Origin of the sequence: Streptomyces sp. HUAS TT11 (assembly GCF_051553595.1) — a bacterium.
Taxonomy (GTDB): Bacteria; Actinomycetota; Actinomycetes; order Streptomycetales; family Streptomycetaceae; genus Streptomyces.
Window position 1 is genome coordinate 4,274,779 of record NZ_CP196184.1, and the last position, 230,686, is coordinate 4,505,464.

The 230,686-nt window shown below is 70.9% G+C and carries 197 protein-coding genes, 3 tRNA genes and 1 pseudogene (2 of these 201 running past the window's edge); 69 read left to right on the forward strand and 132 right to left on the reverse strand.

From position 1 onward, the window contains the following. Together ACSHXN_RS19125 and ACSHXN_RS19130 are read right to left on the reverse strand one after the other, a co-directional pair. Positions 1–692, reverse strand: partial view of a VTT domain-containing protein gene (locus tag ACSHXN_RS19125; protein WP_438303403.1) — the 5' portion only. Its footprint begins 508 nt before the window's first position; only the first 692 of its 1,200 coding nucleotides appear in the window; its start codon is at positions 690–692; the stop codon falls past the left edge of the window. Between the two features lie 235 nt (positions 693–927). Further along, on the reverse strand, positions 928–1,686 hold the full coding sequence (locus ACSHXN_RS19130; RefSeq protein ID WP_355131115.1) for a MerR family transcriptional regulator: 759 nt from the start codon (positions 1,684–1,686) through the stop codon (positions 928–930). A 144-nt stretch (positions 1,687–1,830) separates the two neighbouring features. Here ACSHXN_RS19130 and ACSHXN_RS19135 point away from each other — a divergent pair, with 144 nt between their 5' ends. Both ACSHXN_RS19135 and ACSHXN_RS19140 read left to right on the forward strand, forming a co-directional pair. Then, positions 1,831–2,022: a hypothetical protein gene (locus tag ACSHXN_RS19135; protein WP_356109288.1), complete on the forward strand. Its 192-nt coding sequence runs from the start codon at positions 1,831–1,833 to the stop codon at positions 2,020–2,022. 583 nt (positions 2,023–2,605) lie between these two features. Next, a complete protein-coding gene (locus ACSHXN_RS19140; RefSeq protein ID WP_355131117.1) occupies positions 2,606–4,018 on the forward strand; it encodes a glutamate decarboxylase in 1,413 nt (470 codons plus the stop codon). A gap of 56 nt (positions 4,019–4,074) precedes the next feature. On the opposite strand, the gene ACSHXN_RS19145 is transcribed toward ACSHXN_RS19140, so the two are convergent. From ACSHXN_RS19145 to ACSHXN_RS19170, 6 genes are all read right to left on the reverse strand, one after another. Next, positions 4,075–4,803 (reverse strand): ABC transporter permease, encoded by a 729-nt coding sequence (locus tag ACSHXN_RS19145; protein WP_355131339.1) that lies wholly within the window; start codon positions 4,801–4,803, stop codon positions 4,075–4,077. A 77-nt stretch (positions 4,804–4,880) separates the two neighbouring features. Further along, positions 4,881–5,837, reverse strand: a complete 957-nt coding sequence (locus ACSHXN_RS19150; RefSeq protein ID WP_355131119.1) for an ATP-binding cassette domain-containing protein — start codon at positions 5,835–5,837, stop codon at positions 4,881–4,883. Positions 5,838–5,910: 73 nt separating this feature from the next. Next, positions 5,911–6,552, reverse strand: coding sequence for a PadR family transcriptional regulator (locus tag ACSHXN_RS19155; protein WP_355131121.1), 642 nt, complete (start codon positions 6,550–6,552; stop codon positions 5,911–5,913). Positions 6,553–6,577: 25 nt separating this feature from the next. Continuing rightward, positions 6,578–7,126, reverse strand: coding sequence for a DinB family protein (locus ACSHXN_RS19160; protein WP_355131123.1), 549 nt, complete (start codon positions 7,124–7,126; stop codon positions 6,578–6,580). A gap of 128 nt (positions 7,127–7,254) precedes the next feature. Continuing rightward, positions 7,255–8,715 (reverse strand): aldehyde dehydrogenase family protein, encoded by a 1,461-nt coding sequence (locus tag ACSHXN_RS19165; RefSeq protein ID WP_355131125.1) that lies wholly within the window; start codon positions 8,713–8,715, stop codon positions 7,255–7,257. Positions 8,716–8,851: 136 nt separating this feature from the next. After that, on the reverse strand, positions 8,852–9,688 hold the full coding sequence (locus tag ACSHXN_RS19170; protein WP_355131341.1) for a helix-turn-helix domain-containing protein: 837 nt from the start codon (positions 9,686–9,688) through the stop codon (positions 8,852–8,854). A 346-nt stretch (positions 9,689–10,034) separates the two neighbouring features. Here ACSHXN_RS19170 and ACSHXN_RS19175 point away from each other — a divergent pair, with 346 nt between their 5' ends. After that, the gene (locus tag ACSHXN_RS19175) at positions 10,035–10,523 is read left to right on the forward strand and encodes an ATP-binding protein (RefSeq protein WP_356109219.1); all 489 of its coding nucleotides are present in this window, start codon (positions 10,035–10,037) and stop codon (positions 10,521–10,523) included. A gap of 104 nt (positions 10,524–10,627) precedes the next feature. Here ACSHXN_RS19175 and ACSHXN_RS19180 read toward each other — a convergent pair whose 3' ends face one another. The 4 genes from ACSHXN_RS19180 to ACSHXN_RS19195 all read right to left on the reverse strand — a co-directional run bounded on the left by ACSHXN_RS19180 (position 10,628) and on the right by ACSHXN_RS19195 (position 12,256). Further along, positions 10,628–10,876 (reverse strand): DUF397 domain-containing protein, encoded by a 249-nt coding sequence (locus ACSHXN_RS19180; protein ID WP_059133632.1) that lies wholly within the window; start codon positions 10,874–10,876, stop codon positions 10,628–10,630. A gap of 180 nt (positions 10,877–11,056) precedes the next feature. After that, a complete protein-coding gene (locus tag ACSHXN_RS19185; RefSeq protein ID WP_355131129.1) occupies positions 11,057–11,518 on the reverse strand; it encodes an SRPBCC family protein in 462 nt (153 codons plus the stop codon). Then, positions 11,515–11,874, reverse strand: coding sequence for an ArsR/SmtB family transcription factor (locus tag ACSHXN_RS19190; RefSeq protein ID WP_059133630.1), 360 nt, complete (start codon positions 11,872–11,874; stop codon positions 11,515–11,517). The genes ACSHXN_RS19185 and ACSHXN_RS19190 overlap by 4 nt, the downstream gene beginning before the upstream one ends. 10 nt (positions 11,875–11,884) lie before the next feature. Further along, a complete protein-coding gene (locus tag ACSHXN_RS19195) occupies positions 11,885–12,256 on the reverse strand; it encodes a VOC family protein (protein WP_355131131.1) in 372 nt (123 codons plus the stop codon). Between the two features lie 525 nt (positions 12,257–12,781). Here ACSHXN_RS19195 and ACSHXN_RS19200 point away from each other — a divergent pair. After that, on the forward strand, positions 12,782–13,297 hold the full coding sequence (locus tag ACSHXN_RS19200; protein WP_355131133.1) for a hypothetical protein: 516 nt from the start codon (positions 12,782–12,784) through the stop codon (positions 13,295–13,297). Positions 13,298–13,424: 127 nt separating this feature from the next. Then, complete coding sequence (locus ACSHXN_RS19205; protein ID WP_438303405.1) at positions 13,425–13,934, forward strand: DUF4232 domain-containing protein; 510 nt, start codon at positions 13,425–13,427, stop codon at positions 13,932–13,934. A 7-nt stretch (positions 13,935–13,941) separates the two neighbouring features. On the opposite strand, the gene ACSHXN_RS19210 is transcribed toward ACSHXN_RS19205, so the two are convergent. Then, a complete protein-coding gene (locus tag ACSHXN_RS19210) occupies positions 13,942–15,060 on the reverse strand; it encodes a DUF2786 domain-containing protein (protein WP_438303406.1) in 1,119 nt (372 codons plus the stop codon). Positions 15,061–15,180: 120 nt separating this feature from the next. Here ACSHXN_RS19210 and ACSHXN_RS19215 point away from each other — a divergent pair, with 120 nt between their 5' ends. Both ACSHXN_RS19215 and ACSHXN_RS19220 read left to right on the forward strand, forming a co-directional pair. Next, complete coding sequence (locus ACSHXN_RS19215) at positions 15,181–15,915, forward strand: Clp protease N-terminal domain-containing protein (protein WP_355131139.1); 735 nt, start codon at positions 15,181–15,183, stop codon at positions 15,913–15,915. A 56-nt stretch (positions 15,916–15,971) separates the two neighbouring features. After that, positions 15,972–17,666 (forward strand): bifunctional 3'-5' exonuclease/DNA polymerase, encoded by a 1,695-nt coding sequence (locus ACSHXN_RS19220; protein ID WP_355131141.1) that lies wholly within the window; start codon positions 15,972–15,974, stop codon positions 17,664–17,666. 72 nt (positions 17,667–17,738) lie between these two features. Here ACSHXN_RS19220 and ACSHXN_RS19225 read toward each other — a convergent pair whose 3' ends face one another. Both ACSHXN_RS19225 and ACSHXN_RS19230 read right to left on the reverse strand, forming a co-directional pair. Continuing rightward, positions 17,739–20,852, reverse strand: coding sequence for a BTAD domain-containing putative transcriptional regulator (locus tag ACSHXN_RS19225; protein WP_438303407.1), 3,114 nt, complete (start codon positions 20,850–20,852; stop codon positions 17,739–17,741). Between the two features lie 383 nt (positions 20,853–21,235). Beyond that, positions 21,236–22,147 carry a glycosyltransferase family 2 protein gene (locus tag ACSHXN_RS19230; RefSeq protein WP_355131145.1) on the reverse strand — a complete coding sequence of 304 codons (912 nt, stop codon included), beginning with the start codon at positions 22,145–22,147 and terminating at the stop codon, positions 21,236–21,238. A 618-nt stretch (positions 22,148–22,765) separates the two neighbouring features. Between ACSHXN_RS19230 and ACSHXN_RS19235 the strand changes: the two genes are divergently transcribed. Both ACSHXN_RS19235 and ACSHXN_RS19240 read left to right on the forward strand, forming a co-directional pair. Beyond that, positions 22,766–23,596, forward strand: a complete 831-nt coding sequence (locus ACSHXN_RS19235) for an RNA methyltransferase (RefSeq protein ID WP_383354131.1) — start codon at positions 22,766–22,768, stop codon at positions 23,594–23,596. A gap of 252 nt (positions 23,597–23,848) precedes the next feature. Further along, a complete protein-coding gene (locus ACSHXN_RS19240; RefSeq protein WP_438303408.1) occupies positions 23,849–25,102 on the forward strand; it encodes a lipase/acyltransferase domain-containing protein in 1,254 nt (417 codons plus the stop codon). Positions 25,103–25,331: 229 nt separating this feature from the next. Here ACSHXN_RS19240 and ACSHXN_RS19245 read toward each other — a convergent pair whose 3' ends face one another. Beyond that, positions 25,332–26,204 carry an aldo/keto reductase family oxidoreductase gene (locus ACSHXN_RS19245; protein ID WP_438303409.1) on the reverse strand — a complete coding sequence of 291 codons (873 nt, stop codon included), beginning with the start codon at positions 26,202–26,204 and terminating at the stop codon, positions 25,332–25,334. Positions 26,205–26,335: 131 nt separating this feature from the next. Here ACSHXN_RS19245 and ACSHXN_RS19250 point away from each other — a divergent pair, with 131 nt between their 5' ends. Further along, positions 26,336–26,779 (forward strand): winged helix-turn-helix transcriptional regulator, encoded by a 444-nt coding sequence (locus tag ACSHXN_RS19250; protein ID WP_355131153.1) that lies wholly within the window; start codon positions 26,336–26,338, stop codon positions 26,777–26,779. A 338-nt stretch (positions 26,780–27,117) separates the two neighbouring features. Then, on the forward strand, positions 27,118–27,915 hold the full coding sequence (locus ACSHXN_RS19255; protein ID WP_383354135.1) for an SMI1/KNR4 family protein: 798 nt from the start codon (positions 27,118–27,120) through the stop codon (positions 27,913–27,915). A gap of 329 nt (positions 27,916–28,244) precedes the next feature. Here the strand turns inward: ACSHXN_RS19255 and ACSHXN_RS19260 are convergent. The 11 genes from ACSHXN_RS19260 to bldG all read right to left on the reverse strand — a co-directional run bounded on the left by ACSHXN_RS19260 (position 28,245) and on the right by bldG (position 44,759). Further along, positions 28,245–28,321, reverse strand: a tRNA-Thr gene (locus ACSHXN_RS19260). A gap of 106 nt (positions 28,322–28,427) precedes the next feature. Further along, a complete protein-coding gene (locus ACSHXN_RS19265) occupies positions 28,428–30,050 on the reverse strand; it encodes an alpha/beta hydrolase (protein WP_355131157.1) in 1,623 nt (540 codons plus the stop codon). 190 nt (positions 30,051–30,240) lie between these two features. Further along, the gene (locus ACSHXN_RS19270; protein WP_355131159.1) at positions 30,241–31,446 is read right to left on the reverse strand and encodes a DNA polymerase III subunit delta'; all 1,206 of its coding nucleotides are present in this window, start codon (positions 31,444–31,446) and stop codon (positions 30,241–30,243) included. 153 nt (positions 31,447–31,599) lie between these two features. Then, positions 31,600–34,842, reverse strand: coding sequence for a dTMP kinase (gene tmk / locus ACSHXN_RS19275; protein WP_383354137.1), 3,243 nt, complete (start codon positions 34,840–34,842; stop codon positions 31,600–31,602). A 170-nt stretch (positions 34,843–35,012) separates the two neighbouring features. Then, the gene (gene topA, locus ACSHXN_RS19280; RefSeq protein WP_355795152.1) at positions 35,013–37,853 is read right to left on the reverse strand and encodes a type I DNA topoisomerase; all 2,841 of its coding nucleotides are present in this window, start codon (positions 37,851–37,853) and stop codon (positions 35,013–35,015) included. Positions 37,854–38,231: 378 nt separating this feature from the next. After that, positions 38,232–38,429, reverse strand: a complete 198-nt coding sequence (locus ACSHXN_RS19285) for a hypothetical protein (protein ID WP_059133616.1) — start codon at positions 38,427–38,429, stop codon at positions 38,232–38,234. A gap of 361 nt (positions 38,430–38,790) precedes the next feature. After that, entirely contained in the window at positions 38,791–40,311 is a 1,521-nt protein-coding gene (locus tag ACSHXN_RS19290; RefSeq protein ID WP_355131165.1) for a class I SAM-dependent methyltransferase, read from the reverse strand. Between the two features lie 38 nt (positions 40,312–40,349). Beyond that, positions 40,350–40,946 carry a small secreted protein gene (locus ACSHXN_RS19295; protein ID WP_355131167.1) on the reverse strand — a complete coding sequence of 199 codons (597 nt, stop codon included), beginning with the start codon at positions 40,944–40,946 and terminating at the stop codon, positions 40,350–40,352. A gap of 217 nt (positions 40,947–41,163) precedes the next feature. Then, positions 41,164–43,566 carry a sodium-translocating pyrophosphatase gene (locus tag ACSHXN_RS19300; RefSeq protein WP_355131169.1) on the reverse strand — a complete coding sequence of 801 codons (2,403 nt, stop codon included), beginning with the start codon at positions 43,564–43,566 and terminating at the stop codon, positions 41,164–41,166. A gap of 312 nt (positions 43,567–43,878) precedes the next feature. Further along, positions 43,879–44,310 carry an ATP-binding protein gene (locus tag ACSHXN_RS19305; protein WP_059133612.1) on the reverse strand — a complete coding sequence of 144 codons (432 nt, stop codon included), beginning with the start codon at positions 44,308–44,310 and terminating at the stop codon, positions 43,879–43,881. A 107-nt stretch (positions 44,311–44,417) separates the two neighbouring features. After that, positions 44,418–44,759 (reverse strand): anti-sigma factor antagonist BldG, encoded by a 342-nt coding sequence (gene bldG / locus ACSHXN_RS19310; RefSeq protein ID WP_010986038.1) that lies wholly within the window; start codon positions 44,757–44,759, stop codon positions 44,418–44,420. A 79-nt stretch (positions 44,760–44,838) separates the two neighbouring features. On the opposite strand from bldG, the gene ACSHXN_RS19315 reads away from it, so the two are divergent. After that, on the forward strand, positions 44,839–47,391 hold the full coding sequence (locus ACSHXN_RS19315) for a DEAD/DEAH box helicase (RefSeq protein WP_438303410.1): 2,553 nt from the start codon (positions 44,839–44,841) through the stop codon (positions 47,389–47,391). Here ACSHXN_RS19315 and ACSHXN_RS19320 read toward each other — a convergent pair. The 7 genes and pseudogenes from ACSHXN_RS19320 to ssd form a co-directional block, all read right to left on the reverse strand. Further along, positions 47,330–47,758: pseudogene (locus ACSHXN_RS19320) on the reverse strand (Rv3654c family TadE-like protein); the annotation flags it as partial. The gene ACSHXN_RS19315 and the pseudogene ACSHXN_RS19320 overlap by 62 nt on opposite strands. Then, positions 47,755–48,147, reverse strand: a complete 393-nt coding sequence (locus tag ACSHXN_RS19325; RefSeq protein ID WP_355131174.1) for a TadE family type IV pilus minor pilin — start codon at positions 48,145–48,147, stop codon at positions 47,755–47,757. The gene ACSHXN_RS19325 and the pseudogene ACSHXN_RS19320, both read right to left, overlap by 4 nt. Continuing rightward, a complete protein-coding gene (locus ACSHXN_RS19330) occupies positions 48,134–48,352 on the reverse strand; it encodes a DUF4244 domain-containing protein (protein WP_355795141.1) in 219 nt (72 codons plus the stop codon). The genes ACSHXN_RS19325 and ACSHXN_RS19330 overlap by 14 nt, the downstream gene beginning before the upstream one ends. Before the next feature lie 160 nt (positions 48,353–48,512). Beyond that, positions 48,513–49,427 (reverse strand): type II secretion system F family protein, encoded by a 915-nt coding sequence (locus ACSHXN_RS19335; protein ID WP_355131178.1) that lies wholly within the window; start codon positions 49,425–49,427, stop codon positions 48,513–48,515. Then, on the reverse strand, positions 49,424–50,266 hold the full coding sequence (locus tag ACSHXN_RS19340; RefSeq protein ID WP_383354248.1) for a type II secretion system F family protein: 843 nt from the start codon (positions 50,264–50,266) through the stop codon (positions 49,424–49,426). The genes ACSHXN_RS19335 and ACSHXN_RS19340 overlap by 4 nt, the downstream gene beginning before the upstream one ends. 14 nt (positions 50,267–50,280) lie before the next feature. Then, positions 50,281–51,474 carry a TadA family conjugal transfer-associated ATPase gene (locus ACSHXN_RS19345; protein ID WP_355131343.1) on the reverse strand — a complete coding sequence of 398 codons (1,194 nt, stop codon included), beginning with the start codon at positions 51,472–51,474 and terminating at the stop codon, positions 50,281–50,283. A gap of 90 nt (positions 51,475–51,564) precedes the next feature. Next, positions 51,565–52,656 (reverse strand): septum site-determining protein Ssd, encoded by a 1,092-nt coding sequence (gene ssd / locus ACSHXN_RS19350; protein WP_356109180.1) that lies wholly within the window; start codon positions 52,654–52,656, stop codon positions 51,565–51,567. Positions 52,657–53,238: 582 nt separating this feature from the next. Here ssd and ACSHXN_RS19355 point away from each other — a divergent pair. Then, entirely contained in the window at positions 53,239–54,063 is an 825-nt protein-coding gene (locus tag ACSHXN_RS19355; protein ID WP_355131184.1) for an HAD family hydrolase, read from the forward strand. Positions 54,064–54,459: 396 nt separating this feature from the next. Here the strand turns inward: ACSHXN_RS19355 and ACSHXN_RS19360 are convergent, their stop codons facing one another. After that, on the reverse strand, positions 54,460–55,284 hold the full coding sequence (locus ACSHXN_RS19360; protein ID WP_355131186.1) for an oxidoreductase: 825 nt from the start codon (positions 55,282–55,284) through the stop codon (positions 54,460–54,462). A 101-nt stretch (positions 55,285–55,385) separates the two neighbouring features. Here ACSHXN_RS19360 and ACSHXN_RS19365 point away from each other — a divergent pair, with 101 nt between their 5' ends. After that, the gene (locus ACSHXN_RS19365) at positions 55,386–56,366 is read left to right on the forward strand and encodes an ATP-binding protein (protein ID WP_355131188.1); all 981 of its coding nucleotides are present in this window, start codon (positions 55,386–55,388) and stop codon (positions 56,364–56,366) included. 18 nt (positions 56,367–56,384) lie between these two features. Here ACSHXN_RS19365 and ACSHXN_RS19370 read toward each other — a convergent pair whose 3' ends face one another. Beyond that, positions 56,385–57,647, reverse strand: coding sequence for a hypothetical protein (locus tag ACSHXN_RS19370; protein WP_356109174.1), 1,263 nt, complete (start codon positions 57,645–57,647; stop codon positions 56,385–56,387). 328 nt (positions 57,648–57,975) lie between these two features. Between ACSHXN_RS19370 and ACSHXN_RS19375 the strand changes: the two genes are divergently transcribed. The 6 genes from ACSHXN_RS19375 (at position 57,976) to ACSHXN_RS19400 (ending at position 66,297) form a co-directional block, all read left to right on the forward strand. Beyond that, on the forward strand, positions 57,976–60,357 hold the full coding sequence (locus ACSHXN_RS19375; RefSeq protein ID WP_355131192.1) for a bifunctional SulP family inorganic anion transporter/carbonic anhydrase: 2,382 nt from the start codon (positions 57,976–57,978) through the stop codon (positions 60,355–60,357). A 288-nt stretch (positions 60,358–60,645) separates the two neighbouring features. After that, complete coding sequence (gene acs, locus ACSHXN_RS19380) at positions 60,646–62,643, forward strand: acetate--CoA ligase (RefSeq protein WP_438303411.1); 1,998 nt, start codon at positions 60,646–60,648, stop codon at positions 62,641–62,643. A 276-nt stretch (positions 62,644–62,919) separates the two neighbouring features. After that, entirely contained in the window at positions 62,920–64,389 is a 1,470-nt protein-coding gene (gene nhaA, locus ACSHXN_RS19385; RefSeq protein ID WP_438303412.1) for a Na+/H+ antiporter NhaA, read from the forward strand. Positions 64,390–64,513: 124 nt separating this feature from the next. After that, a complete protein-coding gene (locus ACSHXN_RS19390; protein ID WP_355131198.1) occupies positions 64,514–64,993 on the forward strand; it encodes a phage holin family protein in 480 nt (159 codons plus the stop codon). Next, on the forward strand, positions 64,990–65,928 hold the full coding sequence (locus ACSHXN_RS19395) for an alpha/beta fold hydrolase (protein ID WP_059133601.1): 939 nt from the start codon (positions 64,990–64,992) through the stop codon (positions 65,926–65,928). The genes ACSHXN_RS19390 and ACSHXN_RS19395 overlap by 4 nt, the downstream gene beginning before the upstream one ends. A gap of 189 nt (positions 65,929–66,117) precedes the next feature. After that, on the forward strand, positions 66,118–66,297 hold the full coding sequence (locus ACSHXN_RS19400) for a hypothetical protein (RefSeq protein WP_355131200.1): 180 nt from the start codon (positions 66,118–66,120) through the stop codon (positions 66,295–66,297). 48 nt (positions 66,298–66,345) lie between these two features. On the opposite strand, the gene ACSHXN_RS19405 is transcribed toward ACSHXN_RS19400, so the two are convergent. From ACSHXN_RS19405 to nth, 3 genes are all read right to left on the reverse strand, one after another. Further along, positions 66,346–67,545: a MarP family serine protease gene (locus tag ACSHXN_RS19405; RefSeq protein ID WP_355131202.1), complete on the reverse strand. Its 1,200-nt coding sequence runs from the start codon at positions 67,543–67,545 to the stop codon at positions 66,346–66,348. A gap of 120 nt (positions 67,546–67,665) precedes the next feature. Beyond that, entirely contained in the window at positions 67,666–68,373 is a 708-nt protein-coding gene (locus ACSHXN_RS19410; protein ID WP_355131204.1) for an NUDIX hydrolase, read from the reverse strand. A 136-nt stretch (positions 68,374–68,509) separates the two neighbouring features. Continuing rightward, on the reverse strand, positions 68,510–69,556 hold the full coding sequence (gene nth / locus ACSHXN_RS19415; protein ID WP_438303414.1) for an endonuclease III: 1,047 nt from the start codon (positions 69,554–69,556) through the stop codon (positions 68,510–68,512). A 446-nt stretch (positions 69,557–70,002) separates the two neighbouring features. Between nth and ACSHXN_RS19420 the strand changes: the two genes are divergently transcribed. Further along, a complete protein-coding gene (locus ACSHXN_RS19420; protein WP_030573597.1) occupies positions 70,003–70,677 on the forward strand; it encodes a Crp/Fnr family transcriptional regulator in 675 nt (224 codons plus the stop codon). A 372-nt stretch (positions 70,678–71,049) separates the two neighbouring features. On the opposite strand, the gene ACSHXN_RS19425 is transcribed toward ACSHXN_RS19420, so the two are convergent. The 4 genes from ACSHXN_RS19425 to ACSHXN_RS19440 all read right to left on the reverse strand — a co-directional run bounded on the left by ACSHXN_RS19425 (position 71,050) and on the right by ACSHXN_RS19440 (position 73,551). Then, positions 71,050–71,880, reverse strand: a complete 831-nt coding sequence (locus tag ACSHXN_RS19425; RefSeq protein WP_355131208.1) for an MBL fold metallo-hydrolase — start codon at positions 71,878–71,880, stop codon at positions 71,050–71,052. 25 nt (positions 71,881–71,905) lie between these two features. Further along, the gene (locus ACSHXN_RS19430) at positions 71,906–72,778 is read right to left on the reverse strand and encodes an NUDIX hydrolase (protein ID WP_355795112.1); all 873 of its coding nucleotides are present in this window, start codon (positions 72,776–72,778) and stop codon (positions 71,906–71,908) included. Positions 72,779–72,925: 147 nt separating this feature from the next. Continuing rightward, complete coding sequence (locus tag ACSHXN_RS19435; protein ID WP_355131210.1) at positions 72,926–73,393, reverse strand: RidA family protein; 468 nt, start codon at positions 73,391–73,393, stop codon at positions 72,926–72,928. Further along, positions 73,390–73,551 carry a DUF4177 domain-containing protein gene (locus ACSHXN_RS19440; RefSeq protein ID WP_003975360.1) on the reverse strand — a complete coding sequence of 54 codons (162 nt, stop codon included), beginning with the start codon at positions 73,549–73,551 and terminating at the stop codon, positions 73,390–73,392. Before ACSHXN_RS19440 ends, ACSHXN_RS19435 begins: the two co-directional genes overlap by 4 nt. Positions 73,552–73,690: 139 nt before the next feature. On the opposite strand from ACSHXN_RS19440, the gene ACSHXN_RS19445 reads away from it, so the two are divergent. Together ACSHXN_RS19445 and ACSHXN_RS19450 are read left to right on the forward strand one after the other, a co-directional pair. After that, positions 73,691–74,668, forward strand: a complete 978-nt coding sequence (locus ACSHXN_RS19445) for an ArsA family ATPase (RefSeq protein ID WP_438303415.1) — start codon at positions 73,691–73,693, stop codon at positions 74,666–74,668. Continuing rightward, positions 74,665–76,053: an ArsA family ATPase gene (locus ACSHXN_RS19450; RefSeq protein ID WP_355131214.1), complete on the forward strand. Its 1,389-nt coding sequence runs from the start codon at positions 74,665–74,667 to the stop codon at positions 76,051–76,053. The genes ACSHXN_RS19445 and ACSHXN_RS19450 overlap by 4 nt, the downstream gene beginning before the upstream one ends. Positions 76,054–76,610: 557 nt before the next feature. Here ACSHXN_RS19450 and wblA read toward each other — a convergent pair. Then, positions 76,611–76,949 (reverse strand): transcriptional regulator WblA, encoded by a 339-nt coding sequence (gene wblA / locus ACSHXN_RS19455; protein WP_059133594.1) that lies wholly within the window; start codon positions 76,947–76,949, stop codon positions 76,611–76,613. 408 nt (positions 76,950–77,357) lie between these two features. Here wblA and ACSHXN_RS19460 point away from each other — a divergent pair, with 408 nt between their 5' ends. Continuing rightward, entirely contained in the window at positions 77,358–79,649 is a 2,292-nt protein-coding gene (locus ACSHXN_RS19460; RefSeq protein ID WP_383354156.1) for a transglycosylase domain-containing protein, read from the forward strand. Between the two features lie 124 nt (positions 79,650–79,773). On the opposite strand, the gene ACSHXN_RS19465 is transcribed toward ACSHXN_RS19460, so the two are convergent. Beyond that, positions 79,774–80,241: a GatB/YqeY domain-containing protein gene (locus tag ACSHXN_RS19465; protein ID WP_355131217.1), complete on the reverse strand. Its 468-nt coding sequence runs from the start codon at positions 80,239–80,241 to the stop codon at positions 79,774–79,776. 178 nt (positions 80,242–80,419) lie between these two features. Here ACSHXN_RS19465 and ACSHXN_RS19470 point away from each other — a divergent pair, with 178 nt between their 5' ends. The 3 genes from ACSHXN_RS19470 (at position 80,420) to ACSHXN_RS19480 (ending at position 82,335) form a co-directional block, all read left to right on the forward strand. Next, positions 80,420–81,346: a metallophosphoesterase gene (locus tag ACSHXN_RS19470; protein WP_355131219.1), complete on the forward strand. Its 927-nt coding sequence runs from the start codon at positions 80,420–80,422 to the stop codon at positions 81,344–81,346. 93 nt (positions 81,347–81,439) lie between these two features. Further along, positions 81,440–82,228: a Pr6Pr family membrane protein gene (locus tag ACSHXN_RS19475; protein ID WP_355131220.1), complete on the forward strand. Its 789-nt coding sequence runs from the start codon at positions 81,440–81,442 to the stop codon at positions 82,226–82,228. A gap of 33 nt (positions 82,229–82,261) precedes the next feature. Then, positions 82,262–82,335: transfer RNA gene (locus ACSHXN_RS19480), tRNA-Pro, on the forward strand. A 117-nt stretch (positions 82,336–82,452) separates the two neighbouring features. On the opposite strand, the gene ACSHXN_RS19485 is transcribed toward ACSHXN_RS19480, so the two are convergent. The 16 genes from ACSHXN_RS19485 to ACSHXN_RS19560 form a co-directional block, all read right to left on the reverse strand. Further along, complete coding sequence (locus tag ACSHXN_RS19485) at positions 82,453–83,964, reverse strand: LacI family DNA-binding transcriptional regulator (RefSeq protein WP_438303417.1); 1,512 nt, start codon at positions 83,962–83,964, stop codon at positions 82,453–82,455. Positions 83,965–84,494: 530 nt separating this feature from the next. Continuing rightward, entirely contained in the window at positions 84,495–85,760 is a 1,266-nt protein-coding gene (locus ACSHXN_RS19490; RefSeq protein ID WP_438303418.1) for a DUF3631 domain-containing protein, read from the reverse strand. Next, complete coding sequence (locus tag ACSHXN_RS19495) at positions 85,757–86,188, reverse strand: hypothetical protein (RefSeq protein ID WP_438303419.1); 432 nt, start codon at positions 86,186–86,188, stop codon at positions 85,757–85,759. The genes ACSHXN_RS19490 and ACSHXN_RS19495 overlap by 4 nt, the downstream gene beginning before the upstream one ends. Continuing rightward, on the reverse strand, positions 86,185–87,102 hold the full coding sequence (locus ACSHXN_RS19500; RefSeq protein WP_438303420.1) for a bifunctional DNA primase/polymerase: 918 nt from the start codon (positions 87,100–87,102) through the stop codon (positions 86,185–86,187). The genes ACSHXN_RS19495 and ACSHXN_RS19500 overlap by 4 nt, the downstream gene beginning before the upstream one ends. Further along, positions 87,099–87,983 carry a DUF7221 family queuine tRNA-ribosyltransferase-like protein gene (locus ACSHXN_RS19505; protein ID WP_438303421.1) on the reverse strand — a complete coding sequence of 295 codons (885 nt, stop codon included), beginning with the start codon at positions 87,981–87,983 and terminating at the stop codon, positions 87,099–87,101. Before ACSHXN_RS19505 ends, ACSHXN_RS19500 begins: the two co-directional genes overlap by 4 nt. A gap of 90 nt (positions 87,984–88,073) precedes the next feature. Then, positions 88,074–88,592 (reverse strand): hypothetical protein, encoded by a 519-nt coding sequence (locus ACSHXN_RS19510; RefSeq protein WP_438303423.1) that lies wholly within the window; start codon positions 88,590–88,592, stop codon positions 88,074–88,076. A 234-nt stretch (positions 88,593–88,826) separates the two neighbouring features. Continuing rightward, a complete protein-coding gene (locus ACSHXN_RS19515; RefSeq protein WP_438303424.1) occupies positions 88,827–90,950 on the reverse strand; it encodes a hypothetical protein in 2,124 nt (707 codons plus the stop codon). A gap of 1 nt (position 90,951) precedes the next feature. Beyond that, the gene (locus ACSHXN_RS19520; RefSeq protein WP_438303425.1) at positions 90,952–92,499 is read right to left on the reverse strand and encodes a hypothetical protein; all 1,548 of its coding nucleotides are present in this window, start codon (positions 92,497–92,499) and stop codon (positions 90,952–90,954) included. Positions 92,500–92,590: 91 nt separating this feature from the next. Continuing rightward, positions 92,591–92,875 (reverse strand): hypothetical protein, encoded by a 285-nt coding sequence (locus ACSHXN_RS19525; protein WP_438303426.1) that lies wholly within the window; start codon positions 92,873–92,875, stop codon positions 92,591–92,593. Between the two features lie 56 nt (positions 92,876–92,931). Continuing rightward, positions 92,932–93,270: an RRQRL motif-containing zinc-binding protein gene (locus tag ACSHXN_RS19530; RefSeq protein ID WP_438303427.1), complete on the reverse strand. Its 339-nt coding sequence runs from the start codon at positions 93,268–93,270 to the stop codon at positions 92,932–92,934. Beyond that, positions 93,270–93,566 carry a hypothetical protein gene (locus tag ACSHXN_RS19535; protein WP_438303428.1) on the reverse strand — a complete coding sequence of 99 codons (297 nt, stop codon included), beginning with the start codon at positions 93,564–93,566 and terminating at the stop codon, positions 93,270–93,272. The genes ACSHXN_RS19530 and ACSHXN_RS19535 overlap by 1 nt, the downstream gene beginning before the upstream one ends. Before the next feature lie 188 nt (positions 93,567–93,754). Next, positions 93,755–95,374 (reverse strand): hypothetical protein, encoded by a 1,620-nt coding sequence (locus ACSHXN_RS19540; protein WP_438303429.1) that lies wholly within the window; start codon positions 95,372–95,374, stop codon positions 93,755–93,757. Then, positions 95,371–95,649, reverse strand: coding sequence for a DUF6303 family protein (locus tag ACSHXN_RS19545; RefSeq protein ID WP_438306481.1), 279 nt, complete (start codon positions 95,647–95,649; stop codon positions 95,371–95,373). Before ACSHXN_RS19545 ends, ACSHXN_RS19540 begins: the two co-directional genes overlap by 4 nt. Beyond that, positions 95,649–96,299: a GGDEF domain-containing protein gene (locus ACSHXN_RS19550; protein WP_438303430.1), complete on the reverse strand. Its 651-nt coding sequence runs from the start codon at positions 96,297–96,299 to the stop codon at positions 95,649–95,651. Before ACSHXN_RS19550 ends, ACSHXN_RS19545 begins: the two co-directional genes overlap by 1 nt. After that, positions 96,296–96,562 (reverse strand): DUF6284 family protein, encoded by a 267-nt coding sequence (locus ACSHXN_RS19555; protein ID WP_438303431.1) that lies wholly within the window; start codon positions 96,560–96,562, stop codon positions 96,296–96,298. The genes ACSHXN_RS19550 and ACSHXN_RS19555 overlap by 4 nt, the downstream gene beginning before the upstream one ends. A gap of 179 nt (positions 96,563–96,741) precedes the next feature. Beyond that, the gene (locus ACSHXN_RS19560; protein ID WP_438303432.1) at positions 96,742–96,936 is read right to left on the reverse strand and encodes a hypothetical protein; all 195 of its coding nucleotides are present in this window, start codon (positions 96,934–96,936) and stop codon (positions 96,742–96,744) included. A 694-nt stretch (positions 96,937–97,630) separates the two neighbouring features. Between ACSHXN_RS19560 and ACSHXN_RS19565 the strand changes: the two genes are divergently transcribed. Together ACSHXN_RS19565 and ACSHXN_RS19570 are read left to right on the forward strand one after the other, a co-directional pair. Next, positions 97,631–98,389 carry a helix-turn-helix domain-containing protein gene (locus tag ACSHXN_RS19565; RefSeq protein WP_438303433.1) on the forward strand — a complete coding sequence of 253 codons (759 nt, stop codon included), beginning with the start codon at positions 97,631–97,633 and terminating at the stop codon, positions 98,387–98,389. 2 nt (positions 98,390–98,391) lie between these two features. After that, on the forward strand, positions 98,392–98,865 hold the full coding sequence (locus ACSHXN_RS19570) for an NUDIX hydrolase (RefSeq protein WP_385753915.1): 474 nt from the start codon (positions 98,392–98,394) through the stop codon (positions 98,863–98,865). Here ACSHXN_RS19570 and ACSHXN_RS19575 read toward each other — a convergent pair. The 4 genes from ACSHXN_RS19575 to ACSHXN_RS19590 all read right to left on the reverse strand — a co-directional run bounded on the left by ACSHXN_RS19575 (position 98,853) and on the right by ACSHXN_RS19590 (position 103,012). Continuing rightward, complete coding sequence (locus ACSHXN_RS19575) at positions 98,853–99,419, reverse strand: HD domain-containing protein (RefSeq protein WP_384732160.1); 567 nt, start codon at positions 99,417–99,419, stop codon at positions 98,853–98,855. The two genes, ACSHXN_RS19570 and ACSHXN_RS19575, sit on opposite strands and share 13 nt — an antisense overlap. 1 nt (position 99,420) lies before the next feature. After that, positions 99,421–99,882 (reverse strand): GntR family transcriptional regulator, encoded by a 462-nt coding sequence (locus ACSHXN_RS19580; protein WP_384543419.1) that lies wholly within the window; start codon positions 99,880–99,882, stop codon positions 99,421–99,423. A 409-nt stretch (positions 99,883–100,291) separates the two neighbouring features. Next, positions 100,292–101,539, reverse strand: coding sequence for a PP2C family protein-serine/threonine phosphatase (locus ACSHXN_RS19585; protein ID WP_438303434.1), 1,248 nt, complete (start codon positions 101,537–101,539; stop codon positions 100,292–100,294). 948 nt (positions 101,540–102,487) lie between these two features. Then, positions 102,488–103,012 (reverse strand): DUF5994 family protein, encoded by a 525-nt coding sequence (locus ACSHXN_RS19590; protein ID WP_384732168.1) that lies wholly within the window; start codon positions 103,010–103,012, stop codon positions 102,488–102,490. A gap of 277 nt (positions 103,013–103,289) precedes the next feature. On the opposite strand from ACSHXN_RS19590, the gene ACSHXN_RS19595 reads away from it, so the two are divergent. The 3 genes from ACSHXN_RS19595 (at position 103,290) to ACSHXN_RS19605 (ending at position 104,502) form a co-directional block, all read left to right on the forward strand. Continuing rightward, positions 103,290–103,850 (forward strand): DUF5994 family protein, encoded by a 561-nt coding sequence (locus ACSHXN_RS19595; RefSeq protein ID WP_385753930.1) that lies wholly within the window; start codon positions 103,290–103,292, stop codon positions 103,848–103,850. Positions 103,851–103,990: 140 nt separating this feature from the next. After that, entirely contained in the window at positions 103,991–104,251 is a 261-nt protein-coding gene (locus ACSHXN_RS19600; RefSeq protein WP_385753920.1) for a hypothetical protein, read from the forward strand. Positions 104,252–104,334: 83 nt separating this feature from the next. Beyond that, positions 104,335–104,502, forward strand: a complete 168-nt coding sequence (locus tag ACSHXN_RS19605) for a hypothetical protein (protein ID WP_438303435.1) — start codon at positions 104,335–104,337, stop codon at positions 104,500–104,502. Between the two features lie 147 nt (positions 104,503–104,649). On the opposite strand, the gene ACSHXN_RS19610 is transcribed toward ACSHXN_RS19605, so the two are convergent. The 4 genes from ACSHXN_RS19610 to ACSHXN_RS19625 form a co-directional block, all read right to left on the reverse strand. After that, on the reverse strand, positions 104,650–104,949 hold the full coding sequence (locus ACSHXN_RS19610) for a tyrosine-type recombinase/integrase (RefSeq protein ID WP_355131345.1): 300 nt from the start codon (positions 104,947–104,949) through the stop codon (positions 104,650–104,652). A 78-nt stretch (positions 104,950–105,027) separates the two neighbouring features. Then, a complete protein-coding gene (locus ACSHXN_RS19615) occupies positions 105,028–107,343 on the reverse strand; it encodes a bifunctional polysaccharide deacetylase/glycosyltransferase family 2 protein (RefSeq protein ID WP_438303436.1) in 2,316 nt (771 codons plus the stop codon). A gap of 16 nt (positions 107,344–107,359) precedes the next feature. After that, entirely contained in the window at positions 107,360–108,169 is an 810-nt protein-coding gene (locus ACSHXN_RS19620) for a hypothetical protein (protein ID WP_356292641.1), read from the reverse strand. Between the two features lie 1,122 nt (positions 108,170–109,291). Further along, positions 109,292–110,092 carry a hypothetical protein gene (locus ACSHXN_RS19625; protein WP_438303437.1) on the reverse strand — a complete coding sequence of 267 codons (801 nt, stop codon included), beginning with the start codon at positions 110,090–110,092 and terminating at the stop codon, positions 109,292–109,294. A 677-nt stretch (positions 110,093–110,769) separates the two neighbouring features. Between ACSHXN_RS19625 and ACSHXN_RS19630 the strand changes: the two genes are divergently transcribed. Further along, positions 110,770–111,297 (forward strand): hypothetical protein, encoded by a 528-nt coding sequence (locus tag ACSHXN_RS19630; RefSeq protein ID WP_438303438.1) that lies wholly within the window; start codon positions 110,770–110,772, stop codon positions 111,295–111,297. A 285-nt stretch (positions 111,298–111,582) separates the two neighbouring features. Beyond that, positions 111,583–112,116, forward strand: a complete 534-nt coding sequence (locus ACSHXN_RS19635; protein ID WP_438303440.1) for a DUF1003 domain-containing protein — start codon at positions 111,583–111,585, stop codon at positions 112,114–112,116. A gap of 368 nt (positions 112,117–112,484) precedes the next feature. Here ACSHXN_RS19635 and ACSHXN_RS19640 read toward each other — a convergent pair whose 3' ends face one another. After that, positions 112,485–112,607, reverse strand: a complete 123-nt coding sequence (locus ACSHXN_RS19640; RefSeq protein WP_355131232.1) for a hypothetical protein — start codon at positions 112,605–112,607, stop codon at positions 112,485–112,487. Between the two features lie 545 nt (positions 112,608–113,152). Here ACSHXN_RS19640 and ACSHXN_RS19645 point away from each other — a divergent pair. After that, complete coding sequence (locus ACSHXN_RS19645) at positions 113,153–114,841, forward strand: PA14 domain-containing protein (protein WP_438303441.1); 1,689 nt, start codon at positions 113,153–113,155, stop codon at positions 114,839–114,841. 90 nt (positions 114,842–114,931) lie between these two features. On the opposite strand, the gene wrbA is transcribed toward ACSHXN_RS19645, so the two are convergent. Further along, on the reverse strand, positions 114,932–115,552 hold the full coding sequence (wrbA, locus tag ACSHXN_RS19650; protein WP_355131236.1) for an NAD(P)H:quinone oxidoreductase: 621 nt from the start codon (positions 115,550–115,552) through the stop codon (positions 114,932–114,934). A gap of 480 nt (positions 115,553–116,032) precedes the next feature. Between wrbA and ACSHXN_RS19655 the strand changes: the two genes are divergently transcribed. After that, on the forward strand, positions 116,033–116,953 hold the full coding sequence (locus tag ACSHXN_RS19655) for an AEC family transporter (protein WP_355795089.1): 921 nt from the start codon (positions 116,033–116,035) through the stop codon (positions 116,951–116,953). A gap of 720 nt (positions 116,954–117,673) precedes the next feature. Here ACSHXN_RS19655 and ACSHXN_RS19660 read toward each other — a convergent pair. From ACSHXN_RS19660 to ACSHXN_RS19675, 4 genes are all read right to left on the reverse strand, one after another. Then, positions 117,674–119,185, reverse strand: coding sequence for an FAD-binding oxidoreductase (locus ACSHXN_RS19660; protein ID WP_355131239.1), 1,512 nt, complete (start codon positions 119,183–119,185; stop codon positions 117,674–117,676). 609 nt (positions 119,186–119,794) lie between these two features. Then, positions 119,795–120,745: an MIP/aquaporin family protein gene (locus tag ACSHXN_RS19665; RefSeq protein WP_355131241.1), complete on the reverse strand. Its 951-nt coding sequence runs from the start codon at positions 120,743–120,745 to the stop codon at positions 119,795–119,797. A 489-nt stretch (positions 120,746–121,234) separates the two neighbouring features. Next, complete coding sequence (locus tag ACSHXN_RS19670) at positions 121,235–121,843, reverse strand: sigma-70 family RNA polymerase sigma factor (protein ID WP_438303442.1); 609 nt, start codon at positions 121,841–121,843, stop codon at positions 121,235–121,237. 190 nt (positions 121,844–122,033) lie between these two features. Then, positions 122,034–122,765, reverse strand: a complete 732-nt coding sequence (locus tag ACSHXN_RS19675; RefSeq protein WP_438303443.1) for a hypothetical protein — start codon at positions 122,763–122,765, stop codon at positions 122,034–122,036. Between the two features lie 285 nt (positions 122,766–123,050). Here ACSHXN_RS19675 and ACSHXN_RS19680 point away from each other — a divergent pair, with 285 nt between their 5' ends. Beyond that, on the forward strand, positions 123,051–124,991 hold the full coding sequence (locus ACSHXN_RS19680) for an NAD-binding protein (RefSeq protein WP_355131347.1): 1,941 nt from the start codon (positions 123,051–123,053) through the stop codon (positions 124,989–124,991). A 98-nt stretch (positions 124,992–125,089) separates the two neighbouring features. On the opposite strand, the gene ACSHXN_RS19685 is transcribed toward ACSHXN_RS19680, so the two are convergent. Continuing rightward, positions 125,090–125,464 carry a nuclear transport factor 2 family protein gene (locus ACSHXN_RS19685; RefSeq protein WP_355131349.1) on the reverse strand — a complete coding sequence of 125 codons (375 nt, stop codon included), beginning with the start codon at positions 125,462–125,464 and terminating at the stop codon, positions 125,090–125,092. Between the two features lie 686 nt (positions 125,465–126,150). Here ACSHXN_RS19685 and ACSHXN_RS19690 point away from each other — a divergent pair. Both ACSHXN_RS19690 and ACSHXN_RS19695 read left to right on the forward strand, forming a co-directional pair. Continuing rightward, positions 126,151–128,055 carry a S9 family peptidase gene (locus ACSHXN_RS19690; RefSeq protein WP_356292629.1) on the forward strand — a complete coding sequence of 635 codons (1,905 nt, stop codon included), beginning with the start codon at positions 126,151–126,153 and terminating at the stop codon, positions 128,053–128,055. A 189-nt stretch (positions 128,056–128,244) separates the two neighbouring features. After that, complete coding sequence (locus ACSHXN_RS19695; RefSeq protein WP_383354176.1) at positions 128,245–129,213, forward strand: SURF1 family protein; 969 nt, start codon at positions 128,245–128,247, stop codon at positions 129,211–129,213. A 476-nt stretch (positions 129,214–129,689) separates the two neighbouring features. Here the strand turns inward: ACSHXN_RS19695 and ACSHXN_RS19700 are convergent, their stop codons facing one another. The 4 genes from ACSHXN_RS19700 to ACSHXN_RS19715 all read right to left on the reverse strand — a co-directional run bounded on the left by ACSHXN_RS19700 (position 129,690) and on the right by ACSHXN_RS19715 (position 134,845). Continuing rightward, entirely contained in the window at positions 129,690–131,174 is a 1,485-nt protein-coding gene (locus tag ACSHXN_RS19700; RefSeq protein ID WP_438303445.1) for a hypothetical protein, read from the reverse strand. Beyond that, positions 131,171–131,764 (reverse strand): SigE family RNA polymerase sigma factor, encoded by a 594-nt coding sequence (locus ACSHXN_RS19705; RefSeq protein ID WP_107116865.1) that lies wholly within the window; start codon positions 131,762–131,764, stop codon positions 131,171–131,173. The genes ACSHXN_RS19700 and ACSHXN_RS19705 overlap by 4 nt, the downstream gene beginning before the upstream one ends. Before the next feature lie 629 nt (positions 131,765–132,393). Continuing rightward, entirely contained in the window at positions 132,394–133,461 is a 1,068-nt protein-coding gene (locus tag ACSHXN_RS19710) for an aspartate-semialdehyde dehydrogenase (RefSeq protein ID WP_355131253.1), read from the reverse strand. Between the two features lie 106 nt (positions 133,462–133,567). Next, positions 133,568–134,845 (reverse strand): aspartate kinase, encoded by a 1,278-nt coding sequence (locus tag ACSHXN_RS19715; RefSeq protein WP_059133556.1) that lies wholly within the window; start codon positions 134,843–134,845, stop codon positions 133,568–133,570. 379 nt (positions 134,846–135,224) lie between these two features. Here ACSHXN_RS19715 and ACSHXN_RS19720 point away from each other — a divergent pair, with 379 nt between their 5' ends. After that, entirely contained in the window at positions 135,225–135,959 is a 735-nt protein-coding gene (locus ACSHXN_RS19720; RefSeq protein WP_355131255.1) for a sulfite exporter TauE/SafE family protein, read from the forward strand. Here the strand turns inward: ACSHXN_RS19720 and ACSHXN_RS19725 are convergent. From ACSHXN_RS19725 to ACSHXN_RS19735, 3 genes are all read right to left on the reverse strand, one after another. Then, positions 135,952–136,611 (reverse strand): DUF5063 domain-containing protein, encoded by a 660-nt coding sequence (locus ACSHXN_RS19725; RefSeq protein ID WP_059133554.1) that lies wholly within the window; start codon positions 136,609–136,611, stop codon positions 135,952–135,954. The genes ACSHXN_RS19720 and ACSHXN_RS19725 overlap by 8 nt on opposite strands. Then, positions 136,604–137,203, reverse strand: coding sequence for a recombination mediator RecR (gene recR / locus ACSHXN_RS19730; RefSeq protein ID WP_059133553.1), 600 nt, complete (start codon positions 137,201–137,203; stop codon positions 136,604–136,606). The genes ACSHXN_RS19725 and recR overlap by 8 nt, the downstream gene beginning before the upstream one ends. Positions 137,204–137,311: 108 nt before the next feature. Next, the gene (locus tag ACSHXN_RS19735) at positions 137,312–137,650 is read right to left on the reverse strand and encodes a YbaB/EbfC family nucleoid-associated protein (protein ID WP_355131258.1); all 339 of its coding nucleotides are present in this window, start codon (positions 137,648–137,650) and stop codon (positions 137,312–137,314) included. A 364-nt stretch (positions 137,651–138,014) separates the two neighbouring features. On the opposite strand from ACSHXN_RS19735, the gene ACSHXN_RS19740 reads away from it, so the two are divergent. After that, complete coding sequence (locus tag ACSHXN_RS19740) at positions 138,015–138,755, forward strand: SLATT domain-containing protein (RefSeq protein WP_355131260.1); 741 nt, start codon at positions 138,015–138,017, stop codon at positions 138,753–138,755. 30 nt (positions 138,756–138,785) lie between these two features. Here the strand turns inward: ACSHXN_RS19740 and ACSHXN_RS19745 are convergent, their stop codons facing one another. Both ACSHXN_RS19745 and ACSHXN_RS19750 read right to left on the reverse strand, forming a co-directional pair. Then, complete coding sequence (locus ACSHXN_RS19745) at positions 138,786–140,342, reverse strand: PstS family phosphate ABC transporter substrate-binding protein (RefSeq protein WP_438303446.1); 1,557 nt, start codon at positions 140,340–140,342, stop codon at positions 138,786–138,788. Between the two features lie 123 nt (positions 140,343–140,465). Then, positions 140,466–142,550, reverse strand: a complete 2,085-nt coding sequence (locus tag ACSHXN_RS19750) for a protein kinase domain-containing protein (protein WP_438303447.1) — start codon at positions 142,548–142,550, stop codon at positions 140,466–140,468. A 192-nt stretch (positions 142,551–142,742) separates the two neighbouring features. On the opposite strand from ACSHXN_RS19750, the gene ACSHXN_RS19755 reads away from it, so the two are divergent. The 4 genes from ACSHXN_RS19755 to ACSHXN_RS19770 all read left to right on the forward strand — a co-directional run bounded on the left by ACSHXN_RS19755 (position 142,743) and on the right by ACSHXN_RS19770 (position 148,090). Next, positions 142,743–144,098 (forward strand): aspartate aminotransferase family protein, encoded by a 1,356-nt coding sequence (locus ACSHXN_RS19755; RefSeq protein ID WP_438303448.1) that lies wholly within the window; start codon positions 142,743–142,745, stop codon positions 144,096–144,098. 135 nt (positions 144,099–144,233) lie between these two features. Further along, positions 144,234–144,923 (forward strand): GntR family transcriptional regulator, encoded by a 690-nt coding sequence (locus ACSHXN_RS19760; RefSeq protein ID WP_438306482.1) that lies wholly within the window; start codon positions 144,234–144,236, stop codon positions 144,921–144,923. Further along, positions 144,920–147,376, forward strand: a complete 2,457-nt coding sequence (locus ACSHXN_RS19765) for a dolichyl-phosphate beta-glucosyltransferase (RefSeq protein ID WP_438303449.1) — start codon at positions 144,920–144,922, stop codon at positions 147,374–147,376. The genes ACSHXN_RS19760 and ACSHXN_RS19765 overlap by 4 nt, the downstream gene beginning before the upstream one ends. Before the next feature lie 63 nt (positions 147,377–147,439). Continuing rightward, positions 147,440–148,090, forward strand: a complete 651-nt coding sequence (locus tag ACSHXN_RS19770) for a hypothetical protein (RefSeq protein ID WP_356292622.1) — start codon at positions 147,440–147,442, stop codon at positions 148,088–148,090. A 105-nt stretch (positions 148,091–148,195) separates the two neighbouring features. Here ACSHXN_RS19770 and ACSHXN_RS19775 read toward each other — a convergent pair whose 3' ends face one another. Next, complete coding sequence (locus ACSHXN_RS19775) at positions 148,196–149,479, reverse strand: adenylosuccinate synthase (RefSeq protein ID WP_356109069.1); 1,284 nt, start codon at positions 149,477–149,479, stop codon at positions 148,196–148,198. Positions 149,480–149,673: 194 nt separating this feature from the next. Here ACSHXN_RS19775 and ACSHXN_RS19780 point away from each other — a divergent pair, with 194 nt between their 5' ends. Further along, positions 149,674–150,519 carry a diacylglycerol kinase gene (locus tag ACSHXN_RS19780; protein ID WP_355131274.1) on the forward strand — a complete coding sequence of 282 codons (846 nt, stop codon included), beginning with the start codon at positions 149,674–149,676 and terminating at the stop codon, positions 150,517–150,519. Between the two features lie 52 nt (positions 150,520–150,571). On the opposite strand, the gene ACSHXN_RS19785 is transcribed toward ACSHXN_RS19780, so the two are convergent. After that, on the reverse strand, positions 150,572–151,087 hold the full coding sequence (locus tag ACSHXN_RS19785; protein WP_438303450.1) for a GbsR/MarR family transcriptional regulator: 516 nt from the start codon (positions 151,085–151,087) through the stop codon (positions 150,572–150,574). Positions 151,088–151,192: 105 nt separating this feature from the next. On the opposite strand from ACSHXN_RS19785, the gene ACSHXN_RS19790 reads away from it, so the two are divergent. Beyond that, positions 151,193–152,098: an ABC transporter ATP-binding protein gene (locus tag ACSHXN_RS19790; RefSeq protein ID WP_355131278.1), complete on the forward strand. Its 906-nt coding sequence runs from the start codon at positions 151,193–151,195 to the stop codon at positions 152,096–152,098. Beyond that, the gene (locus tag ACSHXN_RS19795) at positions 152,095–153,705 is read left to right on the forward strand and encodes an ABC transporter permease (protein ID WP_438303451.1); all 1,611 of its coding nucleotides are present in this window, start codon (positions 152,095–152,097) and stop codon (positions 153,703–153,705) included. Before ACSHXN_RS19790 ends, ACSHXN_RS19795 begins: the two co-directional genes overlap by 4 nt. Positions 153,706–153,847: 142 nt before the next feature. Here ACSHXN_RS19795 and ACSHXN_RS19800 read toward each other — a convergent pair whose 3' ends face one another. The 20 genes from ACSHXN_RS19800 to ACSHXN_RS19895 form a co-directional block, all read right to left on the reverse strand. Next, positions 153,848–155,068: a cytochrome P450 gene (locus ACSHXN_RS19800; RefSeq protein WP_355131281.1), complete on the reverse strand. Its 1,221-nt coding sequence runs from the start codon at positions 155,066–155,068 to the stop codon at positions 153,848–153,850. A gap of 72 nt (positions 155,069–155,140) precedes the next feature. Beyond that, positions 155,141–155,812, reverse strand: a complete 672-nt coding sequence (locus ACSHXN_RS19805; RefSeq protein WP_355131283.1) for a response regulator transcription factor — start codon at positions 155,810–155,812, stop codon at positions 155,141–155,143. Beyond that, positions 155,809–157,152, reverse strand: a complete 1,344-nt coding sequence (locus ACSHXN_RS19810) for a sensor histidine kinase (RefSeq protein WP_438303452.1) — start codon at positions 157,150–157,152, stop codon at positions 155,809–155,811. Before ACSHXN_RS19810 ends, ACSHXN_RS19805 begins: the two co-directional genes overlap by 4 nt. Positions 157,153–157,243: 91 nt before the next feature. After that, positions 157,244–157,918 (reverse strand): response regulator, encoded by a 675-nt coding sequence (locus ACSHXN_RS19815; RefSeq protein WP_438303453.1) that lies wholly within the window; start codon positions 157,916–157,918, stop codon positions 157,244–157,246. After that, the gene (locus ACSHXN_RS19820; protein WP_356109058.1) at positions 157,915–159,246 is read right to left on the reverse strand and encodes a sensor histidine kinase; all 1,332 of its coding nucleotides are present in this window, start codon (positions 159,244–159,246) and stop codon (positions 157,915–157,917) included. Before ACSHXN_RS19820 ends, ACSHXN_RS19815 begins: the two co-directional genes overlap by 4 nt. A gap of 133 nt (positions 159,247–159,379) precedes the next feature. Next, a complete protein-coding gene (locus ACSHXN_RS19825) occupies positions 159,380–160,594 on the reverse strand; it encodes an acyltransferase family protein (protein ID WP_355131291.1) in 1,215 nt (404 codons plus the stop codon). Further along, on the reverse strand, positions 160,587–161,672 hold the full coding sequence (locus ACSHXN_RS19830; protein ID WP_356109055.1) for an alpha/beta hydrolase: 1,086 nt from the start codon (positions 161,670–161,672) through the stop codon (positions 160,587–160,589). Before ACSHXN_RS19830 ends, ACSHXN_RS19825 begins: the two co-directional genes overlap by 8 nt. 196 nt (positions 161,673–161,868) lie before the next feature. Further along, positions 161,869–162,789, reverse strand: a complete 921-nt coding sequence (locus tag ACSHXN_RS19835) for an alpha/beta hydrolase (protein WP_438303454.1) — start codon at positions 162,787–162,789, stop codon at positions 161,869–161,871. 298 nt (positions 162,790–163,087) lie between these two features. Beyond that, complete coding sequence (gene kynU / locus ACSHXN_RS19840; protein WP_438303455.1) at positions 163,088–164,272, reverse strand: kynureninase; 1,185 nt, start codon at positions 164,270–164,272, stop codon at positions 163,088–163,090. Beyond that, positions 164,265–165,113, reverse strand: a complete 849-nt coding sequence (locus tag ACSHXN_RS19845) for a tryptophan 2,3-dioxygenase family protein (RefSeq protein ID WP_438303456.1) — start codon at positions 165,111–165,113, stop codon at positions 164,265–164,267. Before ACSHXN_RS19845 ends, kynU begins: the two co-directional genes overlap by 8 nt. 146 nt (positions 165,114–165,259) lie before the next feature. Then, positions 165,260–165,673, reverse strand: coding sequence for a DUF3151 domain-containing protein (locus ACSHXN_RS19850; RefSeq protein ID WP_059133534.1), 414 nt, complete (start codon positions 165,671–165,673; stop codon positions 165,260–165,262). A gap of 131 nt (positions 165,674–165,804) precedes the next feature. Further along, entirely contained in the window at positions 165,805–167,334 is a 1,530-nt protein-coding gene (locus tag ACSHXN_RS19855) for an MFS transporter (RefSeq protein WP_355131301.1), read from the reverse strand. A 131-nt stretch (positions 167,335–167,465) separates the two neighbouring features. Further along, positions 167,466–168,497, reverse strand: coding sequence for a class II fructose-bisphosphate aldolase (fbaA, locus tag ACSHXN_RS19860; RefSeq protein ID WP_355131303.1), 1,032 nt, complete (start codon positions 168,495–168,497; stop codon positions 167,466–167,468). Positions 168,498–168,637: 140 nt separating this feature from the next. After that, positions 168,638–169,186, reverse strand: coding sequence for an orotate phosphoribosyltransferase (gene pyrE, locus ACSHXN_RS19865; RefSeq protein WP_059133531.1), 549 nt, complete (start codon positions 169,184–169,186; stop codon positions 168,638–168,640). A gap of 23 nt (positions 169,187–169,209) precedes the next feature. After that, a complete protein-coding gene (locus ACSHXN_RS19870) occupies positions 169,210–169,998 on the reverse strand; it encodes an aldose 1-epimerase (protein WP_355131305.1) in 789 nt (262 codons plus the stop codon). A 67-nt stretch (positions 169,999–170,065) separates the two neighbouring features. Further along, a complete protein-coding gene (locus tag ACSHXN_RS19875) occupies positions 170,066–170,971 on the reverse strand; it encodes an SRPBCC family protein (RefSeq protein WP_355131307.1) in 906 nt (301 codons plus the stop codon). A 77-nt stretch (positions 170,972–171,048) separates the two neighbouring features. Then, positions 171,049–172,695, reverse strand: a complete 1,647-nt coding sequence (locus ACSHXN_RS19880) for a polyamine aminopropyltransferase (RefSeq protein WP_356109050.1) — start codon at positions 172,693–172,695, stop codon at positions 171,049–171,051. Positions 172,696–172,840: 145 nt separating this feature from the next. Beyond that, positions 172,841–173,380, reverse strand: coding sequence for a DUF2617 family protein (locus ACSHXN_RS19885; protein WP_355131311.1), 540 nt, complete (start codon positions 173,378–173,380; stop codon positions 172,841–172,843). 459 nt (positions 173,381–173,839) lie between these two features. Next, complete coding sequence (locus ACSHXN_RS19890; RefSeq protein ID WP_383354202.1) at positions 173,840–174,145, reverse strand: hypothetical protein; 306 nt, start codon at positions 174,143–174,145, stop codon at positions 173,840–173,842. 230 nt (positions 174,146–174,375) lie between these two features. Further along, positions 174,376–174,696 carry a hypothetical protein gene (locus tag ACSHXN_RS19895; RefSeq protein WP_355131353.1) on the reverse strand — a complete coding sequence of 107 codons (321 nt, stop codon included), beginning with the start codon at positions 174,694–174,696 and terminating at the stop codon, positions 174,376–174,378. A gap of 334 nt (positions 174,697–175,030) precedes the next feature. Here ACSHXN_RS19895 and ACSHXN_RS19900 point away from each other — a divergent pair, with 334 nt between their 5' ends. Together ACSHXN_RS19900 and ACSHXN_RS19905 are read left to right on the forward strand one after the other, a co-directional pair. Continuing rightward, the gene (locus ACSHXN_RS19900; RefSeq protein WP_355131313.1) at positions 175,031–176,230 is read left to right on the forward strand and encodes a pyridoxal phosphate-dependent aminotransferase; all 1,200 of its coding nucleotides are present in this window, start codon (positions 175,031–175,033) and stop codon (positions 176,228–176,230) included. 120 nt (positions 176,231–176,350) lie between these two features. After that, the gene (locus ACSHXN_RS19905) at positions 176,351–177,559 is read left to right on the forward strand and encodes a mannosyltransferase family protein (RefSeq protein WP_383354204.1); all 1,209 of its coding nucleotides are present in this window, start codon (positions 176,351–176,353) and stop codon (positions 177,557–177,559) included. Positions 177,560–177,565: 6 nt separating this feature from the next. Here ACSHXN_RS19905 and ACSHXN_RS19910 read toward each other — a convergent pair whose 3' ends face one another. Next, on the reverse strand, positions 177,566–178,090 hold the full coding sequence (locus ACSHXN_RS19910; RefSeq protein WP_331266014.1) for a YbjN domain-containing protein: 525 nt from the start codon (positions 178,088–178,090) through the stop codon (positions 177,566–177,568). A 618-nt stretch (positions 178,091–178,708) separates the two neighbouring features. Next, complete coding sequence (gene clpB, locus ACSHXN_RS19915; protein ID WP_355131315.1) at positions 178,709–181,306, reverse strand: ATP-dependent chaperone ClpB; 2,598 nt, start codon at positions 181,304–181,306, stop codon at positions 178,709–178,711. A 133-nt stretch (positions 181,307–181,439) separates the two neighbouring features. Between clpB and ACSHXN_RS19920 the strand changes: the two genes are divergently transcribed. Next, a complete protein-coding gene (locus tag ACSHXN_RS19920; protein WP_355131317.1) occupies positions 181,440–181,853 on the forward strand; it encodes a pyridoxamine 5'-phosphate oxidase family protein in 414 nt (137 codons plus the stop codon). A 134-nt stretch (positions 181,854–181,987) separates the two neighbouring features. On the opposite strand, the gene ACSHXN_RS19925 is transcribed toward ACSHXN_RS19920, so the two are convergent. Further along, complete coding sequence (locus tag ACSHXN_RS19925) at positions 181,988–182,320, reverse strand: hypothetical protein (RefSeq protein WP_355131319.1); 333 nt, start codon at positions 182,318–182,320, stop codon at positions 181,988–181,990. Next, on the reverse strand, positions 182,317–182,667 hold the full coding sequence (locus tag ACSHXN_RS19930; protein WP_355131321.1) for a hypothetical protein: 351 nt from the start codon (positions 182,665–182,667) through the stop codon (positions 182,317–182,319). The genes ACSHXN_RS19925 and ACSHXN_RS19930 overlap by 4 nt, the downstream gene beginning before the upstream one ends. Positions 182,668–182,821: 154 nt before the next feature. On the opposite strand from ACSHXN_RS19930, the gene ACSHXN_RS19935 reads away from it, so the two are divergent. Next, complete coding sequence (locus ACSHXN_RS19935) at positions 182,822–183,808, forward strand: helix-turn-helix transcriptional regulator (RefSeq protein ID WP_355131323.1); 987 nt, start codon at positions 182,822–182,824, stop codon at positions 183,806–183,808. A 280-nt stretch (positions 183,809–184,088) separates the two neighbouring features. On the opposite strand, the gene ACSHXN_RS19940 is transcribed toward ACSHXN_RS19935, so the two are convergent. Continuing rightward, positions 184,089–185,126, reverse strand: a complete 1,038-nt coding sequence (locus tag ACSHXN_RS19940) for a helix-turn-helix transcriptional regulator (RefSeq protein ID WP_355131325.1) — start codon at positions 185,124–185,126, stop codon at positions 184,089–184,091. Positions 185,127–185,779: 653 nt separating this feature from the next. Next, positions 185,780–186,892 (reverse strand): sugar ABC transporter substrate-binding protein, encoded by a 1,113-nt coding sequence (locus ACSHXN_RS19945; protein WP_355131327.1) that lies wholly within the window; start codon positions 186,890–186,892, stop codon positions 185,780–185,782. A gap of 653 nt (positions 186,893–187,545) precedes the next feature. Between ACSHXN_RS19945 and ACSHXN_RS19950 the strand changes: the two genes are divergently transcribed. Further along, positions 187,546–189,954: a PA14 domain-containing protein gene (locus ACSHXN_RS19950; RefSeq protein WP_356109034.1), complete on the forward strand. Its 2,409-nt coding sequence runs from the start codon at positions 187,546–187,548 to the stop codon at positions 189,952–189,954. 63 nt (positions 189,955–190,017) lie between these two features. Here ACSHXN_RS19950 and ACSHXN_RS19955 read toward each other — a convergent pair whose 3' ends face one another. The 6 genes from ACSHXN_RS19955 to ACSHXN_RS19980 form a co-directional block, all read right to left on the reverse strand. Next, a complete protein-coding gene (locus ACSHXN_RS19955) occupies positions 190,018–190,470 on the reverse strand; it encodes a heat shock protein transcriptional repressor HspR (RefSeq protein ID WP_059133518.1) in 453 nt (150 codons plus the stop codon). Between the two features lie 4 nt (positions 190,471–190,474). After that, positions 190,475–191,644: a molecular chaperone DnaJ gene (gene dnaJ / locus ACSHXN_RS19960; RefSeq protein WP_355131331.1), complete on the reverse strand. Its 1,170-nt coding sequence runs from the start codon at positions 191,642–191,644 to the stop codon at positions 190,475–190,477. A gap of 72 nt (positions 191,645–191,716) precedes the next feature. Beyond that, positions 191,717–192,376, reverse strand: coding sequence for a nucleotide exchange factor GrpE (gene grpE / locus ACSHXN_RS19965; protein ID WP_355795020.1), 660 nt, complete (start codon positions 192,374–192,376; stop codon positions 191,717–191,719). After that, the gene (gene dnaK / locus ACSHXN_RS19970; protein WP_438303460.1) at positions 192,373–194,220 is read right to left on the reverse strand and encodes a molecular chaperone DnaK; all 1,848 of its coding nucleotides are present in this window, start codon (positions 194,218–194,220) and stop codon (positions 192,373–192,375) included. Before dnaK ends, grpE begins: the two co-directional genes overlap by 4 nt. A gap of 154 nt (positions 194,221–194,374) precedes the next feature. Then, a complete protein-coding gene (locus tag ACSHXN_RS19975) occupies positions 194,375–195,118 on the reverse strand; it encodes a low molecular weight phosphatase family protein (protein WP_355795016.1) in 744 nt (247 codons plus the stop codon). Beyond that, positions 195,115–196,569, reverse strand: coding sequence for a polysaccharide biosynthesis tyrosine autokinase (locus tag ACSHXN_RS19980; RefSeq protein ID WP_355142320.1), 1,455 nt, complete (start codon positions 196,567–196,569; stop codon positions 195,115–195,117). Before ACSHXN_RS19980 ends, ACSHXN_RS19975 begins: the two co-directional genes overlap by 4 nt. Positions 196,570–197,085: 516 nt before the next feature. Here ACSHXN_RS19980 and ACSHXN_RS19985 point away from each other — a divergent pair. From ACSHXN_RS19985 to ACSHXN_RS20005, 5 genes are all read left to right on the forward strand, one after another. After that, positions 197,086–197,496 carry an LPXTG cell wall anchor domain-containing protein gene (locus tag ACSHXN_RS19985; RefSeq protein ID WP_356107817.1) on the forward strand — a complete coding sequence of 137 codons (411 nt, stop codon included), beginning with the start codon at positions 197,086–197,088 and terminating at the stop codon, positions 197,494–197,496. A gap of 10 nt (positions 197,497–197,506) precedes the next feature. Beyond that, positions 197,507–198,502 (forward strand): glutaminyl-peptide cyclotransferase, encoded by a 996-nt coding sequence (locus tag ACSHXN_RS19990; RefSeq protein WP_438303461.1) that lies wholly within the window; start codon positions 197,507–197,509, stop codon positions 198,500–198,502. Between the two features lie 164 nt (positions 198,503–198,666). After that, positions 198,667–200,934 (forward strand): (Fe-S)-binding protein, encoded by a 2,268-nt coding sequence (locus ACSHXN_RS19995; protein WP_356107821.1) that lies wholly within the window; start codon positions 198,667–198,669, stop codon positions 200,932–200,934. Between the two features lie 315 nt (positions 200,935–201,249). After that, on the forward strand, positions 201,250–202,386 hold the full coding sequence (locus ACSHXN_RS20000) for a glycosyltransferase (RefSeq protein WP_355142312.1): 1,137 nt from the start codon (positions 201,250–201,252) through the stop codon (positions 202,384–202,386). After that, positions 202,383–203,321: an NAD-dependent epimerase/dehydratase family protein gene (locus ACSHXN_RS20005; protein ID WP_355142310.1), complete on the forward strand. Its 939-nt coding sequence runs from the start codon at positions 202,383–202,385 to the stop codon at positions 203,319–203,321. Before ACSHXN_RS20000 ends, ACSHXN_RS20005 begins: the two co-directional genes overlap by 4 nt. 197 nt (positions 203,322–203,518) lie before the next feature. Here the strand turns inward: ACSHXN_RS20005 and ACSHXN_RS20010 are convergent, their stop codons facing one another. Then, the gene (locus ACSHXN_RS20010) at positions 203,519–204,802 is read right to left on the reverse strand and encodes a nucleotide sugar dehydrogenase (RefSeq protein WP_403840652.1); all 1,284 of its coding nucleotides are present in this window, start codon (positions 204,800–204,802) and stop codon (positions 203,519–203,521) included. A gap of 263 nt (positions 204,803–205,065) precedes the next feature. On the opposite strand from ACSHXN_RS20010, the gene ACSHXN_RS20015 reads away from it, so the two are divergent. Together ACSHXN_RS20015 and ACSHXN_RS20020 are read left to right on the forward strand one after the other, a co-directional pair. After that, positions 205,066–206,133 carry an NAD-dependent epimerase/dehydratase family protein gene (locus ACSHXN_RS20015; RefSeq protein WP_356107824.1) on the forward strand — a complete coding sequence of 356 codons (1,068 nt, stop codon included), beginning with the start codon at positions 205,066–205,068 and terminating at the stop codon, positions 206,131–206,133. A gap of 5 nt (positions 206,134–206,138) precedes the next feature. After that, the gene (locus ACSHXN_RS20020) at positions 206,139–207,323 is read left to right on the forward strand and encodes an MraY family glycosyltransferase (RefSeq protein WP_355128903.1); all 1,185 of its coding nucleotides are present in this window, start codon (positions 206,139–206,141) and stop codon (positions 207,321–207,323) included. Positions 207,324–207,507: 184 nt separating this feature from the next. On the opposite strand, the gene ACSHXN_RS20025 is transcribed toward ACSHXN_RS20020, so the two are convergent. Further along, positions 207,508–208,893 (reverse strand): hypothetical protein, encoded by a 1,386-nt coding sequence (locus ACSHXN_RS20025; protein ID WP_383354222.1) that lies wholly within the window; start codon positions 208,891–208,893, stop codon positions 207,508–207,510. Positions 208,894–208,998: 105 nt separating this feature from the next. Next, entirely contained in the window at positions 208,999–209,517 is a 519-nt protein-coding gene (locus ACSHXN_RS20030; protein ID WP_355128899.1) for an acyltransferase, read from the reverse strand. 175 nt (positions 209,518–209,692) lie between these two features. Between ACSHXN_RS20030 and ACSHXN_RS20035 the strand changes: the two genes are divergently transcribed. Together ACSHXN_RS20035 and ACSHXN_RS20040 are read left to right on the forward strand one after the other, a co-directional pair. Continuing rightward, positions 209,693–210,877, forward strand: coding sequence for a glycosyltransferase (locus ACSHXN_RS20035; RefSeq protein WP_356107830.1), 1,185 nt, complete (start codon positions 209,693–209,695; stop codon positions 210,875–210,877). 95 nt (positions 210,878–210,972) lie between these two features. Continuing rightward, the gene (locus ACSHXN_RS20040; protein ID WP_355128895.1) at positions 210,973–212,277 is read left to right on the forward strand and encodes a lipopolysaccharide biosynthesis protein; all 1,305 of its coding nucleotides are present in this window, start codon (positions 210,973–210,975) and stop codon (positions 212,275–212,277) included. Between the two features lie 42 nt (positions 212,278–212,319). Here ACSHXN_RS20040 and ACSHXN_RS20045 read toward each other — a convergent pair whose 3' ends face one another. From ACSHXN_RS20045 to ACSHXN_RS20060, 4 genes are all read right to left on the reverse strand, one after another. After that, complete coding sequence (locus ACSHXN_RS20045) at positions 212,320–213,165, reverse strand: class I SAM-dependent methyltransferase (protein ID WP_355128893.1); 846 nt, start codon at positions 213,163–213,165, stop codon at positions 212,320–212,322. Beyond that, positions 213,162–214,487 carry an O-antigen ligase family protein gene (locus tag ACSHXN_RS20050; protein WP_355794995.1) on the reverse strand — a complete coding sequence of 442 codons (1,326 nt, stop codon included), beginning with the start codon at positions 214,485–214,487 and terminating at the stop codon, positions 213,162–213,164. The genes ACSHXN_RS20045 and ACSHXN_RS20050 overlap by 4 nt, the downstream gene beginning before the upstream one ends. Before the next feature lie 91 nt (positions 214,488–214,578). Next, entirely contained in the window at positions 214,579–216,498 is a 1,920-nt protein-coding gene (gene asnB / locus ACSHXN_RS20055; protein WP_438303463.1) for an asparagine synthase (glutamine-hydrolyzing), read from the reverse strand. A 176-nt stretch (positions 216,499–216,674) separates the two neighbouring features. Beyond that, on the reverse strand, positions 216,675–218,534 hold the full coding sequence (locus ACSHXN_RS20060; protein ID WP_355128887.1) for a DUF4012 domain-containing protein: 1,860 nt from the start codon (positions 218,532–218,534) through the stop codon (positions 216,675–216,677). A gap of 560 nt (positions 218,535–219,094) precedes the next feature. Between ACSHXN_RS20060 and ACSHXN_RS20065 the strand changes: the two genes are divergently transcribed. Further along, a complete protein-coding gene (locus tag ACSHXN_RS20065) occupies positions 219,095–220,057 on the forward strand; it encodes a YIP1 family protein (RefSeq protein WP_438303464.1) in 963 nt (320 codons plus the stop codon). 453 nt (positions 220,058–220,510) lie between these two features. On the opposite strand, the gene ACSHXN_RS20070 is transcribed toward ACSHXN_RS20065, so the two are convergent. The 3 genes from ACSHXN_RS20070 to ACSHXN_RS20080 form a co-directional block, all read right to left on the reverse strand. Then, positions 220,511–221,020, reverse strand: coding sequence for a phosphoribosyltransferase (locus ACSHXN_RS20070; protein ID WP_355128883.1), 510 nt, complete (start codon positions 221,018–221,020; stop codon positions 220,511–220,513). Between the two features lie 7 nt (positions 221,021–221,027). Continuing rightward, entirely contained in the window at positions 221,028–221,603 is a 576-nt protein-coding gene (gene dcd / locus ACSHXN_RS20075; RefSeq protein ID WP_355128881.1) for a dCTP deaminase, read from the reverse strand. 73 nt (positions 221,604–221,676) lie between these two features. Then, positions 221,677–221,838 carry a hypothetical protein gene (locus tag ACSHXN_RS20080; protein WP_355128943.1) on the reverse strand — a complete coding sequence of 54 codons (162 nt, stop codon included), beginning with the start codon at positions 221,836–221,838 and terminating at the stop codon, positions 221,677–221,679. Positions 221,839–222,106: 268 nt separating this feature from the next. On the opposite strand from ACSHXN_RS20080, the gene ACSHXN_RS20085 reads away from it, so the two are divergent. From ACSHXN_RS20085 to ACSHXN_RS20095, 3 genes are all read left to right on the forward strand, one after another. Then, positions 222,107–222,180 (forward strand) — tRNA-Gly (locus ACSHXN_RS20085). A gap of 394 nt (positions 222,181–222,574) precedes the next feature. After that, a complete protein-coding gene (locus ACSHXN_RS20090) occupies positions 222,575–223,162 on the forward strand; it encodes a hypothetical protein (RefSeq protein ID WP_355128879.1) in 588 nt (195 codons plus the stop codon). After that, positions 223,159–223,758 (forward strand): signal peptidase I, encoded by a 600-nt coding sequence (locus tag ACSHXN_RS20095; RefSeq protein ID WP_356107840.1) that lies wholly within the window; start codon positions 223,159–223,161, stop codon positions 223,756–223,758. Before ACSHXN_RS20090 ends, ACSHXN_RS20095 begins: the two co-directional genes overlap by 4 nt. Before the next feature lie 324 nt (positions 223,759–224,082). Here ACSHXN_RS20095 and ACSHXN_RS20100 read toward each other — a convergent pair whose 3' ends face one another. Together ACSHXN_RS20100 and ACSHXN_RS20105 are read right to left on the reverse strand one after the other, a co-directional pair. Next, positions 224,083–224,958 carry an LLM class flavin-dependent oxidoreductase gene (locus ACSHXN_RS20100; protein ID WP_355128875.1) on the reverse strand — a complete coding sequence of 292 codons (876 nt, stop codon included), beginning with the start codon at positions 224,956–224,958 and terminating at the stop codon, positions 224,083–224,085. Between the two features lie 31 nt (positions 224,959–224,989). Continuing rightward, on the reverse strand, positions 224,990–226,009 hold the full coding sequence (locus tag ACSHXN_RS20105; RefSeq protein WP_355128873.1) for an aldo/keto reductase: 1,020 nt from the start codon (positions 226,007–226,009) through the stop codon (positions 224,990–224,992). A gap of 172 nt (positions 226,010–226,181) precedes the next feature. Here ACSHXN_RS20105 and ACSHXN_RS20110 point away from each other — a divergent pair, with 172 nt between their 5' ends. Beyond that, the gene (locus tag ACSHXN_RS20110) at positions 226,182–226,772 is read left to right on the forward strand and encodes a TetR/AcrR family transcriptional regulator (RefSeq protein WP_438303465.1); all 591 of its coding nucleotides are present in this window, start codon (positions 226,182–226,184) and stop codon (positions 226,770–226,772) included. A gap of 956 nt (positions 226,773–227,728) precedes the next feature. Here ACSHXN_RS20110 and ACSHXN_RS20115 read toward each other — a convergent pair. Beyond that, a complete protein-coding gene (locus tag ACSHXN_RS20115; protein ID WP_438303466.1) occupies positions 227,729–228,364 on the reverse strand; it encodes a hypothetical protein in 636 nt (211 codons plus the stop codon). Between the two features lie 357 nt (positions 228,365–228,721). Between ACSHXN_RS20115 and ACSHXN_RS20120 the strand changes: the two genes are divergently transcribed. Both ACSHXN_RS20120 and ACSHXN_RS20125 read left to right on the forward strand, forming a co-directional pair. Then, a complete protein-coding gene (locus ACSHXN_RS20120) occupies positions 228,722–229,582 on the forward strand; it encodes an SCO2400 family protein (protein ID WP_355128867.1) in 861 nt (286 codons plus the stop codon). Positions 229,583–230,123: 541 nt separating this feature from the next. Then, on the forward strand, positions 230,124–230,686 hold the 5' end (the start) of the coding sequence (locus ACSHXN_RS20125) for a serine/threonine-protein kinase (protein WP_383354259.1). 712 nt of this gene lie beyond the right edge of the window; only the first 563 of its 1,275 coding nucleotides appear in the window; its start codon is at positions 230,124–230,126; its stop codon lies beyond the right edge, outside the window.

A 230,686-nucleotide genomic window follows, 5' to 3' on the forward strand; every position in this document is an offset into this window, starting at 1 on the left:
GGCGGCTGCTGCATGCCCTGCATCGGCTGCTGCCAGGCCGGCGTCTCCGCCTCGTCCTGGTTCGGGTTCTTCCTGGCCTTCGAACGGGCGCGCAGGAACTCGATGGCGATCGGGACCACCGAGACGAGGACGATCAGGATCAGGATCGCCTCGATGTTGTTGTTGACGAAGTCGATCCTGCCCAGCCAGGAGCCCAGCAGGGTGACGCCCGCGCCCCACAGGACGCCGCCGATGACGTTGAAGGTCAGGAACGACCGGTACTTCATGCCGCTGACACCGGCGATGATCGGCGTGAACGTGCGCACGACGGGTACGAAGCGCGCCAGGACCAGGGACTTGGGGCCGTACTTCTCGAAGAACTCGTTGGCCTTGGTGACGTTCTCCTGCTTGAAGAGGCGGGAGTCCGGCCGGTTGAAGAGCGAGGGGCCGACCTTCTTGCCGAACATGTAGCCCGCCTGGTCGCCCAGGATCGCCGCGACGCAGATCAGGACGATGGCCGCCCACAGCGGGAAGTCCAGCTGGTTCGAGGTGATCAGCAGTCCGCAGGTGAACAGCAGCGAGTCGCCCGGCAGGAAGAACCCGATGAGCAGGCCCGACTCGGCGAAGACCACCAGGAGCAGTCCCCATATGCCGAAGTTGTCCAGCAGGGTGTTCGGATCCAGCCAGCTCGGTCCGAGGGCAAGCGTCGTCACGGTTCCGGGCTCCTGATGTGAGAGGAAGTGCGGCGTCCTGAGGGCGGCCGGCACGACGGTGGCCGCACAAAGCTATCAACGCACGGTTTCCGCACCAGGTTCCACCGGTGTCCCCGGCACGCACGGTGCGCGGCCGGGGCACACGGGTGGTGGCCGAGGGCACTCGGGGCACGGTGCCGGTTCCGCGACGGTGGCGCTCCCGGCCGGGGGCGGGCCTCCCCCGGCCGGTCGCCCGTCAGGCGTGGCGGGCCGCGTTGGCGGTGATCGCGTCCCTCAGGTGCTCGGCGAGGCCCGGCTGCATGGAGTCGTAGAACTCCTTGAACCGCTCGTCGGAGACGTACATCTCGCCGAGCCCGCGGTGGATGTCGTACGAGCACGCGTAGAACCACTTGGTGATGTGCTCACGGTGCTCCTCGGCCATGTCCATGGCCCGCTCGCCGGACGACTCCTCTCCTTCGGCCATCAGGGCGACGTAACGCTCGCCCCAGGAGGCCACTTCCGCCTGCATGCGCTTCCAGTCGTCCTTGGTGTAGCGGGCGGCGCGCCGCTGCGACTCCGCGTACTGCTCGGTGCCGCCCCAGCGGCGCTCGGCCTCCTCGGCGTGTGCCTCGGGGTCCTTGTCCCCGAAGACCTCGAACTTCTCCTCGGGCGTGAGGTTGATGCCCATCGCGCGTGCCTCCATGGCGTGCTCCACGGCCGCCGCCATCCTCTGCAGTCTCTCGATCCGGGCGGTCAGCAGTTCGTGCTGGCGGCGCAGATGCACACGCGGGTCCGCGTCCGGGTCGTCGAGCAGGGCGGCGACCTCCTCGAGCGGGAAGCCGAGCTCCCGGTAGAACAGGATCTGCTGCAACCGGTCGAGGTCCGCGTCGCCGTAACGCCGGTGGCCCGCGTGGGTGCGCTCGCCGGGCACGAGCAGGCCGATCTCGTCGTAGTGGTGAAGCGTGCGCACGGTCACGCCGGCGAATCCGGCGACCTGGCCCACCGAGTAGCTCACTTCCGCTCCTTTCCGGGTACGCGCTCCAGGCTGGGGCCTCACGTCGCGTGAGGTGCAAGCCCCGTTTCCCCGGGTGCGGCGGCGCTCTGCGACTGCCTGCGCGCCAGGGGCGTTCTGTCCGATGTGCACCCTTAGGGTGTGCCCGTGGCTGAGGACACCGCGCAACAGGAGACCGTGGGCCCGGCGACCCCCGCGCGGGGACCGCTGCCGCCGGTCCTCGCGGCGGCCGTCGTCGGCGCCGGGGCCAGTCTGCTGTATCCGGGGGCGAGCGGGCTCGCGACCGAGCTCCGACACGTCCTGCGGCGGACCCTGTCCGATGTGCTGGGGTCGCGGTGAGTACGGCGAGCATCCGGCGGGCTCCTCGGACCGGTCATGGGGAAGGCGCCCGGGCGCGCGACGAGCAGGGCCGCGGCCTTCACCACCGCCGTCCGCGCGAACTGCCCGGCCGACCACCCGTCCGGATCCCGTGCCGGCCGCGCGACCTCGTCGAGCCCCTTGAACAGCGTCGGACGACCTCCCGGAGCCCGGACGCCGCCCCGATGGACACCGTCGGGAAGACCCGTCCGCCGCGGAACCGCGCACGGCCTCGTCCCCGCCGTGCACTTGGCGCCCGCGGTCGCCGCGGGAGTGCTGAGCGTGCTGCTCGCGATCACACCGGCGGGGCATCCATGAGCCGGCGGGCGGCGGGGAACCCATGAAGCAGCGGGAGGAGGACACACGGAGCGAGAGGGCCCGGAGCGGCCACCACAGAGCAGTCGAGGGGCCGGAGCCGGGCGAACGGGTGATGCACCGGCGACCGGTGAACCGGCGGGCCCGCAGGCCCGATGAACATCAGGACGTCCGGATCCGGTGATCCGGGCGGCCGGATTCCGCAGGAACTGCACGCGTACTGCACCGACGTGATGGGAGACGAGACACGATGCCGCTCCACACCGGCCCGGGGAAGCCCGATGAGCGCCCCATGTCGATGAACCCCTTCTTCGGGGAGGCGAACCCGGTCGTCGAGATGAACCAGGCGCCGCCCAAGCACCGGCTGCCCGACGGGCCGATGCCGCCCTCGGTGGCGTATCAACTGGTCCACGACGAACTGATGCTGGACGGAAACTCCCGACTCAACCTCGCCACGTTCGTCGGCACATGGATGGAGGACCAGGCCGACCGGCTGATGTCGGAGTGCCGCGACAAGAACATGATCGACAAGGACGAGTACCCGCGCACGGCGGAGCTGGAGCGCCGCTGTGTGGCCATGCTCGCCCATCTGTGGAACGCACCGGACCCCAAGTCCGCGGTGGGCTGTTCGACGACCGGCTCCAGTGAGGCCTGCATGCTCGCAGGGATGGCGCTGAAGCGGCGCTGGGCCCGGCGCAACGCGGACCGCTACCCCTCCGCGGACGCCCGCCCGAACCTGGTCATGGGTGTGAACGTGCAGGTCTGCTGGGAGAAGTTCTGCAACTTCTGGGAGGTCGAGGCGCGCCAGGTGCCCATGGAGGGCGACCGGTTCCATCTGGACCCGCAGGCGGCCGTCGACCTGTGCGACGAGAACACGATCGGGGTCGTGGGCATCCTCGGATCCACCTTCGACGGGTCCTACGAGCCGATCGCCGAGCTGTGCGCGGCCCTGGACGACCTTCAGGAGCGCACGGGTCTGGACATCTGCGTGCACGTCGACGGCGCGTCCGGGGGCATGATCGCGCCCTTCCTCGACCCGGACCTGGTGTGGGACTTCCGGCTGCCGCGGGTCGCGTCGATCAACACCTCCGGCCACAAGTACGGCCTGGTCTACCCGGGCGTGGGCTGGGCGCTGTGGCGCGACAAGGAGGCACTCCCCGAGGAACTCGTCTTCCGGGTCAACTATCTGGGCGGCGACATGCCGACCTTCGCGCTCAACTTCTCCCGGCCCGGCGCCCAGGTCGTGGCCCAGTACTACACGTTCCTGCGGCTCGGCCAGGACGGCTACCGCGCGGTCCAGCAGGCCGCGCGGACCGTGGCGCAAGGGCTCGCCCACCGAATCGAGGCGCTGGGCGACTTCGAACTGCTCACCCGCGGAGACCAGTTGCCGGTCTTCGCCTTCACCACCGCACCGGATGTGCAGGCGTACGACGTCTTCGACGTGTCGCGGCGCATGCGCGAGTTCGGCTGGCTGGTCCCCGCGTACACGTTCCCGGCCAATCGCGAGGACCTGTGCGTGCTGCGGATCGTGTGCCGCAACGGCTTCTCGACGGACCTCGCCGACCTGTTCCTCGAGGACCTCGGCCGGGCCCTTCCGGCACTGCGGCGGCAGCCTCACCCCTGGACCCGCGACAAGCAGAAGGCCACGAGCTTCCATCACTGAGGGGCGGCACGGCCGCCCACGCCCAGGGCGCGAGCGGCCGTCGGACCGCCGTACGGCTACCGGTTCAGCCGCCCGAACCTGCGCACCGCCAGCGGGAAGAAGACCGCCAGCAGGGCCAGGGGCCAGACGACGGCGGCCCAGACGTGCCCGGCCTCGCCGCCGGGCCCGCCGACCAGGTCGCGTACGGCCGTCGCCGTGCGGGACATCGGGTTCCACTGAACCGCCGTGCCCAGCCAGCCGGGCATGGAGTCCGGAGCGGCGAAGGCGTTGGAGAGGAAGCCGACCGGCCAGACCAGGATCTGTACCGCCTGCACCAGCTCCGGCTTCCCGGCGACGAGCGCCAGGTGGATCCCGATCCACAGCATCGCGAAACGGAACAGCAGCAGCAGGCCGACGGCACCGAGGAACGCGGTGACCCCGTTGTGCACACGCCAGCCGAGCGCGAGCCCCACGCCGGTCAGGGCCGCCAGACCGAGTACGGACTGGAGCATGTCCGCGGCCGCACGGCCCACGAGCACGGCGCCGTCGGCCATGGGCATCGCCCGGAAGCGGTCGATCACGCCCTTGTCGAGGTCCCGGGTGACGGCGAGCATGGTGCCCTCCAGGCCGAAGGCCATGGTGAGCGCGAGCATCCCGGGGACGAGGTAGTCGAGGTAGTCGCCGGTGACACCGCGGCCGCCGCCGACCAGGTAGCCGAACATCAGCAGCAGCATCACGGGGAAGACCAGGCCGACCAGCACCTGGACCGGCTGCCTGGCCCAGTGGGCGAGTTCGCGACGGGTCATGGTCCAGCAGTCGGCGAGGACGTGCGCGCCCGGCACGGCGGCGGGGCGGGCGGGGCCCCGATGGGCGAAGGCCGTGCTCACGCGGCCTCCTTCACGTTCCGGTCCGCGCCGGTGAGATGCAGGAAGACCTCGTCGAGGGTGGGGCGGCGCAGGGCGATGTCCTCCGCCTCGATGCCGGCCGCCTCCAGGGCGCGTACGACCCCGGAGAGCGCCGCCATGCGGTCGGTGACCGGGGCGCTGAGCAGGCGCCGGTCCGCGTCGAGGGAGACCTCGTCCCCGGGCAGTGGCCACAGGGAGCGGGCAGCGCCCAGCAGGCCGCCGTCGCGCAGTACGACGTCGATACGGTCGCCGCCGACGCGGGCCTTGAGTTCACCGGCCGTGCCGTCGGCGATCACCCGGCCGTGGTCGACGACCGAGATGCGGTCGGAGAGCTGGTCGGCCTCCTCCAGGTACTGGGTGGTGAGCAGGACCGTCGTGCCGCCGCCCACCAGGGAGCGGACCGCGGACCACACCTCGGCGCGGCCGCGCGGGTCGAGGCCGGTCGTCGGCTCGTCCAGGAACAGCACCTCCGGTTCGGTGATGAGGGACGCCGCGAGGTCCAGGCGGCGCCGCATGCCTCCGCTGTACTGCTTGACCGCCTTGCGCCCGGTGTCCTCGAGGCCGAAGCGCACGAGGAGTTCGGCTGCGCGCTGCCGTGCCCCTCGGGCACCCAGGTGGTGCAGGCGGCCGAACATCTCCAGGTTCTGAAAGCCGCCGAGCTCCTCGTCCAGGGCCGCGTGCTGTCCCAGCAGGCCGATGCGGAACCGCACCTGCCGGGCACCCCTCACCACGTCGTGCCCGGCCACCTCGGCCCGGCCGCCGTCCGGCCGCACCAGGGTGGACAGGACGCGGACCAGGGTCGTCTTGCCCGCGCCGTTCGGACCGAGGACCCCGTGCACCGTGCCGCGCCGGACCAGCAGGTCGAGCCCGTCCAGCGCCGGTGCGCCGTCGTACTTCTTGCGTACCCCTTCGACAGTGATCGCCGTCTCGGCCACCCGTCGCTCCTTCGCTAGTCAAACTTGACTACCGAGGGAAGGTAACGCGACCGAAGGCATTGGTCAAACTTGATTAGTTCGCATCCCCCGGATGCGGCTCCCCCGTCGCGTACGGATTCTCCTGGCCCTCCGTCAGAACGCCCACGAACGGCTCTCCCTCCCCCGCGAAGGAGTACGCCCCGCCCTCGATCCGCTCGACGAGCCCCCGGGTCCAGGCCGCGTCGGAGTCCGCGGTGTGGACCCAGAGGTTCATGATCTCGCCGATGTGGCCGAGCTGTCCGGGACCGTCCTCCGGGATGTAGTGCTCGGTGACGGCGGCCCGCCACGCCTCGATCCGCCGGGTCCGCTCCCTCAGCAGGTCCAGCACCTCGTCCCGCGGCAGGTCGACAACGAAGCCGATGGCCGCGGACTGGATGTCCATCTTCTGGTCGTACGCGACCAGGGACTCACGCAGGAGCCGCAGGAATTCCCCGGTCCCCTTGTCCGTGATCTCGTACTCGGTGCGGGGCGGCCCGCCGGCCGTCGACGGGGCGACCTCGTGCGCATGCAGCAGTCCCTGCTTCGCCATCTGCTTCAGGGCGTGGTAGATCGAGCCGGGCTTGGCGTTGGACCACTCGTGCGCGCCCCAGTACTCCAGGTCGTTGCGCACCTGGTAGCCATGGGCCCGCCCGTGCTGACGGACGGCGCCCAGCACCAGGAGACGGATCGCTGACATGCGCTCCAGCGTAGGACGCGGCGGATCAGCCCCAGGACGTGCCCTGCTCCAAGGCCACCAGCTCGAAGGCCGTCTTCCCGTCCAGCGACTCCCTGACGATGTCAGCGTGACCCGCGTGCCGGGCGGTCTCACGGATCAGATGGAGCAGCAGCCAGCGCATCGAGACCCGCTCGTCCGGCGGGAACCACGGGTCGTTCGGCAGCGCGAACGTGTCGTCGAGGCTCGGCACCGACCGGATGAACGCCTCGGTCTCGTCGGCGACCTTCCGCCAGTACGCGAGCTGCGAGTCGACCGTCTCGTCGCCCATGAGCCGGAAGCACTCGTGCCAGTTCGACTCGTCCCGCGGTACCGCGGGGGGCTCACCCTTGGCGCGGGCGATCCAGCCCTGTTCCACCTCGGCGGCGTGCTTGAGCAGCCCGGACAGGGTCAGTTCGCTCGCACTGGGCCGGCTCGCAGCCTGCTCCTCGGTGAGGCCGAGCAGGGCCCGGCGCATACCGCCGCGCTGCTCCTCCAGGAAGGAGAGCAGTGCTCCGCGTTCATCGCCCTGCGCCTCGGCACGCACATGAGTGACCATGACAGTCCGCCTTTCACCGGTTCCGGCTGGTTCGCCCTTGCCTGACACCGATGAAGCTACGGGCCCTTGCGGTCGACTTCTGTCCGCAAGGGCCCGGGGGACGAGGAATGACCGACAGGCGGTCGGCGTCAGAACGGGAAGGCGCTGCGCCCGTGCTGCACGGAGATCCACTTCAGCGTGGTGAAGGCCTCCACGGTCGTCTCGCCGTTCAGCCGGCCGACGCCCGAGTGCTTCTCCCCACCGAAGGGGACGCGCGGCTCGTCGTGGACGGTCCCGTCGTTCACATGGAACATGCCCGTGTCGATCCGCTGGGCGAAGGCGACGCCACGCTCGATGTCGCCGGTGTGGACGGCACCGCTCAGTCCGTACGGGGTGTCGTTGACGATCCGCACGGCCTCCTCCTCGCCGTCGAACGGGATGAGGAAGGCGACCGGACCGAAGATCTCCTGCCGCAGCAGGTCGGAATCGGCCGGGACGCCCGTCAGCACCGAGGGCTCGACGAGGTTGTCGGTGGTCCTGCCGTGCACCAGCGCGATCGCGCCCTCGGCGATGGCCTGCTCGACGGCGCCCGAGACCGCGTCGGCCTGCGAGGAGTTGATCACCGGGCCGATGACGGTCTCCGGGTCCCGCGGGTCGCCGACCTTGAGGGACTTGACCTTGGCGACGAACTTCTCGGTGAACTCCGCCTGCAGCGAGCGGTCCACCAGGACCCGGTTGGCGGCCATGCAGACCTGGCCCTGATGGACGTACCGGCTGAAGACGGCCGCGTCGACGGCGTAGTCGACGTCCGCGTCGTCCAGCACCACGAGCGCGCTGTTGCCGCCGAGTTCGAGGACGGACCGCTTGAACAGCGAAGCGCAGACCGTGGCGACGTGGCGGCCGACCTTGTCGGAGCCCGTGAAGGAGATGACCTTCGGGATCGGGTGCTCGAGGAACGCGTCGCCTATCTCCGCTATGTCCGTGATGACGACGTTCAGCAGACCGCCCGGGAGCCCGGCGTCCTCGAAGATCCTGGCGACCAGGGAACCGCCGACGATGGGCGTGTCCTGATGCGGCTTGAGGACGACGCCGTTGCCGAGCGCGAGCGCCGGGGCGACCGACTTGATCGACAGCAGGAACGGGAAGTTGAAGGGGCTGATCACTCCGACGACACCGACGGGCACGCGGTAGAGGCGGTTCTCCTTGCCGTCGACCGGCGACGGGAGGATCTTGCCCTCCGGGCGCAGCGTCAGCTGGATCGACTCGCGCAGGAACTCCTTGGCGAGATGCAGCTCGAAGGCGGCTTTCACCCGGGTCCCGCCGAGCTCCGCGATGATCGCGTCGGCGATCTCCGTCTCGCGCTCCTCGATGATCCCGAGAGCCTTCTCGAAGACGGCGCGGCGGCCGTACGCGCTGATGGCCGCCCATTCCCTCTGGGCGGCCGCGGCGGCCCGGTACGCCTCGTCGACCTCGTCGACCGTGGCGATCGTGATCGACGCCAGCTTCTCGCCGTCATAGGGGTTGAAGTCGATGATGTCCCAGGAGCCGGTGCCCTGGCGCCACTCACCGCCGATGTACTGCCGAGCCAGATCGGTGAAGTAGGACGACATGTGATCCCTCAATCCCTCGCAGCCGAAGCAGACACCCGTTCACCTGCCCGTAATCACGACACGGTCTGATCTCGCGTCATCGTACGCATGTCCAAAAGGAGTTGGGGAACACCTCGAACGCACTCTGCGCGGACACTCAGGAAAGCTGGAGCAGACCCCGCAGCAGATCGCGGCTTTCGTCCGGACCGGGGCTGTCCTGCTGCAGCTGCTTCATGGCCGACTCGTACTGGGCGACGTCCTCACGCTTGTCCAGATACAGCGCACTGGAGAGCTGCTCCAGATAGACCACGTCGGACAGGTCGGACTCGGAGAAGCTCAGAATCGTGAAGGAGCCGCTCTCACCGGAGTGCCCGCCGAAGCTGAACGGCATGACCTGAAGCCGTACGTTCGGGTGTTCCGAGATGTCGATCAGATGCTGGAGCTGGCCCCGCATCACCTGCCGGTCGCCGTAGGGCCGGCGCAGCGCGGCCTCGTCGAGCACCACGTGGAACTCCGGGGCGTTCTCCGCGACGAGGTACTTCTGGCGCTCCAGCCGCAGCGCCACCCGCCGGTCGATGTCCGCGACGCTCGCGCCCTTCATGCCACGGGCGACGACCGCGTGGGCGTACGCCTCGGTCTGGAGCAGGCCGTGCACGAACTGGACCTCGTAGGACCGGATCAGATGGGCTGCCCCCTCGAGCCCCACGTACGTCGGGAACCAGTTCGGCAGAACGTCCGAGTAACTGTGCCACCATCCGGCGACGTTGGCCTCCTTGGCCAGCGACAGCAGGGACGTTCGTTCGGCCTCGTCGGTGATCCCGTACAACGTCAACAGATCCCCGACATCGCGTGTCTTGAAGCTCACCCGTCCCAACTCCATGCGGCTGATCTTCGACTCCGAGGCCCGGATCGAGTAGCCGGCCTGCTCCCTGGTGATGCCGCGCGCCTCCCGCAGACGCCGGAGATGGGATCCCAGCAGAATGCGCCGCACCACCGACCCGCTCGAGTCCCCAGCGCTCACGTTCGTCAGCCTCCCCAACCGTCCTTCAGATCGCGAAGTCTGCCACTAAAACACTTCGAGCAGTACTCGTACGGTTACAGAAACGGAAAGCAGCCGAAGGGAATCCGCAGGCAGGCATAGGGAGGTGGCGAGCGGGCGGCAAGAAAGTGTCAGAAGAAACAAGCAGAAAGCGGTACGGGAACCACCAATTCCGGCGCGTGCACGTGCATCTGCCCTTGCATCTGCCTGGCTCATCCGAAACCATGGTCCCGCGCCACCGCTGCATCGCCACGACCGCGAACACTCGGGAGTGCCTCGCATGGGGACGAATAGATCGACCATGCTCGAGCCCTTACGGCAGGGACTTCCGCCGCTCGACCCCGCGGCCGTGTCCAACTCCGCCTCCTGCGCTCTTCCCGCCCGCCTCGAAGCCGTACGCGAAGCACGGCAGTTCACCCGCAAGACCCTCGGCCAGTGGGATGTGGGCGATCGGTTCGACGACGTCTGCCTCGTGGTCTCCGAACTCGTGACCAATGCGCTGCGGCATGCGCTGCCCTCGCCGGCGCGGGACGGGGGCGAACAGGACGCACCGGTGCGGCTGCATCTGATGCGCTGGACCTCGCGCCTGGTGTGCGCCGTGCGCGATCCCAGTCACGACGGTCCGGTCGCGGGCGACTCGGACGACTTCTCGGCGGAGTCCGGCCGCGGGCTGTTCCTGGTCGACTCGTTCGCCGACAGCTGGGGCTGGCATCCGCTGGCGGGCACGCTGAGCGGCAAGGTGGTCTGGGCGCTCTTCCTGCTGCCGGCCGGCCCGGTGTGCGCCGAGTGAAAGCCACGGCCCTTTTCTGAGGTCGCGGTTCTACGCGTGTTGCGGCCCGTGGCACATCGGTGCACCGCGGGCCGGACGCTTTCACCCCGACCCGGCCGGGCCAGTCAGGCGATCAGATGGTCGAACTCGCCGTCCTTCACGCCCAGCAGCATCGCCTCGATCTCCGCACGGGTGTAGACCAGGGCGGGGCCGTCGGGGAAACGCGAGTTCCGTACCGCCACGTCTCCCCCCGGCAGCCGGGCGAACTCCACGCACGACCCCTGCGAGTTGCTGTGCCGGCTCTTCTGCCAGGCCACTCCGCTCAGCTCCGCGGCAGCCATGCCGTTGTACACGTCGTACACGTCGTGGTCCACAGGTCGCTCCCCGAACGGTGCATTTGGCTGGTGTGGCCATTGATGCAGTGGTCAACTGTCAACTGCCCCGGATCATAACTCCGTTCACATGCAGCTGCATGCGCAGATGCACGTGCACGGGGGGTGTTCCTGCGGTTACAGCTTTTACAGTCCCTTGACTACTGCCTGACTGCGGCCTGACTACAGTCGGTCAAGCGTCTGCCCCAGAGCCCGCATTACATGCGATCTCCAGCCCCCGTGCATGATCGTCCGCGCTGTCATCTGTGCCGGGTCGTCCGGGTCGAACCCTTCATGCACTAGGAAGAGACGCGTCCCGCGGCCTTCCTGTTCCAATGTCCATGTGATGGTCCAGTCCGCGGGATTGGCGGGGTCCGCGTCGGCCCACCCCACACGCAGCATCCGCTCGGGCTCATAGGCGAGAACCTGCACGTCGACGGTGCCGGAGAACCTGGTGTTGGGCCGCGGCACGGAGGTCATCGTGTAGCGGTGCCCCACTTCGAGCCGGAAGTTCTCGGAGCCCGGCATCTGCCACTGGGCCAGCAGTCCGGGCTCGGTGAGGGCACGCCAGACCTTGGCCGGCGGATGCGGCAGGAACTGGTCGACGCGGATCGTGGTGAGGTCGTCTCCGGGCGCGGTGCTCATGGCCGGTCATCGTCCGGCATACGGTCGAGCAACTCGCCGAGCCCCCGCAGTCGCTGCCGCCAGAACCGCTCGTACGGATGGAGCCAGTCCTGCACCTCGGCGAGCGGGGCCGCCTCCAGGCGGTAGATGCGCTGCCGGCCCGAGCGCTGCTCGGAGACGAGGCCGGCCTCCCGGAGCACCTTGAGGTGTTCCGAGAGGCTCGGGCGTCGCATGTCGAAGCGGTCGGCCAGGGCCTGGACGGGCTGCGGTCCCTCGTCGCGCAACAGCCGCAGCACCTCGCGGCGTGTGCCGTTGGCGAGCGCGGCGAAGACGCGGTCCTCGGCGGCGGTGTCCGCCCCGGCCCCGGTCGTGGTCATGCCGGACTCCCTATCCCTGTGCCTCCGTCAGCAGCATCAGACCGTTGCCGTCGGGGTCCTGGAAGGACGCCATCCGGCCCCACGGGAGGTCGTCCGGGCCCTGCACGGACACCCCCGCCCCGGCCAGCCGTGCGCAGTCGGCGTCGACATCGGTCGTGACCAACATGATCCCCCGGGTCGAGCCGGGCTCGAAATCGCCCATCCCGGGACCGGAGAGCGTGAAGACGGTCTGCGCACCCCGGGGAGCGACCTGAAGCCACCGCCCCTGCGGCAGGTCCAGATCGGCGGAGACCTCGAAGCCCAGGATCTCCGTGTAGAAGCGCAGGGCGCGGTCCTGGTCGGCGACGGGAAGAGTGACGAAAGAAGCGTGTGTGACGGTCATGCGGCCACCATAGGTAGGCGATTCCCTACCCGTCAAGCGTAGGAAATCCCCTACTCATCACGGCGTCGCACGGCCGTCGCGGCACGGTGGTCCCCGGAAGGCGTGAACGGACGCCCGCAGCGGTCCGGGCCCGTGACCCTGACGTGAAGATCCGAGGAGACCAGGGACCGGTACGGCGAAGAATGCGTGGATCGCGACGATCGGGATGCATCGGGGCGCCTGTCGCGCGGCAGGCCGCGCGCCATGCCGAACCGCGCGGGGATCATCGGCTGTCGATCACGGGAGGGCCGGCGTGTCTCTCCGCCCGGCGGCAGTCGTGCAGGCAGGGGCGCGGGGACCGGGCCGTCCGGAGCGGAACCGGAGGAGCGGGCCGCACGACGGCGTCCCCAACTTCGGCCCGTGCCGGGTCGGCCCGCGTGAGCAACCGCACGCCCGGCGTCTCCCCGGCGCCCTCAGGCCCTCCTGGTAGCTTGCTGCGATCGTCCCCATGACCTCATCGGCAACCCGGCACCCTGGGAGACTCCAGTGACAGCGACGCATGTCACGCGCCGGCAGGCGCGCATCGCACTGACGGCCGCCGCGGGTCTCGCGGCCGCGCTCGTGCTGACCGGCTGCAGCGGCGACTCCGGGGGCAGCGACTCCGCGAGCGGTGCGGCGTCCACGCCGAGCGCGTCCGGGGCCACGGCGGACACCGGCGGGGACTCCGGCACACCGGGCGCCGCGGCCGGGAAGCTGGAGGGCAGCTGGCTGGCCACGACGGGCGGCAAGGCCGTGGCCCTGGTGATCACCGGCAAGCAGGCGGGGCTCTTCGCGACGGGCGGCACCGTCTGCACGGGTGTGGCGGGCGGGGAGTCGGGCAAGCAGACGATCCACCTCAAGTGCACCGACGGCAGCGACGACCGCGGGACCGGGACGGTCGACTCGCTCGACTCGCGGAACATGAAGGTGACCTGGCAGGGCGGCATCGGCGCGGAGACCTTCATGAAGGCCGAGGGCGGCACGCTGCCGAGCGGACTGCCGACGGCGAGTCTGGGATCCTGACCTCCAGCTTCGCGCGACGGGCCGCGGGATCCGGGACCGGGTGCACACACGGCGACGGGGGCGCGCAACCCCGCTCCGCCCGACTGCGTGATGATCCATGCACATCGTCACGACCCAGAGGACCTTCATGCGCACCCTCCACGTCCGCCTCTCCGCCGCCGCCTTCACCACGGCCCTGGCTCTGACCGCCTGCGGCAGCGGCGGGGACGGCGGCAAGGAAGCCGACCCCGCCGCCTGCCGTATCGGCGTCGAGGTCGGTCCCGGCAATGCCGCCACCAGCCCCGGCGACACCGGCAACGTCCCGGTCACCCTCACGAACCGCGACAGCAAGCAGTGCACTCTGAAGGGCTTCCCCGCCATCGAGTTGCGCGACGGCGACTCCGCCTGGACCGTGCCCGGCGAGGAGGGCGCGAAGCCGGCCGGAGTGACGCTGCAGAAGGACGAGACGGCGACCTTCACCATCACGTACGTCCGCGGTGACGGCGGATCCGGCAGCGCCCCGGCCAAGACCGTGAAGATCGACGTTTCGGGCGCGGGCGACGCGGGCAGCCACCCGTGGTCGTACGGCGACGTGGCGCTGAAGGGCGCGAAGACCCCGGACGCCTCGGTGAGCGCCGTGCAGGTCGCGGGGGACTGACCCGGTCTCAGGGGAGCCGGGGCCGTCCCGCCACCTGCGCCCGGTCGGCGGCCGCGGCCCCCTGCTCCCATCCGGCCGCGTCGCCGACGCCGCGCAGCCGCGTGGTGACCGTCTCCGGGAACATCCGCTCCATCCGGTCGGCGACGGCCACGTCCCGGGCCACGAGCACGGGCAGGAGATCACCCTCGCTCTGCGCGACCTGCCCCTCGGCCGCGGCCCGGAGCCGGTCGCCGATGCGGTGCGCATACGCGGCCAGGAACGACTGCCGGAACGTCTTCGTACGCTTCCGGCCGCCCTTGCGCTGCGCCGCCTCCGCCTTCGTCATCGCACCGATGGCCTGCACGAGCAGCGAGGTGTAGAGCAGTTCGACGGCCTCCAGGTCCGGTTCGAAGCCGATGACGGTGGAAAAGCCCAGGGCCTCGTGCCACACGGCCCGGCAGCGGTTCGCGGTCGCCACGGCGTCGAGGAGCACCGCCTTGGCCGTCTCGTAGGGCGGCTCGACCCCGATACGGCAGGCGCCGGGGGCGTCCCCGGGGTGCGTACGGGCCGCGAGCAGCGCCTCGTCGATGCTGTGCCGCGCCATCAGCTCCTGCGCCTTGGCGCTGAGCGCCTCGGCCTCCTCGGGGTACCCGGTCGCCTCCGCCTTGGCGAGCAGGGCGCGGACGCGGGCGAGCATGCGTGACTCCGGCTGCTGCGGGGCGGCCTCCTGCCCGGGTGCCTCGAGCTGTTCGAGGGCGGGCAGCCGCAGGAGCAGGCGGTACAGCTCAAGAACCGCGGTGGCGTGCGAGAAGCGGTCGGGAGTCCCCGAGGGCTCCGCATCGAGGTCGCGCAACTGTGCGGCCCAGCGCGGGCCGGGGGGCGTCCGCTCGCCGGCCTCCCCGAGGATCAGCGCCGACACGAGGCGCACATGAGGGGCGTCGAGTTCGCGGCGCACGATGCGTACGACATCGGCCGGCTGCCAGCCCCGCCGCCATGCCGCGGCCACGAACTGCTCGCCGCGCCGGACGAGTTCGGCGTCGGCTCCGGGATCGGCGGCGAGCAGCGAGGCACCGGTGTCGAGGGCCGCGTCGGTGTCGTCGTAGAGGGCGGTCCGGAAGGCGCGGTCCACGGTGGTCGTCGTACTCACGCGTTCGATCGTGACACGAGGCGCAGCCGAGCACGCCGCCCTCCCCTCCCCCGTCCGCACGCCACAGGCAGGTGTCAACCGTAGGTTGACACTCCCCGAGTGTCAACCTACGGTTGACACATGACGGAGAAGCCGTACACCTCAGCGAACCTGCGTCTCGACGACCTCATCGAAGCCATCAAGAAGGTCCACACGGACGCACTCGACCAGCTTCAGGACGCGGTGATCGCCGCGGAGCACCTCGGCGACGTGGCCGACCATCTGATCGGCCACTTCGTGGACCAGGCCCGGCGTTCGGGCGCGTCCTGGACCGACATCGGCAAGAGCATGGGCGTCACCCGGCAGGCGGCCCAGAAGCGCTTCGTGCCCAAGGAGTCCGCGGACCTCGACCCCAACCAGGGGTTCAGCCGGTACACCGTCCGCGCGCGCAACGTGGTCATCACCGCGCACAATCACGCGAAGTCCGCCGGCAACGCCGAGACCGTCCCCGAGCACCTCGTCCTCGGGCTCCTCGCCGAGCCGGAGGCGCTCGCCGCGAAGGCGATCGCCGCCCAGGGGGTCTCGCTGGACGCGGTGCTCGAGGCGGCGACCGCCGCCCTGCCGCCCCGCGCCGAGGACGCCCCCGAACTCGTTCCCTACTCGCCCGCCGCGAAGAAGGCCCTCGAACTCACCTTCAGGGAGGCGCTGCGCCTGGGTCACAACTACATCGGCACCGAGCACATCCTCCTCGCGCTCCTCGAGCAGGAGAACGGCGAAGGCCCGCTGACCGGCCTCGGCATCGGCAAGGACGCGACGGAGGCTCACGTGCTCAAGGCCCTGGACGACATCCGCAAGCAGCTCTCACAAGAGGACTGAGCCACCCGGCCGGCACGTCCGGGCCGATGTCAGACCCCCCTGCCACACTTCGCAGCATGACCGGGCGCTGGGCTCTCGCTCCGGCCGAGGACGGTGGCGCGGAGGTCGCCGCCCTCGGCCCGGACGGGCTGCTCGCCGGGCCGGTGGTCAGGGAGGGGGATCTCGTCGAGGCCGTCCGGGCACGGCCGGAGGTCACCCGGTGGGTGTGGCGGTCCACCGCCGACGTCCAGCCGCGTCTGCTCGCCACGGGGGTGCGGGTCGACCGGTGCTATGACGTCGAGGCCGCCGAGACCCTCCTCCTGGGCCACGAGGGGCGTCTCGGCGAGCCCCGGTCGGCGGCCGCCGCGCTGGCCCGGCTGCGCGGCGGCCCCGTACCGCCGGACCCGCCGCCGCGGTCCGCCGAGCCCGGCTCGCAGTCCTCGCTCTTCGAGCCCAGCCCCGTGCACGTCCCGCTCCGGGACCTCGTCGAGGTGTACGCGGACCAGCTGCGCCGGCACGAGTCCACCGCTCGTCCCGACCGCATGCGCCTGCTCATCGCCGCCGAGTCGGCCGGCATGCTGGTGGCCGGTGAGATGAACCGGTCCGGGCTGCCGTGGAGCGCGGACGTCCACCGCGAGCTGCTGCACGACCTGCTCGGCGAGCGGTACGCGGGCGGCGGCGAGCCCCGGCGGCTGGCCGAGCTGGCCGACGAGGTCTCGGCCGCCTTCGGCCGCCGCGTCCGGCCCGACCTGCCCCATGACGTCGTCAAGGCCTTCGGCCAGGCCGGCATCCGGGTGCGGTCCACCCGCCGCTGGGAGATCGAGTCGGTCGACCATCCCGCCGTGAAGCCCCTGCTCGAGTACAAGAAGCTGTACCGCATCTGGGTCGCCCACGGCTGGTCGTGGCTGCAGGACTGGGTGCGCGACGGCCGCTTCCGCCCCGAGTACCTGCCGGGCGGCACGGTCACCGGCCGCTGGGTCACCAACGGCGGCGGCGCCCTGCAGATCCCCAAGATCATCCGACGTGCCGTGGTCGCCGATCCGGGCTGGCGGCTGGTCGTGGCCGACGCCGCCCAGATGGAGCCGCGCGTCCTGGCCGCCATTTCGCGCGACCCGGCGTTCATGGAGGTGGCGGGCCGCGACGACGACCTGTACCAGTCGGTGTCCGACCGGGCCTTCTCCGGTGACCGCGCCCAGGCCAAGATCGCCGTTCTGGGCGCGATCTACGGCCAGACCTCGGGGGACGGCCTGAAGAACCTCGCCGCTTTGCGCCGCCGTTTCCCGAAAGCCGTCGCGTACGTCGACGACGCGGCACGCGAGGGCGAGGAGGGCCGCCTCGTCCGCACCTGGCTCGGGCGCACCTCACCGCCGGCCGCCGGTGCCTCGGACGACGCGACGGAGGAGGCGGGCATTCCGCAGGAGGACGGCCCTTCGGCGGCCGAGGAGACCCAGCAGTGGATGCCGGGATACGCCTCCACCAACTCCCGTGCCCGCGGCCGCTTCGCGCGCAACTTCGTGGTCCAGGGCAGCGCGGCGGACTGGGCCCTGCTGATGCTCGCCGCGCTGCGCCGCGCCTGTGCGGGCCTGGCCGCGGAGCTGGTCTTCTTCCAGCACGACGAGGTCATCGTGCACTGCCCGGCCGAGGAGGCGGACACGGTGGTGGCGGCGATCCAGGAGGCGTCGGACCTGGCGATGCGGCTGACGTTCGGCGAGACGCCGGTTCGCATTCCGTTCACGACGGGCGTCGTCGAGTGCTACGCGGAGGCGAAATGACGTGGCGCGCAGGACCGGGGGTGATCCGCCGCCCGCGCACGACCTGCGGGTCGTTCCGCCTTCCCGCTCGGCTCAGCCCTCCGCCAGCAGTTCCCTGAGCTCCCCGGCCACCGGACTGTCCGTGCCGTCCAGCGCGGCGAGAGCGGTCTCCCACTGCCGGCGGGCCTCCTCGGCGTCGCCCTCCGCCCGGAGAAGCAGACCGCGCTGGTGGAGCGCGAGCCCCTCGGTGTAGCAGTCGCCATGACGGGCGGCGAGCGCCAGCAGCGCCTCGCACTCGTGCGTGGCCCGGTCCGCATCCCCCCGCCCGCGCAGCGCCCGCACCAGCCCGAGCCGGGTCTGCGACTCGCCCTGCCAGTGCCCGTGCCCGCCGAGCACCCGCAGACTCTCCTCGAAGTGCGGCAGGGCGGCGTCCGGTTCACCGAGGGTGAGATGGGCGAAACCGATGTTGCAGTGCGCGGAGTGGCGGACGACGACGTGCCCGATCCGCTCACCGATCTCCAGGCTGCGGCGGTGATGTCCGATGGCGGCCCGCGGATCCGTGTGCTCGTAGAGGTTGCCGAGGTTGCTGTAGGTGATGGCCTCCTGCATCGGGTCGTTCAGCACCCGCGTGTACTCCAGGCACTGCCGCAGTGCCTCGCCGGTCTCCTCGTAGCGGCCGAGGCTCTCCAGGAGCAGCGCCCGGTTGTTCAGGCCGCGGCACAGGCAGGACAGGTGGTCGAGCCGCCGCCAGATCTCCAGCGCCTCGTCCAGCAGGGCCAGGGCGTCGTTCCCGTGGCCCTTCAGGAAGTGCAGCCCCGCCAGGTCCACCAGCGCGTAGGCCTCCGCGGGCGCGTCCACCAGCCGGCGTGCGCCGCGCAGCGCGGCCCGCACCAGAACCTCCAGCTCCGTCACCCGCCCGCGGCGTTGGAGGTGCGAGGCCAGCCTGCGGACGAGCAGGGGCACATGGGCGGAGGTGTCGGCGTGGCGCTCCACGAGCGCGACCATGTTCTCCAGTTCCAGGCCGAGCCAGTCGGTGGCGGCCTGCGCGGAGCCGAAGGCGGCGACGGCGGCCACGTCCGCGCGGTGCGTCCCGGGCTGTGACGGTGTCTCCCGGAGCCGGTCCTCGCGCTCCGCGCCCGGCGCGACGACGGCCTCGAAGGCCCGTGCGGCCACGGCGCTGTACCAGCGCAGGGCGCGATCGGCGGCGAGGCGGTCCGTCTCCGCGGCACCCTCGCGCCTCGCGGTCTCACGGGCGAAATCCCGGACGAGGTCGTGCGGCGTGTACCGCCCGTACGCGGTCTCCTCCAGCAGCGCGACGTCGACGAGCCGGTCGAGGGCGGCCTCGGCACGGCGTTCGTCCGTACCGAGGAGGTGGGCGAGCAGGGGTGCCCCGTAGCCGGGGAGGTCGAGGACGCCGATACGGCCGAGGGCACGTGCCGCGTCCCGGTCGGCCTCCCGGTCGGAGGCGCGCAGTGCGTCGTGGGCGACGGCGAGCGAACTGCGGACGCTCAGATCGTCGTACTCCAGGTGGTGCAGCCGCCCTTCGGTGGCGGCCAGTTGACCGGCCAGGACGTCCGGGGTGAGCGCACGGCGGGCGGCGAGGCGCGCCGCGACGACACGGAGGGCGAGCGGCAGCCGGCCCGCGAGTTCGACGAGCGGATGCCCGGCGTCCAGCCCGTCCCGGCCCGAGACCGCGCGGAGGAGCGCAGCGCTCTCCTCGTCGGACAGGGGCGTGAGCGGAAACCGGTGCGCGCCGTCGAGCGCGGTGAGCGGGGAGCGGCCGGTGACGATCACCGCGCAGCCCGGGCCGCCGGGCAGCAGCAGGCGCACCTGGGCGGCGTTCGCCGCGTCGTCCAGCACCATCAGGGTGCGGGTGGGCGCGAGGAGCGAACGGAGCAGCGCCGCTGCGGCGTCGGGGTGTTCGGGGATGCGGCGCGGCTCGACTCCGAGGTCGCGCAGCAGTGCCGTGAGTGCCTGCTCCGGGGTGAGCGGAACCCTGCCGGGGGTCGCGCCATGCAGATCGACATAGAGCTGACCGTCGGCGAAACGTTCCCGCAGGCCGTGCGCGACATGCAGGGCGAGTGCGCTCTTGCCGACTCCGGCCATACCGCTGAGCACGGCGACCCGCGGCGCACCGCGTTCCGCCCCGAGGAGCCGCAGGAGTTCCTCGGCCAGGACGTCCCGTCCGATGAAATGGGCGGGTGGGCCCGGCAGTTGGGCGGGGCGGGGTACGGGTGGGCCGGGCCGGGCGTTCGCGGGATGGCCGGCCGGTGCACGAGCGCCGTCCGCACCGTCCCCTGTTCCGCCGCCCGTACCGCCCCCGGACCCGTCGAGCGCGGCCGTCCCGCCCTCCGCCGCGCGACCCGCGTCGCCCGCCTCCGTGCGCTCCGGCCGTCCGCCGCCGGAGAGCGCAGCCTCGGCGGCGCCCCTTCGGCTCCGGGCTCCGGCACCGTCGTCCCGGAGTATCTCGAGATGGGCCTCGCGCACCGCGGCGCCCGGTTCGACACCCAGTTCCTCGATGAGGCGTCCGCGCAGGTCCCGGTGGACGGCCAGGGCCTCGGCCGGGCGGCCGGTGCGATGCAGGACGAGCATCAGCAACCGGTGGAAACCCTCCCGCAGCGGATGCTCGGCGACCAGAGCGGTCAACACCGGCACCAGACCGCCGAGCCGGGCGCCCCCGACATGCAACTCGGCCTCGCAGCGCCATTCCAGGGCGAGCAGCCGCGCCTCCGTCAGGCGCCGCACCAGCGCACGCCCACCGGCCTCCAGCGGCAGGCCGCAGAGCGGGGCTCCACGCCAGAGCACGAGCGCGGCCGTCGCCTCGCCGACGGTGCGTTCCCAGTCGCCCTCCGCGTGTGCGGTGCGCGCCGCGGCGATGCGGTCCTCGAAGACGCGGACGTCCAACTCCCCGTCCTCGACCCGCAGACGGTAACCGGGGGCCACGGCGCGCAGACGCTCGGCGCCGTCGTCGCCGAGGAGGCGGCGCAGCCGGGTGACGTGGTTCTGCAAGGACGCCTGCGCCGAGGCCGGCGGCGCCCCGCCCCACAAGGCGTCCTTGAGCGCGTCGACCGAGACGACCCGGCCCGGTTCCAGCAGCAACGCCACCAGGAGGGCCCGTGCCTTGGCACTGCCGATCAGCCGGATCCCACCGTCGGCCTCGTACACGACAGGCGGACCCAGCAGCCCGAACCGGAGCTCGTACCGCATAGCCGCTCCGCTGCCCTTCCGCGCGGCCGGAGCGCCGCGCCTGCGTCACCTTGCGGCACGACCGCCACGTGCCGCCTCTTCACGCGGCCCGACGGCCGCGGTCCGTCGTCGACTTCACGGACTTCACATCCGCATACGACGGGTTCCAGCCGTCCGGCACGCGACTCCTGCGGAAACCGTCCGGCTCACGGCCTCAGCAGCCGTTGGGCACATGTTAGCGATCCGTTGGCGTGGCCTGATGTGATCCCTTCAACGGATCTGGCCCGACGGTGCGCGCGTTGACGCGTAGCTCGGGGGAGTGTCGCCGCCGTGGCCGGATCCGGGACCATGCAAGGGCCCGGTCGGCGGAGGTGACGACCGGGCTCTTCGCCGTCCCCGGCCCGCTAGATCACCGGCGGTCGGCCGAGCCTGGTGAGCCGCCACACCGTGCGCCACCGCATCGGGCGCCGCTCCCCCGCCGAGGCCCGCACACCCTCCACGAATCCGCCGAACCACGCCCTCAGCCCGGCGACGGACCGGGTCCTCAGCAGCGTCACCGCGATCCACACACCGAGGTGGACGGGGACGAGCGGGAGGGGCAGCCGCCGGCGCACGAGCCATACGCGGTTGCGTGCCGTCACCCGGTAGTAGATGGCGTGCCGCGCGGGCGAGGTCTTCGGGTGCTGGAGCAGCAGTTCGGGCGCGTACAGCACGGTCCAGCCGCCGTCGACGGCCCGCCATGCGAGGTCCGTCTCCTCGTGTGCGAAGAAGAACTCCGCGGGCCAGTCGCCGGTCTCCGCGAGCATCGCCATCGACAGGGCGTGGCCGCCGCCGAGAAACCCGGTCACCGGACCGCCGCGCAGCGGGTCGGCGGCCCCCACCCGCGGCACGTGCCGCCGCTGGGTCTCACCGTGCTCGTCGGCGATGCGGAACCCGACGATGCCGAGCCTGGGCTCGGCGGCGTACAGATCCCGTACCCGGCGCAGTACGTCGGCGTCGACGAGCAACCCGTCGTCGTCGAGTTCCACCACGACGTCGACGTCCCCGAACTCCCGCAGCCGGGCGAGGGCCACGTTGCGGCCGCCGGGGCAGCCGAGGTTCTCGTCGACCTCCACACAGGTGACCTCACCGGGCAGGGCGAGCCGTTCGGCGAACTCGGGAAGAGGGCAGCCGTTGCCGACGACGACGATGCGGGTGGGGGCCAGGTCCTGCTTGGCCACGGACGTGAGGAGGGCGTCGACCTCGGTGGGCCTGTTGCCCATGGTCACGACGGCGACCGCGACACGAGGTCCCGGCTCCCGATCCGCCTGCGACACGACACCCTCCCCATCCCGGCCGACGACTGTGGCGTGATGCTAACCGTTAACCAAGAGGACGCCTCAAGGACGCCGGTTCTCCTCGCCCTGGATGATTTTCAGGTACGAGTACGGGTTCGCGCCATCCCTGTCACCACGGAACGCGCCCGTCTTTCGCCGCACACACCGCCGTGCCTCCATGAGCCCCGTGGCGCCGCACCGACCGGTTCCAGTGCGGCAGACTTCTCGAGGCGCCCCGGGAAGGCGCAGGACGGTCCGCAGCGCCTGAGGCGGGGGCCGGCGCGCGGCCGCAGCGGTCCGCATTCCCGTCCCACCACCGTCTCCGCAGGTCCCGCATTCCGCCCCTGTTCCGGTACGCCGCCCGGAACGGGAATCGATGAATTCCCCGGCGAATGCGACCGACCCGCTTCGCGAGCCCGGCCGGCGGAATTCGCCCCGGGCCGGACCGCCTTGCGGCCGCGCCCGCCGCAAGCGGCCCGGCCGGAAGCCCGGTTGACCGGCGCGGAGCAGGCCTCCGACGGGTCCGGTACCCTGGCCACGACCACGCGCAGTACACAGGAAACCCGAGAAAGGGGGCGGAGGATCGGGGCCGGAAAGGCGCCGTGATTCCCACCGCCGATGCCGTCCATCCCGCGGGTTGGTTCGCCCAAGGAAATCTCCAGCCCGAGCAACCCTCATGTAAAGGAACTCGCCGCCCTCCGCCGTCGGCGGAACAGGCAGAATTCCGGAGTGACCCTCGTGGAGGGTTATGAGGAACTGGATCTCGCCCTGCGGGCCGGCGTCCGTCCCCGTGAGCTGTATTTCTGCCCCGCACTGACCGGCGGGTCCGACCCGCGCGACGTCGCGGCCCGGGCGGCCGAGCGCGGATCCGCCCTGTTCAGCCTCAGCCGGCAGGCCTTCGACAAGGCCGCCTACCGGGAGGGTCCGGACGGCTGGCTCGCCGTCGTACCGGACATCGAGACCGATCTGTCCCGTATCGAGGTCGACGACCGCGCCCTCTTCCTCATCTGCGAGAGCGTCGAGAAGCCGGGCAACCTCGGCTCGATGCTGCGCACCGCGGACGCGGCGGGCGTGACCGCCGTCATCTCGGCCAACCCCGTGACGGACTGGGGCAATCCCAACGTGATCCGGGCCAGCAAGGGCACCGTCTTCGCCGTCCCGATCGCCTCGGCCGAGTCGGAGGACGTCGTGCGCTGGCTCGCCGAGCACTCGGTGAACGTCGTCGCCACGACCCCCGACACGGACCTCATGATGGCGGACGTCGACATGACCGGGCCCACGGCGATCCTCGTCGGCAGCGAGAAGTACGGCCTGTCGGACCAGTGGCTGGCGGGCCGCCACACCAAGGCGAAGATCCCGATGTTCGGTCAGGTGGACTCGCTCAACGTGGCGGTGTCGGCCGCCCTCTTCACCTACGAGGCCGTACGGCAGCGCATGGCGTCCCGCTAGCGCCGCGGCGGGCGCGGACAGGCACCCCCGTCACCGTCCGGGCCCACGGGCCCGGATGGCGGTCGGCCGGGGCGGCGGTCACACTGGTGTGACGACTCGCCACCGTCGGTGACCGCCCGTATGTCCGGGTGGGGCGGGCCCGCTCGCTCGCCGGTCGTGGCGCGGACGGGAGTCCCCTGTCCGCGGTGCGCCGCAGTGACTCCGCGGGAAGCGGCGAACACGACCGCGAGGGGACGGTGTCGGATGCGTCAGGTGTCCTGGCTTCGGATCGTGATCGCCGCGCTGGTCGTGCTGACCGTGTCTCCCGGCACCGCCGGTGCGTCCCCGCCCGGCAGGACACCCGTCGTGCTGTTTCCCGCGTTTCATCTGACCAGGCTCGAAGTCGTCGTCGATCACCAGACGGCGGCGGCGGGATGCCCCCGGTCGGGCAGCTTCGAGGACTGGTACCGCAACGATCACCCGAGCGGATTGTTCAGCCAGGTCTGCCGGGACAGGCTGCTGACACTGCGCTACGACACGAACCCCTCGAAACCGATGGCGTCACGCTTCACGAACGCGCCCGGGGTCGGCGTACGGCTCCTCGACTACGGCAGGACGGACAGCGCACCGTTCTACGAGCCGCTCTACCGGGCACTGGAGGCCCACGGCTACCGCCGGAACACCGACATCCGCGTCGCCGGCTACGACTCCCGGCTCACCCCGGACATGGGCGGCTTTCTGCAGCGGACGCGGGAACTCGTCGAGAAGACCTACCGGGACAACGGCAACCGGCCGGTCCACCTGGTCGGCCACTCGAACGGACCGCTCTACGCGCAGTACCTGCTCACCCATATGCCGCGCGCCTGGCGGGACACGTACATCCAGGGGTTCACTCCGATCGCGGGCAACTTCCCCGGACAGGGCCTGCTGTACCCGGTCCTGTTCACCGGGCTCGACATCCAGGACTTCGGTTATCCGACGACCAGGGAGAACGCCGAGAGCAGCGCACGTCTGTACCGGAGCGCGCCGTCCAGCTACATGAGTGCCGCCGACCCCAGGATCTTCGGGAACCGTGAGGTCGTCGTCCAGGACACCTCGACCGGCCGCAGTTACACACCGCGCGACTACCCGGAACTGTTCGCCGACGCGGGTATGCCGACGGCCAGGGAGATCGCCGACCACTACATCGGTTTCGTCCGCTTCGCCGACGCGCGGTCCTTCCCCGACGTCGACGTGTACGCGGAGCGGGGATCAGGGCTCCCCACGACGGTGGGCGCACGCCTGCCGAACCTGTCCGCCGGGCAGATCGCACGGCCCGGCCGATTCCTGTACCGCGACGGCGACGGCAACCAGGAGGACATCACCAACGAGGCGGTCCTGGCCTGGCGGGCCATGGGCTGCCACCGCTTCGGCCTCACCGACAGCCCGGGCGTGGACCACTTCTCGCTACCGGGAGACCGGCACCTGCTGGACCGCCTGTTCGCCCATCTGGCGCGGCCGCGCTCGGACTGTCCGGTCGGCGGCTGACCCGCGGCGCATCCGACCGTCGGCCGCCGATCGGTCGGCGGTGGCGTGCTCCGGTAGGCCCGGCCCACGCCCTGGGACCGGTCGGTCGCTGCGTTCCGCGCCGATATCCGGTTGATGTGCGTCCTCACCGTGGCCCGACCGACGGCAGGCCGGGCGCGATCTCCACGCCGTGATCGCGTGCCGCTCCCGAAAACCGCCGGCCGACGCTCGTTCCCGGCGGGACACGAAGCTAGTGGCCGATCTTGTCCAGCTCGGCGAGTTCCGCGTCGGAGAGCGAGAGTCCCGCGCCGGCGACGTTCTCGCGCAAGTGCTCCGCCGACGACGTCCCGGGGATCAGCAGGATGTTCGGCGACCGCTGCAACAGCCAGGCCAGGGCGACCGACATCGGCGTCGAATCCAACCGGGCGGCCACGGCCGAGAGCACCGAGGACTGCAGCGGGTCGAAACCGCCGAGCGGGAAGAAGGGCACATAGGCGACGCCGTCTGCGGCCAGCGTGTCGATCAGACCGTCGTCCTGGCGGTAGGCGAGGTTGTACATGTTCTGCACGCACACGATCGGCGCGATGGCCCGCGCCTCGGCGACCTGTTCCGCCGTTGCGTTGCTCACACCGAGGTGCCGGATCAGACCCTGCTGCTGGAGCTCGACCAGCGTCCCGAACGCCTCGGCGAGCGAGCCGGGCCGGGGCCCCTCGGCGTTGCCGAGCCGGAGGTTGACCACGTCGAGCACCTCGACGCCGAGGCTGTCCAGGTTCTCCTGGACGGAGCGGCGCAGGTCTTCGGGCTTCCGGGCCGTCGGCCAGCCGCCCTGCTGGTCGCGGATCGCACCGACCTTGGTCACGACGTGCAGCGATGCGGGGTACGGGTGCAGCGCTTCACGGATCAGCTGGTTGGTCACGCGCGGCCCGTAGGCGTCGCTTGTGTCGATATGGGTGATTCCGAGGTCGACGACCTCGCGGAGGACGGCGAGTGCGCGGTCCCGGTCGGCAAGCGGCCCCATGACCCCGGGACCGGCGAGCTGCATGGCGCCGTAGCCGAAGCGAGTGACGGTCAGATCCCCCAGTGGCCAGGTGCCGCCGGGAAGCGAAGGGGAGAAGGTGCTCATGCCTGCGCCTTTCGGACTGAATCGGGTAGTGGTGCCCAATGGCCCCTTGCGCCACTATCGGTAGGTAGCTTCCTGAAGGGAAGTAGGCACTTTCGAGTGCGTAGGGCACCCACGGGTAGGAGGAGCGGTCGATGGCAACAACGACGGAGGCCCAGAAGAAGGCGCAGGCCAAGGCCGAATACGATGCCTTCCTGGCGGCTTGTCCCAGCCGCAAGCTGCTCGACCGGATCTCCGACAAATGGGTCACCCTGGTGCTGGCCGCACTGGGCAGCGACGGCTCGCACCGGTTCGGCGCCGACTGCGCCGGTGAGCCCCGGTCGATGCGCTACTCGGAACTGCAGCGCTTGCTGGCGGGCGTCAGCCAGAAGATGCTGACTCAGACTCTGCGCTCCTTGGAGCGTGACGGCCTGGTCACCCGCACCGTGGTGCCGACCGTGCCCGTCACGGTCTCCTACGAGCTGACCGACCTCGGTCTCTCCCTGCACCGGACGATGCGCGGCATCAAGGCCTGGGCCGAGGCGCATATGGACGATGTGCTCGCCAACCGCTCGGCGTACGACACCCCGGTCGCCTGAACCGGATCCGCGCCGAAGGAACGGCCGTTCATCGCCTCCCGGCCGGCACGATCCGCCCGCGACCTCGGCCCTCCCAGCGGGTCTCTCGAGTCCTCCGGGTCCGCGGGCACTTGCTGCCGCAGCGCATCCGGCCGACAGTGGCCGTGGTCAACCGTCGTGAAAGGCACGCTGGTTCGCCCGGATGCGATCGGATGCCGCGGGTGAGGCGCGGACCGCGGATCGGTCCGGGACTTGGCGAGCACCTGCTGCCCGCCGAAGTCGGCGCTCGGAGAGCGCAGTTGATGTTCGGCATCGCTGCGGCGCCGGGGTTGTCGGTGCGGTGCGCTTCACTGTCTGCCGTGGAGCTCACACAAACGACTGTCAACGACCTGCTGGCCCGGCTCGGTCCGGGCGACGGCCATCTGTACCTGCCCGGCGACCTGGACGCGCAGGCTCTGACCGACCTGCTCGACAGCAGGTACGGCACCCCGCGCACCCTGGTCCTCGACGGTTTCACCGATCCGACGGTCGACGAGTCCAAGGGCGCGGCTCTCCTCGCCCCCTTCGAGGGCCGGGCCGTGAAGATACGGGCGTGGGCGTACGGGGATCAGTGGGTCGGCACGGGTACGGCGCGGGACGCCGAGGGTGTCGAGCGCCCGGTGCTGGTGGTCGCTCACCGGGAGGTGCCAAAACCCTTGGCGGCCGCTCCGGACGAGGACGTCGACTGGACGGAGCGGCTCATGGCGATCACCGGCTGGACACAGCCGGCCCGGCGGCCGGACGTGGACTGGGCGGCGGTGGAGTCGCGCCTCGGCACCGCGCTGCCGAGCGACTACAGGCACATGGTCGAAACGTTCGGCGAGGGCGCCTTCGACGGATATCTGGACCTGAACCAGGAGCCGTGGCCGGATCTCAGGGAGGACGGCCTGCTCATCTGGGCGGGCACCGAGCACGAGGACCTGTACTGCTGGAGGGCCGACGGCGACGACCCCGATCGTTGGCCCGTGGTGGTCCGGTCCTTCGACGGCGAGGACGTCCCCTTCGACTGCCAGGCCGCGGAGTTCGTCTGCCGCATTCTCGTCGACCCGCACCACCGGTTCACGATGGCCCGCTATTTCGACACCCACTGGTTCATGAACTACCGGGAGAGCGACTGACCGAACCCCGTGACCAACGGCATCCGCGGCCGGTTCGGCCGGCGCCTTCACGGAACAGGGGCAGAAACACCCGTGCGCCGCGACCGGCTCGCGGCGATTCACAGCGATGTGCGGCGCCGCTGGGGAACTGCGGCACGAGCATGCCGCCCGAACCCGAACGAGCTGGGCGTGGACATGTCTACGACTCTGCAGACCCGGATCAGCCCCCTCCGGACCCCATGGGACCACAACTGAGCCCGCCGACACCCGCACCGTCCGTGCGCAGCGTCGTCACCGCGTCCATCAAACGAAAAAACCCCAGCTCAGAGTCACTCTGGGCTGGGGTTCGGTGGAGCCGCTTTCGGGATTCGAACCCGAGACCTACGCATTACGAGTGCGTTGCTCTGGCCATCTGAGCTAAAGCGGCGCGCTGTCCGCACTATGGTGCGATCAGCAACGTCGGTAAGTCTACACAGTTTCCCAGGGTGCTCCGACCAAGCCCCCCAGGCGCCGCACAGCAGTCTGCCACAGCCCTATGAGCAGCGCTTTCCGTCCTCCGGTGGTGTGCCCCGGAGGAGATACGTGTCGACCGCCGCCTCGATGCACTTGCTGCCACGACCGTAGGCCGTGTGGCCGTCACCCTCGTAGGTGAGCAGCCTGCCGGAGGAGAGTTGCGCGGCCAGGGACTGCGCCCAGGGGTACGGAGTCGCCGGGTCGCGGGTCGTGCCCACCACCAAGATCGGCGCGGCCCCCCTGGCCTCGATGCGGTGTGCCTGCCCGGTCGCCTTGACCGGCCAGTACGCGCAGCTCAGCGACGACCAGGCCAGCCCTTCCCCGAACACCGGTGACGCCTTCTCGAACGCCGGGAGCGCCCGCTCCACGTCCTGCGGGCTCGAGAACGCCGGTGGCAGGTCCAAGCAGTTCACGGCCGCGTTCGCGAACATGAGGTTCGCGTACTTGCCGTCCGCGCCCCGCTCGTAGTAGCTGTCCGACAGCATGAGCAGTCCGGCGCCGTTGTTCTTCGTCATCGCCGAGGTCAGCGCCACCCGCAGTTGGGGCCAGGCCGCCTGGTCGTACATCGCGGCGATCACTCCGGTGGTGGCGATGGCCTCGCTGAGCCTGCGGCCGCTCGTGTCGCCGGTGGGGACGGGGGACGCGTCGAGCTTCTTGAAGAACGCCTTGAGGTTGTCGCCGACCTGTGCGGGCGGGGTGCCCGGTCCGCCCAGCGGGCAGTTCGTCTGCCGTACGCAGTCCTTGGCGAAGGACTGGAACGCCGTCTCGAAGCCCGCGGTCTGGTCCTCGTTGAGCCGGAGCGCCGAGAGGGACGGGTCCATCGCACCGTCCAGCACCAGTCGGCCGACCCGCTCCGGGAACAGTCCCGCGTACGTCGCCCCGAGGAACGTCCCGTACGAGGCTCCGACGTAGTTCAGCTTCTGGTCGCCGAGCACCGCCCGCAGGATGTCCATGTCGCGGGCCACCTCGACCGTGGAGACATGGCGCAGCAGGTCCGCCGACCGCCGGCCGCAGCCCTCCGCGAACCGCTGGAAGGCATCGACCAGCAGGTTCTCCTCCTTCTGGTCGTCGGGGGTCATGTCGGTCTGCGCGTAGGCGTCCATGTGGGGCCCGTCGAGGCACTCGATCGGCTCGCTGCGGGCCACACCGCGCGGGTCGAAGGCGACCATGTCGTAGCGGGCCCGGATCTCCGCGGGGTAGCCGATCCCGGCGTACTGCTGCAGATAGCCGACCGCCGACCCGCCCGGCCCGCCCGGGTTCACCAGCAGGGAGCCGAGCGGCTTGCCCTGCCCCGTGGCCTTCTTACGGGAGACGGCCAACTCCACGTCACCGGAGGCGGGTTTGCCGTAGTCGCGGGGGGCCTTCATCGTGGAGCACTCGAACCCGGCCGCTCCGCAGCTGCGCCAGATCAGCTTCTGCGCGTAGTACGGGGCGAGCGCCGACGGCGTCGACCGCGGCAGCGCGCGCAGTGCCACCTCCGCCGACGTGCTCGTCGAACTCCCCGATGAACAGGCCGAGACGAGCAGTGCGGTGGCGGCCAGCAGGGTGCCGCGCGTCCGCGTCGGGCGGAAGGGGCGCAGCAGCGACAGGAGGCGGAAGGGGCGGGGACGGCGGGACGGTCCGGGAATGCGCCTGATGTGCATTTGGTGAGCGTAACCCTGAGCGATCAATTGGTCACGTCAGGTCGAATAGGCACTTCGTACGAGTGATCGCGTCGGTCCGCCGCGAGCCGTTTCCGCCTGTCCCTGGCTCGCCGCCGCCCTGATCCGCGCCCGCCGCCATGACCGGGGACGCGCTCCCCCGGAGAACCTCTCCGCCCCTCGGCGCCTTCGCTCACCCCGCCCGCAGCGCCATCGTCATCGCCTCCACCGCCAGCAAGGGCGCCACATTGCGGTCCAGGGCGTCCCGGCACGCGGCGATCGCCTCGATACGACGCAATGTCGACTCCGGGGTGCTGCCACGGGCCAGTCGGTCCAGGGCGTCCTCGGTGTCCGTGTTGGCGAGGGCCACGCGGGAGCCGAACTGGAGGGCGAGGACGTCGCGGTAGAAGCCCGTGAGATCGGTGAGCGCCTGGTCCAGGCTGTCGCGCTGGGTGCGGGTCCTGCGGCGCTTCTGCTTCTCCTCCAGCTCCTTCATCACGCCCGCGGTGCCGCGCGGCATCCGGCCGCCCTGCACCGCGCCGAGCGCTGCCTTCAGCTCCTCGGTCTCCTTGACGTCGATCTCCTCCGCCAGCTCCTTGGAGTCCTCCGTGGCCGCGTCGACCAGCTCCTGAGCGGCTCTGAGGCAGGCTCCGACGTCGTCGATCCGCAGCGGGAGCCTCAGTACCTCGGCGCGCCGTGCGCGGGCCCGCTCGTCCGTGGCCAGCCGGCGGGCGCGGTCGACGTGGCCCTGGGTGGCACGGGAGGCGGCCGACGCGATCCCCGGCTCGATGCCGTCGCGCCGCACCAGCGTGTCCGCGACCGCCTCCACGGAGGGAGTGCGCAGATTCAGATGGCGGCAGCGGGAGCGGATCGTCGGCAGGACGTCCTCCAGGGACGGGGCGCACAGCAGCCAGACCGTCCGCGGAGCGGGCTCCTCGACCGCCTTCAGGACCGCGTTGGCCGACTTCTCGTTCAGGCGCTCGGCGTCCTCGACCAGAATGACCTGCCAGCGGCCGTTCGCCGGCGAGGTGAACGACTTGCGCACCGTGTCACGCATGTCGGCGGCGAGGATCTGGGCACCCACGGCGGCGACGGTCGTCACGTCCGCGTGGGTGCCGATCAGGGCGGTGTGGCAGCCGTCGCAGAAGCCGCAGCCCGGAGCGCCGCCGAGCGCACGGTCCGGGCTCACGCACTGGAGCGCCGCGGCGAACGCCCGCGCCGCCTGCGAGCGCCCCGCCCCGGGCGGTCCCGTGAACAGCCAGGCGTGCGTCATCCTCGAGGCCTCGGGCAGCGGCCCGTCGGCGGCGGCCGCGGTGACCAAGGCGTCGGCGTCACGGGCAGCCGCGTCGAGCTGCTCGCTCACCTTCTCCTGGCCCACCAGGTCGTCCCACACCGTCACGGGACACCGCCCTTCCCTCGCACTTCGCCCTTCCGGCGTCCATTGTGCGGCCCGCCACTGACATCACGCGGACGCGGCTGCCGGGAGCGGGCCTGCGGCGTCGCCGGGACGAACGGCGGCCGTGCCGTGGCACACGCCGCCGACGTCTCCGTGTCAGCGGCGCCGTCCGCGCCCCGGGCCGTCGTTGCGGTCCTCGTCCTCCTGCGGGCCGAGCAGCTCGTCCGCCAGAGTCGGAAGGTCGTCCAGCGGCGTCTCCTCCGCCCAGTCCGGGCGGGAACGGCGCTGGGGACGGCCGCCCGCGTCCATCTGCGGCAGCTCGCGCGTGCGGTCCTCGGCCCCGTCCGGTCGCGGCGCCGGACGCTCGTCGCGGAAGAAACCCGGCGGCACCCGGTCCGAAGGATCGGCGGCGTCGGCGTCCCGTACGGGCGGCAGCACCGCGGTCTCGTCCGCCGCGCCCGGCACCACCGGCGGCAGCACCGCGGTCTCGTCCGCCGCGCCCGGCACCACCGGCGGCAGCACCGCGGTTTCGTCCGCCGCGCCCGGCTTCGGCAGCTTCGCCGTGGTCTCCGCTTCGGTCTCCCGCGGACGCACCCGCGGCAGCACCGCCGTCTCGTCCGCCGGCCGACCCGGAGCGTCGTCCGGCGTCACGATCGGCGTCGGAACCGTGATCTCGTTGTCCGGCGAGGCCTCGGTGGAGGAAGGCGCGCCGGCCTCGGCGGAAGCGGACGAGGCGACACCCCCCGTCCCGCCGGAACCGGAACCGGCCGGACCCGACACCGCCGTGGCGGCCGAAGCCGCCGCCTCGGACGCGGCCCTGCGTGCCTCCTCGGCACGCAGCAGCGCCTCCTCGGCCCTGCGCTGCTTCTCCAGACGGCGCGCGTCGGCCTCGGCCCGAAGCCGCGCCTCGTCCTCGGCCTGCTTGCGCCGCCGCTCCTCCTCGGCACGCCGGCGCGCCTCCTCGGCCGCCCGCGCCTGTTCCTCCGCGAGCAGCCGCGCCTGCTCCTCCTCGGCGCGGCGACGGGCTTCCTCGGCCCGCAACCGGGCCTCTTCCGCCTGCCGCTCGGCCTCGCGGCGCTGCGCCTCCTCCAGCTCCTGCCGCTTGCGCTCCTCCTCCTCGGCGCGCAGCTTGGCCAACTGCTCCTTGCGCTCGCGCTCCAGCCGCTCTTCCTCGGCCTTGCGCGCGGCCTCCTCCTCGGCCCTGCGCCGGGCCTCCTCCTCGGCCTTCCTGCGCGCCTCCTCCTGGGCCGCCACCTCGGCCTCGGACAGCGGAAGCATCTGGTCGAGCCGGTGCCGGATCACGGTGCTGACGGCCTCGGGCTCCTGCCCGGCGTCGACGACCAGATAGCGGCCGGGGTCCGCCGCGGCCAGCGTGAGGAACCCGGAGCGCACACGCGCGTGGAACTCGGCCGGCTCCGACTCCAGCCGGTCGGGAGCCTCGGTGAACCGCTCGCGCGCCGTCTCGGGCGCCACGTCCAGCAGGACGGTCAGATGGGGCACAAGGCCGTTGGTCGCCCACCGGTTGATGCGGGCGATCTCGGTCGGGGACAGATCCCGGCCCGCCCCTTGGTAGGCCACGGACGAGTCGATGTAGCGGTCCGAGATCACGACCGCGCCCCGCTCCAGGGCCGGCCGAACGACCGTGTCCACGTGCTCCGCGCGGTCCGCCGCGTACAGCAGCGCCTCCGCGCGGTGCGACAGACCGGCACTGGAGACGTCCAGCAGGATCGACCGCAGCCGCTTCCCGACCGGTGTCGCGCCGGGCTCCCGGGTCAGCACGACCTCGTGTCCCTTGCCGCGGATCCATTCGGCGAGCGCCTCGGCCTGGGTGGACTTGCCGGCGCCGTCGCCGCCCTCCAGGGCGATGAAGAAGCCGTCCGTGCCCGGCGCCTCCACCGGGTCGTCCCCGCCGCGCAGCGCATCGCGCAGGTCGTGCCGCAGCGGCACTCCGGAGCGGTCGTCCGCCTTGGCGAGGACGAACGCGGCCACGGGCAGCAGCAGCGCGCCGACCAGCATCAGCGTGAACGAGGCACCGCCGTGCGCGAACACGAACCTGCCGTTCTCCAGCCGGTGCGGTCCGATCGCGCCCGCCACGACCGGGGCCACCAGCGCGCCCAGGGCCACGACGACCCGGACCACGGCGTGCAGATGCTCGGCCGTCCGCGTCCGCCGGTGGTCCTCCGCCTCCTGGTCGAGCAGCGTGTGCCCGGTGTTGGCGGCGACACCGGCACCGACGCCCGCGAGCGCCGCGATGAACAGCACGGTGGAGACGTCCGGGACGAGCCCGGCGGCGAGCAGCGCGACGCCGGTGAAGGCGATCGCCAGCGCGAGCAGCCGGCGCCGCGACAGCGACGGCAGCATGCGGGGTGCCGTACGGATGCCGACCGCGGTGCCGCCGGTCAGCGCGAGGACCAGCAGGCCGTACAGCACCGGGCCGCCGCCCAGGTCCTTGGCCTGCAGGACGCAGACGGAGACGACCGCCGCGACCGCCCCGGCGACGGCGGAGCAGGCGAGCACCAGCAGCGGGACGGCGCCCGTGCGGCCCTTGTCGACGCCCGTGCCCGTCCGGGGAAGGCGCAGGCCCTCGAGCGGCGACCGCGGGCGCGGGGTGCGGGTGTCGGGCAGTTCGAGGGAGGTGACCACCGAGAGGGAGGCGGCGAACAGACCGGCCGCCACGTACGAGGCGAGGGCCACCTGGTGCTGGTCGAACCAGGCGAGGCCCGTCCCCAGCAGGTTGTTCACCAGCGACACGACGACGAGTGCGGCGGCGGCCAGCGGGACCGCCAGGAATCCCGTGCGCAGCGACAGGCGCCGCAGCGCGTCCATGTGGTCCGGCAGCGGGCGCACGGTCGCGCCCTCCAGAGGCGGCGCGGGCAGCAGGGCGGGCGCCGCGCTCTCGCGGCACACGGCCCAGAACCGCTCGCCGACACCGGTCAGGAAGGCGGTGACCAGCAGGACCGGAAGCGCGTTGTCCGGGGTCCAGTCGATCCACAGCGGGGCGACGATCAGCAGGGCCGCCCGCAGTCCGTCCGCTCCGACCATGGTCCAGCGACGGTCGAGGGGGCCCTCCTGGGACGTCAGCGCGCTCAGCGGGCCGAGCAGGACGGCTCCGAAGAGCAGGGTGGCGAGGAGTCGCGCACCGAAGACGGTCGCGATCGCGAACGCCACACCCCGGTAGCCGCCGCCGAAGGAGCCGGCGGCGATGGCCGCCTGAAGAACGAGCGCGACCAGGACGAGCAGGGCGAGGAAGTCGCCGACACCCCCGACGAGCTGGGCACTCCACAACCGCTTCAGCTGCGGCCGGCGCAGCAGAGCGCGGACGGCGCGCTCACGGGAGTCGGCGACGAGGGCGTCGTCGGGGGCCGGGTGGTGGGCCGTTGGCTGCTCGGCTCGCGTCATGCTTTCAGCCTATCGGCAGCGGCGGACAGCCCGGGGCAGCCGCCCGAACGTACGCCCGCCCCGACACCAAACTGATGCCTGGGCGGACGCCGTGCGAAGCCGGTGCGACGGCCTCGGCCGCCGGCTCCGGGCAAGGTGCCGGGTCCGCTGATCCGGACCGGACGGCACCCTCACTCCTGGCCCGAGTCCTCCGGTGCCGCAGCCCTCGCGACGGCGGTCTTCTTCGACGTCGCCTTCGCGGCCGCCGTCTTCGCCGTCGTCTTCTTCGCGGTGGTCTTCTTGGCCGCCGTCTTCTTCGCCGCGGTCTTCTTGGCCGGCGCCTTCTTGGCGGCGGCCTTCTTCGCCGTCTTCTTGGCGGGCGCCTTGGCGCGCTTCTCCGCGAGCAGCTCGAAGCCGCGCTCCGGGGTGATGGCCTCGACGCTGTCGCCGGAGCGCAGGGTCGCGTTGGTCTCGCCGTCGGTGACGTACGGCCCGAAACGGCCGTCCTTGACGACGACGGGCTGGCCGCTGACCGGGTCCGCACCCAGCTCCTTCAGCGGCGGCTTCGCGGCCGCACGGCCACGCTGCTTGGGCTGGGCGTAGATCGCCTGCGCCTCGTCCAGCGTGATCGTGAAGAGCTGGTCCTCGGACTGCAGCGACCGCGAGTCCGTGCCCTTCTTCAGGTACGGCCCGTAGCGCCCGTTCTGCGCGGTGATCTCCACGCCCTCCGCGTCCGCGCCGACGACACGCGGCAGGGACATCAGCTGCAGCGCCTCCTCGAGGGTCACCGTGTCCAGGGACATCGACTTGAACAGTGAGGCCGTGCGCGGCTTGATCGCGTTCTTGCCCGTCTTCGGCGTGCCCTCGGGCAGGATCTCCGTGACGTACGGGCCGTAGCGGCCGGCCTTGGCCACGATCGGCCGGTCCGTCGCCGGGTCGGTGCCCAGCGGGCGCTCCCCGCTCGGCTTGGCGAGCAGTTCCTCGGCCAGCTCGACGGTCAGCTCGTCCGGCGCCAGATCGTCCGGGATGTCGGCGCGCTGGTGCTGCTCGGTGTCCTTCTCGCCGCGCTCGATGTACGGGCCGTACCGGCCGACCCGCAGCACGATCTCGTGTCCCACGGGGAACGACGACACCTCGCGCGCGTCGATCGCGCCCAGGTCGGTCACCAGTTCCTTGAGGCCGCCGAGGTGGTCCCCGTCGCCGTTGCCGGCGTCGGCGGCACCGCCCGCGCCGGTGCCCTCACCGAAGTAGAACCGCTTCAGCCACGGCACGGCCTGCGCCTCGCCGCGGGCGATGCGGTCGAGGTCGTCCTCCATCCGGGCGGTGAAGTCGTAGTCGACGAGCCGTCCGAAGTGCTTCTCCAGGAGGTTGACCACGGCGAAGGACAGGAAGGACGGCACCAGGGCCGTGCCCTTCTTGAACACGTAACCGCGGTCGAGGATCGTGCCGATGATCGACGCGTACGTCGACGGGCGGCCGATCTCGCGCTCCTCCAGCTCCTTGACCAGCGAGGCCTCGGTGTAGCGGGCCGGGGGCTTGGTCGAGTGGCCGTCGGCGGTGATCTCCTCGGCGGTCAGCGCGTCGCCCTCGGCGACCTGCGGCAGCCGGCGCTCACGGTCGTCGAGCTCGGCGTTCGGGTCGTCGGCGCCCTCGACGTACGCCTTCAGGAAGCCGTGGAAGGTGATGGTCTTGCCGGACGCGCTGAACTCGGCGTCCCGGCCGTCGGCCGCGGTGCCGCCGATCCTCACCGTGACCGAGTTGCCGGTCGCGTCCTTCATCTGGGAGGCGACGGTCCGCTTCCAGATCAGCTCGTAGAGCCTGAACTGGTCACCGGTCAGACCGGTCTCCGCCGGGGTGCGGAAACGATCACCCGAGGGCCGGATCGCCTCGTGCGCCTCCTGTGCGTTCTTGACCTTGGCCGCGTAGGTGCGCGGCTGCGGGGGCAGGTAGTCGGCGCCGTACAGCTGGGTGACCTGGGCACGGGCGGCGGTGATCGCCGTGTCCGACAGGGTCGTGGAGTCCGTACGCATGTAGGTGATGAAGCCGTTCTCGTACAGCTTCTGCGCGATCTGCATGGTGGCCTTCGCGCCGAAGCCGAGCTTGCGGCTGGCCTCCTGCTGCAGCGTCGTCGTACGGAACGGCGCGTACGGCGAGCGACGGTACGGCTTGGACTCGACCGACCGGACCGAGAACCGCGTGTTCTCCAGGGCGGCGGCCAGGGCGCGGGCGTTCTGCTCGTCGAGGTGGAGGGTGTTCGCGGTCTTCAGCCGGCCGACCGAGTCGAAGTCACGGCCCTGGGCGACCCGCTTGCCGTCGACCGCCGCGAGCCGTGCCACCAGGGACGACGGGTCGGAGGGGTCGCCGGCGCGGCCGGTGCCGAAGGTGCCCGTCAGGTCCCAGTACTCGGCGGAGCGGAACGCCATGCGCTCCCGCTCCCGCTCCACGACGAGCCGGGTCGCGACGGACTGGACGCGACCGGCCGACAGGCGCGGCATGACCTTCTTCCACAGGACCGGCGAGACCTCGTAGCCGTAGAGGCGGTCGAGGATGCGTCGGGTCTCCTGGGCGTCGACCAGCAGTTGGTTCAGCTCGCGCGGATTGCGCACGGCCTGCTGGATCGCGTCCTTGGTGATCTCGTGGAAGACCATCCGCTTGACCGGGACCTTGGGCTTCAGCACCTCCTGGAGGTGCCATGCGATGGCCTCGCCCTCGCGGTCCTCATCGGTGGCGAGGAAGAGCTCGTCGGAGTCTCGCAGCAGATCCTTGAGCTTCTTGACCTGCGCCTTCTTGTCGGCATTGACGACATAGATCGGCTGGAAGTCGTGTTCGACGTCCACACCGAGGCGGCGCACCTCACCGGTGTACTTCTCGGGCACCTCCGCGGCGCCGTTCGGAAGGTCGCGGATGTGCCCGACGCTCGCCTCGACGACGTAACCGGGGCCGAGATAGCCCTTGATCGTCTTCGCCTTGGCAGGCGACTCGACGATGACGAGTCGGCGGCCGCCCTGTGCGGTCTCGCTGGTCGGGGACAACTTCGCTCTTCTCTCCGGTCGGCTGTGGCCTCCCCAGGCCTTCTTCCCGGGGTGGGGTCGTTCTTGTCCGGCTCGCTCGCCTCCGGGGGGCTGCGGCCGGTGTCGACAGGGCGATCGCGCCCAGCCCATCGGGGCTGAAGCGCCTTCGCCCTCTCGACACCGGCGCGTCCCTTCGGCTCACTCGCTGGTGACGCTGCGGAGTGTGACGGTACATCCCGCCCCCGTGTCAAACGGGAAAAGCCCGCAACGGCCACTCGAACGGTAACCCGACTACCGGCATTCCTGCCGCCCGGACCGGCGAGCAGGCCTTTCGTCCTGTCCGGAGGGTGATCCCCCGGTTACCGGGGCGGCGGGCGCCCGGCGGCCGGGAACATCAGGTCACAGGCGCAGGAAGCACCAGGCGCCGGCGGCGAGCGCGGCCACCGCGGCGAGGACCGCGAGGGCGGCGGACGCGACGGGACTCACACCCTCGGCGACGGATTCGCGCCGGCGCACCCGGGTCGCCGTCCAGATCATCAGCCCACCGCCGAACAGGGCGAACACCGTCCCCGCGAAGATCGCCGGTCCGCTCTCCATGTCCCGTTCCTCCCCGATCCTGGGCCACCCGAAGACGGGAGGCTGACACGTCCGGGCGGCCGACGGACGACCCCCGGGTGAACGTGCGGCGCACGGACCTGTCCGTGTCGGCCGCGCACCGTTTCGCGGACGACGCCTGCGCCGCGCGGCCGCACGCCCGGGGTCCGACGCGGCCGGAACTCGCCGTCGCGCCGTCTTCCGGACGCCCTTCCTCCCTCCGCCGATCACGGCAGGCGGATCAAGTACGGGACATGACGTACCGCCACTCGTCACCGCGATCCCTCCCCGGTTGATGCGGCGCGTAGACATCCGCGTCCGAAGAGGCGCCGGCCGCGGCAGGCGCCCTGGCCCCTGGGCGCGCCTACCGCGCGGGCTCCAGAAAACCCTGCTCGACCAGCAGCCGGATCTGAGCGGGCGTCCGGTCGCGCAGCGACACCGGGTCCTCGCCGACCAGTTGGGCGATGGCGTCGAGGATCCGTCCCGCGCTCAGTGTGCCGTCGCACACACCGGCGAAGCCCGCGCCGACCGTGTCCACCTTGGTGGCACGGCGCATCCCGCGGTTCTGGCGCAGTACGACGTGCTCCGGGTCCTCGGCGCCCGGCAGCCCCACCTGCTCCTGGACGACCTCGGCGGCGAGCCTGAAGTGCCCCGCGAGCAGCGCCGCGTCGTCGTGCGCCCGCAGGTAGTCGATACGGTCGAAGTGCGCGCGGACCGTGTCGCCGAGCGGCTGTTCGACCGGATGCGGCCACTCCTCGACCGTGATGCTGGGCTCGACGGCCTCGGTCCGGTGCAGCGCGATCCAGCCGAACCCGACCGCCCGCACCTTGCGCGCCTCGAACTCGTCCAGCCAAGCGTCGTACCGCGCCTGGTACTCCGCGGTGTCGCCGCGGTGGTCACCGGCGTCCCGCAGCCACAACTCCGCGTACTGGGTGATGTCCTGGACCTCGCGCTGCACGATCCAGGCGTCGCAGCCGCGCGGTACCCACGAGCGCAGCCGGTCCTGCCAGTCCTCCCCCTCCACGTGCTGCCAGTTGGCGAGGAACTGCGCGAACCCGCCCGCGTTCAGCCGCTGCCCCGACTGCTGGACCAGCGTGCGGCACAGATCGTCCCCGCCCATGCCGCCGTCGCGATAGATGAGACGGGCGCCGGGGGAGATCACGAACGGCGGGTTGGAGACGATCAGGTCGAACGTCTCGTCGTCCTCGATCGGCTCGAAGAGCGAACCCTGGCGCAGGTCCGCAGCCGGGGCGCCGGACAGCGCCAGCGTGAGCGCGGCGATGTCCAGGGCACGCGGGTTGACGTCGGTCGCCGTCACCCGTGTGGCGTGCCGGGCGGCGTGCAGCGCCTGGATCCCCGAGCCGGTGCCGAGGTCGAGGGCGGCGCCGACGGGGGTGCGGACGGTGATGCCCGCGAGCGTGGTGGAGGCGCCGCCGACCCCCAGGACCACTCCTTCGTCCCGGCTGCCGATGCCGCCCGCACCGCCGACCGCGCACCCGAGGTCGGAGACGATGAACCAGTCCTCGCCGCCGGGTCCGCCGTACGGCCGGATGTCCACGGTGGCGGCGACCTCGTCCCCGCCGGTGCGGACGAGCCAGCCGCCCTCCACACACACGTCGACGGGCAGCACACCCGTCACGCGGGCCTGCGGCACGGGCTGTTGCAGCAGGAACAGCCGTACGAGCGACTCCAGCGCCGTGTCCCCGCGTGTGGCCCGGAGCGCGGGCACGGTCTCGCTCCGCGCGAGCGCCGCGTACGCGGGCGCCCCGAGCAGATCGAGCAGCCCGTCGGCGGTGAAGGAGGCCGCGAGGAGGGCATCCCGCAGCCGCAGGGTGACATCGACGCGGGCGGTGGACGGCAGCGTGGCCGGACTGGAGTTACTCACGCCACCATTGTGGCGCGGGCAGGCGTTCGACGCGCCGCTCAGGCGGCCGTCGGCGATGCCGAGGCGGACGCGGACTTGCAGCTCGCCTGCTGCGACATCGCCTTCCCGACGTCACCCGCCTCCAGCTCCTTGAGCGCGTCGTTCCCGCTCTGGCTCAGCGTGTCGAGCTTGGTCGCGATCCCCTTGAGGCCGTCGGCGAACTTCGCCTGGTCCTTGGTGTCGAGGCCGTCCACCTGCTTCTGCAGATCGCCGTAGGCGGTGGAGATGTCGTTGAGCTCCTTGACCGCGTTCTTCTGCTTCGTCGCGCCGTTGTCGACGTCCGGCGCGCCCGCCCTCTCGACGGCCGCCCCGATCGCCTTGTAGGCGTCGGCCATGTCCCGGAAGGCCTGGGAGTCGGTCTTCCGGACCTGCTCCGGCGCGCTGTTGTCCGAGGTCTCCTTCTGGATCGCGGAGCTGGCGGCCGCGATCTTCTTGGCCTGCGGCTGCACCGACTCGCACACCTGCTTGGCCCAGGAGCCCAGCTTGTCGTCGACTGCGCCGCTGCCGCTGGTGCATCCCGACAGCGCCACTACCAGTACCGCGCCGCCGGACAGTGCGGCCGCGAGCTTCTTGTTCACCGGGTTGGTCCCTTCCATGGCTCTCTCGGCCCCGGAACATACACGCCAACCGGGTGACAGCCGCACGCTGAATATTACTTATCTCTGCTCTTGCGGCTATTTGCACCGGGCGAGAGAAGGCTCACGGAGCGGGCTCGAACACAACAGGGCGGGCGCACGGCGTCATGAAGAGCACCGTACGCCCGCCCATTGACCCGTACCTGACCAGGTCGAAGTGCGGGTGCTGTGGAAGCGGCTAGGAAACCACCGCCGGATCCGCCGACTTGGACACCCGTTCGGCGTTGTCTTCGTCACCCACGGCGATACCGCGGCGCTTGGAGACGTAGACCGCCACCACGATCACCAGGATCGCCAGTACGGCGATCAGGATCCGCAGGGCGAGACTCTTGTCACTGCCGTACGAGAACTTGATCACCGCGGGTGCGATGAGCAGCGACACCAGGTTCATCACCTTGAGCAGCGGGTTGATCGCCGGCCCCGCGGTGTCCTTGAAGGGGTCGCCGACCGTGTCGCCGATCACCGTCGCGGCATGCGCCTCGCTGCCCTTGCCGCCGTGGTGGCCGTCCTCCACGAGCTTCTTGGCGTTGTCCCAGGCACCACCGGAGTTGGCGAGGAACACCGCCATCAGCGTGCCGGTGCCGATCGCGCCCGCCAGATACGCGCCGAGCGCACCCACACCGAGCGTGAACCCGATGGCGATGGGTGCCATGACGGCGAGCAGACCGGGTGTGGCCAGCTCCCTGAGGGCGTCCTTGGTGCAGATGTCGACGACCTTGCCGTACTCCGGCGTCTCCGTGTAGTTCATGATCCCGGGCTTCTCCCGGAACTGCCGGCGCACCTCGAAGACCACCGCGCCCGCGGACCGCGACACCGCGTTGATCGCCAGCCCCGAGAAGAGGAAGACGACCGCCGCGCCCACGATGAGGCCGACGAGGTTGTTGGGCTGGGAGATGTCCATGACCAGGTTCAGCGGCCCGCCGTTCCCGACCTTCTCGCCCACGTCCTGTGCGGCCGTGGTGATCGCGTCGCGGTAGGAGCCGAAGAGCGCCGAGGCCGCCAGGACTGCGGTGGCGATGGCGATGCCCTTGGTGATCGCCTTCGTGGTGTTGCCCACCGCGTCCAGGTCGGTCAGCACCTGCGCGCCGGAGCCCACCACGTCACCGGACATCTCGGCGATGCCCTGCGCGTTGTCGGAGACCGGACCGAAGGTGTCCATGGCGACGATCACGCCGACCGTGGTGAGCAGGCCCGTACCGGCCAGCGCCACCGCGAAGAGCGCGAGCATGATCGACGTACCGCCGAGCAGGAACGCCCCGTACACACCGAGCCCGATCAGCAGCGCGGTGTAGACGGCCGACTCCAGACCCACGGAGATGCCGGCGAGCACCACGGTGGCGGGGCCGGTCAGCGAGGTCTTGCCGATGTCCCGCACCGGACGGCGCGTGGTCTCGGTGAAGTAGCCGGTCAGCTGCTGGATCAGGGCCGCGAGCACGATGCCGATGGCCACCGCCACCAGCGCGAGGATCCGCGGGTCCCCGTCCTTGGCCCGGATGGCCGCGTCGGAGATGCCCTTGAGATCGGTGTACGACGACGGGAGATACACGAACACGGCCACCGCGACCAACGCCAGCGAGATCACCGCGGAGACGAAGAAGCCGCGGTTGATGGCGGACATACCGCTGCGGTCGGCACGGCGCGGGGCCACCGCGAAGATGCCGATCATCGCGGTCACCACCCCGATCGCGGGCACGATCAGCGGGAACGCCAGTCCCGAGTCGCCGAACGCCGCCTTGCCGAGGATCAGCGCCGCGACGAGCGTCACGGCGTAGGACTCGAAGAGGTCGGCTGCCATACCGGCACAGTCGCCGACGTTGTCGCCCACATTGTCGGCGATGGTCGCGGCATTGCGCGGGTCGTCCTCCGGAATGCCCTGCTCGACCTTGCCGACCAGGTCGGCGCCGACGTCGGCGGCCTTGGTGAAGATGCCGCCACCGACACGCATGAACATGGCGATCAGCGCCGCGCCCAGGCCGAAGCCCTCCAGGACCTTGGGCGCGTCCGCCGCGTACACGAGCACCACACAGGAGGCGCCCAGCAGACCGAGCCCCACGGTGAACATGCCGACGACGCCACCCGTGCGGAACGCGATCTTCATGGCTTTGTGCGAGACGGCGGTGAGATCCTTTTCCGGTTCGCCTTCTGCGGGCGTCGCCTCCCGCGCCGCCGCAGCAACCCGCACATTGCTCCGCACTGCGAGCCACATGCCGATATAGCCGGTGGCCGCCGAGAACACCGCGCCGATCAGGAAGAACACCGATCGTCCGGCGCGCTGATTCCAGTCGTCCGCGGGCAGCAGCAGGAGCAGGAAGAACACGACAACGGCGAATACGCCGAGCGTGCGAAGCTGCCGGGCCAGATAGGCGTTCGCGCCTTCCTGCACCGCCGCAGCGATCTTCTTCATGCTGTCGGTGCCCTCACCCGCCGCGAGCACCTGACGGACCAAGACCCCGGCGACCGCGAGGGCCGCCAGGGCGACAACCCCGATGACCACCACGATCAGGCGGTTGCTGTCGGTCAGTACTGCGGCTGCGAGGGTTGTGGGGTGATCAAACTGTTGAGGGGTAGAAAGCCCCGCCATTCGTCCTCCTTGACGCTTGGGCTGAGCTCAAGATGTGGACGGATTGTAGGTAGCGGAACCTGATCAAAACAGTGCGCGGTTAAACGGAATTGGCCTTCACCTCCTCTTCAGCAAAAGATCGCACGTGCGTCACAGAACCCGAAAGAGGTAATGCCTCAAAACCATTGACTGGATGGGAACTTGATCAAATCATCACGCGATTGATCGTGAAGCAATTCACGAATTCCGGTACGACTGTACAAAAAGAAGGGCCCTGCACAGGCAGGGCCCTTCAAAACCGTACGAAAAGCGCAGAAATGGGCGAGAGGAGGATCAGGCAGGGAGCGTGGCGGGCGGCACGGTCGGCCAGCTCATCCTGATCTGTCCGCCGTTCTCCCCGGCGGTGACCTCGACGTCGTCAACAAGACCGCTGATGACCGCGAGGCCCATCTCGTCCTCCTCGGCCTCCGCGTCCGCCTCGTCGGCACCCGGCGTTCTCCCACCGAGCGCCACGTGCGGCGCCTCGTCACCGACCTCGATGGAGAACTGTTTCTCCTCCTCGGTCAGCAGCACCCGCACCGGCGCCGAGATGCCGTTGCTCTGATGCAGTCCGACGGCCCTGGTGCAGGCCTCGCCGACGGCGAGCCTGACCTCGTCGAGCACGGCCTCCTCCACCCCAGCCCGGCGCGCCACCGCCGCCGCCACGAGTCGGGCGGTCCTCACATGTTCTGGCAGCGCGCTGAAGAGGAGTTCAACGGTGGCCATGCATCCCCCTCGGAACTTCGGGCGTGCGGTCAGGGGGGCCGGGCCGCAATGACCCGGCCCCCCGTCTCTTGCTTCTGCCGTCCGGGCACCACGGCCCGGGAACGGGGTCAGTCGGTGGCCGCCACCGCTTCCTCGACCGAGGTGTGAATGGGGAACACCTTGGTGAGGCCGGTGATGCGGAAGATCTTGAGAATGCGCTCCTGGTTGCACACCAGGCGCAGGGACCCTTCATGGGCCCGAACACGCTTCAAGCCACCCACCAGCACGCCGAGCCCGGTGGAGTCGAGGAAGTCGACGCCCTCCATGTCGACGACGAGGTGGAAATTCCCGTCGTTCACCAGCTCGACCAGCTGCTCGCGCAGCTTGGGCGCGGTATATACGTCGATTTCGCCACCGACCTCGACGACCGTACGATCGCCGACGGTACGGGTCGACAGGGACAGGTCCACGGATCCTCCAGCACCTTGCTATCGAGCGGTCGCCCCTCGGGGACACCTCGGCAGACCCCGGGACGGTTCGCCAGCCGCGATGGCATTCAATCACTTACCGGCAGGCGTGCACGACGCCTTGGACCCATTGTCCGTCACGCCGGTGACACACTCGGTGCCGATGGCCAAGAATCACCGATCCGATCGAACCCTGTCGGGCCCCGTGTCCCGCGTCTCTCCGGGCACGGTCCTGGACCGGCTCGCCTCGGGACCGAGCCGGGCTGCGCGCATCACTCATACGGAGCACTTGCCCCCGAGAGAGGGCCGCCATGCCCTCTGGCCGGACCGGATCCGCGCCGAGGTCATAGCCGCCGTGCAGGACGCGGGCATCGAGCACCCGTGGGCCCATCAGGCCCTCGCGGCGGAGCACGCGCTGGACGGCGACTCCGTGGTCGTCGCCACGGGCACGGCGTCGGGCAAGTCGCTCGCCTATCTCGTGCCGGTGCTCTCCCGCCTGCTGGAGGGCTCGGAGGCCCCGAACGGCCGCGGTGCGACCGCCCTGTACCTCGCCCCGACCAAGGCGCTCGCGGCGGATCAGTGGCGGTCCGTGAAGAAACTTTCACAACCTCTGGGCACGGCGATCCGCCCCGCGGTGTACGACGGCGACACACCGCCGGAAGAACGCGAATGGGTGCGTCAGTACGCCAACTACGTGCTCACCAACCCGGACATGCTGCATCGCGGCATATTGCCCTCGCATCCGCGCTGGTCCTCCTTCCTGCGCGCCCTGAAGTACGTCGTCATCGACGAGTGCCACACCTATCGGGGCGTCTTCGGCTCCCACGTCGCCCAGGTGCTGCGCCGTCTGCGGCGCCTGTGCGCCCGCTACGGCGCCTCACCCGTGTTCCTGCTGGCCTCCGCGACCGCCGCCGAGCCCTCGGTGGCCGCGCGCCGCCTCACCGGCGTCCCCGTGGTCGAGGTCGCCGACGACGCCTCCCCGCGCGGCGAGCTCGTCTTCGCCCTGTGGGAGCCCCCGCTCACCGAACTGCACGGCGAGAAGGGGGCACCCGTCCGGCGCACGGCCACCGCCGAGACCGCCGATCTGCTGACCGACCTGACCGTGCAGGGCGTCCGCTCGGTCGCCTTCGTCCGCTCCCGCCGCGGCGCCGAGCTGATCTCGGTCATCGCCCAGGAGCGGCTGGCCGAGGTCGACCGCTCCCTGGCCCGGCGCGTGGCCGCCTACCGCGGCGGCTACCTCCCCGAGGAGCGCCGCGCCCTGGAACGGGCCCTGCACTCCGGAGAACTCCTCGGCCTCGCCGCCACCACCGCCCTCGAACTGGGGATCGACGTCTCGGGCCTGGACGCCGTCCTCATCGCGGGCTACCCGGGCACACGGGCGTCGCTGTGGCAGCAGGCGGGCCGCGCCGGCCGCGCGGGTCAGGGTGCCCTCGCGGTGCTGGTCGCCCGGGACGACCCCCTGGACACGTTCCTCGTCCACCACCCCGAGGCCCTCTTCGACCAGCCGGTGGAGTCCACCGTCCTCGACCCGGACAACCCCTACGTCCTGGCCCCCCATCTGTGCGCGGCGGCGGCGGAGCTCCCGCTGACGCAGGAGGACCTGGAGCTCTTCGGCCCGGCGACCGAAGGGCTGCTGCCGCAGCTGGAGGCCGCGAAGCTGCTGCGCCGCCGGACCAAGGCCTGGCACTGGACCCGCCGGGAGCGGGCCGCCGACCTCACGGACATCCGCGGGGAGGGCGGGCGGCCCGTCCAGGTCGTGGAGGCCGGCACCGGACGGCTGCTCGGCACGGTCGACGCGGGCTCCGCGCACACGACGGTGCACGAGGGTGCGGTCCATCTGCACCAGGGCCGTACGTATCTGGTGCGGACCCTCGACCTGGAGGACTCCGTGGCCCTGGTCGAGGAGGCCGATCCTCCCTACTCGACGGTCGCTCGCGACACGACGTCCATCTCCGTCCTGGAGACGGACGTCGAGATCCCCTGGGGCGACGGACGGCTGTGCTACGGCTCGGTCGAGGTCACCAACCAGGTCGTCTCCTTCCTGCGGCGCCGTGTCATCACCGGTGAAGTGCTCGGCGAGACGAAACTCGATCTGCCGCCCCGCACGCTGCGCACCCGCGCCGTGTGGTGGACGGTCACCGAGGACCAGCTGGACGAGGCCCGGATCAACCCGGAGATCCTCGGCGGCGCCCTGCACGCCGCCGAACACGCCTCGATCGGCATGCTCCCGCTCTTCGCCACCTGCGACCGCTGGGACATCGGCGGCGTCTCCGTCCCGCTCCACCCGGACACCCTCCTGCCCACGGTCTTCGTCTACGACGGCCATCCGGGCGGCGCGGGCTTCGCGGAACGGGCCTTCCACACGGCCGGCGCCTGGCTGACCGCCACCCGCCAGGCCATCGCGTCCTGCGAGTGCGAGGCGGGCTGCCCGTCCTGCATCCAGTCCCCAAAGTGCGGCAACGGCAACGATCCGCTGCACAAGAGAGGGGCCGTGCGGCTCCTCACGGTGCTGTTGCGCGGGGCGCCGGAGAACGCTCCCGAGGCTGCGGAGCGGAAGGAGCGGAAGGCGAACGAGGAGGAGATTCCGGGCGTCCGTCCCGCGCCGCCGGTTCAGCCGGGCCCGCCCTCGCCCTGACCTCGGCGGTGAACGGTCCCGAGGCCGATGCCGCCGTGACGTCGGAGACCTCGCCCACGACCGCGCACCGCACGAGTCGGCTGCCCTGGGCCGCCGCGACACGCCCGGCCGTGTCGCACGCCCTCTCCTCCCCGTCCGCCCAGTGGTCGGCGGCCGCGAGCGCCGCCAGATCGGCGGCGCCGGCCGCACGGTGGCGGGCCAGCACGGCCTCGCCCTGCGCCAGAAGCACCCCGAACACGGCACACAGGGCACCGATCACACAGACGCACCACACCGTCGCCGAGCCGCGATCTCCGGCCGGCCGGCACCCCGGCCACGACGCCTTCGGCAGCCGGCGCGACCTCACCGCCCCGCCCCCGTATCTCATCGGTCCACCCCCGCGGTGTCCTCGGCCGACGCCACTGCCTCGTGGCGCAGTTCGAGCGGCAGCGCGTCGGGGCCCGGTGGGTGGGCGACGACCAGCACATGCACCAGATCGCCCCGCCGGTTCACCGTCACCCTCGCTCCCCGGGGCGCGGCCTGCCCGGCCACCTCCTCGACCACCTCAGACGGCTCCTGCCGCGCCGCCGCCCGGGCCCCCGCCCTGGCGGCGTCCACGCACTGGATCTGCGCGGACGCCGCCAGCAGGGCCCACACCAGGGCCATGGCGAAGAGCACCAGGGCGGGCAGTACGACCGCGGTCTCCGCCGTCACGAACCCGCGGTCGCGGCCCGGGCTCGAACAGCCGCGCCGCTGCGCCCCGTCACATCCGGACATCGAGCGCCCGCTTCACGATGTCCTGCAGCTCCCCGCTGACCTGCCCGCTCGTCACCACCTTGTAGAGGACCGCCGCGAAGGCCACCGCGGCGATGATCCCCATCGCGTACTCGGACGTCACCATGCCCGCCTCTTCGCGCATCGCCGCCCGTACCCGGCGCACCAGTGCACGCCCCCGGGCCCGTACTCGTACTGCCTTGCCCATGCCAACCCCCGTGAGGTTCTCGTCGGTCGATCCGTCCGATCCGGTCCGCCGGAATCGGTCCGCCTGTGCTGGTCTGCCTGTGTCTGCCTGCCTGTGCCGGTCCGCCTTTGTCTGCCTGCTGATATCGGTCTCGTCCGTTCGGTTCGTCAGGTCCGGTCTGTCATCGGCCACCTCCTCCCAGCAGCCCTCCCGCGAGCCCGATCACCACGGGAAGCACTCCGACCGCGATGAACGCGGGCAGGAAGCACAGACCCACCGGAGCCGTGACCATGACCCCCGCCCGGCGCGCCCGCGCCGTCGCCGTCCGGCCCCACTCGGCGCGGGCCTCCGCAGCGAGCCGCCCGACCGGCGCGGCCGCCGGCGCGCCGGAATCACCCGCCCGTTCCAGCAGTCGCGCCAGCGGTCCGGCACCGGGGAGGGAGGCGAGCAGCCGCCATGCGTCGGCCGGATCGGCTCCGAGCCGCATCTCGGCCGCGCCCCGCGCCAGCCGCTCCCCGACCGGTCCCTCCAGGGCTTCACCCACCGCCTGTGCGGCCGCCACGGGGGTCGCACCGGCCGCGATGCACGCCGCCAGCAGATCGGCCGCCGGCGGAAGCTGACGGGCCGCCACGGCGGGGTGGTACTCCTCGGCGAGCCGGTCGCGTTCCCGCCGGTCCTGCCATCGCCTCACACCGAGCCCGACGACCAGACCGGCCACCGGTCCGCCGAATCCACCGAGCAGCGCCCAGCCGGCGCACAGCGCCCCCACGACGGGCAGCCACCGCCGCACGGTGTCCCGCGCGTCGGCCCGCCGCCCTGCGGCACCCGGCACCGCGGTCACCGACTCCCCCGCCGCGGCGCCCGGCACCCCGATCCACCGGCCCGCCGGCCCGGCACCCGCCGCGCGTCCCCACCCGGCCACTCGCACGGACGCAGGGGCCCGCCGCATCTCGGCCGGGCCGCCCGGCCCCAGCACCGCGGTCAGCCGACGCCGCGCCCGACGCTCGCGCCGCGCCGCTGCCGTCAGGCGCATCGCCCACCACAGCGCCGCCACCCCGCACACCATCCCCAGCCTGTGGACAAAGTCGACGCTCATGCCGCCTCCGCCCCGCGCACGATCCGCATGGCCCACCACAGCCCCGCCCCTTCCAGCACACCGCCGACCAGGAGGCAGCCCAGCCCCGCGCCGGTGTGCAGCAGCACGTGCAGCGGGCGGGCGCCCAGCACGGTGCCGAGCACCAGGCCGAGGACCGGCAGCCCGGCGAGAAGGACCGCCGTCGACCTGGCGCCCGCCAGTTGGGCACGGAGGTCCTCCCGTTGATCGCGCTCGGCGCGAAGGGCGCCCTCCAGCCGGTCCAGTCCGGCGGCCAGCCCCGCTCCCCGGTCCACGGCCACCCGCCAGCACGCGGCCAGCCCGGACAGCCCGTCGGCCCCGGGCTGTCGTGCCGCGCCCGCGAGCGCGCCCGGCACGTCCCCGCCGAACCGCGCGGCCGCCAGCACCTGGGCCTGCGCTCCGCCGAGGCCGCCCGCGTCACGTGCCGCACACAGCAGTGCCTCACCCGGCTGGCGTCCCGCGCGCACCTCCCCGGCGAGCGCCCCGCACAGCGCGATCACCGCAGCACCACGCGCTTCCCGCGCCTTCCGCGCCTCGCGTGCCCGCCGCACCCGGCGCAGCAGCGGCACCGCGACGACCCCGCCCGCCAGGGGCAGGGCGGAAGCGCCGAGCACCGCGATCAGGACACCCCCGACGACCGACCACCATTCGGCGGGCAACCGGCGCACCCGTGCCAAGGACCGTTCCCAGGGCCGCGGACCGACTCCCGCCGTGGGACCGCCGCCCGCGAACAGCGATCGGGCACGACGCGCCCCCTTGCCCGCTCCGCTCATCAGCCAGGCCGCCGCCCCGGCACACGCCGGCCCGGCGGCGAGCGACATCTGACCGATCACCGTCACCACCCCTCACCTCCGTCACTCGAGCCGCTCTCGTCCCTTCCGTGCCGGAGCAGCTCCCGCAGTCGCTCCCAGCCCCGCTCCCGCGTGAACGCCTCCCGGCCCCATCTCAGGGCGGGCACCGTCACCACGAGCCCCGACGCGTCCCGCTCCAGCACATGCACCTCCGCGATACGGCGGCGCCCGATCCGGTCCCGCACGAGATGGAGGACCACCGAGAGCGCGGCCGCCAACTGGCTGTGCAGCGCCGCCCGGTCCAGACCCGCCGCGGTGCCCAGCGCCTCCAGTCGTGCGGGCACCTGGGCGGCCGCGTTCGCGTGGAGAGTGCCGCATCCGCCCTCGTGGCCGGTGTTGAGCGCCGCGAGCAGCGACACCACCTCGGGGCCGCGGACCTCGCCGACGACCAGCCGGTCGGGTCGCATCCGCAACGCCTGCCGCACCAGGTCCTGGAGCTCCACCAACCCCACGCCCTCCTGGTTCGCGGGCCGTCCCTCGAGGCGCACCACATGAGGGTGCTCGGGTCGCAGCTCCGCCGAGTCCTCGGCCAGCACGATCCGCTCCGACGGCCCCACCACCCCCAGCAGCGCACTCAGCAGGGTGGTCTTCCCCGTGCCGGTACCGCCGCTGATCACATAGGAGAGCCGGGAGGCGATCAGCGCCCGCAGCACCCGGTCCCCGCCCGGCGGCACCGTCCCCGCCGCCACCAGTTCGTCGAGGGTGAACGCCCGCGGACGCACGACCCTCAACGACAGGCACGTGCAACCGACGGCGACCGGCGGGAGCACCGCGTGCAGCCGCGTCCCGTCGGGCAGGCGGGCGTCGACCCACGGTCTGGCGTCGTCGAGCCGCCGCCCGGCCACCGCCGCGAGGCGCTGCGCAAGGCGTCGCACCGCCGCGGTGTCCGGAAAGGACACATCCGTCAATTCCAGTCCACCGCCGCGGTCCACCCACACCCGGTCGGGGGCCGAGACCAGGACGTCGGTCACGGAGGGATCGGCGAGCAACGGTTCCAGAGGGCCGCTGCCGACCAGTTCCGAGCGCAACTGCCGGGCCGCTCCCAGCACTTCCGCGTCACCGAGCACCCGCCCCTGCTCGCGCAGCGCCTGTGCCACGCGCGCGGGAGTCGGTTCGGCCCCGCTCTCGGCCAGCCACTGGCGCACCCCGTCGAGCAGCCGCGTCCGGTCGCCGAGCACGACCGCACGCTCGGCGCCCTCCCCCGGGCCCGAACCGAGTGCCGTGCCGCGACCCGCCCCCGTCACCCGGGTCCAGCCCGCCTCCACGGGTCAGTCACCCCCCTCGGCCGACGCCCGCTGCCAGAAGGCCGAGCAGAACCGGGCGAGCGGTCCCCGCACCGCTCCCCCGGGCGGTGCGGAACCATCGCGCGGGGTTTCCTCGGAGGGCACCTCGCCGACCAGTGGCAGTCCCGTCAGCCGCGCCACCTCGCGGTCGTCGAGACCGGGCGCGAACGGCCCCCGTACCGCGATCCGCAGATCGCCCAGGACCATGCCGACGGCCGATGCCACCCGTCGCGCGGCCGCGACGGCGCGCAGTTCGGCCGGGACGACCAGCACCCCGACGTCCACCTGGGCGAGCACCTCGGCGACACCCTCGTCGACGCGGCGCGGCAGGTCGACGACGACCGCGCCACCGCGCCGCCTGGCCGCGGCGAGGACCGCCCGCACCGCCTGGGGCGGGACCGCCACGGTGTCGCCGCGGTCCCAGCTCAGTACCCGCAGCGCATGCAGCTCCGGCAGGGACTCCTCCAGGGCACTGCCCCCGACGCGGCCCCGCGAGGCCGCGAACGCGGGCCAGCGCAGCCCTTCGGCGGTCTCGCCACCGAGGAGTACATCAAGTCCGCCGCCCAGGGGATCCGCGTCCACCAGAAGCGTGCGCCTGCCCTCGCGCGCCGAGGTGACGGCCAGGGCGCAGGCGAGCGTGGACGCTCCGGCGCCGCCGCGGCCGCCGATCACGCCCACGGTGAGCGCGGGCCGTCCGGCGCCTTCGGCCACGTCGGCGATGCGGTCGACGAGCCACTGCTCACCGTCCGGCAGGACCAGGACGTGGTCCGCGCCGATCTCGACGGCGCGCCGCCAGACACCTGGATCGTCCTGATCCCGCCCAACCAGCACGACTCCGCGTCGGCGCGCGGCTCCACGCACACGGCGTGCCGCGTCGTCGCCGACGAGGACGAGAGGAGCCGCCTCCCAGCTCCCCCGGTGCGCCGGCACCCCCGGGTGGACCTCCGCTCTGGCGCCCGCGGCCGCACACAGGCGCAGCAGGTCGTCGAGGAGTTCGGCGTCCTCGGTGACGATCAGCGGCCCGCTCCGCCGCCCTTCCACGACGGTCGACCCGTCGTGCGCAATGGCTCCCGCCACGATCTCCAGCCCCCTTCGCTGCTTCTTCCGCGCGGTCCGCGGGGCCCACTGCGGCCCCGCGCTTCCCGCTCGTGTGAAGAACCGGCAACCGGTCTCCATATGAACGGCCGATACGAACCGGCCAAACGCGCCCGGCAAACCGAACCGGCCATGAACTCGCCTTCGGTGGACGCGCTGGAATCACAGTGCGGGTGATCCTGGAAATCGTGTGGATCTTGGTCGATAACTGTGGACGGCTCAGTGGTTGTGAATATCGCCGTCACTCAAACGGACGAGGCCCGGGAAAGCTCCTCAGCGCACCCGATGCACTACGCATCGTGACGAGTCATGGGCATGACGAAGCGGAGCCCGCCACACCGCGGCAGGGGCCCGAGATCACGTGGAGAAGGAAGAAAAACCCACCCGGACATGCGACGACCCCCGCCGGGGGGGAGAGCGGGGGTCGTCCCCACGGCCGACTCGGGGGGGGAGGAGTCGGACCGGGTTAGCACGGTCGCGAACGATCCGTGACTTCCATGGTGTACCCGAGAGGCCTCTCAGGCAAACCCACGCGCCACACCTTACGCCGAATGGTGGGCGCCTATGCTCGGGCCCGTGGAAAACCACTCCTTGCCCCGCACAGCGGCCTTCTTTGACCTGGACAAGACGGTCATTGCGAAGTCGAGCACACTCACCTTCAGCAAGTCCTTCTACCAAGGGGGGCTGATCAACCGCAGGGCCGCGTTGCGTACCGCATACGCGCAGTTCCTGTTCCTCGCGGGCGGCGCCGACCACGACCAGATGGAGCGGATGCGTAAGCACCTGTCCGCGATGTGCCGCGGCTGGAACGTCCGACAGGTCAAGGAGATCGTCGCCGAGACGCTGCACGACCTGATCGACCCGATCATCTACGACGAGGCCGCCTCCCTCATCGAGGAGCACCACACCGCCGGACGCGATGTCGTGATCGTGTCCACGTCGGGCGCGGAGGTCGTCGAACCGATCGGCGAACTGCTGGGCGCGGACCGCGTGGTCGCCACCCGCATGGTCGTGGGCGACGACGGCTGCTTCACCGGCGAGGTGGAGTACTACGCGTACGGGCCGACGAAGGCCGAGGCGATCAGAGAGCTCGCCGAGACCGAGCGGTACGACCTCGCGCGCTGCTATGCGTACAGCGACTCGGCGACCGACCTGCCCATGCTGGAGTCGGTCGGCCACCCGCACGCCGTGAACCCGGACCGGGCCCTGCGGCGCGAGGCACTCGCCCGCGGCTGGCCGATTCTGGACTTCCACCGCCCCGTCCGGCTCAAGCAGCGACTGTCGATGCCTCCGCGGCCGGCCTTGCTCGCGATGGCGGCGATAGGCGCGGCCGCCGCCACGGCCGGGCTCGTCTGGTACACCAGCCGGCGCCGCGCATCGGCCGTGTGAATCAGCGGCAGGTGCGACGGTTTCATATGAGCGCCCGATTCATGCTCGTTTGAACGTAAAAGTAAAGAAGTGCAGCCGGGGGTTCCGCATGGCCCGGGGCTGGAGTACAAAAGGATTTAGTGGCCCGCGAGACCAAAGGACATCCGAAGGGATCACCTTTAAGAACGCAATTGGCCCCACGGACCCAGCATGAACGCAGAGCACCCACGCGACGTCGACCCGTCGATTACGGGCCAGCCGCACCAGGTGACGGGCAGAAGTTCCCGACCTGATGGGCGACACATCGAGGACGCTTGGTAACCCTGTGAGCATGCCAGCGGCGGTACGAGCATTCGTACCGCCGCAACCATGTACAGGCCCCTCACAGGACCGTCGAGAACCGGTCCGTGCGCGCCGCTAGGCAGCGCCGCGCTGCAGCGCCTCGCAGACCGCGGTCGACTCGCGCACGCCCAGTTCGACGGCCTTCCCGCAGTGCGCGATCCACGCCGCCATGCCTTCGGGGGTGCCGGACACATAACCGTCGAGGGCGGCGACATAGGCCGCGGCCCCCAGTTCGGCGTGGCCGACCTCGGCCGAGCAGATCGCCTTGGGATCAAGACCGCTGCCCACAAGGACGATGCGCTGGGCCGCGCGCGCGACAAGGCCGTTGTGCGAGCCGAAGGGGCGCAGGGCGAGCAACTCGCCGTGCACCACGGCCGCGGTCACGAGGGCGGGGGCCGAGCCTCCGGCGATGATCAGCTCGGCGAGACCTTCGAGGCGGCCGGCTACCTCGGACGCGCCCGGCAGCGGCAGTTCCACGAGCGGCTCGTCGACCGGCTCGCCGTCCTGCCGCGGGCGCCCCACACGGGGGTCGTCCGCCGCGGCCGCCACCAGGTGCAGGCGCGCCAGCACCCGCAGCGGCGACTGCCGCCAGATGGAGAGCAGTTGCCCCGCCTCGGCGGTCAGCCGCAGAGCCGCGCCGACCGTGCGGGCGCCGTCGTCGCCGCTGAAGTCGGTGCGCCGGCGCACCTCCTCGAGACCCCAGTCGGCCCCGGACAGGGCCGCCGAGCCGCGTGCTCCGCGCAGCGCCGCCTCGGAGGTGATCTCGTTGCTGCGGCGCCGCATGACCCGGTGTCCGTAGACCCGGTCCACGGCCTTGCGCACGGATTCCACGGACTCGGCCACCCCGGGCAGCGCCCCCAGGGCCGCGAGCGGGTCGGCGGTCGCACCTGTCGTACTCATGAGTACGACACTACGCACCTCCGCACCCCCTCCTTCGATGGAGTGGTCTTCTTCATGGAGTGACGCCACTTACAGCAATCATGCGATTACTGTTGGTGAACATGAAAATTGCTTTCGTCGGGAAGGGCGGCAGCGGCAAGACGACCCTGTCCTCCCTCTTCATCCGCCACCTCGCCGCCGCGGGGGCGCCGGTCGTCGCCGTCGACGCCGACATCAATCAGCACCTGGGCGCCGCGCTCGGACTCGAGGAGGACGAGGCGGCCGCGCTGCCGTCCATGGGCGACCGGCTGCGGCTGATCAAGGACTATCTGCGCGGCTGCAATCCCCGGATCGCCTCCGCGGACACGATGATCAAGACCACTCCGCCCGGCGAGGGCTCACGGCTGCTGCGGGTGCGGGAGGACAACCCGGTCTACGACGCCTGTGCACGCCCCGTGGGACTCGACGGCGGCGCCGTCCGCCTGATGGTCACCGGACCTTTCACGGACGCCGACCTGGGGGTCGCCTGCTACCACTCCAAGACGGGAGCGGTGGAGCTCTGCCTCAACCACCTGGTGGACGGCCATGACGAGTACGTGGTGGTCGACATGACGGCGGGCTCGGACTCCTTCGCCTCCGGGATGTTCACCCGCTTCGACATGACGTTCCTCGTCGCCGAGCCGACCCGGAAGGGGGTCTCCGTCTACCGCCAGTACAAGGAGTACGCCCGTGACTTCGGGGTCGCCCTGAAGGTCGTCGGAAACAAGGTGCAGGGCCAGGACGACATCGATTTCCTCCGCACCGAGGTCGGCGACGACCTGCTGGTGACCGTCGGCCATTCGGACTGGGTGCGTTCCATGGAGAAGGGGCGTCCCCCGCGGTTCGAGCTGCTGGAGGGTGCCAACCGCCGTTCCCTGCGCACACTCCGGGCCGCCGCGGACGCCATGTACGAGGTGCGCGACTGGCAGCGCTACACACGGCAGATGGTGCACTTCCACCTGAAGAACGCGGCGAGTTGGGGCAACGAGCGCACCGGGGCGGACCTGGCGGCGCAGATCGACCCGGGGTTCGTCCTGAACGAGGGCCTGGCGGCCGCCGTGTGAGCGCTGCCCGTCCGGGGCCTACCGTCGCACCGCCGGGGAGCGCGGGGCGCCGCCGGGGGCAGCCGGGGCGGGGGAGCCGCCCAGGAAGGCCCCCCAACCCTCCGCCGGGGCCCGGCCGACCCCGAGTGTGCGGAGCTTCTCCAGGACCCGCGGGTCCTGCGCCTCGAGCCAGTCCACGAGCCGGCGGAAGGAGACACAACGCACCTCGGGCCGGGTGCAGACCCGTTCGACCACCTCCTGGACGGCACGCATATAGGTGCTGCCGTTCCAGGACTCGAAGTGGTTGCCGATGACCAGGGGCGCCCGATTTCCGCCGTACGCCCGCTCGAAGCCCTGCAGCAGGCCGTCCCGCAGCTGATCGCCCCACGCATCGAACTTGTCGGGGTCCCCTTGGCCGCGGGGCCCGGACTGGCCGGTCATGAAGCCGTAGTCCATGGCCAACTGGTCCGTGCCGCGCCCGGGGAAGGGCACGAGCTGCATGGGCAGGTCCCACAGTCCGTCCTGCTTCCTGGGCCAGAGCTGGCGGCCGATGCCGGAGGAGTCGTAGCGGAAGCCGAGCTCCCGGGCGGCCGTCACGAAGTTCCGCCGCCCCTCCAGGCACGGGGTGCGGGCGCCGATGAGCTCCTTGTCGTAGTCGAAGGGCAGCGGAGGCTCCTTCGTCAGGCCGGAGTTGGTCTTCCAGGACTTCACGAACGCCTTCGCCTGGGTGACCTCGTCCTTCCAGTCATCGACCGACCACTGACCGACGCCGCCTCTGCCGCGACAGAAGTGGCCGTTGAAATGCGTGCCGATCTCATTGCCCTCCAGCCATGCCAGACGCAGCTGCTCGGCGGTCTCCTTGACCCCCTTCCTGTCGTTGAAGCCGATGGCCGAGCGGCCCGGCGGGTGTCCCGGCGGCCTGTACAGGGCGCGCTTCTCCTCCGGAAGCAGGTACACGCCGCTCAGGAAGTAGGTCATCGTCGCGTTGTTGGCCTTGGCCACCTTGCGGAAGTACGAGAACAGCCTTCGGTCGTCCTCGCCCGATCCGTCCCAGGAGAAGACCACGAACTGCGGGGGCGCGTGGCCGGGCGCGAGCCGGTCGGGCCGCGGCAGATGGGGCTGGGCGCCGGTGTAGGAAGTGGAGCCGTCGCCGATCAGGCGGACCGCGCTGCCCGGGGCATGGGCTCCGAGGAGTCTTCGCGCGCCGTCGCCGGGACGGGGTGCGCCGAAGGAGCACCCGGCGAGCGCGGCACCGGCCCCTGCCAGGGCGACGCCCGCCGCGATCCTCCGGGTGGCGGTCATCCCGTCCCACCTTCTTCCTTCAGCCGGGGCCACGCCGACCGGGTGCGGACGAAGCGCGCAGCGACGCGTACGGCCCGGCCAAGGTCACACGGGGCACCGCCGAAATTTGTATGACAAGCCGATGAGGTTAGCGATTCACCCCACCGGGTGACGTAATGATCTATTTGCTCGCCTATAGAAGGAGTTTTCCTTTACCTGGCATTACGGTTCATTTACCGAGTGTTGAGATCCCGCCGCTGTACGCCGTGACCCACGGCCGCGCCCGACCCGGGTCCCCGCCGGGGACCACCAGTTCCGCGACCGCGCCACACCGGAGGAGACGGGAACCATGCCCGCCTGCGTCCCTGCCCGCGCCGCCGACTCGACTCGGACGAAGCGTGTGCACCAGCCCCACAGTCCGCCGCCGACCCGACCCCGCCGCTTCCGTGTCGCGGGTGCCGACCTGTCGGCCTCGATCGCGGTCTTCCTGATCGCCCTCCCCCTGTCCCTCGGCATCGCCCTCGCCACCGGCGCCCCGCTCCAGTCCGGCCTCGTGGCCGCGGCCGTCGGCGGCATCGTCGTCGGACGGCTCGGCGGCTCCCCGCTCCAGGTCAGCGGGCCCGCCGCCGGACTCACCGTGGTCACCGCCGACCTCATCCACCGCTACGGATGGCGTACGACATGCGCCATCACCGTCCTCGCCGGGCTCGCCCAACTGGGCCTCGGCTGCCTGCGCGTGGCACGTACGGCGCTCGCCGTCAGCCCCGCGATCGTGCACGGCATGCTCGCCGGTATCGGCGTCACCATCGCCGTCGCCCAGCTGCACATCGTGCTCGGGGGCACCCCGCAGAGCGCCGTCCTCGACAATCTCACCGCGCTGCCCGCCCAGTTGGCCCGTCTGCAACCGGCCGCGGTCTCGATGAGCGTGCTGACCCTGACCCTCCTGCTGGCCTGGCCGCGGCTTCCCGGACGTGCGGGACAGCTCCTGCGCAGGATCCCCGCCGCGCTCGTCGCCGTCGCCGGGGCCACCGTGACCGCCTCGTTCGCCGGGCTCACCCTGCCCAAGGTCGAGCTGCCGTCCTGGCGCAGCCACGCGCTTGCCGGACTGCCCGAGGGTCCCGTGCTCGGCGTCGCCGCCGCCGTCCTCACCATCACGCTGGTGTGCAGCGTCCAGTCGCTGCTCGGCGCGGTTGCGGTGGACAAACTGGCGGCCGGGCGCCACCCCCACATGGGCCGTTCCGACCTGGACCGCGAACTGCTCGGGCAGGGCGCCGCGAACATCGTCTCGGGGACACTGGGCGGACTGCCGCTCGCGGGCGTGGCCGTCAGGAGTTCGGCCAATGTGCAGGCCGGCGCGATCAGCCGGAACTCCACGATGCTGCACGGCGTCTGGGTCGTGGCGGCCGCACTGGTGATGGTCCCGCTGCTCGAGCTGATCCCCCTCGCCTCGCTCGCCGCCCTGGTGATGGCCGTGGGCGTCCAGATGGTGTCCCTGCACCACATCCGCACGGTCACCCGCCACCGAGAGGTCCTGGTCTACGTCGTCACCACGCTCGGCGTCGTCTTCCTGGACGTTCTGCAGGGCGTGGCGCTGGGGGTCGCCGCCGCCGTGGGCGTCGCCCTGCACCGACTCGCCCGCACCCGCATCACGCACGAGGAGCGGGAGGCGGTCCATCACGTACGTGTCCGGGGCCAGTTGACGTTCCTCGCGGTGCCCCGGCTCACCCGCGCCCTGCACCTGGTGCCCGCTGGAGCGGACGCCGTCGTGGAGCTCGACGGGTCGTTCATGGACCACGCGACGTACGAGACGCTGCAGGACTGGCAGCGGACACATCGCGCCCGCGGCGGCACGGTCGCCCTGACCGGCCGAGCGGGAACACCCATCACGATGCCGTCGCCGGACTCCGCCGCGCGCACCGGGGCCCGGGAACCGCTGGAGGCGTCCACCTGCCGGTGCAGGCCCTGGACACCGTGGCGCAACCACCAGTGCGAGCAGCCGCCGACGGCGCCGCCCGAGGGTGATCCGGGTGCGCCGGACGGCGGATCGGGACCGAGCGGGGAACAACTCGCGCGAGGAATCAGCGCCTTCCAGCGGAACACCGCGCCACTGGTGCGCGGCGAGCTGGCCCGGCTGGCGCGCGAGGGCCAACGGCCGTCGCAGCTCTTTCTGACCTGCGCCGACTCACGGCTCGTGACATCGATGATCACCTCCAGCGGACCCGGTGACCTCTTCGTCGTCCGCAATGTCGGCAACCTGGTGCCGCTGCCCGGCGAGGAGAGCGGCGACGACTCGGTGGGGGCCGCCATCGAGTACGCCGTGGACGTCCTGAAGGTGCGGTCCATCACGGTGTGCGGGCACTCCGGGTGCGGCGCGATGCAGGCGCTGATCGGTTCCGGGGCGAACGGCGGGAACACCCCGCTGCGGCGCTGGTTGCGGCACGGGCGGCCCGGCCTGGAGCGGATGACCGACACCGGGCGCCCACTGCCCCGGATCGCCGGGCGGCAGCCCGCCGACGCGATCGAGCAGCTGTGTCTGACCAACGTGGTGCAGCAGTTGGAGCACCTGCGGGCGCACGAGTCCGTCGCCCGGGCGCTCGATGAGACCGCGCTCGAACTGCACGGAATGTACTTCCACGTCGGCGAGGCACAGGCGTATCTGCTCGACCCGTCCGAAGAGGGCGGTGTCTTCGGGCAGGTGGGGGCGGCCGGGGAGCTGCGCAGCCCCGCTTGACGGACCGTGCGGTGCGGGGTCCGGCCGTCCGGGCCCCGCACCGTCATGTCCGCCGTGGACCGGCAGGGCCCGGCCGTCGGGCCGTCGCCCTGCCCGCCGCACGGGTCGAACGCCGGCGACCCGCACGATGCGCCGCCTTCCCTCCCGGGCGGCAGGTGCGAACATCACCGGATGAACCAGGCCGGCGGAGCATACGTGACCTCAGGTGACCTGGTCGACGACAGCCCGCAACAGGTCTAAACCAATTTCCGGTCGGCCCTTGTCACCGAGCCCCCGGTCTGATGAGCTGTGGCACGGGACACAACGGACACCCTGGGAAAGGGAGATGTCGTGAGCAACGAAAGCCTGGCCAACCTGCTCAAGGAAGAGCGCAGGTTCGCGCCCCCCGCCGACCTGGCCGCGGGCGCCAACGTCACGGCGGAGGCGTACGAACAGGCCAAGGCTGACAGGCTCGGCTTCTGGGCCGAGCAGGCCCGGCGGCTGACCTGGGCCGTGGAGCCCACCGAGACCCTCGACTGGACGAACCCGCCCTTCGCCAAGTGGTTCAAGGACGGCAAGCTGAACGTCGCGTACAACTGCGTCGACCGGCACGTCGAGGCCGGCCACGGCGACCGCGTCGCGATCCACTTCGAGGGCGAGCCCGGCGACAGCCGCGCCATCACCTACGCCGAGCTCAAGGACGAGGTCTCCAAGGCCGCGAACGCACTGCTGGAGCTGGGGGTCCAGAAGGGCGACCGGGTCGCCGTCTACATGCCGATGATCCCCGAGACCGCGGTCGCGATGCTGGCCTGCGCCCGCATCGGAGCCGCGCACTCCGTCGTCTTCGGCGGCTTCTCGGCCGACGCCCTCGCCACCCGCATCAAGGACGCCGACGCCAAGGTCGTCATCACCTCCGACGGCGGCTACCGCCGCGGCAAGCCGTCCGCGCTCAAGCCGGCCGTCGACGACGCCATCGAGCGCGTGGACAACGTCGAGCACGTACTCGTCGTACGCCGCACGGGCCAGGAGGTCGCCTGGACCGAGGGCCGGGACGTGTGGTGGCACGAGATCGTCGAGCGGCAGTCGGCGGAGCACACGCCCGAGGCGTTCGACGCCGAGCACCCGCTGTTCATCCTGTACACGTCCGGGACGACGGGTAAGCCCAAGGGCATCCTGCACACCTCCGGCGGCTACCTCACCCAGACGTCCTACACGCACCACGCCGTTTTCGACCTCAAGCCCGAGACCGACGTGTACTGGTGCACCGCGGACGTCGGCTGGGTCACCGGGCACTCCTACATCGTGTACGGGCCGCTGGCGAACGGCGCGACCCAGGTCATGTACGAGGGCACGCCCGACACCCCGCACCAGGGCCGGTTCTGGGAGATCGTGCAGAAGTACGGGGTCACGATCCTGTACACGGCGCCGACGGCGATCCGCACGTTCATGAAGTGGGGCGACGACATCCCCGCGAAGTTCGACCTGAGCAGCCTGCGTGTGCTCGGTTCCGTCGGTGAGCCGATCAACCCCGAGGCGTGGATCTGGTACCGCAAGCACATCGGCGCCGACCGCACGCCGATCGTGGACACCTGGTGGCAGACCGAGACCGGCGCGATGATGATCTCGCCGCTGCCGGGCGTCACGGAGACCAAGCCCGGGTCGGCTCAGCGGGCGCTGCCGGGCATCTCCGCCACCGTGGTCGACGACGAGGCGAACGAGGTGCCGAACGGCGGCGGTGGCTATCTCGTGCTCACCGAGCCGTGGCCGTCGATGCTGCGCACCATCTGGGGGGACGACCAGCGGTTCATCGACACGTACTGGTCGCGCTTCGAGGGCAAGTACTTCGCCGGGGACGGCGCGAAGAAGGACGACGACGGGGACATCTGGCTCCTCGGCCGCGTCGACGACGTGATGCTCGTCTCCGGCCACAACATCTCGACCACGGAGGTCGAGTCGGCGCTGGTGTCGCACCCGGCGGTCGCGGAGGCGGCGGTCGTGGGCGCGGCGGACGAGACGACGGGGCAGGCGATCGTGGCCTTCGTGATCCTGCGGGGCACGGCGTCCGAGGACGAGAACCTGGTCGCCGAGCTGCGCAACCACGTCGGTGCGACGCTGGGGCCGATCGCCAAGCCGAAGCGGATCCTTCCGGTGGGCGAGCTGCCGAAGACCCGGTCCGGAAAGATCATGCGGCGTCTGCTGCGTGACGTCGCCGAGAACCGTCAGCTCGGAGACGTCACGACGCTGACCGACTCGACCGTCATGGACCTCATCCAGGCGAAGCTGCCCGCGGCGCCCAGCGAGGACTGAGCGGTCCCTGTGCGTCCGAAGGGGCCCCGGCACAGCGCCGGGGCCCCTTCTTCACGGGCGTTCTTCCCGGTCCCCGCGGCCTTGTCCGCCCAGGCCCACGTGGTCCGCGCCGCTCCCGCCCACGGGGCACCTCAGCCGCTCTCGCCCGAAACGTGCGCTTCGCGATCGTCATACTCAGGTAAAATGGTCGGCTCAAGGTGTGCCGGGAAGTCTGGTCGGCAAGCCGTCCGCGTGTGACGGCCGTCAGCATTCGTACCGACCCGGAGGTCCGTCGCCGTGGCCGCGCCCAGCACCCGCACCCGTACGTTCTTCGGCCGCCTCCCCCTGCCCGAACGGACCTACGTCGCGAACGCGCTGCGCACCGAGACCGTCGGCGGTGTGCTGCTCCTGCTGGCGGCGGTCGTGGCGCTGCTGTGGGCCAACCTGCCCCTGCTGCACGGCAGCCACGAAAGCCTGAGTCACCACCACGTGGGCCCCGCCGCCCTCGGGCTGCACCTGTCCGTCCAGCACTGGACCGCCGACGGCCTCCTCGCGGTCTTCTTCTTCGTCGCCGGGATCGAGCTCAAGCGCGAGCTGGTCGCGGGCGATCTACGGGACCGCCGCGCCGCGGTGCTCCCCGTCGTCGCCGCGCTCTGCGGCATGGCCGCTCCCGCCGCCGTCTACGCCCTCACAGCCGCCGCCGGCGGCGGCTCCTTCACGGGCTGGGCGGTGCCCACGGCCACCGACATCGCCTTCGCCCTCGCGGTGCTGGCGGTGATCGGCACCTCACTGCCGTCCGCCCTGCGCGCCTTCCTGCTCACCCTCGCCGTCGTGGACGACCTGTTCGCGATCCTGATCATCGCGGTCTTCTTCACGGCCCAGGTGGACTTCGCGGCGCTCGGCGGTGCCGTCGCCGGGCTCGTGGTGTTCTGGATCCTGCTGCGCAAGGGGGTACGCGGCTGGTACGTGTACGTCCCGCTCGCCCTGGTCGTCTGGGGCCTGATGCTCAACAGCGGCGTCCACGCCACCATCGCCGGCGTGGCCATGGGGCTGATGCTGCGTTGCCACCGCCACGAGGACGAGCAACACTCCCCCGGCGAGCACATCGAACATCTCGTACGGCCGCTGTCGGCGGGCCTTGCGGTGCCGCTGTTCGCCCTGTTCAACGCGGGCGTGGCCATCTCCGGTGCGGCACTCGCGGATGTGTTCACCGAACCGGTGACGCTCGGCGTCGTGCTGGGTCTCGTCGTCGGCAAGACGGTCGGCATCTTCGGCGGTACGTGGCTGACGGTCCGTTTCACACGGGCCTCCCTCGGGGAGGGCCTCGCCTGGGCGGACGTGTTCGCGGTCGCCTCGCTCGCGGGAATCGGCTTCACCGTCTCCCTGCTCATCGGCGAACTCGCGTTTGCCGGCGATGCCGCGCTCACCGGCGAGGTCAAGGCCTCCGTCCTCGCCGGATCGCTGATCGCGACCGCCTGCGCGAGTGTGCTGCTGAGGGTACGGAACGCCAAGTACCGCACCCTGTGCGCCGACGAGGAGCGCGACGGCCTCGACGGCGTTTCGGACCACCACGAGGAGGGCGACCCGGCGGACCGCCCGCGCATCGCGGGGTTCCTCGAGCGCGAGGCCGCAGAGCACGCAGGGCCCGCGGCATGCAAGGCCGCCGAGCGGGGGAACCGGGCCGGGCCGGGAACGGGACGTCCGGCGGAGGCGGGAGGGAGCCGGCGGCCGAAGTCCGGCGCAGACCGGTCACCGGAGGGTGAGTAGGGCAAGCGTGCCGAAGTGGTGGGCGGGGCAAGCGCGGAGAACCACCGTCCGGCATGATCTGACACATCCACAGAATTCCGCAGCCTAGGCAAAGCGGACACACGCAGAGAACAGGGAGACCGCGATGAGCGCACCCGACGGCAGCCCGGTCGGCGCCGAACGCAGCATCGGCCAGCTGTTCGCCTCGGCGACGACCGAAATGTCCGCGCTGGTGCACGACGAGATCGCCCTGGCGAAGGCCCAGCTCAAGCGGGACGTCAAGCGTGGCGCGACGAGCGGAGGCGCGTTCTCGGCCGCGGGCGCCGTACTGCTGTTCTCCCTGCCCATGCTGAACTTCGCGCTGGCGTACGGGATCCGGACGTGGAGCGGCTGGAACATGGCCGTCTGCTTCCTGCTGTCCTTCGCCGCCAACGTCCTGGTCGCCGGACTGCTCGCGCTCATCGGCCTGCTCTTCGCGAAGAAGGCCAAGAAGAGCAAGGGGCCGCAGAAGGTCGCCGCGTCGATGAAGGAGAGCGCCGGGGTGCTGCAGCACGCCAAGCCGCACCCCCGTCAGCCGAGCCCGGCCGACAAGGACGCCGCCGCTGTGGCACGCTCGTCCTCATGACGGACCCCGCCCCCCATTCGGCGCAACCTACCTCGGTCGTGCGTCCCGACGGGCCCTGGACGCATCGGGACGTCGCCGCCAACGGCGCGCGTTTCCACATCGCGGAGCTGGGCGACGGACCCCTGGTGCTGCTGCTGCACGGCTTCCCCCAGTTCTGGTGGACCTGGCGGCATCAGCTGACGGCGCTCGCCGACGCGGGCTTCAGGGCCGTGGCGATGGATCTGCGCGGAGTGGGAGGCAGCGACCGCACACCGCGCGGTTACGACCCCGCGAACCTGGCGCTCGACATCACCGGCGTCGTACGGTCCCTGGGCGAGCCGGACGCCGCACTCGTCGGCCACGACCTGGGCGGTTATCTCGCCTGGACGGCGGCCGCCATGCGCCCCAAGCTCGTCCGCCGGCTGGTGGTCTCCTCGATGCCGCACCCGAGGCGCTGGCGCTCGGCGATGCTCGGCGACGTCAAGCAGACGACAGCGGGGTCCTACATCTGGGGCTTCCAGCGGCCCTGGATCCCCGAGCGCAGACTCACCGCCGACGACGCCGCTCTGGTCGGACGGCTGATCCGGGACTGGTCGGGGCCGCACCTGCCCGACGACGAGGCCGTCGACACCTACCGGCGCGCCATGAGCATCCCCTCGACGGCGCATTGCTCGATCGAGCCGTACCGCTGGATGGTGCGCTCCCTGGCCCGGCCCGACGGCATCCAGTTCAACCGGCGTATGAAGCGCCCCGTGCGGGTGCCCACACTGCATCTGCACGGATCACTTGACCCCGTGATGCGCACACGCAGCGCGGCCGGATCGGGTGAGTACGTCGAGGCGCCGTACCGCTGGCGGCTGTTCGACGGACTCGGGCACTTCCCGCACGAGGAGGACCCGGTGGCCTTCTCCTCCGAGCTGATCAACTGGCTCAAGGACCCCGAACCCGACCGCTGATCCGGCCCCGGTACGCCGCGGCTCCGGACGGCCGTCCGGAGGAATCCGACCCCGTTCAGTGACGCCCCGGACGCGCCCGGTATCCAGGCAGGAACGCCTGTTCCCCGAACAGCCACATGCCTGCCGCATAGGCCAATTGGGCGGCATGAGGGCGGTTATCGACCTTGGGGCGGGGGCAGACGTCCGGGTATGGGCTGGACGCACGACTACAGTGACGTAGCACGCACTCGCCGCTCGGCCGCCGCGCCGGGCTCCCGCCAGGGGGGCGCTCCGCAACTCGCGGGCACCGACCCCCGCGTGGGCATCCCGCACATCCTTCGCCGCCGGGCCCGCTGGGTCTCGGTACGTCTGCGTCACCCGCGCGGCTGAGTCCGCCCCCGTCGAACCGGCCGACGACGGCTGCACCGCTTCTGCGCCTCAGAGCGCACAGCTGTCGCTGTCCACCTGCTGGTTCGCGGCACGGCCTCTGGCGATGTCCTCCTGGACCTCGTCCGCGGTGAGCGCGTAGCCCGTATTGGCATCGTCGAGGGACTTGGCGAAGACCACCCCGTAGACCCTGCCTTCGGGGGTGAGCAGCGGGCCGCCGGAGTTGCCCTGCCGCACGGTGGCGTACAGCGAGTACACATCACGGCGGACCGTGCCACGGTGGTAGATGTCGGGGCCGTTGGCCGTGATGCGACCGCGGACACGGGCGGGCTGGACGTTGTACGAGCCGTTCTCCGGGAAGCCCGCGACGATGGCGTTGTTGCCGCCGGACGCGTCCGCGGACGTGAACTTCAGTGCGGGCGCGTTCAGATCGGGCACGTCGAGTACGGCGATGTCGCGCCGCCAGTCGTAGAGGACCACCTTCGCGTCGTACCGCCGGCCCTCGCCGCCTATCTGGACGGTGGGTTCGTCGACCCCGCCGACCACGTGCGCGTTGGTCATCACACGGCGCTCGCCGAAGACGAACCCGGTGCCTTCGAGCACCTTGCCGCAACTCTGTGCGGTGCCCATGACCTTGACGATGGACCGCTGGGCGCGCGTGGCGACCGCGCTCGACGCCAGGGCCGGGTCGGGGGGCCGGACCTCGGTGATGGGTTCGTTCGCGAAGGGGCTGAAGACCTGCGGGAAGCCGTTCTGCGCGAGGACCGTGGAGAAGTCGGCGAACCAGGTGTCCGCCTGCGTGGGCAGGGCCCGGGAGACGCCGAGGAGCACCTTGGAGCCGCGGACCTCCTTGCCGAGCGTCGGCAGCGTCGTGCCGGCGAGGGCCGAACCGATCAGCCAGGCGACCAGGAGCATCGCCACCACGTTGACGAGGGCGCCGCCGGTCGCGTCCAGGGCACGGGCCGGAGACCAGGTGATGTACCGGCGCAGCTTGTTGCCGAGGTGGGTGGTCAGGGCCTGGCCGATGGAGGCGCAGACGATGACCACGACGACGGCGACGACGGCGACCGTCGTGCTCACCTTGTGGTCGCCGGTCGCCTTGTCCCACAGGAAGGGAAGCAGATAGACGGCGACGAGACCGCCGCCGAGGAAGCCGATCACCGACAGGATGCCGACGACAAAACCCTGGCGATAGCCGACGATCGCGAACCACACGGCGGCGACCAGCAACAGGATGTCCAGCACGTTCAATGCTTCCAGCCTCGCCTCATCACGTTCGGTCCGCCCTCGTCCGGCCGGGGATCCCGGCCCTCGCACGGCGGCAATGGGGCACGGCGGCACCCTGGGACACACAGCACGGGGGCCACCTTGTCATGCGCGCCAGTCGAGCGGGACCTGCTTGTCGCGGTCCCAGGGGCGCTCCCACCCCGCGAAGTGCAGCAGACGGTCGATGACGCCGGCCGTGAAGCCCCAGACAAGGGCCGATTCGACCAGGAATGCCGGACCTCGGTGGCCGCTGGGATGGACGGTGGTGGCTCTGTTGGCCGGGTCCGTGAGATCCGCCACGGGGACCGTGAACACCCGCGCCGTCTCGTTCGGATCGACGACGCCGATCGGGCTCTTCTGCCGCCACCAGCCGAGAACGGGGGTCACGACGAAGCTGCTGACCGGGATGTACAGCTTGGGGAGCACACCGAAGAGCTGGACGCCGCCCGGATCGAGTCCGGTCTCCTCCTCGGCCTCGCGCAGCGCCGCCCGCAGCGGCCCCTCGGCCCGCGGGTCGCCGTCCTCGGGGTCAAGGGCGCCGCCCGGGAACGCGGGCTGGCCGGCGTGCGAGCGCAGCGAGCCGGCGCGCTCCATCAGCAGCAGCTCGGGACCGCGGTCGCCCTCACCGAAGAGGATCAGCACGGCGGACTGCCGCCCCGCGCCGTCCTCCGGCGGCAGAAAGCGGCTGAGCTGCAGCGGCTCGACGGTCTGCACGACCCTTAAGACCGGGTCCAGCCATTCGGGCAGACCCTCCGTGTTCAGCCGACCGCCGTCCGTACCGTTCATGTGGTCCGTGTTGCTCGCGTGCGTCATCGCCACCCCCGTTCTGCCGGTCCCAACGCCTGCGGGGCCTTGGATCGTTCCGCACGTCCCTCGTGCGGGTGTCCCGGCCTGCGGCCTGCCGGACAAGGTCCCCCTCCTGGGTGCCGCGCGTGTCCGCGCCGGCACCTCACCCGGCCCCCAGGGGTGGGGCCGGCTTTCCGCCCGCGTCCAGATAGGCCTGCGGGGGCTTCAGCCGCTGACCCGGGAAGCCGCCCTTCTCGTACTTGAGCAGCTTCTTCGCCTTCTCGGGGTCCGTCTCGCCCTCGCCGTAGGCGGGGCAGAGCGGGGCGATCGGGCAGGCGCCGCAGGCCGGCTTGCGGGCATGGCAGATCCGGCGACCGTGGAAGATCACGTGGTGCGAGAGCATGGTCCAGTCGCTCTTCGGGAACAGCGCGCCGACGGCGGCCTCGATCTTGTCGGGGTCGGTCTGATCGGTCCACTGCCACCGGCGTACGAGCCGCTGGAAATGGGTGTCGACCGTGATGCCGGGGTGACCGAAGGCGTTGCCCAGCACCACGAAGGCCGTCTTCCGGCCGACGCCGGGGAGCTTGACGAGGTCCTCCACGTTGTCCGGCACCTCGCCGCCGAACTGCTCCACCAGGGCCTTGGAGAGCCCGATCGCCGACTTCGTCTTGGCCCGGAAGAAGCCGGTCGGGCGCAGGATCTCCTCGACCTCCTCGGGATTGGCCGCGGCGAGGTCCTCGGGAGCGGGGTACCGGGCGAAGAGCGCCGGAGTCGTCTGGTTCACCCGCAGGTCGGTGGTCTGCGCGGACAGGACCGTCGCGACGATCAGCTGGAAGGGGCTCTCGAAGTCCAGCTCCGGGTGGGCGTAGGGATACACCTCGGCGAGCTCACGATCGATACGGCGGGCGCGACGGACCAGAGCGGTGCGCGACTCGTTCCCGGGGGGCTTCGTGGCGATGGTCTTCGCGGGTGCGGCGTCCTTCACTGCGATCGTGGTCTTCTCGGCGACGACTTCCGGACGAGCGGTCTTCTTCGTCCCGGTGGCCTTCCTCGTCGCCGTGGCCTTCTTCGCGGCCGTGGCCTTCTTGATCGCGGTCTTCGCGGGAGCCGTTTTCTCGGAAGCCGCCTTCTTGGACGTCGTGGAGGCCGGCTTTGCCGCCGCCTTCCTGGAAGCGGCCGCCGGCTTTCCGGCAGCGGCGCCTGAAGGCACGGCCGTCCCGGCAGCGCCCTTCCCGGCGGCCGCCTTCTTCGCAGGGGCCTTCTCGGCAGCGGCCTTCTTCGCCGCCGGCTTCCTGGCAGGCTGCCGCGGCGACGCCTCCTCGGGCGCCGCTTTTGTCGACTTTGAACTTTTCCTTCCGCCACCAGGGTCTTGTTCGCCCACAGCGGAATCCCGACGTACAGCCACCTGCCCGGCCCCCTCGGCCTGTGCTCTCACCGGCGTTTTGGACACCCGGCCAGCCTAAAGCCCGGCGCCGACATCCGCCCCGGAGCCGGCGCATCAGCCCCCGATCGGACCCCTGCCGCGTACCCCGGGGCGTCGGTGCGGCATCCTTGTGACAGATCACACTGTTCGGATCGTCCGGCAAAATGGGGAACACGGTCCCCTGGTACGTGGGGGAACGAGATCCCCTGAGCAGGTCGACAAGGAGAGAACTCGTGGACGACGTTCTGCGGCGCGCCCCGCTCTTCGCGGCGCTCGATGACGAGCAGGCCGCGGAGCTCCGCGCCTCCATGAGTGAGGTGACCCTCGCCCGCGGCGACTCACTGTTCCACGAGGGCGACCCCGGTGACCGCCTCTACGTGGTCATGGAGGGCAAGGTCAAGCTTCACCGCACCTCCCCCGACGGCCGCGAGAACATGCTCGCGGTCCTCGGCCCCGGCGAGCTCATCGGCGAGCTGTCGCTCTTCGACCCCGGCCCGCGTACCGCCACCGCGACCGCGCTGACCGAGGTCAAGCTGCTGGGCCTCGGGCACGGCGACCTCCAGCCGTGGCTGAACGCACGCCCCGAGGTGGCCGCCGCGCTGCTGCGTGCCGTCGCACGGCGCCTGCGCAAGACCAACGACCAGATGTCCGACCTGGTCTTCTCGGACGTCCCCGGCCGGGTCGCCCGGGCGCTGCTCGACCTCTCCCGGCGGTTCGGAGTGCAGTCCGAAGAGGGCATCCACGTCGTGCACGACCTCACGCAGGAGGAGCTGGCCCAGCTGGTCGGCGCGTCCCGCGAGACGGTCAACAAGGCGCTGGCGGACTTCGCCGGGCGCGGCTGGCTCCGTCTGGAGGCACGCGCGGTGATCCTGCTGGACGTGGAGCGGCTGGCCAAGCGCTCACGCTGAGTCCGGGACGCCGGATCCGGCCCCGCACAACGACCACCGGGCCCCGCCTCTGGAGAGGCGGGGCCCGTCGTCGTGCGGCCGGCGGGGCCGCCGCGACCCGGGCCCCGGAACCGTTCACCGTCGGGTGACGGGCACAGCCGACACATGGTCGGCGGCTGCGGGCAGGACACGGGCCCCGAAGGGCCGAGGGGTCGCCGCGTACCCCGCGAGCGGCGGAGCGGATGCACTCGGCGGCCGTGCTCCCGCGCGAGCCGAACGGCGGTCCGGCCGTCCCGGCGCTCCGTCGGGGGCCCTTGACCCTCGCTCAGGAGCACGCGCCCGTGCACGGCGTCAGGGTGCCGTGCTCCCAGGAACTCTGATCGGGCGAAACCTTCAGATCAGCCCGTGTTCCCTCAGATAGTCCAGCTGCGCCCGCACGGACAGCTCCGCCGCCGGCCACAGGGAGCGGTCCACGTCCGCGTACACATGGGCCACGACCTCGTCCGGTGCGCGATGGCCGTTCTCGACGGCCGTCTCGACCTGCGCGAGCCGGTGGGCGCGGTGGGCGAGGTAGTACTCGACGGCACCCTGCGCGTCCTCCAGGACGGGCCCGTGACCGGGCAGCACGGTGTGGACGCCGTCGTCCACCGTCAGCGACCTGAGCCGGCGCAGGGAGTCCAGATAGTCCCCCAGACGGCCGTCTGGGTGCGCCACGACCGTCGTGCCGCGGCCCAGGACGGTGTCCCCCGTCAGGACGGCCCGGTCGGCGGGGAGGTGGAAGCACAGGGAGTCGGCGGTGTGGCCCGGCGTCGGCACGACGCGCAGCTCCAGGCCGCCGACCGTGACGACGTCCCCGTGACCGAGGCCCTCGTCGCCGAGCCGGAGCGCCGGGTCCAGGGCCCGCACCCCCGTACCGGTCAACTCGGCGAACCGTACGGCGCCCTCCGCGTGGTCGGGATGGCCGTGCGTGAGAAGCGTGAGCGCGATCCGCTTGCCGGACTTCTCCGCCGTGTCGATCACATGCCGCAGATGGCCGTCGTCGAGCGGACCGGGGTCGATCACCACGGCGAGTTCGGAGTCGGGCTCGGAGACGATCCACGTGTTCGTGCCGTCGAGTGTCATCGGCGAGGCGTTGGGGGCGAGGACGTTCACCGCGCGCGCGGTCGCGGGACCCGAGAGGACCCCGCCGCGCGGCTGTCCGGGGAGAGCTGTGGCGTCCGTCATGCGCCGCCACCTTCCTTCGCGTAGGTCATGCGGGCGCTCCCCCCGTCGGGATGTGCTTGGTGAACTCGTCGTGACCGGGCCAGGCCAGCACGACCTCGCCGTTCTCCAGCCGGGCCCGGGCCAGGACCGGGGTCAGGTCACGGCCGGGTGCGGCCTCCAGCGCCTCGGCGGCGCTCGCGTAGGGGACCAGCTGGCGCAGGGTCGCGACGGTGGGCGGCATCATCAGCAGCTCGCCCTTGTCGTACGAGGCCGCCGCCTCGGAGGGCCGGATCCAGACCGTGCGATCGGCCTCCGTGGAGGCGTTGCGGGTGCGCTGGCCCTCCGGGAGTGCCGCCACGAAGAACCACGTGTCGTAGCGGCGGGGTTCGAACTCCGGGGTGATCCAGCGGGTCCACGCGCCGAGCAGGTCGGAACGCAGGACCAGTCCCCTGCGATCGAGGAACTCGGCGAAGGACAGATCGCGGGCGACCAGGGACGCGCGGTCGGCCTCCCAGTCGGCGCCGGTGGTGTCGCCGACGACCGTCCCGGGGGTCGGACCGGCGAGCAGCACACCCGCCTCCTCGTACGTCTCCCGTACGGCGGCACAGACGATCGCCTGGGCGGACGTCTCGTCGACCCCGAGGCGATCCGCCCACCACGCGCGCGTGGGGCCCGTCCAGCCGATCAGGCGGTCGTGGTCGCGCGGGTCGACGCCACCGCCCGGGTAGACGTACGCGCCCCCGGCGAAGGCCATGGAGGCGCGTCTGCGCAGCATGTGGACCGCGGGGGCGCCGTCGTCGGTGTCCCTGAGGAGCATGACGGTGGCCGCGCGCTTCGGGTCGGCCGGGGTGAGCGTGCCCTCCGCGAGCGCGCGGATCCGCTCTGGCCACTCCGGTGGGAACCACTGCCCATTAGCCATGGCCGGAGGCTATCCCGTACTGGGCGGATGTTCGAGTGGCGATGATCGGGCCCCGGCCGCCCCGCCGCCGGACGGGCGCGCTCCTCCGGGCCGGCCACGGGCGGAACCCGGGTTCCGCGCCTGCGGAGCCGTCCCGGAGAGCCCCGACTACGCCTGCGTCAGCTCCACCTGGATCTCCACCTCGACCGGCGCGTCCAGCGGGAGCACCGCCACGCCGACCGCGCTGCGGGCGTGCACACCCTTGTCGCCGAGGACCTCGGCGAGCAGTTCGCTGGCGCCGTTGACGACCCCGGGCTGGCCCGTGAAGTCGGACGCCGACGCCACGAAGCCGACGACCTTCACCACGCGGGCGATGCGGTCGAGGTCGCCGGCCACGGACTTGACCGCGGCGAGGGCGTTCAGCGCGCAGGTACGGGCCAGGTCCTTGGCCTCCTCCGCGGTGACCTCGGCGCCCACCTTGCCGGTCACCGGGAGCTTGCCCTCCACCATGGGCAGCTGGCCGGCGGTGTACACGTACACCCCGGACTGCACGGCCGGCTGGTAGGCCGCGAGCGGCGGCACGACCTCCGGGAGCGTCAGACCCAGTTCGGCCAGCCGGGACTCGACCGCGCTCATGCCTGCTTCTCCCGCTTCAGATAGGCCACAAGCTGCTCCGGGTTGTTCGGGCCGGGCACGACCTGGACGAGCTCCCAGCCGTCCTCGCCCCAGGTGTCCAGAATCTGCTTCGTGGCATGGACGAGCAGCGGCACGGTTGCGTATTCCCACTTGGTCATGGGGCCGACTGTAGCCGCTGCGGCGTGCGGTGCATGTGGCCGCCCGGCACCCCGGAGGGGGCCGCGTACGGCCGACTGTTGCCACAGTTGTCCACAGCCTCCCGCGTAGGCCGCGCGCGGACTGGTTAGGCTCGAAGACGTGAGCAGGCTCCAGGTCGTCAGCGGCAAGGGCGGAACCGGTAAGACAACGGTCTCCGCCGCACTCGCGCTCGCCCTCGCGACCGAGGGCAAGCGCACTCTTCTCGTGGAGGTCGAAGGCAGACAGGGCATCGCACAGCTCTTCGAGACGGAGGCGCTGCCGTACGAGGAACGCAAGATCGCCGTCGCCCCGGGCGGCGGTGAGGTCTACGCGCTCGCGATCGACCCCGAGCTCGCCCTGCTGGACTACCTCCAGATGTTCTACAAGATGGGCGGCGCGGGGCGCGCTCTGAAGAAGCTCGGCGCGATCGACTTCGCCACGACCATCGCGCCCGGCCTCAGGGATGTGCTCCTGACCGGCAAGGCGTGCGAGGCCGTTCGCAGGAAGGACCGGAGCGGCCGTTTCGTCTACGACTACGTGGTGATGGACGCCCCGCCCACGGGACGCGTCACCCGCTTCCTGAACGTGAACGACGAGGTGGCAGGGCTCGCCAAGATCGGCCCGATACACAATCAGGCCCAGGCCGTGATGCGGGTGCTGAAGTCGCGGGAGACGGCCGTGCACCTGGTGACGCTGCTGGAGGAGATGCCCGTCCAGGAGACGGCGGACGGCATCAGCGAACTGCGCTCCGCCAAGCTGCCGGTGGGCCGGATCATCGTGAACATGGTGCGGCCCACGATCCTGAACCAGGCGGACCTCGACCTCGCGCACGCGGTACCGCGGACCGCCGTCGCCAAGTCCCTGTCGGGTGCCGGACTCGGCGGAGCGCGTCGCGGCGGCCTTGCCGAACGGCTGGTGGACCCGCTGCTCCAGCAGGCCGACGAGTACGCGGAGCGCTTCGCGCTCGAGCGCGAACAGCGCGGCGTGCTCACGGAGCTGGGCCTGCCCCTGCACGAACTGCCGCTGCTCGCCGAGGGAATGGACCTCGCGGGCCTGTACGAACTGGCCTCGGAACTGCGTCAGCAAGGGATCTCATGAGCTCGGACCCCTCCCCCACACGCGACGAATCGGCCTCCGCACCGGATGCGGCACTCCTCCACGACACGGGCTCCGTACGCGCGTTGAACCCGGGTCCCGTCCTGGAGGTCGACCCCCTTCTCGACGACCCCGAGACGCGCATCATCGTGTGCTGCGGCTCTGGCGGCGTGGGCAAGACGACCACTGCGGCGGCCCTCGGACTGCGCGCGGCGGAGCGCGGCCGCAAAGTGGTCGTGCTCACCATCGACCCGGCCCGCCGGCTCGCCCAGTCGATGGGCATCGACGCCCTCGACAACACCCCCCGGCGGGTGAAGGGCATCGAGGACACGGCCGGTGGCGAACTGCACGCCATGATGCTCGACATGAAGCGCACCTTCGACGAGATCGTCGAAGGGCACGCGGACCGCGAGCGGGCGGCCGCCATTCTGGGCAACCCCTTCTACCAGTCGCTCTCCGCCGGCTTCGCGGGCACGCAGGAGTACATGGCGATGGAGAAGCTGGGGCAGCTGCGCGCACGGGACGAGTGGGACCTCATCGTCGTCGACACCCCGCCGTCCCGTTCGGCGCTGGACTTCCTCGACGCCCCCAAGCGCCTCGGGTCCTTCCTGGACGGCAAGCTGATCCGGGTCCTGATGGCCCCGGCGAAGGTCGGCGGGCGCGCGGGCATGAAATTCCTGAACGTCGGGATGTCGATGATGACCGGCGCCCTGGGGAAGCTGCTCGGGGGACAGCTCCTGAAGGACGTCCAGACCTTCGTGGCCGCGATGGACACCATGTTCGGCGGGTTCCGCACCCGCGCGGACGCCACGTACAAGCTGCTGCAGGCGCCCGGCACGGCCTTCCTGGTGGTGGCGGCGCCGGAGCGGGACGCGCTGCGGGAGGCGGCGTACTTCGTGGAGCGTCTGGCCGCCGAGGACATGCCGCTGGCCGGCCTGGTGCTCAACCGGGTCCACGGCAGCGGCGCCGTCCAGTTGTCGGCCGAGCGGGCACTTGCCGCTGCGGAAAATCTTGAAGAGCCCCGCATTGTCGATCAGCCTGGCGGGAAAGCTGGACTTCGTAACTCTCCCGACACGTACGACAGTTCATCTTCTCCCGCCTCCGAGGCACCTGAACCCGACGCAGGCTCCCCCGCCGCCACGGACCAGGACCGGAGTGTGGAACAACTCACGGCAGGCCTGTTGAGGCTTCACGCGGAGCGCATGCAGCTGCTCTCCCGCGAACAGCGCACGCGTGACCGCTTCACCGCGCGCCACCCCGAGGTGGCGGTGGCGGAAGTGGCCGCACTGCCCGGTGACGTCCACGACCTCGTGGGACTGCGGGACGTCGGAGACCGGCTCGCGGCCAATCAGGACGAGCGTCCCGAGGAGCACGAAGCACACGGGTAAGGAGCCCTGATCTGACCGAGTCCCTCTGCGAGCCGCACCACACATGAACGTCCCGGCGGGCGGGCGCGGTTGCCGCACCGCTCACCCCCGGACCGCTCCGAAACCGCGAGGCCTTCGGGGCGCGGAGTCGGCACACAGGCTGTGGACGCCGAGTCGCACACACGCGGCCCGGGCGAGCACGCGCTCCCGCTCCGCGAGGGCACAGGCCCCCACGGACACTGTGCACGGATGTCAACGTCCTGGGCGAGGAGTCGTGGCGATCATCCCGGCCGGCTCGGCCGCGAGCGGCGACTGCGCGCGCCGCAGGCCGGGTCAGCCGTGACAGCACGCTCACGCCGACCCTGCCGCATGACGATGCCGGTCGTGACGGCAGCCGTTGTGTGCGGCAGATCTCATGACGTCCCGCGCAGCGGACGCCTTGGGGCGTCGACCGCCGCCGTATCCGCTCTCCGCGGACTCGCCGAGGGCAGGCCGGGGACGACCCGACGCCTCGGGGGAGTCCCCGAAGGCGTCCGCGTCCACCGACCGCTCGAGCCGATCCCGGACCCGGCCGGTCCTCAGCCCACGGCCGCGTAGTTCTCGTACACCTCTTCCTCGTCGAGGGGCAGCAGGCCCGCTCCGCGCTCGTACTCCGTACGCGCGGTCTCCAGCAGGCGACGCCACGAGGTGACGGTCGGCCGCCTGCGCAGCAGTGCGCGGCGTTCCCGCTCCGTCATGCCACCCCACACGCCGAATTCGACGCGGTTGTCCAGCGCATCGGCCAGGCACTCCGTGCGTACCGGGCACCCGGTGCACACCGCCTTGGCCCTGTTCTGCGCTGCTCCTTGAACGAACAGTTCATCCGGATCGGTAGTGCGGCAGGCCGCCTGCGCACTCCAGTCGGTTACCCAGCCCATACCGGCGCCGTCCTCTCCCGAATCGAGGCTCCCCCACGGCGGCAGCGGCATATTCACCGCCGCCAGTTGAGGACGTTACGGAAGGCGGGCACAGCGCAACACCCCCTTCGGGCCCAATCTTGAATGGCCCGAACGGACTATGGGTAAACGGCAGATCACCCGGGGGAGTGAGCTGGGGGTATACGCGACTTTCCCGGCGAACCGGACGATTCAGTTGCGTCACAACGGACGCCGGGTGACACACAAGGCGGATTCGGGCACGCACCCAACAAAAAAGTCGGAAGAACACCGGAACGATTCGGGGTCGCCGGACGTACTTGATACGTGGCCCTACTGCTGTGACAGTTGAGTTCAGCTTAGGCCAATGCCTGTACGCGTGTCCGCCGAATGAGAACGTAGGCTGCCCTCATGCCAAAGAAGCGCTCGGGCGGGGGGACGTCCCCCGTGCAGCAGGCCGCCAAGTTCCTCGGAGTGTGTGTGCTCGCAGGGGCGGTGATGGCCGGCATCGCGCTGCCCGCCGCCGGCGCGCTCGGGCTCGCGGCCAAGGGGTCGGTCAAGGGATTCGACGATATTCCGGCCAATCTGCAGAGCCCTCAGCTCAGCCAGCGCACCACCATCCTGGACAGCCAGGGCGGCCAGATCGCCACGGTCTACTCGCGCGACCGCACGGTGGTGGACCTCAAGGACATCTCGCCGTACATGCAGAAGGCGCTCGTCGCCATCGAGGACTCGCGGTTCTATCAGCACGGCGCGATCGACCTGAAGGGCGTCCTGCGCGCGGTGAACCAGAACGCGCAGAGCGGCGGAGTGGCCCAGGGCGCCTCCACGCTGACCCAGCAGCTGGTGAAGAACTACTTCGTGGAGGAGGCCGGCGACGACCCGACAAAGGTCGCCCAGGCCACCCAGCAGACCGTCGGCCGGAAGATCCGCGAGCTGAAGTACGCGATCCAGATCGAGGAGAAGCTCGGCAAGAAGAAGATCCTCGAGAACTACCTGAACATCACGTTCTTCGGCCAGCAGGCGTACGGCGTCGAGGCCGCCTCCCAGCGGTACTTCTCCAAGCACGCCAAGGACCTGAGCCTGCAGGAGTCCGCGCTGCTCGCGGGCCTCGTCCAGTCACCCACGCGGTACGACCCCGTGAACGACGCGACGGAGGCCAAGAAGCGGCGCGACGTGGTGCTCCAGCGCATGGCCGACGTGCACGACATAACCCAGACCGAGGCCGACAAGGCCAAGGCGACCCCCCTCGGACTGCATGTGAGCCAGCCGAAGAACGGTTGCATCACAGCCGTCAAGGGCGCGGGCTTCTTCTGCGACTACGTCCGCGAGGTGTTCCTGAACAACCCCGCGTTCGGCAACACCCAGGCGGACCGGGCGAAGATCTGGAACCGCGGTGGTCTGACGATCCGCACGACGCTCGACCCGCAGTCGCAGGAGTCGGTGCAGTCGTCCATAAAGGACCACGTCTACAAGAGCGACGAAGTGGCCACGGCCGCGACCATCGTCGAGCCGGGCACGGGCAGGATCCTCGCGATGGGCCAGTCCCGTCCGTACGGCTTCGGCAAGAACGAGACGCAGATCAACCTCTCGGTGGACAAGTCCATGGGCGGCGGCGCGGGCTACCAGCCCGGCTCGACGTTCAAGCCGATCGTGGCCGCGGCCGCCATCGAAGGCGGCAAGCCGGCCACCCAGGAATACCCCTCGCCGTACGAGATGGCGTATCCGAGCCCGGTCTCGATCTGTGACAACAAGGTCTGGAAGGACGACCCGTACAAGCCGACCACGCTGACGAACGAGGACGAGTCGGAGCACGGGCCGTACAGCATGAAGGAGGCGACCGCCAAGTCGGTCAACACCTACTACGTGCAGCTGATCAGCGACATCGGCATCTGCCCGGTGATCGACATGGCCAAGAAGATGGGCGTCAACCGAGCGGACGGCGCGGCGATCAACCAGGCGCCGTCGATCGCGCTCGGCACCCAGGAGATGTCGCCGCTGACGATGGCGAGCGCCTACGCGGCCTTCGCCGACCGCGGCACATACTGCACACCGGTCGCGATCGAGTCCATCACGCAGACCGTCGCCAACCAGAAGAAGTCCCTGCCCGTCCCGAAGACGACGTGCTCGCGCGCGATGTCCGAGACCACCGCCGACACGATCAGCACCCTCCTGAAGGGCGTGGTCGAGGACGGTACGGGTACGGAGGCGGGCCTCGGCAGCCGTCCCAGCGCGGGCAAGACCGGTACGACGGACAACCGCTACGCGGCCTGGTTCGTCGGCTACACGCCGAACATGGCGGGCGCCGTCTGGGTCGGCGACCCGGCCCACAAGCGGCAGATGAAGAGCATCCGCATCGGCGGCGTGTGGAACGACAAGGTCTACGGTGGCCAGGTCCCGGGCCCGATCTGGCGCGACATGATGACGGGCGCGCTGCAGAACAAGCCGGTCGAGAACTTCAACCTCGTCAACATCCCCGACCGACAGGACCGGGGGAACGGCGACGGCCACGGCCACGGTGACGGGCACGGCCGCGGCAACGACAACGGCATCGGCGGCCTGGTCAACGGTGGTCTGACCACCGGAGGCGCCAACGGCGGTCAGACCGGGGGCGGGCTCCCGACGCCTTCCTTCTCCATCCCCGAGGGATGGATCCAGGGGAGCGGAAACGGCGGCAACGGAAACGGCGGACAACGGGGCTAGTCCGCACCGCGGGTCCGCGGCCGTCGGCGCCGCACCGGCGCCGACGTGATGCTCGATACGACGACGGGGCGCTCCTCCTGCGAGGAGCGCCCCGTCGTCGTATCCCCGGTGCGGGGCCCTTCGGTCAGCCGCCCGCGAGCAGCTGCTTGACCACGGCGGCGACGCGACCGCCCTCCGCCTGGCCGGCCACCTTCGGGTTCACGATCTTCATGACCTGGCCCATGGCGCGCGGGCCCTCGGCGCCGGCCGCCTTCGCCTCCTCGACGGCCTGGGCGACGATCTGCCGCAGCTCGTCGTCGGACATCTGCTGGGGCAGATACGTGGCGAGCAGCTCACCCTCCGCCTTCTCCCGCTCGGCCTGCTCGGGGCGGCCGCCCTGCGCGAAGGCGTCCGCGGCCTCGCGGCGCTTCTTCGCCTCGCGGGTGATCACCTTGATGACCTCCTCGTCGGAGAGCTGGCGCTTCTCCTTGCCCGCGACCTCCTCCTTGGTGATCGCGGTGAGCGTCAGCCGGAGCGTCGAGGAGCGGAGCTCGTTGCGCTCCTTGATCGCGGCGTTGAGGTCTTCCTGCAGCTTCGACTTGAGCGTGGTCATGGCTCCGATTGTCGCAGGTGTGACGGCGCGGCCGCCCATTGATTTCCAGGGGGTCGCACGGCCGTCCCCGAACACCCACCGGCAACGGGCCCTCGTCGTCCGCGGGAGCGCTCGCCCGGCGGTCCCCCGTTGTCCACAGGTGAGTCGACGCCGCGTCTTGTTCTGACACGATGGTCGTATGCGCGCGCGATACGGAGTACCCCTGGGAATCACGGCGGTGGCCGCCGCCGGACTGCTCTACTCGGCCGGGTTCGAAGCCCGTTCCTTCCGGCTGCGCCGGGTGACGATCCCGGTGCTGCCTCGGGGGGCGCGCCCACTGCGCGTGCTCCAGGTCTCGGACATCCACATGGTGAGCGGGCAGCGCAAGAAGCAGCGCTGGCTGCGCTCGCTGGCAGGTCTGCGCCCCGACTTCGTGATCAACACCGGGGACAACCTCTCCGACCCGGAGGGGGTGCCCGAGGTGCTGGACGCGCTCGGCCCGCTGCTGGAGTTCCCGGGGGCGTACGTCTTCGGCTCGAACGACTACTACGGCCCCAAACTGCGCAACCCCGCCCGGTACTTGCTGGAGAAGACGCAGGGCCGCCACGGCCTGAACGGCAACGCGCCCGCGGTCGGGGTCGTCCACAACCCCTGGGAGGACCTGCGCGACGGCTTCGACGCCGCCGGCTGGCAGAACCTGACGAACACCCGGGGGGCGCTGAAGATCGACGGTCTGGAGGTGGAGCTGACGGGCCTGGACGATCCGCACATCCGGCGCGACCGCTACGACCGCGTGGCGGGCGGCCCGTCCTCGTCGGCGGACTTCTCGATCGGCGTGGTCCACGCCCCGTACCTGCGCACCCTGGACGCGTTCACGTCGGACGGCTATCCGCTGATCCTGGCGGGGCACACCCACGGCGGCCAGCTGTGCATCCCCTTCTACGGTGCGCTGGTCACCAACTGCGACCTGGACACGGACCGGGTGAAGGGCCTGTCCCGGCACACGGCCGAGGGCCGGGCGTCGTATCTGCACGTGTCGGCGGGCTGCGGCACCAACCGCTACACCCCGGTGCGGTTCGCGTGCCCGCCGGAGGCGTCGCTGCTGACACTCGTCGGCAAGGAGTAGCGGCCCAGACGAGGGTCGCGGCCGTATCCCGGACTGTAACCCGATTGGATCACCCATATCGCCCGATCTGCCCCATCCGCTTAGCGTGAGGGCATGATCTCGCCGATACCCAAGGAGATCCCCGACCTGCCGGCGGTGCAGAGCAGGCCGAGGCTGCGGCCGTCCTTCGTTCCTCCTGCGGCCGTGGTGGCTCCCACCTATCGTCCGATGGCGGCCGCCTACCGTTTGCTGGTCGCACTGGTCGCCGCGGGGGCGGTGGCCCTCGATCTGCTCATCGGCAGTCCGGTCCGGGTGCTGAGCCATTTCGCGGTCCAGGCCAACGTGATCGTCGTGGTGGTCTTCGCCCTGTCGGCGTGGCGCTGCACCACGGCCCGCCGCCCACTGCCCGCCCTGGTGACCGGGGGCGCACTGTTCTATGTGCTGATCGCCGGCCTGGTCTACCACGTGCTCCTGCTGCACGAGCCCGGCTCCTTCTCCCTGACGAGCCGACCCGCCGTACACACGGTCTGGGCCGCGGTCGCGAGCCATGTGATCCACACGGTGACGCCGATCGCGGTGCTTCTGGACTGGCTGCTGGTGATGCGCCCGCCGCCTCTGTCCCTGCGCCAGGCGCGGACATGGCTGCTGTACCCCATGGCGTACCTGGCCGCATCCCTGGTGCGCGGCGAACTGATCCCTCCGGGCACGCCCGGCCGGTACCTCTACCCCTTCCTGGACGTGGGCCGACTGGGCTACCGCAGCGTCCTCGCCAACGCGCTGCTCCTGGGTCTGGCCTTCTTCGCGCTGGCCGTCCTCCTGGTCGCCCTGGACCACATCCGCCCCGACCCCACCCGCCGTCACCGCCGGAAAACCGGATTTCGTCTACGGCTGCCATTGGGCTAAAGTAAACGTCGTCGCCGCGACAAGCAGCGACATCGGGGTGTAGCGCAGCTTGGCAGCGCGCTTCGTTCGGGACGAAGAGGTCGTGGGTTCAAATCCCGCCACCCCGACAGCCGAAATAGCAGGTCAGGGCCGGTCTTCCTTCACGGAAGACCGGCCCTGACTCGCTCCTCGGGGCTTCTGGGGAGTAAACGGGGAGTGGATCAAGGAAATCCACTCCCCGAGCGTCACCTGTGGCGCGCTCTCAGCAAGCCATCCAGCGCACCCACCGGGGACCGGGGATGCATGGCCAACCGTGCATCCAACGACTCCTCCCACTGCTCGGTCAGTTCGCCCATGAGTCGATTCCTCATCCGCGCAGTGATGTGCGAGTAGCGCGCCTGCACGGAACCGTCCTCGTGCCCGAGGCGCTCATCCATGAGCTTCGGCGGGATCCCCAACTCCTCCATGACCGTCTTGTGCGAGTGCCTGAGCCCATGCGGAGTGAGGCCCCGCGCGATCGGCAGCCAGCACGCGTCCGCACGGCCAGACGCGTTCCGGCCGCGCGCTGGCACTCCCGGCCAGGGCTCCGACATCACCGGCACAGGGCGCGCTTCCTGAGGGGCCTTCTTCGGGTACCAGCCTGTCGTGGCCGGCTGGAACAACCAGGTCGCAAATCCGGTCCGCCGCCAGTGCGCCGCCGTCTCTGTCGACTGGCCCGCACGGACGTAGCCGAGTTCCGCGATGGCTGTCTCCACCCTGGTTCGCGTCCGCTCCGCGACCGTGTCCGGCCGGTTCAGCACGTTCGAAACCGTTGCCGCGGAGACGTCGGCGCGGCGGGCGACGTCGACCAGTTTTGCGCCGACGTGGCGGGCAGCGCCATTGGCGGGACCGTGGCCACGAAACACGTAGGCGCGCTCGTGGCACGAGCAGGGCGTCGACTCGGTCCGAGTGATGTGGCTTGCGACCAAGCCAGACAGCCACTGCGGCGTGTCGATGGTCCGGTAGGAGTCGTCCTTGGGTGGGCAGCGCTCGAACTCCCCCGAGTCGAGTTCGTAGAGCTGCCACTCCACCCGCACCGAGGCAGGGCGGACGAACTTGCGCTCAAGCCCGACGATTTCGCCCCATCGCATGCCGGTGTAGCCCTTCAGGACCACGGCTACGAATTCGTCGTCACGGCCAGACAGCAGCGAAGCCCGCTCGGCTGTCAGCAGGATTCCGAGAGCGTCGGTCACCACCTTCTCGGGGCCGCGGTTCCGGGAGCGGCCGGCGCGCTTGCCCCGGCCACGCCTCTTGGTGGCCGGATTGGAGCCGCGAAGCCCTTCATCCACGGCGTCGGCGAGGATGAGGTGCAGCGTGCCGTGCCAGGTCTTCACGCTGGACGCGGCGTAGAGCTTCCGCTCCTTCTTCTCCCAGGCGCCGACGTCCGTGGGCTGAATGTCGGCGATGGCCTTCTCCTCGAACTCGGGGAGAAGGTGCTCTTCAAGGTGCCGCTTGTAGTTCTGCATAGTCGATGCGGCCAACTCCTGTGCCGCGTACCAGCGGTTCGCGTACTCACCGAAGGTTTCCTTGCCAGCGTTCGGATCGCGATAACCGACCTCTCTGACCTTGGCCTCCGCATCGTTCGCTGCCTTTGCAGCCTCGCGCTTGGTGGCGAACCGAATCGTGGCGCCGTTGGCGTCCACCACGGTGCGGAGCACACCGGGTGCGATCCAGTACCGGCCTCGGTAGTAATCGGCGCGCTTCTCGCCGTAGCCCATGGTTCCCTCTCGCAACACGGAAGGGGTGGAGACCCTGTTGGCCTCCACCCCTCTGATCGACTCTCCTGTTAAGCGGCGTTCCGTGCACGACGCGGGCGGCGTGCACGGAGACTCACTACCGGCCCCACCGGCTGCGCCACCTTGCGGCGCGGGGGTACGGCCTCACCTTCAACAGCGTTTGCCTGCCGGGGCCGCTCCTCAAGAATGTGGAAGATCTCCCGAACGTGATCGCTGGTGAAGCGGTAACCGCCACCGCTCCTCAGGAAGGGGATGCGTCGTCGGCGAACTTGTTCCTTCACCCACCACTCCGAGCACCCCAGTGATGTCGCTACCTCCGCCGCCGAATAGCTCGGGGGAAGTCCACTCTCCTTCGACACTCCTGTGGCTCCTCTCTGCCTTCTGGGGAATCCGCAACATCCGCCACGCCGCAACATTGCTGGTCAGCGGCTTGAATCTGTGGCGGATAGCGGTTCTGTTGCGGATAGGCGCCGCCACGCACGGACGCGGCGGCACCTATCCAGCGGGCGACGTCAGCCGACGCTGCGGAGGGTGCGTGTGTCGGTTTCCGCGAACATGTGGCGGGTCTCCAAAAGGCCTTCCGCCACAGATTCACCCCCGTTGACCTGGGGTGTTGCGGATGTTGCGGATGTTGCGGATTCTCCGGGGGGAGGGGGGCAGTAGCGGGCCCAAGCGTCGCTGAGGTCTTCCGCGTAGTAGCCCTTCGGCGTCGTGCTGCCGACCCGGATCCCGCGGGGCTTGATCGGCGAGTTGTCGGGGCGCACGTACTGGCTCAGGAGCTTGGACAGCGCCCGTGCGGTGAGGGGTTTGCTGCTCTGTCCGTCCTCGCTCAGGTCGTCCCAGGGGGCATCGTCGAGTTGGAGGAGGACTTCCAGGATGGCGGCGGTGGGCATCCGGTCGACACCGCAGAACACGCGGTCGCGCAGGTCGGTCAGCAGCTTGACGCCCAGGGAGGCTTGATCGCCCTCGGCTGCCGCCTTGATGAGCGCGATGCACGCCGCGCGGGCTCGCTCCGGCCAGTGCCCGCCGGCCGCGTCGGCGACCGCGAGGAGCGGCTCCCACACGTCTGCAGGCCGGTCGGTGACGCCCTCCGGCATCTCCGGCCACGCCTGAGCGATCTCGTCCTGGACGGTGGCGGCCCAATCGGCGAGCTGGTCCCGTAGCGCGTGGCCCTGCTTCTCGTGGATGCGGCGCCGGTAGGGCTCGCACTTCTCGTTGGGCGCCTTCTTCCGCATGCGGATGATGACCGAGCGGGTCAGGATCGTGTCCGGCAGGGAACCGAGACCTGCCATGGCGACCGCGCAGAACGAGGGGAAGAACCCTGCCTTCTGATCGGAACCGTCACCGACGCAGCGCAGGGACTTGGCCCCGCGCCGGTACCCGGAGTTCAGGAACCCGCGGACCTCTTCGTTCCCGCCCGCCTTCGGCCCGAACACGGTATCGATCTCATCGAAGAGAAGCGTGGGAGTGCTCTCTTCCGCGGACACGAATCGAAAGAGGGCGTTCGCGGAGGCGTTGACGGTCGTCGCGGCCCGCGGGGTGAGCGTCTCGATGATCTCCAGCGCACGGGACTTCCCCGAGCCCGGTTCGGGACTCAGGAACGCAATGCGAGCAGTGCCGTCGAGCGCGTCCATCAGATGAGCGTGCGCATCCCACAGAGCAACGGCGACGTAGGCGTGCTCGGTGGGAAAGACGTTGAAGCGCCGGTGGAACGCTTCCACCTCATCGAGCAGTGCAGCACCGTCGATGAGCGGTTCGGATCGGGCAGTCTCGGTCATGCTGCGCGCCTCCTTTCGGCGTGCGGGACAGACGTCTCGGTGCAGAAGTGCTTGTGAGCGGCGTAGTCCGCAACCAGGTCAGCCACCGCCTCTTGTCCGCGGGCCGTCTCGGTGTGTCCGCAGGTGCAGGCGTATGCGGCGGTGGGGATGGCGGCGTGGCGTTTGGACCAGCGGGCGCCGTCGTAGTGGTCGCGGTAGACCGGCGGGGCGTAGATGCGAATGCCGGGCCGGTCCGGTGTGGGGTCGTCGGTGGGGCCCGTTCCGTGGGTCGGGAACCGGTTCGAGCGAAGAGCTGAAGGGACGCCCTTGCGGGCGGCGCCTTTCGGCTCGCCCACGGCCGGCTGCCGGAGCGCGGCCGGTTTGGCGGGGTGCGGGTGGTTGGCGGGTGGGGGTTGGCCTTCCAGGTGGGGGGAGTTGGGGGTGGTCATGCCGCCTCCCGCGGGCGGGCGGTGCGGATGGAGCCGTCCAGGGCGCTGCGGATCGTGGTGCGGCACTCGGCAGCGGTGAGACCGGCCGCCTCCCCCGCCACCTGGAAGGCCTCCTCCACCACGTGACGCGGGAGGTCGCCCCACGCGACGAACCGCCCCACCTTGAAGGCGCTGCGGTTCAGCACGGTGTTCCGAGTGCCGTCCGGTGCCGCAGTCACCGCCGCGCACTCCGCTTCCAACGCGGCCAGTGCCGCCCGGCTGCCATCCACCACAGGGAACGCCAGAGGGCCCGGTGGGGCCGCTGGAGTAGGCGTTAGAGCCTCGTGCAGCCAGTCCGGTAGCGGGGCAGGCTTGCGGTCGTCCAGGACCGTGTACGTGCCGTCCGGGGTGGTGCTGCCGGGGGCGACGACGTACCCGCCCCACCCCCGGGTGTCGATCTTCTTCGCCAGACGGCCCGCACTGGAGAGCAGCCGGATGTCGGGCGGTGGGGTGAAGTACAGGTGCTCACCGCCGCGCGCAGTCCGCACCCGATAGGTCTCGGGGACGGCCTGTCCGGCGCGCTCGCAGAGCGCTGCAAAGGAAGTTGCGCCGTCAGGCGTTCCTTTCGGATCTTCAGGCTTGAGCGTGTCCAGGTCCACCACCAGCAGCCCGGACGGGCCAGTGGCAATGCCGACGTTGTACGGCTGCTGCGTCCACGCCGCAATCAGCGGCTCTTTGTCCGTGGTGGCGCGCTGTTCGGGCGTCTTGTGCCCGTCGGCGCAGCGCCCGGAGCCAGGGCAGTACTTTTCCGCGTGCCCGGCGGGCCGCTTGTCGTTCGGGCGGAGCGGGATGACGTGCCAGCCCCGTCGGGTGGCTTCCAGGGCCCACGCCAACAGTCCCAGCCTGGAGTAATCGGTGGTGGGTGTGTGGCTCATGCTGCGCTCCGGTCGGTGAGCAGCGTCTGATGGTGGGTGGGGATGGCTGCCAGTACGCGTTGGCGCCAGTTGAGGGCGTAGTCGATGCAGTTGGCGCAGTTTTTGTGCGTGTGGCCGGGCAGCGGCGGCCGTCGGCGGGCGTGGGAGCTCCAAGCGGCGGAGTCGGCGGAGGCGAGCAGGTGGCCGACGCGTTCCAGGCCGAGGATTTTGAACCCGAAGCCGTGCAGTCGCAGACCGTGTGCGGCCATCGCGGTGACGATCGCGGCCCCCTGCCGGGTGGACTGCAACCGGCACACAGACCCGAGCCCGACGACGGGTTCGGCCCGCAGATCGACTCCGGCCTTGTCGTACAGCTCAAGGCAGCGTTCGTAGGCCGGCACAGTGTCGCCCTGCACGACAGGAGCGATACGCAGATCGGGGGCGAGGGAGCGCAGTTCGACGAAGTTGGCGACGGTACGGCGTTGGTGTTCTTCCACGCTGAGGTGGGTGCCGACGAAGTACTGTCCGCCGAACCAGCCGCCGTTGATGATGGCGTCCTCGCACATCCAGTCCTGCGGGGCGGCCCAGTCGTAGGGGCCGACGTGCTCCCAGATGCGGCGCAGGTCATCGACGTACTTCCAGGGCGGGCGGGTCCAAGTGCCTTTGTCCTTCAGTTCCATGAAGCCGCCGGAGTCGACGGCGTAGGGACCTTGGGCTTCGTCCCACTTGACGGCGCGCTCGAAGTGCTCGGACTTCAGGAACAGCGGCACGTCGGTTAGGCGCAGCCAGTGCCGTTTGTGGGTGGTCAGGTAGAACCGCATGGCGCCCGCGCCGGGATCTCCCGTGAGCGGGCGGGTGATGGTCGGCGGTAACGCTCGCCGAATGTGCAGGGGTTGGGTCATGCTGGGGAATCTCCAGTTCCTTGGATGGACGCTGGTTGGCAAGGGCGGCCCCGGATTCATTGGCGTGAGCAGGGGCCGCCTTTGGCGTTGTCAGCCGTGGAGTTCGTTGCGGTTGCGGGCGATCAGCCCGTATGCGGGGGCGGTGATCGTGTTGGTCTCCTGCCGGACGGGCCCGGTGTAGTGGTGGTGGGTTTCGGTGTGGGTGGCCTTGATGGAGCGCACGGCCGATCCGATGGCGGTTGCGACCGCGGCGACGGCGGCGATCGGCAGGGTGATGAACAGGACGCTGGTCAGGGTCACGGCGGCGAATCCTTGGCAGGCGAGCCAGATCCCGCACCCGATGCCGACGCAGGCCGCGCCGACGCCGATGCCGGCAACGGCGGTACCCGCGGCCCACGGCGGCACGATCCGGTGGTCCGGCTGAGCAACGGGCGGGGTGGCGCCGTACGCGGGCACCGGAGTCGAGTCGCGGTAGGCGGTCGGCATCTGCCGCACGGGCCGGTACGCCTCCGCGATGATCCGGCGGGCTTCGGCGGTGGCTTCGGCGTCGCTCATCCGCGCGAACGGGAGGGGGTCGGGGGTGCTCTCTCCGGGCGTGTTCGGCTGCACAACTCGGTCCCTTCAATGCGGCGGGCAGCACCCCGCGGTCGGGGTGCTGCCCGGTGCCGTGCTTGTCGTGTCGCTTGTCGTCTGTCTTGTCGTCTCGCTTGTCGCTTGTCTTGTCTTGTCGCTTGTCTTGTCTTGTCGCTTGTCGCCTTGCAGGTCACAAGCCGTTTTCGGGCCTCCAGGGCCCGCCAGAGGGCTTGTGTGGAGCGTGGGCGACAAGCGACAAGCGACAAGCGATCAGTCCTCGGGGGGCTGCTCGGGGACATACTGGCGGTGGACGTAGCGGGCTTTGGTGCCCTCCCCGACGCGGACGGCGGTGCCGTCCTTCACCCACGTCTTGAGCCAGCCGACGACGGTTTGACGGGTGGTGCCGTACTCGTCGGCTAGGACGCGGGCGATCGCAGAGGCTCCGGTGCCCTCACGCCCGGCGGCGAGCAGCAGCGCGAGCGCGGCTTGCTGCGCGGGGCTGTCCTGCTCGCCCCGCAGCGCCGACAGGTTCAGCCCACCCGACGCAGCGGGCGGGGTGTCCGGCTCGGTGGTCTGCGGGTCGGGGGCGGTGCCGAACTGCGCGTCGATCTCCTCCCGGAACTGACGCAACATCTCCTCCTCCCGCGACGGACGCTGCGCAGGCTGTTCCTCGTGCAGGGCGGACAGGCTGAGCCCGCCACCAGCCGTCAGCGCACCGTCGACGTCGGTAGCGGGGCATTCGGTGTGGTCGCGCATCCACGCGGTGCGGTCCGCGTCCCAGCGGCGGGCGTACGCAGTGCCGGCGGCTTTGGCGGAGACGTCGTCCAGCTTCGGGTGGCGGTCGCTGGTGGCGACGGTGATGTCGCGGATTTGGGAGGGCTTGATCCGCCACGCCTTGAACAGCGCGCCCGGCGACTCGGGGGTGCCCATGAAGCCGGCACCCTTGAAGGGCGCCTGATCCACACGCAGCCCGCGCCGACCGGGGAACATCTTGGAGAGATCCATGCCCTCGGTCTCGCCACCGGTCAGGGCGACGCGGACCTTGGCCTCACGGCGGATGAGGAGGTTGCCCAGCACGCTGCCGGTCGCCCCCAGTGCGGTGATGATCGTGCGTCCGCCCATAGAGCGGTGCATGCGGATGAACTCATAGATCCGCTTGGCGAGTTCCTTCATCCGCCGGTCTGTGCTGACCAGGATCTCCGCGCCCTCGTCGATGACCAGCATGATCTGGGGAATCTTCGCGCTCACCGGCAGCAGATCGGTGTCGTGCTTGGCCATCAGCTCCTGATACGCGCGCTTGCGGTGCAGTCCGACCGCGATCGCCGCGTCCAGCAGCTTCAGCGCCTCCTCGTAGGTGCCGGCGAGCCAGTCCACGCCGGGCCGCACCGGATTCCCGTCCGCCTGCTTAAGTTCGCCACTCAGGGCGGGGCGCACCCAGGGCAGGCCGGCCGATCCGGCATTCAGGTCGATCACCCAGGTCAGGGTGTCTTCTGCGCGGGCGAGTCCGGCCAGGATCGTGTGGAGCATGTTCGTCTTGCCCGACCCGGTCGGCCCGACGACCAGCGCGCACTGCTCGCGCAGGTAGGCGAGCACGTCGTCACCGTTGGTGCGGAAACCCCAGGGGATGCCGGTCAGGATCGACAGCGGCGTGTAGTCCTCGGGGTAGGTGCGGGCTTCGGCGAGGACGTTGCGGGTGGTGACGTCCACGATCGCCCGGCCCTGGTGTACGCCGGGGCCGACCGCTGCGGTGCAGCCGTGCGGCAGCTTCGCATCCGCCGACAGGGCCGCGGCGTACTGGGCGATACGGTCGTAGGTGATGCCGCCCTGCGGTTCCAGGTCCAGGGAGTAGCCGTTGCCGGTCTCCCACATCTCCACGGCCAGCACGCGGACGGTGATGTTGCAGATCCGGCGGATCCGCTCCACCCACTGGGCAGCGATCGCCCGGCGCTCCGCAGACAGCTCCTGCGCAATGGCCCGCTGCTCCGCGGCGATCGCCTCCTCCTCCCGCGCCTCCTCATACAGGGCCGTGGAGCGGGCGGCGGCGCCGATACCGACGCCGATCGTGGCCAGCGAACCCAACGCAGCCCACGTCAGCGGGCCGTGGGTCATGGCCCAGGTCGTCCACCCGGCGCCCACGAGCCAGGATGCGGCGCGGGTGGCGAGGGTGCGGCCGGCGTTGCGGACGCGCAGGCCGACGACGGTGTGCCCGAGGGCGCCGGCGGCGCCGACGGCCAGTACCCAACCCGGAGGCATGGCGGTGGCGGCGCCGGTGGTGGCGACGGCGAAGGCTCCGGTGGTGGCGGACAGGGCACCGGTCACGGGTCCGTGACCGGCAGCCCAGTCCAGCACCGGGCCACTGCTCGCGTGCTTGTTGGCGGTGGCGGTGCTGCTCATCTCAGACGTTCCAGCCCTTCTCAGCGTCGGTGCCGTTGCGGGGGTCCTCGTGCCGGGCGATGTCCTGCTCATGGACCTGCCGGAACAGCGGCCCCATGTCCTCAGCGACCGCGACAGCACTCATCAGCGCGCCGAAGATGTCGTTGAAACCGTCCGCGACTTCCTTCTCCAGTGGAAACTCCGAGTCGGAGCGCTCCGCGAGGATCTTCATCACGTTCGCCACCGACGTGAGGGCGGCCGGGAGCCCCTCCACCATGGCCAGGATCTCCATGGCGTCCTCGGGGTCGTACTGATTGGCGGCCTGCTCCATCTCGGCAGCAGCCTCTTCGAACTGGAAACCGGACACACGTACTCCTTCACCTATCTCGGGTGACGTGCTCGTGGGGATCTCGACGGCCGGGCGCTCCACCTGTTCTCCGAGCCCTTCGGTGCCGTCCTTGGCGGCCTCCGCATCCGCGGCGGCCTCCTGCTCGCGCAGGTTCTTGCGGGTTGTCTCATCCCGGTCTGCGCGCTGCTCCGCAGCCGTCAGGACCAGGCGGCGGAACAGACGGCGGCCGGGGTGCATCAGGGCCGGGATGCGGAACTTGCGGCCCAGCGGCGTCGTGATGAGCCCCAGCAATCCGACCGGCAGCGCCAGCAGCGCGGCGAACAGGCGGCGGCCGTGGAAGCGGGCCGCTGACCTGCGCAATGCCTGCCGGGCAGCCTTGCGGACCGGGGCCTTGCGCACCGCGGAGCGCTGCGCGGCGATCGTGCCGGCCGCTTTGCTGTCGCGCTTGGCACGGTTCTTCGTGATCGCCGCATCCCGCGCGGCACGGGCCTTACGAACGGCACCGCCCATCAGGCCACTCGTTCCGTTTCCGCGCTTGCCCAGGCGGGTGTTGCCAGCTGTGGCTTTCGCGCTGCGGCGGGCGTCGGCGACCGCGCGGCGGGCCGCGGTGTTCTGCGCCCGCTTGTCCGCTCGGGATCCGCCTGCAGTCTGCTGGGCGGCGCGCAGGCCGCGTATCTGCCCGATCCGGCCCGCCCGCTTCCCTGCGCCATTCGGGTGCTTGGACAGGCCGTGACCAGCCTTGTTACGTCCCTTCCCGCTGGTTTTACTGCTGCCATGGTGAGCGGACGGGCCGTTCGCGCGCTGTCGCTGAGCCGGAGCACGGCCCGTCCGCCCGCCAGTGCTCCGAGTACCGCCTGCACCTCCGCCGCGGCGCGGGCTCGCGCTGCGGGCCGCCGTCCGGGCCGCCGTACGGGCGGCGGCCCGGCGGGCTTCACGGCGCGGGTTGGTGTTGCGCGAGCGGGCGGCGGCGAACGTGCCGAGCACGACCGCACCGGTTGCGGCCACGATCGCAGCGATCGGGCCGCCTGCCAGGGACGCGGCGGCGACGGTGCCCACGGTCGTGTTCGCCCCCGACAGAGCGAGCGGGACGATCGGCCAGCCACCCGGGGTGTGCTCCACCTCCGGCGCGTCTGTCGCCGGGGTGGTCTGCGGTGTGGGTGTCGGGGGCGGTGTGGTCGGGGCAGCGTCAACGGCTACCGGCTCTGTGCTGAGATCCGTCATGCTGTGAGCACTCCTTTGCGGAGTAGGGCCCGGCCGGTGTGCTGTGAGAGGTTCGTCCGGCCGGGCCTGCCTATTTGGGGGAAACCGCAGCTCACATGCCGCGGTGCGGGTGATCGGCGGCAAGCTCCTGCCAGCGCCGACTCTCCGCGGCGTTCGCGTTGCGCAGGTGTATCTGGAAGTCGCAGCCGGGCCGCTTGCAGCGATGCGTGGTCATCGACAGCGCCTCGCTGACGCGAAACAGCAAGGTGACGAACGTGGTCATGCAGGCAACCGAGCAGGCCACCAGCAGAAGGACGGGCACGCCGTAGCTGGACAGGCGCGCTCCGAGAGCCACCGCCAGTGCTGCGGAGGCTGTGACGCCTGCCAGCTCGATCACGCGGCGGCGGGTCATTGTGGGCTTCACCAGGGAAGTTCCCTTCGAATGTTGAGGGTTCAGGCAGCGCGCTGTTCTTCCGGGTAGGCGCACGGGGTGCACATGCCGAGCGAGGGCGGGATGACGTATCCGGCATCCCGCCCGCACTCGGGGCACCTGCGCCGGGCCGCATTCGCCTTGGCCAGGGCCGCCCACTTCGCGGGCGTCATCGGCCGAACAGGCTTGGCCTTCTCGATCTCGTAGAGGAAGGCGACCAGCGGGCCACGACGCCGACGCGGACGCTCCAACTGGGCTGCCACGTCCTGGCCGCCGGGCCGAAGGTTCATCGCCCGAAGTTGCCGGACAGTGGCCAGTCCCTCCGGGGCCAGCCGCCACCGGTAGACAGGGACCGTGGCCATCAGGCGATGCGGTGGTAGGCCCCGCGGCAGATGCCGGCGTGGTGATTGGCCTTCTCGCGGGTGCTCCACAAGTAGTCGGCGTGGGGCCGTTCGGAGCACGCGCCACAGCCGTGGCACGACCAGTGCGACGACTGGAGGTGGACGCTGCCGGTGACGTCGACGGCTGCCCCAGCCTGGTTGTGGAAGCAGATCAGTAAGTCAGCGGGCTCCGGCGCCTCCGTGGAAACGTCCGCCGCCGGGACCTCGGCAACAGGGGTGTCCGTCACGGGCACGTTCTTCCGGCTGAACAGGCTCATCACAGCGGGTTCCTTCCGGTCTGGGTCGGATCGGTTCTGATGCGTGCCCCGGACCCGATCCGATCGGGCACCCTCACGCGGGGCGTGCCGCGCAACCGCGCGGTTGGGCTCCCCGGCCGCGCGGCGCGCGGTAGTGCCGCGCGGCCGGGGTTCGTGCAGGGTTCAGCCGCGCGGTTGGGTGCGCGGTGTCAGACGTGGGCGGTGCCGTTGGCGGCGGTCAAGGTGCGCGGCTGCGCGGCAAGCTGCGCAGCGCGCGCCGCGCGGAAGTCCCGCAGCCAGTTCCGCGCGTTTCCGGGGTCCACCCCGAACCGCTCAGCCAACTCGGGGGCGGTCGGTTCCTGCCCGCCAGAGGCGGTCAGGGCGTGCAGGTAGTACGTCCAGCCCTCTTGCTTGGCAGGCGACTTCCACACGCTCTCGGAGCCCTCTACAGCCTGCTCCGGGGCCTGCGGATGCAGGGCGGCGAGATCGCCGCGCAGCCGCTCATACAGCGTCCGGGCCTCCGCAATCTGCCCGTTGAGCTGCTGCAACTCCTGCGCGTGGGACTCGTAGGCGGCGCGGGCCTGCTGCGCCTGGCGGGCGAGCGCATCAGCCTGCTGCTGCTTGGCGTCGACGTGCTGCTGCGCCTGCTGCATCAGCATGTCCGCGCGCTGCCGCGCGGCCTGCTCCTCCCTCCGCGCGTCTGCCGCGCGCTGCCGCGCAGTCTCTTCCTGCTGCCGCGCAGCCGCCGCGCGCCCGTTGGCGTCATCGCCCTGTTCGACCAACGCGGCCTGGTCCAGTCGGACCCTTTCCAACTCCTGGCGCGCGGCAGCCAACTCCTCTGCCGCGCGCTGCCGCGCGTCCTCCGCTTCCTGCCGCGCGGCTTCCGCGCGCTCCCGCGCAGCGTTGGCCTCCCCGGCAAGGGTGGAGGCTTCCTCCCGCTCCACTGCCGGGGTCACGGCCATGTCCTCAATCAGAGCCAGGACCTTGCCGGGCTGGCGGTAGTCGAGGGTGGCGACTTCATCCGCGCGGGTCAGTGCAGCCAGCCGTCGCACCAGCGCGAGGGCCTGCGCTCGGTCGGTGGCCACGTCCGCGCGATCCAGCGCCTTCTGTGCCCTGCGCCGCCAGCGCCGCACGCGGCGGGTCTTGCCTGCGTCCAGGGCCAGACGCAGCCGGTAGACACGCAGCGCAGCGCGCTGGACCAGGGCTGCCCGGGCGATCGCGGACGAATTGGTGCGCGCGTCCAAGCCGAGCAGGGCGAACAGTTCCGCCCACGCGTGCTGCCACAGCAGGGCCAGCAGCCGGGCCGGACCCGGCCGCCCGCCCTCATCGTCATGACCGGGCTTGACGTGGTGGAGCTTGCTGCGGAGCTGCAACTCGATCAGCCACGCGGCGAGTGCTGGCACCGCAGCCAGCACCGGGCGCGCCCACCAGTTCGGGGCGTGCACGGCGTTCATGGCGGCGGAGAAGGACACCAGCATCCAGGCGGTGCGGTGCATCAGCCGGAGCTCCCGCGTCCAGCCCTTCTCCGGATCGGCGCTGCGGTACATCATGACCAGCAGCGTCATCTCCGCGGCGTCGAACACCGCGATGAACGCCACCGCCAGCACCTTGGGCAGCGCGCTGGTCTGTGTGGCGAAGCCCCACAGGCCGTGCACGCTGACCGCGACACCACCCAACGCGACCACGGCCTGCGGGCCGATCCCGGACAGCCACGCCGACTTACGCAGCCGCCCCACCGCCCACACCACCACGGCCAGGGCGGCGACCGCGCCGGTCACCGGGAGCAGCCACGACCAGGGGCCGCCGTTCAGGTTCGGGAAGCTGTTCATGCCTCCTCCTCAAGCAGCCGTGCCCGGATCGCGGCGATCAGGACAACCGGGGAGGAGGGATCGTCGAGGGTTTCGCTGTCCTCCATCCACTCCCACTCGGCGCCGGGGACCGGCTCGAAGCCGAGGACGCTGAGCGCTTCGGCGCGTTCGGTGAGCGTGGGCACCGTCGGGCCGAAGCAGTACTCCGGCCACGCGTCGGTGGTGTTCAGCAGCACTACGTACAGGCGCCCCTGGCCATCGCGCATCGACATGTGAGCCGTGAACTCTTCCTGCATCACGCCATCGCCTCCTTCCCGGTGGTCCCCGGACGGCCGGTACGCCGTCCGAGCGTGGTCGTGTGGGTGAGAGCCGGGCCGTCGGCCAGCCGCCATCCGCCTCCGCTGCGCTTGGCCGTGTACATGGCCTCATCCGCCCTGCGCAGCGCCAAAGACAGCGACCCCGCGGGCAGTTCAGCGGTCAGGCAGGCGCCGATGGAGGCGCCGACCGTGAGGGTCTGGCCCCGGAAGCTGAACGGCTCGCACACGGCGTCGTGCAGGGCACACAGCAGCCACGGCAGCGCCACCGGATCCGGCGCCGGCACGATGGCGGCGAACTCGTCACCACCCAGCCGGGCGGTCACGTTGCCGCGCAGTCCAGCAAGGGCGGTGGTCAGGCTGGTCGCGGTGGTGCGGATGGCCTCATCGCCTGCCGCGTGGCCGAAGGTGTCGTTGAGCTGCTTGAAGCCGTCCAGGTCCATGACGATGACGGCGTGCGGCCCACGGACCAGGGCGCGTGCGGCCCGCTGCTCGAACGCGGCCCGCGTCCACAGCCCCGACAGCGGATCCCGCCGCGCGGTCGACAACCGGCGGCGCATCCACAGGCTGTGGACGCCCCAACCGGCTGCCAGCGGCCCGGCAGCGGACACGGCGGTTAAGACCTGACTCACGCCGCACCGTCCCAGAACAGGTCAGCAGCCTGGTTGGTCAGGGCGCGGCGGGCGGACAGGACCCGGCGGCGGGCCCGGCGGACCCGGCGGGCATCCACTTCCGTGACCGGCCGGTCCAGGGTGGAGATCTCCACATCGAGCAGTTCGACTTCCGCGGAGATGAGCGGGAGCTCCCACTCGATGGCCTTCAGCTCCGCGGCCGTCGGCTCACGATCCGACGCGTTGGCGGTAACAGCCGTCTGAACAGGACCGATGTAGTACATGGGTCGTTTTCTCCTTCTGCTGTGGGACGGCCCAAAGAACGGCCCGGCGTCGCACCGCCGGGCCGTTCGCCGTTCACAGGGGGTGGGTGGATGGAGCCAGGGCCGTAAGACCCGGTGCCCCGGGCCGGATTCGATCCGGCGCCCTCACGGCGAATGCCGGGGCCAGTGGTGCAAGGGGTTCAGCGCAACGACGGGTCTGCTGCCATCAGGCGGCGGGCGAGGGCCAGCCCCGACGGCGTGAGCGCCTCGCGCGACACCAGATCGGCCGCGTACAGGCTCATCAGCGCATCCGTGTTCCGGCTCGACACCCGCCGGTCATCACGGCGAGCAGCCCGAACCAAGATGCGCTGCTGGATGTAAGGCATCTCGAACATGAGCACTCCAGACAGGGATGAGGACACCTCGTCATGCGGGCAGGCCAGCGACGTGAAGCCGACGCCCTGCCCACATGACGAGGGGCGGACCCGCAACGGGCCCACCCTCGTGGTGTGCGTACGGCCGCGTGTCTGTGACGCCGCGGCCGCGGTTTCCTTCCCTGGACATCGCCCGTTTCAGCTCTCACGCGCAACGTGAGGAAGTGCCTAGTCCGTTCGTGGCGACACTCGGAAACGGTGCCGCCCGGTCCTATCCACCGACCGGTCATCGCGGGGAGTCGCCCCCGCTCGGGAATCGGTGTCTCAGTGCCACTGCACTCACCCGCGCTTGGGGTTCGTTCCCCTCGCAGGTGGACCGCTGTCCAAGTTGTTCGCACCGGGTCTGACAGCCGACGGGCTGTATCTGCCGCGCCCCACCGACCTCACGGCCGAAGGGTGGTGCGGGGACTCTTCGTCCCCTGCCGCTCGGACCACGTGTAAGTGGATCCGACGACGCCTTGCAGTACCTGTTTTACAGGTGCTACATAGGAGTCCGTCAAGTACAGCGCCGGAACTTCTGGGCTTTGCGCCGGGACTGCTTGGCGCACAATCAGAATCACTGCAGGTCACGGGAGTTGGTTACCCCACACGTGGACAGCTCCAGGCCATCTGGCTACCGTCAAGAGGTCCCCAGATGTCCCCCGAAGGGGTGCAGATGCCCAACGAACGGTTGCGATCGGCCCTGTTGGCTCGCGGCATGACCGTCCAAGATCTCGCGGACGAGATCAACGTCAACCCGAAAACCGTGGAGCGCTGGATCACACAGGGCAAGGTGCCGTACCGGCGCCATCAGTACGCGACGGCGGCGGTGCTCAAGGTCGACGTGACGACGCTGTGGGAGGACGGGCGCAACGCCGAGAGCGCCAAAGACTTAACGAAAGCCGAGATCGTTACGGTTTACCCGCACCGTCACTCTGTGCCACCCAATCTCTTCCGCGAGGTCTACGAGCGAGCGGAAGCGAAGGTTGACCTGCTGGTCTACTCCGGCCTCTTCATGTCAGAAGATCCCCTGTTCCATGGCCTACTCAAGGCCAAGGTGGAAACTGGCACCCAAGTGCGCATCCTGCTCGGCGACCCCGACTGCGCGGCCGTCCGACAGCGCGGCATGGACGAAGGTCACCAAATCATGGATGGCAAGATTCGCAACGCCCTGGTGCTGTACCGCCCACTCATGCAGAGTCACCCGGACATCGGGTTCAGACTTCACGATTCAACGCTCTACAACTCCATCTACCGGGCCGATGACGAGATGCTGGTAAACCCGCACGTCTACGGTCTCGGCGCCTACATGGCTCCCGTACTACACCTGCGCCGTCTACCAGGCGGCAGTCTGTTCGACACGTACGCGAACAGCATCGAGTACACCTGGGCCAACGCGCGCTCGGTCACCGATCGCGACTTCACAGGAGCCTGACCATGGGACGAATTGACTACCTGCACGACCCGAACGCCCCGGCAGCCAACTCTGTCGTGCCCTCGGTCGTCGCGTTCGTACAGAACGAGGCTGGACACGTACTTATGATCCAACGATCCGACAACGGACGTTGGGCGCTGCCGGGCGGAGGCCACGACGTGGGCGAATCCATCAGTGACACGGTGGTCCGCGAGGTGTGGGAAGAGACAGGCATCAAAGCCGAAGTCGGTGACATGTCGGGGATCTACACCGACCCTGGTCACGTTATGCAGTACGACGATGGCGAGGTCCGGCAGCAGTTCAGCATCTGCTTCCGCGCCCAGCCTGTGGGCGGCGAACTGCGTACGAGCAACGAGACGACGCAAGTCCGCTGGGTCACCCCAGCGGACTTGGCAACGTTGGACGTCCATCCCACGATGCGGCTACGGATCGAGCATGCGATGGACCGGACGCGGACGACTCCCTATATCGGCTGACGCTTCGCGGCGGCGACCCTTTCAACCACTCGCGCCGTACTTGCCAGGATCTCGGGTTCGGCGCGCCGAATGAACGTGCCGATGAGGCTGTCGGCACCGTAACGGCCGGCAATCTCGTTGATCCGGTCCACTGGGTTCGTGGGCGTGCCATCTGGAGTGGTGTTCATGTCGCAGTAGCAGAGTGCGTCGTTCAGGTGCGCGCCCTCACGCGGAAACTCCCCCTCCAATTCCGCATGCAGACCGCGTGCTTCGGCCTCCATCCACGCGCAGGAGTGATGAGCAACCAGTTGCACGACACGTTCGTCGGCATTGGCGACATCTCGCAAATACCGTGCGCCGTCGAGCGGGTGAAAACCCGTCTTGGCGAGGTCGGGTGCGTAACCGATGTCGTGCAGCACGGCCGCGGCTTCCAGCAACTCCGCGTCCTCCCCCAGGACGAGCGCGATGGTGCGCGCTCGTTCGGCAACTCCGAGGCAGTGCCTCCAGCGACGCGGCAGCGGCTCAGCTAGCAGGGACTCAGCCAGGGGATAGGCCCATTCCGTCAGCTCGGACAAGCTACGAACGCTCCTCTCGATTCGGCAGGGTACGGACTGTCCGCACCCTGCCCTGACCTCCGCTCGCCAGCACGCCGGCAGCCTCCAACTTGTCGAGGGCCTTGGTCACGGTCGGGCGCGAGACCCCGAACCGCTCCGCAAGAGCCGATGCGCTAGGGAATGCTGCACCGACTTCCAAGTGCTCATCCGCGATGACACCCACGATGCGTTCTTCCAGTGGGCGGCGGTCTGTCCGCTCGCCTGCCCGTACCACACGCCAACGGCCACCCGGCACCGGTTCCGCGACACCGTCTTTATAGAGAGCCGCGAACGCACGGAGAGCGACCCCCCGCGAGATCTTGTATTCGCTCATGAGTTCAGCAGCAGACGGGAGCTCCGTCATGTCCGCGTCCGCGTCCACCCGCGCCTTCACGGCATCGGCGATCTTCAGGAAGGTTCCCCGAGGACTGGCCTGCTGCGACACCCGTTCTCCCTCTCTGGTCACCCATCGTCGCTCCAAGAATCGCACGTCCGGCGACGGTCGCGGATAGGCACGCATGACTCCGGATACCGCTCACCGGCCCTGTCGCGGCCGCGTGTTCGTTGTCCTGGTCTTTGTCCAGTGCACCGACGAACACCCCCGTTCACTGTCGTACTCGCACCCCCTCTCACCTGCCCTGCGGATCCCCCCGAACGCCTCCGAACGCCTCCGAACGGCTACGCGGACAGGTGGAAAGTGTGTTGGACGCCTAAGAAGTGCCCACGCATCGACCACACAGCCCCAGTACGAAGCCTGTGCCGCGCCCGCTGCGGGTTTTGAATCCACGGCGACTCGCGCCACGGCGGTTTTCAAGATCGTCGGCCGACGTTCGGTGAAGCGGCGGCCGAGGTGCTCACGGCCCGGGCCAGTCCAGGCATAGGACGGTGGCGTCGTCGCGTGGGTCGTGATTTGTGGCCTGCAGGACAGCGTCGGTGAAAACGCGCACGGCATCACGCGGGTGCCAGTCGCCGGTCTGTTCGATCAGACTGCGCAAGCCGAAGTCAGTGCCGTGAGGCTCCAGCATGCCGTCGGTAAGGAGTACCAGGCGGTCGCCGGGACGAAGGTCGAGGCTCTGGACGCGATACCCCGGGTTTGGTGTTACGCCGAAGGGCAGGTCGACGAAGAGGGCGACCTCCTCGACCTTTCCGTCGCGCAGACGCAGCGGCCAGATGTGACCTGCGTTCACGACGGTGGCGTGTCCGGTGTCGAGAGCTACACGTAGTAGTTGACCGGTGACCATGGCTTGGCCGCCGTACTCGGCGATGGCCTGATGCATCTGATCGGATCGGTCGGCGTCGACCAGATGAGCCTGGTTGGCATAGCGGGCGACTGCCCGATGGGCGTCCTTGGCCTGTGACGCAAGGCCGGCGCCCGCGCGGCGAGCGTTGCGTAGGGCGCCGACGACCATTGTGGCCAGCAGTGCGGCCTGCACGTCGTGGCCCATGGCATCAGTGAGGGACAGGTACAGGGACCGGCGGTCGAGGCTGTAATCGAAGGTATCGCCGCCGATGTCGGCAGCCGGTTCCAGCGCTCCGGCGACGGTGAACCGACCGGCATTACAGGTGAAGGAATCAGGCAGAAGGCGGTGCTGTATTTCGGATGCAAGCGATAGCCGTGTGGTGCATCGACCCCATTCATATAGATCGGTGAAGCGTCGGTTGACGATCACCACATAGGCCAGAGCGTGGGCGGCCTCGGAGATGCAATGCACTGTCTGCGGGTCGGGAGGAGCGGGCAGCGTCAGCTCCAACACGCCGATCGCGTCCCCGCGGTCAGTCACGGGTGCAATGACCCGTACCAGGCCCGGCCCCCCTTCTTCCGCCCCTTCCGCCTTCTCCACCTGTACATGCTGAGTGCGGATCACCCAGTCGTACACCGTGCCGGACAGCTTGATCGGCTCCGGTCGCCCCCGGCCGCCATCATCAGCCGCGCTGGTCAATCGTACGAGGGCTTTGCCGCCGTGGTCCGTGATGAGAAAGGAGACTTCAACCGCGGCGATCTGCTCCTCCAGCACCCGCTCCAGGATTGCCACCGATTCCACCGGCGGTGCTGCCTCCACCAGCGTCAGCAGGCGACCCAACCACGTCCTTTCATCGGCCACGTTCCCCGCCTTCCTCGTCGGCATCAGAGGCTCACCAAATCGATGGGCTGGGGCACCCCCGCATCGCCGACTCCCGACTCACCACGGGGCAGGGCGCCTTTTGTCTGTAACATTCCAATAATATCCCTGTCTGTGCCTGTCTGCTGCGGCACAGGAAACGCCTCTTCATCCCCGACCTACCTGACCGGGCCTTCATCGTCTCGTGGCTGTTCGTCAGGCCTATCCAGGATGGGCTCTCGGGTGTACTGCGGGCTCCCAGACGGCGGGGCCACCCCGGGGACTATGAGTTCGGCGAGGAGCCCGCTCAGATCATCCGTGGATAGCGCCAGGCCCAGGGTCTGCACGATGCGCAAAGCACAGTCCCTGATGGACTGAGCGCCCACCTCGGGTGCCGCAGTGCTCCTGATCTCGTCACACACTCGACTGAACTGCTCAGCGCTGATCGTTGGCCGGCTTACTGGTTGCGCCATCTTTGCACTCCTCATGGGAGAACGGGCCCCACCCGCTCTCCCAGAAAGCGCTCAGCACACCCGAACGGCAACTGGAGAGAGCCGGCGCGCAGCACCTAAGCCAGAGGGCAGTACCCGCATCAACGACACCCATGTCGCCGACGAACTGCCAGAAGATGCTCGCACCGGATGCCACTTTGGCCGTGCCACAGACGTGCCAGATCGGGCGGGGACTCACGGGGAATCGGGGTGGGCAGGGGTACGTGCCGCCCGACTCGGTGCAAGATAGCGAACCGCTGGTCATGCCAGTGATGGCCCAACCTCGCTCCTAAAGCGGTGGTCCTGTCCAGGTGCCCTCTCTACCCTGTCCGCATGTGCCGATACGCGACGACGTTGTCCGCCACTGGGCATCCACCCCGACGGGCGGCACCGCCTTGATCGCCTTGAAGTCGGCGCCGTCCAGCGGAGATAGACCTACTGGTGCCCGGACCTCCAGACGTCATTCCTCGGGCCGTTCCTCGCCAGTCGGAGAGTCCTCGGCAAGAATCGGGTGTGCCTGATGGGTGCCGGTGTCGATGAGGATCTGTGCGGCATGGGTGACGTTGTCGGCCCGGACGGCCCTGGCCATCGCGGCGCGGGCGGCGTCGGCTGTCGCGTGCGGCGGGACCACGAGGAGGGAGAAGTGGTCCTGGTCGCCCCGAGTGATCAGGACGGTGTCATCACCGACCGAGAAGGAGTCGATATGGACGACCTGGTCGTCGATGACCAGGCGCGTGGGAAGTTCATCCCATGCGGTGGCGTCCAGGCCGACGCGCGTGATGGGGCCGAGGTGACCGGTCAGTACGCGTATGAGGGCGGGCAGCTCCGCGCCGATGTCGCGGGAACGCGGCCACCATGCGCCGTCGAGGTTGCCTTCCCGGGAATGTGTCGTCTCCAGTCGCAGAAGAACTGTCCCGGGTTTCGCGGCCCGATGGATCGCGTCCGGCAGGAGCCCTGGGGCGTGAGGGATGTCGGATTCGGTCATAATGTGTCCGCCTGTCTGCGGGATTCGGTGTCGCCGCCGAACGCGGGACCTCGTCTTCTCACCGTAAATCGCGCGCCGCCGCGCCGGCTGCGCCCACAAGTGGTTCCGAACTCGTAGCCTGCCGGTGAAATGCCTGCTCACGGGCCATTCCGGGGCCTCGGAACGGCGTAGAGTGGAAGCACCAGGAGCACTTCGCACACCGGCCGCCATGTTGGTGTCGTTCCCGGCGAGCAATAACACCGGCCTCCAAGAGGAGGCACGGGGACAGGTCCGTGTCATGACCGTGACCATCGAACCTACGATCATCAAAGAGCGTCTGCCTTCGGCGTCGGCCCGGCTGTCCCTGATCCCGACCGGCCCGGTTCCAGGTCTCCTGGACGGTGCCTGGTGGCCCCGCTCCCGTGATCTCCTCCGGGAGATCCCCACTCTGACGGACGCGCTCGACGCGTGCTGGGGTCGGATCACTCACGTCACCGTGAACCCGGCCCACTGGCCCGTCATCCCGCGCAGGGTCCCCGTCACGGGCCACACAGTGCATGTCGGCTGGTTCGCCGACGAGCAGGACCCGAACAAAGTGATGCTCTTCTCCTACACGGTGGGCCGCCTGGACCTGCTGGTGATCCCTCCGGAGACAGAGCCGACCGCCGCCGCCCGGCTGATGGCAGCAGCAACCGTTCCGGGAGGTATCCGCACCGCCAGTGGTCTCATGATCGACGAGGCCATCAGCCACGAGGCGGCAGAGGCTCAAAGCCGAGAAGAGGAATGGGAGACCGACGGCGGGGCCGCTTCGGCGGCTGTAACCGCGATCGGGATCTTCAGTTCCGCCCTGAGAAGGTGACGACGTGGAGACATCCGCCACCGTCGCCGTGATCTCATGATGCAGACCTTCCAACCGAGGGCAAGCGTGGGGCGACGGCCGTCACGCTCACGGGCACGTCGCCCCTGATGTACGTCGTCCTGAATGAACAAGGGGTCACCATGAAGTCACCGGAACTGCCGTCGGCCGGGCACGCGGAGGTTCGTATCGTCGCCGCGGACCCGGAGGCGGCTCGTCATGTCGCGGAGATTCTCCGCCGTTGTTTCTCCGCCGCCGAAGCACGCAGCTACCCCGCGGGCCCCGACGGCGGAACACGCCTCCACCTCACCGTGGACACCACGCGCATGGCGGAGCCGGCGCGCTCCTGGCTGTTGGCCAGCCAGTCCTCCCGGGACGATCACACACAGCCGGACGAAATCTGAGGAGATGGCCCTCAGCGGGAGAAGAAGGACACCGCCCCAGACGTACGGGTTTCCGTCAGTGCCGGCACGAGAGGCAGGCGACCATGGCGACACTGCACGAGCGGGAGCACTACCGCGAGGCGATCATGAAGACCCTGGGCAACGCACCGGCCCTGGGGAGTGAGCGGGGAGTGGATCAAGGACGCCTTGCGGATCGCCACCCACCGGAACCAACTCGTACCAACGCCCTGACCTGCACAGCAGTCGAGTAGCCCTGGTCAGCGATCTTTCCGCACATTATTCGGGACGAAGAGGTCGTGGGTTCAAATCCCGCCACCCCGACAGTGAAACACCAGGTGAGGCACCTACCAATTTTGGTAGGTGCCTCACCTGTTTCGTCTGCGTGTCTATCTGCGTGACTACCGCTGTGGATCCCGCTTGAAGATCCCTTCCATGATCACGGCGCCGGTCTGACTCACGGGGCGGATCTGCTTCCGGTAGACCTCCTCAGTCACAGCCGTACCGGAGTGGCCGACGAGCCGGGAGATCTCCTCCAGGGGCACCCCCCGGCCCGAGAGCAGCGACACGAAGCTGCGCCGGAGCTCCCGAGGCTTCCGCTCATCAGCCTTGATCCCTTCCGCCTCCTTGAGCGCCCGGCGAAAGGCCCGCCGCATGTTGGTCGCGTCCAGCGGCTTTCGCTCGTTCGACACGTGCGTCAGGCGAGGGGCGAACCCGGGCGCTTCATGAACGGGTCGGTCGGCATTCTCTTGTCCGGCTGAAGCCGCCTGCGCGACCTCTCAGTACCGCTGCGACGTTTCCTGCGAGGCCGGGCGCTGGAAACCGTCGGGGGGTGAGGACGGCGGATGCCCGTCGTACGGTGCCGGATGCTGGAAGGCGCCGTACTCCACCGGCGGACGAAAGTCTGTTTCTTGCGGAGTGAGGCCGTGACCCGCCGTCCCGGCCTCCACGCCCACGGGAGCCTGCAGGCTGCCGTATCGCTCCATGCGCTGCCACCGCAGCCGTGAACCGGACACTGCGGTGAACACGGACTGGATCACCACCAGGTACATCAACTGCCGGTAGACGAACTGCTGCAGCGGCAGACTCCACAACGGTCCCGGCCGCTCCCCGTCCAGGCGGAACGCGTACAGGCCCATCAGGAACTGGAGCAGAAGGAAGGCGAGCCAGAGCCCGGTGATCCGGACCGGGTCGAGAAAGACCAGCCCGTACACGGCGAAGATGTCCACGAAGGGTGCGAGCAGGGGCAGCAGGACCTGGAAGAGCAGCAGGTAGACCAGGCCTCGGCGACCCAGTTTTCCGGCCGGGCCGCGCTGCACCAGGGCGCCGCGGTGTTTCCACATGGCTTGCAGGGTGCCGTAGCACCAGCGGTATCGCTGCCGCCACAGGGCGTCGAGTGACGCGGGGGCTTCGGTCCAGGCCTTCGCTGTCTCCTCGTACACCACGCGCCAGCCGTTTCGGCACAGTGCCATGGTGAGGTCGGTGTCCTCGGCCAGGGTGTCGTCGCCGACGCCCCCGAGGTCCAGCAGCGCCCGGCGACGGAACGCGCCGACGGCTCCGGGCACGGTCGGCATGCATTCGGCGAGGTCGAACAGGCGACGGTCGAGGTTGAAGCCGACCACGTACTCGATGTGCTGCCAGCGGCCGAGCAGGCCGCCGCGGTTGACGACCTTCGCGTTGCCCGAGACGGCACCCACGCGAGGATCGGCGAAGGGTTGCACGATCGTACGAACGGTGTCGGGTTCGAAGACCGTGTCGCCGTCGACCATGACCACCAGGTCCCAGGAGGCGGCTGCAAGGCCGGTGTTGAGGGCCGCGGGCTTGCCCGCGTTCTGCTGGCGGATCACTCGTACCGGAAGGTGAAGCGACTCCACCAACTCGGCGGTGCCGTCGGTCGAACCGTCGTCCACCACGATGATCTCGACCGGATGGTCCGAGGCGGACAGTGAGCGTACGGCTGCCTCGATCCCCGCGCTCTCGTTGTATGCGGGGACGATGATGCTGACGGGCTCGGTGACCGGAGGTCCCCAAGATTGTCCCCGGCGTCCTCTGCGCAGACGACGGTGCCGTCGGGCTGCGATCAGCACGACCACCGCGCGCAGCACGCTGATCGCTCCGGCGGCGTACATCAGCAGGCCCAGCAGCCACACGACCCAGTCGCCGCCTTGCAGCACCGTGATGAGGGCCAGCCCTTGCAGGTGCTCGGCGAACCCGGCGGGGTGGACGGGTGTGGCCATACCGACCGCATCGGAGACCGTCGCGAACGTGTAGCCCTGTGCCTTGAGCCGCGGGAGCAGGGTACTCAGCGCGGCGACGGTCTGGGACCGGTCGCCGCCGGCGTCGTGCATCAGCACGATCTGCCCCGCGCTGCCGTGCGGTGTGGCGTGGGCGAGGATCCGCTCCACACCCGGGCGCTGCCAGTCCTCGGCGTCCTGAGTGGCGAGCACCGTGACATACCCTGCCGCGTCGGCCTGCTGGAGGACGGACCAGTCGGTGTTGTCCAGTGCGTCGTTCCGCGATGAGTACGGCGGCCTCAACAGCGCGGTGGTGACCCCCGCGGCGCCGGCCACCGCGAGCTGCGTCTCGCGCAGTTCCAGGGAGCGCTGCCACGGGGCAAGCCGAGCCAGATCGGGATGGGTGAAGGTGTGGATGCCGAGCTGGTGGCCTTCCGCGACGATCCGCCGTACCAGCTCGGGGTGGGCTACGGCCTGGGTTCCGACGATGAAGAAGGTCGCGTGCACATGGTTGCGGCGCAATACGTCCAGGATCCGTGGCGTCCAGACAGGGTCCGGGCCGTCGTCGAAGGTCAGGGCGATCGTGCGGGGCTTCACCCTGGCCGTGTGCGCAGTGGTGGCAGCGTTCGCGATCACGGGGCCACCGCGCACCACCTGGCTGGGAACTGCGTCATTGCGGCCCCGAGCGCCGGTCACGCTGTCCGAGGTGATACCGAACATGTGATGGGTGTAGCCCTGCAGCAAGAGGGCCGTAGCCAAGGTCACCGCCAGCACGCTCAGGAGGAACCAATGGGTGCGTGGTGTGATCTGGCGGGTGGTGCTGCGCCGACGAAGAGCGTTGGAGCGTCTGCGGTTGGTCACGGCAAGGGGCCTTGGATCACTTCACGGGATTGTGGGACGAGCCGACCGCGCGGCCCTTGGACGTCCGAGTCGGGGTGGGGGTCGCGGTCGGGGCCGAGCTCGGGGAGTCGACCGCCGTGGGCTCAGTAGGCGTGGGTGTGGCCGCGGAGGCGGTCGAGCGGTCGGCGGAGCCGGACGTCTTCTGCGTCGGTGTGGGGCGGGAGTTCGTCTGCCGCGCTGCGGAGGGCGCACTTCCCGGGGTGTGGCCGGTGCCGGCGGGGATGTCGGGCGCGGTCGCCCGGGGCGTGGCCGGATGTGTGGCGTCCGGTTGTGGGACGAACGGGGCGCTGAGGCTCGGGCCTCCCAGCACCGTGCTGATCAGCAGGGCAACGTAGCCACCGGCGGGAATCACCAGCAGCCGGGCGGCGCGCAGCACGCGGCGCTGGCGTCGTCCCGAGGAATCGACGAAGACGGGCCGCTTCGACTCGCCTTTCGGGGCGTCCGGTCCCGGTACGGGAAGATCCGGCGTGTCGCCTTCCGGGGGCGGCACGGTGAGCACGTCGCCATGACCGGCGTCCCACCCCGCAGTGTCAGGGCCTGGCCCGACGGCGGGGGCATCCGGTGCGAGCACATAGAGATGCGGCCAGGCGGCGGCCGGGTTCGGCCCCGCCGCATCGACGTAGCCCGTCGGCTCGGCCGAATGCGCGTACTGTGCCGGCTCCCAGGGCGCCGCGTCGGTATCGATGGCGGTGCTGCCGCCGTACCCGTCGCCATACCCGTACGCGTACGGGACGCCGCCATGCGGATCCGCGCCGTACGTCCCGTCGCTCGGGTTCGTCCCCTGCACGGTCGTGCCTCCTGCCCTGGCCGACCGACACAGTCGTCCGCTAGGAGAGAGCGAACCCGGCCGGAAGTGTTACACCTGAGTCCTGCAGTGCAGAACGAATCGACCAGACAGGGCGAATTGACCGACCTTGGAGTCGGCAGGACGACGGCCTGCACTGCCGGCTGCTTCAGGAGGCAGGGCTCGCGGCGACTCGACGTTGACTGCGCAGCGAATCCGGGTTCGGACGCCGTAGTTGCGGTTCGCAGATCGCGCGTGGCTGCCCATCGTCGATCCGACAGGTGTACGGGGCGGCCGGACCCCCGTGCAGTGGGCGGGGGCGGCCCGGCCGGACCCGTCCCTCTCCACGCCACCCTCGGGGGAAGTTCAATAGCGGCGCAGAGAGCGGTCTGGGACTACTCGGTTCGACGTCTGACCAGATGCTGGTTCCGTGGTCTCCTCCGTGCGCATTCGGCATTCACGGAGCGCAGAGCCGGCGCGAACCGTCACCCGTGAAGACAGCGCCGGTCAGACGCTGGATCGGCGGACACCGACGAACCATCACACCCACCGGGGTAGGCCGGGATCACGCCGGCTGCCGAGCGGGGCAACGTGACGGTGAAGGGCACCGGATGTGTTGTGACACTTCTGTGTGCACCGACGCTGGTCTCCATGAGGCTGCTGATGCGACCGGAGCGTGTGTGATGGCGCGGACGACAGCCGAACCGAGCAAGCGCAGAGGTAGAGCAAGCGGCTGCAGCGGGATGCGCCAGCAGCTGACGACCGTCTCTACACAGAAGCCGCGGTGGCTGCTGCATCACGGAGGAGTGCAGCAGCCACCGCAATCGCAGCTTCCCGGGCTGAGGGCGTCGAGGTGCGCCCGTATGCACCAGACACTCGAGCCCCGTGCCGCCAGTGAGATCGAACAGCCTGGCCAGGCGACAGCTCTCCCGTCTCACCTTCCGTCTCATTCAGCAGCGTTCATCGGCGAACAACCGCAGACGTCTGCGGACCCAGCAGGCATCCGCCCGGGCCCTGGGCGCCCCTCCCCCGCGCCTCTGCCCCGACGAGGGCGCCTGAGCGTCTCGGCGGCTACAGCGACGGCTTCCTCGATCAACCCGGCCGACAGCTGTTCGTGGTGGGGCGTCAGTCGTGGTGTGGCTGCTGGTTCCTGGGCGCGCCGTGGCTGGTGTCGAGCTCGTCGAGCCTGTGTTTCTTGTCGTGTCTGCTGTTGTGGTGGTGCTGCTTCTCGCAGTGTCTGCCGCGTTTGATGGTGGTGGGGTCAATGGCGGTGTTGGTGTCGGGGGTGCTGCCGCCTCCGGTGACCGTGACGGTGTTGGTGACCTGCTTCGGCGCCCTGCAGGACGCTTTGACCGTGAGCGTGATCGTCGGATAGCTGGCGCCGGGGGCGAGGGTGTCGCTGCGGGTGCAGGTCGGTGTGGCCAGGGTGCAGGTCCATCCGGTGCCGCTGAGGGAGGCGGCGGTCAGCCCGGTGGGCAGGGTGTCGGTCACGGTGACGGTGGTGCCGTCGGTCGGGCCGGTGCCGTTGTTGGTGACCGTGATGCTGTAGGTGTTCTTCTCGCCCCGAGCGAACGCGCCCTGGTGGGTCTTGGTGACGGTCAGGGAGGGGGACGGGGGTGGCGGCGTGCCGATGGCCACACCTGACGGGCCGAAGCCGGCGGGGACGGTGGCGGTGACCGTGTTCGTCGCCGTGTCGATCACCGACACCGTGTTCGAACCCTGATTGGTGACGTAGGCGTTCGGCGTGGGGGCAGCCGCCTGTGCCGGGGTGGCAGCCAGGACCGGCAGGGACAGTCCCGCCAGCATGGCCAGCACGGCCACGGCGCCGATGACCAGCCGCACGATGCCCGGGCCTGGCCCGGGCCTGCTCCTGTCCGACACCGGGCCGCCCTGCGGCCAGGGCTGCTTGCCCCCATATGGGATCACGAACGCCTCGCTTCGTCAGGAAGGGCGGCCGCGACCGGACCTGCCGTGGGCGCCGACAGCACACCGCAGCCACACACAGCATGTGACTGTGCGTCACTCCATGTAGCTTGATGTGGAAAGGGAGGCCAGCACTCCGCAACCAAAGTGCCAGGCAATGCCGTTGGGCGCACATCGGATACGACCCGATCGGCTGACCGTCAGACCGGCTGCAACAGCGGCATGCGGCCGTCGGCACACCCTGCGGTGCGACCGCACCCTTCGGCGGAAGGCGTCCGAGGGCCGATTCCGCGCGGCGGCAGGACCTGGACGAAAGGCGCCACCACATGCGAAGCCAACGGCACAGCCTCACTCTCGCCGCCTCTGATCCGGCGTCGTGGAGTACCTGTACGACGGCAGCTGGCGCCCGGCCAAGGGCGTCGCGCTCGACATGGACTACTACGCCACGGCGACCAGCGGTACCGGCGGGCGCTTCACACTCACCCACCCGTACCTGCTGTCCGACGACGGCACGTTCACGGTGCGGACCAGCCTCGACAGCTACCTGGCCGACCTGTATCTGACCGCCTCGCACGCGCAGCTCAAGGTCGACGTCATCAACCGGACGAACATCTGCTTCTGTTCGAGTTGGCTTGACGAGTACTCCGACCTGCACATCCAGGGCAGCATGAACGGCAGCAATGGCAAGGTACCGCCGAACCGGAAGCTGTACCTCCGGCAGTCGGCCGACCGGCAAGTCCGGCGGGAAGTCGCTCGGCTGGTTCACCACGAAGTGCGACGGCACCTTCAACCTCGACGCGTACGTGTCGGTGCCGAAGGGCTACTGGCGGCTGTACTCGGCAGGGTCGTCGGACTACCGGTCCGGCTACTCCGGCTCCGTGCACTTCAACCGCACCGCCACCAGGATCACCGGCTTCGACGCCGGTCCCGAGCCGGTGCGCAAGGGCCACACCTCGACCAGCACCGGCATCTTGCAGCGGCTGAGCGGTACGAAGTGGGTGGCGTTCGGCAAGCAGCGCGTCTCCATCCTCTTCCGGGCCAAGGGCAAAAAGTCCTGGACGCGGTCGGGCTCCGTCAAGGCGGACTCGCACGGCCACTTCACCGCCCGCCTCACCGCGAAGCAGGACGGCACCTGGGTCGGGGTCTACCTCGCGTCCGGCTCCTACGTGGACGCCGAGAGCGACCACGACTACGTGGACGTGCGCTGAGCAACCCTTTTCGACGACCACCGCGAAGGGCGCCCCGGAAGCCTCCTGGGCGCCCTTCGCCGTTGCGGCCGGTCGGCCACGTGCTCCAGGAACGCCGTGGTCGGGGAGCAGCGACACGAACCTGGGCCGGCGCCCCCGCCGGGACGATGTGGTCGATCCGGCGCTCGGCGCCTTTCGGTCCCGCACCCGGCAGAAGGCGCTGTGGGTGTCACAGATGAGGGCCGTGTCCTGTCTTCCCTTCGAAGCAACCGGTTCGATACGGGAAGGCTGACAACGGCTGACACGATGACCGCACACTCCGCAGACCACGCCTTCCGATCGAGCTCCGCCCCCGGCGGTACTCATCGCCGCCTCGACCCCCGCTTGCGCCACGAACAGCTGGTGTTCGCCAGGATGCGTACGTCGCAGGACCGGTTCGCGGACGCGATCACCGCCCTCGCGGGCACGATGGGGTTCGTCTACGTCCATGCCGTCTGGTTCGCGGTGTGGATCGCTCTCAACCTCGGGCTGTTCGGCAGGTCGGCGGTCTTCGACCCTTACCCCTTCGGGCTGCTCACCACGATCGTGAGTCTGGAGGCCATCTTCCTGTCCACGTTCGTGATGGTGAGCCAGAATCGGCAGGCCGCACGAGAGAACGTGCGGGCCGATCTGGATTTCGAGACCAACCTTCGCGCCGAAATCTGGGCGGTGCACACGGGCAAGGCGCTCGGCCTGAATCCGGAGGAGATCGAGCGTCACGTCCAGGAGACCATCCAGCAGACCAGGCGCGCGATGGACCTGGGGACCGAGGTTCAGCCGGTGGACCCGGAGACCCTGTGAACGTGGCCCCGGGACCGGCTGCGCCACGGGCCGGAGTCGTCCACGGCGGACCGCTTCCGCGGTCACCTGACCGGCCGGCCAGCTGGGCGATGACCTCCGGCGGGATGCCCTGGTCGGGGACCGGCGGCAGGGACGGTGGGCCGCCGATGCGCGGTGGGCTGCTTCTGCAGGACGGACTGCACAAAGGGCTCTCGGCCGAAGAGCAACCCTGGCTCTGAGGGCCAACTCCTGGCAGAGCGAACGGGATCAGAGACAGGAGGATGTCCCGCCCCGCCTCGGGCGAGGCGAGGCAGGGCGTCATCCGTATGGTGGTGCCACCCGTCGGGCCGGATGTGGAGTACCCGGCCGCGGCTTCTCGGGCCGGGTCCTCAGTACAGGGCCTTGTACTTCTGCCGGCCGGTGCCGATCTTCACCCGCGGCGCGAAGGACCCGTTGCCGTAACCGGTCTGCCGGAACAGACTGCCCGCGGTGTCCCGCGCAACGATGTCCACCTTGCCGTCCCCCGTGATTCACCCGCACCGAGGGCACGGCGGGACGGCCGTGGCCGATCAGGAGCGTGTCAACGGTGCTGTGAGAATGCCCAGCCCCCCGGCTGTCCCCCCATGCAAGGCGGCATGAGGCTAACAGCGACCCCGGGCCCATCAGGTGTACCGGAGATCACTTCCTCGTAACCGTGAACGGACCCGCCACGGGCGGGACGAGCGTCCGGTCAGGGGCTGGATGCGGGGTCGGTGCGGCGCGTCACCCGGGGGCAAAAGGGGTTCCGGCTGTCCCCGGGGGGTGCGGAGCGAACGTCCCTCGGCTCCGTGGATGCCCGGTGAGCAAGCGTGATCGGCGCGGCATGCAGGGCTTGCGGCGTCGTCTCCTGGTCCGTGACCGCTGCGACAGCGCGGTTCAAGACCGCGTTCCGGCCGTCGGCGCGCACGCCCTGAGCAACGCCCCGGTCGCCCGACAACGGACGTACAACCTCTTCCCGGCCTCATGTGTCGTGATCACGAACGCTCCTTTCCGCGTTCTGATCCGATCAGAGGACCGAATGAACCCAGCCGGACGACGCGCGGCCTCCGCGGCCGCCACCGCCGTCGTGCTCACCACCGCGGGTGGCCTGCTCACCGCCCTCGCCACGCCCGCCTCAGCAGCCGTCAGCTGCGCTTCCCCCGTCTACAAGCGGCAGTTCTTCTCGAACACCACTTTCTCGGGCACACCGAAGAAGACCGACTGCGACTCCTCGATCAGCGAGAACTGGGGTACGGGCCGCCCCACTTCGGCCCTGCCGGTCGACAACTTCTCCGTTCGCTGGACGGTGACCCGCGACTTCGGCTCCGGCGGCCCCTTCGCCCTCACCGCGTCGGCCCAGGACGGCATCCGTGTCTACCTCGACGGCAGCCGCAAGATCGACCTGTGGAAGAACGTCTCGTCGACGGTCTCCAAGACCGTCAACCTGACCGTCCCCTCCGGCAAGCACAGCCTCCGTGTCGACTACGTCAACTGGACCCGGAGCGCGAACGTCAAGTTCGCCTACACGCCCCGCACTTCCGCGACCGTCGACAAGGTCAAGCCGCTGGCTCCGGGCGGAACATCCGTGTCGTACGACAGAGCGACGGGGAAGGCCAAGCTCACCTGGTCCAAGAACAAGGAGATGGACCTTGCGGGTTACCGGGTCTACCGGCGCCTCAAGAGCAGCACCGGCTGGACGAGGCTCGCGACCACCACCGCCACGTCCTACACGGACGCGACCCTGCCCGTGACGGGCGCGGCGTACTACTACGAGATCCGCGCCCACGACAAGGCGGGCAACGAGTCGGCCGGCACCGCCGATCAGGCGGTCACCACCGTCGACCGGACCCCACCGCCCGTGCCGACCGGACCGAGCGTCGCCCGGGAACCGGAGGCTCTGCGGGTCCGGTGGAACGCGGTCGAAGGAGCGGCGTCCTACCGGGTGTACCGGGCGACCGGTGCGGACGGGACCTATACCCGCGTCGGCACCACCGCCCAGGTCTCGTACCTGGACACCTCGGCCGCCGAGGGCACCGCCTACTACTACCGGGTGACGGCTCTCGACGCCGCGGGCAACGAGTCCGCGCGGTCCGTCGCCGCCGCCGGCACGCTCTGGGACCTCACCCCGCCGTCCGCCGTCACCGGGGTGACCGTCACCCCGACCGAGTACGGCTTCGAGGTGCACTGGGACGCCAACCCGACTCCGGACCTGGCCCGGTACGTGGTCCGGCGGGGCGAGCTGCTGGGCGACGAGGAGGGGCAGTGGTGCTCCCTCTACCCCGGCTACTACCTGGGGGCCGACACCACCTCGTACGCGTACACCACGATCCCGGACGGCGAGGAGACCTGCTTCATCGTCGATGCCGTCGACGACGCCTGGAACTCTTCCTTCGACTGGACGGGCGAGGCCCAGGTCGTGACCGCGACCGAGCTCGACATGACACCGAGCGTGGCGACGCCGGAGGGCTCGCCGGTCGAGCTGACGGCCACGTCGAAAGAGGCGGACGTCGAACTGTCCTGGTATCCGGTGACCGACGCCGCCGACTACCAGGTCTATCGCTGGAACCCGGAGGCCGCGGCGTACGAGAAGCTGGCGGCCACGACGGGGACCTCCTACGAGGACACCGCCGCCACCAAGGGCACCACTCACTTCTACTGGGTGACCGCCCGGCACGCGGACGGTACCGAGTCCGCGCCCGGCGCCGACGGGGTGGCGATGGCGCCCTGAGCACACGAAAGAGGGCCCGGAGGTCTCCGGGCCCTCTTCACGACGGGGTTTCCCCGTCCCCGCGCGGACCGCAGGGAGGCGGTGTACGGATCAGAGCGAGCCGCCCGGCCGCAGGGCCGAAGCGATGTGGTTGACCCGACGGCCCAGGTAGCGCGCCGCTTCGAGACGGCTCTCGTCGGGCAGGTCCGCACCGTTGTTGGAGGCGTGCGAGGGGCCGTAGGGGTTGCCGCCGGCCTGGAACACCAGCGGGTCGGTGTAGCCGGTCGAGACGATGATGCCGCCCCAGTGGTAGAAGGTGTTGTTCAGCGCCAGGATGGTGCTCTCCTGACCGCCGTGCACGTTGGCGGCCGAAGCGAACGACGAGTACACCTTGTTCGCCAGCTTGCCCTGGGCCCAGAGCGGGCCGGTGAGGTCGAGGAACTGCTTCAGCTGCGCGGCCGGCAGGCCGAAGCGGGTCGGCGAGCCGAAGACCACCGCGTCCGCCCAGTCCAGGTCCTCGAGCGTGGCCTCGGCGATGTGCTGCGAGTCACGGTGGTTCTCGGCCCAGGTCGGGTTGCTGTTGATCGCTGCTTCCGGCGCCAGCTCGGCGACCTTGCGCAGCCGGACCTCGGCACCGTCCTTGGCCGCCCCTTCGGCGACCGCCTCGGCGAGCTTCCGCACGGATCCGGTGGCGGAGTAGTAGATGACCGCGACGCGGGCGGCTTCACTCATGTCGGTACTCCCAAAGAGGTTGTGAAGAGCGGTGTTGTGCAGTCGACCTGGGACTTCGGCCGGTGTGGGCAGCTGCGGGCGTCGATCCGCCAAGGCCAGGTCGTTTCGAATTCAACAATGAAGTTGAAAGAAAAACAAGTTCCATCGGGCCCGGTCTGCCGTGGCGGGCATCACTCCCGGCCCATCCCCCGGACACCCCGGCAGCGCGAAGAACGGGCGCGCGTGCGGGACGAGGGACCGCACCGGGGGCGCACCCGTAGCGGACGAGGGACCGCACCGGAGCGCACCCGTGCGGGACGAGGGACCGCACCAGGGCGCGCCCGTGCGGGAGGCACACCGCCGGGGCCGGCCGGGCGGAGCAGCGAACATCACATTGACCCGGCCCGGCCCTCCCCCGAGGGTTGGCTGCATGCACCATGGATCCTCCGGATCGGCACCGTTCCGGATACCCGACGCCCCCCGATCCGCCAAGGAGCCGCCGTGCAGGGGGTGCTGAGCGGATTCGCGGTCATCGCGGCCGTCATCGCCGTCGGTTACCTCCTCGGCCGCGGCGGGCATCTCGGCGAGCACGGCCGGGAGGTGCTGACCAAGCTGGCGTTCCATGTGGCGTCCCCCGCCCTGCTGTTCGCCACGCTCGCCCGCGCCGACCTGTCGGTGATCTTCTCCAGCCGGCTGCTGGTGACGGCGATGAGCACGGCCGCGGCGGCGGGCGCCTTCGTCGCGGTCGGTGCCGTACGCCGCTGGGGCGTGGGCGACACGACCATCGGCGCCTTGTGCTCCAGCTACGTCAACTCCGGCAACCTCGGCATCCCCATCGCCGTGTACGTCCTCGGCGACGCGTCCCTGGTGGCGCCGGTGCTGCTCTTCCAGGTGGTCATGGTGACCCCCATCGCCCTGACCGTCCTCGACCTCTCCGGCAGGGGCGAGAAGGGCCCGTGGTGGCGACGCCTGCTGGCGCCGTTGCGTAATCCGATCGCGCTGGGCTCGCTGAGCGGTGTCCTGGTCTCGGCGACGGGCGTCCACGTCCCCGGCCCGGTCATGGACCCCATCACCCTCATCGGCAACATGTCCGTCCCGGCGGTCCTGCTCGCCTTCGGCATCTCTCTGCGCGGCAGCGCCCTGCCCGGCCGCGGCCGTGAGCGCCACCCCGTGTTTCTCGCCGTGGCCCTGAAGGCGGTCGGCCAGCCGGTCGTCGCCTGGGCCCTGGCGACCACGGTCTTCGGGCTGCGTGGAGCGCCGCTGCTCGACGTAACGGTGACCTCGGCACTTCCGGCCGCGCAGAACCTGTACACCTACGCCGGCACGTACCGGGTGGGCGAGGTGCTCGCCAGGGACTCGATTCTGCTGTCCACGGTGCTTTCGGTGCCGGTGTTGGTGGTGGTCGCGGCTCTACTGGGTTGACGGCGGCGCCGGTCGGCCGGGAACTCCTGCGGAAGACCGCGAGCCGCGAGCCGGTCCCTTCACCGCTGCCCAGCGGACGGGTCCGAGGAGCACCTCGGCCGCGTTGTTCTCGGCCTCCGGTTCGCAGGCGCAGGACATGGTGCCGTCGTAGGCGGCCGGCGACGACGCGGCCCTGTCGCGTCGGGAACCACCCGGTCGGTGCGGAGCCGGAACGGGAAGCCGGCTCCGGCTCGACCCGCACCGGCAGGGTGCACACGGAGTGGCCGATGGCCCGGTCGCCGTCGGCCGTCCGGGCGGTACGGCGGGTGCGGGGCACGGATGCGGCGGTGGTGCCCTCCCGAAGGAGCGCACGGATGTGGCCGTGGTGCTCCTTCGGGAGGAGCGCACGGACATGGCAGTGGTGCCCTCCCTGAGGGGGAAGTCGATCACCGCGACCAGTTCGCCGGGGCCGGCGTCACCGACCCGGGCCGGGTCGTGGTCGACGCCGCTGCGGCAGTGCGCCCCGGCCCGCATCCAGGTGCGGCCCCGGCACGAGCCCGTGCGGACCCACCGGGCGGGTGCTCGCCCGGAGCACCCGCCCGGTGGGTACGCCTTCGGCGGGTCAGGCGGCAACGGCGCCGCCGCCGACCGAGTTTCGGGAGGCCTCCTCCTCCGCCGGACGGAACGGAGTCGGGTCCGCATGCCCGCCGGGGAGGAGACGCACCTCCTGGACGGCGTGGGTCACCTGCCGTTCCGGGTCGCGGGCGGGATGCTCTGCTCGTACTGGAACACGTTGTGGGGGTCGTACTGCGCCTTGATCTCGCGCAACCGGTCGAAGTTGGAGCCCCAGTAGGCGGTTTCCCAGTCCTGCATGCCGATGTTCGGCACGTTGACGTAGGCGCCGTTCACATACGGGCGCAGTGCCTGGCTGAACTCGGCGATCCAGGCCTGGGCCTGCGGAGTGAGCGGGTCGCACACGCCCGGTTGTGTTCCGCGAGCCCCCCAGCCGGCGCCGGGCTCGGAGTAGAAGAGTGCGTCGCGGTGCGGGAACGCGCTGCCGCCGCGAGGGCTCCTTCGAACCGCCCCGCCGAAGGCCTGGGTGAAGAAATTGCTGTCGTCCGTCGGAGCGTCGGACATATACGATTTGATCACTTGGATCGCTGCGCTCGGGAACGGCTTTCTCGTGAACTGCGAGAAGAATTTCCAGTTCGCGGGCTCACTCTGAATCGGGACCTGGAATCCCGCATAGATGTCACCCCAGTTACCGGCCTGTTCGGAGACCTGGGGGCTCCCGATCGACAGGACCGGGGCCAGCATCTGCCGCGCCTGCGCCGGTGTCCCTTCCGCGAGAACGGCGAACAACAGGATCTGATTCCGGTGGATCTCGAGCTGGGTTCCGAGCCGGTTGTCGGCGACCGGCGCCGTACGCTGCCACGCGTCGAAGATCCCGGGCAGATTATTGATGTCGGCGCCGGTCCACGTCGCCTGCGCATAAGCGACGCTCTGCAGCGGAGTCACTTTGTAGGTGAGCGAGGTGATGATTCCGAAGTTGCCGTTTCCGGCTCCGCGGAGAGCCCAGAGCAGGTCCGAGTGATTCCTCAGATCCACCTCGATCACCTCGGCGCACTCGTCGCCCGACGGGACGACGATCTCGGCGCCCACAAGGCTGTCGCATGCCATGCCGAGCCAGCGGGTGAGGAAGCCGAAGCCGCCGCCGAGCGTCGCACCGGCCAGGCCCACGCTGCCCTCGGTGCCGGTGGTCACCGCGAGGTTCTTCTGCGCGAGTGTGGTCACCGCCTCCAGTTGGTTGAGCCCGGCGCCGACCCTTGCGATACGCGAGTCGACGTCGATGTGGACCGACTTCAGCTCGCTGATGTCGATCACGAGGCCGTTGTCCACGTTCGACCAGCCCTCGAGGCTGTGGCGGCCGCTTCGCACCCGCAGCGCGACGTCGTGCTGCCGCGCCCACGTCAGGGCGTTGACCACGTCCTGGGTGTTCTGGGCGAAGACGATGACCAGCGGATAATGGGAGAAGAGCTGGTCCCAGCCGAGACGCGCAGCGGTGTAGTCCGGACTTTCGGGGCGGACGATACGACCGGTCAACTGCGCCGGCGGGCATGTCCCGCCTTTGGCCTCCGTGCTCGCGGCGCTCGCGACCGGGGCTTCCACGGCTGTGATACCCGGAACGACGACCGCCCCTGCACCGGCGGCCGCCGTCGCCTTGAACAGGCCGCGACGAGAAAAATCGTGCATGGTCCGTATCCTCTCGACCGGGATGGGCCGGTACTCGGCTGAGACATATGCTGTTCGCCGGCCGGCGCGCTTTCGGTCTTTTATGGGTGGCAACCCCCCGGGGAATCGCAAAGTAACAGGGGTGGCCCCGTAGGGGTATTGCCCGACACGCTTGTCCGGGACAACGGCGATTTACCGAAGAATGAGATATCCGGGCGGTCATGAACCAGCCCGTGCGGTGCACTCGGGGCTTGAAATTCATGTTGTCGGCACGGCGGTCGATCTGACGTTACCTCAGTGTGCGTGAAGCCGCGCGATGGATGACTACATGCCGCAGTGGCGGGCACGGCTCGCAAAAACACGCACCCGCGACGATTTTGGCCGCGGACTTCCCGCGTCCGACGCCTCGCCGTCCGACCCTGTCAACGGAAAATCCCGGGAAGTATTTCCGTCCGACGAACAGGCGGAAAGTTCCCCGTCCCGGGCACCGCACACAGACGACCTGGCCGGGCCGCGACCCGCGCGACGGCCCCGAAGAGAGCTCTCGCGTTCGTCCGCAGCCCATGGCTCCGAGAGGGACGGCAGTGACCGGCACGCGATGCCGCCCCGCCCGCTCCGCGCCCGGCTCCGTCATTCCTCGTCGTCGGGGCTCGACGCCGAACGGGTCCGGCCCGCCGGGGGAGGCTCGAGCGACTGCGACCGGATGTGCAGGACATCGCCGACGAACAGGTCGTAGACGAGGACGCCGATCACCCCTCCGACGAGGGGTCCGACGATGGGTATCCAGAAGTAGTCGCTGAAGGAGCCGGCCAGTGTGCCCGGGAGCGCGAGTTCCTGCCATCCCGCAAGCCAGGTGAACAGGCGCGGCCCGAAGTCCCTTGCGGGGTTGACGGCATAACCGGCGTTCGCGCCGTACGACATGCCCACGGCGGCGACGGCGAGGCCGATCACCAGGGGGCCGAGGTTGGCCTTCACCGCCATGTTGCGCAGGTCGACGACCGCCGCGATGAACATCACCAGGAACGCGGTCCCGACGATCTGGTCCACCAGCGGCCCCCAGACACCGCCGTGGAAGTACGAGGCGGGGAACGTCCCGAAGATCGAGAAGGTGGCGAGGGTGTGCCCATTGGTCTTCGGCCCCGTCGAGGCGCTGTCGAAGGCGTGGATCGCGTCGTGGTACACGCCGTACACCAGCGCGGCCCCGGCGAACGCGCCGGTCAGCTGCGCCACCATGTACGGCACCACCTTGACCCAGGGGAACCTGCGACGCACCGCGAAGGCCAGCGTGACCGCCGGATTGATGTGCGCGCCGCTGACGCCTCCGGCCACATAGACACCGAAGGCCACGGCCATGGCCCAGCCCCAGGTGATCAGCAGCCAGTCGCCGGCGCCGACGAAGATGGTGGTGGGTCCCGCCGTGCGGCCCGATCCCGGCAGCGCTGCCACCGCCACGGCCCCCACCCCGCACCCGAAGGCGATGAGGACGAACGTCCCCAGGAACTCTGCGAGGCATTCGCCCAGGAGTCCCCCTCGGCGCCTGAGCCGGGAGGGGCGGATCAAGGGCGGAACTCCCACAGCCATGGTGGCCCCCTAAGGGACTGGTCCGGCCGGTGACGGCTCCTGCGGCCGCCGGACGCCCCCGATGCGGGCTTGCCTCGCTCCCCTGCCGGGGTGCGGCGAGGGCACCCGTCCGGGCCTGGATGGACGAATGTTTCCTGCGGGGACCTTGGTCACCGGCCGGGAGGGAGCACAAACGGCCCCACGTGCTCCCGGGGGCCCGTGCGGCACCCGCCTTCCTTCGTCCCCGGGCGGTGATGCTCCACGGATTTCGAACGTACGCACGCTCCCATCCGTGGCCGCGGTCGAGGCACATTTCTGAGTATGACTCATGGGCTGCCGCCTCGCTTCTCGCCGATCAGCGCCCTTCGCAAGGCCACGCGGAGGCGAGCCGGACAGCTCCTCTTCCGACGAGCACCACGTCCCCGAGGACCGTGGCGCAGCGCCGTCACACGCTCGGCCTGCGGCGGCCACAACATCGCCGGGCCGCCGCAGGCACTCCCGTCCGGTGCCTCAGACCGCAGATGCGCGGTCGGCCTCGGTGAGCAGGTTCAGCAGTGTGGCGCGGGCGCGCGCCACACGGGACCGGACCGTGCCGACGGGACAGCCGCTCAGGACGGCGGCCTCCGCGTAGGGCAGCCCGAGCAGTTGGGTGAGGACAAAGGCCTCCCGCCGTTCCGCGGGCAGCACCGTCAGCAGATCGAGCAGCGCCACACCGTCGTCGAAGCCCGGTGTGTGCGGCGACTGGGCACGCTCGGCGGCCGGCAGCCAGTCGGGAACGTCGGACAGCCGGGGCCGCGTGGCCGCGTGGCGGAAGCTGTCCACCACCGCACGGCGGGCTATGGAGAGCAGCCAGGAACGGGCCGAGCAGCGGCCCTCGAACCGATGCAGGCTGCCGAGCGCGCGCAGGAACGTGTCCTGCGCCAGGTCGTCGACGGCCTGCGGGTCGGCACAGAGGTGGGCGACGTAGCGCTGTACGTCGCGGTGCAGGGCGCGGACCAAGCGCTCGACGGCGTCGGCGTCGCCGCGACGGGCGGCGAGTGCCCACGCGGTGATCGAGTCGTCGCTCGATCGTGTGGCCCGGCGTTCCTCTCGGGAAGCGGGCAGGGCAGAGGTGATCACCTGGTGTCCTTCTCTGTCGTGCGGGATCCGCACCGGGGCACACGCGCGCGAAGGGCACGCGGAGGCGGCGCCCGCGGTCCGGTGAGTGGGGTGCGGCCGTGGGAGCCTGCGGCATGCGTTCGACGCCTGCGCCGGGCCACGGCCGTGGCCCGGGACGCGCGGCGGCGCGGCCCCGGGATACGGCTGTCGGTCAGAGGACAGCGGTTCCCGGCGGCGGGCCCCTTGAGGTGATCGAGTGAACGAGGAGAAGCCGACGCGGTGAGCGAGCGGCCCGACGACGGCGGGCCCGGACCCGCGGCCGCTCCGGCGGGGCCGGCAGGGCCAGCAGCAGACGCAGCGGTGCGGCCAGCCGACCGGCGACCGCCCGCAGGATCCGGAACGCGGCCCGCTCGCCGTACGCCAGCCACAGGCCGCACAACACGGCGGCGAACAGGTGGGCCATGAGCATGCCGCCGGAGGCGGCCGCGACGGCGGGTCCGAGGCCGGCGGGATCCATGGGTCCCGTGTCGGCGCCGGCCATCACGGCGCCGATGTCCATGCCGTCCATGGGCCCCATCGGCGCAGGTCCGTCCCTGGGGCCCGTCGGCGCGGGTCCCATGTCCGCGCAGTCCATGGGCTCCCGGGGTGTGAGGCCTCTGCCCGTAGGGGCGGGCACCATGAGGTGCCGCCCCGACTGCGCGTAGGAGAACCCCGCGTGCAGTCCTGCCTGGGCGACGACCACCGCGGAGACGACAAACGAAAGTCCACGCTCGCGGCCGGCCAGGAACCAGCCCGCGCCGCCGGTGGCGAGGACACCGGCGGCCGGTCCCCACCAGGGCAGCGGGGAACCGGACATCATCGTGTGTCCCAGGGCGGCGAGCGACACGCACACGGCCGCGAACACCGCGGCCCGTAGCGTGCGAGAACACCACCCGACGGCCATGACGGACATCATCCTTGCATCCGGAGCCCGATCGTCAGGGGTGGGTACGCACATCGGCCGGCGGATCCGCTCACTGTGCGCCGTGTGATCCGGCGCACCCGAACCGGTCGGAGAGGGGCTCGAGTTGAATCCCCCGGCTCCTGCCCTCCGTCTCATGGGACGGCTTTCCCCGAAGCCGCACGTCGCATTGCCCACCCCTGTGGAACCAGCGCCCTCGGTAGGGCAGTCTTTCTCCCCGTGGCAGGCGTTCCGCAGCAGAACGGGTCGGGTGAACCCGTCGCGCACATGGTGGTGTGCGGCGACGACGGACTCGCGCACCGGCTGGCCGCCGAGTTGCGCGGGGTGTACGGCGAGCAGGTGACGCTTGTCGTTCCCCCCGCCGAACGGGTCGCCCGGCAGCCGGTCGTGGGGCGCGCCCGGGGCTCGGGGCTGCTCGACCGGGTCTCGGCCGCCGTCACACGAGCGGCGGGCAACGGCAACGGTCATGGAAACGGTACGGACGCACGCCCCGGCACCACGGGCGGCCTCACGACGGAAACCTCCGGCTCCGTAAGGCTGTTGGAGGCCACCGAGGCTTCCGAGGGCGTGCTGGCCGAGGCCGGAGTGGACCGGGCCACGGCTCTGGCACTCGTCTATGACGACGACGAGACCAATATCCGGGCCGCGCTCACCGCCCGCCGCATCAATCCTCGACTGCGACTCGTGCTGCGCCTGTACAACCGGCGCCTGGGACAGCACATCGAGGCACTGCTCGACCAGGCCGCGGCGTTGGCCTCGGGCGGGCCCGGCGGGGAGGAGGAGTCCGACGCATCCACGACCGTCCTGTCCGACGCCGACACCGCCGCACCCGCGCTGGCCGCAACCGCCGTCGCCGGCACCACCAAGGTCGTACAGACCGACGGGCTGATGCTGAGGGCCGTCGAGCGCCCGCCGCTCCCGCCGGGGCAGGTCGCGGACCCGGGGCTGTGCACACTCGCCCTGCTGTCCGCGACGGCGAACGATCCGGCGGGAGCCGACGGTTCGGAGGCGAGCGGTGAGCAGGGGCCCCGGCTCCTGCCCGACGAAAGGGCCGTCGCGGAGGCCACCGGGCGCGGCACCGTCGTCCTGGAGACCGTCTCGTACGCGGGTCCCGCACTGGCCGCCGGGCGCGGCCCCGTACCGCTCGGCTCGCTGCTGTCGCGGAGGCTGCGCTGGTCCTTCGCCGGACTCGTCGGCTGCGTGGTCGCGCTCGCCGTCGCGTCGATGGCCGTCACCAACGAGACTCCGCTGCGAGCCACGTACTTGACGCTCCTCGACCTGTTCGCCATCAACAACCCGGCCATCGGTGAGCCCACCGGGCGGCAGATCCTCCAACTGCTCTCCGGGTTGGTGGGGTTGCTGCTGCTGCCGGTGCTGCTGGCGGCCGTGCTGGAAGCGCTCGGCACCTTCCGCAACGGGTCCGCGCTGCGCAAGCCGCCGCGCGGACTGTCGGGGCATGTGGTGCTGCTCGGCCTGGGGAAGATCGGCACCCGGGTCATGACCCGGCTGCGCGAGCTGAAGATCCCCGTGGTGTGCGTCGAGGGTGATCCCGACGCACGAGGGCTGGCGACCGCGCGCAGGCTGCGGGTGCCCGTCGTGCTCGGTGACGTGACGCAGGAAGGCGTTCTGGAAGCCGCCAAGATCCAGCGGGCGCACGCGCTGCTCGCACTGACCAGCGCCGACACCACGAACCTCGAGGCGGTCCTGTACGCCCGCTCCGTACGGCCCGACCTGCAGGTCGTGCTGCGCCTTTACGACGACGACTTCGCGACCGCCGTCTACCGGACACTGCGAGCCGCTCACCCGCACGCCCTGACCCGCAGCCGCAGCGTGTCGCACCTGGCCGCTCCCGCGTTCGCCGGAGCCATGCTGGGACGGCAGATCCTGGGCGCGATCCCGGTCGAGCGACGCGTGCTGCTGCTCGCGGCCGTGGATGTGGCCGGGCACCCGCAGCTGGAGGGGCGGACGGTCGCCCGGGCGTTCCGTCCGGGGGCGTGGCGTGTGCTCGCCCGGGACACCTCGGCACCCGGCGAGCGCGGCCGGTCGTCCGATCCGGAGACGGACACCCCGGCCCGCGCCCCGGGGCTGGTCTGGGACCTGTCGCCGGATTACGTCCTGCGCCCGGAGGACCGGGTGGTCCTGGCCGCGACACGGCGCGGGTTGGCCGAACTCCTGGGCCGCAGGCGCCGCGAGACGACCGGGGGATAGAGAGAGCCGGGAGCCGCGGGGGCGGCTCGCGGGCAGGTGCGCAGGCCGTCCCCGAGTGCGCGCGGCGGCGGACGGGGCCGCGCGCCTGCGCGGAGCCTTCAGAAGCGCTCGACCAGGTGTTCGCGGCCCGCCGGCGGTTCGTAGGGCTCGGGCCAGAAGTCCGTCACCGTGGCTATGTGTCCCTCCCGGTCGGCGGTGAGGAACGTGATGGCGTGCATCTCTTCCAGGCCCACCGTGAAGTGGAGCCAGGTGACGACCTGTTCGCGCTCGGCGACGATGCGCTCGATACGCAGGTGCCAGTCGCCCGGGTACTCGCGGTTGAACCGGACGAACCGCTCCCTGCCGCGGATGCGCTCGCGCGTCTGCGGCAGGGTGTAGACGACGTCCTCGGCCAGCGTGGCCGCGAACGCGTCCCAGTCGCGGGCCTCCGCAGCGGCCCAGAAACTCTCCACGGTCTTGCGCAGATCGGTCATCGAGGTCATGGCGCGAGTGTGCATCCTGCCACTGACAGTCGGGCCGTGCCGTGCGCACTGTGCCGACGTCGACGATCGGAACGCCGGTCGGGGCGTCCACCGCGAGGCCCGTCGCCCGCCGCTGGACTGTCCACCGCCGGGCCCGTCGCCGGGCCGTCCACCGCCAGGCCAAGCCATTACTGCCGGAGTCGTCCACCGCCGCGCCCGTCGCCCACCATGTCAGGTCGTCCGCGCCGAGCCGTCGTCCTCCGCCGGTCCCACGTCCCGCGCCCCCGCCGCGCCCCCTGCCGCGCGCTGCGGGCCCGTCTTCCCGTCCCTGGTCGTACTGCCCCGGTGGCACCGTCCTGCCCCACGGCCCCTGCCGCACCGTCCGCGACCGGCGCATCCCGTTCGGCCACCGAGCCGTCCGCGAGCCCACACCGCCCGAACCACCCGCCGCCCGGACCGCCGCACCACCCGACCCACCCCGTCGCCCTGCCCACCACACCGTCCGGGCCGCCGCATCCTCCACGCACGGGCCACGGACTCCGCGGCCGGGGCCGAGGCCCGCGCCCGGTGGTGGGGCCGCTGGACGGCTTGGACCGGCAGCAGGGGATCATGCCTGGTCACGTGCTTTCCGGGGTGAGTTTTCCACAGGCTGGGCACCTCGCCCGCGGAAAGTCCGCCGGGCCAGGCACTATGGGGCCATGACTGAGAGCAACGGGTCCAGCTCGCCGGTGCGCGGCGAGGACATGCCGGACTGGGAGAAGCGCTTCCGGGCGCCGCGGGTGTCACTGCCCGACTGGGCGGAGGACGCACCGCAGCGTTCCCTGTTCGTCTCCAATGCGACGGGGACGTACGAGCTGTACGCGTGGGACCGGACCACGGGCGAGCAGCGCCAGGTCACCGACCGGGCCAACGGCACGACGGACGGCGTGCTCTCGCCGGACGGCGAGTGGATCTGGTGGTTCGACGACACGGACGGGGACGAGTTCGGGATCTGGAGACGCCAGCGGTTCGCGCACGGCGCCTGCGGTGCGGACTCCGGCGCCGCCCGGAGCTCGGGACCGGACGCGCCGGCGGCACCCGGGCTCGAGCCCTCGTACCCGGCCGGGCTCGTCATCGGACGGGACGGGCGGACCGCGGTCGTGGGCCGCTCGACCGACCAGGACGGGTCGACGATCCATCTCGTCCGGGCCGGTCAGGAGCCGGTGGAGATCTACCGGCACCGCGAATCGGCCGGGGTGGGCGACCTCTCCCGGGACGGCTCGCTGATCGCCATCGAGCACACCGAGCACGGCGACGCCATGCACTCGGCACTGCGTGTGCTGCGGCCGGACGGCTCGACGCTCACGGAGCTGGACGACACCAAGGGCGGCACGATCGAGCTCGGCCTGGAGGTACTGGGCTTCGCGCCGGTCGACGGGGACACGCGCCTGCTGATCGGGCACCAGCGGCGCGGCCGATGGGAGCCGATGGTGTGGGACGTGGCCTCCGGCGAGGAGACGGACCTGGGCCTGGACCTGCCCGGTGACGTGGCCGCGGAGTGGTACCCCGACGGTTCGGCGCTGCTGATCGTGCACGGCTTCGAGGCACGGAGCGAGCTGTTCCGCTACGACCTCGCGGCACGGGAGCTGACGCGGGTGCCGACACCGCCCGGCACCGTGTCCGGGGCCACGGCCCGGCCCGACGGGACCGTGGAGTACCTGTGGTCGTCTGCGGCCGAGCCGCCCGTGGTGCGTTCGACCTCCGGCGCGGTCGTGCTGGACCCGCCCGGCATGAAGTCCCCGGGGACGGTGCCGGTGGAGGACATCTGGGTGGACGGGCCCGGCGGCCGTATCCACGCCCTGGTCCAGAAGCCCGTGGGGGCGAGCGGACCGCTGCCGACGGTGTTCGACATCCACGGTGGCCCCACCTGGCACGACAGCGACTCGTTCGCGGCGGGGCCGGCGGCCTGGGTGGACCACGGGTACGCGGTGGTGCGGGTCAACTACCGGGGCTCGACGGGATACGGCCGCGACTGGACGGACGCGCTCAAGCACCGGGTCGGGCTGATCGAGCTGGAGGACATCGCCGCAATCCGTGAGTGGGCGGTGTCGTCCGGGCTCGCCGATCCCGAGCGGCTCGTTCTGACGGGCGGCTCATGGGGCGGTTACCTGACGCTGCTCGGGCTCGGCACGCAGCCCGACGCGTGGACGATCGGCATCGCGGCGGTCCCCGTAGCCGACTATGTGACGGCCTACCACGACGAGATGGAGGCGCTGAAGGCGATGGACCGGACCCTGCTCGGAGGCACGCCCGAGGAGGTCCCGGAGCGCTTCGAGGCGTCCTCGCCGCTCACGTACGTCGACGCGGTGAAGGCGCCGGTGTACATCTCGGCGGGGGTGAACGACCCCCGGTGCCCGATCCGCCAGGTCGAGAACTACGTGGACCGGCTCACCGCGCGGAAGGCGATGCACGAGGTGTACCGGTACGACGCGGGACACGGCTCGCTGGTGGTCGACGAGCGCATCAAGCAGGTGCGGCTGGAGCTCGACTTCGCCGCGCGGCACCTCGGGACGGTTCAGGGGGAGGTGGACCGAGCGCCGGACGGGGCGTGGCCCGTGCGCTGAACTGCGCGGTCCGCCGCACCGCGGCACCGGGCGAGCGGCGTGTCCGCGGGTGTGCGGCAGGACCGGATGTACGGGGCATGCGCGTGTGCCCCGTACACCGGACGCCGACGGCCGGTCCCCGGGGGACGGCAGGCGGATCCCCGGGCCCCACGGGCGGGTCCGCGGGGGCGGCACCGTACCGTTGAGGGCGTGTACCGGTTTCTGCTGACGCCCCGCTGGTGGGGGATCAACGTCTTCGTGCTGTTGGCCATCCCCTTCTGCATCTTCATGGGGTCGTGGCAGTTGAGCCGGTTCGAGTCCCGGGTCCAGGACCACCGCACGCAGACCGAGCAGGCCGAAGCCGGTGCGAAGGAGGCCCCCCGGCCTCTGGAGCAGCTGCTGCCGGTGGACAAGAAGACGTCCGGGATGCGGGCGACGGTCACCGGCCGGTACGGGAAGCAGTTGCTGGTGCCGGACCGGGAGCTGGACGGCAGGCAGGGCTTCTACGTGCTCACCATGCTGCGGACCGATTCGGGCAAGGCGCTGCCGGTGGTGCGGGGCTGGCTGCCGGGCAACGCGGACACCGCGAAGGCGCCGGCCGCGCCGTCCGGCGAGGTCACGGTCACGGGAGCGCTGCAGGCGTCGGAAAGCCCCGGGGCGAACGGCGTGGGCGCCGGCGGTGGGCTGCCCACCGGCCAGACCGCCGCGATCAGCGCGGCGTCGCTGGTGAACCTGGTGCCGTACGACGTGTACGACGCATGGGTCACCCTCGACAAGGCCGACACCGGGATGAGGGCCGTACCGGCGACGGCACCGGCGGGGAGCGGGCTGGATCTGAAGGCGTTCCAGAACCTGGGCTACACCGGTGAGTGGTTCGTCTTCGCGGGATTCACGGTGTTCATGTGGTTCCGGCTGCTGCGGCGCGAGGCCGAGTACGCCCGGGACGCGGAACTGGGGCTCATGCCGGAGACAACGGCGGGCACGGATTCCGGGGCGGCTGCCTCCGGGACCGGCGGCTCGGCAGAGGGTCCGACGGGCGGGACCCCGGTGGAACGCGCAACGAGTGAGGCCCCGGCAGAAGGTCCGACGGGCGAGGTCCCGGCAGAGGAGCCCCTCACCGAGGGGGCCGTGAGCGGGGAATCCGGCGGCGAGAGCCGTGCCCGTGCCACCAAGGCCTGAGGCTCACCGCGGGTCGGGGCAGCAGCGCGCCTGCTGAACCGAGTGTTCGGCAGCGGACGCCTCCACCCTTCACGAACGCCCCAGCCTCACAAGAAGCCCCACCTCGTCGAACTCTTCCGGCGGCCTCCGACATGGCGGCGAGCAGGACGTGCCGCACGCACGTCAAGAACACCCTCCGGCGGGGCGGGCAGGGCGTGCCCGGGCCGTACCGAACGTCCGCACAGCGGAGCGCCCCGGAACGACCGTCACAGCCGACCGCGCCGCGAACCGCCGTCACGGTCACGGCAGAGGTACACCACGGGCACAACGGGCCGGCCGGGGATACGAGCCGACCGGTGCCGCATCCCGCGCGTCAGCCGCCGGGCACCACGCGCGACATCGACCGAGGCACCGACACCGACCCGACAGTGGGACGCCCCGGGTGCCGCTGCGACGGGCAGGCAGAACCAGGGCCCTCGGACGTCGGGCGCGCCGGCTCAGGACGTCGGCAGCAGGATTCCCGTGCGGTAGATCGTGCCGGCACAGGCGTTCGGGATGGTCGCCGTGGACGCGGCGGAGCCGGTCACCGGGGTGTTCGTGACCGCCACGCTGCCGTCGGCCACGCCGTCCTCCGTCATCAACTGGGGTGCCGTGCCGAGGGTGCCGTCGGTGGTGGAGCCGCTGCCCGTGGTCGCGGTGTCCGAGGGGCTCGGGTTGGGGGACGGGTTGCCGGGGTTGCCGCCCGTGGTGGGGCAGGTCTGCGAAGGGACCCAGGCGAACTTCACGTCGTACGTCGTCCCGGGCCTGAGCACCACCGAGGTGACTTCCTGGGTCGGGTCGGGCAGAGCCGTCGCCGGGTCGCCGACGACGTGGTTCACCACGCTGACCTTGGACGGGTCGGCGGCGCCCTGGGCGACGGTGGTCACATTGCCCGCACCGGTGACGGTACAGCTCGCGGTGGAGGTGTTGGCGACACGGAACGTGCCGTAGATCGCGCCGGTGGAGTCCGGGACGCCCGCGGTGGCGGTCGCGTTCCCCAGCTGGTCCACCGTGCACGCGGGTGCGCTCCCCGCGGAGACCGACGGGTCGACCTCGCCGGTCGCTCCGGTGCCCACGCCCTTGCCCTTGTCCCCCTTGTCCTTCTGGCCGTTCCCGCCCTTGTCCTTCGAGGTGCCCGCGGTCCCGGCGGCGCCGCTGGAGCCGCCGTCCGGGCCCTTGCCCTGGGAGGTGCCGCCCTGGGCCTGCGAGGCCTGGCCGGCGATGGAGGGGTCGGCGTTGGAGCCGGTGGCGTTCGAGACGTGGACGAGTGCGGGGATCGCCGTGCCGATGAACAGGGCGGCGGCGGCCATGCCGACCACGGCCTGCCGCTTCCGGGCCCGCCGGGCGGGCACCGCACGCCTCAGATGCGTCAGCGAGCCGTCGCGCGGCTCGATCTCGCTCACCGCCTGCTGCAGCATCCGCCGCAGCGCCAACTCGTCCGCAGCGAGTCCTTCGGGTGCCGCCCCCGGTTCGGGGCCGGTTCCGGCTTCCCCGCCGTTCGAGTCGGTCGGGTCGGTGCCGGAGCCGCCTGATCCGAGATCGTCCCGGCCGAGGTCCTCGAGCGCCGCCATGAGCCGGTCCCGACCGGGACCGTGGGGGTCGATACGGGGGCCTTCGCCGTCCGCGCCGGAGTTCTCGCGCTCGGCACCGGGACGCTCACCACCGCGGCGTTCGGCGTCCGTGTCGTCCCCGCCGTCGACGCCGGCGGGCCCGGGCACGGAGTGATCGCCCGCGGTCGCGTCGGCAGCGGCGCGGTCCGGTCCGGTCTCACGCCGGTCCTGGTCCTCGGGGCGGTGGTTCACAGTTCCGTTCCCAGCATGCTGCTCTTGGTCGTCCTCATGGGGCTCGGTCCGGTCGGTCGGCTGATGCCACTCATAGGGCTCATGGCGGTGCTGGACGTCGCTCCCCCAGGAGGCGCCGCGCCGCTCGTCGTGCTTGCTCATGCCGGCGCCCCCATGGCGGTACGGAGCGCGGCGATGCCACGTGAACCGTACGCCTTCACCGATCCGAGCGAGATGCCCAGCGTCTGCGCGACCTGGGCCTCGGTCATGTCCGCGAAGTAGCGCAGCACCAGGACCTCGCGCTGCCGGCGCTGAAGTCCCTTCATCGCCTTGATCAGCGAATCGCGCTCCAGCTGGTCGTACGCGCCTTCCTCGGCGCTCGCCATGTCCGGCATGGGCTTCGACAGCAGCTTGAGGCCGAGGATGCGGCGCCGCAACGCCGAGCGCGAGAGATTCACAACGGTCTGGCGGAGGTACGCGAGCGTCTTCTCCGGGTCGCGCACACGCTTGCGTGCGGAGTGGACCCGGATGAACGCCTCCTGGACGACATCCTCACAGGACGCGGTGTCGTCGAGAAGGAGCGCCGCGAGGCCCAGGAGGGAGCGGTAGTGGGCGCGGTACGTCTCGGTGAGATGGTCGACCGTGGTGCCGGCGGCCGTCTCGTCGGCGCCCTCGCGCTGATTCGGTATGCGGGTGGGCCGCGCTGCGGGCATGGGGGCGATCACCGGCATGCCGCCGGGCGCGCCGGGCATGCGGGGGCGGTGGGGAGGACGCAGGGTTGTGCCCCTCGCCCGTACCGCGGTGAATTCGAGTACCTCTGCCACGCTTGTTGGACACGTCTCCCCCCGCCAGGGTTGTACGCGGGAGACAGCGCTTTTGCCTCGGGCGTCACGCCCGGCCGCGCGTCCTCGCGTCTGCCCCCCAGCGCACCGGACCGTGCGTCAAGTGCCATGCGTACCAGCTCTTCCCCTATGCCCCATGTGTGGTGGTGCTCGGCCCCCGAAGGGCGACCGCAAAGACGCTCCCCGGCCTGTGCGCGGTTGCGGGGGCGGGGAGAAAAATCTTCGAACGCCGGGAGACGTCGATCAAGTGGTCTGAACCAATAGGACTGGACCACGGAACCGACACAGATCCTACAAACGATTCGGCCAATGACCACGGGGTTTCCGGCCCGTGGGCATGCGTTACCGCAGAACGTCCGTATCACGTGCGTCACATGGCATCCGTCGGCGGGTGCCGCTCATCGGGCGAACGGCACAAAGGGGTCACGCGGGGAACGCGCCGGTGACGCGCGTCCGGGGGCCGCACCGGCCGTCGCGGACCGGACGCCGCGCCCCCGCGTCCTCACTCGGACGTCCCGGGGCGCGGCGTCCCGGACGTCCTACGACGCTCCCAGCTCCGCGGCCACCAACTCGGCGATCTGAGCCGTGTTCAACGCCGCGCCCTTGCGCAGGTTGTCGCCGCACACGAACAGTTCCAGGGCGGTCGGATCGTCCAGGGCGCGGCGCACCCGGCCCACCCACGTCGGATCCGTGCCCACCACGTCCGCGGGGGTGGGGAACTCGCCCGCCGACGGGTTGTCGCAGAGGACCACGCCGGGCGCGGTGTCGAGGATCTCCCGGGCCCGGTCGACCGTGACCTCGCCCTCGAAACGGGCGTGGACCGTCAACGAGTGGGCCGTGACGACCGGTACGCGCACGCAGGTGACGGCGACGCGCAGCTCCGGCAGTCCGAGGATCTTGCGGGACTCGTCGCGGACCTTCATCTCCTCGGAGGACCACCCGTCCTCGCGCAGCGACCCGGCCCACGGCACCACGTTCAGTGCGACCGGCTCCGGGAAGGGTCCCGTGTGGTCACCCACCGCGCGCCGCAGGTCACCGGGGCTGGTGCCCAGTTCGGTGCCTGCGACGAGCGACAACTGCTGCCGCAGCGTGTCGATGCCCGCACGTCCCGCCCCGCTCACGGCCTGGTACGAGGAGACGACCAGCTCGCGCAGCCCGAACTCGGCGTGCAGCGCGCCGAGGGCCACGATCATCGAGAGGGTCGTGCAGTTGGGGTTGGCGATGATGCCGCGCGGGCGCACCCGGGCGGCATACGGATTGACCTCCGGCACCACCAGGGGGACCTCGGGGTCCATCCGGAACGCGCCCGAGTTGTCCACCACGACCGCGCCCTGCGACGCGGCGATCGGCGCCCACCGCTCGGCGACCTCGTCCGGCACGTCGAACATCGCCACGTCGACGCCGGACAGCGCCTCCTCGCTGAGCGCCACCACCTCGACCTCTTCACCGCGCACGGTCAGCTTGCGGCCGGCCGAGCGCGGTGAGGCGATCAGGCGGATCTCGCCCCAGATGTCCGCGTGCTGGGACAGGATCTGGAGCATGACCATGCCGACGGCCCCGGTCGCTCCCACCACCGCGAGCGTCGGATTGCCGGTCCGCGCCGTCATCGGTGCTCCGTACGGCCCGGGCCCCCGCACAGCGGGCCTGCCGACGGCCCGCCGCACGGAAGGGCCGGCGACTCCGTGCGTCCCGTGCCCCCGAAGGGGAGGCCGGTCATCGCCCGGTGCCTCCGTAGACGACGGCCTCGTCACTCTCGGAGTCCAAGCCGAACGCGGTGTGCACCGCACGCACGGCCTCCGCGACGTCGTCGGCGCGCGTGACGACCGAGATACGGATCTCGGAGGTCGAGATCAGCTCGATGTTCACGCCCGCGTCGCTGAGCGCCTCGAAGAAGGAGGCCGTGACGCCCGGGTTCGTCTTCATGCCCGCGCCGACCAGCGAGATCTTGCCGATCTGGTCGTCGTAGCGCAGCGAGTCGAAGCCGATCGCGGTCCTGCCCTTCTCCAGGGCGTCGATCGCCTTGCGCCCCTCGGTCTTCGGAAGGGTGAAGGAGATGTCCGTGAGACCGGTCGCCGCGGCGGACACGTTCTGCACGACCATGTCGATGTTGATCTCGGCGTCGGCGATGGCACGGAAGATCGAGGCGGCCTCGCCCGGCTTGTCCGGCACGCCGACGACCGTGATCTTGGCCTCGGAGGTGTCGTGCGCGACACCGGAGATGATGGCCTGCTCCACCTTCACGTCCCCTTGCTGAATCGGCTCGCTGCTGACCCACGTGCCCTGCAGCCCGCTGAAGGACGAGCGGACGTGGATCGGGATGTTGTAACGGCGTGCGTACTCCACACAGCGGTGGAGCAGCACCTTGGACCCGGACGCGGCCAGTTCCAGCATGTCCTCGAAGGAGATCCAGTCGATCTTCCGGGCCTTCTTCACCACACGCGGGTCGGCGGTGAACACGCCGTCGACGTCGGTGTAGATCTCGCACACCTCGGCGTCGAGGGCCGCGGCCAGCGCAACCGCGGTCGTGTCGGAACCACCGCGACCCAGGGTCGTGATGTCCTTCTTGTCCTGGCTCACGCCCTGGAAACCGGCGACGATGGCGATGTTGCCCTCGTCCAGCGCGGTACGGATGCGGCCCGGCGTGACGTCGATGATCCGGGCTTTGTTGTGGACCGAGTCGGTGATGACGCCCGCCTGGCTGCCGGTGAACGACTGGGCCTTGTTACCCAGGTTCTTGATCGCCATGGCCAGGAGCGCCATGGAGATCCGCTCTCCGGCGGTCAGCAGCATGTCGAGCTCACGCCCGGCAGGCATCGGGGAAACCTGCTCGGCGAGATCGATCAGCTCGTCCGTCGTGTCGCCCATCGCGGAAACCACGACAACCACATCGTTGCCGTTCTTCTTGGCTTCCACGATCCGCTTGGCGACGCGCTTGATGCCCTCGGCATCGGCTACGGAGGAGCCTCCGTACTTCTGCACGACAAGGCCCACGTGCGCTCCTCGCTCATCCGTCTCTTTCCGCACCTGCGCATGTGCGGGTGCGGTCGGCTCAGTCTATCGAGCGACCGAATTTCCCTTCCGGGATACCGCATGGTGAGATGTCTCGCTCACCCCGGGATCATCCCGGTTTTTCTCCGGACGTACGGCGGGCCCACGACGTTTTTCACCGCAGGGTCCACCGCGTGGCTCCGGCCGCTCCAGCAGCCCATCTGCCCCGGCAGGGCCCCCGTACTCGGAAAGTGCCGCGTGTCACAGGGGTGCCGTGCGCATCACCTCTCGAGCAGGGGGTACCGCCCGCCGCACCACGGCGGTGACGGATCCGCGCACGGCCATTGATCCGGAGGGATCGGCGGCGGGAGGATACCGGCCCGTGACGGATGGATGGGCGCCGGAACTGCTGCTGGCCGGAGTGGTGCTGCTCGGCGGATGCGTGCAGTGGCTCACCGGAATGGGCTTCGCCCTGGTCGCCGTCCCCGGGCTCGTGCTTCTGCTCGGGCCCGTCCAGGGTGTGGTGCTCGCCAACTGCGCCGCCGGCGCCGTCAGCGCCGTCGGGCTCGTGGACGGCCGGCGCGCCGTGCGGCTCCCCGTGATGGCTCCACTGTGCCTCGCCGCGGTGATCACCGTCCCGGCCGGGACCTGGGTGGCCCGGCAGCTGCCGGAACCCGCGCTGCTGGCGTGCCTGGGCGTGCTCGTCACCGGGGCGGTGGCGCTGGTCATGCGCGGCCTGCGGGTGCCCGCCCTGCGCGGCGGCCGGGGCGCCGTCGTCGCCGGTGGCCTGGGCGGGTTCATGAACTCGGCCGCGGGTGTCGGCGGACCGCCCGTCTCCCTGTACGCCCTCAACGCGGGCTGGACGGTACGCGAGTTCGTACCGAACGCACAGTTCTACGGTGTCGTCGTCAACCTGGTGTCGGTGACGTCCAACGGGCTGCCCCGGCTCACCGCTCCGGTCTGGGCCGTGGCCGTCACCGCGCTGGCGGCGGGTGCCCTGGCGGGCCGTGCGCTCACGGGGCGCGTGCCCGAGAACCGGGCACGCACCCTCGTCCTGCTCCTCGCGCTCGCCGGAGGCCTGAGCGCGCTCGGGAAGGGGGTCGCCGGGCTTACTTGACCGGACGCAGCCCCAGCGGTCCCGCGATCTCCTGGGCCATGACGCGGCCCGCCTCCTCGGCGAGGGTGTCGTCCCCGAGACCCTGGTCGGTGTCGAGGCCGTCGAGCTCCTCCAGCGGCTGGTTCAGCCGCACATGCGCCACCAGGGACTGCAGCGCGCGGAGCGTCGCGGACGCCGTGGAACCCCAGTTGGAGAAGTACGAGAACTGCCACCACCACAGGGCCTCGGTGGTACGGCCCGCACGGTAGTGGGCCATGCCGTGGCGCAGGTCGGTGATGACGTCCGCCAGGTCGTCCGAGATACGGGCCGGCACCGGCGCCTTGCGCGGCTCGTAGGGGTCGAAGACCTCCGAGTAGACGTCGACCGGGTCCAGCATGGCGGCGAGGCGTTCGCGCAGGTCGTCCGCGTCCGCGTCCGGGCCCGAGTCCGGCTCGTAGCGCTCGTCGGGCACGATGTCCTCGTGCGCGCCGAGACGGCCGCCCGCGAGGAGCAGCTGGGAGACCTCCAGCAGGAGGAACGGGATGGCCGAGTCCGGCTCGTCACCCTTGGCGACCTCCGTGACGGCGACCAGGAAACTCTCGATCTGGTCCGCGATCTGCACCGCGAAGTCGTCGGGGTCCATCGTCGTGGAGTGCAGCGTGGCGTCAGACATCTAGGAGTCGTCTCCCCTCGAAGGCGCGGCCGAGGGTGACCTCGTCCGCGTATTCCAGGTCGCCACCCACCGGGAGGCCGCTGGCCAGGCGGGTGACCTTGAGGCCCATGGGTTTGATCATCCGGGCGAGATACGTGGCCGTGGCCTCGCCCTCCAGGTTCGGGTCCGTCGCCAGGATCAGCTCGGTGACCGTGCCGTCGGCCAGCCGCGCGAGCAGCTCCCTGATCCGCAGATCGTCGGGGCCCACACCCTCGATCGGGCTGATGGCGCCGCCCAGGACGTGGTAGCGGCCCCGGAACTCACGGGTCCGCTCGATGGCGACGACGTCCTTCGGCTCCTCCACCACGCAGATCACCGAGGCGTCGCGGCGCGTGTCACGGCAGATGCCGCACAGTTCCTCCTGTGCGACGTTGCCGCAGATCGCGCAGAAGCGGACCTTCGCCTTCACTTCGAGCAGCGCCTGGGCGAGCCGGCGAACGTCCGTCGGCTCGGCCTGCAGGATGTGGAAGGCGATCCGCTGCGCGCTCTTGGGACCGACGCCGGGCAGCCGCCCCAGTTCGTCGATGAGGTCCTGGACCACGCCTTCGTACAACGGACTGCCTTTCCTGGGGAGCGTCGGTACGTACCGTAGCCGGGCTGGGTTTCTTGGTACGTACGGTAGTTGGCCCTCGCCTCGCTTAGAAGAGACGGGCCGGTGGACTCAGAACGGCAGGCCGGGGATGCCGCCGCCCAGCCCCTGGGCCAGCGGGCCGAGCTTCTGCTGCTGAAGGGTCTGCGCGTTCTCGTTGGCCGCCTGCACGGCCGCGACGATCAGGTCGGCGAGCGTCTCCGTGTCCTCCGGGTCGACCGCCTTGGGATCGATGGCCAGGGCGCGCAGCTCGCCGGCGCCGGTGACCGTGGCCTTCACCAGACCTCCGCCCGCCTGGCCGTCGACCTCGGTCCGCGCCAGTTCCTCCTGCGCATGGGCGAGGTCCTGCTGCATCTTCTGGGCCTGCTGGAGCAACTGCTGCATGTTGGGCTGGCCACCACCGGGGATCACGATCAGCTCCTGGTCTCGTACGGTACGGCGGTCGCGGTTTCGTGCCGCTGTCTGGGCGGGTTTTTACCGCCTGGCACGAGCCTACGTGGTCACCGTGACGCTCGCTCCGGTAGTCCGTCCGGACCCCGGAACGAACCGGCTCAGCACTCTTTCGAGTGACTTCGCCTGCCGGTCTATACCTGACCAAGGGCCACTTCCGGGCGGAAAAGCAGGGAAACCCGGGCCCTCGCCACCCATTGGGCGGTAGGAAGGGTCAGGCGCTTCAACACCACGCGTCACACACAGGTCGCGGAGCGTGCACGAGCGGACGCGCATCGCGGGGTGTACATCACGGAACGTGACAGCCGTACGGAGGGAGTGCCGGGTGAGCCAGCCGGAGATGCAGCCCGAGGGTCCGCTCCAGGACGGCCGGGGCGACGACACGACCGGGTTGCGGCCGGACGACCTCACCGGGCACCCCTTCCCGCACGGCGACTGGGCGGAGCCCGCGGAGCAGCTCGACGAGCTGTACCGCTGGGTGGAGCGCCGCGCGCTGGAGACGGCGACCTGGTACCTCACGAACCGCGTGTGGAAGCGGCGGGGAGCGCTCGCGCTGCGGGCCGGCGCCGCGACCGGGGCCGTCTGCGGGGCGGCGCTGCCGCTGCTCGATCTGACCGGCGCGGTCGGCGGGGTCGCGCCCTGGGCGTATCTGTCCCTGCTGCTGGGCGCGGCGTGCGTGGCGGCGGACCGGTTCTTCGGGGTGACGTCCGGATGGATGAGGGACGTGGCGAGCGCGCAGGCCGTGCAGCGCCGGCTCCAGGCGCTGCAGTTCGACTGGGCGTCGGAGAACGTGCGCGAGGTGCTGGGGCCGACCGAGGGGACCGCCGGGGAGGCGGCGGAGCGGTGCCTTTCGGTGCTGCGGCGGTTCTCCGAGGACATCACGGAGCTGGTGCGGGCGGAGACGGCGGACTGGATGGTGGAGTTCCGTACGAGGTCCGGGCCGCTCGGGATGCAGTCGGCGGGGGTGACCGCGCCGCGGGCGGAGGGGACGGCGCCGGGAAGGTTCCCGTCGGCGAACGGAACCCGGCCGAACATGCCCCGTCAGCGGCCGCCGGAACCGCGGTGAACGGCCGGCGGCAGCCCGGCGCCGCCGGCTTCAGCCCTCGTCGTCCGCGCACAGCGGAAGCACCGCGGGCGCGGAGCACGGCAGATGGCCGTGCGCCCGGATCACGGTCCCGCCGATGCCCTGGCCGAGGTGGGCGAGGAAGCCGGCCGCGAGGGAACCGGCCGCCGGGCTGCGATAGGTGTAGGCGTACTCGACCCCGCGGTAGGGGTAGTGGCTCCTGCCGAGCTCGATGTCCTCGACCGAGGCCGCGGCACCGTCCAGGGACACCCGGCGCACGCCCTCGTGGCCGAGGGCGAGGTTCAGCTCGCTGTAGCCGATGGCGCCGGGGAGTTCGCCCACCTTGTCCAGCACCTGCTGCGTGGAGTCGAGTTCGCAGCGCATGACGGGGGCGGACCTGTCGTCCTTGTGGACGCAGTCCAGTGAGGTACTGGGGGCGCGCTCCCAACTGCCCAGCACCTGCCGCTGGAAGATCTGCCGTGTGCCGGAGTCGGCGTTGCGGCTGACGAGGACCACGGGAAGATCGGGCAGCCGGGGGTCGAGCTGCTGCCAGCGTGTGACCTGTCCGCGGTAGATGCGCCGTACGTCGCCCAGGGAGAGCCCGTGGGGCAGCTCGATGCCCTTGTTCACGACCAGGGTGAAGGCCAGTACCGCGACCCGGTTGGCGACGAGCTCATGGGACCCGTCGGCGGTGCGGCCGTCGGAGAACGCGATCACGGAGGGCGAGCCCTCGGACTTGGCACCGCGGCCGACGAGTTCGCCCACCCCCGCCTCGCTGCCGCGCGCCTCCACGGTGATGCGGGCACCCGCGCACTTCTTCTCGTACTCCTTCGCCATCTCCCGTACCACGGGCGCGAAGGCCGTCGAGCCGGTGACCTTCAGGGAGCCGCGGGCACAGTCCATCGGCGGCGGTTTGGGCGGGCTGTCGTCGCGGGCGATGACGATGCCGGCGAGCGTGACGACGCTCAGGGTGAGCGTGATGCTGATCAGCCGGGCGGCCCGGCTGAACAGCGGCGGCTTGTCGTCCGGGGTCGCGCTGCGGTTGGGGTGCACCTCGCCGTCCCGGATGCCGCCCGTGAGCCGTATCGGGCGGCCCACGTCACCGCCCGACAGCAGCACGAGCAGCTTGAAGTGGTCGCCGTGGTTGAGCGGGACCCGCGGGATGCGCAGCCGGTTGCCCTCGTAGCCGAAGCCGCGCTCCGGGGTGAAGTGGTCCATGAGGTGGTCGGTGTCGGTCGGCTGCGTGACCGAGACACCGCGGATGGTGCGATCGGTGAACACCGCGGTCAGTCCGTGGCGTTCGGGACCGGTGTAGTCGTCGCGGTCGATGCCCTGCGAGCCGTCGTTCTCGATGCGGAGGAGAACGAGTGTCGCGTCCACCATGCCCGGGGTCTCGTCGAAGAGACCGAGACGTCTGTTGGCGCGGCCCGAACGGACGTCGTCGCCTATCGGGTTGTCCATCTGGACGCGGTAGCCGATGCGCTTGCGGCGCGGTACCCGGCGCTCGTACCAGACCATGACACCGGACGCGACGATACCGAGGAAAGCGGTCCCCACGGCCACGACGTTCTCTGCGCTCAACCACTCCATCGTGGGTCCCCCGCCACTGCCCGGAGCCGATCGTGGGGTCACGGTACGACCGCAGGCGGAAACGGGCAGGGAGCGCTCGCCGACGTCCGTATGACGTTCAACGGACAAGCCGATGAAGGGAGTTCAGTTCGCCTTCGTATACGTCAGGGACTCGCCGGTGCTCGTGTTCAGACGCTCGAGACGGCCGTCCGGGAGGATCGTCAGCTCCGTCGCCGCGCCCGGGGTGCAGGACGAGGCGGGGCTGCCGACCGTGACCGTGGACGGGCCGATCCTCAACGGGCCGCCGGAGGCGGGTTCCTCGGCCAGCTTCGCCCGGAAGACGCAGTGGTACGTGCCGCTGCCCGCCGGGCCGTCCGCGGTCAGGGAGAGCACCGGGTCGCCCACGTCGCCCTGCTCGATGACCAGGCTGCGGGTGCTGTGGCCGGCCGAGTTGTCGATGCTGCCGGTCCAGGTGCCGAGGTAGGCGTCCGGGACGGCGCCGGCAGCGGGCGACGGCGAGGTGGGGCTCGCGCTCGCCGGGGTGGAGGGCGCGGGCGTGCTCGGACCGTGGGTCGTGGGCGCCGCAGAGGTGTGCGAGGGCGTCGCGCCCCCACTCGTCCCGGTCCCCCCGCCCCGCATCAGCGCGAACACCGAGCCGCCGGCGCCGAGCGCCACCACCAGGGCGACGACGATCAGCACGGCGGTCGAGCGGCCGCTTCTGCGCACGGGCTCCGGCTGCCCCGGATCACCGTAGGGGGACGGTCCGTACGCGGACGGTCCGTACGGCGGGGTCGAGCCGTAGACCTGGCCCGTGGCGCCGCCCCGGCCACCGGCGTGCTGCGGGTGGCCGTACGCAGGTGGCTGGGCGTGCTGCTCGGGATACCCGTAGGCGGGATGCGGTACGGGCACGGGCGCGTGATCGGCCCGGACCACCTCGGTGGGCCGCCGGTCGGGCTCTCGGGACCCGCCGCCCGGCGGGGGCGTGTCCGGGCCGTCGGTGCCGTCCGCCGGGGAGGCATGCTCGAGCGGCGCCCCGGCGGCCCGGGGCGGCATCTGCTCGGTGAGGTCCACGGGATCCTGCGGTCCGCCCTCGACGGAGACCGTGGGCCCCCCGCGTTCGGTGCCGCCGTCGCCGCCCGCCGCGTCCACCGGATCCCCGCCGCGTTCGGCTCCGGGCAGCCCGCCCTCCGGTACGGCGGCACCGGCAGCGGGAGGCACCGCGGGGCCGAAGTGCCCCGGGTTCACGACGTGTCCCGCGGCGCCTCCGGGACCCGTGGCCGGCACGGTGGCGGCGGCCCGCGTGCCCTCCTCCGGGTCCTCCGTGTCCAGCAGCCGCACCGCGTGGCGGCCGAGTTGGGCGACCAGGACGCCGGGCAGCCAGGGGTCCTTGCTCCGGCCCCCGGAGACCGTGTCCTCGGCACCGGACCGCTCCAGGATCTCGGCGAGCGCGGGCCGGGCCGCCGGGTCCTTGCGCAGGCACTCCCGCACGAGGTCGTCGAGCCCCTCGGGCAGTCCCTCGAGGTCCGGATCCTCCTGCGCGATGCGGAACATCAGCGCGTGCGCCGCGGTGTTCGCGTCACCGAAGGGAAGGGTGCCCGTGGCGGCGTAGGCGAGCACGGACCCGAGGCAGAAGACGTCGCACGCGGGCGTGATGCGGTCGCCGCGCACCTGCTCGGGCGCCATGAATCCGGGCGATCCGACGAGCGCGCCGGTGCGGGTGAGCCCCGCGCCGTCCAGGGTCTCCAGGGCGCGGGCGATGCCGAAGTCGATGACCCGCGGCCCGTCGATGGTCACCAGGACGTTGGAGGGCTTGAGGTCGCGGTGGATCAGCCCGGCGGCGTGGATGTCCTGCAGGGCGTGGGCGAGCCCGGCGGCCAGGACGCCCACGGAGCGTTCCGGCAGGGCACCGTGATCGTGCGAGACCACGGTCTGGAGGGTCGGTCCGGCCACGTACCCGGTGGCGACCCACGGGATGTCGGCCTCGGTGTCGGCGTCGAGGACCGGTGCGGTCCAGTACCCGCCGACCTGCCGCGCTGCCCGTACCTCCTGCCGGAAGCGGGCCCTGAACTCCTCCCGCTCGGCCAGCTCCCGCCGGACGAGTTTCACGGCGACGGTCCGGCCCCGGTCCGACCGGGCCAGATACACCCTCCCCATGCCGCCGGCCCCGAGCCGCGCAAGCAGCCGATAGGCCCCGATCCGGTGCGGATCCCCCGCCCCCAGCTTGTCCATCACCGCGTCACCTGCCCCGCCCCCTGCCTGTGCGACAGCCAGAGAATAGTGCCGCCGTACACGTAGTCGGCCGGCCCGGTACCCGCGGTTCCAGGAACGCCCCGCGACGTCGACACACTGTCGCGTTCACGCCCCGACCGCAGACAGGACGCCGATGTCGCGTGTGCATCCCGGACACCTACGCTTCGCCGCATGACCCCTCAGATCGACCCCCGGGCCGGTGCCGCCGTCAAGGCCGCGGACCGTGCGCACGTCTTCCACTCCTGGTCAGCGCAGGACCTCATCGACCCGCTCGCCGTCGCCGGTGCCGAGGGGTCGTACTTCTGGGACTACGACGGCAACCGCTACCTCGACTTCACCAGCGGACTCGTCTTCACCAACATCGGCTACCAGCACCCGAAGGTCGTCGCCGCGATACAGGAGCAGGCCGCCACCCTGACCACGTTCGCGCCCGCCTTCGCCGTGGAGGCCCGGTCGGAGGCGGCACGGCTGATCGCCGAGCGCACGCCCGGCGACCTCGACAAGATCTTCTTCACCAACGGCGGCGCCGACGCGGTGGAGCACGCCGTGCGCATGGCGCGTATCCACACCGGCCGCCCCAAGGTGCTGTCCGCCTACCGCTCGTACCACGGCGGCACCCAGCAGGCCGTGAACATCACCGGAGACCCGCGCCGCTGGGCCTCCGACGGGGCCGCGGCGGGCGTGGTGCACTTCTGGGCGCCGTTCCTGTACCGCTCGCGGTTCTACGCCGAGACCGAACGGCAGGAGTGCGAGCGGGCGCTGGAGCACCTGGAGACGACCATCGCCTTCGAGGGGCCGGCGACCATCGCCGCCGTCGTTCTGGAGACCATCCCCGGGACGGCCGGGATCATGGTCCCGCCACGCGGCTATCTGGCGGGCGTCCGCGACCTGTGCGACGAGTACGGGATCGTCTTCGTGCTCGACGAGGTGATGGCCGGGTTCGGACGGACCGGCGAATGGTTCGCGGCGGACCTCTTCGAGGTGACCCCCGACCTGATGACCTTCGCGAAGGGCGTGAACTCCGGCTATGTGCCGCTCGGCGGTGTCGCCGTCTCGGGGAGGATCGCGGAGACCTTCGGCAAGCGGCCCTACCCGGGCGGTCTGACGTACTCCGGGCACCCGCTGGCCTGTGCCGCGGCCGTCGCCACGATCGACGTGATGGCGCAGGAGGGCGTCGTCGCCAACGCGGCGGTGGTCGGGGCCCAGGTCATCGAGCCGGGGCTGCGCGAACTGGCCGAGCGGCACCCGTCGGTGGGCGAGGTCCGCGGGGTGGGCATGTTCTGGGCCCTTGAACTGGTGAAGAACCGGGAGAGCCGGGAGCCGCTCGTGCCGTACAACGCGGCCGGTGAGGCGAACGCGCCGATGGCCGCCTTCGCGGCGGCCGCCAAGGCCCACGGCCTGTGGCCCTTCGTCAACATGAACCGCACGCACGTCGTCCCGCCCTGCACCATCACGGAGACGGAGGCGAAGGAGGGGCTCGCGGCCCTCGACGCGGCACTGTCGGTGGCGGACGAGTACACGGAGTGATGGGCCCCCGCCGCGCAGGCGGGTCACGCCGCACAGGAGCGCACGGGATGCGGCACTCCGGGAACCCCCACCGCGTAAGGTGACGTGCTCGATGAGGAACACGAGAACGTACGCGGATGGGGGATCCAGAGCACGATGCCCGGCAATGGCACCGTTACCCGTAGCACTCTGCGGCAGCAGATCGCGGACGCGCTCCGCGACGAGGTGCTGGCCGGCCGCTTGCAGCCGGGGCAGGAGTTCACGGTGAAGGAGATCGCCGAGCAGTACGGCGTCTCCGCGACCCCCGTCCGCGAGGCCCTGGTCGACCTGTCGGCCCAGGGCCTCCTGGACGCCGTCCAGCACCGCGGCTTCGCGGTCCGCGCCTTCTCCCTCGACGACTACCGCGAGATGATCGAGGCCCGGAGCCTCGTCACCGAGGGGATCTTCCACCGCCTCGCCACCGGGGACGGGACGGCCGCACTGACCGAACCCCGCCATGCCGCCGCCCTCACGGCGGTGCGCCGCCGCGGCGAGGAGGCCCAGCGCGCCGCCGCCGCGGGCGACCTGAACATCCTCATCGGCTACGACCTGCGGTTCTGGCGCGAGTTGAGCGCCGTGTTCGGCAACCCCTACCTCGCCGACTTCCTGCACCGGCTGCGCGTGCAGTCGTGGGTCTGCGCGGTGCAGCACCTGCGCCGGGTGACCGACCTCAAGGGCCGCCTCTGGGCCGGCCACACCGAACTCGTCGACGCGCTCGCCCGCCGCGACGCCGCGGCGGCACGCGCCCTGATCGAGGCCTACAACGTGCACTCCCTTGACCTCATCGAGCGACTGGCGGCCGGATGAGCGCGCCCCAGGCCACGGACGTCAGAAAGAACGTTCCGGTCGTCCCCGTCGACCTGTCCGTCGTCGTCCCCGCCCACAACGAGGAACAGCGGCTCGGCCCCACGCTCGAGGCGATCGTCGGTTATCTGGGCGCGAGCGGGAGCCGTTTCGGCCCGTGGGAGGTCCTCGTCGTCGACGACGGGTCGACCGACGGCACACAGGACGTGGTCACCGCCGTCGCGGCCCGCGACCGGCGCGTCCGGCTCGTCACCAGTCCCGAGAACCAGGGCAAGGGCCATGCCCTGCGCCTGGGCGTACTCGCCTCCCGCGGCCGCCGGGTGCTGGTCACGGACGCCGATCTGGCCACGCCGATCGAGGAGTTGGAGGCGCTCGACAAGGCGCTGGCCGACGGGCCCTCGGCGGCGATCGGCTCGCGCTCGGCTCCGGGCGCGACCATAGAGCGGCACCAGAGCCGCGCACGCGAGCTGCTCGGGCGCGCCGGGAACTTCCTGATACGCCGGATAGCCGTGCCCGGCATACGCGACACGCAGTGCGGCTTCAAGCTCTTCGACGGCGAGCGGGCCCGCGAGGCCTTCGCCGAGTCCCGGCTCCGCGGCTGGGGCATCGACGTGGAGATACTCCAGCACTTCCGGCGCTCGGGCTGGCCGGTCGCCGAGGTCCCGGTGCGCTGGGCGCACCAGCCGGGCTCCAAGGTCCGCCCGTGGGACTACGCCCGCGTCCTGGTCGAGCTGACCGCCCTGAAGGTCCGTTCCGTCCGGCCCGCCGACCTCCTCGCGGTCGCCGCTTTCCTGGTGATGGCGGTCAGCCTGTACGCCGGCCGCTGGGCCGACCCGAACCACCGCTACCTCCCCGAGTCGCTCCAGGACCAGAACCAGTGGGAGTGGTTCTTCGCGGTGACGGCCGACAACGTGGCCCATCTCCGCAACCCCCTGTTCACCGCCCTGCAGGGCTATCCCGACGGCGTGAACCTCATGGCCAACACGGTCATGCTGGGCCTGACCGTCCCCTTGGCTCCGGTCACCCTGCTCCTCGGCCCCGCGGTCACCCTCGCCCTCGTCATGACGGTCGGGCTGGCCGCCACGGCCACCGCCTGGTACCGGCTGATCGTGAAACGGGTCGTCCGGCACCGGGGCGCGGCCTTCGTCGGCGCGGCGCTCGCCGCCTTCGCGCCCCCGATGGTCAGCCACGCCAACGCCCACCCGAACTTCATCGTGCTGTTCATGATCCCGCTGATCATCGAGCGCGCGCTGCGGTTGTGCGGGGGCGAACGGGTCGTCCGCAACGGCGTGGTCCTCGGGCTGATGCTGGTGTACCAGATCTTCCTCGGGGAGGAGCCGCTGCTGCTCGCCTCCGTCGGCATGGTGCTCTTCGCGGGCGCGTACGCGGCCCTGCGCCCGGACGTGGCGAAGGCGGCCTGGCGGCCGCTGCTGAAGGGCCTCGCGATCGGTGCGGCGGTGTGCCTCCCCCTGGTCGCGCTGCCCCTGTACTGGCAGTTCTTCGGCCCGCAGAGCTACAGGAGCGTGCTGCACGGGGACAACGCGGGCAACAGTCCGCTCGCCCTGCTCTCCTTCTCCGGGCGCTCGCTGGTCGCGGGCAACGACGCGAGGGCGAGCGCGCTCTCCTTGAACCCCACCGAGCAGAACGCCTTCTACGGCTGGCCGCTCGTGGCCCTGGCCTTCGCGATCGTGGTACGCCTGTGGGAGCACGTCCTGGTCAAGGCGCTGGCGTTCACGGCGGCGGCGGCCGCCTTGCTCTCGCTGGGCCCGCGCTTCCGGATCCCGCTCAGCGACTCCACTCTTCCCGGCCCCTGGGCCCTGCTCGCGGACAAGCCCCTGTTCGAGTCGGTCATCGAGGGCCGGGTCGCGATGATCTGCGCACCCGCGCTCGGCATGCTGCTGGCGGTGGCGATCGAGCGGCTGGTGCGCACCCCGAACATCGCCAACCAGTTCATCGGCCTCACCGCGATCGCCGCGGCCCTCATCCCGATCGTCCCGGCCCCGCTGAAGTCGGTCGAACGCGTCGAGGTGCCTGCCTTCATCGCGGACGGGACCTGGAAGGCGTACATCGGCAAGGACGAGACGCTCGTACCGATCCCGCTGCCGGACTCGGGCAACGCGGAGGCACTGCACTGGCAGACCGCGGCGGGCCTGAAGTTCAGGCTGCCCGGCGGTTACTTCAACGGCCCCTACGGCAGTGAGCGCATCGGCATCTACACCGCGTCCCCCCGCTACACGTCCAACATGCTGCGTGACATCAGTTTCACCGGCCGGGTGCCCGTGATCGGCAGGAACTGGCAGGCGCAGGCCCGTGCCGACTTCGCCTACTGGAAGGCGGGGGCGCTGGTGCTTCCCCCGCAGCAGTACCAGGACCAGCTGCGCCAGGCCGTGGACAAGCTGGTGGGGCGACCGGGTAGGTGGGTCGGCGGAGTATGGGTATGGGACCTGCACGGCTGAGGCGAACCGCCCTCGCGCCCATTACTCTGCCTGGACCACACCGATAACCGGAGGAGCTGACTGTTGGCCTGTGACCTGTGGCTGGTCCCGCTCGTCGACGTGTTGTGCCACACACCCGACAATCCGTTCGCGGAAGAACTCGCCCTCTACGACAAGGTGCTGGGCGAGGCAGGACTGCCGCCGGTGCCGGTGTACCAGTACATGCCGGGACTGACCGGTGAGGTGGCCCCGATCGCGGGGTTCGACTACGACGCGCTGCACTTCCTGCGCCGCGCGTACCTGCTCCAGGTGTGCGGTCTCGCCGTGACCCCGGTCGACGAACTGGGCGGCGACTACGAGCAGCTGCTGGAGATGTTCGAGTCGACGGCCCAGCAGTCCCATCTGGTGTGGCACTACGACCACGCCGGCGCGTACGTCCCGGTCGACTTCCCGCACCCGCTGGCGAACGACGAACTCCTCACGGGCGGAGGCCCCTTGGGTTCCGCCCATGGGCTGCTGAGGGAGCTGAAGCTGGTGGCCCCGGCCATCGGCATCGACCCGGCGAATCCGCCCGCCGCGCCGGAACCCCCGGCCGCCCCCACGGAGCTGGAGGAACCGGCGCTTCCCGCTCCGTACGACCCGAGCCCCTTCGCGCGTGAACGGCACGTGTGGCTCGGCCTGCACACGGCGGTGACCCGGAGCCTCGCCCAGGGCTCGATGATCGTCTTCAGCTGAGGCGGCCCGGCGGCCGCACACCTGCTTCAGGACGGGCCGTGGAACGCCCTGCCCCCGCAGTGGCCGGAGCCTCACCGGGGGCAGGGCGGACGGTGGGTCCGCGATCTACAGGAACGAGTTGACCTCGATCGTCTCGTCGCGGCCCGGGCCCACACCGATCGCCGAGATCGGGGCGCCGGACATCTCCTCCAGGGCCTTGACGTACCCCTGGGCGTTCTTCGGCAGATCCGCGAAGGTCTTGGCCTTCGTGATGTCCTCCTGCCAGCCGGGCAGGTACTCGTAGACCGGCTTCGCGTGGTGGAAGTCCGTCTGGGAGTAGGGGAGTTCCTCCATGCGCACGCCGTCGATCTCGTACGCGACGCAGACCGGGATCTGCTCCCAGCCGGTGAGCACGTCGAGCTTGGTGAGGAAGAAGTCGGTCAGCCCGTTCACCCGGGTCGCGTAGCGGGCGATCACCGCGTCGAACCAGCCGCAGCGGCGGTCACGGCCGGTGGTGACGCCCCGCTCGCCGCCGATGCGGCGCAGGGCCTCGCCGTCGTCGTCGAACAGCTCGGTCGGGAAGGGGCCCGAGCCGACGCGGGTCGTGTACGCCTTCAGGATGCCGATGACCCGGCTGATCTTCGTCGGGCCGACGCCGGAGCCCGTGCACGCGCCGCCAGCGGTCGGGTTCGACGAGGTCACGAAGGGGTAGGTCCCGTGGTCGATGTCCAGCAGGGTGCCCTGGCCGCCCTCGAACAGGACGACCTTGCCGTCGTCGAGCGCCTGGTTGAGGACGAGTACCGTGTCGGCGACGTACGGCCTGATCTTCTCGGCGTAGCCGAGCAGTTCCTCGACGACCTGGTCGACCGCGATCGCGCGCCGGTTGTACAGCTTGGTGAGGATCTGGTTCTTGACGTCGAGGGCCGCCTCCACCTTCTGGGTGAGGATCGACTCGTCGTAGAGGTCCTGGACCCGGATGCCGACGCGGTTGATCTTGTCGGCGTAGGTCGGGCCGATGCCGCGGCCGGTGGTGCCGATCTTGCGCTTGCCCAGGAAACGCTCCGTCACCTTGTCGACCGTGACGTTGTACGGCGTGATGACGTGGGCGTTGCCGCTGATCAGAAGCTTGGAGGTGTCGACGCCTCGCTCGTTCAGACCGCTCAGCTCGGAGAGCAGGACCGACGGATCGACGACGACGCCGTTGCCGATGACGGGTGTACATCCGGGCGACAGGATTCCGGACGGGAGAAGGTGGAGCGCATACTTCTGGTCACCTACGACCACCGTGTGGCCGGCGTTGTTGCCGCCCTGATAGCGCACTACATAGTCCACCGAACCACCGAGCAGGTCGGTGGCCTTTCCCTTGCCCTCGTCACCCCACTGAGCACCGAGCAGCACAAGTGCGGGCACGCGCGTACACCCCTTCCGGGCGGGGCATGTCCAAGGCCAGGGGCGTACGCGGAGGGTCCACCGCCGCGTGCACCGCGACCGTCATCGGTCGCAACCGTCGGACCGGATGCCCCGGAATAGACGAAGCCCCTGGCGCAATAGCGCAAGGGGCTCTTGCACAAAGATGCTACCCGAGGAAGCGAGGCAGGACCGAGGTGGCGACTTCCGACCAGCTCCTCGTGGTCATCGACCCGGTCGCCCGTCACAGTGACGGTGAGTCGGTACGGATCGCGAAAGACGTGCTCAGCGCGGGTGCGGCGGCCAAGGTGTGCCTCCCGGACGGCCCGGAGGAATTCGCCCGGGCGCTGGATCGCCGGGGGTCCCGGCGGCCGGTCGTCGTGGGTGACGACCGGGCTCTGCTGCGCGCGGTGACCCTGCTGCACCGCCGACGCGAGCTCGGCACGACGAGGCTGTCGTTCGTGCCGGTGGGGGCCGCGCTGACGCTCGCGCGGTCCCTGGGGGTGCCCACGGGGGCGGTGGCGGCGGCCCGGGCCGTGCTGGACGGCGCGGAGCGGCGACTGGACCTGCTGGTGGACGACAGCGACGGCGTGGTTCTCGGGGATCTGCGGATTCCGTCCGTGCCGGTCGCGCCCCCCGGATGCGACGGCGCACCGGTCGGCGAGGAGGCCGCGCAGGGCCGGCCGTGGCTGCGGATGCGGCAGTCCCTGGTCCGCACGCTGGCGCCGCGTCCCCCGCGGCCCGCGCCCCCTGCGGCCCGGCCCTCCCGGCTGCGGGTGGAGGTCGACGGTCTGACGCTCGTGGACCTCGACCAGCCGGTGGCGGGTGTGTCGGTGGTGCCGGGCGATCCGGGGGTGGCCGAGGTCCAGGTGCGACCGGTGTCGGTGGGGGCGGAGGCCGCACCGCTCCACGCGGTCGGACGCCGGGTGACGGTGTCCGGCGCCGACTTCCGCTACCGGGCGGACTCCGTGGTCGGCGGGCCCGTGCGGACGCGGACGTGGGTGGTACGCGAGGCGGCGTGGGGATTGACGCTGCCCGGGTGAGGTGGGCCGCCCGCCTCCCGGGCGCCCGGATCGGTCCCACGGTCCGGACGGGTCAGCCCGGGTGGCCCGCCCCGTCCGCGCCGTAGTGCTGGTCCCGATGGACACGCCAGCGCTCCATCATCATGGCGATCTCGCCGTCGATGAACTCGAAGAAGGCCAGCGTCTCCGACAGCCGCCGGCCGGCCGGGGTCTGCGCACCGAGGCCGTCGACGCCCTCACGCAGAGCGTGCTCCCAGCGTCTGAGCACCGCGTCCCGGTTGGTCAGCGCCTCGTACCACTGGTTGCTGCTGACGCGGTACCGCTCGCGCCGCGATCCCGGCTCGCGCTCGCGCGCGACCATGTGCTGCTGGGCGAGGTAGCGCACCGCGCCGGAGACCGCGGCGGGACTGACCTGGAGCTGCTCACCGAGTTCGGCGGAGGTCAGGGAACCGGGGTCGGAGGACAGCAGTGCCGCGAAGACCCGGGCGGGCATCCGCTGCATGCCGGCCTCGACGAGTTGCGCCGCGAAGCCCTCCACGAACTTGGAGACCACCTCGGGGTCCCGCCCCTCCGTACCCGGCTCCGTCATCCCGCGATCATCTCCCCTGCTCGTACGCCCCTCGCCAGTCTATCCGGCTTTTTAATATGTTTCCTTAACTTCACAAACTTCTGAAGATAGCGTAGCTTCCACAGCATGACCAAGGCCATCACCGTCTCCGGACTGCACAAGTCGTTCGGCAGGACGCACGCACTCGCGGGCCTCGACCTGGAGGTCGAGGCCGGCGAGGTCCACGGTTTCCTGGGCCCCAACGGCGCCGGGAAGTCCACCACCATCAGGGTCCTGCTCGGTCTGCTGCGCGCGGACTCCGGAGCGGCCCAGGTGCTCGGCCGCGACCCATGGGCGGACGCGGTGGAACTGCACCGGCGGGTCGCGTACGTCCCCGGGGACGTCACCCTGTGGCGCAACCTCTCGGGCGGCGAGGTCATCGACCTGTACGGCCGCCTGCGCGGGGGCCTCGACCAGGCGCGCAGGGCGGAGCTGATCGAGCGCTTCGAACTGGATCCCACCAAAAAGGGGCGGACGTACTCCAAGGGCAACCGGCAGAAGGTCGCCCTCGTCGCCGCGTTCGCCTCGGACGTCGACCTGCTGATCCTCGACGAACCGACCTCCGGCCTCGACCCGCTGATGGAGGAGGTCTTCCAGCGGTGCGTCGAGGAGGAGCGCCGGCGCGGCCGGACCGTCCTGCTGTCCTCGCACATACTCAGCGAGGTGGAGGAGCTCTGCGACCGGGTGAGCATCATCCGCAACGGCCGGACGGTCGAGAGCGGTTCACTCGCCGACCTGCGGCATCTGACCCGCACCAGTGTCACCGCCGAACTCGCCGGGGCGCCGAACGGACTGGCCGGACTGCCCGGCGTCCATGACCTCGACATCCAGGGCCGCCGGGTCAGGCTCCAGGTGGAAACGGACAAGCTGGACGCGGTGCTGAGGTCGCTCGGCGAATCCGGCGTGCGGTCGCTGACGTCGACGCCGCCGACGCTGGAGGAGCTCTTCCTGCGGCACTACCAGGACGAACTCCAGGAAGAAGGGGCCCGATGACCGCCGTCGCGCCGGCCTTCGCCGTGCGGACCGGAGGATCCCGGCAACTCGCCGGGACGGGAACGCTGTTGAGGTTCGCCCTGCGCCGGGACCGGTCGATGATCCCGCTCTGGGTCGCGATCAACGCCCTGATGGTGCTGTCGATGCCGGGCACGCTCAAGGGCCTGTACGGCACGGCGGCCCAACGCGCCGATCTGACCGACCAGATGGCCACCAACAGCTCGCTGCGTGCGATGGTCGGGCCGGTCTTCGGCGAGTCGCTCGGCGCCCTCACCGCCTGGCGCGTCGGCGTCTACGCCGCGCTGCTCGCCGCGGTGATGTCCCTGCTCGTCGTCGTACGGCACACCCGTGACGAGGAGGAGAGCGGACGTCAGGAGCTGATCTCCTCGGCGATGGTGGGGCGACGCGCACCGCTGACGGCCGCCCTGCTCACGGCCGCCGTCGCGAACGCGGTCCTGGCACTGGTGATCACGGGCGGTCTCACCGGGCAGGGCGCCACGGGCGCGCTGGCGCTGGGGCTCGGGATCGCCGGGGTCGGCATGGTCTTCGCCACGATGGCGGCGATCGCCGCACAGCTGACCGAGAGCGCACGGCTGGCCCGCGGTCTGACCAGTGCGGTGCTGGGCGCCGCCTTCGTGCTGCGGGCGGCGGGCGACGCCGGATCGAACGACGGCTCGTCGGTGCTGACCTGGCTCTCCCCCCTCGGCTGGCTGGAGAACGAGCGCCCCTACGCCGGTGAACGCTGGTGGGTGCTGCTGCTGTTCGCGGCGGCGGTGCTGGTCCAGGGCGCGCTGGCCTACACGCTCGCCGGGCGGCGTGACATCGGTATGAGCTTCCTGCCCACCCGGCCGGGCCCCGCCACCGGGCGCCTCGGCTCGGCGGGCGCCCTGGCCTGGCGGCTGCAGCGCGGCAGCGTGCTGGGCTGGAGCGTGGGCTTCTTTCTCGCCGGGGTCGTCTACGGCGGAATGACCGACGGCGCGACGGACCTCGTCGGCGACAACGACAAGGCCCGCGAGATCTTCCAGCGGATGGGCGGGCAGTCGGGGCTGACGGACACGTTCCTCGCCGCCATGGTCGGCATCATGGGCCTGGTCGCCGCGCTCTACATCGTGGCGTCCGTGCTGCGCCTGAACGGCGAGGAGACGTCGGGGCGGGCCGAACCGGTGCTGGCGAGCGCGGTGGGTCGGCTGCGGTGGGCCGGCGGCCATCTGATGATCGCCTTCGGCGGCGCCGCACTGATCATGCTCCTCTCGGGTCTGGGTTTCGCGGTGGGCTACGGCAAGGAGATCGGCCCGATCCTGGGCGCGTGCCTGGTCCAGCTCCCGGCGATCTGGGTGATCGGCGGTCTGGCGGTCCTGCTCTACGGCGTGCTCCCGCAGGGTGCCGCGGCGGCGTGGGGCGTGGCGGGGGCGGCGCTGCTGATCGGCTGGGTGGGCCCGGCGCTGGACCTTCCGCAGGCCGTACTGGACATCTCGCCCTTCGGTCATCTGCCGAAGCTGCCGGGCGGGGCGATGGACTGGCCGCCGGTGCTCCTCCTGACCGCACTGGCCGCCGTGCTGGTGGCCGCGGGGCTTGCGGGGTTGCGCAGGCGCGACCTGTCGACCTGAGGGTGCCTCCGGGAGGACCGGCGTTCTCGCCGCGCTTCTCCGGGGGCGGGACCCCGTCCGTCCTCCGGGTCGGCGGTCCCGGGCGCGCCCCCGCGCCCGGCCGCGCCGACCCGATCACCTGCACGGTCGTCCGAAGGGGAGATCAGCCGATCTCCACGCGCAGTCCTTCCAGCCCCCGGATCACGAAGTTCGGCTTGCGCTGCGGCTCCGCCGCGAGACGCAGCGTCGGCGCCTTCTCCAGCAGGGCCCTCATGGACGCCGCCAGTTCGATGCGGGCCAGCGGCGCGCCGATGCAGTAGTGGATGCCCGCGCTGAAGGAGATGTGCGGGTTGTCCCGACGGGTCAGATCCAGTCGTTCCGGGGCGTCGAACACCGCGGGGTCGTGGTTCGCCGAGCCGAACAGCATCGCGATCTCGGCGCCCCGGGGGACGACGGTGCCGTCGATCTCGATCTCGTCCAGTACCCAGCGCTCGAAGAGCTGGAGCGGGGTGTCGTAGCGCATCAGCTCCTCCACGGCGGTCGGGACGAGCGAGTGATCGGCGCGCAGGGCCGCCAGCTGGTCCGGGTGGCGGAACAGGGCCCACCAGCCGTTCACCGTGGAGTTCACCGTCGCCTCGTGTCCGGCGTTCAGCAGCAGCACGCAGGTCGAGATCATCTCCTGCTCGGTCAGCCGGTCGCCCTCGTCGTGCGCCGCGATCAGACCCGAGATCAGGTCCTCGCCCGGCTCCTTGCGGCGCTGCTCGATCAACTCCCGCAGATAGGCGGAGAACTCCACCGACGCCCGCACCGCCCGCTGCGCGGACTCCCCGGACGGATGCAGCTCGTACATCCCGCAGATGTCCGCCGACCAGGGCCGCAGTCGGTCCCGGTCCGCCTCGGGGATGCCGAGCATCTCGGCGATCACCGCGACCGGCAGCGGCTCGGCGACGTCCTTCAGCAGATCGCCGCCGCCGCGCGCCACGAGCCGGGACACCAGTTCTCCCGCGAGGCCCTGCACATACGGTCCCAGCCGCTCCACCGTCCGCGGTGTGAACGCCTTCGACACCAGTCGCCGGATACGGGTGTGGTCCGGCGGCTCCAGGTCGAGCATGCCGTGGTCGTTGAGGGTGTGGAACGGCTCGTGCTCGGGGGGCGGGGCGGTCCGGCCGAATTCCTCGTGCGTGAAACGGTGCTGGTACGTCCGGCCCAGCCGCCTGTCGCGCAGCAGCGCCGACACATCCGCGTGGTGCGCCACCAGCCACTGGCCGGTGGGCTCGTAGTACTGCACACGGCCCCGCTCACGCAGTTCGGCGTAGGCGGGGTAGGGGTCCGCGAGGAACGCCGGGTCCCAGGGATCGAACGCGAGGTCGGAACGGGCTGCCATGCCCGGACGCTAACCCGGCCTCCCCCCGCCTGACCAGAGGCGTCTCACGAAGGACGGACCGGGCGGGGCGTGTCAGCCCGGCGTCACCAGTCTCGCCTCGTACGCGAACACCGCCGCCTGCGTCCGGTCCCGCAACCCCAGCTTCACCAGGATCCGGCTGACATGGGTCTTGATCGTCGATTCGGCGACGACCAGTCGCGCGGCGATCTCCGCGTTCGACAGACCCTGCGCGATGAGCACCAGCACCTCCGTCTCCCGCTCGGTCAGGTCCCCGTACGCGGCCTGGGCGGAGGGAGCCAGGCGCGGGCCCTCGGACAGTTTGGAGAACTCCGTGATCAGCCGCTTCGTCACCGACGGCGCCAGCAGCGCCTCGCCTGCCGCGACCACCCGCACCCCGTCGGCCAGCTGCCGTGCGGAGGCGTCCTTGAGCAGGAAGCCGGAGGCGCCGGCCCGCAACGCCTGGTAGACGTACTCGTCGAGATCGAAGGTCGTCAGCACCAGCACCTTCGCCGACCCGTCCGCGGCGACGATCTCCCGGGTCGCCTCGATCCCGTTCAGCTCCGGCATGCGGATGTCCATGAGCACGACGTCCGGGGACAGCTCGCGGACCCGTTCGACCGCCTCCCTGCCGTTGACCGCCTCCCCGACGACCTCGATGTCGGGCATCGCCCCCAGAAGCACCGAGAACCCCTCCCGCACCATCATCTGGTCGTCGGCGATCAGTACCCGGACGGTGCCGCTCACGCGGTCTCCTCCGCCTGGGCCACCGGCAGGAACACCGTCACCTCGTACCCTCCGTCATCGCTGTCCCCCGCCGTCATCTCGCCGCTCAGCATCGAGACGCGCTCGCGCATGCCCGTGATCCCGTGCCCCGCGCCGTGCGTGGACTCCCTCGGCGCGACCTGCGGCGCCGGCCCGTTGACGATCCGCAGGCCCAGACCGCCGAGCACATAGCCGATCTCCACCCGGGCCGAAGCACCCGGGGCGTGCCGCAACGTGTTGCTGAGCGCCTCCTGCACGATCCGGTACGCCGACAGCTCCACGCCCTGCGGCAGTTCCCGCACCGCGCCCGTGACCACCTTGTCGACGGTCAGGCCCGCCTCGCGCACGTTCGCCAGCAGTGCGTCCAGGTCGGCGAGGGTGGGCTGCGGGGCGTCCGGGGCCTCGTAGTCCTCCGCCCGTACGACGCCGAGGACGCGGCGGAGTTCGGTCAGCGCCGCCACCGCGTTCTCCCGGATGGTGGCGAAGGCCTTCTCCAGCTCCGGCGGCGGGTTCTCCACGCGGTAGGGCGCCGCCTCGGCCTGGATGGCGACCACCGACATGTGGTGGGCCACCACGTCGTGCAGTTCGCGGGCGATCGTGGTGCGCTCCTCGAGCAGGGTGCGGCGGGAGCGCTCGTGCGCGGTCTCCGTCTGCTGGGCGGTCACCTCCTGCGCGGCGTTCCGGCGGACGTGCCAGACGGTGACGGCCAGCAGCGCGAAGGCGGACAGGACCAGCATGGGCGCCGAGTCGTTGCCGAAGTGGAAGCCGAACACCGTCTCGGCGAAGAAGGCGTAGGCCGCGGTGACCAGCCACATCCAGGCCGCCGTGCGCGGCCGGGTGCGTACGGCCACCACGGTGAGCACCGTCAGATGCGAGACGAAGCTCCCGGCGGCCCAGGGCCAGTCCCCGAAGTCGTCGGCGATGACCGCCGAGACGGAGGTCGCCATGAGGGACAGCCAGAAGGCTCCCACCGGACGGGCCAGGGTCAGCAGCACCGGGGCCAGGGCCAGCAGCCCGGACACCGGGGCCGCCGGACCTCCACCGTCTCCCGTCCAGGCGACGAGCATCGCCAGCAGCCCGGCCGCCGCCACCGCGGCCTGCGGTGTCCAGGCCGCGTACTCCCGCATGCGCCCGGGCAGCCGCCTGGCCATGGGCCCGTCGGCATTCGGGCGGGGCATCGGGCGGTAGGCGAAGGCGTCGTGGAACAGATCCTGCCGCAGCCCGCGCAGGGCGTTCACGGCCGCCCGGTACTCCGGGCTGCGCGGCGTGTACGGGCTGTGCCCGCCGTCCGGCGTCTCGTGCGTCTGGGTCGTCTCGGTCACGGTGAAAAGGTAGGCCGAGGAAGGGGGCGCGGTCGTCACCAGTGAGGGGGGTCCTCGAGGGTCCTCCTCAAGTACTACGGGTGGGCCCCGGTCATCGTCCCGACGGCCTGACCAGCCCCGACTCGTAGGCGAACACCGCCGCCTGCGTCCGGTCCCGCAGGCCGAGCTTGACCAGGATCCGGCCGACATGGGTCTTCACGGTCTGCTCGGCGACGACCAGGCCGGCGGCGATCTCCGCGTTCGACAGCCCCTGGGCGATGAGGGCGAGGACCTCCGTCTCCCGCTCGGTCAGATCGCCGACACGCTCCTTGAGCGGAGCCCGGGGCGCACCGGTGAGCCGCGAGAACTCGGCGATCAGCCGGCGGGTTATGCCCGGCGCGAGCAGTGCGTCGCCCGCGGCCACCACGCGCACCGCTTCCGCGAGTTGGTCGGCCGAGGCGTCCTTCAGCAGGAAGCCCGACGCCCCGGCACGCAGCGCGTCGTAGACGTACTCGTCCAGGTCGAAGGTGGTGAGTAACAGGACCCTCGGACGGGGGGCGTCCGCGGTGATGCGGCGCGTCGCCTCGATGCCGCCGAGACCGGGCATGCGGATGTCCATCAGCACGACGTCCGGGTCGAGTTCGGCGACCTTGGCGATGGCCTCCTCGCCGTCCACGGCCTGACCGACGACCTCGATACCCGGCCGGGCGTCGAGCAGCACCGTGAAGCCCTGCCGCACCATCATCTGGTCGTCGGCTATCAGTACGCGGACGGTACTGCTCGTCATCGGTCCTCTTCTCCTGTCGTGCCGGTGAGGTCGTCGGGCGGAAGGTCCCCGGTGCCGGGCAGGAAGCACGCCACGACGTAACCGCCGTCCGGAGTCGCCGAGGTGACGAGCGTGCCGCCGAGCATCATGGCGCGTTCCCGCATGCCGAGCAGCCCGTGACCCGCGCCCGGGGACGGCGGCGCGGTGCGGGTGGGAGCGGAGTTGGCGACCCGGACGTGCAGACCCCTTGGAAAATAGGCGAGTTGGACACGGACGGTGGACCCGGGGGCGTGCCGCAGCACGTTGCTGAGCGCCTCCTGCACGATCCGGTACGCGGACAGCTCCACGCCGGGCGACAGCGGGCGCACCTCGCCGGTGATCTCCGTCAGCACCTCGAGGCCGGCCGCGCGGGTGTTCTCCACCAGGGCGTCGAGCCGGTCGAGGGTGGGCTGCGGGGAGTCGGGGGCGGGACCGGTGCCGCTGCCGATGCCGTAGGGGTCCGCGGGGTTCTCCGAGCGCAGGACACCGAGGACGCGGCGCAGTTCGGTCAGTGCCTCCAGGGCGTTCTTGCGGATGCCGTCCAGGTTCTCCCTCAGCTCGTCGGAGGGGTTCTCCACGAGGTGCGGGGCGACCTGGGCCTGGATGGAGATGACCGACATGTGGTGGGCGACCACGTCGTGCAGTTCGCGGGCGATGCGGCTGCGCTCCTCCAGCAGCGTGCGGCGGGCACGTTCCTCGGCGGTGACACCGGCCAGTTCGACGAGTTGGCTGCGGGCCACGCGGCGGCCGCGCAGTGCCGTGCCGACGAGGACGACGACGGTGAAGACGACCACCGCGGGCAGCCCGGTCGGCGAGTACGAGGAGGCGCCTTCGACGCCCTGCAGCAGGTACGTGCCGAGCGCGGTCAGCGCCAGCGCTCCGCCGCTCGCCCGGGTGGGGACCCGCAGGGCCAGCAGGAACAGCACCAGCATGCACGTCACGACACCCGAACCGGTCCAGGGCCACGGCGGGGGGTCCGGCGACGGGTGCGAGACACCGCCCGGGGCGACCCGGCTGAACTGGGCGGCCGTCACGAGCGCCGCCAGCGACAGCCACCAGGCCGGCAGCGGACGCCACAGGGCGAGCGCGACGGCCCCGCCCTGCGCGCCGCCGATCAGCACGGCGAGCGGGAGAGCGAGGGCGTACGTGCCGTGCAACTCGCCCACGGCGCCCGCCGACAGAACGAGCGCGATCGCGCAGAACAGGACGTGCGGCGCCCGGCGGAGCAGCCGCGGTCGCGACAGCGGCGGCAGCGGGTCCGAGGAGAGCTGCCACAGGTCCTCCCGGAGGGGGCCGAGCAGCGCGCGCAAGCGCCGGAGAATCCACGAGGCACCCGAACCGGCGACGCCGAGCAGGCGAGGCGGCGGCGCGGCGGCCGGCGGGCGCGCTCCCGGTGGCCGGGCGCCGTCCTCCGCATACCGCCCCTGGTCCGTCGGCTCCGCCCTAGGCACGGTCGGCCGCCTCGGCCCGTGCCCGCCCGGACCGGTGGACGGCCACCACCCGGGAACGGCGGCCCCGCGGTCGGCGCGGCCCCTGTTCATGGACCCGGAAGGCGGACCAGCACAGGGCGAGGGCGAGGGCGAACACCGGGAGCCAGACCAGTCGTGCCGCGACCCAGGAGGGCCCGTCCGGGACGGTGTGCAGCCCCGGCAGTCGTCCCGCGAGGAGACCCGTCGCCGTGGTCGCCATCAGGGCCGTCTGGTGCCAGAGGAAGATCGTCATCGCGGAGAGGTTCACCAGGGCCACGGCCGCCCAGGCCAGGGGGCGGCGCAGCGCGCGGCGCAGCGGTTCGCGCAGCACCAGCGCCAGTCCGCACTGCGCGAGACCGAAGGTGACGGCGGCCAGGGTCGGCGGATCGAGGTTGGACACCGGGGCGCCCGGGACGCCCACCATCGACGCCGGGTAACCCGCCCACACCACCAGTCCCGCCGTCGCCGCGGCGCCGGCGGCGAGCAGCACCCAGCCGACTCGTCGGCCCTCCAGCTCACCGCGTGTCCAGGCCGCGCCCAGCGTGTACGGCACGAGCCAGCCGGCGGCCAGATTCGCCCAGCCGAGCCAGGACGGGCCGCCGAACCCGAAACGGATGAGGTCCACATGGAGAACGACGGCCAGCGGCCACAGCGGGTTGAGCCGGGTCAGCAGCGGGGTCGCCGCCGTGAGGGCCGCGAAGACGAGCAGGAACCACAGCGGCGACAGGGCCAGCTTCACGAGGGTGTGCACCGTGCCGGCGTCCGCACCGCCGACGAGCAGACAGCACGCCGCCACCGTCCACAGGAGCACCACGGCCGCGACGGGCCCGAAGAGCCGGGTCACGCGGGAGCGCAGCCAAGGACCGTAGGCGACCCCGCGCGCCCGGGCCGAGGCGAGGCTCCTGGTCGCCGTATGACCGCCCACCAGGAAGAACACGGAAAGTGTCTGGAAGACCCAGGAGATCGGGGCGAGCCAGGGCATGAAGTGCAGCGGACTGGCGGTGCGCAGGGCGCCGCCGTCGGCGACCAGGGCGGTCACCAGCCAGTGGCCCAGGACGACGCCGAGGATCGCGAGGGCCCGCAGGGCGTCGACCGCGCGGTCCCGCCCGGCGGGGGTGGCCGAGTCGATGCGGTGCGCCGCGGTGCGCAGGGCGTCGCGGAGCGGCGCGCGGGTGCTCCGGTCACGCACGGGGCACCTCCGACGTCCTGCCCAGGACGATCCGGGCGAGGTCGGCCAGGCACACCGAGGCCGGTGCGAAGTAGTCGCTGTGGCCGCCGTCGCCCGCGGCGAACACACGGGCGCCGAAGTCCGGGGACACCGGGTCCGTGCCGAAGCCGACGGTGGTACCGAACAGGTCGGCGCGCAGATGGGGCACGCCCGCGATCCAGTCGCCGGTGCCGCGGCCGGCCCACACCCGGGCGCGGGTGTGCAGGTCGGCGACGGAGTCCAGGCCCGTGCCGGGGCTGCCGAGGAGGACGACGTCCTGCACGTCGGCGGAGGCGGCGCGGGCGCAGACCACCGTGCCGTAGGAGTGGCAGAGCAGGGAGATGCGGGCTGCGGGCCCCAGCGCGCCGCGCAGTTCGCCCACGAACCGCTCGAGAAGCGGCGCCGCCCGCTCGGCCCCGGTCGTGGTCAGGGCGCCGGTGCTGAGCGTGCGAGGCGTGTCGTACCCGAGCCAGGCGATGACCGCGGTGCTGCCGCCCACCGCCCGATGCAGGGTCTGTGCTCCCGTGCGGAGACGGTCGAAGGTGTCCAGCGTGGTGTCCGAACCCGGAACCAGGACCGCTATCCGCCGCGCCGTGGCCAGGTCGCCGAAGACCTCTGTCACCCGGCCCGTGCCCCGGCCGTCGAAGGCGAGGAGGTCACGGCCGGGGGAGGCCAGGGCGCGGTCCTTCGCGGCGCGTCCGCGGTCGCCGTGCGCCGCGGCCATCCGTGACGCCTCGGCGGCGTCGGCACGGTTGGCCCGGTACGTCGTGGTGAGGGTGGCCACCGAGAGCGGGGCGAGCGCCGCGGGCGCGGGTGCCGGAATCCGGGGCCGCACGGCGGCCGAGAGGGGGACCACCACCGCACCCGTGACCAGGGCGGCCAGCAGCGTACGGCGCAGGCGTCCGGGGCGCGGCCGGCGCCGTTCCCCTTCCCCGGTCCGATCGCCTTCCCCGCTCCCGACATGCGCCGGGCCGGGGACGGCGGCCCGGCCCCGGCCGCCGCTCCGCACCCGTCCGGCCGCGCCGATGACGGCGGCCGGGCCCCACCCCCGCAAGCCCATGGCGTCCCTCCCCTTCCGCCGGCCCGCTCACCGGGCCGTCCTGGAAGGGACGTTACGAAGCGTGACACGTCGTCGGCGTCATGCTGTGGAACTCACCCGGGAGCTGGCTCTCAGGTATGACGGGTATGACCGGGGCGGCGCGGGGCGGGTCCGAACTCCTCCCACAACTCGCACTGCACACAACGGCCCTGGCCGGTCACCAGGCCAACTGCGCGATCTCCTCGGCCACCACGGCGCACGCGTCCGCCGCCGGGTCGATCAGGGGGAAGTGGCCGACGTCCTCGAGCAGGGTGAGGCCCACGACCTCGCCCGCCTTGGCCGCGGCCTCCGCGTAGGCCTCGGCGACCGCCTGCGGAACCACGATGTCCGTGCGGCCCTGGACGAGGGTCGTGGCGATGCCGGTGGGCAGCAGCAGAGCCGGATCGGCGTACGGCTGACGCTCCGCGAACATGTCGTCCCCGCCCACGAGTTGGGACACCGCCCCGCCGCACACCTCCAGTTTCCTGGCGATGTGGAAGTCGGCGATCGGGGCGAGCGCCACGACACCGCGCAGCGGGGCCGGACGGTCCCTGCGCCACGGTGAGCCGGGCGGAAGGACATGGCGGGCGGCCGCCCACAGCGCGAGATGACCGCCCGCCGAGTGGCCGGTGATCACCGTGCGGCGCGGATCGGCCTGCGGCAGGACCTCGTGGGCGAGCGCGGGGAGGGCGTCGAGCGCGGCCGCGACGTCGTCGAACGTGTCGGGCCAGCGGCCCGCCACCGGTCCCGTGCCGCCGTCCGCACCGGACCCGTCGGCCTGGGCCGGGATGAGCGCTCCCCGCCGGTACTCGACGTTGGCGACGGCGAAGCCCCGGCGGGCCAGGTAGTCCGCGAACGGGGTGAGGTGCCTGCGGTCGTAGGGCGAACGCCATGCTCCCCCGTGCAGGACGACGACCAGGGGGACCTGGGCCTGCTCCGCGGAGTCGGCGGGCTCCCGCGGGGCGTAGAAGTCGATCACCTGGTCGGGGTGGTCGCCGTACGCGGCGGTGGAGTCGGGATCGACCGGCGGATGCGAGAAGGCGGAGGCCTCCTCGGCGGCGTCACGGGCCGCGGCGTCCCGGGCGGCGTCGTCCGACATGCTCCAACCTCTCAGCGGCGAAACGGAATACGTACGCGGGCCGGAAGGAAATCGGCCGTTGGCGGGGACGGTATCAGGCGGGCGGGGCAGGTCCCCACGGGGATGTCACGCTCGGTGAAGGGCAGACGGTTCTGCCCTCTCCCACGGGCACGGCGCGCATACCCACGCGGTGACACGCCCGCCGGTCGGCACCGCCGCCCGAGCTCCACGACGGCGGCGGGCGGCGGTGCCGCAGTGTGGTGCCCACCGCCACCGGGTCCCCTCCCGTCCTCTCGCGGGCCGGAAGGGGACCGGTCCGTCAGGACAGCGTGCCCGCCAGGATCCGGGCCGCCCGCTCCACGTCGGCGAAGCCCACGTACAGCGGCGTGAAACCGAAACGCAGCACGTCCGGCGGCCGGAAGTCGCCGACCACGCCGTTCTCGATCAACCGCTTCATCACATCACCGGCGCTTGGGCAGCGCAGCGCCACCTGGCTGCCCCGCTCGGCGTGCGCGACGGGCGTCAGGGACTCGACGGCGCCTTCGGGGACATAGGCCGCCACGCACTCCAGGAAGAAGTCGGTGAGTGCGAGGGACTTGGCCCGCACGGCGTCGATCGGGACGCCGTCCCACACCTCCAGCGCCGCCTCGAGGGCGAGCATGGACAGGATGTCCGGGGTGCCGACGCGACCGCGCACCGCGCCCGCCGCCGGTTCGTAGGCCGGGCGCATCCCGAAGGGTTCCGTGTGCGAGTTCCAGCCCGGCAGCGGCGAGTCGAAGCGGTCCTGCAGATCGCGCCGCACATACAGGAAGGCGGGAGAGCCGGGACCTCCGTTGAGGTACTTGTAGGTACAGCCGACCGCCAGATCGACACCGTGCTGGTCCAGGCCCACCGGCAGTGCGCCCGCGCTGTGGCACAGGTCCCAGACCACCACGGCACCCGCCCCGTGCACGGCCGCGGTCAGCCCCGGCAGGTCGTGCAGTCGTCCCGTGCGGTAGTCGACATGGTTCAGCAGTACCGCAGCCGTACGGCCCGTGACGGCGTCGGGCACCTCCGCCGGGGTCGCCGGTCGCAGTGTGCAGCCCGTCATCCGGGCCGCCGACTCGGCGATGTAGCCGTCCGTCGGGAACGTCGTCGCGTCGACCACGATCTCGTCCCTGCCCTCGCCGGCCAGCCGCACGGCCGCCACGAGTGCCTTGAAGACGTTGACGCTGGTGGAGTCCCCCACCACGATCTGCCCGGGCGCCGCCCCGACCAGCGGTGCGATCCGGTCGCCGATCCGCTCCGGCGCCGTCCACCAGCCGCTCTCGTCCCAGGACCGGATCCGCAGCGATCCCCACTGCCTGCGGACGACGTCCTCCATCCGGGCCGGCACGGCGGCCGGCAGCGCGCCCAGCGAGTTCCCGTCCAGGTAGACGATCTCGTCGAGCACGAACTTCGCCCGCAGTCCGGCCAGTTCGTCGGCCGCGTCCAGTTTCTGCGCTCTCAGCATGGGTTCAGACATACGACCGCGCCGTCCACAGCTCGGGGAACACGTTCTTCTGCGTCCGCTTCTCCAGCCAGGCCACGCCGGCCGAACCGCCCGTGCCGGACTTGGCGCCCATCGCGCGGCGGGTGGCCACCAGGTGGTCGTTGCGCCAGCGCCAGACCAGCTCGGCCACATCGGTCATCGTCTCGCCCAGCCGCGCGAGCTCGTCCATCGGGTCCCCGGAGTAGAGGGCGGTCCACACCGCCTCGACCTCGGCCGAGGGCTCGTAGCGACGGGAGACGTCACGCCGCAGCACCTCGTCCGGGACCGCGTGCCCGCGGCGCGCGAGCAGCCGCAGCACCTCGTCGTACAGGCTCGGCTCGTGCAGCGCCTTCTCCAGTTCGGCGTGGACACGCGGCGCACCGCGGTGCGGGACCAGCATGGACGCGGACTTCTCGCCGAGCAGGAACTCCAAACGCCGGTACATCGCCGACTGGAAACCGGAGCCCTCACCGAGGGCGGAGCGGTAGGAGTTGAACTGGGCGGGTGTCAGCTGGGCGAGGGGACGCCAGGACGCGTTCAGCGCGTCCAGCTCCCGTACGGACCTCTTCAGCGCGTCGATCGCCGCCGGCACCCGGTCCTCGCGCAGGGCCCGCGCGGCCGTCTCCCACTCGTGGACGATCACGGTGAACCACAGCTCCATCACCTGGGTCGTGACCAGGAAGACCATCTCACCGGGGTCGTCGGAGAGGGTGTGCTGGAGGTGGGTGAGCACATCCGCCTTGACGTAGTCCTCGTACGGCGTCGTGCCCTGGAAGTCGAGATGCGGAGTCTCGGGCTCCTGAGTCTCGTGCGACTGATGAGCCTGTTGGGACATCGCTGTCTCCTGTTGTGTGCTTCGGGTAGCGGTCCGCCCCTGCCGATGCCGGCACGGGGGCCCCGGTCCCCACCGGCATCCTGCGTAAAACACGAGGGCCTCGCAAGGCCCGCCCGGTCGCAGGCGGGCCCCGCCACTCCCGAGGGCTAGCCGAGCGTCTGGGCCGCAGTCGGGGAGGAGTCCTTCAGGAACTGCGAGCAGCGTTCGTACTCCTCCTGCTCGCCGATCCCCTGTGCGGCGCGCGCGAGGGCATGCAGGGCGCGCAGGAAGCCCCGGTTCGGCTCGTGCTCCCAGGGGACGGGTCCGTGGCCCTTCCAGCCGTTGCGGCGCAGGGCGTCCAGACCCCGGTGGTAGCCGGTACGCGCGTAGGCGTACGACTCGACGACCGAGCCGCGCTCGAACGCCTCGTCGGCCAGCTGGGCCCAGGCGAGTGAGGAGGCGGGGTACTTGGCGGCGACGTCGGCGGACGCCGTGCCGCTCGCGAGGAGCTCACGCGGCCCCGGGTCGTCCGGGAGATGGGTCGGGGGCGGGCCCCCGAGCAGATTCTCGTGAAGGGTCATGGGATCCAGTGTGAGGCATCACCCTCGATCACCGCCGGTCGCACGGGCTCCCTTCGGAACGATCGGTTCCGCCGGCGGCCCGGCCGGCCGGCCCCGCGGCCCGGCGGGCGTCCGCTCCGGCAGGAAGCCGATCACGTGGCCGGATCGGGCTCGGCGGTCGCGGTCCCGCGCGGCGGCTCCAGCGGCGGCGCGGCCACACAGCTGTACGTATGGCACAGGGGCTGACGGCAGTCCGGAGCCGGGCGCCGGACGGTCGCGAAGGCGAGCACCGCACCGACCGCCAGGACCGCGGCGCACAGCGGCATCGCCCGGTCGAAGGCCGCGTCGAAGGCGTCCGGCGAGCGGTACGCCTCCGGGCCCATGCCGGTGAGCACCGGCAGCGCCGCCACCGCGATCAGCCCGGCCGCGCGGGCCGCCGCGTTGTTGATGCCACTGGCCAGGCCCGCCCGGTCGGTGTCCACCGAGGCGAGCACGGTCGAGGTCAGCGGGGCGACCAGGGTGACCATGCCCGCGCCCATGACCAGCACGGCGGGCAGAACGTCGGCGAGGTAGGAGGCGTCCTTGCCGACGCGCAGCATCATCAGCATGCCGGCCGCGCACAGCAGAGGGCCGACGGTGAGCGGGATGCGCGGTCCGATGCGCTCCGCCAGGGCGCCCGAGCGGGACGAGAAGAGGAGCATCAGCACGGTCGTGGGCAGCAGGGCCGTACCGGCCCGCAGCGGCGAGTAGCCCGCCACCACCTGGAGCTGGAGCGCGGTGAGGAAGAAGAAACCGCCGAAGGCCGCGTAGACGCAGAGGGTCACCAGGTTGACCGACGTGAACTGGCGGGAGGCGAAGATGTCGAGCGGCATCATCGGGTCCCGGTGGCGCTTCTCCACGTACACGAAGGCGACGCCCGCGGCCAGGCCCGCGACCGCCATGACGACCACGACCGGGGAACCGCTGCCGGCCTCGATGAGGGCGTAGGTGACGAGGGCGAGGGACACGGCACCGAGCGCGGCACCGAGGGCGTCGAAGCGTCGGTGCGAGCGGTCCGTCCCGCTCACCTCCCGGCCGGAGCTCCCGACCGATTCCGGTACGTGCCGGACGGCTACGGGGACGCAGAGCAGGGCCAGCGGGACGTTGAGGAAGAAGACCCAGCGCCAGCCCGGGCCGTCCACCAGCCAGCCGCCGAGGAACGGGCCGATCGCGGCGCCGATGCCGCCGAAGCCGGACCACAGTCCGACCGCCCGTGAGCGGTCGTCCGGGTGGAACGAAGCCTGGATGAGCGCGAGCGAACCGGGGGTCAGAAGGGCACCGCCGATGCCCTGCAGGGCGCGGGCCGCGATGAGGAGGCCCGAGGTGGGGGCCAGTCCGCAGAGCAGGGAGGCGCCGGCGAACCAGACGACGCCGATGACGAAGACCTTGCGGCGGCCGAAGTGGTCGCCGAGGGAGCCGCCGAGGAGGATCAGGCCGGCGAGCGTGATCAGGTAGGCGTTGACGGTCCACTGCAGGGCGGCGAGGCTCGCATCGAGGTCCTTGCCGATGCGGGGCAGGGCGACGTTGACGACGGTGGAATCCAGCAGGGCCATGCTGGAGCCGAGCACGGTCGTGAGGAGAATCCACTTCCCCTGCGCGGTGCCGATCCTGATGACGGGCCCCTGCTCTGCGGTGACGGCCATGGGGGGATCATCCCGCGTCCGTCGCCGCCGGGCCAGACCGGGTCCGTGCCGGTGCTGCCACCGCAGAGCAGGGGCCCGTGCGGCCCGTGGTGGCGGGGTGCCGCCGCTGTACGGCACCCCGCCGACCCGTGTCACTTCATGCGCGTACCGGTGGACCGGAGGTGGCCGCAGGCCTCGAGGACGCGCTTGGACATCGACGCCTCCGCCAGCTTGCCCCAGGTCCGCGGGTCGTAGGTCTTCTTGGAGCCGACCTCGCCGTCGACCTTCAGGACGCCGTCGTAGTTCCTGAACATGTGGTCGGCGACCGGACGCGTGAAGGCGTACTGGGTGTCGGTGTCGATGTTCATCTTGACCACGCCGTTCTCCAGCGCCGTCAGGATCTCCTCCTCGCTGGAGCCGGAGCCGCCGTGGAAGACGAAGTTGAACGGCTTGCTGTCGGCCGGCAGGCCGAACTTGGCGGCGACACCCTCGCTCAGGTTCTTGAGCAGGTCGGGGCGCAGGACGACGTTGCCCGGCTTGTACACGCCGTGCACATTGCCGAACGAGGCGGCCAGCAGGTAACGGCCCTTGTCGCCCAGGCCGAGCGCCTCGGCCGTACGGATCGCGTCGTCGACCGTGGTGTAGAGGGAGTCGTTGATCTCGTGGGAGACCCCGTCCTCCTCACCGCCGGTGGGGGTGATCTCCACCTCGAGGATGATCTTGGCGGCGCGGGTGCGCTCCAGCAGCTCCTGCGCGATCTTCAGGTTGTCGGAGAGGGTCTCCGCCGAACCGTCCCACATGTGGGACTGGAACAGCGGGTTCTCGCCGCGGGCCACACGCTCCTCGGAGATCGCGAGCAGCGGGCGCACGTACCCGTCGAGCTTGTCCTTCGGGCAGTGGTCCGTGTGCAGCGCGATGTTGACCGGGTACTTCTTCGCGACGATGTGCGCGAACTCGGCCAGGGCCGCGGAACCGGTGACCATGTCCTTGTCGTACTGCCCGCCCAGGAACTCGGCGCCGCCCGTCGAGATCTGGACGATGCCGTCGCTCTCGGCCTCCGCGAAGCCGCGCAGGGCAGCGTGCAGGGTCTGGGACGAGGTCACGTTGATGGCCGGGTAGGCGAACTTGCCTGCCTTCGCCCGGTCGAGCATCTCGTTGTAGACCTCGGGGGTTGCGATGGGCATCTGTCCGCTCCTTGTATGTGCGGGTGCGTTCTGCTTACGTACGGCCCTGACCTAGGGTGCGACGTCATCGTCGGCCCCATCTTTCCAGACTTGACCGGATGCTTCGGACACCCTGTCCAGCCTTCGGATGACCGTACGGGTCAGTCCAGTCCCAACTCGTCCTTCGAGTACGCGAAGCGGTAGGGGACCCCGGCGCCGTCCTCGATCTTCTCGGCCGCGCCCGTGGCCCGGTCGACGATCGTCGCGACCGCGACGACCTCGGCCCCGGCCTCGCGTACCGCCTCCACCGCGGTGAGCGGGGAGCCGCCCGTGGTGGAGGTGTCCTCGACGACCAGGACCCGGCGGCCCCTGATCTCCGGACCCTCCACGCGCCGCTGCAGACCGTGCGCCTTCGCCGCCTTGCGGACGACGAAGGCGTCCAGCTTCTTCCCGCGCGCGGCGGCGGCGTGCAGCATGGCGGCCGCGACCGGGTCCGCGCCCATGGTCAGACCGCCCACCGCGTCGAAGTCCAGGTCGGCGGTCAGGTCCAGCAGCACCTGACCGACCAGCGGCGCGGCCTCGCCGTCGAGGGTGATGCGGCGCAGGTCGACGTAGTAGTCGCCCTCCAGGCCGGACGACAGGGTCACCTTGCCGTGCACCACGGCCTTGTCCTTGATCTGCTGCAGCAGGTCGCCGCGTACGTCACTCATACGAGTCAGCTTAAGGGGGGTGCTCACGGGCGGCGCCAGCTCCATGTCGTCGACGCCTCCAGCGGCTCGATGGGCGTGACCAGGCGGGGAAGGGTGTTGAGGCCGTCGGGCGGACCCGTCTGCGGCTCCACGCACACGGCCTCCTGCTGCTCGTCGTAGACGACCACCCACTCCTCCCGGCTGGTCACCCGCAGCTCCAGCCTGTCCGGCCAGAGCACCGCGACGTCGACGCCGCCGGGCATCCCGAAGCAGTCGTCCCAGGGGCCGGGCCGGGGGTCGATGCGGTTCCCCGTGGGCAGGTGGTCGTCCCCGCGCTCCTCCTGCCAGGCCGGGCTGAAGTCGATGCGCGCGTCCACACCGTCGAGGGTGCGGTTGAACCAGGGGTGCCAGCCGATCTGGGCCGGGAACGAGGACTCGTAGGTCTCCACGGACATGGTGAGCGTCAGGGAGTCCTCGGTGAGCGTGGCGAGATGGGTGACACGGCCGACGTAGGGCCAGGGGTCGACCAGGTCGTAGGTGAGCACGGCCTCGGCGCGGTCGGCGCGGGCCACCCGCCACGCGCCGTCCCGCGCGGTGCCGTGGATGGCGTGCGGCGGCGAGTTTAGGGGCATCTGGTGGACGGTGCCCCCGTCGCGGAACCGGCCGTCCCTGATACGGCCGCACCAGGGGACCATGGGGAAGCACCCGAACCGTTCGCCCTGCCGCAGCAGCTCCGTGCCGCCGACGCGCAGACTCCGCACACGCCCGCCGTTCGCCGGCGCCAGCACGACCTCCGCGTCTCCCGCGGTCAACGTGATCTCGTCGTTACTCACGGGGCCGACCCTACTTGGCCGATCAAGACGGCGTGCCGGGACGCCGCTGTGCCGTGGACCGGCGGGATCAGCGGCGGCGGCGCAGCAGCCGGCCCGCCACGATCGCGGAGGCCAGAAGCAGAGCCGCCGCCGGGGCCGCCCAGCGCAGGGTCGCACCGGCCGCCACGGTCTCGGGGACGGGTACGGGGGCGTAGCGGCCGCGCGGGGGCGCGTGGTCGACCTCCTCGGCGCTACGTCCGATCATCGTGCGCCGGGCGTGTGCCGCCTCGGCGGGCGGCAGCTCGCCCTCGCCGTCGAAGTCGTCCTCGGGCTCCTCCTCGCCGGTGAACCCGTCCTCGTCGGCAAGGGGGTCGAGGGACGGCGGCGGGACGTCGGTGTCGTGGATCGAGGGCGTCGGTGGAGCGTCCGCGGACGACGTCCCGGAGGCCTTCTCCGGGGGCCCGTCGGGCGCCTGCCCGCCCGCGGCCTCCGGTTCCTCGGCCGGGGCCGGTGCCGACGGCTCCGCAGAGGTCCGGTCACCGGCGGCTTCCCCGGACGCCGCGGCCCCGGCCGTGCCGCCCGCCCCGAGGCCTTCCGCGAACCGTCCGAGCAGCCGGGCCCCCGCCGACGCCACCGCGTCCGCCGGGAGTTCCGCGATCCGGCCGTCGCCCGTGGCCGTTCCCGTGAAGACGACGGTGGTACCGCCGTCGGCCGGGAGCAGGCGTACGGACAGCGACAGCTTCACCGTGCCGGTACCGCGGGCCTCCGTCGCCTCGCCCTCCGCCGTGTACGAGCCGTCGGCCCGCCCGGCGACCCGCAGCACACCGCGGTAGGTGATCGTGTGGCCGGCGACGCGCACCTTCAGCCTGCCGGAGACGGGCTCCGCCTCCGCGTCCTGCTGGAGCCCCGGGATCGCGCGGGCGACCCGCACGGGATCGGCCAGCGCCTCCCCCAGCCGCTCGGCGGGTACCGGAACGAACGCCTCATGCTCCATACCAGCCGAGCCTACCCAGCAGCGCCCGAACCGCACCCGTGCATCACGGGATTCCCGGCTCCGGGGGGTCGGGCGGCTCAGTTCGCGTATCTCGGCTGCACCAGCGTCGACGGCGGCAGTCCCGGCACCCGGGTGCGCGCCGCCGCCCGGGCGTCCCCCCGCAGCACCGCCGGGGTCAGCGTGGCCGGGCGGGGGGCGTCCCGGTCCAGGGTCAGGGCGGGACGGGTGCGTGCGGCGAGCACGAACCCCCAGTCGCGCGGCGCGTCCGCCGGGCGGTGCGGTCCCGCCCCGGGCGCGGGGGCGGGCTCACCGACGCGGTACGGGGCGGTTCTCAGGCCGGCCGCGCGGATCGTCGCCTCGACGGTCCAGAAGACCCGGGGGCGCGAGGTCACCGGGCCCGCGTGCACCACCAGCCGGCCGCCCTGCGCCAGGACCCGGCGGGCCAGGCCGTAGAACTCCTGCGAGTACAGCTTCGTGCTCGCCGTGCTGCGGGGGTCGGGAAGGTCGGCGATCACCACGTCGTAGCTGCGCCGGGTGTCCCTGAGCCGGCGGAACGCGTCCGCCGTGCACACATGCACCCGAGGATCACCGAAGACATGGCCGTTCAGCGCGGACAGCGCCGGGTCGTGCCGGGCGAGGCGGACCACCGCCGGGTCCGGGTCGACGACGTCGACCCGCTCGACGCCCGGGTGCCGCAGCACCTCGCGTGCGGCGAGGCCGTCGCCGCCGCCGAGGACAAGCACGCGCGCGTGCGGGCCGTCGCTCATCGCCGGACGCACGAGCGCCTCGTGGTAGAGGCGCTCGTCGCGGCCGCTCACCCGCAGCCGGCCGTCGAGGTACAGCGCGAGCGGACGGCCGTGGGTTCCGCCGGTGAGCACCACCTCCTGGGCACCGGTGTGCAGCGCGACCCGGACGTCGCCGCCGTACACCGCCTGGCGCGCCGCCCGTTCGAAGTCGTCGACCAGGAGCGCCGAGGCGGCCAGCACGCCCAGCACGACGACGTTGGCGACCACGAGCAGCAGCCGGCCGCGGCGGGAGAGGTCCCGCCGGAACAGCCCGAGGACGAGGGCACCGCCCGCCACCGCGTTGATCGCGCCGGTGAGCAGGGTGCCGGTCAGCTGGCCGAGCTGCGGGAGCAGCAGGAAGGGGAAGGCGAGCCCGCCCACCAGCGCGCCCACGTAGTCCGCCGCGAACAGGTCGGCGACCGCGCCGCCCGCGTCCTGGCGGCGGATGCGCTGGATGAGCTCCATCAGCAGCGGGACCTCGGCGCCGATGAGCAGGCCGATCGCGAGGGAGAAGGCCACCAGCAGACAGCGCGGACCCCCGGACCACACTCCGCCCCAGCCGCCGGTCCACGCGAAGACCGCGTACAGCGCCATCGCGCTGCAGCCGCCGACCAGGGCGAGTGCCGCCTCCACCGCGCCGAATCCGGCGGCGGCGCGGCAGCGGAGCCGCTTCGCGGCGAGCGAGCCGATGCCCATCGCGAAGACCATCACCGACAGCACGACGGAGGTCTGGGTGACCGAGTCGCCGGCCAAGTACGAGGCGAGGGCGACGAGTTCGAGCTCGTACACGAGACCGCAGGCGGCGCAGACGAACACTCCGGCGAGGACGAGGAACCGGCCTGTGCCCGGACGCACGGGAAGTGCCGTCCGGCTCTGGCCGCCCTCGACGCTCCAGGAGCGTGGTGCGCCGGGCGGCGCGGGCGCGTGCGGTTCGATCACGGTCGGAACGCTACGTCACGGTCGCGCTGCGTCCTGTCACCCACAGGTGTGGAACTGCCCGGTCCGGGACTGGTCGCGAGGCGTGGCGCCCCACACGTGGGCGCTGCTTCCCCGGCCCCCCGCCGCGTGCCCAACGACATCGTCCTCACACCCGCCCGCTCATCGCCTCCCGTGCCGCCGGCACCTTCACTCCCACCCGCGTCCGCGTCGCCACCAACTGCCCGTCCTGCGGATACGCGTGCCAGGTGCGCCAGTGGACCTGGCCCTCGTGGTGCTGGGCCAGCATCGCCGTGAAGGCGTGCGGGCTGCCGGGAAAGACCCCGGCCAGTCCGTGGGGGTGGTCGGACACCAGGGCCAGCAACTCCTGGGCGCGCCCCGCGAAGGAGCCCGGCGACAGGACCTCGACACGGGCCGCGAACTCGTACTCCCAGTCGCCCACCCGCTCGGCGACACCGAGCGGCAGCGGGGCGCTGGAGCCCGCGATGCACGCCACCGTCTCGGAGCAGGTGCCTCGCTCCTCCTCCAGGAGCACCTGGTGGGATGCGCCGAGCAGTCTCAACTGGAGCTGCGTCCCGGCGAGTTCCAGATCGAGGGTGGCCAGTGCGGGCAACGGCTCGCGGCCCAGGGTCCAGGCGAGATCGGCCGCGCGTGTGTCGGTGTAGGAGGTGTTCAGGGTCGTGAGCATGGATCGGCTCCGCTGGCACACAAAATGGGGAGTGGTCCCGGCACTTCCGGGTCGGCACCGGACTTCGGCCGGTACAGCACAGCCGGTCGGGCACGCCGTCCGGGTCGGCCGGGCCGGGCGAAACGCCTGCAGGACGGGCAGTCCGAGGGCTGCGTCGGTGGTGGAGAGCGAATCACGAACTGCGGCGGCGCCACAGCGTTTTTACCCAAGTTCGTAGGGTTTCCATCCCACCGGGGGCCCCGCAGCTCAAGTGTTCAACCAGCACGTGCGCCGGGGGCGTCGATGCGCAGGTCGGACGTGTTCCGGCGGCGGGACCGTGAGCGCACGCTCGACGCAATGCGCCGATGACGTGCGCCCTCACGCCCCCACTCGGGTGTCCTGCCGCACGTCCGTCGAACGCTTCCGGACGGCGGTCGTCGCAGCGGACACGCGTCCCCCTCGGGAGCCCGGCCGACCGTGTCAGCTGCCTCCGCCGCACCCGCCTCCGCCACCGCCACCGCCGCATCCGCCACCGCCGCCGCACGAGGAGTGGCCTCCGCAGGAGGAGTGGCCCCCACCGCACGAGTGGTGCCCGCCGGAGTGGTGGCCGCCCGAGTGATGGCCGCCCGACGACGAACCGCCGTCGCTCCCCGCGGCCCACCAGCTGCCGGCACTCCCACCGGCCCCCGCCCGCAGCCCGCGGCGCTTGCCGCGCCTGCGCCCGCCCATCACGAGGCGTACGACGAAACCGACACAGATGATCGCCAGGATGATGCCGAAAAGCATGGCGTCGTCCCCCTTTCCTTCCCCGGGACCGGCCCCCCGTGGGCCCCTCCGTGTTCCCGGGTGCACGGGGGATGCCCCCGCGCTCCCCCCGCCAAAGCAGAGTTGAGGAAGTTCTGAGGGTCACGACCCGGAAAAGGCCCCTGACCTGCATGGATACCCAGTTCTGAGGTCGTGCGGGTCGGGTCGTGGCCGACGGTGGGCCGTGGTCCTCCGGCGGAATCCGCGGGGCGCTACGACATGCCGGGGCCGTCCAGGAAGCGAAGCAGCACAGCGGCCTCCGCACGCAGCCGCGCGGCCCGGTCGGCGTGCGCCGGGGCGGTCAACTGCTCCGCGGCGTCCAGCCGTTCGGCGGCCTCGGCTCGCACGATCTGCGCCACGCCGCCCTCGCTCAGCTCACGTCGCACCGCCTCGGTGGCGCCGGCACCGACCGGTGACTGCTCGAGGGCGAGGCCGCGCAGGTCGGCTTCGTCGACGGGCACCGCCTCCGCGTTGTCCAGCGCGGCGAGCGTCGCACGCAGGGCGCTCACCGCGGCCTTGTCGCGGGCGCGCATCGCTTCCGGGAGTGCCTGACGCATACGAACACGGAGTGACATGCCGGGACCCTAGAGCGGTGTCCTCGACCCCGACAAGCGGATATCCCCGCAGTGCCGGGCGCCGCCGTCCACGGTCGGCCGTGCCTGTCAGGCCGTGGGCCGCCCCGCCCGGCGTGCGCCCCGCCGCCGCTCGTGTCCGGCCGACCGCCGGTGGGCCGTCCGGGGGCGTCCCACGAGACGGGCGCCGACGGGTGCGGACGCCTCCTCCGCTGTTCACAGAGGGTGCTTCGGGGGCCGGCGCGGGAACGCGTCCGTGCGGGCGGGTTGAGGAGTCCCGGAGCTTCGGCGCAGGATGGCGGCCATGACCTCCAGCGCGCGCCCTCTCCTCAACCGCCGGCTCGCCGAGTTCGGGACGACGATCTTCGCCGAGATGTCCGCCCTCGCGGTGAGCACGGGGTCCATCAACCTCGGGCAGGGCTTCCCCGACACGGACGGGCCCGAGGAGATCCGCGAGGCCGCGGTGCGGGCGCTGCGTGCGGGCCGCGGCAACCAGTACCCGCCGGGCCCCGGCATCCCCGAGCTGCGCACCGCCGTCGCCGCGCACCACCTGCGGCGGTACGGCCTGTCGTACGACCCCGACACCGAGGTGCTGGTCACCGCGGGCGCCACCGAGGCGATCGCCGCGAGCCTGCTGGCCCTTCTCGAACCCGGCGACGAGGTGATCGCCCTCGAGCCGTACTACGACTCCTATGCCGCCTGCATCGCGATGGCGGGCGGCCGGCGCGTACCCGTCACGCTGCGGCCGGACCACGAGGACACCGCCCGCTTCCGGCTGGACCTCGACGAGTTGCGCGCCGCCGTCACCGACCGCACCCGGCTGCTGCTCGTCAACACCCCGCACAACCCCACCGGCACCGTGCTCACCCGCGAGGAGCTGCGGGCGATCGCCGACCTCGCCGTCGAGCGCGACCTGCTCGTGGTCACGGACGAGGTGTACGAGCACCTGGTCTTCGACGACGCCGAACACCTGCCCCTGGCGTCCTTCCCGGGCATGCGCGAGCGCACCGTCACCATCGGCTCGGCGGGGAAGACCTTCTCCTTCACCGGGTGGAAGGTCGGCTGGGTGACGGCGGCGCCCGGGCTCGTCACGGCGGTGCGCTCGGCCAAGCAGTTCCTGACCTACGTGGCGTCCGGGCCGTTCCAGTACGCCGTCGCCGAGGCGCTCGCGCTCCCGGACACGTACTTCGCGGCATTCCGCGCGGACATGCAGGCCAAGCGGGATCTGCTCGCCTCCGGCCTGGCGCAGGCGGGCTTCGAGGTGTTCCGGCCGGCCGGCACGTACTTCGTCACCACAGACATCAGGCCGCTCGGCGAGAGCGACGGATTCGCCTTCTGCCGCGCCCTGCCGGAACGTGCGGGCGTCGTCGCCATCCCGAACGCGGTCTTCTACGACCACCGCGCGGCCGGTGCACCGTTCGTCCGCTTCGCCTTCTGCAAACGCGCGGAGGTCCTGGAGGAGGCCGTCCAGCGGCTGAAGGGACTGGCGGGCTGAGGCCGCAGGCGGCCCCCGCGGGGGCCGGGCGTCCGGCGGCGCACACCTAGGCGTGGGAATTCCCGGCCTCTCGGGCGCGCAAGGTTCGCAAATCGTCCGCAATCACAGCATGGTGCGGGTGTGACCCAAGCCAGCACCGTCCCGGCCGCCGTCGAAGCCGTCCCCGCCGACCGCGCCCGTGTCCGTCCGGCCGGAGGCAGGTGGCGGCTGCCGACCTCGGCCGTCGCCGCCCTGGGGCTCTTCGTCGCCGCCCGTTTGTGCGGCTGTCTTGTGCTCGCCGTGGTCGCCCGGCCCTCGGACCGGCGGCCCCTGCTCCTGCTCGGACGGTCCTGGGACTCCGTCTGGTACCTGCGGATCGCCTCGCACGGCTACGGACACACGCTGCACAGCCGCAGCGGCACCGGCATCCACAACGATCTGGCGTTCTTCCCGCTGTACCCGGCCCTGATCCGCGGCATCGGCATGCTCACCCCGCTGGACGGCATGGCGGCGGGCCTGCTCGTGTCCTGGACGGCCGCGGCGGTCGCCGCGCTGGGCATCCACCAGGTCGGCCGCCGGCTGCACGGGCCGTCCGTAGCCACCGTCCTCGTCGTGCTGTGGGGGCTGCTCCCGCACTCCATCGTGCTGTCGATGGGATACACGGAGCCCGTGCTGACCGCGTTCGCCGCCTGGTCGCTGTACGCGGTCCTCACCCGCCGCTGGGTGTGGGCGGGCACTCTGGCCGCGCTCGCGGGCCTGTCGCGGCCCAACGGCTTCGCGGTGGCCGCCGCGGTCCTGGCGGCGGCCGTGCAGGAGGTCTGGCGGATGCGCGGGCGAGGGGTTCCCCACAGGCTGTGGACGGGCGCGGCGCTGGCACCGCTCGGCTGGGGAGGCTATGTGCTGTGGGTGGGCCGGCGCCGGGGGGACCCGCTCGGCGGCTATTTCACCGTGCAGCGGCTTTGGGGGTCGCGCTTCGACTTCGGGGTGGGCTCGCTGCAGTTCGCCGAGCGGATGATGCTGCACGGCACCCGGCTGCACTTTCCGATGGCGCTGGTGATCGTGGCCGTCGGCACGGTGCTCTTCGCCCTGCTCCTGGCCGACCGCGCCCCACTGCCGCTCGTCGTCTACAGCGGCCTTCTGCTCGTGGTCGCGCTCGGCGGCTCGGGGTTCTTCGAGTCCAAGCCGCGCTTCCTGCTACCCGCGTTCCCCCTGCTGATCGTGGTGGCGCAGGCACTGGCGCGAACCGCGAGAGCCCGGCCCTGGCACGCCGCCGTGGTGGCGAGCGCCCTGGCCGGGTTCTCGTTCGTCTATGGGGCGTATCTCGTGGTACTGGCCCGGTCGCCCCTCTAGCCGGGTCTACTCTCCGTCTTCCTCGGGCTTCTCCGAGTCGTCGACGTCCTCCGCGAGGCCGAGCTGCTCGACGAGCCACCGGTCGAACTCGATGGCGGCCCGCACCCAGCTGACGGTCGACGAGACGAAGTGCTCCAGGCTGACGCCCGTGCCGATCAGCATCTGCGCCTCACCGATGAGGCGGACGGTGCCGTCGTCGTGCGTGTGGCTGTACACCTTGGGCCACAGCGTCCGCCGGTTCCAGTCGTCGATGGACTCCAGCAGCTGCGGCTTCTCGTCGATCTTGTGCGGCCGGTCGTAGAACGTCCGCACCGAGAAGACCTCCTGGTCGCCTTCGCCGCGGAACATGAAGTACGTACGGAACTGCTCCCACGGCGCGACGAGGTCTCCCTCTTCGTCGACGAGGTGCTTGAGCTCCATCTGGTCCAGGAGCTGCTTCACGAGGTCCTGATCCGGAACCACGGGGCCCGCCGGCGGCTGCGGCTCGGGCTGGCCCCCGAAGTTCGGAATCGAGGACGGGTCGATGCTCACCGTGTTCTTCCCTTCGTACGGATTCCGCCATCCTCCCCCATGCGGGGAGGGGGGTGGCAACCCCGGACGGGGTGTGTCCGCCCGTGGCTGACATGATCCGGCCTGTTCACGGGAAGCACGGCACGGGGGTGGGCCTTCACGCACGGGACGCTGCCGGGGAAGAGGGCGTCGCCGGGCGGGCCGCAGCAGCCGTCGGGACGCACCGGGTACCGGCCGGCAGTGGCCGTCGCGGTCCTGCCGGTACCGGTCCCGGACGACCCCGCCGCCATGGCCGTGGGCCGGCTTCGGCCCGGTGGCGGATCCGGGGAGAGGACGCACGGGGCCCCCTCTGCCGAGGTCCTGCGGTTCGGCCGGGCGGCGCCGCCCGAGGCGGATGGGTTCGCGGGACCATGCGCGGAGCGACAGACCCGGCAGACCCTCGATTCACGCGGCTTTCCGGATGCCGGGGGGCCGATGTCCGCGACCGGACGGCACGTACCTGTCCGCAGGCTCCTCCGCCGCGCGGGTTCTCCGCGTTCACGCAGGGAGCGGCTCCGGCACCGGACGTGACCGAAACGGCATCGGCCCCCTTCCCCCGGGTGACCGGGGGAAGGGGGCCGTACGGCGGCGGGTCCGGGGCTACAGCGTCTTGCCCGTCGCGGGCCCGACGATCAGCCCCTCACCGAAGCGGTCCACCCGGACCGTGTCCCCGTCCTTGACCTCCCCGGACAGGATCTCCTTGGCCAGGCGGTCGCCGATGGCGGTCTGGACGAGGCGCCGCAGCGGGCGGGCACCGTAGGCCGGGTCGTTGCCCTCGTCCGCGAGCCAGGCCAGCGCCTCGGGCGTGATCCGAAGGGTCAGGCGCCGCTCGGCCAGCCGCTTGGCGAGGCGGTCGATCTGGAGCTGGGCGATGCGGCTCAGCTCGTCCTTCGACAGCGCCGAGAAGACCACCAGGTCGTCGAGCCGGTTGAGGAACTCGGGCTTGAAGGAGGCGCGGACCACCTCCAGCACCTGCTCCCGCTTCTCCTCCTCACTCGTCATCGGGTCGACCAGGAACTGACTGCCGAGGTTCGAGGTCATCACGAGGATCGTGTTGCGGAAGTCGACCGTGCGGCCCTGACCGTCCGTGAGGCGTCCGTCGTCCAGCACCTGCAGGAGGATGTCGAACACCTCGGGGTGTGCCTTCTCCACCTCGTCGAGCAGCACGATGCTGTACGGGCGGCGGCGGACCGCCTCCGTCAACTGGCCGCCCTCCTCGTAGCCGACGTAGCCGGGCGGGGCGCCGACCAGCCGGGCGACGCTGTGCTTCTCGCTGTACTCCGACATGTCGATGCGGACCATCGCCCGCTCGTCGTCGAAGAGGAAGTCGGCGAGCGCCTTGGCCAGTTCGGTCTTGCCGACGCCGGTGGGACCGAGGAAGAGGAACGAGCCGGTCGGGCGGTCCGGGTCGGCGATGCCGGCCCGGCTGCGGCGCACGGCGTCCGACACCGCGCGCACGGCCTCGCCCTGGCCGATGAGCCGCCTGCCGATCTCGTCCTCCATGCGCAGCAGCTTCTGCGTCTCGCCCTCCAGGAGGCGGCCGGCGGGGATACCGGTCCAGGAGCCGACGACGTCCGCGATGTCGTCCGGGCCGACCTCGTCCTTGACCATCGTGTCCTTGGCGGCCTCCTCCTCGGCCTCGGAGGCGGCCTCCATCTCCTTCTCGACGGCCGGGATCTCGCCGTACAGCAGCTTCGACGCGGAGTCGAAGTCGCCGTCGCGCTGGGCGCGTTCGGCCAGCCCGCGCAGCTCGTCGAGCTTCTCCTTCAGCTCGCCGACCCGGTTGAGGGACTGCTTCTCCTTCTCCCAGCGGGCGGTCAGGCCGCGCAGCTCCTCCTCCTTGTCGGCGAGGTCGCGGCGCAGCTTCTCCAGCCGCTCCTTGGAGGCCTGGTCGGTCTCCTTGCTCAGCGCGAGTTCCTCCATGCGCAGCCGGTCCACGGCACGCTGGAGCTCGTCGATCTCGACCGGCGAGGAGTCGATCTCCATACGCAGCCGCGAGGCAGACTCGTCGACCAGGTCGATCGCCTTGTCCGGCAGGAAGCGGGAGGTGATGTACCGGTCGGAGAGGGTCGCGGCGGCGACCAGCGCGCTGTCCGCGATCTGCACCTTGTGGTGGGCCTCGTAACGGCCCTTGAGTCCGCGCAGGATCGCGATGGTGTCCTCGACGGTCGGCTCGGCGACCAGCACCTGCTGGAAGCGCCGCTCCAGCGCCGGGTCCTTCTCGATCCGCTCGCGGTACTCGTCGAGCGTGGTGGCGCCCACCATGCGCAGTTCGCCACGGGCCAGCATCGGCTTGAGCATGTTGCCCGCGTCCATGGCGGAGTCGCCGCCGGCGCCCGCGCCCACGACGGTGTGCAGCTCGTCGATGAAGGTGATGATCTGCCCGTCGGAGTCCTTGATCTCCGCGAGCACCGTCTTGAGGCGCTCCTCGAACTCACCGCGGTACTTCGCGCCCGCGACCATGGCACCCAGGTCGAGCGCGACCAGCCGCTTGTCCTTCAGCGACTCGGGCACGTCGCCCTTCACGATGCGCTGGGCGAGCCCCTCCACGACGGCGGTCTTGCCGACGCCGGGTTCGCCGATGAGCACCGGGTTGTTCTTCGTACGGCGGGACAGCACCTGCACCACGCGCCGGATCTCCTGGTCCCGGCCGATCACCGGGTCGAGCTTCCCGTCGCGCGCGGCGGCGGTGAAGTCGGTACCGAACTTCTCGAGCGCCTTGTACTGGCCCTCGGGATCCGGGGTCGTCACCCGGCGTCCTCCCCTGGTCTTCTGGAACGCGTCCAGCAGCTTCCTGGCGTCCGCCCCCTGGCGGGAGAGCACCTCGCCGGCGGCGCCGCCCTTCGCGGCGATACCCATGAGCAGATGCTCGGTCGACAGGTACTCGTCCCCGAGATCCTTGGCGCGCTGGGTCGCGTCGGCGATCACCGCGAGCAGCTCCCGGTTGGGCTGGGGCGGCGCCACGGTCGACCCGGTCACGCTGGGCAGACCGGCGAGCACACGTTCGGTACCGGCCCGCACCGTGGCCTGGTCCGCGTCGACGGCGGCCAGCAGGTCGATGATGTTCTCGTTGTCCTGCCCCTCGAGCAGCGCGAGGAGCAGGTGGGCGGGGGTGAGGTCCGGGTGGCCCTCCGACACGGCCCTGCTGCTGGCCGAGTTGATCGCGTCCCGGCTCCTGTTGGTCAGCTCGGCGTCCACGTTCGCCTTCTCCTCCTTGCGTCGGCCGCGCTCAGACGTTGCCCTTGCGTTCTGACCCGAGCAACGTGCACAAAGTTGAGTCTATTCCACTCAAGGCGTCGTACGGGAGAGACACCGGCTAAGTTCCGCACCCATGGCCACCTATTCCGTAGACCCGGGCTCGCCCGACGACCCGTACCTCAGGTTCTGGCGGGAGCGGCACCTGTGCACGCTGACCACCCTGCGCCCGGACGGCAGCCCGCACGTCGTCCCCGTCGGCGTGACGTACGACCCCGAGGCGCGGCTGGCCCGGGTGATCGCGAACAAGTCCGGAGCGAAGGTCGGGCACGTGGCCGCCGCGGGCCCGGACGGCGCCCGGGTCGCGGTCTGCCAGGTGGACGGGCGGCGCTGGGCGACGCTGGAGGGCCGCGCACAGGTGTCGGCCGACCCGGAGCGGGTCGCGGAGGCGGAGCGGCGCTACGCCGAGCGGTACGGGCGGGTGCCGGCACCCAACCCGTCACGGGTGGTGATCGAGATCGCCCTCACCCGGGCGATGGGTCGGGGCTGATTCCAGCCACTGTCTGTTCCGGGCGATAGCCGGAGATGTCCCCACAAACTGCAGCGGCGTCACCGTGTTCAGGTCACGGTGACGCCGCTGCGGGGGGAAGTACCTGAGCGATCTGTTACGACGGGGGAATCGCGTCAGGCACTGCGGGGGGTGGCAATGGTCTGTACTTCCGGACTGCCCGGTTCGGACAGCCGGTGGTCACGCCGGTCGAGGTTCACAAAGATCATTCCGTACCGTATGGCGCACCGCACGGGCTGCGGCGCCCCCCGAGGCCGCCGCAGAAGCCGGTAGGCCCGCACGTCCTCGTCCTCGTCCCGCGTCACGACGACCGGCTGACCGAAGACGGTCACCATCAGCGAGTCGCCACTGTGGGGAATGGCGGTCGCGAGGTCGATGAAGTGCCAGCCCGAGCGATAGGCGGTGGCCATCTCGCGCCGGAACGAGCGGTCGTCGGGAGGGATCGTCATGCGTCTGCGTCCGCGGGGAGAGCGTTCCAGCCGCTGTCGGCCTGCACGGCGTTCCAGCCGCTGTCCGCCTGGATCGCGTTCCAGCCACTGTCGGCGGGGACGACGTTCCAGCCGCTGTCGGCCTGCACGGCGTTCCAGCCGCTGTCCGCCTGGATCGCGTTCCAGCCACTGTCGAAGGGGGCGACGTTCCAGCCGCTGTCGGCCCGGATGGCGTTCCAGCCGCTGTCCGCCTGGACGGCGTTCCAGCCGCTGTCCGACCGGACCACCGACGAGGTCTGCCCGGGATCAGGAACCGAGCCGCTCTGAACACCGAGGACCGCTGCGGCGGAGAAGACGGCTGCAAGCACTGAACCAAGCAATCTCGGTCGCATAGTCGGCTTCGTCCTCACTTGATGGAATCCTCTCCCCCGCAGCACAAGACGATGGCTCATTCAGGCACGTCAATGCCACAGGGGCGATGCATCATGTTCCTGCACGTTCATGACCCTGGGGGGTGGAGAAATGACCACGAACAACTCAAAACCGACACATCCCCACGGCGTCACCGAGTTGTGCGACGAGGGTGCACGGCTTTATGCCAACGCGCTCCGGTCCGGAAGGATCACACGTTCCGAGGTGGAGCCCGCTCCGTGTCTCCTGGAGTTCGCGCTGCTCCACCCCGATCCGGACGACGCCAACTGGCTGCGGCCGGTTCCCCCGTCCGTCGCGCTCGCCCAGCGGCTGCACCCGCTGGAGCGCGAGATACAGGACCGCCGGCGCCGGACGATCGAGCTGACCGAGTCCTTCGACCCGTTCATCACGATCAGCACGCAGAGCCCTCAGGCGAGCCTCCATTCGATCACGGTGCTCGAGGGATTCGACCGGATCAACGCGGCGCTCAACTCGGCCACGGCGGAGTGCCGCAGCGAGATGATGACCGTGCAGCCGGGGGGCGGGCGTCCCGCCGACACCCTCATGGAGGCCCTGGAGCGCGACCGGCCCCTCGCCGACCGCGGGGTCAGCATCCGCACGCTCTACCAGCACACGGCGCGGCACAGCCAGAGCACCCTCGCCTACGTGGACCGGATCTCCGACGGCAAGATCCAGGTCCGTACGCTCCAGGAGCTGATCGAGCGGCTCATCATCTTCGACCGGACCGTCGCCTTCATCCCGGCGAGCGAGGACCGGAGCGTGGCCCTGGAGCTGCGCCACCCCGGCCTTGTGCGGTACCTCGCCATGGTCTTCGAGCGGTTGTGGGAACGCGCGGTCCCCCTGACCGAGGAAGTACCCAACGACGTGGACCCCAACGGCATCACGGGAGTGCAGCGCTCGATCGCCAAACTCCTCATCGAGGGCCATGTGGACGAGGCGATCGCCCGCCGCCTGGGCATGAACGTGCGCACCTGCCGGGCGCACATAGCGAAGATCGCGGCCACCCTGGGCAGCGGCAGCCGGGCCCAGCTCGGCTACCTGATAGCGCAGTCGGGGATCCTGGAGCAGGGCGACTGAACCTCCGGGCGTGCGGGAGCCGGCCCGCTGAGCGCGCCACAGAGCGGCTGTGGCGGCGCCGATCCGCCGCCACAGAGCGGCTGTGGCGGCGGATCGGCCCGTCCCGGCCCAGGACCGCCCACGGCCCGCCCTGAGCCGTCCTGGGCCGCTTCAGGGCCGCTTCAGGGCCCGTCGAGCCCCTCCGCCGGGAGGCGCGGGACACGGGCTCCGCCCGGAGCGCGGAACACCCCACCGCCGGGCACGCCGCCGGCGCAGGGCAGCGGGACGCCGCCGGGACGGCTCACAGGTCGCCCGAGGACTCCAGGGCGCCGGGTGCCGTGACCGGCAGCAGCTCGGCCGCGAGAGTGGGGCCGTCCAGGCCGACCTGGGCGATACGGACCCCGAGCTGCGTCCGGCTCGCCGCGCCCAGGGTCTCCGAGAGCCGGGCGATGTGCGCACGGCACGTCCGGACACTGATGCCCAGACGCTCGGCGACCACCGCGTCCTGGTGCCCCTCGGCGAGCAGTGCGGCGATCGAGCGCTCCCGGTGGGTGATGCCGTCGATACCCGTGTCCGGGAGCGGCGAGGTCAGCGGGATCGCCAGCCGCCAGAAGCGCTCGAAGGCGGTCACCAGATAGTCGATCACCGCCGGGTGCCGCAGCTCCAGGGCGATGGTGCGGTCCGAGTTCGCGGGGACGAAGGCGACCGTGCGGTCGAAGAGGATCAGCCGCTCCGGCACCTCGTCGAGAGTGCGCGCCTCGGCCGCGTCACCCATCATCTCCATGTAGTTGCGCAGGCCCTGCCCGTGCCGGGCGACATGGGTGTACAGATCACGCATGCGCACACCCCGGCGGCGCATCTCCAGGGCCCGGTGCAGCCCCTCGGAGAGCTCGTCCTCCCGGCGGATGCCGCCCGGCTGGACCGTCAGCACCTCGGCCGTGCACTGCTCCGTCGCCTCGTCCATGGCCGCCCTGATCCTCGGCAGCCCGTCCAGCACGCGGATGGCCACGCCCTCCACGGACCCCTGCTCGCGGCCGCCGAGCCCGGCGTACCACTCGACCGCGGCCACCGCCGTCCCGACCCGCGCCTGGCTCGCGCTGACCTCCTCGTGCACGCTGCGCAGCAGTCGGGTCATGACCTCCTGCGGGGAGGTCGGCACCAGCCAGTCCATGTCGTCGGGGTCGGGATGCAGCAGCGCGAGCTCCAGCAGGCACGGCACCGGCCCGGCGTCGGCGCGGGACACCCGGCCCCGGCGAACGGCCCGGGAGTACACGCGGTTCCCCGCTTCGCAGAGTCGGTCAGCGCCGTGTGGATGCGCGTCCGTCCCGTGCCCGGCCATCTTCCACCCCTGGCTCCGACTCCTGGCCCCAGCGTCCTGAGCGATGCGGCTCACCAGCGACGTCCCGGCGCTCACCCTCCGTGCCGCGTCCCGCACGCCTTCGCAGCGCAACTATGCGCGGCACCGCCCGCCTCCGCAACAAGTTCCTGCGCCTCAACGCCCGTGAATGCCCCGGAATCCGCCGTATCCTCCCCACCTCCGGAACTTCCGCTGCACCAAGCTGACGGTGGATGAGGGACCCCGCCTCGCGCGACGGTGGGAGTTTCCGCGCACGCCGAAGCGATCGACGTGTGACGTAGGGCACTTGACCTCGGGCGATGGTGCACATGTCCGATCCGTCGCGCAACGGCAGCGGTACGGATGCGGGTTCGTCCGCGGGGACGGGCGCGACCACCTCTGCGCCGCCGCCGGGGCCGCGGCCGATCGACCGGACGAACTCGGTGCGCGCCCGGACGGCCCGGGCCGGGTCATGACCGCCGCGCCTCGAGGGCGGGCAGAGGAGTGTGCTCGCGGCGGACGGCCGCGACCTCCACGAGGCCACCGCACGGGGCCGTGGAGGACACGGCGCCCGGGGGATCGCCAGGTGCGGCGGTGGAGTTCAGGTGTGGGAACGCCTCGGACGGGCGGGCGGTGACACCCGCCCGCCCGGAGGGTCAGTGCAGACCGGCCGCCGCGCAGGCCGCCTTGTACTTGTCGGTGCAGATCTGCTTGACGGTGTAAATGCCGTCCTGGATCACCGTGTCCTTGATGTTGTCCGTGGTGAGCGCGACCACCGGCACCAGCATCGAGGGGATGTTCTTCGTCGTCGGGCTGTCGACCTTGTCGCGGGTCAGCGCGTCGAACTCGATGGAGCGGCCCTGGACCTTGGCGACCGCCATCTCCGCGGCGTTGTTCGCCTCCTCCGGGTACGACTTGTACACACTCATGTACTGCTCGCCCGAGATGATCCGCTGCACCGCTTCCAGCGCCGCGTCCTGCCCGGTCACCGGCGGCATCTTGGTGACGCCCGCGTCCTTCAGCGCTTCGATGACGGCGCCCGCCATGCCGTCGTTCGCGGAGTAGACACCGGCGATGTTGCTGAGCCCGATGGCCTGGATCGCCTGGACCATGTTGGCCTTGGCGTTCTCCGGCTTCCAGTCCTTGGTGTCGAACTCCCCCGCCTTGGGGATCTTCACCTTGTCCTGGAGCTCGCTCAGCGCACCCGCCTTGAACTGCGCGGCGTTCGGGTCGGTGGGCGAGCCGTTCATCATGACGATCGTGCTGCCGGAGGCCTTGGCGCCGAGCTTCTCGACGAGCGCGCGGCCCTGCACCTGGCCGACCAGTTCGTTGTCGAAGGAGATGTACGCGTCGATCGGGCCCTGCGCGAGACGGTCGTAGGCGATGACCGGGATACCCGCGTCCTTCGCCTTCTGCACACCGGGCTCGATGGCCTTGGAGTCCACCGCGTCCACCAGGAGCACGTCCACCTTCTCGGCGATCATCTGCTCGAGCTGCTGGCTCTGCTTGGCCGCGTCCGCGCCGGCGTTCTCGGAGACGACCTTGCCCTGGCCGTGGGTGAGGGACTTCACCTGCCGCTCGATGATGGGACGGTCGAAGTCTTCGTACCGCGGGTTGTCCGTCTCGGGCAGAAGGAGACCCACCGTGATGTCGTTGCCCTTCTTCGGGGTCGTGGAGCTGCTGCCGCCGCCGACTCCGTCGATGACGCCGCACGCGGCGAGCGAGACGGCCGACACCGAGGCGGCCAGGGCCATGGCGGTACGACGCACAGCGGTCCTACGGGTGGTACGAGCGTTCACATCAGGTGCCTTCCGGGCGAGGGAGCAGCATTGCGACCCAGGTGGCTGAAAGCCAACGCGGCGACGGTATGCAGCGTCAAGGAGTACCGGTTAACGAGATGGCAACAGCCCCCGTGTGGAAGTCACGTGAAACCAAAGAAAGTGTAGTGCGCGAGCCGTTGCCGAACCTTCGCGGGGTGGAGTTTTGAGCTCCGACCTGCGTGGATCGGGAAACCGACGTTCCGTCAACTTCCTTGAAGATTAAAGACGTTCAACGATCGACCGAAACGTGATCTACATCACATGACGGCCGGGCGATCGGACCCCTCCGGCGACCCGTCCACCACGCACCCGCATCGCCGGCGAGCCGGTTCCGCACGATGACCCGCATGTCCTCCGTCGCCGCGCGGGAGTTCTTCGCGAACTCTCCATTACCGGGCACATCGGTAGAGACGCCACATCATCGGCGATCGATCACAACTGGGGCACCGAGGAACCGGTTTCGGGTTCCCGGGAACAACGAGACGGGCACCGAACGCAAAGCACCGGTCGTCCGTTCGCAAAGATCCGTACAACCAGTTGCCCGGCTCGCGTGTCGTGATCACGGACGCCTCTTCCGCGTCTTCCTTCGATCAGAGGGCCGAATGAACCCAGCCAGAAGACACACGACAGCTGCGGCCGCCACCGCCGTCGTGCTCGCCACCGCGGGCAGCCTGCTCGCCACCGTGGCCGCTCCCGCCTCCGCCGCGACCTCCTGTGCTTCGCCGGTCTTCAAGAGGCAGTTCTTCGCGAACACGAGCCTGTCCGGCACACCGAGAAGGACCGACTGCGACAGCGCCGTCGGCCAGAGCTGGAAGGGCGCCCCGGCCCCCGGACTCCCGGCGGACCGCTTCGGCGTCCGCTGGACCGTCACCCGGGACTTCGGATCGGGCGGCCCGTTCGCCTTCACCGCGGCCGGGACGGACGGAATCCGGGTCTACCTGGACGGCGTCCGCAAGGTGAACCTCTGGTCGAACACGTCCGGTTCACGCTCGAAGAACCTCAATCTCACCCTTCCCAAGGGCGTGCACACCCTGCGGATCGACTACGTGAACTGGACCGGCAGGGCCGACGTCAAGTTCACCTACGTGCCGCGGACTTCCGCCACCGTGGACAAGGTCCGGCCGCTGACCCCGGCGGGCACCGCGGTCGCCTACGACAGGACCGCCCGCAGGACGAAGGTCTCCTGGGCGAGGAACAAGGAGATGGACCTCGCCGGCTACCGCGTCTACCGCCGGCTGAAGGGCAGCACCAGCTGGGCGAGGCTGACCACGACGACGTCGACGACGTACACCGACACGCCCCCGGCGACCGGCCAGGTCTTCTACTACGAGGTCCGCGCCCGCGACAAGGCGGGCAACGAGTCGGGCGGCACCGCCGACCGGCCCGTCACGACCGTCGACAGGACGCCCCCCGCAGCGCCGTTCGTCGAGATGGACGCCTGCCCGAACGACCAGCCCTACGCGGGGCCCGAACTCGTCACCCCTGCGGCCAACGCGGCCGACATCGTCCTGTACGAGTTGCAGCGGCAGAACCCGGTCACCAAGACCTGGTCCACCGTGTACTCCGGTGCCAAGGGCGCGATCTGCGACACCGGGTACCCCGCCGACGGCAGCCAGGTCACCTACCGGGGCCGGGCCCGGGACGCGGCAGGCAACTGGTCCGCGTACTCGGCCGCCACCACGTTCACCACCTCGGACAGGACCCCTCCGGCGACGGCAGCCGACGCCCGGGTGGCGTACCGGTCGGGCGTACCCCACCTGGTGTGGTCCCGCGTCGGCGGAGCCGCCTCCTACCAGGTCCTCCAGTACGACCCGGCGACCGGCGGCTATCTGGACGCCCTCCCCGGCGGCGGCACCACCACGAACACCGATGTCGTGCCGCGCCGGCTGCTCGCGGTCGCGGACACCTATCGGTACGCCGTGCGCGCGCTGGACGCGAGGGGCAACGCCGCCGCCCCGGTGGAGGTCGCACTGCCGATGGCCGAACGGCCCGAGGCCGTCCCGGCGTTCCTCACCACCGCGACGCGGTTCGACGAGGGTGTGATGATCAGATGGAGCAGCGCCGATCCATGGACCTTCGACGAAGACCCGCTGCTCACCTACAGGATCGTGCGCACCGACCCGGCGACCGGCCGGAGCACCGTCGTGGACCGGTGCAAGCCGAACAGCCCTTGGGACGAGCCCTTGGAGGCACCCTCCACGTATCTGACCTGGGCGGGTGACGACGCCCCCGCGTACGCGGGCGCCACGCAGATCAACGGCACCTGCTGGGACGTCTCCGGCGAGTCCGAGACGACGTACGAGTACCGGATCGTGACGATCGACCCGTACGGGCACGTGTCGCAGCCCGGTCCGGTCGCCACGGCGACCACGCCGGACACACGGCGCCCGGCACCGGTCGGGAACCCGACCGCGCAGACGGTCCCGCTCGGCGTCCGGCTGACCTGGGAGCCGCCCGCCGACGACGACGTCACCGGCTACTACGTCTGGCAGGGCACCGTCGACCCGGAGACCGGCGAGACGGTCTGGGAGAAGAACTGCTGGACCACCGACTCCCGGGCGACCGAGATCCTCTGCCCGACGGTCCCGGACGGCGCCACCCACGTCTACCGGGTGGCCGCGACGGACGGCCACGGTCTGTACGACGGCATGGAGCCCGGCTTCTTCCACACCACCGATGTCCCGGTGACCCTCCCCGACACCCGGCCGCCCGGCTGGACCGGCGCCGAGATCCGCGGGGACCTGTACCCGGATCTGTCCGTCGACTGTTCCGCGAGCTCGGGCCTCGGCGACTGCTCCGTACTGGCCGGCTACCGCGTGGACCGCTGGGATGCGGCCCAGGGGGCCTGGACCACACTCGTCGCGGGCCGGGTCGGCGACCGCAACTCCTACATGGACACCACCGTCCACGATGACCGGCTCGGCCTGTACTACTACCGCGTCGTCTTCACGGACTCTTCGGGAGCCGAGGTGGCCGGGCGGACCGCCGCCTACGGCATCTGGGACCACTGACTCCGGCCACGCGCGAAGGGGCGGCACCGGAGATGTCTCCGGTGCCGCCCCTTCGGCGTGATGTCAGTCGGACTGCTGCTGCCGCTTGGGCCGCCACACGACCAGCGCGCTGGTCTGCTGCACTTCCTGGTACGGCACCAGGTCACGGCGGTACGAGGCGTGTACCGCGGCCTCGCGCTGCCGCATCGTCGCCGCCGCGCCGTCGAGCGCGGCCTGAAGCTCCGCTACCCGGGACTGGAGCGCGGCGACCTGGTTCTCCAGCTCGATGATCCGCTTGATGCCGGCGAGGTTGATGCCCTCGTCCTGCGACAACTGCTGCACCTGACGGAGCAGTTCGATGTCGCGGGCCGAGTAGCGCCGGCCCCGGCCGGCCGTGCGGTCCGGGGAGACGAGCCCCAGACGGTCGTACTGGCGCAGCGTCTGCGGGTGCAGGCCGGAGAGCTGGGCCGCCACCGAGATGACGTAGACCGGGGTCTCCTCGGTCAGTTCGTACGGGTTGCGTCGACGGCCGTCCATCTCCTCATGCTCCCTTCGCCGCCTGGAACAGCTCCGCCCGCGGGTCCTCGCCCGCGGTCGCCTCGCGATACGCCTCCAGGGCGTCACGAGCCTTCCCCGACAGGTCCTTCGGAACACTCACCTCGACGGTGACCAGCAGGTCGCCGCGAGTGCCGTCCTTGCGGACCGCGCCCTTGCCGCGGGCGCGCAGGGTGCGCCCGTTGGGCGTGCCCGGGGGCAGCTTCAGCGTGACCGCGGGTCCGCCGAGGGTGGGGACCCTGATGTCGCCGCCGAGCGCCGCCTCCGTGAACGTCACGGGCACGGTCACCGTCAGGTTGTCGCCCTTGCGGCCGAAGACGGGGTGCGCGTCCACGTGCACGACGACATACAGGTCGCCGGCCGGGCCGCCCCGCTCGCCGGGGCCGCCCTTGCCGCGCAGCCGGATGCGCTGCCCGTCCGTGACGCCCGCCGGGATGCGGACCTGCATCGTCCGGGACGACTTCGCCCGGCCGCTGCCCTTGCACTCCATACAGGGATGCTCGGCGATGAGTCCGCGGCCCTTGCAGTCCGGGCAGGGATCCGTCAGCGAGAATCCGCCGCCGGAGCCGCGCGCCACCTGGCCGGTGCCGACACAGGTCGGGCACACCCGCGGCGTGCCGTTCTTGTCGCCGGTGCCCGAGCAGGCCTTGCACGGCGCCTGCGAGGACATGCGCAGTGGAACGGTCGCGCCGTCCACCGCCTCCATGAAGCTGAGCGTGACCTCGGACTCGATGTCCTGGCCGCGCCTCGGCTGCGTGCGCGTGCCCGCGCCGCCGCCGCGGTTGAACAGGCCCCCGAAGACGTCACCGATGCCGCCGCCGAAGTTCCCCCCGGCGCTGCCGCCCTGACCGCCGAAGAGGTCGCCCAGGTCGAAGTTGAACGATCCTCCGGCCCCGGGACCGGGACGGAAGCCGCCGTTGCCGAAGAGGGCGCGCGCCTCGTCGTACTCCTTGCGCTTCTTGGGGTCGCCGAGGATGTCGTTCGCCTCGGAGATCTCCTTGAAACGTTCCTCCGCCTTGGCGTTGCCCTTGTTGGCGTCCGGATGGAACTCGCGGGCGAGCTTCCGGTACGCCTTCTTGATCTCGGCCTCGGTGGCGTCCTTGGGGACGCCGAGGACCTTGTAGTAGTCCTTCTCGATGAAGTCCTTGGTACTCATCCCCGACGCCCCTCCTTCCGTTCGGCGTTGTTTTCCGTGGGGAGCCCGGTACGGACTCCCCTGTCGATCACGTCAGCCCTCGTCCGGGCCACCGCTCTCCTTGTCGTCGCCCGCCTCGCTCGTCTCCTCGGCCTTGACCGTCTGCGCCCCCGGCTGCGGCTCGGCCACGGCCACCCGCGCGGGGCGGATGGTGCGCTCGCCGAAGCGATACCCGGGCTGCAGAATCGCCACGCACGTCGTCTCGGTGACGTCCGGCGCGTACGAGTGCATCAGGGCCTCGTGGATCGTCGGGTCGAAGGGCTCGCCCTCCTTGCCGAACTGCTGCAGACCCATCTTCGCCGCGACCGTCTCCAGGGACTCGGCGACGGACTTGAACCCGCCGACGAGCTCGCCGTGGTCACGCGCGCGGCCGATGTCGTCGAGCACCGGCAGAAGCTCGGTCAGAAGGCTCGCGATGGCGATCTCCTTGACCGTGATCCGGTCGCGCTCGACGCGACGGCGGTAGTTCTGGTACTCGGCCTGGAGGCGCTGGAGGTCCAGGGTGCGCTCGTGGAGCGCTGTGCGCACCTGGTCCAGCTGGGCCACCAGACCCGCGGTCTGTGCGGTTCCGTCCCCTGCCGGGGCCGCCGCCTCCTCCGAAGAGGGGGAGGCGGCCTGCGGCTCGGCGTCGTCTGGGGTGGCGCCGGAGGGGACGTCGGGCTTCTCCTCGAAGCCCGGGGTCTCCTCCGTCACGCGGCACCGTCCTTACGGTCCTCGTCGACGATCTCGGCGTCGACGACGTCGTCGTCGGCCTTCGCCTGGCCGGCACCGGCGTCACCGGCACCGCCCGCGGCCTGAGCGCCCTGGGCGTCGGCGTACATGGCCTGGCCGAGCTTCTGCGAGACGGCCGCGACCTTCTCCGTGGCGGTACGGATCTCGGCCGTGTCCTCGCCCTTGAGCGTCTCCTTCAGCTCGGCGACTGCGGCCTCGACCTCGGTCTTGATCTCGCCGGGGACCTTGTCCTCGTTGTCCGCGAGGAACTTCTCGGTCTGGTAGACGAGCTGCTCGCCCTGGTTGCGGGTCTCGGCGGCCTCGCGGCGGCGGTGGTCCTCCTCCGCGTACTGCTCGGCCTCCTGGCGCATCCGGTCGACCTCGTCCTTCGGGAGCGAGGAGCCGCCGGTGACGGTCATCTTCTGCTCCTTTCCGGTGCCGAGGTCCTTCGCCGTGACGTGCATGATGCCGTTGGCGTCGATGTCGAAGGACACCTCGATCTGCGGCACACCGCGCGGCGCCGGCGGCAGACCGGTCAGCTCGAACATGCCGAGCTTCTTGTTGTACGCCGCGATCTCACGCTCGCCCTGGTAGACCTGGATCTGCACGGACGGCTGGTTGTCCTCGGCCGTGGTGAAGATCTCGGACCGCTTGGTCGGGATCGTGGTGTTGCGCTCGATCAGCTTGGTCATGATGCCGCCCTTGGTCTCGATACCGAGGGACAGCGGGGTCACGTCCAGCAGCAGGACGTCCTTGACCTCACCCTTGAGGACACCGGCCTGGAGCGAGGCGCCGATGGCGACGACCTCGTCCGGGTTCACGCCCTTGTTGGCCTCCTTGCCGCCGGTCAGCTCCTTGACGAGCTCGGCGACGGCGGGCATACGGGTCGAGCCACCCACCAGGACGACGTGGTCGATCTCGTTGATCGAGATGCCGGCGTCCTTGATGACGTTGTGGAACGGCGTCTTGCAGCGCTCGAGCAGGTCGATCGTGAGCTGCTGGAACTGCGCCCGGGTGAGCTTCTCGTCCAGGTGCAGCGGACCCTCGGCGGACGCGGTGATGTAGGGCAGGTTGATCGACGTCTCGGTGGACGAGGACAGCTCGATCTTCGCCTTCTCGGCGGCCTCACGCAGACGCTGCAGGGCCATCTTGTCCCTGGACAGGTCCACACCGTGACCGGACTGGAACTGCTTGACCAGGTAGTCGACGACGCGCTGGTCCCAGTCGTCACCACCGAGGTGGTTGTCACCGTTGGTGGCCTTCACCTCGACGACGCCGTCGCCGATCTCCAGCAGGGACACGTCGAAGGTGCCGCCGCCGAGGTCGAAGACGAGAATCGTCTGGTCGTCCCTGTCGAGGCCGTAGGCGAGGGCGGCCGCGGTCGGCTCGTTGACGATACGGAGCACGTTCAGACCGGCGATCTCGCCGGCCTCCTTCGTGGCCTGCCGCTCGGAGTCGTTGAAGTAGGCGGGGACGGTGATGACCGCGTCGGTCACCTTCTCGCCCAGGTACGCCTCGGCGTCCCGCTTCAGCTTCTGCAGGATGAACGCGGAGATCTGCTGCGGGTTGAAGTCCTTGCCGTCCAGCTGGATCTTCCAGTCGGTGCCCATGTGACGCTTCACGGAACGGATGGTCCGGTCCACGTTGGTGACCGCCTGGCGCTTGGCCACCTCGCCGACGAGCACCTCGCCGTTCTTGGCGAAGGCGACGACGGACGGCGTGGTCCTGGCACCCTCGGCGTTGGTGATGACGGTGGGCTCGCCGCCCTCCAGAACGCTGACGACGGAGTTAGTCGTGCCCAGGTCGATGCCGACCGCACGTGCCATTTCGATTCCTCCAGCTGACTTGAGTGGAACAGGCTCAAGGATGCATGAGGGAACCGGCGGCGTCAACAGACCTGAGTCCAGCAGACTCAACTTTTGTCCGAAGCCGCACGGCAACCAAGGAAAAACCGCAGGTCAAGGCCGTTGACCGCGCTCGTCACACGCTTGCGCCACCACCCCCCAGCAGGAGCGCCAGCCTGCTCACCGCCCGGTCGATCTCCCGGGCGCACTCGTACAACACCTCGTAGGGCTGCGCCCAGGGGTCGAGGACGTCGTCGTCGGCGGCCGGGACCGGACCGGTCGAGCCCCGGCGGGCGGCCGCGGCGGCCACCACGACGTCGAAGGCGAGTACCGGGGCCGCGGCTTCCCTGCGCGGAGCTCTCCCGTGGACGGTGCCCGGGGCCGGGGAGCGGGGCGCCGCCGCGTACGGAACCGGGCCGGGCGGGCCGGCCGGCCCGCACCGCTCCCGGGTCCCGCCCCGCACCCCTTCGTCCACGAGCCGCCCCTGCGCGCACGGTGTCTCCCCGTCCGCCCAGCCCCGCACCCCGTCGACTCCCCCCGCGGCGAGGCGCACGAACTCCTTGAGGGTGAAGCAGCGCCGCATCGCCGAGGGTGCGAGGCGCACGGCCGCCTCCCGGTGCTCGCGTGCGAGCCCGAGCACCAGGCCCGCTCCGGCGACGAGCGGTGCGGTGAGCCGGCGGGCCGCGAAGCCGGAGCCGTCCCCGCCCAGCTTCTCCAGCACCGCCCTGGTCGACCTCTCCATGCCGGGCCGGGGCCGCGCCTCGGTGCCGGCGCTCTCCGACCGAACGGCGGAGCCGGCGGGGAGTCTCGCGGCCAGCAGCCGCTCGGCGAGCACCGAGCGGTGCACATTGCCCGTGCACACGAACAGGACCCGGGTCATGTCTCGCTCGTGTGATGCGGTCCCGAAGGCGTGACGGCCCCGCCCCGCGCGGCCTCGGCACGGGGCGCGGGCAGTTCGCCGTACCGGCCGTAGGCCCCGGCGCCACCGTAGCGGCCGCCCTTGGGCACCGGAGCCATGCTGAAGACGGTGCCGAGGACATGGACGCCCACGCGGTCCAGCGACTCCGACGCGGTGCGGACCTGGTCCCGGCCGGTCTTCGCGGCGCGGACGACGAGCAGTGCGCCCTGGGCGAGCGAGGCGAGCCCCAACGTGTCGGCGACCGGCAGCAGCGGCGCGGAGTCGACGATCACGATCTCGTAGGTGTCCGCCAGCTCCCGCAGCACCTCCTCCATCCGCGCCGACGCGAGCAGTTCCGTGGGGTTCGGCGGTACGGCCCCGCTGGTGAGCACCGAGAGTCCGCCGCCGGACTGCTGCATCACGTCCTCGATGCGGGCCTGGCCGATGAGCACCGTGGTCAGACCGGCGTCCTGGACGAGCCCGAACGTCGGCGCGACACACGGACGGCGCAGATCGGCGTCGACCAGGCAGGTGGACACACCCGCCTCGGCGAGCGACAGGGCGAGGTTCACTGCGGTGTTGGTCTTGCCTTCGCCGGGCACCGAGCTCGTCACCACGATGAGCCGCGGTGGATCGTCGACCTGCGAGAACTGAAGGTTGGTGCGCAGCTTGCGGAAGGCCTCGGCGCGCTTGGAGTGCACGTCGGAGGTGACGAGCGGCTTCTTGGGGGCGTTGCGGTCGTAGGGGATGGTGCCGAGGACGGGCAGCGCGGTGAACTGGGTGAGCATCTCGCCGGTCTTGAGCGTGGTGTCGAGCGTCTCGCGCAGGGCGACGAGACCGGCCCCGAGCAGCAGGCCGCCGAGCACGCCCGCGACCAGGTTCAGCACGGGGCGGGGCGAGACGGGAGCGGTGGGAGCGACGGCCTCCTGGGTGACCCCCAGGGAGACGGGCGAGGTGCGGCTCCTGGAGGACTTTCCCGAGCCCGACAGCCGTTTGGGCGTCTCCAGCCTCTCGACCACCGAAGTGAACCGGTCCGCCACCGCGTTGGCGATGCGCGCCGCCCGCAGCGGCACCGTGTCGCGGACGGTGATGTCGATGAGCACGGTGTTGAGCGGAGCCCGGGCGGTGATCCGGGACGCCAGTTCCTCCGGCGTGGTATGCAGCCCCAGCTCCTCCACCACGGTCGCGGTGACCTGACGTGTCGTCACGATCTCGGCGTACGACTGCACACGCGCCTGGGAGAAGCTCTGACCCTGATTCAGTTGCGTGGTGTCCTCGCCGGTGCGGGTGGCGACGAAGAGCTGGGTCCTGGCCTCGTAGACGGGGGTGCTCAGGGTGGTCGCGGCGAACGCCGCCCCGATCGCCAGGAGCAGGCAGACCACAACGGTCGGCCAGCGTCTGCCAAGAGCCTTCAGGAATCCGTGGAGATCCAAGCTGCACCCCTCATAGACCGATGGAACTACCCGAATTGGTGTGTTCTGTTCCCTATGTGCGCAGCCGAACATAGGCAATCGCCCACGTCATCCGGGGGAGGCAGCCCCGGGGTCCCGTCGAACGGACCTGACCCCGCACGCGATTGCGTCGCCCGGCCGGACCGGCGGGACGGGTCATCGAGGTGCAACTGCTACATCATCCGGTGCCTTCTGCTCTGATCATGCCAGTCGGCGGCGATATGTCCCATTAATTCATGTATCTAGATCTTGATCCGGCTGACACGACGCAGCCTGACCCAAAGGGAAGCCACAAGAAGTCGAGGAGAGCGAACGAAGATGACGACATCGCCGAAATGGCGGGTCGCGCTGGCATCGGCAGCATCGGCTGCCGTGCTGGTCGCAACACCGCTGACCGGGGCGCCGGCCGCCCATGCGCAGCCGCCGACGCAGTGCGCCACATATCCCCCGGTTGCGCGACTCACCCTCAGCAGCACCGTGGTGTCTACCGGGAGCCGAGTGAGCTTCCGCGGTACCTGCTTCCTCCCCCGCGAAACGGTCGTCGCGGAGGTCCACTCGCGTGGGGTCGTCCTGGGCAGGTACCGGGCCGACTCGCAAGGCGTCGTCCGGGGCAGGGTGACCATCCCCAGGCACATCGACCGCGGAACCCACATCTTCGAACTCGAGGGCCGTAGGTCGCACCTGAGGCTCACCGGCATCATCAGGGTGACCAACCGAGGACGCGACGGCCACGGCTGGCACGACGACGGTCGCGGTGGGCACGGCAACAGGATGGGCCCCGCCGGCAGCGCTCAGAGTCTTGCGAAGACCGGTGGCGAGAAGGCGCTGGGCCTGGGCGGCGCCGCAGCCGGGATGATCGCCGTCGGCGGTGGCACGCTGCTGGTCATGCGCCGTCGCCGCAACTCCTGACGGCGGGTCCATGACAGAAAGAGACAACCGCACGGCGGTACCCCGGCGTCCCGGCCCCGGCCGGGACGCCGTCCGTGCGCCCGAGGCGGACGAGCCCGGCGAAGGGATGCCTTCCGTCGTCGCACCACCCCGATCCCCGGACCGACGGCCGCGGGCCGGGACCGTGTCCGAGCGCGGGCGCCGCGCGGCGGCGGCCGGGGTCCTCACATGCGGCCTGCTGATCACGGCATGCTCCGGAGCGGACCGCACCACGGACGACCGGGTCGGCGGGGCCGCGGAGTCCACGGGCGAGCGGCGCCCGGCCGCCCGGATCGAGCATCTGAAGGTCAAGGTCCTCGAGGCCCTTCCGCACGACCGCAAGGCGTTCACCGAAGGCCTGGAGATGGTGTCCGGCACGCTCTACGAGAGCACGGGACTCGCCGGCCGGTCCTCCGTGCGGGCCGGGCCTCCCGGCCGAAAGCCCGGGGTCCGCACATCGCTCCCCGCGCCCTTGTTCGGCGAGGGCATCTCCGTGGTCGGCCGCACCCTGTGGCAGCTCACCTGGCGGAACGGGGTCGCCATCGAGCGCGACGTCCGGACCCTCGCGGAGCTGCGCCGGGTCCCCTACCCGGACGAGGGCTGGGGGGTGTGCCTCCAGCGGGACCGGCACCGGCTGGTGACCAGCGACGGCTCGGCGCGGCTGGCCTTCCGCGACCCCGGCACGCTGGCGACGACGGGTGAGGTCACCGTGACGCAGGAGGGCCGGCCGGTGACGGGACTGAACGAACTGGAGTGCGTCGGCACCGCCGTCTACGCGAACGTCCTCCCCACCGACCGGATCCTGCGCATCGACCCCGCCACCGGAGCGGTGACGGCGAGCATCGACGCCTCGGGGCTGCTGCACGACGACGAAGTCGTCGAGGGGTCGGTGCTGAACGGCATCGCGGCCGTCCCCGGAACAGACCAGTTCCTCGTCACGGGGAAGTTCTGGCCCAGAATGTTCCGTGTGGCGTTCGTGCCCGCCTGAGCAGGCAGCACAGCGACGCAGATCACCGCCTGCCCCACTACAGTGCGATGGAAGAAGTGGGTACTCTCGAACGGACTGCATAAGTTACCGCTTAGTAATCTCTCCGCCGGAGTACAGAGGACGTACGCCGAGGAGACCCCCTCGCAGGCCCGAGGAGCCCCCGAATGCAACTCGCCGCGATCATCGTGTCGCTGGTCCTGGCCGTGGTCGGCGTGGCGTTGTTCGCCCGAGCCATCGCCCAGATCTACCGCTTCGTGCGGCTCGGACAGAACGTGCCCGCCGGCACCCGCACCGACGATCCCCGACAGCGCACCGTCACCGTGGCCAAGGAGTTCCTCGGCCACACGCGTATGAACCGCTGGGGCATCGTCGGGGTCGCGCACTGGTTCGTGGCGGTGGGCTTCTTCACCCTGGTCCTGACCCTGGTCAACGCCTTCGGCCAGCTCTTCCGGGCCGACTGGTTCATCCCCGTCATCGGCGACTGGGCGCCGTACGAGGTCTTCACCGAGCTCGTCGGCGTGCTCACGACACTGGGCATCCTCACGCTCATCGTGATCCGCCAGCTGTCGCGGCCGGGCCGCCCGGGCCGCAAGTCCCGCTTCGCGGGCTCCAACATCGGCCAGGCCTACTTCGTCGAGGCCGTCATCCTCATCATCGGCCTCGCGATCCTCACGCTGCGCGGTCTGGAGGGCGCCCTGCACCACGTGCCGGGCTACGAGGCGTCGTACCTGATCTCGTACCCGCTGGTCGCGGCCTTCAAGGGCCTGAGCGTCGGCACGCTGCAGAACGTGGTCTACCTGGTCGCGATGATCAAGATCGCGACGTCCTTCATCTGGATGATCACGGTCTCCGTGAAGACGGACATGGGCGTGGCCTGGCACCGCTTCCTCGCCTTCCCGAACATCTGGTTCAAGCGCGAGTCCGACGGCGGTACGGCGCTCGGCGCGCTGCAGCCGATGACGAGCGGCGGCAAGCCGATCGACTTCACCGACCCGGGCGAGGACGACGTCTTCGGCGTCTCCCAGGTCGAGCAGTTCTCCTGGAAGGGCCTGCTCGACTTCTCCACCTGCACCGAGTGCGGCCGCTGCCAGTCGCAGTGCCCGGCCTGGAACACCGGCAAGCCGCTCTCCCCCAAGCTGCTGATCATGTCTCTCCGGGACCACGCCCACGCCAAGGCCCCGTACCTGCTGGCCGGCGGCGGCAAGACGGCGGAGGGCGAGGAGAAGGCGTCCGCCGAACAGCTCAGGGACGTCCCCGCGGCGGCCCTCGCCGAGGCCGAGCGCCCGCTGATCGGCACCGTCGAGGAGAACGGCGTCATCGACCCGGACGTCCTGTGGTCCTGCACCACCTGCGGCGCCTGTGTCGAGCAGTGCCCGGTGGACATCGAGCACGTCGACCACATCGTCGACATGCGCCGCTACCAGGTCATGATCGAGTCCTCGTTCCCGTCCGAGGCGGGCACGATGCTCAAGAACCTGGAGAAGAAGGGCAACCCCTGGGGCCTGGCGAAGAAGCAGCGTCTGGAGTGGACCAAGGAGGTCGACTTCGAGGTGCCGGTCGTCGGTCAGGACATCGAGGACCTCACGGAGGTCGAGTACCTCTACTGGGTCGGCTGCGCCGGCGCCCTGGAGGACCGCGCCAAGAAGACCACGAAGGCGTTCGCCGAACTTCTGCACATCGCGGGCGTCAAGTTCGCGATCATGGGCGGCGACGAGAAGTGCACCGGTGACTCCGCCCGCCGCCTGGGCAACGAGCCCCTGTTCCAGGAGCTCGGCATGGAGAACGTGGCCACGCTGAACATGGCCTTCGGCGAGGACGACGAGGACCCGTCGACGAAGAAGCCGAAGTCCGCGAAGAAGATCGTCGCGACCTGCCCGCACTGCCTCAACACCATCGGCAACGAGTACCCGCAGCTCGGCGGCGACTACGAGGTCATCCACCACACCCAGCTGCTGCAGCACCTGGTGGACGAGGGCAAGCTGGTCCCGGTCACCCCGGTCGAGGGCATCATCACCTACCACGACCCGTGCTACCTGGGCCGCCACAACAAGATCTACACGCCCCCGCGCGAGATCATCGGCAAGGTCCCCGGTCTGCGCAACGAGGAGATGCACCGCCACAAGGAGCGCGGCTTCTGCTGCGGCGCCGGCGGCGCCCGGATGTGGATGGAGGAGCGGATCGGCAAGCGCATCAACAACGAGCGCGTCGACGAGGCCCTCTCCCTCAACCCGGACATCGTCTCCACCGCCTGCCCCTTCTGCCTGGTCATGCTGACCGACTCGGTCAACGGCAAGAAGAACGACGGCACGGCGAAGGAGTCCATCCAGGTCGTGGACGTCGCCCAGCTGCTGCTCGACTCCGTCAGGACGCCGGTGGACCCGGCGGGCGATGCCGAGACCGAGAGCGCGCCGGAGCCGGAACCGGTGAAGTAGCCGCCTCCGCGTGGACAGCCGCGGCCGAGGGGCCGGAGTCGTACAGGACGACTCCGGCCCCTCGGCCGTTCGCCGTGCCGGGGACAGGAGACGGCCGCTGGACCTGTAGGCCGTAGGTGTGCTCTTCGGCCGGAGGGCGGTACGTCTGCGTCGCCTCCCAGGCCCCCGCTGCCAGCATGACTGCCTGTCGTGATCATGAATCGCCGCCCGCCTCGGCGGTCGGCCGAGACGCGGTGAGGCTGAATGGTGATGGCCCGGAGCGGCACAGCCGGACCCGATGACTCCCGTATCCGGGTGATGAGGGTCATCGCCAGAATGAACGTCGGTGGTCCGGCCCTCCAGGTCTCCACCCTGATGCGCGGGCTCGACGGCGAACTGTTCGACCACCGGCTCTACGCCGGGTTCGTGGGCCCGGACGAGGCCGACTACGTAGAGCAGCGCGCCCCCGACGTGCGGGTCTGCCGGGTGCCCACCCTGGGACGGGCCGTGCGTCCCACCGACGACCTGCGCGCGCTGGCCGCACTGACCGCAGCCATGCGCCGCTTCCGCCCGCACATCGTGCACACGCACACCGCCAAGGCCGGAACCCTGGGCCGCCTGGCGGCGGTGCTCGCGCGGGTGCCGGCGCGGGTGCACACGTACCACGGACACCTGCTGCACGGCTATTTCTCACCGGCGAAGACCCGGCTGGTGGTCCGGGCCGAGCGTCGGCTGGCCGCCGTCACCGACCGGCTGGTCGCGGTGGGGTGCACCGTCCGCGACGACCTCCTGGCCGCAGGCATCGGGCACCCCGGGCAGTACGCGGTGGTACCGCCCGGCACCACCGCGGCCGTGCCCGCACCGCGCGCCGAGGCACGCAGAAGTCTCGGCCTGCCGCAGGACGGTCCCGTCGTGGCGTACGTCGGGCGGGTCACCAGGGTCAAACGGCCCGATCGGTTCCTGTCGGTGGCCCGGGAGGTGCGCCGCGCCGTGCCGGACGCCCGGTTCCTGGTGTGCGGGGGCGGAGATCTGCACGGCGAGCTGGAGTCGGCTGCCGACCTGGGCGAGTCGCTGCATCTGCTGGGCTGGCGCGCCGACGTGGAGACCGTGTACGCGGCCGCGGACCTGGTGCTGCTGACCTCGGACAACGAGGGCATGCCGGTCAGCCTGATCGAGGCGGGCCTCGCGGGCCTTCCGGCGGTGGCGACCCATGTGGGCAGCGTGCCGGAGGTGGTGCGGGACGGACACACCGGCCTGCTGGCTCCCCCCGACGCCGCGGAGCTCACCCACCACGCAGTCCGGCTGCTGCGCGACGACCGGCTGCGCCTGCTCATGGGACAGCAGGCCCGCGCCTGGACGGCTCAGCGCTTCGGGGCCGAACGCCTGGTCCAGGACACCCATGACCTCTATGCCTCCATCGCCGTCGCACGCGGCTGGTGGCCGACACCCCTGACGAAAGGTGCGAACCGATGAAGGTCGTAGTGACCGGCGGTGCCGGGTTCATCGGAGCCAACCTCTGCCGGGAGCTGGTCTCCCGGCCATCCGTCGGCAGGGTCGTCGCCCTGGACGATCTGAGCACCGGGTCGGCGGCGAATCTGGTGGGCACGGGCGCGGAACTGGTCGAGGGGAGCATCCTCGACCGGGACCTGCTCGAGGACGTGGTGGACGGGGCGGACGCGGTGGTGCATCTGGCCGCCCGGCCGTCCGTGCCGCGCTCCCTCGCGGATCCGTTCGCCACGCACGAGGTCAACGCCACCGGCACCGTGCGGGTGCTCGAGGCGTGCCGCCGCCACCACACCCCGTTGGTCGCCGCGTCGTCGTCCTCGGTGTACGGCTCGGTCACCGACCTGCCCAAACACGAGGGCCTGCCGACCCGTCCGCTCAGCCCCTACGCCGCCAGCAAGCTCGCGACCGAGTCCTACGTGCTCTCCTACGGTCAGGCCTTCGGCCTTCCGGCCCTCGCGTTCCGCTTCTTCAACGTCTACGGCCCGCTGCAGCCGGCCGGACACGCGTACGCGGCGGTCGTCCCGTCCTTCGTCGACGCGGCGCTGCGCGGCCGGCCGCTGACGGTGTTCGGGGACGGACACCAGACCCGCGACTTCACCTATGTCGGCACGGTCGCCCGGGTGCTCGCCGACGCCGTCCTGCGCAAGGTGACCTGTGCCGACCCGGTGAACCTGGCCTTCGGCACCCGGGTCAGCGTGCTGGAACTCGGCCATCACCTGGCCAAGGCGCTGGAGATGGCGGTGGAGTTCCACCATGAGCCACCGCGCCGCGGTGACGTACGGGACTCCCAGGCCGACGACGGGCTGCTCCGCGGTCTCTTCGCGGGCGTCGAGGCGGTTCCCCTGGAACAGGGGCTGGCCGAGACCGTGCGGTGGTTCCGCTCCCTGCCCGAGTACACGTAGCCGCGCTCTCCCGGCCTCACCCACCGGGTACCGGACGCACAGAACACCGAGGGGAGGGGGCGGGCCACCGCGGTGGCCCGCCCCCTCCCCTCGGCGCGCGGACCGCGATGGGCGATCGGGGAAGCGGCCGGTGCCCGCCGATGCCGTGTGACCGGTTCAGGGGCGGGCACCGGCCTGCTCGGACCGGGTGGGGCCGATCAGAGAATCTCGACCCTCTCGCCCCGGCAGCGATTGCGGGTGTCGAGCACGTACGCACCGGCCTTTTCGACGAGCGCGTAGTCGAAGGCGTCGTGGTCGGTCGCGACCACGATCACGTCGGCGGAACGGATCTCCGCCTCGGTGAGTTCCACGCGGGTGATGTCCAGTGGCACGAGATACGCGTCGGTGTGCGGCTCGGCCACGACCAGCCGGGCTCCGAGGGCGAGCAGCGACCGGGCGAGGACGAGGGCGGGCGACTCCCGGATGTCACCGGTGTTCTTCTTGTAGGCCAGGCCCAGTTGGAGCACGCGCGCGTCCTTGACCGACTTGCCGCGCTCGTTCAGTCCACGGGTGACCCGCCGGACGACATGGTCCGGCATGTTGTCGTTGATCTCGTTGGCCAGTGCGATGAACCGGAGGTCCCGCTTCAGCAACCTCTTGACCTGCCAGGACAGATAGGAGGGGTCCACGGGCAGGCAGTGCCCGCCCACACCCGGACCCGGCCTGAACGGCATGAATCCGAACGGCTTGGTGCCGGCGGCCTCGACGGCCTCCCAGATGTCGGCGCCCAACTGCCGTGACACCATGGCCATTTCGTTGACCAGGGCGATGTTGACATGACGGTAGGTGTTCTCGAGCAGCTTGGTCAGCTCAGCCGTACGGCAGGAGCTCACGGGCACGGTGCGCTCCACGATGTCGCCGTAGAAGCTCTCGATCCCGCGCAGTGACGCGGCGTCGATCCCGGAGATCACCTTGGGCGTGTTCTCCAGGTGCCAGTCGGGGTTCCCGGGGTCGATGCGCTCGGGGCTGTAGCCGAGGTGGAAGTCGGCCCCCGCCCTCAGGCCGCTGCCCTCCTCCAGCAGGGGGAGCAGCAGGCTCTCGGTCGTGCCCGGATACGTCGTGGACTCCAGGATCACGATGGAGCCGGGGGTGAGGTGCGGGGCGATGCTCCGTCCGGCACATTCCACGAAGCTCAGATCCGGCACACCCTCGCGCAGCGGCGTCGGCACCGTGATGACACACACGTCGAGGCCGTCGATGTCCTCGTACTCGGTGGTGGCGCGGAAGCGGCCACTGTCCGCGGCAGCGGCGAGACGTGCGTCGCCGATGCCCTCGATGTAGGAGTCACAGGCTCCCAGGCGTTTCACCCGCAAATCATCCGTGTCCACGCCGACGACCGAGTACCCGGCCTCGACGGCCCGCACGGCCATGGGCAGGCCCACATAGCCCAGCCCTACGACGATCAACTTTCCCTTGTCACCGGCATCGTTCCTCTGACGCACACTCACCACTCCGATGGTTTTGAGGAATCCGCATATTCCACCCCCCCATTCATGCACGAGTGACGGCCGCCTCGGAGCCCTGTGGAATGTGTCCACCCGGCGTCACTCTGATTCCGTAACCAGCAGACGCGCCGAAGGGTCCGTATTGAGCTGACGAGGTTTCAGATTCGGCTACTCATTGCATAGGTGAACCTTGGCTCGGCCGTCGATCGAGCTGTGCCGGAACCCCGTCGCCATCTTCCGAAACCGGAGTGAAGCCGCTCATGGATCGTAGTTCGAATTACCTGGTCACCGGAGGAGCCGGCTTCATCGGCTCCCATCTCGTGGACGCGTTGCTGGCCCATGGACACAGCGTGGTGGTCCTCGACGACCTCACCACCGGACGGACGGAGAACCTCGCCAAGGCGCAGCAGAACCCGCGTTTTCGTTTCCGCCACGGCTCGGTCCTGGATGCGCCTCTCGTCGACGAGCTGGTCCGGGAATGCGACGTCGTCGTCCATTTGGCCGCCGCCGTAGGGGTCAAACTCATCGTCGAGCAACCGCTGAAGTCGTTCATCACGAACACAAAGGGCACCGAGAACGTCATCGAGGCAGCACAACGGCATGAACGCAGGATTCTGATCACGAGCACGTCGGAAATCTACGGAAAGAATTCATCCGGACCGCTCAACGAGAACTCGGATCGCGTTCTCGGCAGCCCGTCCGTCGCCCGCTGGTCGTACAGCACGGCCAAGGCGGTGGACGAGATCATGGCCGTCCTCTACCACCGCGAGCGGGGGCTGCGGTCGACCGTCGTGCGGTTCTTCAACACCGTGGGCCCCCGCCAGAGCTCCGCGTACGGCATGGTCATCCCGCGGTTCGCCCGGCAGGCGGTGCGCGGGGAGCCCCTCACCATCCATGCGGACGGCCGGCAGAGCCGCTGCTTCCTGCACGTCTCCGACGCCGTCGCCGCACTGCTGCTCCTGCTCGAGCACCCGGACGCCGTCGGAGAGACCTTCAACATCGGTGCGGACGACGAGATCAGCATCCGTGAGCTCGCCGAGCGGGTCATCGCTCGGTCCGGCAGTGTCTCGGCGCTGGAGCACCTGTCGTACGACGAGGCCTACGGGCCCGGCTTCGAGGACATGGAGCGGCGCGTCCCCGACACCGCCAAGCTGCGCGCTCTGACGGGCTGGCAGCCCCGGCACACCCTGGCCGACGTCCTCGCGGACGCGATCGCGGACGCCCGGGCCGAGTTGCGGGGCGACCGGTCCGTCCAGGTGCCCAGCACTCCGGAGCAGCGCCTTCCGACCTGCGGACCCGTTGCCGGAACCGCTCTGGCGGGACGGTGACCGGCATGGGCGCGGCGGTCGTGACGACGAGCGCGGGCTGCGCGGCCCTGCTGCTCGGACTGCTGCTGACGGAGCCGCTCAGACGCTTCGCCCTGCGCCACGGAATCACCGACCGTCCCAGCCTTCGCAAGGCGCACACCTGCCCGACGCCCTATCTCGGCGGTGTCGCCGTCGGGGCCGCCACTCTCGCCGCCTCGGCGATCGCCGTGCTCCCCCGCGGGGTCTTCGACCCGGTGCTCGGTATCGTGCTCGGCTGCTCCGCACTCATGTGCGTCCTCGGGCTCATCGACGATCTGCGGCAGCTCAGCGTGCGGTTCCGGCTGTGCGTCGAGACCTCGGCGGCCGCGGTGGTCGTCCTGGCCGGGGGGTGTCCCACCATCCTCGGCGGCCCCTTCGACGCGGTGTTCGCCGTCGTATGGATCGTCTTCGTGACGAACGCGTTCAACCTGCTCGACAACATGGACGGCGCGGCGTCGTCCCTGTGCGTCGTCATCGGCGTGTTCCTCTGTACGACCGCCCTGACCGGCGGGCAGATCGGCCTGGCCGTGCTGACGGCGGCTCTCGTCGGAGCCTGTCTCGGTTTCCTCTTCCACAACCGGCACCCGGCACGGATCTTTCTCGGTGACGCGGGTTCGCTCTTCCTCGGCTTCATGCTGGCCTCCGTGATGACGGTGGTGCACCACGACGCCGACGGTCTCTCCGGACCCGCCGTGCTGCTTCTCCCCACCCTCGTCCCGGCACTGGACACCACTTTGGTGATGCTGTCCCGCTACATGGAGGCACGGCCGCTGCTTCAGGGCGGCACGGACCACATCTCCCATCGGTTGCGCCGCCTGGGCCTGACGGTCCCTCAAGTGGTCCGGGTCATGGGGGCGTTCGCGATGGCGGGATGTCTCGCGGCGACGCTGGTGGCCCATGGAGTGCTGGCACCCGGCGTGGCGCTCGTCGCCGCCTGTGCGGTGGGCGTCGGCGCGGTTCGGCTCCTGCTCGTCATTCCGGCCACCGCGGGTGCTTCACCGATCGTCTCCGCGAGCCGGATCCCCCGCACGGCCTCGCAGTCGAGGCCTGCCGGCGGCGGATTCGGACGCCGTCACCGGCCCCTCCGGCCGACGGCGGTGCCGCATTCGCGGGGAGCCCGGAATCCCGCCACGCTGCCCCGCACCGCGGGCACTCCCGCCGCACCTCAGTGACGTCCTGGTCGCCGCGGCGCCGCGGTCCGGGTCGACTCCCGCGCTCGACGCGGGGCCGACCCGGACCGCGGTTCGGCGTACGCGACGACCGAGGATCACCACCGTTCCTCCCGCACCGCCCCGGGCGCGACGCGACCCGGTTCGAACGGGCGCCGCGGGCCCGACGGACCGGGGACCGCGGTGATCAGCACTCCGGTTGTCCCACGACCACCTCGTTCGATCGTCGGCCGCCGCCCGACCGCCGCCTTTGACGACGCGGAGGACTTCCCCTCCGCGAAAGTCCGAACTCGTCCGGAACGGCGGCGACAAATGCCATCAGGCACATCGCGCCGAATGCCAGCCATTTGCTCCACACGGTGGGCGCCAGGTAGGGGCTCTGCATGATGGCGAGGCCGGCGACCACCGCGAGCCACTTCAACACGCGGTCCACCGCGGCTGCCGGAGAGAGCGGCGAGTAGAGCACGATGAGAATCATCGTCATGCACTCGACGGCGGATCGCTGCCGATAGAACTCCGCACCGAAGCCGAGAAGGTAGACGGCTGCGTACGCGGCCGATGCCAGGACCATCGTCCGGCCGGCCCCGGCCGTGTCCCCCCAGGCCCTTTTGATCGCGGAGGGAGCCAGCACCAGGGACACGATCCAGATGACGGTACCGATGTAGAGCCACCGCTCCGGTGTCGCCGTATTCGCTCCGAACGCCCACGGGAACGGCCCGAACAGAAAATGGGAAATGTACTGCGGGTTGCTCAGCAGATTTCGTGAACCGTAGCCTCCGGAGAACTCGAAGGAGGTCCCCTTACCGACCTCGAGCGCATCGACGAGGCCGAACAGCACACCTGCGCGGGGCACGATGAACACCAGGACGGCCGTCGCGGTCACGGCCAGCCCCACGAGATATCCACGGCGGAGTCTGATCCGTGCGATCAGGGCGGCCGCGATGAAGACGGCTGCCGCAGCCCTCAGATAGGTGCACAACTGGATGCCCGCGAGTCCGGCGAGGCAGGCGATCGTGAAGCGCGCCCGCACGATCAGCAGGAGGGACCAGAGGAGCAGACTGGTGATCAGGCCGTCCTTGAGGCCCCACGCGTCCCACAACAACAGGCTCGGACTGGTGCCCACGATGAGACCCACCGCCGTCGCCCGCTTCCTGCCGCGCCCGGACGTGGTCGCCAGAGCGTAGGCGGCAACGGCGCCGGTGGCCGAAATGAGACTCAGAACCGTCTTGGCCGCGAGCCATCCCCCACCCGTCAGCACCTTGCACAGAGCCATGAGGGCCGGGTAGCCCCAGAAGGCCGAACCCGCGATCCGTTCCAGGCCGTGGACGTCCGTCCGGCCCTTGGCGTGCCAGACGAAGGCCATCAGCGTGCTCTGCCCGTCGTACCGGCGGGCATCGGGGTAAAGGTGTACCCCGTTGCTGTACTGATGAACGATGAGCACAACCCCGACATGGAACACCGCCGACACCGCAAAAATGGCCGCCGCATTCCACGAGGGTCTGTTCTTGCCGGAGTTTTCAGAACTGCGGTACTCGACCTCGACCGGTTCCCTCGTCACGGAGGCGGCGCACATGGAGGACTGGATTCCTTTCGAAGGGTTCGCCGATGTGTTCGTGCTCCGGACCGTGTTGCCGTACCGAGCGGGACGGTGCGTCACCCATGGGCGCGGCCGCGGCTCTCACTTCTCACGTGCACGGATCACTCTCGCCGGGTTTCCCGCCACGACCATCTCGGGTGGAACGTCTTTCGTCACCACGCTTCCCGCACCGACGGCAGCACCGCGCCCGATGGTCACACCGGGCAGCACCGTCACCCGGGCACCGAGAAAGACGTCCTCCTCCACGACGATGTCCGCGTGGACCGGGGCGTGGTCGCGGAAGTGTCCGCCCGATCGGGGAACGGGGTGGTCCCCGGTGATGAAGAGACAGCGCGGCCCCATGGTCAGATGCGCGCCGAGGGTGACACGCCCGAGGCCCAGGAACTGGGTTCCCTGACCGATCCCGGCGTGTCTCTCCATCCGCAGGGACGGCGGGAGGTCGACCTGAGGGTTGATCGTGACCGGAAGACGCACGTCTTCGCACATCCGGTGGGCACACCAACCCCGCAGATCACGCGAGCCGGGTACGCGCCAGTGCAGCCGCTTCGCGACCAGCTTGTAGAAACAGCGGACGGCCAGGCGGAAAATGCGATTATCCAAGGCGATTCCTTCCGTCAGCGCCGGGCGGGAGAGTCTGCGGGAATCCGTTTGCGGAAAATATTGGCCTTGTCCTGACACGCGGACGTATGGTCACGAATACCGCAGCTGCGCCCAATTCGCCGCATATGCTATGCCACTACGTCCATGATTCGCTGGAAAAAATGGGTTGTGCGGCATGTCATTGACAGACAAATCACCCGCGTCCCCGGCTCCGGACACCCAGGGCCCGAGTGCGGGTCGCATTCCCTCACGCGTCTGCCTGTTGATCGGTCAGCTCGGTCTCGGCGGCGCCGAGAAGCAACTCGTCCTGCTCGCCCGGGGGCTGAGTGCCCGCGGCATCCGGACCCATCTGCTGGTCATGTTCGAGAAGGGGGCGCGGGAGGAGGAGCTTCGCCACTCCGGCGTCTCCCTGCTGGAACTCGGCTTCCGTCGCAGGTCCGCGGGGCGGTGGTCACTCCTCGCCGACGTCCGGGCCTTCCTCCGCTTCGTGGCCTTTCTCCGCAGGGAGAGGCCACAGGTGCTCCAGGCATTCCTGTTCCACTCCTATGTGATGGCCGCCCCCGCCGCGCGGCTGGCCCGCGTGCCGGTGCTTCTGGCGGGGCGCAGGAGTCTCGGCTTCTACAAGGCGGGCAACCGGCTCGCGCTCGCGGTGGAACGGATCGCCACCCGATGGACCGACTTCCTGGTCGCCAACGCGTCCGCCATCGCGGACGAGGTCCGCCGCGACGAGGGGGTGCCGGCGGCCAAGATCTCCGTCATCCCCAACGGCATGCGACCGGAGGAATTCGAGCTCGCCGAGCCCGCCGAGGTCGCCACCTCGCTGCCCGTGGTGCTGTGCGTCGCCAATCTCGCGGTGCACAAGGGCCACCGATACCTCCTGGAAGCCTGTGCCGCGCTGCGGGCGAGCGGAAATCCCTGCACGCTCGTCCTGATCGGCGACGGTCCCGAGCGCCCGGAGCTGCGGCGGACGGCGGAGCGCCTGGACCTCGACGTCCGATTCCTCGGCTCCCGCACCGACGTGGCCGGCTATCTGGCCAGGGCCGACGCGGTGGTTCTGCCGTCCCTGTCGGAGGGTTCCAGCAACGCCGTGGCCGAGGCCATGGCAGCGGGCCGTCCCGTGGTGGCCACGGCCGTGGGCGGCAACCCGGAACTGCTCGAGGGGCGCGGAATCCTGGTGCCTCCCGCGGACCCGGCGGCCCTGGCCGACGGACTTCAGCGGGTGCTCGGCGACCGGGACACCGCCGCCGCCCTGGGACGCGGGGCGCGGGAGTGGGCCATGGCCAACCTCACGGCCGACGTCATGGTGGACCGGTACATCGCCCTCTACCGGCAGTTGCTGGAGGACCGGTCCCCGGTGTGACGGGTGCCCGGCGCGGCTCGCGCCCCGGCACCGCACCTCGTCCTGCCGGCCCCGCAGGACGGGCCGCAACCGACTCCGGGAGGTCCTCCGACACTGTGGCTGACCGAAAACCCCCCTTCGTCTGGATGCTGGTGGCTCGCGCGGGCACCCTCGCCATGGGCGTTGTCGCCAGTGTCGTGGTGGCCAGGGCCCTGCCCCCCGAGGGGCGCGGGACCTACTACATGGCCGTCACCGTGGCCACGGCCGCCCTGTCGCTGGGCCATCTGTCCGTCGAACAGGCGCAGACGGCCCTGTGGTCCGAGAAGGGGCACCGGTCCTCGCTCGACTCCAACAGCGTGCCGCTCGGGCTGGGCGTCGGTACCGCCGCGGCCGTGGCGACGGTCGGACTGGGGCTGCTGTTCCAGGGGCACGGCAACATCCCGGACATCTGGCTCCTGGTCACGGCCTGCGCGGGCGTGCCCCTGGGCATGGGCGTGCTGTACGGCACCAACATCACCCTGCTGCGCGACCGCACCCATGTCGCGGGATGGGCGATGCTGACGAGCGCGGTCGCCCAGTGCCTGTGCCTGATCGTGTTCGGGGTGACCGGACTGCTCAGCGTCTGGACGGTGGTGGCCGCCTGGGCCGCCTCCTACGCCGTCTCCCTGGCCGTGCTGACCGCCGCCGGCGGAGTCACCGTGCGGCGGCCCGACCTGCGCCTTGCCCGGGCCACATGCCTCAAGGGACTGCGGTTCCACACCGGTTCCGCGGCCGCCTACCTGCTGCTCCGCTCGGACGTCTTCCTGCTCAATGCCCTGGCCGGTCCGCACGCCGTCGGCATCTACACGCTCGCGGTGACTCTGGCGGAACTGAGCCGACTGGCGGTCGACGTGTTCGCACAGGTCACCCTGTCCCTCCAGTTCGACGACACGGCGGGCGACTCCGCGCTGGTCACGGCGCGGATCATCCGGTTCATGGTGCTGCTGGGCGTCGCCTCCGCGGTGACGACGGTGGTCGCGGTGTCGGCGCTGATCACCCCCTTGTACGGCCGGGCGTACGCGGACACGGCCTCGCTCGTCGCATGGCTGGTCCCCGGTGTCGTGCTGCTGTCGGCCGGCCGGCCGCTGTCGAGTTTTCTGCTGCGCACCCGGACGTCACGCGTGGTCGTGCTGCCGTCGCTGACGGCCCTGGTGGTGAACGTCGGGCTGAACGCGGCCCTCATCCCGGCCTGGGGCGCGGTCGGCTGCGCCATCGCCTCCACCGTGGCGTACACCTCGCTGATCGCCTTCCAGGTGGCGTACTTCAGCCGGATGAGCGGCATCGGCTGGAGGTGCCTGCTCCCGACGAGCGCCGAGACGGCGCGGTTCACCACGGAGGTGAAACGCCGTTGCAGGCAACTGCACCTCGGCCGGGCGGCCTGACCGGCCGGGCACCGGAGCGACCCGGGCCCGGGCCCGGTCGTCTCAGGCGGTGACGGCCGGAGCGTGGGCGAAGACGAACTCGTTGCAGCCGAGGCCGCCCCTGCACGTCTTCAGATGGCGCAGTTCGAAACCGCGCTCCCGGCAGAAGGTGAAGACCTCCTCGGGCGTGGCCACCTCGAAGGGATAGCCTCCGACCCAGTCGACGAGGTCGTGCCTGCGGGACATGCCCCGGGCCCGGCGAACGGGTCCGCTCGAGGTGCCCCGGATCTGCCTGGCCACCTCCAGCGCGGCACGCACCGGGTAGTGCTTGTAGAGGTAGAGCCGGCTGCCGGTCAGCAGCAGCCGGCGCCCGACGGTTCCGGACATGTTGTAGCGCCGCTTCACCGACGTCCAGAGGCGGCTCTCCGCTCCCTGGTCGTTGTAGATCGACACATACAGCGTGCCCCCGGGGGCGACCAGGCCGCAGGCCGCCTCCATCGCGCCCCAGAGGGCTCCGGTGTGGTGGAGCACGCCCCAGGAGTACACGATGTCGGCCGGGCCGAGCTCCTTCACGAACGACGCGTCGAGGATCGAACCGCGGCTGATGCTCCAGTCGCTGTCCGGGGCGAACTCCCGGCGCACCTCCTCGGCCGCCTTCACCGAGTCCGGGTCGTAGTCGAAGGACTGCACCCGCGCACCCATGCGCAGGGCCGCCAGGGAGAACAGTCCGCTCCCGCAGCCGACGTCCAGGAAGGTGCGGCCGGTCAGATCGGTGGTGCGGAGGGCCGACTCCAGCGACTTCCTGGCGAGGGCGACGCGTTCTTCGTTGATCAGTTGTCCGAATCGGAGCCAGTTCTGGCCGAAGGCGAAGCGCCGGCCCTCGCTGATCTCGGTCTCGCAGTCGATCATTCGGCTTTCCTTACGCTGCGGAGGGAAGGGGTGGGGGGACTGCCTTGCGGAGCCAGGTGATCGGGTCCGCGGTCCGCGGTCCGGGCCAGCAGGCAGCCGAGGGAGATCCAGAACGGGGTGGAGATCACAAGATCCGTGAGGGCGTTGGCGAAGAGCAGCCCCGTCGCGTACGACACGCCCAGCGACCGCAGGACGATGTGATCCGCCGTGCGGCGGCGGGCGAGCCCGCGCCAGAGGAGAGCCGTCCACAGGACGAGCGTCACCAGCCCGGCCTCGGCCGCCAGCCGCAGGTAGTCGTTGTGGGTGTTGATGTAGATGCCCAGGTCGGGCGAGGACCGCGCGTATTCGGGGAACATCGCGTATCCGATACCGCGCAACGGATGGTCGAGTGCCACCCGCACCGCCAGCAGCGCGGCCTTCTTGCGTACCTCGGTGTTCGCGGCCAGCTCGGTCGACGTCCGGCCGCCGGTCAGGTTGCCTTCCATCGAGTCCAGGGTTCCCGGCAGCGCCAGGGTGACGGCGAGGAGTGCCAGACCGATCAGCACCTTGTGCCGAAGGGGACGTCCGGCGAGCAGGACGCAGGCCAACCCCGCCGCAGCCATCACGAAGGCTCCTCGGGACCGTGTCTCCAGGACGGCGCAGACACAGACCGCGGCGGGCACCATCCACAGCCAGGAACGGTTGAACCGCACCAGTCCGACGGCGGCGACGAGCGGGAGCGCGAGAGCGGCGCCCACGTAGTTGGGGTTCAGGCCGAGACCCGTCAGACGGTCGAAGGCGTGCTCCCCCCGGAGCACGAGACAGGTCGCGAGACCTCCGCCCGAACCGGCGACGACCTGCGCAATGCGTCGGGGATCGGGGGGCGCCAGGGCCGAGACGGCGGTCAGGCCGAGCCCCACCAGCAGCAGACCGCACGTCTTCCACGCGTGCTCGACGCCGAACGTCTCCTGCGGCAGGAGCCAACTCACCGTGACGGCCGCACCGATCGACGGGATCAGGAGAAGGTCCGTGCACAGTCGTGATCCGCCCAGGACGACGCGCAGCAGGAGCAGGACCACCGCACCCAGAACCATCACGGGCAGCGCCGTACCGCCGGGATCGACAACAGCGACCGCCGGGACCAGCACGAGCAGCATCAGCAGGGCCACGTCCGGCCGCGGCCAGACCACGAGCCCGAAGCAGATCGCCACCGCCCCGGCGGCGGCCGCGACACCGTGGAACAGCGCCAGGTACATGGCGACAGGTCCGGCGGCCAGCAACCCAGCGCGGCCGATCGCGGAGGTGGGGAGCGATCCCGGACTCGTCTTGTCGGTGACCCTCACTCGTCCTCCGTGGAGCCGTGGGTGAGCAACCCCACCGAGCCACCTGGCCGGCATCGGGCGCCGGGATGAGGACGTCGCACGGGGACGCCGATCAGCCGGTGTGCCGCAGCGGCTGACCGGCGACCGCCGGCGGCACGGGCAGCGGCTGGTCGACGAACCTGCGGTGCCAGAGTTCGAACTGCATGAGCGCCCAGATCCGGCGCGCGTGATCCTCCCCGGCCTCGTGCTCGCGGAGCATGGTTCTCACCGCCTCCGGCCGGAACAGCCCCCGGTCCGCCGCCGTCCGGTCGGTGAGCACGTCCCATGCCACGTCCTTCAGATCCGTACGCAGCCAATGGGCCATCGGCACCCCGAACCCCTGCTTCGGCCGGTGCAGCACCTCGTGCGGAAGCCAGTCCCGCAAGGCCTTCTTGAGCAGGTACTTGGTGGTGCCGCCACGCACCTTCAGCTGCGCGGGCAGCCCGGCCGCCCACTCCATCAGGCGGTGGTCCAGGAACGGCGACCTGGCCTCCAGCGAGTTGGCCATCGTGCTGATGTCCACCTTGACCAGCAGGTCTCCGGGCAGATAGGTGTTCACGTCCACGTCCATCAGCTGGTTCAGCCGGCTGACCGCGCGGGACCCGCGGAAGGCCTGGTCCACAAGGTCGTAGCTGTCGACTCCGGCCGTCGCCTCGAGCAGCCGTTCCGCGTACAGCTCCTGCTTCTGCTCCGGCATGAAGTAGGACATCATCCGGGCATAGCGCCGCTGCGACGTCTCGCCCAGCAGAGTCAGCGCGCGGCCGGCCCTGCGCCGCATCGAGCAGGCCGGAGCGGCGGCCAGCAGGGACCGTCCCAGGTGCCCGACGGCCGGGCGCAGGGCCCCGTGGACCGGGAAGCGCTCCATGCGGGCCATACGGGCATAACGGGTGTACCCACCGAACGACTCGTCGCCACCGTCACCGTTCAGGGCGACGGTCACATGCCGGCGGCTCAACTGGGCCACGTAGAAGGAGGGGATCGCGGACGAATCCGCGAACGGCTCGTCGAAGTACCACGCGAGTGTGGGCAGGATGTCGAGCGCCGAGGCCTCCACGACGAATTCGTGATGGTCGGTCCCGTACTGCCGCGCCACCGCACGGGCATGCACCCGCTCGTCGAACCGGGTGTCCTCGAACCCGATGGAGAAGGTCTTCACGGGCTCCGCGGAGATCCGTGCCATGGCCGCGACGACGGCGGAGGAGTCGACGCCCCCCGACAGAAAGGCCCCGAGCGGGCGCTCCGCCACCATGCGGATACGTGTGGCCTCGAGCAGGAGCTCCCGGGTCCGCTCGGCCGCCTCCTCCTCGTCCGGTGCGGGGACCGGTGAGAAGTCGAGCGACCAGTAGCGCTTCACCTGCACCCGGCCGCCCTGCCAGGTGAGCAGGCACCCGGGAGGCAGTTTGCGCACACCGCGGAGGATCGACCAGGGCGCCGGGACGTACTGGTAGGTCAGATAGTGGTGGAGCGCGACCGGATCGACCTCTCCCCCGGCGTCTGCGACGGTGCTCAGCGCCTTGAGTTCCGAGGCGAAGGCGAGCTCACCGGCGGTCTCCCGGTAGTACAGCGGCTTCTTGCCGACACGGTCGCGGGCCAGCAGCAGACGTCTGTTGCCCGCGTCCCACACCGCGAACGCGAACATGCCGCGCAGATGGCGGACACAGTCCTCACCGTGCTCCTCGTAGAGGTGCACAAGGCATTCGGAGTCGCCGTTCGTGCGGAAGGTGTGACCACGACTGCGCAGGCGCCGGCGCAGCTCGCGGAAGTTGTAGATCTCCCCGTTGAAGACCGCGATCACACTGCGGTCCTCGTTGAAGACGGGCTGGTCTCCTCCGCCGACGTCGATGACGGCCAGTCGCCGCATGCCGAGGGCGACATGGTCGTCGGTGTGGAACCCCTCACCGTCCGGGCCGCGATGGGCGAGGACGTCGCACATCGTCCTCACCGCCGCCGGGTCGGGGGACGCCGTCGACACCATGCCCGCTACGCCGCACATCGGCCCTCCCTCATGTGGTGCAAGAAATGGACGAACCACCGAACAGATCCCGGCTGGCACCATACCGGCGCATTCAGTACAAAACAGTCAACCCGCAAAGGGCTGGTGCCATCGGGTGACGGCCCGGACGGCGTCGGAACGGCTCCTCGCCGCGCCCCACGCCGATGGACACGGCACTACGATCCGACTCTCGCGCACCGCATTCCCTGATGCACCGTCACATGAAGGGGACGGGTCAGCTGTTGCCGCAGCACGGTGGGCGCGCGGCCGGACGGCGGCTCCAGCAGATGCAGCGTCAGGGTGCGGCTCGTGCCCCGGGGCACCTCGACGTCGAACGTGTACACCGGGTGTCCTCGCTCCGTCCCCTGCGCCGAGAGGGCGGCCTTTCCGTCGAGGCGCGCCTCGACCAGCCCCGCGCCGGCGGTCGCGAAGTACGAGACGAGCAGCCGGTTGTCGCCCCTGCGGGCCCCATGGGCAGGCTTGTCCAGCCGGTCGGTGACATAGAGGGGGAGCCCGGTGAGGGGCGCGCGGTTGGTGAGGACCACCTTGACGGTCACCTCGCGGCCGTCGGCGGTGCAGCGCCCGGGGGACCATTCCAGTGAGCGATCGAGGTAGTAGTCCAGCTTCGTGCCGGCGGCGTTGTTGACCACCAGCCCCGCATAGGTCCCGGGCCCCTGCGGCACGGAGCCTCCGACGGGGCGCGCGTTCAGCTCCTGCTGTTCGTCCGCGTGCGCGCTCCACACGGTCATCTGCCCGCCGTGCAGAACCTCGTACAGGCCCCGGAGCAGGGCCGGCCGCCGCTGGGCGTCCCCGGCGGCGGCCAGCAGGCGTCCGGCGGCCGCGCGCGCCACGTCGAGCAGAAAGGCCTTGCGCCTGACCGGGTCCGGATACATCGCGTAATTGGTGCGCTCGGTGAGGTCCACCACGTTGGCCGCGGTGACGGAGGTGCCGTCGGCCAACCGCGCCGGCCCGACCGCGGCCAGCAGCCCGGACAGCGCGCCCGGATCCAGCGAGAGCACGCCGTCCACGCGCTGCCCGCTCTTGGCGTGCCACGCGGCGGACCAGATGCGCGCGGCGTAGGGAAAGTGCGGGCTCATGTTGGAATTCGGCCAGGTCTTCACCGAGTCGTACTGCGCGTACATGGCGGCGAACTCGGCACCCATGTCGATCGTGGGCCGCACGGTCGCCATGTCGGTGTCACGCCCGAACTCCGGCAGGGCCAGTCGGCCCCTGTCGGCGGTCAACACGGCGTAGGCCCCGGGCATCCCGCCCGTACCGCGTGCCTCGGCGGGATTCTGGAACACCAGGAGGTAGCGGCGCGGACCGGCCTCCCCCAGCATGGACGGCAACAGGCGTGCGCCCACGGCGGCGTTCTCCATCACGGGCGCCACCCGCTTCAGCCCGGCGAGGAGTTGACCGCGGGCCTGGTCGACGGAATGCAGCCAGGTCCGCCGCGGCAGCCTGTCCGCCTCCACCCGGGCCAAGGCCGCCTGGTGCGAGGCCTGCTCTAGGTCCGGTACGGCCCTGCGCAGTTCGGCGAGGTTGATATGGCTGCTGCCCGCGTCCGCGGTGATCCGGTCGACGGTGCGCAATGCGGCGGGCAGTACCTGTCCGGCCAGTCGGTCGAGCACCTCGGCCGCTCCGCGCACGGTCTCGAAGGGACCGCCTACGAACGGCAGATGCGCCGCCACGTACCAAGCCGGACCGGCGGTGAGCCGGTGGGCGCGTTCGGCGTGTTCCGCCGCGGAACGGGCGGCCTGCAGGGCGAGTTCACCGCGGCCCGGACCGTGCCCCGCGGTGGCGGCAGGGTCCGACGGCGCGGTCATCCCCGTGCGCAGGCTGCTCAGATCGTTCCGGCTGCCGACGAGCTCGGCACGCGCCAGCAGCCCGGTGACGAGGATCCACCCGAGGCCCGCGAGGAGCACGACCACGAGCGTCCACAGCAGCAGCCGGACACGCCGGCGGTTTTGTCGCGCCGGGGCTTCGGTGGTCGGCGGGGCGGTCTTGTCGGGGAGGGTCTGGACGGTCCGTGCCATGCGGCCCTCAACTCCCACCGGCAGCGGGGGCGAGGCTCCCGGAGGGGCTCCCGGCCATGGAGATCACGCAAGCGTTCGACACCTGGCCGTGCGGTGGCGCCGAAGGCGGCGCGCAGCGGCGGCCGGCGTCCGGCCAGCCGCGGCGGTGCCGGCCGGACCGTGCCGGACCGTGCGAAGGGCGTTTCGTGGGGCGCGTGGGCTGTTCCACCGTCGGTATCACCTCTCCGCAGTCACGTCCGTCGTCCGTACCTCGATGCGCCGTGCCGCGCTCGTTCGCGTCGAACCGTCCGCGCACCACGGACCGGCGAACGGAGTCGGCATCAAGAGGGATCAGGCAGGAAGATCCAACGCCATCAATCGTTTCGAACAGAAACAGACGCGCTCCGGTACGCCACAGACGGCGCAGCGGTGGCACTCGTTCGGCTGCCTCGGAGCTGCGGCGGAGTGCCGGCTCGGGCCGGGCCCCCCGCCCCTCGGACCGTGATGCACACGCAGGATGCGCATGCAAACGCCACGGCCACCGATATGGCCCTGATTCCCGTCCCCCGGGCCCTTACGGGATGTCACAGCTCGGCCCCAATGCCCTCCCCTTCCCCCTGGGCCCGGCACGCCGTGCTCCGGTACCAGGTACGTTCGAAGACGTGGCTGGATTCAGGATCGGACGCGACCGGGCGGACCGCGCTCCTCACGCGCGACCGCAGCAACCCCCGTACGGACAGCAGGTGCCGCAGGGCCCGACGTACGGCTACCCCTCCGCGCCGCAGCAGCGGCACGGGGGCCCACAGCCCCACGGCGGCCGGCAGCAGTGGCGGGGGGCCCAGGGCCAGGGTGAGCCGGAGTACTTCGGCGACGACGGCCAGGGCCACTTCGACCCGTACGTGGCGAACAATCCGGGCCATACGCAGGCGTTCTCGGTCGGCGAGGACCCCTACACCGCGGGTGAGACGTACCGCGCGGGTCAGGCCTCGGCGCCGCCGGTCGGTCCCCGTCTGCACTGGAAGGACCTGCTGCGGGGCATCGTGCTGTCCCCGACCCGGACCTTCCTCCAGATGCGGGACTACACGATGTGGGGCCCGGCCCTCATCGTGACCTTCCTCTACGGTCTGCTCGCGGTCTTCGGTTTCGACGGCGCGCGCGAGGACGCCATCACCGCCACGCTGGACAACGCGATCCCGATCGTGCTGACGACCGCCGTGGCCATGGTGGTCAGCTCCTTCGTGCTGAGCGTGGTCACCCACACCCTCGCCCGCCAGCTCGGCGGCGACGGCGCCAGGCAGCCCACGGTCGGCCTCTCCATGCTGATCATGTCCATCACGGACGCGCCGCGCCTGGTCGTCGCGATGTTCCTCGGCGGTGACGCACCCTTCGTCCAGATCCTCGGCTGGGCGACCTGGGTCGGGGCGGGCGCGCTGCTCACGCTCATGGTGTCGAAGTCCCACGACCTGCCCTGGCCGAAGGCGCTGGGCGCGTCGGCGATCCAGCTGATCGCGATCCTGTCGATCATCAAACTGGGCACGTTCTAGTCGCACGGGGCGTCGAGGCCTACGGGGCGCTGCGCCGGAGCACGGCTCCCGAGCGCCCCGGCGGACACGGGCCGCGGATTCAGGCGCCCGGTCGAACCGCGGCGCCTTCCGCGACACCGGCCGCCTCATCACACGGGGTGACGTTCCTATGCGGGCGCACCCTGGTGTGACGGCCCGGACTCCCACAGCTGCGCAGTATGCCGCGCAGCCCAGCCCGGCACGAGCCCGACAAGTCGCTGATGATGACCGCCTTGACCACGGTCGCGGCCGCCACCGCCCTGGCACCGACCTCCGCCGCCGCGGACCCGGCCTGACCTCCGCGCGAAAGGCCTCCGAGTCCTCCATGGTCCAGAGATCAGGCGATACCACTTCTTGCCCAGCCCTTGGAGCCACGCCCCGAGGGGCATTGACCTGCGGTCTCCGGAACCAGGCAAGCCGCCTTGAGACAGCAGGTCAGAGCGCTTCTCGGGACGGAGTGAGCGGCTCTCCCGACTTGCGTACAGGAGGCAGAACACTCCACGGGAAGTTGATCCAGTCGTCCGTGCGCTTCCACACGTACTCGCATTTCACGAGCGAGTGGGACTTCTCATAGATCACCGCAGTGCGGACCTCGGCCACGGTCTCGCGGCAGAAGTCGTAGACCAGCTTGAGCGTCCTGCCGGTGTCGGCCACGTCGTCGGCGATCAGGACCTTCTTGTCGGTGAAGTCGATCGCGTTCGGGACGGGGGCCAGCATCACCGGCATCTCGAGCGTCGTGCCCACGCCGGTGTAGAACTCCACGTTGACCAGGTGGATGTTCTTGCAGTCCAGGGCGTAGGCGAGGCCGCCGGCCACGAAGACGCCGCCCCGCGCGATGCTCAGCACGATGTCGGGCCGGTAGCCGTCGTCGGCGATCGTCTGCGCGAGCTCGCGGACGGCGTGTCCGAAGTCGTCGTAGGTCAGGTTCTCCCGTACGTCGGTCATGTCCCGCTCACACCTGGGTCCGGTGGAAGTTGACGAAGGAGCGGGAGGCCGTGGGCCCGCGCTGCCCCTGGTAGCGCGAGCCGTACCGCTCGCTGCCGTAGGGGAACTCCGCCGGCGAGCTCAGCCGGAACATGCACAGCTGGCCGATCTTCATACCCGGCCAGAGCTTGATCGGGAGGGTGGCGAGATTGGACAGCTCGAGCGTCACATGCCCGGAGAAGCCCGGGTCGATGAACCCGGCGGTGGAGTGGGTGACAAGCCCGAGCCGCCCGAGCGAACTCTTGCCCTCGAGCCTCGAGGCGAGGTCGTCGGGCAGGCTGATGACCTCGTACGTACTGGCGAGGACGAACTCACCGGGGTGGAGGATGAACGGCTCGTCGCCCTCGGGCTCCACGAGCCGGGTCAGGTCGACCTGCTCCACGGAGGGGTCGATATGGGGGTACTTGTGGTTCTCGAACACCCGGAAGTAGCGGTCGAGCCGCACATCGATGCTCGAGGGCTGCACCATGGTCGGGTCGAACGGGTCGATCACGACCCGACCCTTGTCGATCTCGGTCCGGATATCCCTGTCTGAGAGAAGCACGCCCCGAGAATACGCAAGGCGCGCGGAGCCGCCACAATCGTGGCCTCCCCGCGCGCCTGTACCGCTGTGGGCCCTACCGCTTTTCCAGGGCCACCGGCACCACACTGCGCAGCCGGGCGCAGCGTGGACACCGGACGAGCCGGCCGGGGCCGAGGCGCTCGGCCTGCTGCATCGGGAACGAAGCGGTGCTGAACACGTGCCCCTCGGCACAACGGACGACGGTGCGCTCCATCAAGTCCTCTGAGTCCCTTCCCCAAGAGTCTTCGTCTCACTGCCGTGACGGACGACGAAAGCACATTACGGGATGAAAGGGACGGCCCTCCAGGCGGCGCTCCGGCCGTACACGGCCCCTCTCCACCACCCCCACCGTACGCCCCAACTCCGGCCCGCCGCAGCCGCATCCACACCCCGGAACGACGTCGGACCCCGCGGCCTGAGCACCGGGGGTCCGGGATGAGGTACAGTGAGCGGGCATAACGGCACCGGATCAACGGGTGTCTTACGCGGGTGTAGTTTAATGGTAGAACATCAGCTTCCCAAGCTGAGAGCGCGAGTTCGATTCTCGTCACCCGCTCCAGCGGAAACCCCCGGGTCGTGGACCCGGGGGTTCTTTGTTGCCCAGACCGGTGGGCGGATGCCGCACGGCGCGCGCAGCACCATTGGCGAACCGCACCACTCGGCTATATGGGCGCAGCCAGGATCGGCGCCGAACCGGGACAAGGGCGCACACCGAGGCGCGGTCCGCTCCGTCGAGCGACAGACCCCCTGCCACTTCCAGGGCACACAGCGCATGAGGTCAGAACACGTCGCGGCTGGGGCCGGTCGCCAGGAACACAGGTAGGCCAGGGGCGCCCGCCCGGGACAGGCCCGAGCCTCCTTCGGACCCGGATGGCCACACGGAGCGGCACCGCCGCAGACGAGACACAATGCCGCAACATGTGCATACATGTCGGAATTGAACGGAGTGGTCGATGGGGCGTCCCTGGCTGCACGTGCTGGCACAGGTGGCCCCCGTTCCGCTCGGGTTGCTGCTCAGCGGTGCACTGGTCTGGGGTGCAACCAACGCCGACTGGAGTGGAACCACCAGCAACAGCGGCAACACGTGGGAGTCCGGCTCGCTGGGGCTGGCCAACAACAGCAAGGTGCCCATGTTCCGCGTCGACAACATGCGACCCGGCGACACAGGCTCCAACTGCATCAGGATCGAGTCGAACGCCGACTTCCCCACCGCGCTCAAGCTGTACAGCAACTCACCGAACTGGCCGAGCAACTTCCAATCCTTCATCAACCTCAAAATTGAGGTGGGCAGCGGCGGCACCTTCGGCGACTGCAAGGGCTTCGCTCCGCACAAGACCGCGTTCGACGGCACCCTGGACCAGTTCGTCGCCCTGTACACCGACTTCCGCACCGGCCTGGGTCCCTGGACCCTGCCCGGCAAGCCACCCAACTCGCTGAGCTTCCGCTTCGCGTGGAAATTCAGCCGGAGCGCACCCAACAGCGCGCAGAGCGTGGTCACCAACGAGGTGACCTTCACCTGGGAAGCGCGGGAACACAAGTGACTCTCCCAAGTGACCTGGCTGCCGGCGCGCCCTGCCGGCCCACGGCCAGGGGTGCCCGGCACCCGATCCGCGTGGTCACCTCGGTCACCTCACGTACCGTGCTCGGTTCACTGATCGGGCTGCTCGTGTGGGCGCAATTGCCCGTGGTGGCGCTGGGCTGGACAGCGTGCGTGGTGCAGTCCGGCTCCATGCGTCCCGCCCTCAGGCCGGGCGACGTCGTTCTCTACCGGCCACCGCCACGCGACCGCACACCGGCGGTGGGCCAGATCGTGCTGGTCCAGGACCCCACCCGACCCGGCCAGATGCTCACCCATCGGGTCTACCAGGTACTTCCCAACAACGACCTGATCACCAAAGGCGACGCCAACTCCGCACCGGACTCCACCCCGATCCGGCCCCCGGCGCTCGAAGGCGTAGCACGGTTGCGCGTGCCCTCGATCGGGCTGCCGGTCCAACTCTGGCGCGCCGAGCGGCCCGTGCCCGAGGCGATCCTGCTGCTTGGACTTGCCACTCTGCTTGCGCTTGCCGCTCTGCCACTGCACAGCCGCAACCGACGGAATCGGCCCCGGCGCTTGCTGAACAGAACTCATGGATGACACCCCTGGCCGGCCCGAGTACGCGGCGGTATGCCACGGGGCGTCGACGTCTGTGGTTGTCGGCCGTCTCCCGCGAGGGGTCCGATCGCGGACCCGGGCCTTCGTGCCGTTCCGCGCCCCGGGAGGGACTGCCCCGGTTGGCCGACGGCCACCGCGCGGTGGGAGGCGGCGTGGGCGAGCCGCGTGCGGGGGGACGACGGTGCCGGTGGTAAGCCTGGCCGGGCCAGGAGCCGGTCGGTATCAGGAGCCGCACAACAGGCGCCCGGGAGAACGGGGACGGTCCCGGCGGATCCCGGGAGCACCGTCGGCCACCGCCCCCGGGGGTCAGGCCGCCGTGGTGATGAGCTCGTCGGTGACCCATCGCGCCACGTCGGCGGGGTAGGGCGCCGGCAGCCCGAGGACGATGTGCCGGAAGCCGGCGCCGACCGCGTCGCCGATCGCCTCCCGGGTGACGCCGGGCCGGTCGTAGGAGACGGGCAGGTGGATCGACCGGGTGATCGAGGCCGGATCGCGGCCGATCTCGGCGCAGTAGCGGTCCAGCAGTGCGCTGCGGCGGACACAGTCGTCCAGGTCGCCGCCCGGGATGTTCCACAGATCGGCGTGCTCGGCGACCACCCGCAGTGTGGAGGACGAGCGGCCGCCGATCAGGATCGGCGGATGGGGGCGCTGGACGGGCTTGGGGTTGCCGAACGCCCCGGTGAGCCGGACGTGGGTGCCGTGGAAGTCGAACGGTTCGGTCTCGGTCCACAGTCGCCGGATCACCGTGCACGCCTCGGCGAGGCTCGCCACGGCCCGCGCGGAGTCGTGGAAGGGCAGGCCGTGGGCCTCGTACTCGCGCCGGGCCAGGGGATGGCCGGGCCGTGAGCCGACGCCGATGCCGAAGTCGAGCCGGCCGCCGGAGACGATGTCCACGGTCGTGGCGATCTTGGCGAGCATCGCCGGCGGCCGGAACCGGTTGCTGGTCACCAGCACACCGAGCCGCAGCCGCCGGGTCCGGGCGGCAAGGGCCGACAGCAGTGTCCAGCCCTCATAGGCCGGGCCGGACGGATCGCCGCCGATCGGCATGAGGTGGTCGAACAGCCATGCGTGCTCGATCTCGGGAATCCCGTCCGCCTCGCGCCAGACCCTCAGGACGTCGTGGTAGTCGACCTGCGAGGGGGCGGTCATGATCCCGAAACGGGGGCGGGGTGTGTGGGGCATGGAATGCCGGTCCCTTCCATCGCCCGGACCGTCAGCGACGCCGCAGTGACGGGTCGAGCAGCGCGGGCGGAGTGTCGAACTTCTCGTGCGCGGCCAGGTCGGTGCCGGGGGCGACGACGGCGTCGATCGCGTCGAGCACGTCGGCGCCGAGCACGATGTCGGCGGCGGCGAGTTGCGTGTGCAGGTGGTCCAGCGTGCGGGGACCGACGAGCGCGCAGGTCACGGCGGGATGTGCGGTCACGAATCCGAGAGCGAGCTGGATCATGGTCAGTCCGGCCCCGTCGGCGATCGCGGCCAGCTGTTCGACGGCGTCGAGCCTCGCCCGGTTGGAGGGGAGGGAGGTGTCGAAGCGTTCCGGCATGAAGGTCGAGCGGCTGGTGGTGATGTCCCGGCCCTTGCGGATCGCGCCCGTCAGCCAGCCCGAGGCCAACGGGCTCCACGCCAGCACGCCGAGCCCGTACTGCTCGGTCACGGGCAGCACATGGGTCTCGACGCCGCGCTGCAGGATCGAGTAGCTGGGCTGTTCGGTGACGTATCGGCCCAGACGGTGCTCGCGGGCGGCCCACTGCGCCTCCACGATGCGGTGGGCGGGGAAGGTGGAGGAGCCGAAGTAGCGGATCTTTCCCGCGCGTTGCAGGTCGGTCAGCGCCGACAGTGTCTCCTCGTCGCCGGTGGTCGGGTCCCATCGGTGGACCTGGTACAGGTCGACGTGGTCGACACCGAGGCGGCGCAGGCTGCTGTCCAGCTCGGCGACCAACCAGCGGCGCGAAGCGCCCCGATGGTTGCGCTCGTCGCTCATCGGCATGCCCGCCTTCGTGGCCAGCACGATGTCGTCGCGGCGGCCCGCGATGGCCTTGCCCACCATCTCCTCGGACTCGCCGCGGCCGTACATGTCGGCGGTGTCGATGAGGTTGATCCCGCCCTCCAGGGCGGCGTCGACGATGGCGGTTGCCTCGTCCTGGGTGGTGCGCCCGATGGCGCCGAAGTTCATCGCGCCGAGCGCGAGCGAACTGACCTGCACTCCGGTGCGGCCCAAGGTGCGGTACTGCATGATCGTGCCTCCTCGATCAGGGATGAAGCGGGACGGCAGCGCATGGCACGGCAGCGCATGGCTTGGTGGTCGGATCCCCGCTCTGGCATCATCAGCAAACGGAACCACGTCCCGTTTTGACGATACGGAACAGCGTCCCGTTTAGCAAGGGAGCTGTGGAGGGAGCGGAGCGATGAAGGACGCCGATCAGGCCGCGGGGCCCGCGGGCCGGCCCAGGCGGGCGGACGCCCGGCGCAACGAGGAGGCCCTGCTGGAAGCGGCCGCCGCGGTCTTCGTGGAGGCGGGCGTGGAGGCGCCGGTGCGCGACATCGCGGCTCGGGCCGGCGTCGGGACGGCGACGATCTACCGCCATTTCCCGACGCGGGCGGATCTCATCATCGCCGTCTACCGGCACCAGGTCGAAGCGTGTGCGCAGGCCGGTCCGGCCCTGCTCGCGACCGGACCGACCTCCTATGCCGCACTGGGGAGATGGATCAGCCTCTTCGTCGACTTCCTGGTCACCAAGCACGGTCTCGCCGCCGTGCTGCGGTCCGACGACGCCGGCTTCGACGCCCTGCACGCTTACTTCCTCGACCGGCTCGTGCCGGTGTGCACGCACCTGCTCGACGCCGCGGCCGGTGCGGGCGAGATCCGTTCCGATCTCAAGGCCTACGAATTCATGCGCGGCGTCGGCAACCTCTGCATCGGCGCGGAGAACGATTCCCGCTACGACGCACGCCGGCTGGTCGAGGTCCTCGTCGCCGGACTGCGCCGCCCCGACTGACGTCGGCCGGGGGCCGTCGCGGGTCGTTCGCCCCGACCCGTCGCTCCCGCCCGGGGCGGCCTCGGCGTGGCGGAGGGGCGGGTGCGTGACGGCGTCCCCGCGCCGGTACGGACCGACAGCCTCGAAGCCGGGCCTACGTCGAACCAGCCGACCACAGCGGCTGACCGCACCCACGACCACGGGCCGGGTCCACGGCCACGGGGCGGGTGCCTGCGGCGTTCCCCCAGCCGGTACGGCCCGACAAGCCTCGACGCCGGACCTGCGTCAAACCAGCCGACCACAGCGACCGACCCCACCCACGACCACCGGCCCGGCGCATGGCCACCGAGCGAGTGCGTGACGCCGTCCCCCCCAGCCGGTACGGACCGACGACCTCGACGCCGGACCTGCACCGAACCAGCCGACCACAGCGGCCGCCTGCACCCACGACCACGGGCCGGGTCCACGGCCATGGGCCAGATCCACAGCCACGGCCCGGGGGGCCACGGCTACAGGCCCGCCCCTCGACCACGGGCCGGGTCCACGGCTGCAGGCCCGACCCACGGCCGCGGGCCCGCTCCACGACCACCCGCCCGGTCCATCACCACGGGCCCGCCCCACGTCCGCGGGCGGGATCCACAGCCACGGCCTGGGTCCGCCACCACGGGCCCGGTCCACGACTACAGGCCCGACCCACGACCACGGGCCCGCTCCTTGGCCAAGACCCGGTCCGACGGCCACAGCCCGGATACAGGGCTACAGGCCCGATCCACGACCACGGCCCGGGTCCACGACCAACGGCGCGGTCCCCACCACGGGCGCGCTCCGTGGCCAAGGCCCGGTCCGACGACCACAGCCCGGGTCCACGACCAACGGCCCGGTTCCCGGCCACAGAGCCGACGGCACGATCGGGCCGGCGGTCGTGCCGTCGGTGACGGTGCCGGTCCGGAGGTGCCCGCTCCGGGGAACCGCCGAGTTCACCGCACGGCGGAGCAGTTCCCCCAAGCCTTCGCCAACGGGGCGGGAATCTCGGGGATGTCGCCGCAGCCGTGCGGCCCGGCCGGCAGGCCGTCACCCGTGAGGTACGTCCAAACACCCCCCGAAGTGCTGCGGAAGTACTTGGTGGTGCTGCCCTCGTCCTGCATGTTCACGAGTTCCTCGTCCGTGACGCCGGACGTCGCCTGGAAACGGGTGGCGGCATAGCGGACGGCGCCGCACTGACCGTAGAAGAACCGGTGCGGCTCCGGCCGGATGTGGACGAGGCGGGGAAAGCTGCGCCGGTACGCCGACGTCACGGCGGCCTTGACCTCGTCGCCGACGGCCAGGTTGCGGCATCCGGGGACGCTCGCGGGCATCCGGGCGGCGCCGGTGGAGTCGGTGGCCCCGGCGGGGGCGGAGGTGGACGACGGGCGCGGCGCGGCCGAGGAAGGGGCGCCCGAAGGAGTGGCCGCCGTGGTGGGGGCATCGGGAGACGACTCCGAGGACGTGGCCGACGGGGAGGCCGGCGAGGGAGCGCCCGAGGCGGCGTCGGTACCCGGCGAACCGTGGCACCCCGTCAGCATCAGGATTCCGCCCATCAGCGCTGTCACCGTCACGCCTCTGAGACCGGGCATGGCGAGTCCCCTCCTCGACCGACTGGGTCACACACACCACCCGCGTGACCAGCTGTGCGGCCGCCGTGTCGGGGCCGCGGTTCGCCCTTAGGACAGCGCTGACGGCTCGGGGGTTGCAGGGGACGGTGTACGGGCCGGTCTCGATTGCGTATACGCCCTGCGCCCCGGACCACCGGCGCCGGGGGCGGCACGGCACGGGACGCGCGAAGCCCGCGAGGAATCCGCGCAGGAGCGTCACACAGACTGCACACAGTTTTGAGCATGCCCCGTTAGCGTTGCAGGCCGCTCGATCCCACGTGCGAACGAGACCAGCCGAGGCCCGGCGTGGCGACGGCACGTCAACTCAGGAAGACCGCAATGGACTACTGCTCCTCGTGTCGTCGGCATCTCAACGGCGCCCTGGTGTGCCCCGGATGCGGTGCCTACGCCCCGGACATCGCTCCGCTCACCACCGGCGGCCACACCGTCCCGGCCCGGGCCGCCACAGCGGCCAGGGGCCCCGCGACAGGACGGGGGTTCGCGAACCCGAACCTCCCCGACATGCGGTACGACGAAGATCTCGCCGACGAGGCGGCGTTCGAGGACGGCGCCGTCGACCACCCGCGGAGCGAGGCGCCCGGCGGCCCCGGCGCCCCCCACGGGCGGGCGGCACGGCGACGCCAGCGGGCCCGCTGGAAGAAGAGCCAGCGGCGGGCCGTGGTCGCGACCGCCGTCGCGCTCGTCGGCGGCGGACTGACCTTCGCCTCGATGGACCGGCACTCCGCGGACCGCGCCCAGGCGGCCGCGGCGCCCGACGTCGCGAGCATGGGCGGCGCGGACGGGCAGGCGCCGGAGCCGCCCGTGGTCCCGACCCTGCCCGGCACACAGCGGTCCGCGCACCCCTCCCCCTCGCAGTCGCCCGCCACGGGACTGCCGCGGCACGGCTCCGCCGCACCCGGCGCACCCACCACGTCACCGGACACCCGGCCGGACTCGGTGCCCGTCACCCGTACGGCCCTGACCACGCGGACGGCGCAGTCCGCGGCGCAGCAGCAGCCGGTGACCGCCCCGTCGGCCGCCGCGCCGGTCACCGCTCCCAGCCACGCCGCCCCGGCGCCGAGCCAGACCGCCGCGCCCGCCCCCTCCGGCGGCACGGACGCGGGGACGTCGCAGCCGGCCCCCGCGCCGACGGCCACCTCGCCCTCGCACCTCTGCCTGCTCGTGCTCTGCCTGGGCTGACCCGCCACGACGCCGGGCCGGGGACCACCCGCGCCCGGCGCTCGGCGTTCCGTCGACCGTGCACCGCTTCGGAGTTGCACCGGTCCGACCCGCGGCGGCGGGTTCGCGATCCGCCGCGGCCGTGGAGGGCGTACCGCATCTTCACGACGGCCGACACGAGGCACGGCAACGGGACTTGCTCCGCAGTGACGGCCGCTCCGGCGCAACAGGCCCGAGAACGTGACCCGTTGCATCCCGCGGATCCGGAGAGCGGGCGGGCCCTCGGTCCCTGACGCGCTTGCGCCGCGTCCCGCCCTGTGGCGCCCGAGGCGATGAAGTCGGCGGATATCGGGACACAGGTACCGGACTCACGGGGATCGTGCGGCCGGATCGTCACGCCTCACCCACGACAAAGGGGAGACGGTGATCGAATCGCGTGGGTGTGCCAGTAGGCTGGACCCGCTGCGGCACTCCACCACCACTCGCCCTGGCGGAGTCGTGGCCGGCGGCGTTCCAGTCGTCGCACGGCATTTCGTCTCACGGCATGAGGATGAATCAACAGGTGCTGATCGCGGGCCGGTACCAGCTGGACACGACCATCGGACGTGGCGCGATGGGAGAGGTCTGGCGGGCGTACGACCAGATGCTCGACCGCCCCGTCGCCGTCAAGATCCTGCTCGCCCAGAACGCCGATCCCACCGCGGACTCCCGTTTCCGCCTGGAGGCCCAGACCGCGGGACGCCTGCACCACCCCCATGTGGTCGGCGTCCTCGACTTCGGGGAGCATGCGGACCGGCTGTTCCTGGTGATGGAACTCGTGGAGGGCGACAGCCTCGCCCGGGCGCTCGCCGACGTCGGGCGTCTGCCCGCCGAGCGGGTCGCGGGCATCGCCGCGCAGGCGGCGGCCGGGCTCGCCGTCGCGCACGACCAGGGCATCGTCCACCGGGACATCAAGCCGGGCAATCTGCTCCTGGACGCGGACGGCACCCTGAAGATCGGCGACTTCGGCATCGCCCGCTTCATGGACGACCCGTCGGGAGCGCTCACCGCGACCGGGCAGATCGTCGGCACCAGCCTGTACATCGCACCCGAACGCGCCCTGGGGAAGACGGCGGGACCGGCCAG

Excerpts from the sequence above, each read along its gene's own strand:
- ACSHXN_RS19140 (WP_355131117.1), top strand. The coding sequence starts at position 2,606 with ATGCCGCTCCACACCGGCCCGGGGAAGCCCGATGAGCGCCCCATGTCG.
- ACSHXN_RS19145 (WP_355131339.1), bottom strand. The coding sequence starts at position 4,803 with ATGACCCGTCGCGAACTCGCCCACTGGGCCAGGCAGCCGGTCCAGGTG.
- ACSHXN_RS19155 (WP_355131121.1), bottom strand. The coding sequence starts at position 6,552 with ATGTCAGCGATCCGTCTCCTGGTGCTGGGCGCCGTCCGTCAGCACGGG.
- ACSHXN_RS19160 (WP_355131123.1), bottom strand. The coding sequence starts at position 7,126 with ATGGTCACTCATGTGCGTGCCGAGGCGCAGGGCGATGAACGCGGAGCA.
- ACSHXN_RS19165 (WP_355131125.1), bottom strand. The coding sequence starts at position 8,715 with ATGTCGTCCTACTTCACCGATCTGGCTCGGCAGTACATCGGCGGTGAG.
- ACSHXN_RS19175 (WP_356109219.1), top strand. The coding sequence starts at position 10,035 with ATGCTCGAGCCCTTACGGCAGGGACTTCCGCCGCTCGACCCCGCGGCC.
- ACSHXN_RS19185 (WP_355131129.1), bottom strand. The coding sequence starts at position 11,518 with ATGAGCACCGCGCCCGGAGACGACCTCACCACGATCCGCGTCGACCAG.
- ACSHXN_RS19190 (WP_059133630.1), bottom strand. The coding sequence starts at position 11,874 with ATGACCACGACCGGGGCCGGGGCGGACACCGCCGCCGAGGACCGCGTC.
- ACSHXN_RS19195 (WP_355131131.1), bottom strand. The coding sequence starts at position 12,256 with ATGACCGTCACACACGCTTCTTTCGTCACTCTTCCCGTCGCCGACCAG.
- ACSHXN_RS19205 (WP_438303405.1), top strand. The coding sequence starts at position 13,425 with ATGCGCACCCTCCACGTCCGCCTCTCCGCCGCCGCCTTCACCACGGCC.
- ACSHXN_RS19215 (WP_355131139.1), top strand. The coding sequence starts at position 15,181 with ATGACGGAGAAGCCGTACACCTCAGCGAACCTGCGTCTCGACGACCTC.
- ACSHXN_RS19220 (WP_355131141.1), top strand. The coding sequence starts at position 15,972 with ATGACCGGGCGCTGGGCTCTCGCTCCGGCCGAGGACGGTGGCGCGGAG.
- ACSHXN_RS19225 (WP_438303407.1), bottom strand. The coding sequence starts at position 20,852 with ATGCGGTACGAGCTCCGGTTCGGGCTGCTGGGTCCGCCTGTCGTGTAC.
- ACSHXN_RS19235 (WP_383354131.1), top strand. The coding sequence starts at position 22,766 with ATGCCGTCCATCCCGCGGGTTGGTTCGCCCAAGGAAATCTCCAGCCCG.
- ACSHXN_RS19245 (WP_438303409.1), bottom strand. The coding sequence starts at position 26,204 with ATGAGCACCTTCTCCCCTTCGCTTCCCGGCGGCACCTGGCCACTGGGG.
- ACSHXN_RS19250 (WP_355131153.1), top strand. The coding sequence starts at position 26,336 with ATGGCAACAACGACGGAGGCCCAGAAGAAGGCGCAGGCCAAGGCCGAA.
- ACSHXN_RS19265 (WP_355131157.1), bottom strand. The coding sequence starts at position 30,050 with ATGCACATCAGGCGCATTCCCGGACCGTCCCGCCGTCCCCGCCCCTTC.
- tmk (WP_383354137.1), bottom strand. The coding sequence starts at position 34,842 with ATGACGCGAGCCGAGCAGCCAACGGCCCACCACCCGGCCCCCGACGAC.
- ACSHXN_RS19285 (WP_059133616.1), bottom strand. The coding sequence starts at position 38,429 with ATGGAGAGCGGACCGGCGATCTTCGCGGGGACGGTGTTCGCCCTGTTC.
- ACSHXN_RS19295 (WP_355131167.1), bottom strand. The coding sequence starts at position 40,946 with ATGGAAGGGACCAACCCGGTGAACAAGAAGCTCGCGGCCGCACTGTCC.
- ACSHXN_RS19300 (WP_355131169.1), bottom strand. The coding sequence starts at position 43,566 with ATGGCGGGGCTTTCTACCCCTCAACAGTTTGATCACCCCACAACCCTC.
- ACSHXN_RS19305 (WP_059133612.1), bottom strand. The coding sequence starts at position 44,310 with ATGGCCACCGTTGAACTCCTCTTCAGCGCGCTGCCAGAACATGTGAGG.
- ACSHXN_RS19315 (WP_438303410.1), top strand. The coding sequence starts at position 44,839 with ATGGCATTCAATCACTTACCGGCAGGCGTGCACGACGCCTTGGACCCA.
- ACSHXN_RS19325 (WP_355131174.1), bottom strand. The coding sequence starts at position 48,147 with ATGTCCGGATGTGACGGGGCGCAGCGGCGCGGCTGTTCGAGCCCGGGC.
- ACSHXN_RS19330 (WP_355795141.1), bottom strand. The coding sequence starts at position 48,352 with ATGGGCAAGGCAGTACGAGTACGGGCCCGGGGGCGTGCACTGGTGCGC.
- ACSHXN_RS19335 (WP_355131178.1), bottom strand. The coding sequence starts at position 49,427 with ATGAGCGTCGACTTTGTCCACAGGCTGGGGATGGTGTGCGGGGTGGCG.
- ACSHXN_RS19340 (WP_383354248.1), bottom strand. The coding sequence starts at position 50,266 with ATGTCGCTCGCCGCCGGGCCGGCGTGTGCCGGGGCGGCGGCCTGGCTG.
- ACSHXN_RS19355 (WP_355131184.1), top strand. The coding sequence starts at position 53,239 with ATGCTCGGGCCCGTGGAAAACCACTCCTTGCCCCGCACAGCGGCCTTC.
- ACSHXN_RS19360 (WP_355131186.1), bottom strand. The coding sequence starts at position 55,284 with ATGAGTACGACAGGTGCGACCGCCGACCCGCTCGCGGCCCTGGGGGCG.
- ACSHXN_RS19365 (WP_355131188.1), top strand. The coding sequence starts at position 55,386 with ATGAAAATTGCTTTCGTCGGGAAGGGCGGCAGCGGCAAGACGACCCTG.
- ACSHXN_RS19370 (WP_356109174.1), bottom strand. The coding sequence starts at position 57,647 with ATGACCGCCACCCGGAGGATCGCGGCGGGCGTCGCCCTGGCAGGGGCC.
- ACSHXN_RS19375 (WP_355131192.1), top strand. The coding sequence starts at position 57,976 with ATGCCCGCCTGCGTCCCTGCCCGCGCCGCCGACTCGACTCGGACGAAG.
- ACSHXN_RS19390 (WP_355131198.1), top strand. The coding sequence starts at position 64,514 with ATGAGCGCACCCGACGGCAGCCCGGTCGGCGCCGAACGCAGCATCGGC.
- ACSHXN_RS19395 (WP_059133601.1), top strand. The coding sequence starts at position 64,990 with ATGACGGACCCCGCCCCCCATTCGGCGCAACCTACCTCGGTCGTGCGT.
- ACSHXN_RS19400 (WP_355131200.1), top strand. The coding sequence starts at position 66,118 with ATGGGCTGGACGCACGACTACAGTGACGTAGCACGCACTCGCCGCTCG.
- ACSHXN_RS19410 (WP_355131204.1), bottom strand. The coding sequence starts at position 68,373 with ATGACGCACGCGAGCAACACGGACCACATGAACGGTACGGACGGCGGT.
- ACSHXN_RS19425 (WP_355131208.1), bottom strand. The coding sequence starts at position 71,880 with ATGACGGACGCCACAGCTCTCCCCGGACAGCCGCGCGGCGGGGTCCTC.
- ACSHXN_RS19430 (WP_355795112.1), bottom strand. The coding sequence starts at position 72,778 with ATGGCTAATGGGCAGTGGTTCCCACCGGAGTGGCCAGAGCGGATCCGC.
- ACSHXN_RS19435 (WP_355131210.1), bottom strand. The coding sequence starts at position 73,393 with ATGAGCGCGGTCGAGTCCCGGCTGGCCGAACTGGGTCTGACGCTCCCG.
- ACSHXN_RS19440 (WP_003975360.1), bottom strand. The coding sequence starts at position 73,551 with ATGACCAAGTGGGAATACGCAACCGTGCCGCTGCTCGTCCATGCCACG.
- ACSHXN_RS19450 (WP_355131214.1), top strand. The coding sequence starts at position 74,665 with ATGAGCTCGGACCCCTCCCCCACACGCGACGAATCGGCCTCCGCACCG.
- wblA (WP_059133594.1), bottom strand. The coding sequence starts at position 76,949 with ATGGGCTGGGTAACCGACTGGAGTGCGCAGGCGGCCTGCCGCACTACC.
- ACSHXN_RS19460 (WP_383354156.1), top strand. The coding sequence starts at position 77,358 with ATGCCAAAGAAGCGCTCGGGCGGGGGGACGTCCCCCGTGCAGCAGGCC.
- ACSHXN_RS19465 (WP_355131217.1), bottom strand. The coding sequence starts at position 80,241 with ATGACCACGCTCAAGTCGAAGCTGCAGGAAGACCTCAACGCCGCGATC.
- ACSHXN_RS19470 (WP_355131219.1), top strand. The coding sequence starts at position 80,420 with ATGCGCGCGCGATACGGAGTACCCCTGGGAATCACGGCGGTGGCCGCC.
- ACSHXN_RS19475 (WP_355131220.1), top strand. The coding sequence starts at position 81,440 with ATGATCTCGCCGATACCCAAGGAGATCCCCGACCTGCCGGCGGTGCAG.
- ACSHXN_RS19485 (WP_438303417.1), bottom strand. The coding sequence starts at position 83,964 with ATGGGCTACGGCGAGAAGCGCGCCGATTACTACCGAGGCCGGTACTGG.
- ACSHXN_RS19490 (WP_438303418.1), bottom strand. The coding sequence starts at position 85,760 with ATGACCGAGACTGCCCGATCCGAACCGCTCATCGACGGTGCTGCACTG.
- ACSHXN_RS19495 (WP_438303419.1), bottom strand. The coding sequence starts at position 86,188 with ATGACCACCCCCAACTCCCCCCACCTGGAAGGCCAACCCCCACCCGCC.
- ACSHXN_RS19500 (WP_438303420.1), bottom strand. The coding sequence starts at position 87,102 with ATGAGCCACACACCCACCACCGATTACTCCAGGCTGGGACTGTTGGCG.
- ACSHXN_RS19505 (WP_438303421.1), bottom strand. The coding sequence starts at position 87,983 with ATGACCCAACCCCTGCACATTCGGCGAGCGTTACCGCCGACCATCACC.
- ACSHXN_RS19515 (WP_438303424.1), bottom strand. The coding sequence starts at position 90,950 with ATGAGCAGCACCGCCACCGCCAACAAGCACGCGAGCAGTGGCCCGGTG.
- ACSHXN_RS19520 (WP_438303425.1), bottom strand. The coding sequence starts at position 92,499 with ATGACGGATCTCAGCACAGAGCCGGTAGCCGTTGACGCTGCCCCGACC.
- ACSHXN_RS19530 (WP_438303427.1), bottom strand. The coding sequence starts at position 93,270 with ATGGCCACGGTCCCTGTCTACCGGTGGCGGCTGGCCCCGGAGGGACTG.
- ACSHXN_RS19535 (WP_438303428.1), bottom strand. The coding sequence starts at position 93,566 with ATGAGCCTGTTCAGCCGGAAGAACGTGCCCGTGACGGACACCCCTGTT.
- ACSHXN_RS19540 (WP_438303429.1), bottom strand. The coding sequence starts at position 95,374 with ATGAACAGCTTCCCGAACCTGAACGGCGGCCCCTGGTCGTGGCTGCTC.
- ACSHXN_RS19545 (WP_438306481.1), bottom strand. The coding sequence starts at position 95,649 with ATGCAGGAAGAGTTCACGGCTCACATGTCGATGCGCGATGGCCAGGGG.
- ACSHXN_RS19555 (WP_438303431.1), bottom strand. The coding sequence starts at position 96,562 with ATGTACTACATCGGTCCTGTTCAGACGGCTGTTACCGCCAACGCGTCG.
- ACSHXN_RS19560 (WP_438303432.1), bottom strand. The coding sequence starts at position 96,936 with ATGTTCGAGATGCCTTACATCCAGCAGCGCATCTTGGTTCGGGCTGCT.
- ACSHXN_RS19565 (WP_438303433.1), top strand. The coding sequence starts at position 97,631 with ATGCCCAACGAACGGTTGCGATCGGCCCTGTTGGCTCGCGGCATGACC.
- ACSHXN_RS19570 (WP_385753915.1), top strand. The coding sequence starts at position 98,392 with ATGGGACGAATTGACTACCTGCACGACCCGAACGCCCCGGCAGCCAAC.
- ACSHXN_RS19590 (WP_384732168.1), bottom strand. The coding sequence starts at position 103,012 with ATGACCGAATCCGACATCCCTCACGCCCCAGGGCTCCTGCCGGACGCG.
- ACSHXN_RS19595 (WP_385753930.1), top strand. The coding sequence starts at position 103,290 with ATGACCGTGACCATCGAACCTACGATCATCAAAGAGCGTCTGCCTTCG.
- ACSHXN_RS19600 (WP_385753920.1), top strand. The coding sequence starts at position 103,991 with ATGAAGTCACCGGAACTGCCGTCGGCCGGGCACGCGGAGGTTCGTATC.
- ACSHXN_RS19605 (WP_438303435.1), top strand. The coding sequence starts at position 104,335 with ATGGCGACACTGCACGAGCGGGAGCACTACCGCGAGGCGATCATGAAG.
- ACSHXN_RS19630 (WP_438303438.1), top strand. The coding sequence starts at position 110,770 with ATGGCAAGGTACCGCCGAACCGGAAGCTGTACCTCCGGCAGTCGGCCG.
- ACSHXN_RS19635 (WP_438303440.1), top strand. The coding sequence starts at position 111,583 with ATGACCGCACACTCCGCAGACCACGCCTTCCGATCGAGCTCCGCCCCC.
- ACSHXN_RS19645 (WP_438303441.1), top strand. The coding sequence starts at position 113,153 with ATGAACCCAGCCGGACGACGCGCGGCCTCCGCGGCCGCCACCGCCGTC.
- wrbA (WP_355131236.1), bottom strand. The coding sequence starts at position 115,552 with ATGAGTGAAGCCGCCCGCGTCGCGGTCATCTACTACTCCGCCACCGGA.
- ACSHXN_RS19660 (WP_355131239.1), bottom strand. The coding sequence starts at position 119,185 with ATGCACGATTTTTCTCGTCGCGGCCTGTTCAAGGCGACGGCGGCCGCC.
- ACSHXN_RS19665 (WP_355131241.1), bottom strand. The coding sequence starts at position 120,745 with ATGGCTGTGGGAGTTCCGCCCTTGATCCGCCCCTCCCGGCTCAGGCGC.
- ACSHXN_RS19675 (WP_438303443.1), bottom strand. The coding sequence starts at position 122,765 with ATGGCCGTCGGGTGGTGTTCTCGCACGCTACGGGCCGCGGTGTTCGCG.
- ACSHXN_RS19680 (WP_355131347.1), top strand. The coding sequence starts at position 123,051 with ATGGTGGTGTGCGGCGACGACGGACTCGCGCACCGGCTGGCCGCCGAG.
- ACSHXN_RS19685 (WP_355131349.1), bottom strand. The coding sequence starts at position 125,464 with ATGACCGATCTGCGCAAGACCGTGGAGAGTTTCTGGGCCGCTGCGGAG.
- ACSHXN_RS19690 (WP_356292629.1), top strand. The coding sequence starts at position 126,151 with ATGACTGAGAGCAACGGGTCCAGCTCGCCGGTGCGCGGCGAGGACATG.
- ACSHXN_RS19700 (WP_438303445.1), bottom strand. The coding sequence starts at position 131,174 with ATGAGCAAGCACGACGAGCGGCGCGGCGCCTCCTGGGGGAGCGACGTC.
- ACSHXN_RS19705 (WP_107116865.1), bottom strand. The coding sequence starts at position 131,764 with ATGCCCGGCGCGCCCGGCGGCATGCCGGTGATCGCCCCCATGCCCGCA.
- ACSHXN_RS19710 (WP_355131253.1), bottom strand. The coding sequence starts at position 133,461 with ATGACGGCGCGGACCGGCAATCCGACGCTCGCGGTGGTGGGAGCGACC.
- ACSHXN_RS19725 (WP_059133554.1), bottom strand. The coding sequence starts at position 136,611 with ATGTCTGACGCCACGCTGCACTCCACGACGATGGACCCCGACGACTTC.
- ACSHXN_RS19745 (WP_438303446.1), bottom strand. The coding sequence starts at position 140,342 with ATGGAGTGGTTGAGCGCAGAGAACGTCGTGGCCGTGGGGACCGCTTTC.
- ACSHXN_RS19750 (WP_438303447.1), bottom strand. The coding sequence starts at position 142,550 with ATGGACAAGCTGGGGGCGGGGGATCCGCACCGGATCGGGGCCTATCGG.
- ACSHXN_RS19755 (WP_438303448.1), top strand. The coding sequence starts at position 142,743 with ATGACCCCTCAGATCGACCCCCGGGCCGGTGCCGCCGTCAAGGCCGCG.
- ACSHXN_RS19760 (WP_438306482.1), top strand. The coding sequence starts at position 144,234 with ATGCCCGGCAATGGCACCGTTACCCGTAGCACTCTGCGGCAGCAGATC.
- ACSHXN_RS19765 (WP_438303449.1), top strand. The coding sequence starts at position 144,920 with ATGAGCGCGCCCCAGGCCACGGACGTCAGAAAGAACGTTCCGGTCGTC.
- ACSHXN_RS19785 (WP_438303450.1), bottom strand. The coding sequence starts at position 151,087 with ATGACGGAGCCGGGTACGGAGGGGCGGGACCCCGAGGTGGTCTCCAAG.
- ACSHXN_RS19790 (WP_355131278.1), top strand. The coding sequence starts at position 151,193 with ATGACCAAGGCCATCACCGTCTCCGGACTGCACAAGTCGTTCGGCAGG.
- ACSHXN_RS19795 (WP_438303451.1), top strand. The coding sequence starts at position 152,095 with ATGACCGCCGTCGCGCCGGCCTTCGCCGTGCGGACCGGAGGATCCCGG.
- ACSHXN_RS19800 (WP_355131281.1), bottom strand. The coding sequence starts at position 155,068 with ATGGCAGCCCGTTCCGACCTCGCGTTCGATCCCTGGGACCCGGCGTTC.
- ACSHXN_RS19815 (WP_438303453.1), bottom strand. The coding sequence starts at position 157,918 with ATGACGAGCAGTACCGTCCGCGTACTGATAGCCGACGACCAGATGATG.
- ACSHXN_RS19830 (WP_356109055.1), bottom strand. The coding sequence starts at position 161,672 with ATGGGCTTGCGGGGGTGGGGCCCGGCCGCCGTCATCGGCGCGGCCGGA.
- ACSHXN_RS19835 (WP_438303454.1), bottom strand. The coding sequence starts at position 162,789 with ATGTCGGACGACGCCGCCCGGGACGCCGCGGCCCGTGACGCCGCCGAG.
- kynU (WP_438303455.1), bottom strand. The coding sequence starts at position 164,272 with ATGTCTGAACCCATGCTGAGAGCGCAGAAACTGGACGCGGCCGACGAA.
- ACSHXN_RS19845 (WP_438303456.1), bottom strand. The coding sequence starts at position 165,113 with ATGTCCCAACAGGCTCATCAGTCGCACGAGACTCAGGAGCCCGAGACT.
- ACSHXN_RS19850 (WP_059133534.1), bottom strand. The coding sequence starts at position 165,673 with ATGACCCTTCACGAGAATCTGCTCGGGGGCCCGCCCCCGACCCATCTC.
- ACSHXN_RS19855 (WP_355131301.1), bottom strand. The coding sequence starts at position 167,334 with ATGGCCGTCACCGCAGAGCAGGGGCCCGTCATCAGGATCGGCACCGCG.
- fbaA (WP_355131303.1), bottom strand. The coding sequence starts at position 168,497 with ATGCCCATCGCAACCCCCGAGGTCTACAACGAGATGCTCGACCGGGCG.
- pyrE (WP_059133531.1), bottom strand. The coding sequence starts at position 169,186 with ATGAGTGACGTACGCGGCGACCTGCTGCAGCAGATCAAGGACAAGGCC.
- ACSHXN_RS19875 (WP_355131307.1), bottom strand. The coding sequence starts at position 170,971 with ATGGAGCATGAGGCGTTCGTTCCGGTACCCGCCGAGCGGCTGGGGGAG.
- ACSHXN_RS19885 (WP_355131311.1), bottom strand. The coding sequence starts at position 173,380 with ATGCTCACGACCCTGAACACCTCCTACACCGACACACGCGCGGCCGAT.
- ACSHXN_RS19890 (WP_383354202.1), bottom strand. The coding sequence starts at position 174,145 with ATGCTTTTCGGCATCATCCTGGCGATCATCTGTGTCGGTTTCGTCGTA.
- ACSHXN_RS19895 (WP_355131353.1), bottom strand. The coding sequence starts at position 174,696 with ATGCGCGCCCGCGACAAGGCCGCGGTGAGCGCCCTGCGTGCGACGCTC.
- ACSHXN_RS19900 (WP_355131313.1), top strand. The coding sequence starts at position 175,031 with ATGGCGGCCATGACCTCCAGCGCGCGCCCTCTCCTCAACCGCCGGCTC.
- ACSHXN_RS19920 (WP_355131317.1), top strand. The coding sequence starts at position 181,440 with ATGGCCACCTATTCCGTAGACCCGGGCTCGCCCGACGACCCGTACCTC.
- ACSHXN_RS19925 (WP_355131319.1), bottom strand. The coding sequence starts at position 182,320 with ATGACGATCCCTCCCGACGACCGCTCGTTCCGGCGCGAGATGGCCACC.
- ACSHXN_RS19935 (WP_355131323.1), top strand. The coding sequence starts at position 182,822 with ATGACCACGAACAACTCAAAACCGACACATCCCCACGGCGTCACCGAG.
- ACSHXN_RS19940 (WP_355131325.1), bottom strand. The coding sequence starts at position 185,126 with ATGGCCGGGCACGGGACGGACGCGCATCCACACGGCGCTGACCGACTC.
- ACSHXN_RS19950 (WP_356109034.1), top strand. The coding sequence starts at position 187,546 with ATGAACCCAGCCAGAAGACACACGACAGCTGCGGCCGCCACCGCCGTC.
- ACSHXN_RS19955 (WP_059133518.1), bottom strand. The coding sequence starts at position 190,470 with ATGGACGGCCGTCGACGCAACCCGTACGAACTGACCGAGGAGACCCCG.
- dnaJ (WP_355131331.1), bottom strand. The coding sequence starts at position 191,644 with ATGAGTACCAAGGACTTCATCGAGAAGGACTACTACAAGGTCCTCGGC.
- dnaK (WP_438303460.1), bottom strand. The coding sequence starts at position 194,220 with ATGGCACGTGCGGTCGGCATCGACCTGGGCACGACTAACTCCGTCGTC.
- ACSHXN_RS19975 (WP_355795016.1), bottom strand. The coding sequence starts at position 195,118 with ATGACCCGGGTCCTGTTCGTGTGCACGGGCAATGTGCACCGCTCGGTG.
- ACSHXN_RS19990 (WP_438303461.1), top strand. The coding sequence starts at position 197,507 with ATGACAGAAAGAGACAACCGCACGGCGGTACCCCGGCGTCCCGGCCCC.
- ACSHXN_RS19995 (WP_356107821.1), top strand. The coding sequence starts at position 198,667 with ATGCAACTCGCCGCGATCATCGTGTCGCTGGTCCTGGCCGTGGTCGGC.
- ACSHXN_RS20000 (WP_355142312.1), top strand. The coding sequence starts at position 201,250 with ATGAACGTCGGTGGTCCGGCCCTCCAGGTCTCCACCCTGATGCGCGGG.
- ACSHXN_RS20005 (WP_355142310.1), top strand. The coding sequence starts at position 202,383 with ATGAAGGTCGTAGTGACCGGCGGTGCCGGGTTCATCGGAGCCAACCTC.
- ACSHXN_RS20015 (WP_356107824.1), top strand. The coding sequence starts at position 205,066 with ATGGATCGTAGTTCGAATTACCTGGTCACCGGAGGAGCCGGCTTCATC.
- ACSHXN_RS20020 (WP_355128903.1), top strand. The coding sequence starts at position 206,139 with ATGGGCGCGGCGGTCGTGACGACGAGCGCGGGCTGCGCGGCCCTGCTG.
- ACSHXN_RS20025 (WP_383354222.1), bottom strand. The coding sequence starts at position 208,893 with ATGTGCGCCGCCTCCGTGACGAGGGAACCGGTCGAGGTCGAGTACCGC.
- ACSHXN_RS20035 (WP_356107830.1), top strand. The coding sequence starts at position 209,693 with ATGTCATTGACAGACAAATCACCCGCGTCCCCGGCTCCGGACACCCAG.
- ACSHXN_RS20045 (WP_355128893.1), bottom strand. The coding sequence starts at position 213,165 with ATGATCGACTGCGAGACCGAGATCAGCGAGGGCCGGCGCTTCGCCTTC.
- asnB (WP_438303463.1), bottom strand. The coding sequence starts at position 216,498 with ATGTGCGGCGTAGCGGGCATGGTGTCGACGGCGTCCCCCGACCCGGCG.
- ACSHXN_RS20060 (WP_355128887.1), bottom strand. The coding sequence starts at position 218,534 with ATGGCACGGACCGTCCAGACCCTCCCCGACAAGACCGCCCCGCCGACC.
- ACSHXN_RS20065 (WP_438303464.1), top strand. The coding sequence starts at position 219,095 with ATGTCACAGCTCGGCCCCAATGCCCTCCCCTTCCCCCTGGGCCCGGCA.
- ACSHXN_RS20070 (WP_355128883.1), bottom strand. The coding sequence starts at position 221,020 with ATGACCGACGTACGGGAGAACCTGACCTACGACGACTTCGGACACGCC.
- ACSHXN_RS20090 (WP_355128879.1), top strand. The coding sequence starts at position 222,575 with ATGGGGCGTCCCTGGCTGCACGTGCTGGCACAGGTGGCCCCCGTTCCG.
- ACSHXN_RS20100 (WP_355128875.1), bottom strand. The coding sequence starts at position 224,958 with ATGCCCCACACACCCCGCCCCCGTTTCGGGATCATGACCGCCCCCTCG.
- ACSHXN_RS20105 (WP_355128873.1), bottom strand. The coding sequence starts at position 226,009 with ATGCAGTACCGCACCTTGGGCCGCACCGGAGTGCAGGTCAGTTCGCTC.
- ACSHXN_RS20110 (WP_438303465.1), top strand. The coding sequence starts at position 226,182 with ATGAAGGACGCCGATCAGGCCGCGGGGCCCGCGGGCCGGCCCAGGCGG.
- ACSHXN_RS20115 (WP_438303466.1), bottom strand. The coding sequence starts at position 228,364 with ATGCCCGGTCTCAGAGGCGTGACGGTGACAGCGCTGATGGGCGGAATC.
- ACSHXN_RS20120 (WP_355128867.1), top strand. The coding sequence starts at position 228,722 with ATGGACTACTGCTCCTCGTGTCGTCGGCATCTCAACGGCGCCCTGGTG.